This is a genomic window from Nocardia sp. 2TAF39 (assembly GCF_052114905.1).
Taxonomy (GTDB): Bacteria; Actinomycetota; Actinomycetes; order Mycobacteriales; family Mycobacteriaceae; genus Nocardia.
The window spans coordinates 1-166,831 of record NZ_JBFRFQ010000007.1 but is presented as its reverse complement, the minus strand read 5'-3'; the positions used below and the strand labels follow the sequence as shown (position 1 = coordinate 166,831).

General features: G+C 67.3%; 167 protein-coding genes, 4 pseudogenes and 1 riboswitch. Of the genes and pseudogenes, 87 read left to right on the top strand and 84 right to left on the bottom strand.

Annotated elements, in window-relative coordinates:
* Window positions 1–234 precede the first annotated feature (234 nt).
* The 6 genes from AB4Z47_RS07030 to AB4Z47_RS07005 all read left to right on the top strand — a co-directional run bounded on the left by AB4Z47_RS07030 (window position 235) and on the right by AB4Z47_RS07005 (window position 5,466).
* Window positions 235–1,026: a DUF5666 domain-containing protein gene (locus AB4Z47_RS07030; protein WP_441948829.1), complete on the top strand. Its 792-nt coding sequence runs from the start codon at window positions 235–237 to the stop codon at window positions 1,024–1,026.
* Between the two features lie 92 nt (window positions 1,027–1,118).
* Window positions 1,119–2,210, top strand: a complete 1,092-nt coding sequence (locus tag AB4Z47_RS07025) for a hypothetical protein (protein WP_441948827.1) — start codon at window positions 1,119–1,121, stop codon at window positions 2,208–2,210.
* A 55-nt stretch (window positions 2,211–2,265) separates the two neighbouring features.
* Window positions 2,266–3,075, top strand: a complete 810-nt coding sequence (locus AB4Z47_RS07020) for an SDR family NAD(P)-dependent oxidoreductase (protein ID WP_441948825.1) — start codon at window positions 2,266–2,268, stop codon at window positions 3,073–3,075.
* A 3-nt stretch (window positions 3,076–3,078) separates the two neighbouring features.
* On the top strand, window positions 3,079–3,630 hold the full coding sequence (pyrE, locus tag AB4Z47_RS07015; RefSeq protein ID WP_441948823.1) for an orotate phosphoribosyltransferase: 552 nt from the start codon (window positions 3,079–3,081) through the stop codon (window positions 3,628–3,630).
* 54 nt (window positions 3,631–3,684) lie between these two features.
* Window positions 3,685–4,743 carry a beta-ketoacyl-ACP synthase 3 gene (locus tag AB4Z47_RS07010; RefSeq protein WP_441948821.1) on the top strand — a complete coding sequence of 353 codons (1,059 nt, stop codon included), beginning with the start codon at window positions 3,685–3,687 and terminating at the stop codon, window positions 4,741–4,743.
* Between the two features lie 3 nt (window positions 4,744–4,746).
* Complete coding sequence (locus tag AB4Z47_RS07005) at window positions 4,747–5,466, top strand: lysoplasmalogenase family protein (RefSeq protein WP_441948820.1); 720 nt, start codon at window positions 4,747–4,749, stop codon at window positions 5,464–5,466.
* Here the strand turns inward: AB4Z47_RS07005 and AB4Z47_RS07000 are convergent.
* The 3 genes from AB4Z47_RS07000 to AB4Z47_RS06990 all read right to left on the bottom strand — a co-directional run bounded on the left by AB4Z47_RS07000 (window position 5,450) and on the right by AB4Z47_RS06990 (window position 6,760).
* Window positions 5,450–5,896 (bottom strand): hypothetical protein, encoded by a 447-nt coding sequence (locus tag AB4Z47_RS07000; protein ID WP_441948818.1) that lies wholly within the window; start codon window positions 5,894–5,896, stop codon window positions 5,450–5,452. The two genes, AB4Z47_RS07005 and AB4Z47_RS07000, sit on opposite strands and share 17 nt — an antisense overlap.
* A gap of 62 nt (window positions 5,897–5,958) precedes the next feature.
* On the bottom strand, window positions 5,959–6,537 hold the full coding sequence (locus AB4Z47_RS06995; protein WP_441948817.1) for a Uma2 family endonuclease: 579 nt from the start codon (window positions 6,535–6,537) through the stop codon (window positions 5,959–5,961).
* A gap of 70 nt (window positions 6,538–6,607) precedes the next feature.
* Window positions 6,608–6,760: a hypothetical protein gene (locus AB4Z47_RS06990; protein ID WP_441948815.1), complete on the bottom strand. Its 153-nt coding sequence runs from the start codon at window positions 6,758–6,760 to the stop codon at window positions 6,608–6,610.
* Window positions 6,761–6,779: 19 nt separating this feature from the next.
* On the opposite strand from AB4Z47_RS06990, the gene AB4Z47_RS06985 reads away from it, so the two are divergent.
* From AB4Z47_RS06985 to AB4Z47_RS06975, 3 genes are all read left to right on the top strand, one after another.
* Complete coding sequence (locus AB4Z47_RS06985) at window positions 6,780–7,121, top strand: DUF4190 domain-containing protein (protein WP_441948813.1); 342 nt, start codon at window positions 6,780–6,782, stop codon at window positions 7,119–7,121.
* A gap of 34 nt (window positions 7,122–7,155) precedes the next feature.
* Complete coding sequence (locus AB4Z47_RS06980; RefSeq protein ID WP_441948812.1) at window positions 7,156–7,851, top strand: TrmH family RNA methyltransferase; 696 nt, start codon at window positions 7,156–7,158, stop codon at window positions 7,849–7,851.
* Between the two features lie 268 nt (window positions 7,852–8,119).
* The gene (locus AB4Z47_RS06975) at window positions 8,120–9,208 is read left to right on the top strand and encodes a glycoside hydrolase family 76 protein (RefSeq protein WP_441948839.1); all 1,089 of its coding nucleotides are present in this window, start codon (window positions 8,120–8,122) and stop codon (window positions 9,206–9,208) included.
* Window positions 9,209–9,220: 12 nt separating this feature from the next.
* Here AB4Z47_RS06975 and AB4Z47_RS06970 read toward each other — a convergent pair whose 3' ends face one another.
* A complete protein-coding gene (locus tag AB4Z47_RS06970) occupies window positions 9,221–9,871 on the bottom strand; it encodes a DedA family protein (protein WP_441948811.1) in 651 nt (216 codons plus the stop codon).
* Between the two features lie 52 nt (window positions 9,872–9,923).
* Window positions 9,924–10,580, bottom strand: a complete 657-nt coding sequence (locus tag AB4Z47_RS06965; protein WP_441948837.1) for a DedA family protein — start codon at window positions 10,578–10,580, stop codon at window positions 9,924–9,926.
* A gap of 299 nt (window positions 10,581–10,879) precedes the next feature.
* On the opposite strand from AB4Z47_RS06965, the gene fbaA reads away from it, so the two are divergent.
* The 3 genes from fbaA to AB4Z47_RS06950 all read left to right on the top strand — a co-directional run bounded on the left by fbaA (window position 10,880) and on the right by AB4Z47_RS06950 (window position 14,686).
* Window positions 10,880–11,914: a class II fructose-bisphosphate aldolase gene (gene fbaA / locus AB4Z47_RS06960; RefSeq protein WP_441948809.1), complete on the top strand. Its 1,035-nt coding sequence runs from the start codon at window positions 10,880–10,882 to the stop codon at window positions 11,912–11,914.
* A gap of 30 nt (window positions 11,915–11,944) precedes the next feature.
* Window positions 11,945–13,063, top strand: a complete 1,119-nt coding sequence (locus AB4Z47_RS06955) for a BTAD domain-containing putative transcriptional regulator (protein WP_441948807.1) — start codon at window positions 11,945–11,947, stop codon at window positions 13,061–13,063.
* A gap of 141 nt (window positions 13,064–13,204) precedes the next feature.
* On the top strand, window positions 13,205–14,686 hold the full coding sequence (locus AB4Z47_RS06950) for a DUF4185 domain-containing protein (protein ID WP_441948805.1): 1,482 nt from the start codon (window positions 13,205–13,207) through the stop codon (window positions 14,684–14,686).
* Window positions 14,687–14,688: 2 nt separating this feature from the next.
* On the opposite strand, the gene AB4Z47_RS06945 is transcribed toward AB4Z47_RS06950, so the two are convergent.
* Both AB4Z47_RS06945 and AB4Z47_RS06940 read right to left on the bottom strand, forming a co-directional pair.
* Entirely contained in the window at window positions 14,689–15,741 is a 1,053-nt protein-coding gene (locus AB4Z47_RS06945; protein ID WP_441948803.1) for a fused (3R)-hydroxyacyl-ACP dehydratase subunits HadA/HadB, read from the bottom strand.
* A gap of 115 nt (window positions 15,742–15,856) precedes the next feature.
* Window positions 15,857–17,272: an Rv0361 family membrane protein gene (locus AB4Z47_RS06940; RefSeq protein WP_441948802.1), complete on the bottom strand. Its 1,416-nt coding sequence runs from the start codon at window positions 17,270–17,272 to the stop codon at window positions 15,857–15,859.
* A gap of 757 nt (window positions 17,273–18,029) precedes the next feature.
* On the opposite strand from AB4Z47_RS06940, the gene AB4Z47_RS06935 reads away from it, so the two are divergent.
* The 3 genes from AB4Z47_RS06935 to AB4Z47_RS06925 all read left to right on the top strand — a co-directional run bounded on the left by AB4Z47_RS06935 (window position 18,030) and on the right by AB4Z47_RS06925 (window position 20,765).
* Entirely contained in the window at window positions 18,030–18,548 is a 519-nt protein-coding gene (locus AB4Z47_RS06935; protein WP_441948800.1) for a hypothetical protein, read from the top strand.
* A 576-nt stretch (window positions 18,549–19,124) separates the two neighbouring features.
* On the top strand, window positions 19,125–19,568 hold the full coding sequence (locus AB4Z47_RS06930) for a DUF3151 domain-containing protein (protein WP_441948799.1): 444 nt from the start codon (window positions 19,125–19,127) through the stop codon (window positions 19,566–19,568).
* A 93-nt stretch (window positions 19,569–19,661) separates the two neighbouring features.
* Complete coding sequence (locus AB4Z47_RS06925) at window positions 19,662–20,765, top strand: FUSC family protein (RefSeq protein WP_441948835.1); 1,104 nt, start codon at window positions 19,662–19,664, stop codon at window positions 20,763–20,765.
* Window positions 20,766–21,116: 351 nt separating this feature from the next.
* Here the strand turns inward: AB4Z47_RS06925 and AB4Z47_RS06920 are convergent, their stop codons facing one another.
* Together AB4Z47_RS06920 and AB4Z47_RS06915 are read right to left on the bottom strand one after the other, a co-directional pair.
* Window positions 21,117–21,899: a site-2 protease family protein gene (locus AB4Z47_RS06920; RefSeq protein WP_441948797.1), complete on the bottom strand. Its 783-nt coding sequence runs from the start codon at window positions 21,897–21,899 to the stop codon at window positions 21,117–21,119.
* Window positions 21,896–22,555 carry a hypothetical protein gene (locus tag AB4Z47_RS06915; protein ID WP_441948796.1) on the bottom strand — a complete coding sequence of 220 codons (660 nt, stop codon included), beginning with the start codon at window positions 22,553–22,555 and terminating at the stop codon, window positions 21,896–21,898. The genes AB4Z47_RS06920 and AB4Z47_RS06915 overlap by 4 nt, the downstream gene beginning before the upstream one ends.
* A 276-nt stretch (window positions 22,556–22,831) precedes the next feature.
* On the opposite strand from AB4Z47_RS06915, the gene AB4Z47_RS06910 reads away from it, so the two are divergent.
* On the top strand, window positions 22,832–24,121 hold the full coding sequence (locus AB4Z47_RS06910; RefSeq protein WP_441948795.1) for an adenylosuccinate synthase: 1,290 nt from the start codon (window positions 22,832–22,834) through the stop codon (window positions 24,119–24,121).
* A 117-nt stretch (window positions 24,122–24,238) separates the two neighbouring features.
* The gene (locus AB4Z47_RS06905; protein WP_441948794.1) at window positions 24,239–26,842 is read left to right on the top strand and encodes a LuxR C-terminal-related transcriptional regulator; all 2,604 of its coding nucleotides are present in this window, start codon (window positions 24,239–24,241) and stop codon (window positions 26,840–26,842) included.
* Between the two features lie 116 nt (window positions 26,843–26,958).
* On the opposite strand, the gene AB4Z47_RS06900 is transcribed toward AB4Z47_RS06905, so the two are convergent.
* Window positions 26,959–27,210, bottom strand: a complete 252-nt coding sequence (locus AB4Z47_RS06900; RefSeq protein ID WP_441948793.1) for a hypothetical protein — start codon at window positions 27,208–27,210, stop codon at window positions 26,959–26,961.
* A 201-nt stretch (window positions 27,211–27,411) separates the two neighbouring features.
* Between AB4Z47_RS06900 and AB4Z47_RS06895 the strand changes: the two genes are divergently transcribed.
* Entirely contained in the window at window positions 27,412–28,509 is a 1,098-nt protein-coding gene (locus AB4Z47_RS06895) for a CaiB/BaiF CoA transferase family protein (RefSeq protein WP_441948791.1), read from the top strand.
* A 332-nt stretch (window positions 28,510–28,841) separates the two neighbouring features.
* On the opposite strand, the gene yczR is transcribed toward AB4Z47_RS06895, so the two are convergent.
* Window positions 28,842–30,347, bottom strand: coding sequence for a MocR-like transcription factor YczR (gene yczR / locus AB4Z47_RS06890; protein ID WP_441948790.1), 1,506 nt, complete (start codon window positions 30,345–30,347; stop codon window positions 28,842–28,844).
* Between the two features lie 63 nt (window positions 30,348–30,410).
* Here yczR and AB4Z47_RS06885 point away from each other — a divergent pair, with 63 nt between their 5' ends.
* The 4 genes from AB4Z47_RS06885 (at window position 30,411) to AB4Z47_RS06870 (ending at window position 32,736) form a co-directional block, all read left to right on the top strand.
* On the top strand, window positions 30,411–30,761 hold the full coding sequence (locus tag AB4Z47_RS06885) for a hypothetical protein (RefSeq protein WP_441948788.1): 351 nt from the start codon (window positions 30,411–30,413) through the stop codon (window positions 30,759–30,761).
* Between the two features lie 126 nt (window positions 30,762–30,887).
* Entirely contained in the window at window positions 30,888–31,559 is a 672-nt protein-coding gene (locus AB4Z47_RS06880) for a methylated-DNA--[protein]-cysteine S-methyltransferase (RefSeq protein WP_441948786.1), read from the top strand.
* A 237-nt stretch (window positions 31,560–31,796) separates the two neighbouring features.
* Window positions 31,797–32,186: a hypothetical protein gene (locus AB4Z47_RS06875; protein ID WP_441948785.1), complete on the top strand. Its 390-nt coding sequence runs from the start codon at window positions 31,797–31,799 to the stop codon at window positions 32,184–32,186.
* Window positions 32,187–32,238: 52 nt separating this feature from the next.
* On the top strand, window positions 32,239–32,736 hold the full coding sequence (locus AB4Z47_RS06870; RefSeq protein WP_441948783.1) for a DUF456 domain-containing protein: 498 nt from the start codon (window positions 32,239–32,241) through the stop codon (window positions 32,734–32,736).
* Between the two features lie 42 nt (window positions 32,737–32,778).
* Here AB4Z47_RS06870 and AB4Z47_RS06865 read toward each other — a convergent pair whose 3' ends face one another.
* Together AB4Z47_RS06865 and AB4Z47_RS06860 are read right to left on the bottom strand one after the other, a co-directional pair.
* Window positions 32,779–33,660, bottom strand: a complete 882-nt coding sequence (locus tag AB4Z47_RS06865; protein ID WP_441948781.1) for an amidohydrolase family protein — start codon at window positions 33,658–33,660, stop codon at window positions 32,779–32,781.
* 84 nt (window positions 33,661–33,744) lie between these two features.
* The gene (locus AB4Z47_RS06860; protein WP_441948779.1) at window positions 33,745–35,208 is read right to left on the bottom strand and encodes an FAD-dependent oxidoreductase; all 1,464 of its coding nucleotides are present in this window, start codon (window positions 35,206–35,208) and stop codon (window positions 33,745–33,747) included.
* A gap of 365 nt (window positions 35,209–35,573) precedes the next feature.
* On the opposite strand from AB4Z47_RS06860, the gene AB4Z47_RS06855 reads away from it, so the two are divergent.
* From AB4Z47_RS06855 to AB4Z47_RS06845, 3 genes are all read left to right on the top strand, one after another.
* The gene (locus AB4Z47_RS06855; RefSeq protein ID WP_441948778.1) at window positions 35,574–36,023 is read left to right on the top strand and encodes an Rv0361 family membrane protein; all 450 of its coding nucleotides are present in this window, start codon (window positions 35,574–35,576) and stop codon (window positions 36,021–36,023) included.
* A gap of 63 nt (window positions 36,024–36,086) precedes the next feature.
* Window positions 36,087–36,203, top strand: a riboswitch (SAM riboswitch).
* Between the two features lie 14 nt (window positions 36,204–36,217).
* Complete coding sequence (locus AB4Z47_RS06850; protein WP_441948776.1) at window positions 36,218–36,634, top strand: rhodanese-like domain-containing protein; 417 nt, start codon at window positions 36,218–36,220, stop codon at window positions 36,632–36,634.
* Window positions 36,631–37,845, top strand: a complete 1,215-nt coding sequence (locus AB4Z47_RS06845; RefSeq protein ID WP_441948774.1) for an O-succinylhomoserine sulfhydrylase — start codon at window positions 36,631–36,633, stop codon at window positions 37,843–37,845. The genes AB4Z47_RS06850 and AB4Z47_RS06845 overlap by 4 nt, the downstream gene beginning before the upstream one ends.
* Before the next feature lie 40 nt (window positions 37,846–37,885).
* Here the strand turns inward: AB4Z47_RS06845 and AB4Z47_RS06840 are convergent, their stop codons facing one another.
* Together AB4Z47_RS06840 and AB4Z47_RS06835 are read right to left on the bottom strand one after the other, a co-directional pair.
* Window positions 37,886–38,338: an RpiB/LacA/LacB family sugar-phosphate isomerase gene (locus AB4Z47_RS06840; RefSeq protein ID WP_441948772.1), complete on the bottom strand. Its 453-nt coding sequence runs from the start codon at window positions 38,336–38,338 to the stop codon at window positions 37,886–37,888.
* A gap of 327 nt (window positions 38,339–38,665) precedes the next feature.
* A complete protein-coding gene (locus AB4Z47_RS06835; RefSeq protein WP_441948834.1) occupies window positions 38,666–39,424 on the bottom strand; it encodes an HAD-IIA family hydrolase in 759 nt (252 codons plus the stop codon).
* A 342-nt stretch (window positions 39,425–39,766) separates the two neighbouring features.
* On the opposite strand from AB4Z47_RS06835, the gene fgd reads away from it, so the two are divergent.
* Window positions 39,767–40,777 (top strand): glucose-6-phosphate dehydrogenase (coenzyme-F420), encoded by a 1,011-nt coding sequence (gene fgd, locus AB4Z47_RS06830; protein WP_441948771.1) that lies wholly within the window; start codon window positions 39,767–39,769, stop codon window positions 40,775–40,777.
* 74 nt (window positions 40,778–40,851) lie between these two features.
* Here the strand turns inward: fgd and AB4Z47_RS06825 are convergent, their stop codons facing one another.
* Window positions 40,852–41,358, bottom strand: coding sequence for a nitroreductase/quinone reductase family protein (locus tag AB4Z47_RS06825; RefSeq protein WP_441948769.1), 507 nt, complete (start codon window positions 41,356–41,358; stop codon window positions 40,852–40,854).
* Between the two features lie 183 nt (window positions 41,359–41,541).
* Between AB4Z47_RS06825 and pta the strand changes: the two genes are divergently transcribed.
* Together pta and AB4Z47_RS06815 are read left to right on the top strand one after the other, a co-directional pair.
* Complete coding sequence (pta, locus tag AB4Z47_RS06820) at window positions 41,542–43,614, top strand: phosphate acetyltransferase (RefSeq protein ID WP_441948767.1); 2,073 nt, start codon at window positions 41,542–41,544, stop codon at window positions 43,612–43,614.
* Window positions 43,615–43,793: 179 nt separating this feature from the next.
* Window positions 43,794–45,005, top strand: a complete 1,212-nt coding sequence (locus tag AB4Z47_RS06815) for an acetate kinase (RefSeq protein ID WP_441948765.1) — start codon at window positions 43,794–43,796, stop codon at window positions 45,003–45,005.
* A 36-nt stretch (window positions 45,006–45,041) separates the two neighbouring features.
* Here the strand turns inward: AB4Z47_RS06815 and AB4Z47_RS06810 are convergent, their stop codons facing one another.
* From AB4Z47_RS06810 to AB4Z47_RS06800, 3 genes are read right to left on the bottom strand one after another with little or no spacing between them, the layout of a single operon-like run.
* Window positions 45,042–47,525 carry a tetratricopeptide repeat protein gene (locus tag AB4Z47_RS06810; protein WP_441948764.1) on the bottom strand — a complete coding sequence of 828 codons (2,484 nt, stop codon included), beginning with the start codon at window positions 47,523–47,525 and terminating at the stop codon, window positions 45,042–45,044.
* A 6-nt stretch (window positions 47,526–47,531) separates the two neighbouring features.
* Complete coding sequence (locus AB4Z47_RS06805; protein WP_441948762.1) at window positions 47,532–48,515, bottom strand: transporter substrate-binding domain-containing protein; 984 nt, start codon at window positions 48,513–48,515, stop codon at window positions 47,532–47,534.
* Window positions 48,512–49,894 carry a hypothetical protein gene (locus AB4Z47_RS06800; protein WP_441948760.1) on the bottom strand — a complete coding sequence of 461 codons (1,383 nt, stop codon included), beginning with the start codon at window positions 49,892–49,894 and terminating at the stop codon, window positions 48,512–48,514. Before AB4Z47_RS06800 ends, AB4Z47_RS06805 begins: the two co-directional genes overlap by 4 nt.
* A gap of 186 nt (window positions 49,895–50,080) precedes the next feature.
* On the opposite strand from AB4Z47_RS06800, the gene AB4Z47_RS06795 reads away from it, so the two are divergent.
* Window positions 50,081–50,773, top strand: coding sequence for an NUDIX hydrolase (locus tag AB4Z47_RS06795; protein ID WP_441948758.1), 693 nt, complete (start codon window positions 50,081–50,083; stop codon window positions 50,771–50,773).
* 27 nt (window positions 50,774–50,800) lie between these two features.
* Here AB4Z47_RS06795 and thiE read toward each other — a convergent pair whose 3' ends face one another.
* Window positions 50,801–51,499 carry a thiamine phosphate synthase gene (thiE, locus tag AB4Z47_RS06790; protein ID WP_441948756.1) on the bottom strand — a complete coding sequence of 233 codons (699 nt, stop codon included), beginning with the start codon at window positions 51,497–51,499 and terminating at the stop codon, window positions 50,801–50,803.
* Between the two features lie 56 nt (window positions 51,500–51,555).
* Between thiE and thiO the strand changes: the two genes are divergently transcribed.
* Genes thiO through AB4Z47_RS06775 form a run of 3 tightly spaced genes read left to right on the top strand, consistent with a single transcriptional unit; the run spans window position 51,556 to window position 53,613 of the window.
* Window positions 51,556–52,629, top strand: a complete 1,074-nt coding sequence (thiO, locus tag AB4Z47_RS06785; protein ID WP_441948755.1) for a glycine oxidase ThiO — start codon at window positions 51,556–51,558, stop codon at window positions 52,627–52,629.
* On the top strand, window positions 52,626–52,844 hold the full coding sequence (thiS, locus tag AB4Z47_RS06780; RefSeq protein ID WP_441948754.1) for a sulfur carrier protein ThiS: 219 nt from the start codon (window positions 52,626–52,628) through the stop codon (window positions 52,842–52,844). Before thiO ends, thiS begins: the two co-directional genes overlap by 4 nt.
* Complete coding sequence (locus AB4Z47_RS06775) at window positions 52,837–53,613, top strand: thiazole synthase (protein WP_441948752.1); 777 nt, start codon at window positions 52,837–52,839, stop codon at window positions 53,611–53,613. Before thiS ends, AB4Z47_RS06775 begins: the two co-directional genes overlap by 8 nt.
* Window positions 53,614–53,687: 74 nt before the next feature.
* Here AB4Z47_RS06775 and AB4Z47_RS06770 read toward each other — a convergent pair whose 3' ends face one another.
* Window positions 53,688–53,933 (bottom strand): Smr/MutS family protein, encoded by a 246-nt coding sequence (locus tag AB4Z47_RS06770; RefSeq protein WP_441948751.1) that lies wholly within the window; start codon window positions 53,931–53,933, stop codon window positions 53,688–53,690.
* A gap of 281 nt (window positions 53,934–54,214) precedes the next feature.
* On the opposite strand from AB4Z47_RS06770, the gene AB4Z47_RS06765 reads away from it, so the two are divergent.
* From AB4Z47_RS06765 to AB4Z47_RS06755, 3 genes are all read left to right on the top strand, one after another.
* On the top strand, window positions 54,215–54,685 hold the full coding sequence (locus AB4Z47_RS06765; protein ID WP_441948749.1) for a RidA family protein: 471 nt from the start codon (window positions 54,215–54,217) through the stop codon (window positions 54,683–54,685).
* Between the two features lie 210 nt (window positions 54,686–54,895).
* Window positions 54,896–56,254, top strand: coding sequence for a cytochrome P450 (locus tag AB4Z47_RS06760; protein ID WP_441948747.1), 1,359 nt, complete (start codon window positions 54,896–54,898; stop codon window positions 56,252–56,254).
* 221 nt (window positions 56,255–56,475) lie between these two features.
* Entirely contained in the window at window positions 56,476–57,534 is a 1,059-nt protein-coding gene (locus AB4Z47_RS06755) for a hypothetical protein (RefSeq protein ID WP_441948745.1), read from the top strand.
* 4 nt (window positions 57,535–57,538) lie between these two features.
* Here AB4Z47_RS06755 and AB4Z47_RS06750 read toward each other — a convergent pair whose 3' ends face one another.
* Window positions 57,539–58,012, bottom strand: coding sequence for a DUF6194 family protein (locus AB4Z47_RS06750; protein ID WP_441948743.1), 474 nt, complete (start codon window positions 58,010–58,012; stop codon window positions 57,539–57,541).
* Window positions 58,013–58,074: 62 nt separating this feature from the next.
* Between AB4Z47_RS06750 and AB4Z47_RS06745 the strand changes: the two genes are divergently transcribed.
* Window positions 58,075–58,800, top strand: coding sequence for a MerR family transcriptional regulator (locus AB4Z47_RS06745; protein ID WP_441948741.1), 726 nt, complete (start codon window positions 58,075–58,077; stop codon window positions 58,798–58,800).
* Window positions 58,801–58,831: 31 nt separating this feature from the next.
* On the opposite strand, the gene AB4Z47_RS06740 is transcribed toward AB4Z47_RS06745, so the two are convergent.
* On the bottom strand, window positions 58,832–59,596 hold the full coding sequence (locus AB4Z47_RS06740) for an alpha/beta fold hydrolase (protein ID WP_441948739.1): 765 nt from the start codon (window positions 59,594–59,596) through the stop codon (window positions 58,832–58,834).
* Between the two features lie 94 nt (window positions 59,597–59,690).
* Here AB4Z47_RS06740 and AB4Z47_RS06735 point away from each other — a divergent pair.
* Window positions 59,691–59,909: pseudogene (locus AB4Z47_RS06735) on the top strand (SRPBCC family protein); the annotation flags it as partial.
* Between the two features lie 19 nt (window positions 59,910–59,928).
* Complete coding sequence (locus tag AB4Z47_RS06730; RefSeq protein ID WP_441948841.1) at window positions 59,929–60,132, top strand: hypothetical protein; 204 nt, start codon at window positions 59,929–59,931, stop codon at window positions 60,130–60,132.
* A 124-nt stretch (window positions 60,133–60,256) separates the two neighbouring features.
* On the opposite strand, the gene AB4Z47_RS06725 is transcribed toward AB4Z47_RS06730, so the two are convergent.
* The 3 genes from AB4Z47_RS06725 to AB4Z47_RS06715 form a co-directional block, all read right to left on the bottom strand.
* On the bottom strand, window positions 60,257–60,418 hold the full coding sequence (locus AB4Z47_RS06725; RefSeq protein ID WP_441948737.1) for a hypothetical protein: 162 nt from the start codon (window positions 60,416–60,418) through the stop codon (window positions 60,257–60,259).
* A gap of 308 nt (window positions 60,419–60,726) precedes the next feature.
* Window positions 60,727–60,936 (bottom strand): hypothetical protein, encoded by a 210-nt coding sequence (locus tag AB4Z47_RS06720; RefSeq protein WP_441948736.1) that lies wholly within the window; start codon window positions 60,934–60,936, stop codon window positions 60,727–60,729.
* On the bottom strand, window positions 60,918–61,169 hold the full coding sequence (locus tag AB4Z47_RS06715; RefSeq protein WP_441948734.1) for a hypothetical protein: 252 nt from the start codon (window positions 61,167–61,169) through the stop codon (window positions 60,918–60,920). Before AB4Z47_RS06715 ends, AB4Z47_RS06720 begins: the two co-directional genes overlap by 19 nt.
* Window positions 61,170–61,333: 164 nt before the next feature.
* Here AB4Z47_RS06715 and AB4Z47_RS06710 point away from each other — a divergent pair, with 164 nt between their 5' ends.
* The 4 genes from AB4Z47_RS06710 (at window position 61,334) to AB4Z47_RS06695 (ending at window position 65,571) form a co-directional block, all read left to right on the top strand.
* The gene (locus AB4Z47_RS06710) at window positions 61,334–62,266 is read left to right on the top strand and encodes a helix-turn-helix domain-containing protein (RefSeq protein WP_441948732.1); all 933 of its coding nucleotides are present in this window, start codon (window positions 61,334–61,336) and stop codon (window positions 62,264–62,266) included.
* 273 nt (window positions 62,267–62,539) lie between these two features.
* On the top strand, window positions 62,540–63,556 hold the full coding sequence (locus tag AB4Z47_RS06705; protein ID WP_441948730.1) for an ABC transporter ATP-binding protein: 1,017 nt from the start codon (window positions 62,540–62,542) through the stop codon (window positions 63,554–63,556).
* Complete coding sequence (locus AB4Z47_RS06700) at window positions 63,556–64,317, top strand: ABC transporter permease (protein WP_441948728.1); 762 nt, start codon at window positions 63,556–63,558, stop codon at window positions 64,315–64,317. Before AB4Z47_RS06705 ends, AB4Z47_RS06700 begins: the two co-directional genes overlap by 1 nt.
* Window positions 64,318–64,806: 489 nt before the next feature.
* Entirely contained in the window at window positions 64,807–65,571 is a 765-nt protein-coding gene (locus AB4Z47_RS06695) for an adenylate/guanylate cyclase domain-containing protein (RefSeq protein ID WP_441948832.1), read from the top strand.
* On the opposite strand, the gene AB4Z47_RS06690 is transcribed toward AB4Z47_RS06695, so the two are convergent.
* Entirely contained in the window at window positions 65,568–65,735 is a 168-nt protein-coding gene (locus tag AB4Z47_RS06690) for a hypothetical protein (RefSeq protein ID WP_441948727.1), read from the bottom strand. The two genes, AB4Z47_RS06695 and AB4Z47_RS06690, sit on opposite strands and share 4 nt — an antisense overlap.
* A gap of 267 nt (window positions 65,736–66,002) precedes the next feature.
* On the opposite strand from AB4Z47_RS06690, the gene AB4Z47_RS06685 reads away from it, so the two are divergent.
* A complete protein-coding gene (locus tag AB4Z47_RS06685) occupies window positions 66,003–67,103 on the top strand; it encodes a TfoX/Sxy family DNA transformation protein (RefSeq protein WP_441948725.1) in 1,101 nt (366 codons plus the stop codon).
* An 80-nt stretch (window positions 67,104–67,183) separates the two neighbouring features.
* Here the strand turns inward: AB4Z47_RS06685 and AB4Z47_RS06680 are convergent, their stop codons facing one another.
* The 6 genes from AB4Z47_RS06680 to AB4Z47_RS06655 form a co-directional block, all read right to left on the bottom strand.
* Window positions 67,184–67,348, bottom strand: a complete 165-nt coding sequence (locus AB4Z47_RS06680) for a hypothetical protein (RefSeq protein ID WP_441948723.1) — start codon at window positions 67,346–67,348, stop codon at window positions 67,184–67,186.
* Window positions 67,349–67,601: 253 nt separating this feature from the next.
* Window positions 67,602–68,201 carry a TniQ family protein gene (locus AB4Z47_RS06675; protein WP_441948721.1) on the bottom strand — a complete coding sequence of 200 codons (600 nt, stop codon included), beginning with the start codon at window positions 68,199–68,201 and terminating at the stop codon, window positions 67,602–67,604.
* Window positions 68,198–69,238 (bottom strand): ATP-binding protein, encoded by a 1,041-nt coding sequence (locus AB4Z47_RS06670; protein WP_441948719.1) that lies wholly within the window; start codon window positions 69,236–69,238, stop codon window positions 68,198–68,200. The genes AB4Z47_RS06675 and AB4Z47_RS06670 overlap by 4 nt, the downstream gene beginning before the upstream one ends.
* Entirely contained in the window at window positions 69,235–71,337 is a 2,103-nt protein-coding gene (locus AB4Z47_RS06665; protein WP_441948717.1) for a Mu transposase C-terminal domain-containing protein, read from the bottom strand. Before AB4Z47_RS06665 ends, AB4Z47_RS06670 begins: the two co-directional genes overlap by 4 nt.
* A complete protein-coding gene (locus AB4Z47_RS06660) occupies window positions 71,334–71,678 on the bottom strand; it encodes a hypothetical protein (protein WP_441948716.1) in 345 nt (114 codons plus the stop codon). The genes AB4Z47_RS06665 and AB4Z47_RS06660 overlap by 4 nt, the downstream gene beginning before the upstream one ends.
* A gap of 99 nt (window positions 71,679–71,777) precedes the next feature.
* Window positions 71,778–72,149 (bottom strand): TnsA-like heteromeric transposase endonuclease subunit, encoded by a 372-nt coding sequence (locus AB4Z47_RS06655; RefSeq protein ID WP_441948714.1) that lies wholly within the window; start codon window positions 72,147–72,149, stop codon window positions 71,778–71,780.
* A 406-nt stretch (window positions 72,150–72,555) separates the two neighbouring features.
* Between AB4Z47_RS06655 and AB4Z47_RS06650 the strand changes: the two genes are divergently transcribed.
* From AB4Z47_RS06650 to AB4Z47_RS06620, 7 genes are all read left to right on the top strand, one after another.
* On the top strand, window positions 72,556–74,271 hold the full coding sequence (locus tag AB4Z47_RS06650) for an acyclic terpene utilization AtuA family protein (RefSeq protein WP_441948711.1): 1,716 nt from the start codon (window positions 72,556–72,558) through the stop codon (window positions 74,269–74,271).
* A complete protein-coding gene (locus tag AB4Z47_RS06645) occupies window positions 74,268–75,419 on the top strand; it encodes an acyl-CoA dehydrogenase family protein (RefSeq protein WP_441948710.1) in 1,152 nt (383 codons plus the stop codon). The genes AB4Z47_RS06650 and AB4Z47_RS06645 overlap by 4 nt, the downstream gene beginning before the upstream one ends.
* A gap of 70 nt (window positions 75,420–75,489) precedes the next feature.
* Window positions 75,490–77,088, top strand: a complete 1,599-nt coding sequence (locus tag AB4Z47_RS06640) for an acyl-CoA carboxylase subunit beta (protein WP_441948708.1) — start codon at window positions 75,490–75,492, stop codon at window positions 77,086–77,088.
* 8 nt (window positions 77,089–77,096) lie between these two features.
* Window positions 77,097–79,121 (top strand): ATP-binding protein, encoded by a 2,025-nt coding sequence (locus tag AB4Z47_RS06635; protein ID WP_441948707.1) that lies wholly within the window; start codon window positions 77,097–77,099, stop codon window positions 79,119–79,121.
* Window positions 79,121–80,281, top strand: coding sequence for an acyl-CoA dehydrogenase family protein (locus AB4Z47_RS06630; RefSeq protein ID WP_441948705.1), 1,161 nt, complete (start codon window positions 79,121–79,123; stop codon window positions 80,279–80,281). Before AB4Z47_RS06635 ends, AB4Z47_RS06630 begins: the two co-directional genes overlap by 1 nt.
* 12 nt (window positions 80,282–80,293) lie before the next feature.
* Entirely contained in the window at window positions 80,294–81,070 is a 777-nt protein-coding gene (locus tag AB4Z47_RS06625; RefSeq protein WP_441948704.1) for an enoyl-CoA hydratase family protein, read from the top strand.
* Between the two features lie 5 nt (window positions 81,071–81,075).
* Window positions 81,076–81,690: a TetR/AcrR family transcriptional regulator gene (locus AB4Z47_RS06620; protein ID WP_441948702.1), complete on the top strand. Its 615-nt coding sequence runs from the start codon at window positions 81,076–81,078 to the stop codon at window positions 81,688–81,690.
* 442 nt (window positions 81,691–82,132) lie between these two features.
* Here AB4Z47_RS06620 and AB4Z47_RS06615 read toward each other — a convergent pair whose 3' ends face one another.
* From AB4Z47_RS06615 to AB4Z47_RS06605, 3 genes are all read right to left on the bottom strand, one after another.
* Entirely contained in the window at window positions 82,133–82,486 is a 354-nt protein-coding gene (locus tag AB4Z47_RS06615; protein ID WP_441948700.1) for a hypothetical protein, read from the bottom strand.
* Between the two features lie 368 nt (window positions 82,487–82,854).
* Window positions 82,855–85,029, bottom strand: coding sequence for a glycosyltransferase family 39 protein (locus AB4Z47_RS06610; RefSeq protein WP_441948698.1), 2,175 nt, complete (start codon window positions 85,027–85,029; stop codon window positions 82,855–82,857).
* Window positions 85,029–86,369 (bottom strand): glycosyltransferase, encoded by a 1,341-nt coding sequence (locus AB4Z47_RS06605; RefSeq protein WP_441948696.1) that lies wholly within the window; start codon window positions 86,367–86,369, stop codon window positions 85,029–85,031. Before AB4Z47_RS06605 ends, AB4Z47_RS06610 begins: the two co-directional genes overlap by 1 nt.
* 157 nt (window positions 86,370–86,526) lie before the next feature.
* Here AB4Z47_RS06605 and AB4Z47_RS06600 point away from each other — a divergent pair, with 157 nt between their 5' ends.
* The gene (locus AB4Z47_RS06600; protein ID WP_441948695.1) at window positions 86,527–86,658 is read left to right on the top strand and encodes a hypothetical protein; all 132 of its coding nucleotides are present in this window, start codon (window positions 86,527–86,529) and stop codon (window positions 86,656–86,658) included.
* A 101-nt stretch (window positions 86,659–86,759) separates the two neighbouring features.
* Window positions 86,760–87,101 (top strand): hypothetical protein, encoded by a 342-nt coding sequence (locus AB4Z47_RS06595; RefSeq protein WP_441948693.1) that lies wholly within the window; start codon window positions 86,760–86,762, stop codon window positions 87,099–87,101.
* A 186-nt stretch (window positions 87,102–87,287) separates the two neighbouring features.
* On the opposite strand, the gene thiD is transcribed toward AB4Z47_RS06595, so the two are convergent.
* Window positions 87,288–88,133 (bottom strand): bifunctional hydroxymethylpyrimidine kinase/phosphomethylpyrimidine kinase, encoded by an 846-nt coding sequence (gene thiD, locus AB4Z47_RS06590; protein ID WP_441948691.1) that lies wholly within the window; start codon window positions 88,131–88,133, stop codon window positions 87,288–87,290.
* Between the two features lie 90 nt (window positions 88,134–88,223).
* Here thiD and AB4Z47_RS06585 point away from each other — a divergent pair, with 90 nt between their 5' ends.
* Window positions 88,224–89,363, top strand: coding sequence for a GTP-binding protein (locus AB4Z47_RS06585; RefSeq protein WP_441948689.1), 1,140 nt, complete (start codon window positions 88,224–88,226; stop codon window positions 89,361–89,363).
* A 76-nt stretch (window positions 89,364–89,439) separates the two neighbouring features.
* Here the strand turns inward: AB4Z47_RS06585 and AB4Z47_RS06580 are convergent, their stop codons facing one another.
* Window positions 89,440–90,063, bottom strand: a complete 624-nt coding sequence (locus tag AB4Z47_RS06580) for an NAD(P)-dependent oxidoreductase (protein ID WP_441948687.1) — start codon at window positions 90,061–90,063, stop codon at window positions 89,440–89,442.
* Window positions 90,064–90,235: 172 nt separating this feature from the next.
* On the bottom strand, window positions 90,236–91,393 hold the full coding sequence (locus AB4Z47_RS06575; protein WP_441948685.1) for an epoxide hydrolase family protein: 1,158 nt from the start codon (window positions 91,391–91,393) through the stop codon (window positions 90,236–90,238).
* Window positions 91,394–91,480: 87 nt separating this feature from the next.
* Between AB4Z47_RS06575 and AB4Z47_RS06570 the strand changes: the two genes are divergently transcribed.
* Window positions 91,481–92,128, top strand: a complete 648-nt coding sequence (locus tag AB4Z47_RS06570; protein WP_441948684.1) for a TetR/AcrR family transcriptional regulator — start codon at window positions 91,481–91,483, stop codon at window positions 92,126–92,128.
* Window positions 92,129–92,232: 104 nt separating this feature from the next.
* Here the strand turns inward: AB4Z47_RS06570 and AB4Z47_RS06565 are convergent, their stop codons facing one another.
* Together AB4Z47_RS06565 and AB4Z47_RS06560 are read right to left on the bottom strand one after the other, a co-directional pair.
* Entirely contained in the window at window positions 92,233–93,126 is an 894-nt protein-coding gene (locus AB4Z47_RS06565; protein ID WP_441948830.1) for a thioesterase family protein, read from the bottom strand.
* A pseudogene (locus tag AB4Z47_RS06560) lies at window positions 93,123–94,284 on the bottom strand (KasA/KasB family beta-ketoacyl-ACP synthase). The gene AB4Z47_RS06565 and the pseudogene AB4Z47_RS06560 overlap by 4 nt, the downstream one beginning before the upstream one ends.
* Window positions 94,285–94,404: 120 nt before the next feature.
* On the opposite strand from AB4Z47_RS06560, the gene AB4Z47_RS06555 reads away from it, so the two are divergent.
* Window positions 94,405–94,962 (top strand): TetR/AcrR family transcriptional regulator, encoded by a 558-nt coding sequence (locus tag AB4Z47_RS06555; protein WP_441948682.1) that lies wholly within the window; start codon window positions 94,405–94,407, stop codon window positions 94,960–94,962.
* A gap of 433 nt (window positions 94,963–95,395) precedes the next feature.
* Window positions 95,396–96,124, top strand: coding sequence for a hypothetical protein (locus AB4Z47_RS06550; RefSeq protein ID WP_441948681.1), 729 nt, complete (start codon window positions 95,396–95,398; stop codon window positions 96,122–96,124).
* Window positions 96,125–96,199: 75 nt separating this feature from the next.
* Here AB4Z47_RS06550 and AB4Z47_RS06545 read toward each other — a convergent pair whose 3' ends face one another.
* A complete protein-coding gene (locus AB4Z47_RS06545; protein ID WP_441948679.1) occupies window positions 96,200–96,661 on the bottom strand; it encodes a MarR family winged helix-turn-helix transcriptional regulator in 462 nt (153 codons plus the stop codon).
* Between the two features lie 57 nt (window positions 96,662–96,718).
* Between AB4Z47_RS06545 and AB4Z47_RS06540 the strand changes: the two genes are divergently transcribed.
* Together AB4Z47_RS06540 and AB4Z47_RS06535 are read left to right on the top strand one after the other, a co-directional pair.
* A complete protein-coding gene (locus AB4Z47_RS06540; protein WP_441948677.1) occupies window positions 96,719–97,126 on the top strand; it encodes a VOC family protein in 408 nt (135 codons plus the stop codon).
* A 195-nt stretch (window positions 97,127–97,321) separates the two neighbouring features.
* Complete coding sequence (locus AB4Z47_RS06535; RefSeq protein WP_441948676.1) at window positions 97,322–97,702, top strand: helix-turn-helix domain-containing protein; 381 nt, start codon at window positions 97,322–97,324, stop codon at window positions 97,700–97,702.
* 8 nt (window positions 97,703–97,710) lie between these two features.
* On the opposite strand, the gene AB4Z47_RS06530 is transcribed toward AB4Z47_RS06535, so the two are convergent.
* From AB4Z47_RS06530 to AB4Z47_RS06490, 9 genes are all read right to left on the bottom strand, one after another.
* A complete protein-coding gene (locus AB4Z47_RS06530; protein ID WP_441948675.1) occupies window positions 97,711–98,301 on the bottom strand; it encodes a ClpP family protease in 591 nt (196 codons plus the stop codon).
* Window positions 98,302–98,464: 163 nt separating this feature from the next.
* Entirely contained in the window at window positions 98,465–99,067 is a 603-nt protein-coding gene (locus tag AB4Z47_RS06525; protein WP_441948673.1) for a ClpP family protease, read from the bottom strand.
* Between the two features lie 188 nt (window positions 99,068–99,255).
* Window positions 99,256–100,965, bottom strand: coding sequence for a phosphomethylpyrimidine synthase ThiC (thiC, locus tag AB4Z47_RS06520; protein WP_441948672.1), 1,710 nt, complete (start codon window positions 100,963–100,965; stop codon window positions 99,256–99,258).
* A 211-nt stretch (window positions 100,966–101,176) separates the two neighbouring features.
* A complete protein-coding gene (locus AB4Z47_RS06515) occupies window positions 101,177–101,758 on the bottom strand; it encodes a TerD family protein (RefSeq protein WP_441948670.1) in 582 nt (193 codons plus the stop codon).
* 91 nt (window positions 101,759–101,849) lie between these two features.
* Window positions 101,850–103,049 carry a homogentisate 1,2-dioxygenase gene (locus tag AB4Z47_RS06510; protein WP_441948669.1) on the bottom strand — a complete coding sequence of 400 codons (1,200 nt, stop codon included), beginning with the start codon at window positions 103,047–103,049 and terminating at the stop codon, window positions 101,850–101,852.
* 78 nt (window positions 103,050–103,127) lie between these two features.
* A complete protein-coding gene (locus AB4Z47_RS06505; protein ID WP_441948667.1) occupies window positions 103,128–103,754 on the bottom strand; it encodes a TetR/AcrR family transcriptional regulator in 627 nt (208 codons plus the stop codon).
* Between the two features lie 143 nt (window positions 103,755–103,897).
* The gene (locus AB4Z47_RS06500) at window positions 103,898–104,713 is read right to left on the bottom strand and encodes an exodeoxyribonuclease III (protein WP_441948665.1); all 816 of its coding nucleotides are present in this window, start codon (window positions 104,711–104,713) and stop codon (window positions 103,898–103,900) included.
* Between the two features lie 35 nt (window positions 104,714–104,748).
* Window positions 104,749–105,741, bottom strand: coding sequence for an N-acetylglutamate synthase, CG3035 family (locus AB4Z47_RS06495; RefSeq protein WP_441948664.1), 993 nt, complete (start codon window positions 105,739–105,741; stop codon window positions 104,749–104,751).
* Window positions 105,731–106,321: a peptide deformylase gene (locus AB4Z47_RS06490; protein ID WP_441948662.1), complete on the bottom strand. Its 591-nt coding sequence runs from the start codon at window positions 106,319–106,321 to the stop codon at window positions 105,731–105,733. Before AB4Z47_RS06490 ends, AB4Z47_RS06495 begins: the two co-directional genes overlap by 11 nt.
* 185 nt (window positions 106,322–106,506) lie before the next feature.
* Here AB4Z47_RS06490 and AB4Z47_RS06485 point away from each other — a divergent pair, with 185 nt between their 5' ends.
* The 5 genes from AB4Z47_RS06485 to AB4Z47_RS06465 all read left to right on the top strand — a co-directional run bounded on the left by AB4Z47_RS06485 (window position 106,507) and on the right by AB4Z47_RS06465 (window position 110,902).
* Complete coding sequence (locus AB4Z47_RS06485) at window positions 106,507–106,863, top strand: DUF3263 domain-containing protein (protein WP_441948660.1); 357 nt, start codon at window positions 106,507–106,509, stop codon at window positions 106,861–106,863.
* Window positions 106,864–106,912: 49 nt separating this feature from the next.
* A complete protein-coding gene (locus tag AB4Z47_RS06480) occupies window positions 106,913–107,464 on the top strand; it encodes a LytR C-terminal domain-containing protein (RefSeq protein WP_441948658.1) in 552 nt (183 codons plus the stop codon).
* A gap of 162 nt (window positions 107,465–107,626) precedes the next feature.
* Window positions 107,627–108,310 (top strand): superoxide dismutase[Cu-Zn], encoded by a 684-nt coding sequence (gene sodC, locus AB4Z47_RS06475; RefSeq protein WP_441948656.1) that lies wholly within the window; start codon window positions 107,627–107,629, stop codon window positions 108,308–108,310.
* 11 nt (window positions 108,311–108,321) lie between these two features.
* A complete protein-coding gene (locus tag AB4Z47_RS06470) occupies window positions 108,322–109,467 on the top strand; it encodes a glutamate--cysteine ligase (protein WP_441948654.1) in 1,146 nt (381 codons plus the stop codon).
* A gap of 76 nt (window positions 109,468–109,543) precedes the next feature.
* Window positions 109,544–110,902, top strand: coding sequence for a DUF5933 domain-containing protein (locus AB4Z47_RS06465; RefSeq protein ID WP_441948652.1), 1,359 nt, complete (start codon window positions 109,544–109,546; stop codon window positions 110,900–110,902).
* Between the two features lie 6 nt (window positions 110,903–110,908).
* Here the strand turns inward: AB4Z47_RS06465 and mnhG are convergent, their stop codons facing one another.
* From mnhG to AB4Z47_RS06400, 13 genes are all read right to left on the bottom strand, one after another.
* Window positions 110,909–111,244 carry a monovalent cation/H(+) antiporter subunit G gene (mnhG, locus tag AB4Z47_RS06460; protein ID WP_441948650.1) on the bottom strand — a complete coding sequence of 112 codons (336 nt, stop codon included), beginning with the start codon at window positions 111,242–111,244 and terminating at the stop codon, window positions 110,909–110,911.
* Complete coding sequence (locus tag AB4Z47_RS06455; RefSeq protein ID WP_441948648.1) at window positions 111,241–111,501, bottom strand: monovalent cation/H+ antiporter complex subunit F; 261 nt, start codon at window positions 111,499–111,501, stop codon at window positions 111,241–111,243. Before AB4Z47_RS06455 ends, mnhG begins: the two co-directional genes overlap by 4 nt.
* The gene (locus tag AB4Z47_RS06450; protein ID WP_441948646.1) at window positions 111,498–112,070 is read right to left on the bottom strand and encodes a Na+/H+ antiporter subunit E; all 573 of its coding nucleotides are present in this window, start codon (window positions 112,068–112,070) and stop codon (window positions 111,498–111,500) included. Before AB4Z47_RS06450 ends, AB4Z47_RS06455 begins: the two co-directional genes overlap by 4 nt.
* Window positions 112,067–113,680: a Na+/H+ antiporter subunit D gene (locus tag AB4Z47_RS06445; protein ID WP_441948644.1), complete on the bottom strand. Its 1,614-nt coding sequence runs from the start codon at window positions 113,678–113,680 to the stop codon at window positions 112,067–112,069. Before AB4Z47_RS06445 ends, AB4Z47_RS06450 begins: the two co-directional genes overlap by 4 nt.
* Window positions 113,677–114,060, bottom strand: coding sequence for a Na(+)/H(+) antiporter subunit C (locus AB4Z47_RS06440; RefSeq protein WP_441948643.1), 384 nt, complete (start codon window positions 114,058–114,060; stop codon window positions 113,677–113,679). The genes AB4Z47_RS06445 and AB4Z47_RS06440 overlap by 4 nt, the downstream gene beginning before the upstream one ends.
* Window positions 114,057–116,963, bottom strand: coding sequence for a Na+/H+ antiporter subunit A (locus tag AB4Z47_RS06435; RefSeq protein WP_441948641.1), 2,907 nt, complete (start codon window positions 116,961–116,963; stop codon window positions 114,057–114,059). Before AB4Z47_RS06435 ends, AB4Z47_RS06440 begins: the two co-directional genes overlap by 4 nt.
* A gap of 112 nt (window positions 116,964–117,075) precedes the next feature.
* Window positions 117,076–118,368, bottom strand: coding sequence for a hypothetical protein (locus AB4Z47_RS06430; protein WP_441948639.1), 1,293 nt, complete (start codon window positions 118,366–118,368; stop codon window positions 117,076–117,078).
* Window positions 118,369–118,490: 122 nt separating this feature from the next.
* Window positions 118,491–120,788, bottom strand: a complete 2,298-nt coding sequence (locus AB4Z47_RS06425; protein WP_441948637.1) for an AAA family ATPase — start codon at window positions 120,786–120,788, stop codon at window positions 118,491–118,493.
* 150 nt (window positions 120,789–120,938) lie between these two features.
* Window positions 120,939–121,373, bottom strand: a complete 435-nt coding sequence (locus AB4Z47_RS06420) for a hypothetical protein (RefSeq protein WP_441948636.1) — start codon at window positions 121,371–121,373, stop codon at window positions 120,939–120,941.
* Between the two features lie 74 nt (window positions 121,374–121,447).
* The gene (locus AB4Z47_RS06415; RefSeq protein WP_441948634.1) at window positions 121,448–121,801 is read right to left on the bottom strand and encodes a UBP-type zinc finger domain-containing protein; all 354 of its coding nucleotides are present in this window, start codon (window positions 121,799–121,801) and stop codon (window positions 121,448–121,450) included.
* Window positions 121,801–123,294 (bottom strand): ATP-binding protein, encoded by a 1,494-nt coding sequence (locus AB4Z47_RS06410; RefSeq protein ID WP_441948632.1) that lies wholly within the window; start codon window positions 123,292–123,294, stop codon window positions 121,801–121,803. Before AB4Z47_RS06410 ends, AB4Z47_RS06415 begins: the two co-directional genes overlap by 1 nt.
* 14 nt (window positions 123,295–123,308) lie before the next feature.
* Window positions 123,309–124,976, bottom strand: a complete 1,668-nt coding sequence (locus tag AB4Z47_RS06405; RefSeq protein ID WP_441948630.1) for an FAD-dependent oxidoreductase — start codon at window positions 124,974–124,976, stop codon at window positions 123,309–123,311.
* A 53-nt stretch (window positions 124,977–125,029) separates the two neighbouring features.
* Window positions 125,030–125,227: a hypothetical protein gene (locus AB4Z47_RS06400; RefSeq protein ID WP_441948629.1), complete on the bottom strand. Its 198-nt coding sequence runs from the start codon at window positions 125,225–125,227 to the stop codon at window positions 125,030–125,032.
* 230 nt (window positions 125,228–125,457) lie between these two features.
* On the opposite strand from AB4Z47_RS06400, the gene AB4Z47_RS06395 reads away from it, so the two are divergent.
* On the top strand, window positions 125,458–125,913 hold the full coding sequence (locus AB4Z47_RS06395; RefSeq protein ID WP_441948627.1) for an SRPBCC family protein: 456 nt from the start codon (window positions 125,458–125,460) through the stop codon (window positions 125,911–125,913).
* An 85-nt stretch (window positions 125,914–125,998) separates the two neighbouring features.
* Here AB4Z47_RS06395 and AB4Z47_RS06390 read toward each other — a convergent pair whose 3' ends face one another.
* A complete protein-coding gene (locus tag AB4Z47_RS06390) occupies window positions 125,999–127,027 on the bottom strand; it encodes a beta-ketoacyl-ACP synthase III (RefSeq protein WP_441948625.1) in 1,029 nt (342 codons plus the stop codon).
* 222 nt (window positions 127,028–127,249) lie between these two features.
* On the opposite strand from AB4Z47_RS06390, the gene AB4Z47_RS06385 reads away from it, so the two are divergent.
* The 5 genes from AB4Z47_RS06385 to AB4Z47_RS06365 all read left to right on the top strand — a co-directional run bounded on the left by AB4Z47_RS06385 (window position 127,250) and on the right by AB4Z47_RS06365 (window position 130,386).
* The gene (locus tag AB4Z47_RS06385) at window positions 127,250–127,522 is read left to right on the top strand and encodes a GlsB/YeaQ/YmgE family stress response membrane protein (RefSeq protein WP_441948623.1); all 273 of its coding nucleotides are present in this window, start codon (window positions 127,250–127,252) and stop codon (window positions 127,520–127,522) included.
* Window positions 127,523–127,624: 102 nt separating this feature from the next.
* Entirely contained in the window at window positions 127,625–128,350 is a 726-nt protein-coding gene (locus AB4Z47_RS06380) for a phosphatidylserine decarboxylase (protein ID WP_441948621.1), read from the top strand.
* Window positions 128,350–129,267, top strand: a complete 918-nt coding sequence (locus tag AB4Z47_RS06375; protein ID WP_441948620.1) for a CDP-alcohol phosphatidyltransferase family protein — start codon at window positions 128,350–128,352, stop codon at window positions 129,265–129,267. The genes AB4Z47_RS06380 and AB4Z47_RS06375 overlap by 1 nt, the downstream gene beginning before the upstream one ends.
* 39 nt (window positions 129,268–129,306) lie before the next feature.
* Window positions 129,307–129,609: a hypothetical protein gene (locus tag AB4Z47_RS06370; protein ID WP_441948619.1), complete on the top strand. Its 303-nt coding sequence runs from the start codon at window positions 129,307–129,309 to the stop codon at window positions 129,607–129,609.
* 54 nt (window positions 129,610–129,663) lie between these two features.
* The gene (locus AB4Z47_RS06365; protein WP_441948618.1) at window positions 129,664–130,386 is read left to right on the top strand and encodes a Clp protease N-terminal domain-containing protein; all 723 of its coding nucleotides are present in this window, start codon (window positions 129,664–129,666) and stop codon (window positions 130,384–130,386) included.
* A gap of 248 nt (window positions 130,387–130,634) precedes the next feature.
* Here AB4Z47_RS06365 and AB4Z47_RS06360 read toward each other — a convergent pair whose 3' ends face one another.
* Together AB4Z47_RS06360 and AB4Z47_RS06355 are read right to left on the bottom strand one after the other, a co-directional pair.
* Window positions 130,635–131,309, bottom strand: coding sequence for a suppressor of fused domain protein (locus AB4Z47_RS06360; RefSeq protein ID WP_441948616.1), 675 nt, complete (start codon window positions 131,307–131,309; stop codon window positions 130,635–130,637).
* A 60-nt stretch (window positions 131,310–131,369) separates the two neighbouring features.
* A complete protein-coding gene (locus AB4Z47_RS06355) occupies window positions 131,370–133,427 on the bottom strand; it encodes an NAD(+) synthase (protein ID WP_441948614.1) in 2,058 nt (685 codons plus the stop codon).
* A gap of 206 nt (window positions 133,428–133,633) precedes the next feature.
* Here AB4Z47_RS06355 and AB4Z47_RS06350 point away from each other — a divergent pair, with 206 nt between their 5' ends.
* A complete protein-coding gene (locus tag AB4Z47_RS06350; protein WP_441948612.1) occupies window positions 133,634–133,927 on the top strand; it encodes a hypothetical protein in 294 nt (97 codons plus the stop codon).
* 226 nt (window positions 133,928–134,153) lie between these two features.
* Window positions 134,154–135,779 (top strand): chaperonin GroEL, encoded by a 1,626-nt coding sequence (gene groL, locus AB4Z47_RS06345; RefSeq protein WP_441948610.1) that lies wholly within the window; start codon window positions 134,154–134,156, stop codon window positions 135,777–135,779.
* An 88-nt stretch (window positions 135,780–135,867) separates the two neighbouring features.
* On the opposite strand, the gene AB4Z47_RS06340 is transcribed toward groL, so the two are convergent.
* Complete coding sequence (locus AB4Z47_RS06340; RefSeq protein ID WP_441948608.1) at window positions 135,868–136,863, bottom strand: SMP-30/gluconolactonase/LRE family protein; 996 nt, start codon at window positions 136,861–136,863, stop codon at window positions 135,868–135,870.
* 124 nt (window positions 136,864–136,987) lie between these two features.
* On the opposite strand from AB4Z47_RS06340, the gene AB4Z47_RS06335 reads away from it, so the two are divergent.
* A complete protein-coding gene (locus tag AB4Z47_RS06335) occupies window positions 136,988–137,440 on the top strand; it encodes a MarR family winged helix-turn-helix transcriptional regulator (RefSeq protein ID WP_441948606.1) in 453 nt (150 codons plus the stop codon).
* 31 nt (window positions 137,441–137,471) lie between these two features.
* Here AB4Z47_RS06335 and AB4Z47_RS06330 read toward each other — a convergent pair whose 3' ends face one another.
* Complete coding sequence (locus tag AB4Z47_RS06330; RefSeq protein WP_441948604.1) at window positions 137,472–138,161, bottom strand: ZIP family metal transporter; 690 nt, start codon at window positions 138,159–138,161, stop codon at window positions 137,472–137,474.
* 345 nt (window positions 138,162–138,506) lie between these two features.
* Between AB4Z47_RS06330 and AB4Z47_RS06325 the strand changes: the two genes are divergently transcribed.
* The 4 genes and pseudogenes from AB4Z47_RS06325 to AB4Z47_RS06310 all read left to right on the top strand — a co-directional run.
* Entirely contained in the window at window positions 138,507–139,304 is a 798-nt protein-coding gene (locus AB4Z47_RS06325) for an HAD-IIA family hydrolase (protein WP_441948602.1), read from the top strand.
* A 309-nt stretch (window positions 139,305–139,613) separates the two neighbouring features.
* Window positions 139,614–140,246, top strand: coding sequence for a TetR/AcrR family transcriptional regulator (locus tag AB4Z47_RS06320; protein WP_441948601.1), 633 nt, complete (start codon window positions 139,614–139,616; stop codon window positions 140,244–140,246).
* A gap of 48 nt (window positions 140,247–140,294) precedes the next feature.
* Window positions 140,295–141,152, top strand: a complete 858-nt coding sequence (locus AB4Z47_RS06315) for an alpha/beta hydrolase family protein (RefSeq protein ID WP_441948599.1) — start codon at window positions 140,295–140,297, stop codon at window positions 141,150–141,152.
* 71 nt (window positions 141,153–141,223) lie between these two features.
* Window positions 141,224–141,598: pseudogene (locus AB4Z47_RS06310) on the top strand (nitroreductase family deazaflavin-dependent oxidoreductase); the annotation flags it as partial.
* Between the two features lie 23 nt (window positions 141,599–141,621).
* Here the strand turns inward: AB4Z47_RS06310 and AB4Z47_RS06305 are convergent.
* From AB4Z47_RS06305 to AB4Z47_RS06290, 4 genes are all read right to left on the bottom strand, one after another.
* Window positions 141,622–142,269: a TetR/AcrR family transcriptional regulator C-terminal domain-containing protein gene (locus AB4Z47_RS06305; RefSeq protein ID WP_441948598.1), complete on the bottom strand. Its 648-nt coding sequence runs from the start codon at window positions 142,267–142,269 to the stop codon at window positions 141,622–141,624.
* The gene (locus AB4Z47_RS06300) at window positions 142,266–143,171 is read right to left on the bottom strand and encodes an alpha/beta fold hydrolase (protein WP_441948596.1); all 906 of its coding nucleotides are present in this window, start codon (window positions 143,169–143,171) and stop codon (window positions 142,266–142,268) included. Before AB4Z47_RS06300 ends, AB4Z47_RS06305 begins: the two co-directional genes overlap by 4 nt.
* A 218-nt stretch (window positions 143,172–143,389) precedes the next feature.
* Window positions 143,390–145,447, bottom strand: coding sequence for a prolyl oligopeptidase family serine peptidase (locus tag AB4Z47_RS06295; protein WP_441948595.1), 2,058 nt, complete (start codon window positions 145,445–145,447; stop codon window positions 143,390–143,392).
* Between the two features lie 33 nt (window positions 145,448–145,480).
* Entirely contained in the window at window positions 145,481–146,023 is a 543-nt protein-coding gene (locus tag AB4Z47_RS06290; protein WP_441948593.1) for an AMIN-like domain-containing (lipo)protein, read from the bottom strand.
* A 218-nt stretch (window positions 146,024–146,241) separates the two neighbouring features.
* Here AB4Z47_RS06290 and AB4Z47_RS06285 point away from each other — a divergent pair, with 218 nt between their 5' ends.
* The 4 genes from AB4Z47_RS06285 to AB4Z47_RS06270 all read left to right on the top strand — a co-directional run bounded on the left by AB4Z47_RS06285 (window position 146,242) and on the right by AB4Z47_RS06270 (window position 150,200).
* A complete protein-coding gene (locus tag AB4Z47_RS06285) occupies window positions 146,242–147,210 on the top strand; it encodes a dipeptidase (protein ID WP_441948592.1) in 969 nt (322 codons plus the stop codon).
* Window positions 147,211–147,540: 330 nt separating this feature from the next.
* Window positions 147,541–148,941 carry a dihydrolipoyl dehydrogenase gene (gene lpdA / locus AB4Z47_RS06280; protein WP_441948590.1) on the top strand — a complete coding sequence of 467 codons (1,401 nt, stop codon included), beginning with the start codon at window positions 147,541–147,543 and terminating at the stop codon, window positions 148,939–148,941.
* Between the two features lie 5 nt (window positions 148,942–148,946).
* Window positions 148,947–149,378, top strand: coding sequence for a hypothetical protein (locus AB4Z47_RS06275; RefSeq protein ID WP_441948589.1), 432 nt, complete (start codon window positions 148,947–148,949; stop codon window positions 149,376–149,378).
* Window positions 149,379–149,498: 120 nt separating this feature from the next.
* Window positions 149,499–150,200, top strand: coding sequence for a polysaccharide deacetylase family protein (locus AB4Z47_RS06270; protein WP_441948587.1), 702 nt, complete (start codon window positions 149,499–149,501; stop codon window positions 150,198–150,200).
* A gap of 81 nt (window positions 150,201–150,281) precedes the next feature.
* Here AB4Z47_RS06270 and AB4Z47_RS06265 read toward each other — a convergent pair whose 3' ends face one another.
* Entirely contained in the window at window positions 150,282–150,698 is a 417-nt protein-coding gene (locus tag AB4Z47_RS06265; protein WP_441948585.1) for a PPOX class F420-dependent oxidoreductase, read from the bottom strand.
* A 53-nt stretch (window positions 150,699–150,751) separates the two neighbouring features.
* The gene (locus tag AB4Z47_RS06260) at window positions 150,752–151,150 is read right to left on the bottom strand and encodes a winged helix-turn-helix transcriptional regulator (protein WP_441948584.1); all 399 of its coding nucleotides are present in this window, start codon (window positions 151,148–151,150) and stop codon (window positions 150,752–150,754) included.
* Window positions 151,151–151,244: 94 nt separating this feature from the next.
* Here AB4Z47_RS06260 and AB4Z47_RS06255 point away from each other — a divergent pair, with 94 nt between their 5' ends.
* Complete coding sequence (locus AB4Z47_RS06255) at window positions 151,245–152,096, top strand: SDR family oxidoreductase (protein ID WP_441948583.1); 852 nt, start codon at window positions 151,245–151,247, stop codon at window positions 152,094–152,096.
* 296 nt (window positions 152,097–152,392) lie between these two features.
* Here the strand turns inward: AB4Z47_RS06255 and AB4Z47_RS06250 are convergent, their stop codons facing one another.
* Window positions 152,393–152,770, bottom strand: coding sequence for a VOC family protein (locus AB4Z47_RS06250; RefSeq protein WP_441948582.1), 378 nt, complete (start codon window positions 152,768–152,770; stop codon window positions 152,393–152,395).
* A 128-nt stretch (window positions 152,771–152,898) separates the two neighbouring features.
* On the opposite strand from AB4Z47_RS06250, the gene AB4Z47_RS06245 reads away from it, so the two are divergent.
* Window positions 152,899–153,672, top strand: a complete 774-nt coding sequence (locus AB4Z47_RS06245; RefSeq protein WP_441948580.1) for a TetR/AcrR family transcriptional regulator C-terminal domain-containing protein — start codon at window positions 152,899–152,901, stop codon at window positions 153,670–153,672.
* A gap of 8 nt (window positions 153,673–153,680) precedes the next feature.
* On the opposite strand, the gene AB4Z47_RS06240 is transcribed toward AB4Z47_RS06245, so the two are convergent.
* A complete protein-coding gene (locus AB4Z47_RS06240) occupies window positions 153,681–154,226 on the bottom strand; it encodes a carboxymuconolactone decarboxylase family protein (RefSeq protein ID WP_441948578.1) in 546 nt (181 codons plus the stop codon).
* A 217-nt stretch (window positions 154,227–154,443) separates the two neighbouring features.
* Here AB4Z47_RS06240 and AB4Z47_RS06235 point away from each other — a divergent pair, with 217 nt between their 5' ends.
* Window positions 154,444–155,322, top strand: a complete 879-nt coding sequence (locus tag AB4Z47_RS06235) for an NERD domain-containing protein (RefSeq protein ID WP_441948576.1) — start codon at window positions 154,444–154,446, stop codon at window positions 155,320–155,322.
* A gap of 3 nt (window positions 155,323–155,325) precedes the next feature.
* Here the strand turns inward: AB4Z47_RS06235 and AB4Z47_RS06230 are convergent, their stop codons facing one another.
* The 6 genes from AB4Z47_RS06230 to urtA form a co-directional block, all read right to left on the bottom strand.
* Window positions 155,326–156,033 carry a GntR family transcriptional regulator gene (locus AB4Z47_RS06230; RefSeq protein WP_441948574.1) on the bottom strand — a complete coding sequence of 236 codons (708 nt, stop codon included), beginning with the start codon at window positions 156,031–156,033 and terminating at the stop codon, window positions 155,326–155,328.
* Window positions 156,034–156,041: 8 nt separating this feature from the next.
* Window positions 156,042–156,734: an urea ABC transporter ATP-binding subunit UrtE gene (gene urtE / locus AB4Z47_RS06225; RefSeq protein ID WP_441948572.1), complete on the bottom strand. Its 693-nt coding sequence runs from the start codon at window positions 156,732–156,734 to the stop codon at window positions 156,042–156,044.
* The gene (urtD, locus tag AB4Z47_RS06220; protein WP_441948570.1) at window positions 156,722–157,564 is read right to left on the bottom strand and encodes an urea ABC transporter ATP-binding protein UrtD; all 843 of its coding nucleotides are present in this window, start codon (window positions 157,562–157,564) and stop codon (window positions 156,722–156,724) included. Before urtD ends, urtE begins: the two co-directional genes overlap by 13 nt.
* Window positions 157,561–158,703 carry an urea ABC transporter permease subunit UrtC gene (gene urtC, locus AB4Z47_RS06215; RefSeq protein ID WP_441948569.1) on the bottom strand — a complete coding sequence of 381 codons (1,143 nt, stop codon included), beginning with the start codon at window positions 158,701–158,703 and terminating at the stop codon, window positions 157,561–157,563. Before urtC ends, urtD begins: the two co-directional genes overlap by 4 nt.
* Window positions 158,700–159,584, bottom strand: coding sequence for an urea ABC transporter permease subunit UrtB (urtB, locus tag AB4Z47_RS06210; RefSeq protein WP_441948567.1), 885 nt, complete (start codon window positions 159,582–159,584; stop codon window positions 158,700–158,702). Before urtB ends, urtC begins: the two co-directional genes overlap by 4 nt.
* A gap of 424 nt (window positions 159,585–160,008) precedes the next feature.
* Entirely contained in the window at window positions 160,009–161,289 is a 1,281-nt protein-coding gene (gene urtA / locus AB4Z47_RS06205; protein WP_441948565.1) for an urea ABC transporter substrate-binding protein, read from the bottom strand.
* Window positions 161,290–161,671: 382 nt separating this feature from the next.
* On the opposite strand from urtA, the gene AB4Z47_RS06200 reads away from it, so the two are divergent.
* Window positions 161,672–163,501: an acyl-CoA dehydrogenase gene (locus tag AB4Z47_RS06200; protein ID WP_441948564.1), complete on the top strand. Its 1,830-nt coding sequence runs from the start codon at window positions 161,672–161,674 to the stop codon at window positions 163,499–163,501.
* A gap of 41 nt (window positions 163,502–163,542) precedes the next feature.
* On the opposite strand, the gene AB4Z47_RS06195 is transcribed toward AB4Z47_RS06200, so the two are convergent.
* Window positions 163,543–164,385 (bottom strand): TetR/AcrR family transcriptional regulator, encoded by an 843-nt coding sequence (locus tag AB4Z47_RS06195; RefSeq protein WP_441948562.1) that lies wholly within the window; start codon window positions 164,383–164,385, stop codon window positions 163,543–163,545.
* Between the two features lie 74 nt (window positions 164,386–164,459).
* On the opposite strand from AB4Z47_RS06195, the gene AB4Z47_RS06190 reads away from it, so the two are divergent.
* The 3 genes and pseudogenes from AB4Z47_RS06190 to AB4Z47_RS06180 all read left to right on the top strand — a co-directional run bounded on the left by AB4Z47_RS06190 (window position 164,460) and on the right by AB4Z47_RS06180 (window position 166,613).
* Window positions 164,460–165,707 carry an MFS transporter gene (locus AB4Z47_RS06190; RefSeq protein ID WP_441948560.1) on the top strand — a complete coding sequence of 416 codons (1,248 nt, stop codon included), beginning with the start codon at window positions 164,460–164,462 and terminating at the stop codon, window positions 165,705–165,707.
* Between the two features lie 125 nt (window positions 165,708–165,832).
* A pseudogene (locus tag AB4Z47_RS06185) lies at window positions 165,833–166,114 on the top strand (Tn3 family transposase); the annotation flags it as partial.
* Window positions 166,047–166,613 carry a Tn3 family transposase gene (locus AB4Z47_RS06180; RefSeq protein ID WP_441948558.1) on the top strand — a complete coding sequence of 189 codons (567 nt, stop codon included), beginning with the start codon at window positions 166,047–166,049 and terminating at the stop codon, window positions 166,611–166,613. The pseudogene AB4Z47_RS06185 and the gene AB4Z47_RS06180, both read left to right, overlap by 68 nt.
* The last annotated feature ends 218 nt before the right edge of the window (window positions 166,614–166,831 follow it).

Sequence of the window (166,831 nt, the reverse complement as noted above, 5' to 3'; positions counted from 1 at the left end):
ACTACAGAGGCAGCCGAACAACACCGCAATCGCACCCATCGCGACCACATCGGCCCGACCCCCGGTTCCGAGCGGAGCGAGAGCGAGCATTCTCTGTTCGCGGCCCGGCTCGGGTCCGAGCGGCCGTCGCGTCCGCGACGCAGTCGCCAGCGGCGGTCGCTCGGACCCGAGCCACAAGGGGGCCGCGAACCCGCCGCGCCCGCGCGGCCGAAGACACAGCCTACCCTGGATCCCATGACCAACCCGAACGATCCGTGGGGACAGCGGCCGGAGGATGCGCCGACCGAGCACCTGGGTCCGCCGGGCAAGTCCGGGTACGGCGAGCCGATGCACACCACGGAGTACACCGATGCGTACGGCACCGGAGCGCCCTCGGAATATCCCGCGACCGAGCAGTACGGGTCGTGGGCGGTGCCCGGGCCGAACGCCACGCGCGAGTTACCGCCCTACGACCCCCAATGGGCCGCTTATCAGGGCAGTTACGGTGATCGGATGGCGGGCTCCGCGATGCCGCCCGGTGCCGGGCAGCCGCCGGAGCAACCGCAACCGCCCCGGCGGAACACTGGACTGTGGATCGCGCTCGCCATCGGTGTCGTGCTGTTGATCGGCGCGGTCGGCGTGGTCGCCGGTGTTCTGCTCGGCGGCAATGGTTCGTCCTCGACGGACAGTGCGGGCGCCTCGTCGGTGCTCACCACGAGCAGGTCCGCCCCCGGCACCCGTACCGCTCGGCCGAACCCGCCCAGCGGGATCCCGAGCGTGCCCGGCCTCGGCGACGTCGAGGGCCTCGGAGCGACGATGGGCACCATCACCGCCAACAACGGAGGCACGCTGACCGTCAGCACGTTGCTCGGCGACACGGTCACCGTGCGTACCGACGCCAAAACCCAGGTGATCTCGCTGTCCGGCACCAAGGTCTCCGATCTGCCCAACGGTGAGATCGTGTTGATCCAGGGCGACAAGTCCGCGGACGGATCGATTCAGGCGAAGGTCATCGTCAGCACGTCGCTGCCGGGAGGCGGACGATGAGCGACCCGACAGTCGGCTGCCTCGCCTTCGCCCGGCCCGGCGCGGGGCCAATGGCGGACTATGTCCGGCCGCGCCTATTAGGCTAGGCGGCGATGACGGCAATGTGGTTCGGGTTGGCGGCGATCGCGCTTGTGGGCGCGATCGTGTTGCTGTATTTCGATCGGATCCAGCGGCAGCGGACCGGTCACGCGCGGCAGGTCTGGGCGAAGTCCCAGAGTTATACCTACGTATCGGTGGAGCCTGCGCTGGCATCCACGTGGCGGCGTGGCGCGCTGGCCAAACTGGGCTATCTCTCCGCGGTCGACGTGGTCTCCGGCATTCGCAAGGGCGAGAAGTTCGTGCTGTTCGACCTGGAGGAGTCCGCGACGCTGGTCGCGGTTCGCCGCCAGATCGGCTCGGACATCGACGTCGACATGCGGCTGAAGACCGCTTCCCCGCCGAAGGATCACGATCTGGAACTGCTCGGCGCCATCGGCGACCGGGTGGTCTTCGCGACCAATCCCGAGATCGCCAGGCACGCGGTCGATCAACGGATGGTCGCCTTCATCGAGGCGCTGCCCGACACCGTGCAGATGCTCTGGAGCGAGGGCAACTGGACGCTGGGCATGCTGTTGGTCGGTACCTCCTCGCGAGACTGGGAGACCGCGATCGACGCGGTGCTCCGCCTGTCCGGCCTGCTGCACGTGCTGCCTCCGGTCAGCGAGCCGCGCTTCGATGGCGGCGGACACGATCCGGGCCGTCCGCGTCCGCGGGGTCGCCAGCAGGAGGACGAGCCGGAGGCCTACGGGGACGACGTTCCAGCCGGTTCCGCCAGGCCGCAACCGCAACGGGCACGCAAGGACGAGTACGACGAACAGCCGTTCGTGCAGGACTCCTACGCGGCCGATCACGACGACCGCGCGCCACTTGCGGACGAAGCCGCGTCGGAACCTCCGCGCCGCCCCTCGCTCGCGGTGGTGCCGAACGCGCGAGTCCGCGATGATCGCCGGCCCGCCGACGAGAATTGGCGCGAGGCCGACGACTGGCCGCCGCGGGAGGAGCGCGCCGAGCGTCCAGCGGCGGACGACTGGACCGGCGAGAAGCCTGAGTCTCGCGAGCTACCGCGCGCGGAGCGCCCGGCCGAGCCGCCCGGCGGACCGTTCCATCCCGGATTCCGTCCCTACCAGGGACCCGTGCCGAAGTGACCGGCTGGGCTTCTGCCGTAGCCGTTTCCGCATGCTTCCGACCGATCGAGCGGTCATGACCGAGCACGCGTATCTCCGTCTGCCCGGCGCGAACCGTCCGGTCGCCGCGATCACCGGACCCACCTCGGGCATCGGTCAGGGTTACGCGACCCGGCTTGCTTCGCTCGGCTACGACTTGGTGCTGGTCGCGAGGGACGAGCCGCGTCTCGAAGCGCTCGCGACCGACCTGGAGCACCGGTTCGCTACCCGCTCGCAGGTGCTCGTCGCGGATCTCGCGCGGGAGCCCGACCGTGAGCGGGTCGCGGCGCGACTGGGTGACGGCGTCGAATTCCTGGTCAACAATGCGGGATTCGCGAACTCGGGGGAGTTCTGGACGTTGTCCGCCGAACAGTTGCAGGCACAGCTGGATGTCAACGTGGCGTCGGTGGTGCGGTTCACCAGGGCCGCGCTGCCGTCGATGATCACCGCGGCCAAAGGCTGCATCGTCAATGTGGGCAGTGTCGCGGGCCTGATTCCTGGGCGCGGTTCGACGTATTCGGCGTCCAAGGCGTACGTCGTATCCTTCACGGAAGGGTTGGCCGGCGGATTGGCTGGTACCGGGGTGCGGGTCCAGGCCCTGTGTCCGGGATTCGTGCACACGGAATTTCATCAGCGAGCCGGTATCGAGATGTCGTCGCTGCCGAAAGCGTTGTGGCTGAGTGTCGACCAGGTGGTCGCCGGCTCCCTGACCGATCTGGAGAAGGGCCGGGTGCTCAGCGTGCCCGGTATGCAGTACAAAGCGCTCACCACCGTCGCCGGAATGATCCCGCGAACCCTGGCGGCCCGACTGAATCGCGGCCTGTTCGCCGCACGCGGAAGGACTTAGACCATGATCAACCAGGTGATTACCGATGATCGGGACAGATTGGCCGCGCTGGTGCGGGAGCTTGCCGTGGTGCACGGCAGGGTCACCCTGTCCTCGGGTAAGGAGGCCGACTACTACGTCGACCTGCGCCGCGCCACCTTGCATCACAGCGCGGGCCCGCTGATCGGCAAGCTGCTACGGGAGCTGGTTGCGGACTGGGAATTCGATGCCGTTGGCGGCCTGACCATGGGCGCCGACCCGGTCGCGCTGGCGGTGATGCACGCGCCGGGCCGCCCCATCGACGCCTTCGTGGTGCGTAAAGCGGCCAAGACACACGGCATGCAGCGTCAGATCGAGGGCCCCGACATTCTCGGCAAGCGGGTCTTGGTCGTCGAGGACACCACCACCACCGGAAACTCGCCGCTGACCGCGGTGCGCGCGCTGCGTGCCGCGGGCGCCACCGTGGTCGGCGTCGCCACTGTCGTCGACCGGGAAACCGGCGCCGACCAGGTGATCGCGGCCGAGGGATTGGAGTACCGGTCGATCCTCGGGCTCGAGGATCTCGCCCTGGGATAGCCTGGACCATGGTCTAGTTTCTTTGGAAAAGGTGAAGGGTCGTGTGAGTCACCAGTGGTGAGCATCGCAGTCAAAAGGAGCCGCGAAAACGTCGCGATGCTCGGAATCGGCGCTTATCGACCCAAGCGCCTGGTCAGCAATGTAGAAGTGTGCGAAGTGTTGGACTCCACCGACGAGTGGATCTACGAGCGCACCGGTATCCGCAACCGACGCTGGATCAGCGGTGAGGAGACGCTGCGGTCTATCGCGGCGGCGGCGGGCGAGCGCGCGATCGTCAACAGCGGCATCGACCGGTCGAAGATCGGCGCGTTGATCCTGGCCACGTCGACCTGGCTCAAGCTCACCCCGCACGGCGCGCCGTCGGTCGCCTCCGACGTCGGTATCAACGGGATCCCTGCCTTCGATCTGACCTCCGGGTGCGGCGGTTTCGGATACGGTCTCGGCCTGGCCGCCGACATGGTCCGGTCCGGTTCCGCCGAATACGTCTTGCTCATCGGCGCCGAGACGATGACCGTCGGACTCGATCCCACCGACCGCGGCACCGCGATGATCTTCGGTGACGGCGCGGGTGCCGTAGTGGTCGGGCCGAGCGAGGAGAACGGCATCTCCCCGACGGTGTGGGGCAGCGATGGCGAGAACGCGGCCGCCATCACGCAAGACATCGACTTCCTCGAGTACATGCACCGGGCGCAGTCCATGCAGGGCCTCGACCCGGAGGTCGAGCCGGTCGGCCGGATGTCGCTGCGCATGGAGGGCTCGCGCGTGTTCCGCTGGGCTGCGGTCACCCTGCCGCGGGCGCTGTCCACCGCGCTCGAGGTCTCCGGCGTGGCCAAGGAGGACATCGAGGTATTCGTCCCGCATCAGGCCAACTCCCGGATCAACGAGCTGATGAAGAAGAACCTCGGCCTCGCCGACGACATCCCGATGGCCAACGACATCGAGAACTCCGGCAACACCTCGGCGGCCTCGATCCCGCTCGCGGTCGAGGAGATGCTGGTGACCGGCAAGGCCAAGGGCGGCCAGACCGCATTGCTGCTCGGTTTCGGCGCCGGCCTGAGCTACGCGGGTCAGGTCGTCACACTGCCGCCCGCCCCGGCCGAGCCGAGTTTCTAGCCGATGCGGCCGTTCCGAGCCGGATTTCTCGCCGCGGTGGCGGTCACCGTCTACGGTGCCGTCACCGGGAGGGAGTGGGCGCAGTGGCTCGCGAAACCGCTGCTTATGCCCCTACTCGCGGCCGATGTCGCGACCGAGGGGACCGAATTGGCGCCCGCCGATCGCACCCTGCTGATCGGGTCGCTCGGCGCGGCGACGGTTGGTGACATCCTGCTCATCGACCCGGACAACGATCGTCGGCTGATTGCGGGTGCGTCGAGTTTCGCAGTGATGCAGGCCGGCTACTCGACGCTGTGGTGGCGGATGGGCGGCCGACCGACCGCCGGAGTCGTCGTGCCGCGTGTGGCCGCATGGGTGGGGGCCGCCGGGTTGCTACGGGTGAAGGCGCCGTCGGTGGCGGTGCCGCTCACGGCGTACGGCGCCAGCCTGGGGACCGCCGCAGTGCTGGCCTCGGATCCCACATTGGCTCCCGCGGCGAAAAATGTTGCGGGCGTGAATGTTCCGGGTGTGGATCCGCGCAGTCGGCTAGGACTGGGCGCGCTGCTGTTCACCGTCTCCGACGGGCTGATCGTACTGCGGAGGTTGTTCACCCGAGGCGAACGGGTCCGCCGGGTCACCGAGGGCGTCATCCTGGCGACCTACGCGGCCGCGCAGTATCTGCTCGCCGATCCCAAGGCGCATGTGAAGGTCGCCGTCCCGGAGGGCATCACAGCACCAGAATGATGCGGTCCCGGTTCGTGGGATCGACGCGGATCGAGATGGTCCCGCCGACAACGAGCCGGGGTTTGTCGACCGGGGCTACATCGAAAACGACTGTCCCTCGGTAACTTTCGGAGCCCGGTACGGTCAGCTCCAGATCCAGCTCGGTGAGTTCGGTGTGATGATCGGTGAGTTCCAGCCGATGCACGCGCTCGACGGTCGCCCAGCCTTCCAGGCCGTGCCGCCACAGCTGCCGGTCCTCCTTCGACGGCCGCGCCGCCAGCATCATCCCGATCCCGACGCATGAGCCGAACAGCCCGACCAGCGCCACGATCTGATACGGCACGGTTCCCGGGGGCGTCCGGTGCACCACCCATCCCAGCCAGAATGCGAGCAACACCAGATACACGGCCGTTACGCCGAGCACCGTCTGCAGTATCCGCCCGTGGTCCATACCAGCCTCCACCCAGACTGCCAGACCTCCAGGATAGGCGCGCGCCACCCCGCGCCGCGGCCCTACCGGCCCGCGCGATTACTGGTCAGCGCGGTGATATCGATCGTGATCGGAGTCCCGGCGAGATCCAGCGTCGCCCGGCCGGACTGCTCGGCGACCAGCTCGTAGTCGCCGTCGATCAGACGGTGGGCAGTCAGGCTGGCAGGCTCATCGAGGTCGATCAGCCAGTAGTACTCGATGCCGGCCTCGGCGTACTCGAAGAACTTGGTGACGCGGTCGGTGCGCTTCGAGCCGACGGACAGGATTTCGACGGCCAACAGGACATCGGCGGCGTCGCAACGTGGCAGATTGTCGTCGATACCCGCCGCGGGCACCGCCAGCACATCGAGAACCCGAATGGTCGGGCATGGGCCGGGCGCGATCACCACTTCCGACTTAGTGAGTACACCATGGGTCGGAGGCAGCTGCGGTTCCAGTTGCGCGGCAAGCCGCCAGATCGCGCGCTGATGTTGCGACACCGGCCTCGGTGACACGACCAGAACCCCCTCGACGAGCTCATAACTACGACTGCTGTCCTCCGGCAGCGCGATCCAGTCCTCCAGGGTCAGCAGATGATCAGGCCAGTGCACTTCGACGGTCATCGCCTCCTCCCCGCACGGATACCGCGTTGTGGCCAAGTCTGGCACAGCCCGCCGACACAACGGCGCGTTGTCACCCTCTGAGTCGCAATACCGCCAGCACGCGGCCGTGGCGGTATCGGAGGGCAGTAGGTCCGCCGGTCAGGCCCTGCACGCCGCCATGGTTGTAGCGGCGGCGTGGGCGTTCGAGGGAGCCGACCGTCGCATATGTGGTGTAGTCAGCCACACCAACTACCATCCTGCTGATGAGCTACCCCCCGCAGCAGCCACCGTACGGCTATCCAGCCTACGGTGCCTACGGACCGCCCCCGGATCATCCACAGGCCACCACGATTCTGATTCTCGGCATCCTGGGCCTCGCGCTCTGTCAGCTGATGGGGCCGTTTGCCTGGGTGATGGGCAAGCGGGCGCTCAACGAGATCGACGCATCGGGCGGAGCCATCGGCGGCCGGGGGAACGTCAACGCAGGCTACATCTGCGGCATCATCGCGACGGTGCTGCTCATCCTCAGCCTGCTGGTCGTCGTGCTGGTTGTGGTACTCGGTGTGCTGGGCGTCCTCGACGGAAACTCGAGCTCCAGCTACTGACCGGGCCGCCGCCGGCGGGATGGCCGGAATTAGCATGTTCGGAGTGAATCACCCAGTGCCGGACGCGGCGGAGCACGACCTGACCGGGCCGACGGAGTGGGGCGCGCACCCGCACGGCGTCGGTCCGTGGGAAAGCGAGCACGCCGAGCCGCCGCCGGAGGATCCGCGTCTGGATCCCGAACTGCTGGCGGGCGGCGACCGCCGCAATGTGGTCGATGCCTACCGGTACTGGACCCGTGAGGCGATCGTCGCGGATATCGATCGACGCAGGCACCCGTTCCACATCGCCATCGAGAACTTCGGGCACGATGCGAACATCGGTACGGTGGTCCGCACGGCGAACGCCTTCGCCGCCGCGGCCGTGCACATCGTGGGCAGGCGGCGGTGGAATCGCCGCGGCGCCATGGTGACCGACCGCTATCAGCACATCGAGCACCACGCCGACGTCGGCGAACTGCTGACCTTCGCGGAACGGTCGGGGCTGACGGTGGTCGCCGTGGACAACGTGCCCGGCTCGGTCCCGTTGGAGACGGTTGCGCTGCCGCGGGCCTGCCTGCTGCTGTTCGGTCAGGAAGGCCCGGGTGTCACCGAGCACGCCAAAGCCGCGGCGGCGATGACGGTGTCGATCGCGCAGTTCGGTTCCACTCGCAGCATCAACGCGGGTGTGGCCGCCGGGATCGCGATGCACGCGTGGATCCGTCAGCACGCCGACCTCACAACGGCGTGGTGAGCGGGCGACACGCCGCGAACAGGAGATCTTCCTGCGACGAACCACACCGGCACGATTTCACATCACTTGTGTAACAAATCGGGCGCGTAAATCTGTTCTCGGCTGGCACTATTGACCCATGACCTCGCGGAGCGACGATATCGAGGTGCCGCCTGCGCAGAACGGGGATCAGGCCCCGCAGCCCGCGGCACCGCGTCCGCCGACCAGTCGTTCCCAGGCGGTCGGAGACGTGGTGGTGTCTCCGACTTTGTGGTCCGAACGGGCGGATATGGCCGAATCTGCGATCATCTCACGCCACCTGCGCGCGCTGTGGGCGCTGCCCGGCACGGAACTGGGGGTCGTCGGGTGGCCCGCCACCAAGCGGGAGCGGGTTTTCGGCTCGTGGCACTACTGGTGGCAGGCGCATCTGATCGACTGCGTGACCGACGCTACGAATCGGGTGCCAACCATGTTGCGTCGCAAGCGGATTGCTGCCCTGGCGCGCTCGCATCGGATCCGCAACATCACCGGCTGGACCAATAGCTACTACGACGACATGGCCTGGCTTGCGATCGCGCTCGAACGCGCGGAGCGCACCCAGGGCATCGGTGCGGCGCGCAGCGCGCTGGTCGCGCTGGAGAAAGTTCTCCACGCGGGTTGGAAGCCGGAGACCGGTGGCGGCCTGCCTTGGCGCATCGGTTCGGACTATTTCAACGCGCCCGCCAACGGTCCCGCCGCTATCGCGCTACTGCGACTCGGACGGATCGAGCGCGCCCAGGAGATGGCCGACTGGCTGGACGAGACGCTGCGTGACGCGGGGACCGGGCTGATCCTCGACGGCATTCATCTGCCTTCTGGCGCGATCGAACGTCCCGTTTTCACCTACTGCCAGGGCGTGGTGCTCGGGCTGGAGACCGAGCTGGCCGTGCAGACCGGCGAGCCTCGGCACACCGAGCGCGTGCACCGGCTGCTCGCCGCTGTCGAGGAATACATGACCACCGGCGGTGTCGTGAACGGCGGCGGTGGTGGTGACGGCGGACTATTCAATGGCATCCTGGTCCGCTACCTGGCGCTGGTCGCGGTGATGCTGCCGGGCGAGGATCGTCAGCAGATCGCCGATCGCCGTGCGGCGGCCGCGATCGTGCGCGCGTCCGCCATGGCGGCCTGGGCGAATCGGCTCGATGTCGAGGGCGAGCCGCTGTTCGGGCACGACTGGAGTAGGCCCGCGCAACTTCCCGGCGGCAGTGCGGGGGCCGGATATTTCACCTCCGGTGGTTCGGTGACCTCGTCCAAGGTCCCCGAACGCGACCTGTCCGTGCAACTGTCCGGTTGGCTGCTCATGGAAGCGGCATACCTGGTCAGCGCAGCGGGTCTCTGACCACCCCGCGGCTCACCCCTCCGTCTCCAGCAGAGCGCTCGGCGCGCCCTCCATCGCGAAATCCTCCACGGGCCGCGACATTTCCTGCCGGTAGTGCCGAACGCCGAGCACCGTACCGATGACGAGGCCGACCACCAGCGTGCCGATCACGATCGGCATCAGCCAGGGGATTCCTTCCAGGAAGCTTCCCGCGTAGTAGCCGATGAGCAGCAGGACCGGCGCCCAGATAATCGCGCCCACGGTACTGGCCACGGTGAACTTGCGGTGGTCCATCCGCGCCGCGCCCGCGACCGAAGGGCACAGTGTGCGCACCCACGGAATCCACCTGGCGACCAGAACCGCCACGAACCCGTGCCGGTGCAACAACTCCGTCACCCGTTGCAGGTTGCGGACGTTGATATACCTGCCGTCCTTGCGGGCGACCAGATGCTGACCGGTCCGGTGTCCGATCACGTATCCCACCTGGTTGCCCGCGATGGCCGCGACCATCGCACCCAGCGACAGCGCCCACACGTGTGCTTCGTTGGAGGCGTTGGACGCCATCACGATGCCCGCGGTGATCAGCATGGAGTCGCCGGGCAGAAACAGCCCGAGGATCACAGCGCATTCCAGGAAGACAAAGGTCAACACCACTGTCCAGACGAGCGCGGGGCCCGCCGACATCAGCGGATCGAAACTGCCCACAGCTAGGGGCGACGACGCCATGAACACCGGCTCAGCGGGTCGGCTCGTTCGTCGAGGCGGCCAGCTCGGCCTCGGCCGCTTCCGCCTCGGGTCCGCCGCGGTTGAGTAACTTCCGTCCCACTGCCATCACGCCCGGCAGAATCGAGACGAACACGATGAGCAGGAAGATCGCCTCGACATGGTCTCGGATGAAGGCAACGTTGCCCAGGAAGTAACCGAGCACTGTGACGCCGCCGCCCCACAGGATCGCGCCGACGATATCGAAGGCGACGAACTTGCGGTAGTCCATCTTGGACACGCCGGCCAGCACCGGCATGAAGGTCCGCACGATCGGCACGAACCGGGCCAGGATAATCGTCTTGGGACCGTGTTTCTCGAAGAACTCGTGCGTCTCCGTCACGTAGTGCTTCTTGAAGAAGCGGGTGTCCTCCTTATGGAAGAGCGCGGGCCCGATCGCCCGGCCGATCCAATACGCACATTGGTCACCGGCGAAGGCGAACAGCGCGACGGCGGGGACCAGTACCCAGATCGAGACCGGGGGATGCGGCTGCGCCGACAGCAGGCCGCCGGTGAACAGCAGCGAGTCGCCGGGCAGGATCGGGAAGAGCAGACCGGTCTCGATGAAGACGATCACCAGGATCGCCGGCAGCACCGCGTTCTTCAGCCACGTCTCCGTGAGCAGGTGCATCGGGTCGAGCAACTCGGTGAGCGCGAGGTTACTCGTCACCGATTCCGTCGCTGCCTGCAGAATCACGTGGCCTCCTGTCCCGAAACGGCTGGCCTGCCTTGTTTACCACCGCGTCGGAAGCTGCCAGCGCAATTACCGGCCCCACAGTACCGGCTACACCTGAGAAACCTCTCGCTGTGCGCGAAAATACCCGCCGGTCAACTCCGCACTCCCTCCCTGCACACCAGGCCGAACACTGCTGCCTTAGGGTGATGGCAGACAAAATAGGTCATTTGCCGCAACAACACGGAGGTCTTACTGTGCCCATCGCGAGTCCGGAGGTCTACGCCGAGATGCTCGGTAGGGCCAAAGCCAATTCCTTCGCTTTCCCGGCCATCAACTGCACGTCGTCGGAGACGATCAACGCGGCCATCAAGGGTTTCGCGGATGCGGGCAGCGACGGCATCATCCAGTTCTCCACCGGCGGTGCGGAGTTCGGTTCCGGCCAGGGCGTGAAGGACATGGTGACCGGCGCGGTCGCGTTGGCCGAGTTCGCGCACGTGATCGCCGCGAAGTACGACGTGACCATTGCGCTGCACACCGACCACTGCCCGAAGGACAAGCTCGACAATTTCGTGCGCCCGCTGATCGCCATCTCCCAGGAGCGGGTGAACGCCGGCCGGAACCCGCTGTTCCAATCGCACATGTGGGACGGTTCCGCGATCCCGATCGACGAGAACCTGGAGATCGCGAAGGAATTGCTGAAGGCGACGCACGCCGCCAACATCATCCTCGAGGTCGAGATCGGCGTCGTCGGTGGCGAAGAGGACGGCGTCGAGGCCGAGATCAACGAGAAGCTCTACACCTCGCCGGAGGACTTCGAGAAGACCATCGACGCGCTCGGCGCGGGCGAGAACGGCAAGTACCTGCTCGCCGCCACCTTCGGCAACGTGCACGGTGTGTACAAGCCGGGCAACGTGGTGCTCAAGCCCGAGGTGCTGGCCGAGGGCCAGCGCGTGGCCGCGGCCAAGCTGGGCCTCGGCGCCGACGCGCAGCCGTTCGACTTCGTCTTCCACGGCGGTTCGGGCTCGCTGAAGTCCGAGATCGAGGACTCGCTGCGCTTCGGTGTGGTGAAGATGAACGTCGACACCGACACTCAGTACGCGTTCACCCGCCCCGTCGCCGGGCACATGTTCACCAATTACGACGGCGTGCTCAAGATCGACGGCGAGGTCGGCAACAAGAAGGCCTACGACCCGCGCGGTTACCTGAAGAAGGCCGAGTCGGCGATGGCGGCGCGCGTCCTCGAGGCGTGCAATGATCTGAAGTCCGCGGGACGCTCGATCAGCGCCTGATCCGTTACACCCTTCGGGGGCTTGAAGCACATGAGTTTGGATGTGCGCGTGCTCGGGCCCGTGCGACTGCTCGTCGGCGATGAGCCGGTGGCAGTCGGTGGGCCCAAGCCGCGAGCTCTGCTTGCCGCGCTCGCAGTGAATCGGCGGCGCGCGGTGTCGTCGGCCGCGCTGGCCGACATGGTGTGGAACGAGGATCCGCCCGACTCCTATGCCGCCAGCCTGCAGGTGTTCGTCTCGAATATCCGCAAGGCGCTACGAAATTCGGGTGTAGATCCGGCGCACGTGCTGTGTACCGAGTCCTCCGGCTACCGGCTGGAGATCGCCGATACCGCCTGCGATCTGGGACGTTTCGAGGCGGCGCGGGAAGCGGGGACGCGCGCCGCCGAGTTCGGCGATCACGCGGGCGCCGCGCAACTGTTCGGCTCCGCGTTGCGCGAGTGGAGCGGCCGGGCGCTGGCCGATTTGGCCGGTCTGCAGTTCGCCGACGGTTTCGCCACCGCTATGGACGAGGAGCGGCTGCTCGTCGCCTCGGCCCGAATCGACGCCGAAATCGCCTGTGGGCGTGCTTCTTCGGTGATCGGTGAGTTGGTCGCGATGACGACCGAGCATCCGCTGCGCGAACCGCTGTGGGGTCAGCTGATCAGCGCGCTGTATTTGTCCGGACGCCAGGCCGACGCGCTGGACGCGTGCAGGCGGGTGCGTACGGTGCTGGCCGACGAGCTGGGCATCGATCCTGGGCCCGTGTTGGTCGATCTGGAACAGCGGGTGTTGCGGCAGGAGCCGCTGAATACGGTCGAATTGCGCCAGGTCGAGCGAATGGCCGCGGCGATGACCGAGACGGTCACCGAAATGCCGCGCGCGGTGCGCAGTGGGCAGTTACGGATGGCCGACGGCCGCGTGGTGGCGATCGCGCAGGGCGGCATACGCATCGGCCGGATGACCGACAATGACCTCGTTCTGGAGGATCCCAAGGTCAGCCGCTACCACGCGCACATCATGCCGAGCCGGGCCGGGCTGCTCATCAGGGATCTGCATTCCGCCAATGGTGTGCACGTCAACGACAACCCCATCGACACCGGCGCGCTGCTGGCCGACGGCGACCTGATCCGCATCGGGGCGACGATCCTGACCTTCCAGACCGTGCACTAACTGCAGGCGACCCTGCCGTCATCCAGATCCAGCCGCGCTGTCCGCGGCACAGCACCGGACGTGTCGGTCGGCCGGTTTCCGTAACCGAACAGGGTAGGGTCGGTCCGCTGGTGCGTGTCCGACGGACTTCGAGGGGTACCTATGGCCATGCGATGGACGGCGGCGGTCGGCGTGGTTGTGGTCGGGGCGGGCGCCCTCCTGTACGCGGACCGACCTGCCGCCGCGGCGCCGGAGGCGACCGGCTCCGACCGTGGGGTCGGAGTGCCGGGGACCGGTCCGTGCGTGACCGACCCGGTGACAGCCCATGAGCCGTTGGTGCCCAAGACGCTCGAGGTGCCGATTCCGTATCCGGTGATCACTGTGCTCCCGCCCCAGCCGCCGGACGCCACACCGACGCGTACGCGAATGGAGTTGCCGTCGGACCCGTGCGCCAATCCGTGCCCCGATCTCACCGACCTGCCCGGTGCGCCACCCGGACTCGGTGCGCTGGTCGGAATTCCGGAGATCCTGTTGAATCTCAAACCTTTCCACTTCGCGATTCCCGGTCCCGGCCCGGATCCCGGCCTGGTGCCTCCGCCGCCCGCGCCGGTGCAGCCACCGGTCGAGTCCGCGGCACAGTCGCCTGCCCGGCCCGCGCCGCGGATCGCGGCGGTGCGAGAGGTGGCCAAACTGACTGGCGCGAACTCGGTGAACCGCACGGACAAGCGCTGGCAGGTGGACGGCACCGATCTCGGAATCATGTGGGAGAGCGCGCCGGGTGAGATCGCGACCGCGTTCGGCGACACGGTCGGGCGCGGCTTCCATCCGCCGGGCGGCATGGGAATGGATTGGCGTAGCAACGTGCTTGCGTTCAGCACCGACCGCGACTTGGCCGACGGGATGACCTACGACCGGATGGTCACCGACGGCCGGTGCCACGCGGCCGAGGTGCTCTCCAGCCGCAAGCTCGACAACGTCGAGGTCACCACGATCCCCACCTCCGGTTTCGCGGTGGGCGACCGACAGTACCTGAGCTACATGTCCATTCGGACCTGGAACAGCATCCCCGGCACGTTCTTCACCAACTACGGCGGCATCGCCTATTCCGACGACCACGGCCAGACTTGGACCAAGGACACGCACGCCCGCTGGGACAACATCTTCGGTCTCGCGAAGTTCCAAGTGAGCGCGATGGTTCCGCACGGTGATTACGTGTACATGTTCGGTACGCCCAACACTCGCCTCGGCGCGGTCGGCCTGGCCAGGGTGCCCAAGGACCAGATCCTCAACACCACTGCCTACCAGTACTGGCGCGACGGCAGCTGGACGCCGGTCGGCGGATTCGACTCGGCCACACCGATTGTGAATGGTCCGGCCGGTGAACTCTCGGTCCGCTTCGACGCCGCCCGCAACGTCTGGCAGATGAGCTATCTGGATACGGCCAAAGCCGCCATCGTTGTCCGCGAGGCGAATTCACCGCAGGGCATCTGGTCGGAGAGCACGCCGACGGTGACCGTGCTGGACTATCCGGAGCTGTACGGCGGATTCATCCACCCGTGGTCGTCCGGCTCGGACTTCTATTTCACCATCTCGACCTGGAGCGACTACAACGTCTACCTGATGCACGCCGTGCTCGGCGAGTGATCCTAGGTGAACCGGACCTCGGCGAGCGCGCGGCCGAACAGCTTGCGGCCCTCGGAGGTGCCGCCGAGCAGGATGGTCGCGGTCCGCCTGTGCGGATCGAGCGATTTGACCCGGCCGGTGAAGTCCACCGTGCTCGCCGCGTCGGCGGCGACCGGGACGAAGCCGGAGAAGCGCACGCTGAACTTCCGGATGGCGATCGGATCGCCCAGCCAAGAGGTCAGATAGCCGCCCGCGAGGCCCATTGTCAGCATGCCGTGCGCGACGACAGTCGGCAGCCCGGCAAGGTGCGCGGCGTGATCGCTGAAGTGGATCGGGTTGGCGTCACCGGAGACGCCCGCGTAGTTGGTCAGGTCGCCGCGGGTCAGCCGGAATGTGCCGCCGGGCAGCTGGTCGCCGACGGTGAGTTCGTCGAAGGCGGGCACCGTCCGCGCCGGCGCGATCGCGTGATCGGTCGGCTCGGTCAGCGGACTGACACCGAGCGGAACCAGCACCTCGTTGTGGACCAGATCTGGTGCGGCCGTGTCGGGTTCGTTCGAATGCCCGTGCATCATGATGTTCTCGGCCACGTGGTCGAGGTTCGCGTCGAGCTGCGCGCCGCGGCGCGCGACGATCGTGGTCGATCCGACAATGGTGACTTCGCCGTGCTGGTTGGTCAGTGCGAACCGCACCACGATGAAGTCGTTGTCGCCGAACTTCCGGATCGATTCGATCACGATTTCGCAGCCGAGCCGGTCGCCGGCCAGGATCGGCCGGTAGATCTCGAAGACTTGATCGGTCTGCAAGATCTGGGACAGGTCGTAGTCGGTGAGCACCGAGTCGAGCAGCGCCTTCGTTCGGCTCATGCCGACCACCGACGCGAAGGTCGGCGGCGCGATGATCCCGTCGTAGCCGAGCGCGCGTGCGTCCGCCTCCCGCTGATGTGCCCCGTGGTGGTTCTGCACCGCGCGGGCGAACTCACGGACCTTCTCCCGGCCGACCTCGTAATGATCGAGTGCCCGGAACCGCTGTCCTTCCGGCTCCAGCATCACCACGGCGTCGAAGTCTGTCCGCGTCATCGTTTGTTCCCTGCCCATGATCCGGGCCATGCTACTGGCGAACCGGACCATTGACCAGATAAGTGTGACGTGCGCGACCAGCCATCAATGTGCTATTGCTATCGATCCCAGGTGTCTACTGGGTGCTGGAGGGCGGGTCGCAGACCTTCCATCCGTCGCCGGTTCGCTGCAGGTCGAAAGTGCGTGCCGACCGCTTCGTCGGATCGGCTTCGGTGTACACCGTGGCCTGCGCGATGGCGGTGTCGTCGGTGATGCGGATGGCATCGATATTGTCCACCACCGGGATGCTCTTGCGCTCCATCGACAGCGTATGCACGCCGGCGAATTGGTCGTTGGAAATGCCCTGATAGAAGTCGTGCAGCGGACCGCAGGTTGTTTCGCGCAGCGTGACCAGATCGCCGGTCTTCAGTGCCTGGGTGTAGTCGGTGATAGCGGCGCGGACCTGCGCCTCTGGCGAGTCGTCGGAGTTCGTGACAAGCGCCACGATCACCGCGACCAGCGCTACCACCAGCACGGCTGCCGCACCCGCGGCGATCAGCCACCGATTGGATCGCGCGGTCGAGGTGGGGGTTTCGGACGCGGCCCGCGGTGGCGGGGTGATGCGCTGCGGCTGGGCGATCAGCCGGGGTTGTGGCGGGCGGGGGCCCGCCAGTGACTGCGCGGGCACGGTCTGCTGGACGTCTGCCGGCGAGGGGGCTGTCGCCTCCTGCCGCGGCTTGCCCGGTGGGCGTTGCGGAGTCTCCCCGACCGGTCCCGGTGCATGCTGCGGGTGTGCCGACGGACCCTGCGATCCGGGCTGCTTCGGCCCCGACGCCGGACGCGGCGTGCTCGGCGGCTTGGTGATCGGCACCGGCCCCGCCGCGGGCGCGACCACGCGATCGGTACCTGCCTTGCCGCCGCCGTCGGCGGGACGCTGGATCGGCAGCGCGACGGTCTGTGCGTCGTCCAGGTTGACCACCGGCATCGCCATGGTCACCGCGTCCGAACCGGGCGGGTTCTGATCGTCCTCCGCCGCGGGCGTTTCGACCTGCGCCTTGCCCACCTCCGGGCCATCGGGCTCGCTCGGCGGTTGCGGCCTGCGCATCACCTCCGTCGCGGCATCCCCGCCGCCCGCCTGCCCCGGGGCGTTCTGCGGGATCGCCGCTGTCTCCGCCTCTGAGCCCGCGGTCCCGGAGGCGCCTGCCGCCGCGGCGGCGGTTCCAGCCGCCGCACCGCTGCGAGTGGCTGAACTGCTCGTAGATGCGGGACCATCCGGCGACCGGGAACCGCTCGAAGGTGCGGCTTTGCCCTCCGTCGCGGCTTTGTCCGCTGCGATACCTGCCGCCGCACCGCTTGCTGTGGGCGGACCACCGGCTGATGCGGGACTCCCCGCGGACTCGGCGCCATCCGTCGACGCGGCACCGCTCGTGGACTTGCCCGCTGCGCCGGCAGCGGTGGCGCTCGCTGACGTGGAACCGCTCGGTATCGCGTCAGAGCTTGTCGACGTGGTGTCGGTAGCCGCGGTGTCGCCGACCGAGGAACCAGCTGCCACGGCGGCAGCTCCGGCGGCACCAGCCGCTGCCGCGCCGGACGGCCCGGCTTTTTCACCCGATCCGGACGGCGCCGCAACCCCCTTGGAGGGCTTGTTTGGTTGCGCCGCAGTACCTTTCGAAGCAGGTCGGCCCGATGGCGTCGAGCCGGGCACGGCATCTCGCGGTGTTTCGGAGCTCGCTTGGTCTCGCTTGATGACCTCGGTTGGCGCTTCAGCTCCTGGTCGGCCCCGCGTGGACCCGGCCCGCGATGCGGCTGTGGTGGACCCTGACGCGCCGCCACCGGTTGCCTCTTGCTTTGCTGCGCCGGTCGCCGGGGAAGACGGTTCGGGTGCTGCGATTTTCGTGTCTGCACCCGGTGCCGCGGCGCGCCTCGCCGAGGCTGCGGTCGGTGCAGAGGCGGCCGCTGCGCCTGATTCGGAGCGTTGTCCCGCGCCCGCCGCGTCCGGGTTATCGCTCGGAGAGTCCGCCTTGCCGCTACCCGCTGGTCCGGGGGTAGGTGTACCGGTTCCGGTCGATCCGGGGGCAGCAGTGTCTGCTTTACCCGCTGGTCCGGGGGTAGGTGTACCGGTTCCGGTCGATCCGGGGGCAGCAGTGTCTGCTTTACCCGCTGGCCCGGGGGTAGGTGTGCCCGTTCCGGTCGATCCGGGCGCGGGTGCGTTTTCCTTACCTGTGGCTCCGGACGCGGGTGTGTTCGGGCCTGTCGATCCGGGCTCGACTTGATTCCCCCCACCTGTCGCTCTGGTGGCAGGTGTGCGCGTGGAGCTTGTCGATCCGGGATCGGGTGCGTCGGCCTGTGCCGGTCCCGAGGCGGGTGAGTTCGAGTTCGTCGTCTCGGTATCCGGGGCGCTTTTCCGGTCCGGGGGGCCGGAAGCGGGTGTGCGTGCGCCCGTCGATCCGGTTGCGGCGGCGTTCGCCCCACCTTTTGGTCCGGAGGCGGGCGTGTTCGGGCCTGTCGATCCGGGGCGGGCTGCGTTTGCCGCATTGGGCGTGGGTGAGTTCTTGCTATCCGAGGATCCCGGTGCCCGCGGAATCGTGCTGTCCGCCGGCACCGATGAAGGTGTATTCGCGGGTCCGGGGGCGGGCGTGTCGGAGGCTGTACCGGAAGCGGGGGTGTTCGGTGTAGATGGGGGATCCGAGGCCGGCGGGGTCGTGGAGCTTGCGGCGCTGGTCGCCTTGTTCGCGGCCACCGATCTGGAGGTTGTCGAGTTCGGACCCTTCCGGCGGCCAGCCGACCATGTTCCGAGCGCGCCGTTCGGATCCGGGGTGCTGACCTGAGGCACGGCGGGCGTCGCCGCACCCGCCGCGCCACCAGGATTCGCACCGCGCTCGGCGCCTTCGCCACCTGACGGCGCGGCCTCGGTCGATTTCCGCGCGGACTCATCGGGTCGCGGCCCTGCAGGCGTTTGCGCGATCGGCTCGGCCGCCGGGGCCGGCGCAGGGCGGTCGCCCGCCCCGGCGATCGGCGCGCGTTCGGTGACGGCATCGGGGCGTGCGTCGGCCCCAGCCGAATTGGCCGGTCGGGCGCCATCCCGCGCCGGGTTCTTCTGGTCGTTCGCGTCGGACACGCACACCCCTCGCTCAGGCGGAACAGTGAAACTCGACGGCCAGCCTAATGGGCGCAGTCGCGTGAAGTCTGTCATCAGTCCGCGCCGGGCCGGGTGAGGGTGTGGCAGTCGCATGCTGGGTGCAGTCGGGCGGTGTGTGTGATCGGTCTGCGCCGGGCCGAGTGAGGGCGAGGCAGTCGCATGCTGGGTGCAGTCGGGCGGTGTGTGTGATCGGTCTGCGCCGGGCCGAGTGAGGGCGAGGCAGCCGCCTATTGAGCAAATCGGTCAGCGGTGCACAATGAAGCGCATGACCTCGTTCGGTGACCTACTCGGACCGCAACCGGTACTGCTACCCGAAATCTCCGATGCCGAGGACGGGCTTCTCGACAACGCCGATCCGGTGCGGGTCGCGGCCGACCATCCCGCTGCCTCGATCGCGTGGGCTCACCTCGCGGAGGCGGCGCTGACCCGAGGTGAAGGCCGAGACGAGGCGGTCAACCATGACATCGTCGCCGCGTACGCCTTCGCGCGCACCGGCTATCACCGCGGCCTCGACCTCCTGCGCCGCAACGGCTGGAAGGGCTTCGGCCCGGTGCCGTGGAGCCACGAGCCCAATCGTGGATTTCTGCGCAGTGTCGGCGCGCTGGCCCGCGCGGCAAAGGTGATCGGCGAGACCGAAGAGTACGCGCGTTGCCTGGACCTGTTGGAAGACTGCGACCCCCGTGCGGCCGCAGAGCTCGGCCTCGACTGAGCCGTAGTGATCGCAGTATCGATGAGGGGTCGCGGTCGGGTGACGGGTGGGCTCGACCCGAATTCTCGCCTCGGCGCCGCCCAAGCGAGCAGCATGGTTCGGCTGCGCTCCTCATGGGCGCGGCTGCGGCGGTCTGCGCTGCCGATCATCCAGTGTGCGGTCGGCGCTGCGCTGGCCTGGTTCCTCGCGCATTACGTGATCGGTCACGCGCTGCCGTTCTTCGCGCCGACGGCGGCGGTGGTGTCGATCGGTATCTCCTTCGGTGCCCGGCTGCGGCGTTCGGTGGAACTGGTGGTCGGCGTCGCGGTCGGCATCGGTATCGGCGACCTGTTCATCTCCCGCGTCGGCACCGGCGTGTGGCAGATCGCGCTTGTGGTCGCGGTCGCCATGGCCGTGGTGGTGTTCCTCGACGGCGGCTCGATCATCACGATGCAGGCGGCCGGTTCCGCGGTGCTGGTCGCGACGTTGCTGCCACCCTCGGCGGGCGGCGGTTTCTCCCGCATGATCGACGCGCTGGTCGGCGGCCTGGTCGGCGTGGTGGTGGTCGCCGCGATCCCACTGCATCCGGTGCGCCGCGCGAGGACGCTGGCCGCGGAAATCCTCGGCGTGATGGGCAAGTCGATCACCGAATGCGCCGACGGACTGCTCGAGCAGGACCAGGAGAAGGTGCGCCGCGCGCTCACCGCCGTTCGCGCGACCCAACCACAGATCGACTCGCTGCGCGCAACGCTGGAGGGTGGACGCGAGATCAGCCGGATCTCCCCGCTGTACTGGAACTCCCGCGACCGCCTCGAACGCATCAGGGCCACAGCGGACCCGCTGGACAACGCCGTCCGCAACACCCGAGTCCTGTTGCGGCGCTCGCTGACTCTGGTCCGCGACGACGAAATCCTCCATCCCGGACTGATCGACGAGGTGGAGCGCCTGGGCCAAGCCGTCGACGTGGTACGCCGGATGATGCTCACGGACCCCGGCGAGCAGCCCGACCGGGCCGAGGCCGCCCGGGTGCTGCGCTCGGTCGCGAAGGGTGCGCGCCCGGAATTGGTAGTGGGCGCGGGACTTTCGGCGCACGTCGTGTTCGCGCAGGTGCGTTCGACGCTGGTCGACCTGATGCAGGTGTGCGGCGTGCAGCGGATTTCCGCGATGGCCCTGCTGCCCCCGACGGTCAAGAACCCCTACGTGCCGCCCGCGTCCTGAATCGGACTACTCAGCGAGATTCCGACATTCCAATGCGGGGCAGGGGTTGCTCGCGGCCGGGGCGAGCGCAAGTTCGATCGTCGGGTAGTGCACTACTCGTGTCCCGCCCGCGTCCGCGCCGTAACTTTCCAGGTGACCGCGAGGGGAGGGGTGTCGCGGTCGACCACTTCGCACCGGGTGTAACGCCCCACCGGCCATATCTGTACGGACGGGTTGGGCTGATCGCCGGGAGTGCGAAGCAGGGCCGCCCGGTCGTGTCGATCGGGCGGCCCGTGCGTTTTTCCGGGTGCGGCCCCACAAGCGGTAACTGCCGGGCCGGGGCTTGCATCCCCGACGTCCGGGACACCGATATCAGGTCCAGAAGCGGGTCAAGTAGCTGCCGTATCGCGACCAATTCGATGGAACGCCGGACAGTTCGAAGAGGGCGTACACCGCGTCGAAGAACACCTGGTTGATGGCGGGGGTGAACAGCAGCGCAAACAGGATCAGCATGCCGAACGGCTTGAACTGATCAAGCGAGCGCCGCGTCCGGTAGCTCAGTGACGGTTCGACGATGCCGTAGCCGTCGAGTCCGGGCAGCGGGATCAGGTTCAGTAGAGTTGCCGTGATCTGAAGGAACGCAAGGAAACTCACGCCGAACCAGAGCGCGGGATGCGCACTCGCGCTGCCTGCGAACCGGACGACCGCGAGCAGCAGCGCCGCGCACAGCGCATTCACGAAAGGCCCGGCGCCGCTGATGATCCGTTGCGTGCGCGGTGCGACATTGTGGGAGTGCACGTAGACCGCTCCGCCCGGCAGGCCGATCCCGCCGAGCGCGATGAACACCATCGGCAACACGATCGACAGCAGCGGATGGCTGTACTTCAACGGGTTCAGTGTCAGATATCCGCGCAGCTCCACTTCACGGTCTCCGGCCCGCCACGCCGTGAAGGCGTGCGCGAACTCGTGCAGGCACAACGTGACGATCCAGCCGAACACCACGAGCACGAACACCCCGACCTTGGCTTTGGTCGAGTCCACCGGGGCGTCCCAGGCCAGCACGCCGCCGACCACCGTGAGGATGATCACGAGCAGGAACACCGGGCTCGGCCGGACCGCGCGCGACCTTCGGTCGATCGGGAACGGAGAAGTCATCGGACCAGCAGCCAGGATTCGTGGTGGCGGTAGAAGCTCGAGCGCGGCACGGGCCGGTCGGTGCGGATGCCGTCCCTGGTCACGATCGCGCCTGGGGTGCCGAGTTGCGCCGCCCGGCCCTCGAGCCAGCGGCGCCTGCGGATGCCCTTCTGCACGGCCGCCTGTATGCCCGGCAGCTCCAAAGTCGGCGAGACCAGCATGGCCGTCACCTTGCCGGAGAACAGCTGGGTGTCGTCGACATAGGCCTCGCCCTCCAGCTTTTTCCCGCCCACGCCGGTGAGCACCGCGCGACCGACCAGAACCGTGCCGGTGTCATCTCTGACCAGCGGCGTCTCGGTGGCGCGGCCCTCCAGAGCGCGCTTGGCCGCGGCGTTGCCGGCGCCGGTCTGGTAAACGCGCGAGCCGTAGGTCTTGTCGACCGGCACGTAGCCGATCTCCACGTGCAGTCGCTCGGTGCGCATCAGATGGGTGAGCACCGCGGCCAGTGCGGCATCCTCACCGAGCACGATCAGGCGCGGCAGGCTGTCGGCGGCCAGCACGGGAAGGAGTTCGTCGATCTCGGCGGTGTCAGGGATGGCGCCCGTTTGAGTGGTCGGCAGCGCCGCGAGCGCAATGGGTACGGGTGCGCCGTCGCAGCGGAGAACATGGGTACTCAAGCTGCCGTACACCCTCCTCGGTTCGAGCCGACACCGTCGGGCCCTCGCAGGGCGAACCCCCTATGGTTCGCTCCGGTTGACGCCGCGCTGCCGCTCGGCGTGCCGTGCAACCATAGCCCTGCCCGGCTCTGACCACACCGTTGTCGAGACTACGGCGAGATCCGACGCGACGCTGCTTCGGATGGGTCGGCTAGACTGTGCTTCCGGCCACCGCCCCAGTACGGCAGGTAGCTGCAACACACCAGTGTTGCCTGTCGAACCGTAGGAGACACGACAATGCCGGCAATCGTCCTCATCGGCGCCCAATGGGGTGACGAAGGTAAGGGCAAAGCAACCGATCTGCTCGGTGGCCGGGTGCAGTGGGTGGTTCGCTACCAAGGCGGCAACAACGCCGGACACACCGTGGTACTGCCCAACGGGGACAATTTCGCCCTGCACCTGATCCCCTCCGGCATCCTCACCCCCGGCGTGACGAATGTCATCGGCAACGGCGTCGTCATCGACCCCGGTGTGCTGCTCGCGGAGCTGGCCGGGCTGGAAGAGCGCGGCGTGGACACCTCCGGCCTGCTGCTCTCCGCCGACGCGCACCTGATCATGCCGTACCACGTGGCCATCGATAAGGTCACCGAACGCTTCCTCGGCAACAAGAAGATCGGCACCACCGGCCGCGGCATCGGCCCCTGTTACCAGGACAAGGTCGCCCGCGTGGGCGTGCGTGTCGCGGACGTGCTCGACGAGAAGATCCTCACCCAGAAGGTCGAGGCCGCGCTGGAGTTCAAGAACCAGGTGCTGGTCAAGATCTACAACCGCCGCGCGCTCGACCCGCAGCAGGTGGTCGACGAGGTGCTCACGCAGGCCGACAGCTTCAAGCACCGGATCGCCGACACCCGGCTGCAGCTGAACCTGGCGCTGGAGCGCGGGGAGACGGTGCTGCTGGAGGGTTCACAGGGCACCCTGCTGGACGTGGACCACGGCACCTACCCGTACGTCACCTCGTCGAACCCGACTTCCGGCGGCGCGGCGGTCGGCGCGGGCGTCGGTCCGAACCGGATCAATACGGTGCTCGGCATCCTGAAGTGCTACACCACCCGGGTCGGCTCCGGCCCGTTCCCGACCGAGCTGTTCGACGAGTTCGGCACGTACCTGGCAAAGACCGGCGGCGAGGTCGGCGTCACCACCGGTCGTGCGCGGCGCTGCGGCTGGTTCGACGCGGTCATCGCCCGCTACGCCACCCGGGTCAACGGCATCACCGACTACTTCCTCACCAAGCTGGACGTCCTGTCCAGCCTGGAGACGGTGCCGATCTGCGTCGCCTACGACGTCGACGGCCAGCGGGTCGAGCAGATGCCGACCACCCAGACCGAATTCCACCATGCGAAGCCGATTTTCGAGGAGATGCCCGGCTGGTGGGAGGACATCTCCGGCGCGCGCACCTTCGAGGAACTGCCGACGAACGCACAGGCGTATGTGTTGCGTCTGGAGGAGCTGTCCGGCGCCCGCATTTCCTGTGTGGGTGTCGGTCCCGGCCGGGATCAGACGATCGTCCGGCACGACGTCCTCGGCTAGAACCGGTTCGAATTCGCTACGGTCCAGCGGAGTTTCGGCCCCGATCACAGGGAATCCCCGTGCCGGTTCATGGTTCGTCGGCTTCGATCATGATCGGTGAAGAACTACAGTAAGAGGATGGCTCGGAACTGGCCGATGATCGAGCGCGGAAGCGAATTCGAGGCGATCCGCGCGGCGCTGACCGGGCCGGAACATGTCGGGGTGGTGCTCACCGGCGATGCCGGGGTGGGCAAGACCACCCTGGCCCGGCATGCCACCTCCGCGATCGGCGGCAATATTCGCTGGGTGGCGGGCACCGAGTCGGCACGCAGCATTCCACTGGGGGTGTTCGCGCACATGGTCGGCGTCTATACGGCGCACGATCCAGTGACGTTCATGTCCGCCGCGCGCGAGGCACTGCTCGCCGACGGGCACACGGTGATCGGCGTGGACGACGCCCACCTGCTCGACCAGCTCTCGGCCACCCTCCTGTTGCAGCTGGCCATAGACAAGGCCGCGCACATCGTGGTCACCGTCCGCAGCGGAGTGCCGGTACCCGACGCGGTCACCTCGCTGTGGAAAGACGGGCATCTGATGCGCATCGCCCTGCGCCCGTTCAGTCAGCGGCAGAGCGTGGAGCTGGTGGAGTCGATGCTCGGCGGGCAGCTGGAGGGGTTTACCGCCAACCTGATGTGGGAGTCCTCCGCCGGAAACGCCCTGTTCCTCAAGCATTTGGTCGAGGGGGCGCTGGAGGCGGGCACGCTGCGCCAGGTGAACGGTGTGTGGCAGCTGCGCGGCCGGGCCGCGGTGACCTCGGAACTGGCCGCGCTGCTGGAGGATCGGGTCGAGCAGCTGCCCGATCCGGTGCTGCGGGTGCTGGAACTGCTCACCTTCTGTGAGCCGATCGATCTCGATGTGCTCGCCGAATTGGCCGGTGAGGATGCGGTGGAAGCCGCCGAAAACCGCGGCGTGATCCGGGTTGTGGAGAGTTCGCATCAGCTCACCGTGCGATACAACCACCCGCTGTTCGGCGAGGTGATCCGGCGCAGGCTCGGTATCGCTTCGGCACGACGATTGCGTGGCCGTCTGTATTCCTCGCTCAAAGAACGCCCGATCAACTCCGCCGCCGACCGGATCCGGCTGGCCGAATTGGCCTTGGACAGTGATAAATCCGCGGATCTGGAACTATTCGAGGCGGCCGCCGCCGACGCGATCGGTTTGGCGAATCTGCCACTGGGCGAACGTTTCGCGCGGGCTGCGGTGGAGCGGCGCGGCGGCGTGGAGGCCGCCGACCTGCTGGCGCGCGCCCTGCTGTGGCAGGGGCATCGGATCGAGGCCGAACGCACGTTGGCCAGCTTCGATCCCGACCAGCTCGACGAGGTGCAGCTTGCGCGCTGGGGCAGCACCCGGGTGGCGAATCTGTTGTGGGCCATCGGCGATGCCGACCGCGCCGACGAAGTGCTGACGCTGTTGCGCGACAAGGTGAAGCATCCGAAGATCGCCGCGATCTTCACCGGTCTCACCTCGGCGTCGGCGGTCAACGAGAACCGGATCGAGCACGCGTTCACCGAGGCAGAAACGGTTATGACCACGGAGGGCGCACCGCCGTGGGCGGTGTGGTGGGCTGCGTTCGGCGGCGGGCTCGCACTGGCGTTGATGGGCAAGGGCGAGGCGGCCAGGAAGTACGCGGCGCGTGGTCACGAGGTGGAAGAGCATATTGACGGGCTCAATCGCTTCATGTCCACACACGCGGAGGTGCTCGCGCTCACCTTCACCGGCGATCTCGAGGCGGCACGGCGTTGTGCCGGGGCGTATTTCGGCTACTCCGCGCCAGGCCAATACCTGGCCTGGGGCATGTCGAAGATTCTGCAGGGCACCGTCGACGTTGCGCAGGGCCGGTTCCTGGTCGGCATCGAGCATCTGGAACAGGCGCTGGCCGCGCTGGCGGCCGAAGGCGCGGCCGCCTGGATGTTTCCGGCGAGAATTCGTCTGGCCGAGGCGTATTCGGCGCTCGGCCGTGCCGCCGAGGCGGCCGAGTCGATCGCGGACGCCACCGCGCGTGGGGGACGGCACAGTGCGGTCTACGAACCACAGCTCGAAATCGCGCGTGCCTGGCAGGCTGCCGCGGAAGGCACCGTCACCCCAGCCGTCCGGATCGCTTTCGGCGCCGCCGACGCGGCTGCCCGCGCGCATCAGTATGCGATCGAGGCCATGGCGCTGCACACCGCGGCCCGGTTCGGTGATCACTCCGCGGCAGGCCGCCTTGCCGACCTGGCGTCCCGGGTGGAGGGACGGCTGGTGCAGGCGCAGGCACGGCACGCGGTAGCCCTCGCCGCACATGACGGCCAAGGACTCGACGCCGCCGCAGCGGAATTCGAGCGTATCGGCGCGATGTTGTCGGCGGCCGACGCCGCGGCCCAGGCCGCGTCGGCACACGAGCGGGCCGGTGACCGGCGCAGGCTGCTGGAGTCCGCCGCCGCGGCGAACCGCCTCGCCGCAGCCTGTGGTGGAGCGAGCACGCCCGCCCTGCGGCACGCCGCGCAGCCGTTGCCGTTGACCGCGCGGGAACGCGAGATCGCGAATCTCGTCGCCGCGGGGCTGTCCAATCGGCAGATCGCTGACCGCCTCACCGTCTCGGTGCGCACGGTGGAGGGGCACCTCTACCGTGCCTGCATCAAGATGGACGTCACCGATCGCGAATCCCTCGGCGCCCTGATGCGCGGCGAATCCGGAGCAAGGTGAGATTCCGGCCGCAGCCCGAGCATGTCCCGTGGCACGGTGCGGCCGGAGGATCGATACGAGTGCACGCACTCGCGCTTTGCCTCGGCCCTGTGCCGCTCGCCGCGGCGAGTTGGTTGTTAGGCTGACGTGACCAGGGTTTCTTCGGTGTGGTTGGGACGGATGGTGCGGGTTTTCATCGTCGTATGTTCGGTTGCGGCCGGGATGGCGCTCACGCTCGGCTGCTCGAGCGGGCAGCAGGCGCCGATCCCCGGTTCGCCGTCGGCGACCAGCCGGGTGTCGGCGACGCCGAGGTCGGAGACTCCGCAGGAGCGTAGCTCGCGGATCAGGCAGAAGCTGATCGAAATCGGGTGCTCGTCGAACGCCTGCATACAGACGTATTTCGGTTGCGAGGACGGCTACATCACCGGGGCAGCCTGCGATTTCTATCGCGAACACCGGATCGACTGACGGGCGTGCTGCTCGGCCCCGGCCGTCGTTATTGTCATACTGTCAATACACGCTTTCCGGTCGTGTCCTGGAGGATGCGCCGGCACCCGGCGTGCTGGATCAACGACGAACCGAGGTAGGGCGTGAGCACTCCATCCACCGCCGAGCATGGCCCGCTCGCGGGCATCAAGGTCATCGAACTGGCCGGCATCGGCCCCGGTCCGCACGCCGCACTGCTGCTCGCCGATCTCGGCGCCGACGTAGTGCGGGTGCAGCGCGACGGCCAGCTGCCCGGCGGATTCGACCGGCCGCAGTTGCGCGGACGAACCATCGTCGAGGCCGACCTCAAGGATCCCGTTGATCTCGAGAAAGTGCTCGGCTTGGTCGAGAAGGCGGACGTGCTGATCGAAGGCTTCCGTCCCGGGGTCACCGAGCGGATGGGCCTCGGCCCGGACGCCGCGCTCGCCCGCAACCCCCGCCTGGTCTACGGCCGGATGACCGGCTGGGGTCAGGAGGGTCCGCTGGCCGACCGCGCCGGCCACGACATCAACTACATCTCTGTCACCGGTGTACTGCACGCGATCGGACGGAAGGGTGAGCGCCCGGTCCCGCCGCTGAATATGGTGGGCGACTTCGGCGGCGGCTCGATGTTCCTGGTGTTCGGGATCCTCGCCGCGCTGGTCGAGCGACAGACCTCGGGCAAGGGGCAGGTGATCGACGCGGCGATGGTCGATGGCGCCCTCGCCCTTTCGCACATGATCTGGGGGATGCGGGGTGCCGGTGCCTGGTCCGACGAGCGCGGTGTGAACCTGCTCGACACCGGAATGTCGTTCTACGACACTTACGAAACCTCCGACGGCAAGTACATGGCGGTCGGCGCGATCGAGCCGCAGTTCTACGCGCAGCTGCTCGCCGGGCTCGAAATCGATCCGGAGGGTCTGCCGTTCCAGCTCGACCCGGCAGGCCAGGAGACATTGAAAAAGCTGTTCGCCGAACGCTTCCGGGTCAAGACCCGCGACGAGTGGACCGAGATCTTCGTCGGGACCGACGCCTGCGTCTCACCCGTCCTCACTTTTGCGGAGGCGACGAAGAACGAGCACATCGCGGCCCGTGGCTCGCTGCTGGAGCTGGACAACATCACCCAGCATGCCCCGGCGCCTCGGTTCTCCCGCACCCCGAACGGCATCCCCACCCCACCGCCGACCACGGCCACGCCCATCGAGTCGGTCTGGGCCGACTGAGCGCCGAGCGGGCTGCCACAACAGTGCGGCATCCCGCTTGTCTGCGGCAGATGATCAAACTTTTAACATACCAACCGGTTCGACAGTATGGCACTGGGCCTGCCATACTGTCGGCGAGCAGGCGACTCTAGAGCGCAGCTGATTGAGATGGTCATCTGTCCGGTCCGCTGCTTGACCGCCTCGCTTGCTGGAGGCCTCGGCGCCGTGCAGCCTTCTGCACGCCGTCCGCACACGACGAGGGCCAGCCCCGAGGGGTGGCGGGCCGGTCGTGCCCGGCGGCGCTCGGAGGGGAAGTGCCGCCGGCCAAGGTCCTCCGCAGACCTCCCGCACTGTCAGTAGCAGGTCAGCGGCGTCAACGGATCGGCGGCACGTGGGGTCAGTGCCTCATAGGCGGAGGCAATCGCCTTGACCGCCAATCGCAATTCAGGTTCCTGGTGCGTGAACGGCAGCCGCAGGAACCGTTCGAACGCGCCCTGCACGCCGAATCTCGGACCCGCGGCGAGCAATACGCCGTGATTGGGCGCCGTGGCGGCCAGCGCGGTCGACACCGAACTCGGCAGCTGCGCCCACACCGACATGCCGCCCGCACCGACGGTCACGCGCCAGTCCGGCAGCTCCTCGGCGAGGGAATCGAGTAGAGCGGCACGCTGCGAACGCAATTGGTCGCGGCGGCGGTCGAGGATGACGTCCGCGTGCTCGAGCAGGTGCACGGTGGCCAACTGGTCCATGACGGGGGTGCCGAGGTCGACCGTGGAACGGATGCCGAGCAGTTTGGTGATCAGCGACTGGTTGGTGCGAATCCAGCCGACGCGCAGACCACCCCAGAACGATTTCGACGCCGAGCCGATCGTGACGATCTCCGCGCCCTTGGCGAACGCCGCGACCGGAGGTGGCGGGACTTCGTTGCCGAGCCCGAGATCCGCCATGGACTCGTCGATCACGATAGTCATCCTGGTCTCCCTGGCGATGGCAGCCAGCTCGGCACGGCCGTCGGCGTCCAGCAGCAGGCCGGTCGGGTTGTTGTAATCCGGCACCAGGTAGGCCAGCGTGGCCGCGGTTTGCCGCGCGGCGCTGCGGATTCCGTCGAGGTCCCAGCGGGCCACCGGGTCTTCCGGGCGCAGCGGCACCGGCACCGGGCGGGCACCGACGTCGCGGATCGCCTCGATGGCGTTCGGATAGGTCGGGTGGTCGATGAGCACACGGGCGGCGGGTGCGGTGAGCACATTCAGCAGCAGGCGCAGGCCGTGCTGCGCGCCGAGGGTGACCAGGATCTGGTCCGGGTCGGTCGGCAGGCCGCGCGCGGTGTAGCGGCGGGCGATCGCCTCACGCAGCACGAGCACACCGACCGGGTCCATGCCGTGCGTGCCGAGAAAAGCCGGAAGGCCTTGCAGAGCAATCGAATACGCTTCCTGCATCTCGAGCGGGGCGGCCATGGCAGCGTAGGTCATGTCGATGGTGGGCAACTCGGGCGGGGCCATTGTGGCGAGGATGCTCCTGGCCGGCTTGATGCCGTCGTGCTGCACATCGCGTGGCAGCGCCACGGTGCTGCGTGAGCCCTGCCTGCTGATCAGGTAGCCGTGCTCCCGCAACAGCGCGTAGGTGGACGTGATGGTCGTGCGACTGACCCCCAAGGTGGCGGCGAGATCGCGTTCGCTGGGCAGTGCGACACCCAACGGTGCGCGTCCGTCGTGGATCAGCAGCCGGATGCCTTCGGCGAGCGCCAGGTACGCCGGACGCGCGGACCGTCGACCGGCCGAATCGCCCTCGCCGTCGTCCACGTTCCGCCATCGACCCAGATCGCGAGCCAAGCTGCCCGCGCCGATCACTCTCGTCGCCATACGGGCCAGTATTGACTGATTGGATATTTATTTGCAAGGCCAGTTGGGCGCACGCTGTCCGACATGACCACCGTCACCACCGCGCTCATCCTTGCCTCCTTCGGATTTCTGAGCTACCGCTTCGCATCGAGACGCGACGAGCGAGCCTTCCGTCTCGAGGGCTTCCGCCCGCGTACGCCGATGTCCGAGAGGACTCTTTCGTACTACGACGAGCAGCGACGATATGCCGATCTCGTGGCGATCTACGGGCGCGGCGACGTTCCGGATGCGGATTTGGGCATCGGGGAGGACCGCGTCGTCGACGTGCCCCCCGCTTCCGCGCCGATCGTGTCGGCCAGGCCCACCCGGAAAACCGGTGTGCCCGCGGGTGTCAGTGCGGTGTCAGCACTCGCAAGGCCACGTCACCGCTGCTGATCAACTGCGACGAAGCCGAGGCGGAGCCGCTGACGACCGGGGCACCCGAAGGCGCGTCCAAGGCCAGTTTCGGATATCTGGACTGACCTTTCCGAACTTGTCGGTCGCCCGGTGCAGACTTGGCGTATGAGTGATTCCACTCGCCTTGCTGCCGAGGCCACTCGGACCACCGAGGCCACTCGCTTCATCACCGAGGTCACGCCCGCTGCAATCGGGCCCATACCCTCGACCATTGCAGCCACCGGCCTCCCCGCCGCGGCGACGCTGTTCGACACCGCCATCGGGCACTGCGCGATCGCGTGGCGTGGCGCGGCGGTGATCCGATTCCAGCTCCCCGAGGCCAGCCCGGCAGTGACCCTGGCGCGCATCACACGCCGTCGTGCGGGAGAACAGGGCAAGGAGGTTCGCGACGAGACACCCCCCGGCGTGGTAGCCGAGGCCATCACGGCCATCCGTGCCCACCTCGCAGGCGAGCTCGACGATTTGCGCTGGATTCCGGTGGATACCAGTGAAATTCCACAATTCCACCGCGCCGTCTACGAGGTGACGCGCGCTATCGATCCCGGTCACACCCTCAGCTACGGCCAGGTCGCCGACCGGATCGGCGCGCCAGGCGCCGCTCAGGCAGTCGGACAGGCCCTGGGCCGCAATCCGATTACACTCATCATTCCGTGTCACCGCGTACTCGCGGCCGACCATGCGCTGCACGGCTTCTCCGCACCCGGTGGAATCGATACCAAGCAGCGGCTGCTGGAAATCGAGCGCACGCCGGGGTTCGGTGAGCCGACGTTGTTCTGAACCGATGCACCTGCGGTGGCGAAGTCCCACGGAAGGTCGCTGATCGTATGGCGATGGCGATGGACAGTACTCGCATCCTCAGTAGGGCGGCGTCTGCAATTAGCGAACGAACAGCAGCAGACACAGCTGCGGCAGCGAACCCATGATCACCTCGGCCGGGAGTGACAGCTCGTCTCGGACGTCGTTTTGTCACAACCGCTTGACATTCGCGCCGGTCGCTGTGGGACGCTGCGCGTTATGTCTGAGCAGGTAAGCGAGTCGCCGAATCTGACGGGTACGGGGCGGCTGGCTTCGGCCTTGCGGTTCACCACCGAGCTGGTGGCCTGGGTTGCGACGCCGTGGGCGCTCGTCGGCTATTCGGTTCCGCTCGCTGTGGTCGCCGTCGTGCTTTTGATCGGGTTGCCGACCGTTTTCGCGACGTCGGGCGACAAGCATCAGGTGCTGGTTGCTGTTCCAGGAATAGTCACGATCGGATTGGTAGTGCTCCAGCTGATTGCTGCCGTTGTCAGCGCATGGTTCGCGTGGCCTGCCTGGATCGCCGTGGCGGTGTCATTGTTGGCGGCAGTCACCGTGTTCGCGGAACTGCCGCGCTGGCGTTGGTTGCTGCGGGCTCGGTCATGGCGTTGAACGCGTTATCTCCGAGTCGCCCATAGCCGCCCGACGGACATACGCTCGACCTGTGCAGACATTCTCAGATCAGGGGTGGTACACCCTACTCGTCGGCCTCGTCATTCTGGTCGGCCTCGTCGGGATCATCGTCCCGATCCTGCCGGGCGTCATCCTGATCTTCGGTGCTATCGCCGTCTGGGCCTTTCTGACCGGCGGCGCTACGGCATGGATCGTCTTCACGATCTGTACGGCGCTGCTCGTGATTTCCGGGGTCGTCAAGTACACCTGGCCGGGCCGCAAGATGAAGGACGCGGGTGTGTCCAACCGTGCCGTCTTCCTCGGCGCGATCCTCGGCATCGTCGGGTTTTTCGTGATCCCGGTGGTCGGCCTATTCGTCGGTTTCGTTCTCGGCGTGTACCTTTCGGAACTTCAACGCCTGCGCGCCGGTCAACAGGCCTGGCAGGCAACGGTTCACGCGCTGAAGGGTGTCGGCCTGTCCATGCTCATCGAACTCTTCGGCGCGCTGCTGGCCACCGGCGTCTGGGTCGTCGGCGCCATCGTCGCCTGAGTGAGCGCAGCGAGCGAACAGCAGGCGCGGTCGCCAGTACAGTCATGGGCTCTGTTCGATGGCGGGGAACGGAATCGTGTCTCCGGCTCGAGGTTCGGGGAGTTCCGCGCGGTGCAGCCGGAGGGTCGGCGGTTCGGGACGGTACAGCGGCAATGTCGGGGCCGGGTCGGTGGGGATGATGCGCTCGCGGGCCGGGAGCCGGTAGAAGGCGCGCGCGTTGTCCTCCAGCACCGGGTACATGTCGGTGCCCACCACATCGCAGAGGAGGTCGACGTCCGAGTCCTCGAATGGGCGGCCCGCACGGGTGCCGGGGAGATCGCTGCCGAACATGAGGGCTTCGGGGTTCACCGCGTGGATGCGGCGCAGCGTGTCGGCGACGTTCATCGCGACGCGACCGAAACCGGTGGCCTTGACCCGCGCTCCTCGATCAACGAGATCCAGCAGGAACGGCAGACCCTCTTCCGACATGCCGAGGTGGTCGACCGACAGCGCGGGCAGCTTGGAAATGACTGGTTGCAGCGAGGCGAGCATGGTGCCGTCGATGTAGACCTCGACATGCCAACCGACCAGCTCGTAGGCCCGCAACGCCTGGAGTGTCATCCCGGTGATGTCGGCGGCGGCGCGCTTGAGGTTGAACCGCAGCGCGCGCACACCGATGCGGTCCAGCTCGATGATCTCCTCGTCGGTGGCGTCCAGGTCCAGGCGGGTGACGCCGACCCAGCCTTCGCCCAGTTCGGCGAGGGCGGCCTTCAGGTAGCTCTGATCCGTGCCCTGGAACGAGCCGCTGACTACGGCGCCGCCGCCGACATCGAAGCGTGCCATGCGCTTTCGGTAGTCGGCGATGGTGAACGGGTCGGGCAGGTAGCCCTCGTTCTCGGCCAGCGGGAACCGCGGGTCGAAGATGTGCAGGTGGGCATCGAACACTTGTACAGAATGCCTCAGTGTCGGATTTTCCGCTGCCGCAGTAGGGCGGTTGCCGCGGCAGCGGAGCTGGTCCCGCCGGGGTGATCAGACCTTGTGCGGCTCGCTGGCACGGAGCATGTCCTCGCGCTCGACGACTTTGACCCGCTCCCGGCCCTCGGGCTCGCCGAGCGCGCGCTCGTGGGCGTCCAGGCGGTACCAGCCCTGCCAGGTGGTGAACGGGATGCCCTTGCCCTCGAGGAATTCGGTGACGGCGTCGAGCTCCGGTTCGGCGGCCGGGATGAAGCTCGCGCTGTCGTCGAGCAGGCAGGCGACGGTCTCGTTGGCGTCGCCCTTGGTGTGGCCGATCAGACCGACGGGACCGCGCTTGATCCAGCCGGTGACGTAGGTGGCAGGCAGGTAGCGGTCGGCGCCATCGGCGTTCTCGTCGGCGATCACGCGACCGGCCTCGTTCGGCACGGTGCCGGCCTGGTCGTCGAAGGGCAGGTTGGTCAGGTTCTGCGACAGATAGCCGACGGCACGGTAGACCGCCTGGATGTCCCAGTCCTTGAATACGCCGGTGCCCTTGACGTTGCCGGTGCCGTCGAGCTGGGTGCGCTCGGTGCGCAGGCCCACGACCTTGCCGTCTTCGCCGAGCACCTCGGACGGGGACTCGAAGAAGTGCAGGAACAGCTTGTGCGGTCGGTCGCCGACATCGCGGATGGCCCACTGCTCGAGGGTGTTGGCGACCATGTCGACCTGCTTGGAGTGGCGGCGCGCGGCTTCGGAGCCTTCGTCGTAGTCGATGTCTTCGGGGTCGACGATGACCTCGATTGTCGGCGAGTGGTCGAGCTCGCGCAGCTCGAGCGGGGTGAACTTGGCCTGGGCGGGTCCGCGGCGGCCGAAGACGTGGACCTCGACGGCCTTGTTGTTCTTCAACCCCTTGTAGACGTTCGGCGGGATCTCGGTGGGCAGCAGTTCGTCGCCGGTCTTGGCCAGCACGCGCGCCACGTCGAGTGCGACGTTGCCGACGCCGAGGACCGCGACCTTCTCCGCGTCCAGTGGCCAGGTGCGCGGTACGTCGGGGTGCCCGTCGTACCAGGACACGAAGTCCGCCGCGCCGAACGAACCGTCCAGGCCGATGCCGGGGACGTCCAGGGCGCGGTCGGCATTGGCTCCGGTGGAGAAGATCACCGCGTCGTAGAAGGTGCGCAGGTCATCGAGGGTGATGTCGGTGCCGTAGTCGATGTTGCCGAGCAGCCGCACCTGCGGCTTGTCGAGCACCTTGTGCAGGGCGGTGATGATTCCCTTGATCCGCGGATGGTCCGGCGCGACGCCGTAGCGGATCAGCCCGAATGGCGCCGGCATGCGCTCGAACAGGTCGATGCTCACCTCGGCGTCGGATTTCATCAACGCGTCGGCGGCGTAGATCCCGGCTGGTCCGGCGCCCACGATCGCGATGCGGAGCGGGCGAGTCTCGGCGGTCTGCGCGTCAGGCCCGGAGGAGGCAGCTTGCGTCACCACGGCGGCCCCGCGTACACCGCTTGTTGATCCTGCACTCTGTTCGGTCATCTCTTACGCGCACCCTTATGGTCGAAACAATTAACGACGTCGGTCTTAGCTTAGGCTAAGTTGACGCCCTGCTTTGGTTGCACCCTGTCGGTGTCGACACCGGCGATGCTTGCTCGGGTCTGCACGGTGCCCGGTTCACTGCGGCGACGAGCTGCCGATTCGCTATGACAGCCGGCCGCAGTTCGCGATTCTATCGGGGTAGCCGATGCTGCCCCGCGCCGGTGCGTGAACCTTCGGACGTCACAATCGCCGGTTACCCGTTCCCGCGCTCGCTATAGCGACCGTCCGGTCTCCGTCGAGCAATAGGCGTGTCCCGAATCGGGGCCGAGCGCTCGATACCGGCAGCGACCAGGGATCATCGAGTCATGACCGAGCGACAGCCGACCGCGGGCGAGGACGAAATCATCCGGGTCGATCAGACCGACAAGCGCTCCGCGGTTCCTTTCGTCGCGGCCGCCGTGGTCGCGGTGATCGTGCTGGTCGCGATCGTGCTCGGCGGGATGCTGTCGCCGACTGAGAAGAATGTCACAGATTCCGACCGGATCGTCGCGGCGGTCCGCAACTTCGTCGAGGGCTCCAACAGCACCGGCACGGTGCCGCCGCCCGGCACCGCCTGCCAGGGCTTCGACGCCGCACGTGCGCCGCTGGCCGGACAGGCGGGGCCCGGAAAGTCCGTCGAAATCACGAAACTCGACAATCCGATGACCGACGGTGACAAGGGCAAGGCGACCGTGACCACCAAGGTCGACGGCAACGAGACGACAGCGACCTGGAATCTGACCAGATCCGGCGGCAAGTGGCTGGTCTGCAACTGACCGTTCCCGCTGTGTGACCAACCGTTTGACATGGTGACCCGCGTCGGTGCAATCTCAGTCGAAGGTCATGAGAACCAGTGTCAAGCCCCGGCATTACTGGTCGGCAACCCTCCTCCGCGGTGGGGTGCTCCGGGTGACGACCTGGCCGTGGCTCGAACCTGAGCGCGGCAAGTGCGGATTCGCAGGAGGTGCACATGAGTTATGCCGGTGACATCACCCCCCAGCAGGCGTGGGAAGTGTTGCGCGACCATCCCGAGGCCGTCTTGGTCGACGTGCGGACTGAAGCCGAATGGAAATTTGTCGGTGTCCCCGATACGAGCTCGATCGGGCGGCCGACCGTGCTGATCGAGTGGGTCGACTCCACCGGCGCACGCAACGAAGCGTTCGTCGAGCAGCTGAAGCAGGCCCTGGTGGACCACGCCCCGGAAGCTCCGGTCGTGTTCTTGTGTCGCTCCGGCCAGCGTTCGATCGGCGCGGCTGTCACCGCGACCACCGCGGGCTACCGCACCTCCTATAACGTGCTCGAAGGCTTCGAAGGTCCCCTCGACGAATTCGGGCATCGCGGCGGCTCCGGCTGGCGTGCCCTCGGACTACCCTGGCGGCAGTCGTGATCACCGGCGGTGCGTTCGACCGGCCGCTGCCCGAGGGCGTCGGTCCCGCGACGCTCGGTGTGCGGGGTGGACTGCGGCGCTCGGGTTTCGAGGAAACCGCCGAGGCGCTCTACCTGAGCTCCGGCTTCGTCTACGAGAGCGCGGAGGCCGCGGAGGCCGCCTTCACCGGCGACGTCGAGCACTTCGTCTACTCCCGTTACGGCAATCCGACGGTCGCCATGTTCGAGGAGCGGATGCGGCTGATCGACGGCGCCGAAGCGTGCTTCGCGACCGCGAGCGGGATGTCCGCGGTATTCACCGCCCTCGGTGCGCTGCTCGGCGCCGGCGATCGACTCGTCGCCGCACGCAGCCTGTTCGGCTCCTGCTTCGTGGTGTGCAACGAGATCCTGCCGCGGTGGGGCGTGGAGACCGTCTTCGTCGACGGCGAAGATCTGGACCAGTGGGAACAGGCGCTGTCGGTGCCCACCCAGGCAGTGTTCTTCGAGACGCCCGCCAACCCGATGCAGACGCTGGTCGATGTACGCCGGGTGACCGAGCTGGCGCATGCGGCGGGCGCGAAAGTGGTGCTGGACAACGTCTTCGCCACACCACTGCTGCAACGCGGGTTCGAACTCGGCGCCGACGTGGTGGTCTACTCCGGTACCAAGCACATCGACGGGCAGGGCCGGGTGCTCGGCGGTGCCATTCTCGGTGCCGAGGACTACATCGACGGTCCGGTGAAAACGCTGATGCGTCATACCGGTCCGGCGCTGAGCCCGTTCAATGCGTGGACGCTGCTCAAGGGGCTGGAGACGATGCCGCTGCGGGTGCGCCATTCGGCGGAGTCGGCGTTGCGGATCGCCCGCTTCCTGGCGGACAACAAGGCCGTCAGCTGGGTGAAGTACCCGTTTCTGGAATCACATCCGCAGCACACTCTGGCCACCAGTCAGATGAGTGCGGGCGGCACCGTGGTCACCTTCGAGCTGAAGGCGCCCGAACACGAGGCGAAGAAGCGCGCGTTCGAGGTGCTGAACCAGCTGCGGATCGTGGACATCTCCAACAACCTCGGCGACGCCAAATCCCTGATCACCCATCCCGCCACGACAACCCACCGCGCGATGGGTCCCGAGGGTCGAGCCACCATCGGCCTCTCCGACGGCGTCGTCCGCATCTCAGTAGGGCTCGAAGACGTCGAAGACCTCCTCGGCGATCTCGACCAAGCCCTGGCCTGACCAGCACACACCTCGGGTATCCAGCTGGCTCCTGACGGGGTCAGGTGTTGGCGGTGTGCTCGATCTTGGTGAGATGAGCGATGTTTGCCTGGTCCTCAGGGGTGCTGCTCGGTTCGGTGGTGAACCAGGCGTCGAGGATTTCGCGGAGTTCGGCGCTCGAGGTCGAACGCAGGCTCAGAGCCAGGACGTTCGCGTCGTTCCAGGTGCGGGCGCCTGCCGCGGTCGCGGCATCGGTGCAGAGTGCCGCGCGGATGCCCGCGACCTTGTTGGCCGCCATCGAGGCGCCGGTGCCGGTCCAGCAGCAGACGATGGCCTGGTCGGTGCGGCCGGCCGCGACGTCGCGTGCGGCCACTTCGCTCGCCCAGGCCCAGTCGTCGCGTTCCGCGTCGGACAGCGCGCCGTGCGGCACGGTTTCGTGTCCGCGCCTGCCCAACTCGCCGACCAATTCCTCGGCCACGCCTACCCGCTCATCCGCCGCCACCGAAATTCGCATGTTTCCAGCGTAGTGGGCCTTCTCACCAGGTAGTCGGCCTTCGTGGGCAACTCCGCGTGCACGGGTTGTGCTGTCGGCGGGTGCTGGCTGGTTGCGTAGCGCCCCAACCCCGCGCACCGCCGCGCGAAACTCGTCGCCGTTACCGAGGCAGGTCTAGCCGCCGTCCACCGCATCAACCCGCAACACGCGGTGATATCGAAACGCCTTGCGGCCGAGCTCGGTCCGCAACAGCTCGCGCTGACCGTCGACGTGCTCACGAAACTCTCCGCCGCGCTGGACGCGTCGCGGAGGACTGGGGCCTGCTCCGCGCCCTCGGGCTGATCCGAATCAGGCGGTGAACGGGGACTTGGTTCGGCCGACGAGGTCGGCGACGGAATCCACCACCATGGTCGGCCGGTAGGGGTACGCCTCGAAGGACTCGCGGGTGGAGATGCCTGTGGTGACCAGGATGGTGCGCATGCCCGCTTCCAGGCCGGAGATGACGTCGGTGTCCATGCGGTCGCCGATCATCACGGTGGACTGGGAGTGGGCGCCGATGCGACGAAGCGCGGAACGCATCATCAGAGGGTTCGGCTTGCCGACGTAGTACGGGTCGCGACCGGTGGCGCGGGTGATCAGCGCGGCCACCGAACCGGTCGCGGGCAGCGAGCCCTCACGGGAAGGGCCGGTGGGGTCCGGGTTGGTCGCGATGAAGCGGGCGCCGCGCTCGACCAGCCGGATCGCCGTGGTGATCGCCTCGAAGGAGTAGGTCCGGGTTTCGCCGAGGACCACGTAGTCCGGAGCGCTGTCGGTGAGCACGTAGCCGATCTCGTGTAGCGCGGTGGTCAGCCCGGATTCACCCACCACGTAGGCGGTTCCGTTGGGGCGCTGTTCGTTCAGAAAGGTGGCGGTGGCCAACGCGGAGGTCCAGATCGCCTCCTCCGGGATGTCGAGGCCGGAGTGGCGTAGCCGCGCCTGCATGTCCCTCGGTGTGCGGATCGAATTGTTGGTCAACACCAGAAACGGTGTCTCGTTGGCACGCAGCTCGGCGAGGAACTCGTCGGCGCCGGGCACCAGATGGTCCTCGTGCACCAGCACCCCGTCCATATCGGTCAGGTAGGACAGGATCGGTTCGTCATCTGCATTCACAGAGCCGATTATCCCCGCCGCGACCTCGGCCGGAACAACGAGTACCGGTCGGAAGCCCGACCGCCGCGCCCCTGCCTCGAATCCGGCGCGTGCGCCGGACTCGGTGCCAGCCCACGTGCCCAGCGTGCCATTGAGCCGGTCGGACACTGCGCGCTTCGGCTCAGGGCCGTCGAGGCGAGTAGGACGGCCGCGGCGATCTCGATCATCCGCGCCAGGCCATCGGTACCCGCCACAAAGGAGTTGGCTAGTGTCGAAGTCGGATCGCGACGGCGGCGAAACGAAACGCGAGGAGCGTGGCAGATGAGCGGACTCAAGCTCGGTTACAAGGCATCGGCGGAGCAGTTCGGCCCCCGTGAACTCGTCGAGATCGCGGTGCTGGCCGAGGAACATGGCCTGGACAGCGCCACAGTGAGCGACCACTTCCAGCCGTGGCGGCACAAGGGCGGGCACGCGCCGTTCTCGTTGGCCTGGATGGCCGCGGTCGGCGAGCGCACCCAGCGCATCCAGCTCGGCACCTCGGTGCTCACCCCCACCTTCCGCTACAACCCGGCGGTGATCGCGCAGGCCTTCGCCACCATGGGCTGCCTGTACCCGGATCGGATCATGCTCGGGGTCGGCACCGGTGAGGCGCTCAACGAGATCGCCACCGGATACACCGGGGAATGGCCCGAATTCAAGGAGCGCTTCGCCCGTTTGCGCGAGTCGGTCGACCTGATGCGCGCGCTGTGGACCGGCGACCGCGTCGACTTCGACGGCGAGTACTACCGCACCGTCGGCGCCTCCATCTACGACGTGCCCAAGGGCGGCATCCCGATCTATATCGCCGCGGGCGGCCCGCTGGTCGCTCGGTACGCGGGACGCGCGGGCGACGGCTTCATCTGCACCTCGGGCAAGGGCATGGACCTCTACACCGAGAAGCTGATGCCCGCGGTCGCCGAGGGCGCGGCGAAGGTCGACCGCACCGTCGAGGACATCGACCGGATGATCGAGATCAAGATCTCCTACGACACCGATCCCGAACTGGCCCTGGAGAACACCCGCTTCTGGGCCCCGCTCTCCCTGTCCGCGGAGCAGAAGCACAGCATCACCGACCCGATCGAGATGGAAGCCGCCGCCGACGCGCTGCCCATCGAACAGATCGCCAAGCGCTGGATCGTCGCGAGCGACCCCGACCAGGCGGCCGAACAAATCAAGCCCTACCTCGACGCCGGCCTCAACCACCTGGTCTTCCACGCACCCGGTCACGACCAGCGCCGCTTCCTCGACCTGTTCCAGCGCGACCTCGCCCCCCGCCTGCGCGCACTCGCCTGACCCACCCGACGAGTGGCACACCCTGGAGAGGTCTTCTCGGGCGAGGCCACATCCAGGTGCCACTCGTCCGGCGGCTACGCCCGGCGGAGGGCGAAGATGCGGAGGTCGCGGGTGGTGCGGGAGCGGTAGACGGCGTAGGCGCCGGCGATGTCGACGAAGCGGGTGAAGATGGCGTCCTTGTCCGGACCTTCGACCGGGGTGGCGGTGACGTCGATTCGTTCGCCTGCGATGGCGACCGTTGCCGTGGGATTCGCCAGGAGGTTGGCGGTCCACCCGGGGTGGTGTGCCTGCCCGAAATTACTGCCGATCAGGTAGAGCGTGTCGCCGTCGTGCACGTACAGCAGCGGCTGGGTGCGCGGCTGTCCGGATTTGCGGCCGATGGTGGTGAGCAGGATGACCGGTGCGCCGATCGGGCCGAGCAAGGTGTACTTGGCGTGGGTGCGTTCCAGGATCGCCCGGTCCAGCGGAGTGATAGCGCGGATCAGCCGGGAACCCGGCTTCGTCGCAGCCAATCTATTTGCCGCGCGGGCTAATACATTCGTGCGCGAACCCCATTGCCGATCTGGAAACTGCTCAGCCATGCCCGGACTATAGCGGGCGGGAGGAACCCGCGATGGTGAGTCGGCGGGACCGCTCGAGCAGCCCCCTTCGGGCCGTCGGTCGATGATGGTGTCCGGCACCGGGTCGACGCACCGAGCGAGCGCGACCGGTGCTCACGCTCTCGCGCCGGGTCCGGTCGCCGCTCGTTCACTAAGCTTCCGGACATGGCCGACATTGCTCCATCAGCCGTGTACATCGCCTCGCCGGAGGGCGACACCGGAAAGTCGACGGTGGCCCTCGGGGTGCTCCAGATGTTGTGCGCGACGACCGCGCGGGTCGGGGTTTTTCGGCCGATCACGCGCTCGACCACCGAGCCCGATTACATCCTGGAGCTGCTGCTCGAGCACAGCACGGCGGACATCGACTACGCACAGTCCATCGGCACGACCTATGAGCAAGTGCACGCCGACCCGGACGCGGCGATCAGCGAGATCGTCCTGCGCTTCCATCAGGTCGCGAAGGTGTGTGACGCGGTGGTGGTGGTCGGCAGCGACTACACCGACGTGGCCAGCCCCAGCGAGCTGCGCTTCAACGCAAGGATCGCGGTCAACCTGGGCGCACCGGTGTTGCTGGTTGTGCGCGGCGCGGGCCGCACGCCGGACGAGGTGAGGCACCTGACCGAACTGTGTGCCACCGAGTTGTCGCATGAGCACGCGCAGCTGGTCGCCATCATCGCCAACCGCTGCGAACCGAAGCAGCTGGACGAGGTGCGTTCGGCGCTGCGTGGCTTCGATGTCCCCTCCTGGACGCTGCCCGAGATCCCGTTGCTGATCGCCCCGACCATGGCCGAGCTGTGCTCGGCCATCGACGGCGAAATGTACACCGGCGATCCCGAATTGCTGCAGCGCGAGGCGCTGAAGATCATGGTCGGCGGCATGACAGCCGAACACATCCTGGAGCGCCTGGTCGAGGGCGTCGTGGTGATCGCGCCGGGCGACCGGTCGGACGTGCTGCTCAGCGTCGTGAACGCCCATGAGGCGGAAGGCTTTCCCTCGCTGTCGGGCATCATCATGAACGGCGGTATGCTGCCGCACCCTGCGGTGGCGCGGCTGATGACCGGCCTCAAACCCAAGCTGCCGATCCTCACTACCGAGCTGGGCACCTACGACACCGCGGGTGCCGCCTACCGCACTCGCGGCCGCATGTCCGCGGGCAGCCCGAGCAAAGTGGACACCGCGCTCGCCCTGATGGAGGAGCACGTCGACGCTGCGGAGTTGTTGCGGCGCGTCGAGGTTCCGCTCACGTCGGTAGTCACACCGCAGATGTTCGAATACCAGCTCATCGAGCGCGCGCGGGCCGACCCCAAGCGCATCGTCCTGCCCGAGGGCGAGGACGACCGCATCCTGCGCGCGGCGGGCCGGGTGTTGCAGCGCAAGATCGCCGACCTGGTCATCCTCGGCGATGAGACGGCCGTGCGCGCCCGCGCCGCCGAACTCGGCGTGGACATCTCCGCCGCGCAGGTGCTCGACCCGCGCGGTTCCGACCACCTCGACGATTTCGCGGCCGAGTACACCCAGCTACGCAAGCACAAGGGCATAACGCTGGGCCGGGCCCGCGAAACCATGACCGACATCTCGTATTTCGGCACGATGATGGTCTACAAGGGGATCGCCGACGGAATGGTCTCCGGCGCCGCGCACACCACCGCGCACACCATCCGGCCGTCGCTCGAAATCATCAAGACGGTGCCCGGCGTCTCCACCGTCTCCAGTGTGTTCCTCATGTGCCTGGCCGACCGGGTACTTGCCTATGGCGACTGCGCCGTAGTCCCGGATCCCACCTCGGAGCAGCTGGCCGACATCGCCATCTCCTCCGCGGCGACCGCTGCCCGGTTCGGCATCGAACCGCGGGTGGCGATGCTGTCCTACTCCACCGGCGAGTCGGGCAGCGGCGCAGACGTGGACAAGGTGCGCGTCGGTACCGAGCTGGTGCGTGAGCGGGCGCCGGAACTGCCGGTGGAGGGTCCTATCCAGTACGACGCGGCGATCGAGCCGACCGTCGCCGACACCAAGCTGCCGCATTCCGAGGTCGCCGGACATGCGACGGTGTTCGTGTTTCCCGACCTCAATACCGGCAACAACACCTACAAGGCGGTGCAGCGCAGCGCCGGTGCGATCGCGATCGGTCCGGTGCTGCAGGGTCTGCGCAAACCCGTCAACGACCTGTCTCGCGGTGCGCTGGTCGCAGACATCGTCAACACCGTGGCGATCACCGCCATCCAGGCACAGGACGACTGAGGTGGACGGCACTGTATGCCCCGGAACAATCGCGCACGTGATCGTGGTTGCCGAGCAAGTGCGGGACACCCGCCCAGTGCGAGTGTCCCGCGAAACACCGGAGGTGTGATGAGCCACAATCGCGCAGCGCTCATCGACGCCGACCGGGTGCGGGTGTCCCGCAAGATACTGGAGGTGTGATGAGCGGGGCTGCCGAAGGACTGGTTCTGGTGATCAATTCCGGCTCGTCCTCGATCAAATACCAGCTCTTGGACCCGGCGTCGAGCGTGGTGGCCGCTTCCGGGACGGTTGAGCGGATCGGCGAGGACAGCGGGGGGATCGAGCATCACGCCCACGGTGAGACCACCGTGCGCCGCGGGCCGATCAATGACCACACCGCAGGGTTGCGCCTGGTCTTCGATATGTTCTCCGCGACAGGACGGGATCTGGTGCGGGAGGGCGTGCACGCGGTCGGCCACCGGGTGGTGCACGGCGGCGAGGTGTTCTACCGGCCGACGTTGATCGACGACTCCGTGGTCGCCGCGATCTCCGAGTTGTCCGCGCTCGCGCCGCTGCACAACCCGGCCAACGTGGCCGGCATCGAGAGTGCGCGCGAGCTGTTGCCGGGCGTGCCGCAGGTCGCCGTGTTCGACACCGCCTACTTCCACAGCCTGCCCGACGCCGCAAAGACATATGCGATCGACGCCAAAGTTGCTGCGGCACATGGTATTCGGAAATACGGATTCCATGGCACGTCGCATGAGTACGTGTCCGGTCGGGCCGCCGCGCTGCTCGGGCATGACCTCGCCGAACTGAACCAGATCGTCTTCCACCTGGGCAATGGCGCGTCCGCCTCCGCGATCCGTGGCGGGCGCCCGATTGATACGAGCATGGGCCTCACCCCGCTCGAGGGACTGGTAATGGGCACCAGGTCCGGCGACCTCGATCCGGGGATAGTGCCGCATCTGGTTCGCTCCGCGCACCTGGACATCGATCAGGTCGATGCCCTGCTCAACCGGGACTCCGGTATCAAGGGCCTGTCCGGCGTGAACGATTTCCGCGAGCTACAGCGCCTCATCGACGGCGGCGACCGGACCGCCCGGCTCGCCTATGACGTGTACATCCACCGGTTGCGGCGCTACCTCGGCGCGTATCTGGTAGCGCTCGGTGGCGTCGACGCGATTACCTTCACCGCAGGTGTCGGCGAGAACAGCCCGCAGGTGCGCGCTGATGCGCTCGCCGACCTCTCCCGATTCGGCATCGAGGTGGATCCGGCCGCGAATATGGCGAAAGATCGTGGCGCCCGGCATATTTCCGCGCCAGGGGCGCCGGTCGCGGTGCTGGTGGTGCCCACCAACGAGGAGTTGGCGATCGCCAGGGCCGCGCATCGCGTGGTCGCCGACACCACCTGAATGAGGTGTTCGGTTCGCGCCGCGCCGATCCCGATGCTAAAGCCAGGTTTTCGCGCGGATCGAGTTTGCCAGGTCGACCAGCGCATAGCGATGGTTGCGGTCCGTCGCACTGCGGGCAAGGGACCGAAGACCGGTTTCGATTCCTGCCCGCAGTTCGCGTTCGGTGAAGGGAACATTGAACAGCGTCGCGTCCGGGCGCTTCGGCGTGTTACCCGCCTGCAGCCAGGCCAGTGCCGCGCCACGGACGAGTACCCGCATCTGCACCGCACGGCCCTCGGATACCGGCAGGCTGAGCACCCGCGACGCCGAGATGTGCAGGGTTGCCTCATCGAGCTCAGCCACCGGTGTGGCGGTGAGCATGATCAGAACGGCGGTCATCCGCGCCGTGGTGTAATGCCGTGACGCGGCGGGCACTTCGTCCAGCGTCTGCACGGCATCGGTTACCCGGTCCACCGCGGTCAGCTGCCTGGCCAGCCCGAAGGCGGCGCTCACCACGGAGCGGTCGGTGCGCCAGACGGTCTCGTAGGACTTCTGCGCGTAGGAGCGCCATTGCTCGGGGTCCGGCGAATCCCAGTGCTGGAGGATGAGTTCGGCGGTGGCGGCGAGTGCCAGTTTCGGGGCGATCTCGCCAGGCAGAACCCTCAGGACCTCGTCGAAAATCGCGAAAGCTCGCTCGTACTCCCGGTCGAGCAATTCGGCAAGACCGCGATACCAGCTGACCCGCCAGTCGCTGTCGGGCAGGGGAGCGAGCATGCGCAGCACGGCGGACGATTCGCGCAGGTCGATCCGTACCCGCGCCTCGGCCAAGGTGAACTCCAGATCCGATGCCTCCAGTGCATTCTCGGCTTCGGCACGCGCACGCGCCTCCCGCAGCGCATCGAGGGCCTGTGCGGGTTCGGGATGCACCGTAGCGGCGAGCAGGGACGTGGACGGCTCGGCCGGGTCGAGCAGCGAAACAGGCAGCGCCGCGACCACCTCGCGGGCATCGAGCTCGGTGCTGCGGGCACGGCCGTCCGCGTAGGCGTCGGTCTGGCTGATCAGTTCCTCGGTGCCGAAGCTTCCGCGCGGCGGACTGAAGACAGTCGACAACCGCGGGTGCTCGGTGTCGTCCTCCAACGCCAGGATTTCGCGCAGCACGCCCCACATCTGGGCGGACATCGCCTTGGCTGAGCGAAAACGGCGGTTCGGGTCCCGGTCGGTGGCGCAGAGCAGCAGGCGATGGAAGAACTCGTAGCGCGCCAATACCGGCTCGTCGGCGACATCCGGTAATCCATCGAGGTAGCGTCCCTGCTCCATCGGCATGTTCAGGGTCAGCACCGCGAGTATGCGGCCGACGGTGTAGATGTCCGAGGCCACAGTGGGACCGGTCCGCGCGATCTCGCGCGCCTGGAAGCCCCTGGTGCCGTAGAGGTTTCCGTATGCCTCGATGGTGGTGACGGCGCCGAGGTCGATCAGCTTCACCTGGTCCTCGGTGACCATGACGTTGTCCGGCTTGAGGTCGTTGTAGACCAGACCCGTCGAGTGCAGGTATTCCAGCGCGGGCAGGATCTCCAGCAGGTAGGCGATCGCCTCGGTGACCGGCATGCGCTGCGGGCGCCGGTAGGTGTCCAGGATGTCGCGCAGCGTGCGGCCGCCCACGTACTCCATGACGATGTAGCCGATGGGCGTGCCGTCCGGGCCGGGGTGCTCGACGAAGTTGTAGATCTTGACGATGCTGGGATGTGCCACCTCGGCCAGAAATTGGCGCTCGGCCAGCGCCACCGCCTGGGCTTCGGCATCGCCGGCGTGCAGCAGGCCCTTCAGCACCACCCAGCGGTCGCTGACGTTGCGGTCGATCGCGAGGTAGACCCAGCCGATTCCGCCGTGGGCTAGGCAGCCCTGGACCTCGTACTGTCCGGACACCATATCGCCCGCGTGTAGCGAGGGCCGAAAATCATAGGGTGCCCCGCATGTTCGGCAGACGCCCGTCGTTGTGGCAGGCCGGGTTGCCGTCGCCCTGCCGACCGGATTGCCGCAGCGCCAGCAGAATCGCTTGCCCTCGGACACCATGGGATCGGCGAGCACGGCGTCGCGCGGATCAGCGGGCGTCACCGTCGGAATCGGCACCAGTCCCGCGCCGAGCCGTCGCACCGTCGGATGTGACCGCGCGGTCCGCACATTACGCCCCGAGGTGCGCGCCGTTGCCGTCGAGTCCGGCTCCGAATCCGTCCGCCGTGCACCGACATTGCCTGCCGCGACGGTGCCTGTTCCCGTGGTCGGCGGCGGGGTCCTCGGCTCGTCGCGCGCCATCTCGGTGGCCTGCCCGCCCCGCTCGGCGGCGGATGCTTCGGCTGCCTGGTCACCCTCCGACTCGCCATGCGCCGGCGGACCGACCGAACCCGCATTCGGGTCCGCACCCGGATACCTGCCGACTAATCCGGTGTACCCGCCTGCTGTCCCCGCTTCGGGCAGTTCAGGAGAACCCGGCCCTCCGGCGGCGGTTTCGTTCGCGTCGGAATCGGGGTCGGGCCGGGTGTTCATTGCTCGTCAGTCTTGGTAGGTGGGTGGGGGAGGAGCGGGAACGGGGCCGAGCACGGTGAGGTACTGCTGGTAGATCCGGCTCCAGGTGCCGTCGCTGCGGATGCGGTCCAGCGTGCCGTTGACGAAGCGGACGAGATCGTCGGAGCCTTTGGGGATGCCGATGCCGTACGGCTCGACGCTGATGCTGTTGCCGACCAACTCGGTGTACGGGTCCTGGGAGGCAAGCCCGGCGAGGATGGCGTCGTCGGTGCTCACCGCGTCGACCTGGCGCTGCTGCAGAACCACGAGACAGTCGGCCCAGGTGGGCACGGTGAGGATGGTCGCGGTGGGCTGTTCGCGACGGACGTGGTCCAGCGAAGTGGTGCCGGGCACTATGCAGACCCGTCGGCCCGCCAGGTCGGCGAGACCGTTGATCCCGGAGTTCTTCATCGCGAGCACGCGCTGGTTGGCCTGGAGGTAGACGGTGGAGAAGGCGACCTTCTCGCGCCGCTCACAGTTGATCGTCATGGTCTTGGCGACCAGGTCGACGGTGTGGTTCTGCAGCGCGGTCTCGCGTTCGGCCGAGCCGAGGCTGCGGAATTCGATCAGGTCCGGGCTGCCGAGCAGGTCGCGGGCGACCTCCCTGGCGATGTCGGCGTCGAAACCGACGACGGCGCCGGAGACCGGGTCGCGGTAGCTGAACAGATTGCTTCCGGTGTCCAACCCGACGAGTAGCCTGCCGCGCGCCCGGATCGCATCGATCACCGGTCCACGCGCGGCGCCACCTGCTCCGGTGGGACGCAGACTGGCGGTCGGGTCCCCGCACTGCGGCGTTTTCAGCGGCGGCGGCACCGGCGAATCCGTCAGCACCGGAATCGCTTTGGCGGGCAGCGGGGGCGCGGTGTACTCGGGTGTCTTGGTCGGCAGCGGCGCGCTGGAGTCGCTCGCGCAGCCGCTCGCCAGCGCCGTCACGACGAGGGCAACTATAAGGATGCCGCGCGCGGATCTCATCGGTACTCCCGAAGCCGGGGCCAAATGCCGAGTCCGACATAGCCTGCCGCCAGAATGCCCAGCACCATCGCGCCCGCCCCGAGGAAGTCCAGCACGCGGGCCGCCTGGGAGATCTTGCCGCGCAAAGCGTCCCGAGTCTCGGTGATGCCCTGCTCCAGCGAGTGGTCCAGAGCGCTCACCTGCGCGGTGGCGTCCGCAGCGCCTGCACCGGTCGCGACGGAGGCCGCGCTGTTGAAGTCGCCGCGGGCCAGCGCCTCGTTCATGTGCTGATGCGCCACCCGCCAACGAGCAAGCGCCGGAACCGCATTACGGACCTCGGCGGCCGCGGGCGCGGAGCCGGGGTAGCCGCCGAGCAGGTCGGCCAGCCGCTCGATGTCCACGTCGTAGGTACGGTCGTAGTCGCCGGTGGCGTCCCTGCGTACCAGTTTCAGCGTTTCCGCCGCGCGCGCCTGCTGCGCCAGAATCCGGCTCTCGGTCAGCCGCGAGGATGGCACCGCGCCATCGTCACGAGCACGGATCATCGACGTCGCCGACACCGAACCCGCGATCACCGTCCACGCCAGCAGAATCAGCATCCCGACGGACGCGAGCAGGAGTCCGGGATTGACCACCCGCCGCCAGCGCCGCGCAAGGTCCCGCTGCACCCAGACCAGCGCGCCGAGGGTGAGGATCAGCAGCACGATGGCCGGCCACGGCGGGCGCACGTGGTTGCGCTGCGCGTCGGTCACCGCTGCCGAGCGGTGGTTCTGCAGTTCCTCGGCCATCGGTAGCAGCGTCGTCTGCATCTGGTTCGACGCCTCGCTCAAATACGCGGCACCGACCGGATATCCGCTGCGATTGTTCGTCCGTGCCGTCTCCACCAGACCCGAGTACACCGGAAGACCGGTGATTATGCCGGTACGCAGCCGGGCATCCGGGTCGGCCGCCGCGTCCGGGCCGACGTTGCGGTCCGATTGGGTCACCAGCTCCGCCGCCGCCTCGCCCATGGCCTGGGTGTAGCGATCGCGCACGGCCTGCGGCTCCAGTCCGCCCGCGATGAAAGCGGTGCTGGCCGCGGCGTCGGCGATGGACAACGAGGTGTAGAGCCGGTGCGCGGAGTACGAGTCCGGTTCGGTGTCGTAGAGCAGCACGTGCAGGCCCTGCTGGCGGTCGCTGACCGTCGCCGCGGTCACTGAGCCCGCGGCCAGGCACAGGGCGATGAGCAGAAGGCCGACCGCGATCAGCCGGCCCGGCGACGATCTGGCGAAGGACCGCAGGTTGGCTGGGTCGAGGCGCTCGCGCATGAACGCGACCCGCAGCCCGCTCGGATTGTCCCGATCGCCGGGCTCGGCAGCGGACGAAGGCCGGAGTTCGGCTGTCGTCTGCTCGGTGCGAGTCATGTCCACCTCCCCAGTCTGGGCCGCGTGCGCGGATTTCTCGACGGGCCGATCGGACGTTCGATCGCCCCGTGCGTGTTGGTGCGGAGTTTATTGTGGTCATACTGGCGCCGCGGCGTGTGAAACACCCCCGATTGTGAGCAATGCGGAGGGCGGGGCACCCCGCAGTGGGATGAGGATAGGTACGAGATGCGTGGTGACGGTGACGGTTGGTCACATGGCCCGGACGGATTGCGGCACTGGGGCCGCTTCGGCGCTGCCGGTCTACTGTTGCGCGCTCCGCTCGCCGGTGGGGGCTCGGCGGTGCTGCTGCAGCACCGCGCGCCGTGGAGTCATCAGGGCGGCACCTGGGCGTTGCCCGGTGGAGCCCGCGACAGCCACGAGTCCACCGTGCATGCCGCGGTCCGCGAGGCATGGGAGGAGGCGGGCATCGAGCCCGCCGACGTCCGGGTGCGCGGCGAGCGGGTGACCGCATCGGCCCTGAGCGGCTGGACCTACACCACGGTGGTCGCCGACGCTGTCATGACCTTGCCGACGAGCCGTAATCGGGAGAGCACCGAGCTGGCCTGGGTCCCGGAGGGCGAGGTGGACGCCCGTGCGCTGCATCCCGGGTTCGCCGCTGCCTGGCCTACCCTGCGTGCCGCGCCGGCCTGGGTGCGCCTCGCGGAGATCGAGGACGACGGTGCGGTGGCTGCCGCCCTTCCGCGCACACTCGATCTAGCCGACCAGGGCTTCGTCTGGCTGCATGCGGATCCGGACGGGCCAGGCGGCTACGCCAGGATCGTGCCGGCCGACCAGCAGCTGGCCGCCGAATCGACAACGGACGGAAACACCGCGCTGGACACGGTGCTCTCGCTCACGCGCGGCCAATTGCTTTCCTGATACCCAGTGTTTACGTATACACAGTGTTTACGCGTTCGCGAGCAGTGTCGCCTTCAGTTCGCGCGCCGCAGCCTCCGGATCACGCGCCTCGGTGATCGCCCGGACCACGACGACCCGTGTCGCCCCCGCTTCCAGTAGTTGCGGGAGGTTCTCCGCGTCGATCCCGCCGATCGCGAACCAGGGCCGAGTCGGATGGGCGTCACCGGTCGAACGCACCAGCTCGAGTCCGGCCGCCTGCCTGCCCGGCTTGGTCGGCGTAGCCCACACCGGCCCGGTGCAGAAGTAATCGATGTGCTCATCGATCGCGGCGAGTCCCGCCTGGGCGCGGTTGTGGGTGGACCGCCCGATCAGCACGTCCGGTCCGAGAATCCGGCGCGCGTACCAGGGCGGGAGATCGCCCTGCCCGAGATGCAATACGTCGGCGCTCGCGGCCAGCGCGAGGTCGGCGCGATCATTGACCGCCACCAGCGCGCGGTGCCTGCGCGCGGCCGCCTTCAATTCGGCGAGCGCACCGAGCTCGGCCCTGGCTTCCAATGGACCGAACTTCGCCTCGCCGGGCGATCCCTTATCCCGGAGCTGGATGATGTCGACTCCGCCTGCGAGCGCCGCCTCGGCGAACTTGGCCAGATCGCCCCGCTCCCTTCGGGCGTCGGTGCAGAGATACAGCCGCGCGTTTGCCAGACGCTCCCGGGGAGATGTGGGTCGATTCGGGTGGGAGGGTTGCACGCCTTCGACCGTAGCCGCGCTACCGTGGGGATGCGAATAGGAGGCAGGTGGATCGAATGCGGACTCTGGCCGTCGTCGGTGGCGGCGCCATCGGGCTCGCCGTGGCCTGGCGGGCCGCGGAGGCGGGTTGGTCGGTCACCCTGTTGGACCCCGCCCTTGGCACCGGCGCCTCCTGGGTCGCCGGGGGGATGCTCGCACCGCTGTCCGAGGGCTGGCCGGGTGAGGAGCGGGTGCTGGAGTTCGGTGCCGCCTCGCTGGCGCGCTGGCCCGAATTCGCTGCCCGGCTGGACGCCGCGACCGGGGTCTCGGTCTTCGTCGCCGACGAGACCATGACCGTCGCGCTGGACGCGGCCGATGCCGCCGACCTGCGCACTGTGGCCGACTGGGTCGGTGGTCGCGGCCACGAGCTGCGGATGCTGGATCGCGCGGGAGTCCGGGCGCTGGAACCGTCCTTGGCGCGCACGGTGCGCGCCGCCCTGCTCGCGCCCACCGAACCCGCTGTCGACAACCGCGGGCTGGTGACGGCCTTGCGTCGGGCGGCCGACGTGGCGGGCGTGCTGGTTCGCGACGAGTCCGTGGACTCGCTGACGCACCTTCCGCAGGACCAGATCGTGCTCGCCGCGGGCGCCGCCTCGGCGCGGTTGTGGCCCGAGCTGCCGGTGCGTCCGGTCAAGGGCGAGATCTTGCGCCTGCGCCACCGCCCGGGCGTCGCTCCCGCGCCGCGCCGGGTGATCCGGGCCAGGGTGCACGGCAGGGCGGTATACCTGGTTCCGCGCGCCGACGGGATCGTCGTCGGCGCCACGCAATACGAGGCGGGTTTCGACACCGCGGTCACCGTCACGGGCGTGCGCGATCTGATCGCCGATGCGGAGGCGGTGTTCCCCGGCATCGGCGAATACGAGCTTGCCGAGGTGAGCGCGGGCTCCCGGCCCGGCAGCCCGGACAACCTGCCGCTGATCGGCAGGCTCACCGACCGGATCGTCGCGGCTACCGGGCATGGTCGCAACGGCATGCTGACCATGCCGCTCACTGCGGACGCGGTGCTGAGCCTGCTCGGCGGGGCAACCTTGCCTGAGGCGGAAGTCGCCGACCCGCAACGCTTTTCGACGACTGTAGGAGGAATTCGATGACGCTGTCATCCGCCCCCATCGGTGTCACGGTGAACGGTGACGACCATGAGTTCGCCGAACCGCTCACCGTGCGCGAGCTTTTGGCGCGCCTGGACTTGCCATCCCAGGGCGTCGCGCTCGCGGTGGACGGTGCCGTGTTCCCGAAGTCGCGGTGGGACGAACCGGTCGGCCGCGGCTGGCAGATCGAGGTGCTGACGGCGGTCCAGGGTGGCTGAGGAATCCGGTGTGGCCGACGCCCCGCTGCGGATCGCGGACCGCGAGTTCGGCTCTCGCCTGATCATGGGAACCGGCGGCGCGGAGAATCTCGCCGTGCTCGAGGAGGCACTCATCGCCTCGGGTACCGAGCTGACCACTGTCGCCATGCGGCGGATCGATGCCGCGGGCGGCACCGGCGTGCTCGACCTGCTGAAGCGCCTGCGTATCGCGCCGCTGCCGAACACGGCGGGCTGTCGCACTGCGGCCGAAGCGGTGCTCACCGCACAGCTGGCCCGCGAGGCGCTGGACACCAACTGGGTGAAGTTGGAGGTGGTCGCCGACGAGCGCACCCTGCTGCCCGACCCGATCGAATTGGTCACCGCCGCCGAGCAACTCGTCGATGACGGTTTCGTCGTACTGCCCTACACCACCGACGACCCGATCCTGGCGCGCCGCCTGGAGGACGCGGGCTGTGTGGCGGTGATGCCGCTCGGTTCGCCGATCGGCACCGGCCTCGGCATCGGCAACCCGCACAACATCGAGATGATCGTCGCCGAAGCGAAGGTCCCGGTCATCCTGGACGCGGGCATCGGCACTGCGAGCGACGCCACCCTCGCCATGGAACTCGGCTGCTCGGCCGTGCTGCTGGCGACCGCGGTGACCAGGGCGCGTCGACCCGAGCTGATGGCCGCCGCCATGGCGGACGCCGTCCGTGCCGGGTATTCGGCCCGGCACGCGGGACGTATCCCCAAGCGGTTCTGGGCTCAGGCCTCGTCTCCGGCGCTCTGACAGGTACGGAACGCTTGGGCAATCAGCGGACAGCAGAGCAGGATCGATCGGTCTGGTACTTCGCGGGGCTACACCTACGTGAAGTACACGAGCACCCGGCCGGAGTTGTTCGGGTCGGGCTCGCGGCGCACGTACAGCTTCTTGATGTGCTTCTGGTCGAGGAAAGCCAGGACGCGGCTTTGGAGCTGCCCCGAGCCCTTACCGGGGATGATCTCGGCGACGGGCGTCCCGGACTTGGCGGCCCTGAGGAGGAACTGCCGCATGGCGACATCGATGTCGCGGTTGCTGCGAAAGATTGGATGCAGATCCAAACTGAGCACAGGTCGACCCCTTCAACGTTGTGTAAGCGTGAAGCCAGCGTAGGTGCAGCCTCGGCCACTGCCAAGGACCGCCCATTCCACAGGTGGTAGCACTGGCCTGGATTCAATACCCCGAGTCGGCCGAGGGAGCCGGTCATCTCGTAGGCCGAGTCGCGGTCACCGATCCCGCGACCTCACTCAGCCCCTGGTGGCCGTGCAGCCCCCGGAACTCGCGGTCCGCAGCCTGAACGGTGTGGATGTTGTTGTCGCGCTGACCAGTTCGGGTCGCGACTCGAACCATTATGCGATTTTGCCGTGACACCGGAATCGGCGGCACCGGCGCCGACCGGTCCCATACGGTAGACCGAGAATCCTCGCCGAAAGGAAGCCGATCCATGCCGAACCGCGAAGCTCTGCGACCCGCTGGTCTCGCTGTACCGAAACCACCCTATTCAAGCGTGATCGTGAGCGGAGACCTGGTTTTCACGGCCGGTCAGGCGCCGTTCGATGGTGACGGCAACCTCGTCGCCGAGGACTTCGCCGAGCAAACCCACCAGACGCTGCGCAACCTGCGTAGCTGCCTGGAGGCGGCTGGCTGCGGATTTTCCGATGTCGTCAAGGTCACGGCCTACATAGTCGACCCGGCGGACTTCGCTGCGTTCAACGAGATCTATCGGCAGTACTTCACCGAGCCGTATCCCGCTCGCACCACCATCGTCTCCAACCTTCTGGGGTTCAAGGTGGAGATAGAGGCGATCGCGCGTACACCGTAGCCGGGCGGGCGGGAGCAGAGCGCGGCAATACGATCGATCCTCGGGCGCCCGTGTGCAGTTCATCTGCGTCTATCACGGAAGTGGACCGGATCCACTCTGTTCGGAGTGTTTACGAGCCTTCGGGGTGGGTAAGTCGTTGCGGGAGTCCGTCTTCGGTCACATCTCCCAAACTGGGGCAAAGTTCCGGCGCTGTCGGCTTTACTTGATGTTGTGTCCTCCACTTCTGCCGCTGTCACCGGGCTGCCCCCGGTCGTCACAGGCCGCCTCCGCAATACCAAACGCTTCGTCACCGACCCGATTACGTTCCTCTCCGACTCTATGACTCAGCACGGCAACGTGTTTCAGTTTCAGCTGATCAACGGGAGCATGGTCGGGATCACCCATCCGCACCACATCAAGTACATCTTGCAGGAACGCATGGCGAACTTCACCCGCGAGACCCAGATGTACGACATCATCGAACCGTTCATAGGGCGGGGGCTGGCATCCATCGCGGACCACAACCGCTGGCGACGCAACCGGCGCCTCGTCCAGCCAGCCTTTCACCACAAGAAGATCAGTGCGCTCAGTGAGACCATGGTGGCCGAGATCAACTCCATGTGCGACGAATGGGCTGAACATGCCCGCGCCGGACGGACGATCAATATCGGCGAGCAGATGAGCCACCTCACGTTGCGGATCGTGGTGCGGGCGCTGTTCGGATTGGATCCGCAAGGCCCGGAGGTCACCGGCTTCTCCGACGCGACGCAGCGGCTGAATGCCGAACTCGGGAAGTTCGTGCGTATGCCGTTGGTCCCCTTGAAGTTTCCGACGCCGAGCCACCACCGCTTCTGGCGGGCCATCGATGAGATGGACGCCATCGTCTACACGGTGATCAACAAGCTGCGCGATACGGACAGCGGTGGCTTGCTGGCTATGCTCATGAACTCCACGGATGCCGATACAAACGAGAATTTCACCGACCAGGAGCTGCGCGACGAGGTTGTCACCATGCTCTTCGCTGGTCACGAGACCAGCTCCTCGGCCCTGACATCCGCCATTCTGATGCTGCAATTGCATCCGGAGGTGCGTCAGCGGCTGGTCGATGACGTCGACACGGCATTGCCCGGCGGGCATGCCACCATGACCGACCTGCCCGCGCTGTCCTACAGCAAGCAGGTGATGGAGGAGGTGTTGCGGCTCAAACCGCCGGCATGGATGGGACAACGCCGCGCCGACGAGGACGACGAGATCGGCGGCTACCGCATCCCGGCAGGCACTACGGTGATGTTCAGTTACTATCACGCACACCGGAACCCGGAGTGTTGGGACCAGCCGGACACCTTCGACCCGGACCGCTTCACCGCCGACGCGGTCGCCGCCCGTGACCGGAACGTGTACCTGCCCTTCGGCGCGGGCGGACACCTGTGCATCGGCAACGCGTTCGCGATGATGGAGATGCAGCTCGCACTCTCGACCATTATGCGGCGGTTCGAATTGACCATCGAGAACCCGGACCCGACCCCGAGTTCCGCACTAACCCTCAACACCAAGTTCCCGGTCATCGCGACACTGACCGAACGGCGATAGCACCACGCGCAGTACCGTTTTGAACCGCCCTGGCGACTTCGATGAACTCGCCGGGGCGGTTCAATGCTGTCGCCGGGTTCGACCTTGATTTCCACACCGACCACCTGCGCACTCGGGTCAGTGGCTGACCGATCACGCCGCGCGCCATCTACCGATTCATCGAAATGGCGGAGATGAATTGCGGCGCAATGAGTCCGGTGTGCTCTAATCGCACTGCATTGATGAGCAGGATCTCCGCAGTGCACACAATCCACCTCCGACACCCAGAGGGGCATATGGTTTTCCGCGCCGAGACGGCACAAACCCGCCGACGTATAGCGCCCCGGCTCGCCATGGCACTCGCCGGTGCAACGGCCTGGACGGCTGTCGGCGCGGCTCCTGCGCTCGCCGACCCGATCACGGATGCGATGCCGACCGGGGTGGAGGCGAGTTTCGTGATCTTCGATCGCACGACGGGCGCATCGAGCGTGCAGTTCGACGCACACAAGCAGTACCGGGCCGCATCGGTGGTCAAACTGCTCATCGCGCTCGACTACCTGGAATCGCATGACCCACAGGCTATTTCGTCCGACGATTCGGCCAGGTTGCAGGCGATGCTGCGCTCCAGTGACGACGACGCCGCCAGCTACCTGTGGATCGAGAACGGGTGGGACGAGATCGTCGAACGGATGGTCGTCAAACTCGGTCTGACCGACACTGTGCCACCCGCAGACCGCGGGATGTGGGGCTACACGGCGATCAGCGCCGCCGACGTAGTGACGACGTATCGCTATATCCTCGACACTGCGAGCCCGGCCGTCCGCGACTTCATTATGAGCAATCTGCACGAGTCGACGAAATGCGGTCAGGACGGATTCGACCAATCCTTCGGCATAGCTCGCGCCCTCGCCAGTCCCACCAGTGTCAAACAGGGCTGGTCCGGCTTCGGTGACGCACCCGAGCCCGACAACGAATGCGCACCCGAGAACCCGAAACCCCCGATTCCGCCTGGGGCCCTCGATGCCGCCGCCGAGAGCCCCATCGTTATGGGCCGAGACGGTATCGATGAGAACTGGACCTTCACCGAGGGAGACCCGGCCGGCGCACCCGCAATCAACCTCGGCAAGCGAGCCATGCACACAACCGGGACTGTCGGCGAACACGACGAGAAAATCTTCGTTCTGCTGACCCTCGAACCAGCTGGAACCCCATGGGACATCTCATCGCAACGCATCACCCTGCTCACCAAGGCCATCGACCTCGCAAACTGGAGCGAGACGACCGGACTGGGCTCGTACTGACGCGTCAGCTGCTCATCGCCCCCGCACGTCGCTCGTAGCGCGAGCGTGCGAGGTCATAGGCCTTGTGCAGCAGTTCGCGGGTTGCCTTGTCGGCCTGCTGGCCCGGATTCACCACTGCCAACCAGCCGACGGAACCGTAGACCGGGTGTGCGATCACGGAATCGGTGACGCTGGGGTCCATGTCGATGGCTGTTTCGCGTGGCGTGTGGCCGGTCCACTGGATGAAGGATTCCTTCCCGGCGGCGAAGTTGACCCTGAATGCCTCCGGGCGGTCCAGGCGCGACTTCTCGTCGCCCGGATAATCCTTAGTCACGATCGTCGCGAAGGGCTGAGTCGCTTTCGGCACGGCACCATTCGGTGCGTAGTAGAAGAACGTATCGCCCCAGCTGATCTCGGGTGAGCCGTCGTCGGGTCCCGGCCTGAGGGTCAGGACTCCCTCGAGGTTTTCTACCAGGCTGATGATCTCGTCGATGGTCATGCCTCCAGCGTTTCATTAAGGTGCTTGTGGAGACTTGGAGTCGCATTGCCAGGGAGGTCGGGGTGTCAACCCTCAACTCATCGATGCGTACGGTCGACGTCGGGCGACGTGCCGGATACTCCGTGCAACAGGTACGCAACCTCGAGCGTGCCGGAGTGTTGCCGACCGCGGTGCGCACAGTTGCGGGCTACCGCAGGTACGGAGAGATTCACTTGCGTTCCGCGCTCGCTTACCGGGCGCTGGCGGCAGGCGTCGGCCCGGTCGAAGCCAAAAGGATCGTTCGCGCGGTACACCAGGGCCCGATCTCGCAGGTGCTTGCCCTCCTCGACGCGGCGCACGCCCGGCTCGACCGCGAGCGTAGGGACCTCGAGCTCGCCAAGGCGGCGGCCGAGGCGATCTCTGCCGAGCCGATCGAGGACGTCCGCGCATCGGACTCGATGAGCGTGTCCGAACTCGCGGCCGCACTCGGAGTACGCCCGTCGACCTTGCGGCACTGGGACGCCGAGGGGCTTGTCGTTCCTGACCGCGTCTCCACCCAAGGAACGCGTCGGTACTCGCCGGCCCAAGTTCGGGATGCGCGGATCGTTCACCAGCTACGCAGCGCCGGATACCGCATCGACACGCTCCGGGCCCTGATGCCGAACCTGCCGCACCGACACCGATCCGAAGACGTCGCAGCCGCGCTGGCGGCCCGGGACGCGAGTATCGCAGCTCGCTCCCATGCCCTGCTCGAGGCCGCCGCCAGGCTCAGCGCCGTGATCTCGCTGGCCGCCGACTCGCCTCCGTGACCGTGAAACACCCAGGCGAGAAGCGTATTCTTCAGCTTCCTGCGCCGACGGCCTCTCGGTGATCGACACGGTCGGCCAGGAATTTCGCTACCGCCGCGGAATAGGTGCCGGGGTGGGAGAAGCGGAACATATGACCCGTCCGCGCCAGCACGACCTCGGTCGCATCCGGAATGCCGTCACGCATCACTTTGGCGGGGGCTTCACCGACGATGACATCGTGTTCGGGGGTCAGGATCAGGGTCGGGACCGTGACCTGGTCGAGTTTGTCGACGTAGTAAGCCGACAGGGCCGCGGTGATGCGGGCGCCATAGGACTCCGCAGGGGTGTTCTCCCGGAACACGCGGCGGCTTTCGGCCTCGTTCCAGGGAACCTGGCCCTCGCCATCGAACGGGGAGGCCAGGCGGTGGGCGTGAGCGCGCAGGACGATGTGCTGGTAGGCGCCCCCGCGCATCTTGCCCATGGTTCGCATCGCGGTGTTCCAGAACGGGGAGGTGACCGGGTTGGCCGCGAATCCCCCCGACATCACCAGCCCGCGCAAACCTTTCGGCTGCCGAACCGCCAACGCCAGCCCGATCTGAGCACCGAAGGAGTCTCCGACCAGAACATAGTCGTCGAGGTCGGCGACAGCGTCAGCGACGAAGCCGGCATAGATCTCCATGTCGTCGACGGCCTCGGGCAGCTTCAGCAGACGCGCGGGCCGCTCGCTCAGCGAGTCGAACCCGCTGATGTCCCATGGGGCACCGGACATGCAAGGGATGAAAACAAGGGTGGGGTTCTTCTTCGGTGTGTTCGCCATGGCCTACATATTACACGACATGTATGTCGTGTAATATGTTAGCTGGATCACAGGAATTGGCATTGCTGTCACCGGAATATGCGGGCGCCTCCGCATGCTTCAGGACGGCATGGCAACGTTCGAGAACACGCTGACCATCAACCGTCCGATCGCCGACGTCTTCGCATACCTTGCGCAGTTCGAGAACGTTCCGCGCTGGAACTACGCCATCACCGAGACCCGCAAAACCTCCGCAGGCCCGGTCGAGGTGGGGTCGACCTACCGGCAGACCCGATCGATTCCCGAACCGGCTGTGGAAGCGTTCGAGGTCACCGAATTCCAGCCCACAACGGTTGCAGATCCGTGGCCAGTTGGGCCCATTCCCGGCTGTGGTGTCCTACGACCTGGAGTCCGCCCCCGGCGGCACCCTGCTGCGAAACGTGATCGACCTCGAACTGCACGGCCCGCTGCGACTCGCGGGCCCCATCGTCACAGCAAAGGTCAAGTCAGCGGTAGCAGCCAACCTCGATGTCCTCCGGCGACTACTCGAGACATAGCTCCCCCGCCTCTCTGGGTCTTCAGACCGCACCAGTCGGGTGGCGCGGGATTGCATTCAGGTCCTGCATTCGGTGCCGCTTCGGTTCTGGGCTGACCCGACGAGTTATCCGTGTACGCGCGAAATCAGTTGTCCCGATGGCAGTGCACCTCATCCTCGAGATCGTTCGGAGGATCGAGGTCGATGACCGTTCCGTCCTCGTAGACCGCTGCGACCGACCCGTCTGCGCGCTCCAGCCAGCCCTTCGGCGGCATGTTGTCCGGGTCCCAGAGGATTCGCCAGGTCACTGAATGCCTTGCGCGGGCGGCGGTTCAAGTGCCAGGCGAAGGAGCGCGCCGCGTTTGCGTGGACACGGCGGCTCACAGGTCTTGTGGAGGTGCAGGATCCCGCGGGCCCACTCCGGTGACATGGTTACCGGCGGGTACTTGTCGCAGTGGTCGTCGACCCAGCTCATCCGTGGTCCGCCCACTCGCGGATGGCTTCTGCGAATAGTTCGACCGTTTCAACTGGTGGCCCGAAGTATTCGGTCGGCGGTCCAACGAACGGTGCGCGCGTCGGCAAGTCCATGTCGCCGAAGTGGATCTCGAAGGGTTTGTCATTCGCCATGGTCGCCTCCGTCGCCCGTACCGAGGATGTATGCCGTCGCAGAGAGGTACTGCAGGCAGCTGGGGCCGTGGCCGGAGTGGACGTTGACGACGAACTGGGCCTGGGCCAGCGTCCTGAACTCGCCGTCGGCGTAGCAATTGCGGTGGAAGTGGTGCCACTGCTCGGCGTCGGCGAGGGTGGTCACCGGGTGGCCCGCCATGGCTTGACGAGCTTGGCGTCGATGAGGACATCGAGTGCGGCGGCTTTGTCGGCGCACCGTTCGGTGTCGCAGCCGATTCGCGCTTGCCACACCAGGTGTGCATTCTCCGGGGTGTATGGGGTGTCAGGGGCAGGGTGGCAGGTGTCGGCGATCTTCACGGGCCGATCGAAGAAACAGATCGTGGTGTAGAAGACGGCAGTGACCGTGAAGGCGATCAATACTGCGATGGGCATTTCGTCTATACCCCTTGGCACGTTGTGGTGTGGGTGGGTAGCACCCGCCGCCGAGGATTCGGGGATCAACCCGGCGGCGGGTGCTGATCTCAGTCTCAGGCGATTCACCTACTTGTGACCCCGTTGATGTGTTGACACCTGTTTTCCATCGCTACCGTGGGGAAATGGACCAGGGGGCATTACTCCGCGCAGCGCGTGAAACCGCGGGCGTGACGCTTCGCTCAATGGCGCGGATGACGAACTACAGCCCCGCCTACCTGAGCCTCATAGAGTCCGGGAAACGGCCTGCCACACATGAGGTTGTCTGCGCCTACGAAAGGACGCTGGGTGCGGATCTGGAACGGCTGTCGGCGGTTTCGGGCGCACCCGCGAAGGTCGATTCGAGCAGCCTGGATGACGTAGCGGTCATGCTGTCGGCAACACGACGCATCGAGGACGCGACCGGGCCGACTTCGGTTCTGTCGGTCGTGCAAGGCATGTCGACGATGACCGAGCGGTTCGCGGATCACGCTCGCTCTCGTCATGCAGCCGGAGCCGCAGCACTGGCGAGCGAGGTCACCCAGTATCGCGGTTGGCTCGAGCACGCGACAGGTGCCGGTAAAGCATCTCTGCGCAGCCTGGACCGATCAATCGCTCTCGCCGAGCACGCCGGCGGTAGCGACCAGCTCGCGCATGGGCTGAGTTTCAGCGCCTATGTACGGCTCGAGCGTGGCGAGCTCGGCGAAGCGGCCGGACTGGACGACGCCGTGCTGTCAGTGCCGCTGCTGCACCCACTGATTCGCGTGTACGAGCGGTATCAACACGCTCGCGTGCGTGCAATGGCGGGTGATCGGCGCGGCGCCGAGCGTGCCCTACTGCTTGCTGATTCGGAAGCCGACGCGGCCGGAGACGAGCCACCGCCCGACGCCGGATATTGGTACACGCCCGGGTTCTTCGGTCTTCAACGCGCCCGCGTGCTGCGGACTCTGGGCGATGCCGAACGCAGCCGCGAGGTCGTAGCCCAGTCGCTCAAGTCGATGCCGGAAGGCCACAGCACCGCCGAATGGGCGGCGAAGTGGCGGCGAGCAGCGGCCGGGGACAACGACGTACCGCACTGACACGGTGTAACGACAGCAGTTCAACGAAGGCCCGCAACCCAGTTCGATCGGTTGCGGGCCTTCGTGCGTTCCGGTGAGCGTGTAAACAACTTGTCACCGTTCCGGTCGCACAGGGGAGTCCAGGGAAACGCATCAAAGTCCAAAATCCCATGTCACTGGACGTCCCCGTACGGGATTGCACCCACCTGGACAACTCTCTGTCATCCTCGAGGATGACCGGACTCGCCACTTTGTGGGGACGCGCGCCGCCGTATTTTGCGGAATGCTGGGCACATGATCGAGCTGAAAGGCCTGACCAAGCATTACGGGCAGACTGTCGCGGTGCAGGATCTGACGTTCACCGTTCGACCAGGACAGGTGACGGGGTTCCTGGGACCGAACGGCGCCGGTAAGTCGACCACCATGCGGATGATCCTCGGATTGGACAAGCCCACCGCGGGTACCGCGCTGATCCAGGGCAAGCCATACCACGAGCTGGACCATCCGCTGCGGATCGTCGGTGCGCTGCTGGATGCCAAGTGGGTGCATCCGAACCGGTCGGCGCGCGCCCACCTGGAGTGGATGGCCGCATCCAACGACATCGCCAAATCCCGGGTGGAGGAGGTGCTGCGACTGGTCGGCCTGTCGGAGGTGGCGGGCAAGACCGCGGGCGGTTTCTCCCTCGGCATGTCGCAGCGGCTCGGCCTGGCCGGCGCACTACTCGGCGACCCGCAGGTGCTGCTGTTCGACGAGCCGGTCAACGGCCTGGACCCGGAGGGCATCCTGTGGATCCGCCGGTTCATGCAGCGACTGGCCGCCGAGGGCCGCACGGTACTGGTCTCCAGCCACCTTCTTTCGGAGATGGCGCAGACCGCCGAGCACCTGGTGGTGATCGGTCGCGGCAAGCTCATCTCGGACTCGACCACGCAGGAGTTCATCGAGCGCGCCTCGGAGCAGTCGGTGCGGGTGCGTAGCCCGCAGCTCGACCAGCTGCGCAGCGTGCTCACCTCGAACGGCATGACTGTCCGTGAGGACGGCGCGGGCGCCGGCGGCCCCGCGCTCGTCGTCGCGAACGTGTCCAGCGACGCGGTCGGCAAGCTGGCGGGCGCGAACGACATCACACTGTTCGAGCTGGCTCCCCAGCGCGCTTCGCTGGAGGAAGCGTTCATGCGGATGACCGGCGGTGCCGTGCAGTATCACGGCGAAGGCTTCGATCCGGCGGGAGCGACGGGCCCGGAGGCGGCAGCGCGCGTAACCACGCAGGGCACCGCGGACGCCGCGCCTTACACAGCGATGGGAGGTGCGCTCTGATGGGCGTACTGGCAGCAGAACGAATCAAACTCACCTCGACCAAGTCGCCGTGGTGGTGCTCGGCGATTGTCGTCGCCCTCGCGCTCGGCATGTCCGCTCTGCTCGCCTCGGTGGCGCGGGCGTCCTACGGCAAAGAGGGTGCGTTCGACCTGACGGTCTCCACCGCGGTGGCCGGGATCAGCGGATTCGGTGTGATGGTCCTGATGATCATGGCGACGCTCACCGTGACGAGCGAATACCGCTTCGGCATCATCCGCACGACGTACCAGGCAACTCCGCATCGGGCCAAGGTCATTCTCACCAAGGCCGGGCTGGTCGGCGTGTACGGCGCGCTGCTCACGATTGTGCTGGTATTTCTCGCCTACCTGGTCGCCAAGGCGCTCGGTGGGGCGGACGCGGGCGCGACCCTGACCCTGTCGACCGGGGACGACTGGCGCGAGGTCTACGGCATCCCCATCTACACGTTCCTGTGCGTCGTCCTCGCGGTCGGCATCGGCGTGCTGGTGCGACAGTCCGCTGCCGCGATCTCGCTGATCGTGCTGTGGCCGCTGCTCATCGAGGGCCTGCTCGGGGCATTCGGCAGTTTCGGTCGCAACGTCACCCCGTTTCTGCCGTTCGCGAATGCGAGCCACTTTTACAGTGCTTCCGCTACCACCGCCAACTGGCACTGGGGGCCCGGGGGCAGCCTGCTCTACTTCACCGTGTTCGTCGCGATCGTGTTCGGCGCGGCCCTGGTCATGGTGAATCAGCGCGACGCCTAGCGGACAGCTGCCCGAGTCGCTTTCCCTCGCCACTCGGGTTGTGGGGCGCCGACCTTGTCGGGAGGTTCGCGCGTCCTGTCCACCGCCTTCCACTGCCCGGTCGGCGGTGCGGCCATCGGCCCGGTGCGATACGTCGCGCCGGGCCGATCGTGCTTTTCCTGGGGATTCGTTTGTGCGACACATCGTTTCCGCCGGTGGTGCCCGCTCGGTGGCATCAAGTCAGCAACCAACTCGTTATCCATCGCGGACCCTCGGATGGCGCGCTGGCGCGGGAGTGGGTGGCGTAAACGTAGCCCGCCTACTAAGGGGTGGCTGAGATACGCTCGGGGCGTGAGCGAAACACCTTCCGGCGGTGCTGAGCCCGGGTCGGGGGCGGAGGGCGATGGCGGCGTACCGCCCGAGGTCGTCATCCCGTCGGCACCGTCCGAAGCGTCTGGTTCTTCCCGCCGTTCCGCTGCCGGACTGCGTCGTGGCCAGCTGTCGGCGCTGATGAACGCGGCCAATCAGCGGCCGGATCTGATCGGGGCATTACGCAAGGCCAGGGAGCAGCTGCCCGGTGACCCGTCTTTCGGTGACCCGCTGTCTGTTTCCGGCCCCGGCGGCGCACGGGCGGTGGCGCGGGCCGCGGACAAACTGGTGGGTGACACACCGAGTGCGGCCCGCGAAATCGGCTTCGGCGCCCTGCAGGTCTGGCAGGCCATGCTGGAACGCGTCGGCCGCGGGCAAGGTGGCCAAGAGATAACTGTCATGTTCACCGATCTGGTGGCCTTCTCCAGTTGGTCCCTGTCGGCGGGCGACGAGGTCACCCTCGAATTGCTGCGCGGCGTCGCCAAGGCCATCGAGCCGCCGATCGCCGAGCGCGGCGGGCAGGTCGTCAAGCGGATGGGCGACGGCCTGATGGCAGTGTTCCCGTCCGCGGATCGGGCGGTGCGCGCCGCGGTGACCGCCGGCGACAACCTGGCCGACGTGCAGGTGCGCGGCTATCGACCGACGATGCGCATCGGCCTGCACACCGGCTCGCCACGTGAGATCGGCGGCGACTGGCTCGGGGTGGACGTGACCATCGCGGCTCGGGTCATGGAGGCAGGCGGCAATGGCAACACCATGCTGTCCGAGGCGACGCTGCAGGCGCTACGGCCGGAGACGCTGACCGATCTGGGTTTCGCGGTCAAGCCGTACCGGCGCGGCTTGTTCACCGCTCCGCTCAGTGGAGTCCCGCAGGACCTTCGGATCTTCCGTCTGTCGCGGCGCTAGCCGAGCCACCAGGCGAGGGCGCCGGCCGCCGCGAGGACGGCGCAGACCGCGAGCGCGAGGGACAGCGGCCGAGCCGTCTTCCATGTGGTGTAGGCGCCGCCGAGGAGGAAGCCGGCCAGGGCGAACAGAATGATCACGGCGACGTCGGTGGGCACGGTGCTCATTTTGCTCTATCCGGCCGCCGTCGCCGCGCTGCGGGGTTGCGGACCCGTGTGTCGGTTCTCATCTGATCTGGCGAGGCTGGTGGGGATTGACCCGGGACTCGCCAGGTGGGGTGGGCGGTTATCGGTGATCGTTTCTCATTTGAAGTGGCGGATTGCTGGGAGGATGGCGGTCATCACGTAGCGGTTGCAGGGCCGGTGGTTGTTGTGGTCTCTTGAACGTCTATGAAGCATCAACGCCCGGCCACCGCCAGTGCTGTCACGGACGGCATGAAACTGCACCGACATTCGGTGCGGTGGTCGGATCGCGTCCGCACGGTCATCACCCTTCGGCCCGGTACGCATGCCCGTTTCAGCACGAACCGTTTTCACGAAACCTGGCATGTACTCTCGGATGGCCACGGCGCCCGGCTGCTGGCGCGATTGCTGTGGGGCCTGTCGTATCAGGCTCGGCCCGGCACCGTCGTGCTCATCGATCGTCCGTTTCTCACCCCGAATCCATTCGATGCCGATCCGGCCGACCCGATCGTGCTGGTTCCCGGCTGGTGCACCGGTTTCGACGATCGTGCGGCCCGACGAATGCGCAGCCGATTGCCCCTGCGGCACCCGGATGGCACGGTGCGCTGGCGTACTTTCGGCTTGGATCGGGCACTCGAACCCGAAGCCCTCGAAAGTTGGCGAGATCGCGAGCGCTACCGCAAGGACACGGGGAGAGTCGCGCGTCGCTGCGGACTGCTCGTCCTCACCCCCGGCACTCCGTACGAAGCCCGCAGCTGGGCACTGCAGGCGGCCGGTCTCGATCCGAGCGACCGGTGGGGTACCGATTACACGGAACTCGGCTCCGGGGACCACGGGTACGAGGGCGAAGTGCAAATCTTCCGGCGTTTCCGCCCCATGGTGAGTGTGGCCTCCCGAGCCCGCGCGCAGGTCCTTGCTCGCCCCTGCCCGCCGACCGGCCCCGACGACCTCCGACCGGCCGTGTGGCGGGAGGCGGAACGCGTTCGCGGCGACGCCCATCTACGGATTCGCGAATGGCAAGGCCGCAGCTACCAGCTCGGCCGAGCTGCCGCCGTCATGCTCGCCCGAGCCGATATTTCGAGCCTCGACGACCTTGCGGAAGTCGGTCCGGTCGAGGCATACCGCCGCATGCGCGCGGCCGGGGTACCGGGTCTCGATCGCGAGATGCTCTGGGCGATGGAGGGCGCGCTCAGCTATCGCGACCGACGCAATATCTCGACCGATCGGCGTCAGGAACTGCTCGCCGAACTCGGTGACGAGCCGACGCGCCCGCCGATGGCGCAACGTGGTGGCCGCGCCCCTGCCCACCGGGGGCTATATCGGAGGGAACAGGGATTCAGACGCCGCTCGTAATCAGGTCGGCGTCTCGTATCGTCGGACTGGCGCAGCGAAATCGGCGCCTCCCGCGGCGTGTGCGCAACCTGGGTGGTTTCTCATTTGAAGTGGCGGATTGTCGGCAGGATGGCGGTCTGGTAGTTGGGGTTGTAGGGGCGGTGGCTGCGGACGCGGCGCCAGTAGTCGTGCCGTGTCGGTTGATGGCGTTTGCGCTGGTCGATGACCCATCCCTTGATCGGGTCGACGTTTGTAGGACCAGGCAAGCCGGCGGCCGAATTCCCGGGGCTGTCCGAGTCGGCGGGCTATGAGTTCGTAGAACTGGAGCAGGTCGAAATCGCCGTGGGCCATAGCGACGTGGCGGCGCCATTCCAGGTCGCAGAGCACTGTGGCGATGGTGACCGCTTCAGGCAGCACCAGCAGGCCCGGTGGCGTGCCGGGGGCCGCTCTCAGCGCGGCCGCCCGCTGGTCCCAGCGGGTGTGCAGATGTTGGAATCTACTGTTGCGGCTTCGGAACCATTACCGCGCAACGTATTCCGCAGCTGCGAGCTGTTTCATTGTCCAGTCCCGGTCGCCGGTGTCCGAACACAATCGGTTCAGGCGGCGGTGCGCGCCGAGGACGGCTCCGGAGCCGGACAGGTCGACCTGTTGGGGTCTGGTGTGGGTGATGCGGACCCATCGGCGATGCCGCCGGCAGACCTCCGGAGCCGATAGGTCGTGGACCCTGATTCGTGGCTGCCCGGGCAAACGCGCGACGCATTCCTGACAGTGCTCACGCAGCCTCACGGAGCGGTGACCGTGGAAGGTCGGCGTGGCCGGGTCGGGCCCGGGGCTGGTCGCGGCCAGCGCAGGCAGTGCTCTGCGCAGCCTGGCAGCCGGCATCCCGGTGAAGATTTCCAGCCGCCGCGCCGCAGCCGTGTTGAGTGTGATCTCGTAGTGCTCGGGCCACGACGCGACCGGTAGTGCGCCGCGGGGTTCTCCCAGCGCCCGCAGCAGCAGGGTCGGGCGAGTCAGGGCGTTGGCGTCGGCGAGCCGGAAAATGTAGGACACCAATGTTTCTGCATGGACCGGCCGGACGCGGACGGGCAGGAGTCCGGCGGGGTTCTGCCATGGCTTCACCGGCCGCTCCTGCCGCGGGCGGCGGGCTTGTATTGCGCTATCGCGGCGCCGTCGAGCAGGACCGCATCCAGGTGGGCTTTGGTGATCTTCTCGGTGCCGTCGCTGATGGCGTCGTTGGCGGCGTCGTAGATGAGCTGGTCCAGGCTGCCGATCATGCCGCCGGTGCGTGCATGCAGGTAGGGCGCGGACTCGATGAGGGTTCCGGGTTTGTGCCGGTGTAGGCGCAGGGCGTGTTCCATCGTTGCGACGAGCTTGGCCCAGTCCTGTTTGTCGGCCTCGGTCCGATAGGTGAACGGGCCGGTCTTGACCGGGATGAACCGGCCCAGGATCTGACGGCCGCGGGCCCCGGAGAACAGGTTGGATTCCTCGAGGTCCAGTCCTGCGAAACAGAACGTGGCCGCGACGTGGTCGAAAAAGTATTTCAGCTGGTCAGCAACATGACGGCCTTTCTTGGTGGTCAGATCCAACCGGTGGATCTCGTCGACGAGGACCATGCCGGTGCGGACCCGGCGCATCACCTCGGCGACGGTGTGCGCGACATCTTGCGGGTTGTCGAGCCGGCTCACCGGCAACCCGAGGAACGCCGCCATTTCCTGGGCGAGCGCTTTCGGGTGTGTGTCGGGCGGGATCTCGATGTAAACGACCGGGATGCGGTCGGGATCGGGCCGATAGCGGCGTTCCAGATCGATCTGGAATCTCTTGCCCAGCTGGGTGATCGAGGTGGATTTGCCGGTGCCGCTGGCCCCGGATACCAACAGCCCGCGACGGCCCAGCTGCTTGCCACGGTTGTTGATCACCAGTTTCTTCCCCTGGTGAATGATCCGGCGGATGTCTGGGGTGGCGACCAGCAGCAGCGACGAGTGATAGTCCTGGCGGGCCTCGCTGTAGAACTCGCGCTCGAACCCGTCGAGGCGGTCGAAGTCGGCGACCGGCAGCAGCCTCGGTGGTTCGGGGGATGTCTGCGCGGCGAACGACGCCCACCCCTGCTTGGCGGACAGCGGGTGGCGGATCCCGGGTTCGGCTGGGGTGAGGGTCACCAGCGGCCTCCAAGGTCGTCGGCGAACGGGTCGAACATCCCGAACGGCACCACCTCGGCGGCCACCACTTCGACCTGGACCTCATCGGTCGCGCCGTCGGGATCTGCATCTTCGGCGGTGCTGTGCGCGGGAGGCAACGCCGTCGGCGGCGCAGTGCTCAGCTCGGCGGGCAGGTGGTTTGTCATCTCGTGGGCCGAGCGGGTCCGTGCCATCACCCGATCGGCGCCGGGGCCGGTCTCGGCGCGGCGCAGCAGCGCCGCCAGGATGACCGCGACGGCCATCTCGTTGGTGTCATCGACGCCGCGCTGCGCTGCGATCTTGCGCGACGCCCGCCAGGTGAAGTCCGCGAACGGCTGCCCCACCACCGCCTGATGAGTCCACGGCGCGGTCATCCAGCCCTGGCCATGGTGATTACGCACCCAGATCCGTGACACGTCGTAAGGGTCGAAATGGACCTCCCATCGACCGCCCTTGCTGGTGACACCCGAACTCTGCCCGGCCCAGAGCCGCAGCTCGGGGCTGTTGTAGGTGCGGTACTCGATCTGAACGCCGGTATCGGTGATCGCCCGCCAGTCCGCGGGCAGCAACTCGATGTAGTCCTCACCGGTCAACGCGACCGGGACATAGCCCGCAGCCGCGACCAACGTCGCGTAGGCGTCGTTCGGCGAAGCCGCCTGATCGGGGTTGAACGGGTGGCGTAGTCCATCGTGGGGCCGGGTTTGCCACCCGCAGATAACCCACTCGTCGAACAATTCCTGAAGTTCGGGCAGTGACCACACGGCCCGCTCGGCGACATCAGCGCCGCGACGGGTGACATCACGGCCGGTATAAGCCGCGACGTTCTGACAGAACAGCATGTTGATCGAGGAGAAAGTGCGTTCGACGATCGCCTTGTCGGTGGCCGTCAACTGGTGCGCCGGTTGCACCGATATGCCCAAGGTGTCCGCAGCACGCAGAAACACCTCCGACAAGAACACCTTGCCGTGATCGATCACCACCGTGTCCGGGACGATCACCGGCTTGGCCGCCGCCATCGCCAGCCGTGTGTCCAGGGTCACCAGGCGCTGATGCGGGATGCGGGAGGCCGCCATCGACAACGCCTGATCCCAACCGGGGCGCATCGGCTCCGGGACCGTGGACCGTGCCAACAGCAACGCCGCGTCGACCGCTTTCGCGCCGACCGGGCGCAGCACCCCGGCGCATATGGTGCGGGTCGCGATGTCGATCGCCAGCACCAGCTCAGCCCGGCCGATCACGCCGTCGTCCATCACCGCCATCACATCCAGTGGTGTCGCGTCGATCTGCACCTGCTCACCCGGCCGCGCCGCGATGGTCGCGGTGTAAGGGCGGGCAGGCTTGTTCGCGGTCTGGCGTCGCGTGACCGCCGAGGAGAACGTGTGCCGACCCTTCGACAGCACGTCCAACAACCGGTAAATCGTTGCCTGCGACGGCATCTGGACCACATCGGGGCCGTGCTCGGCGTCGAGCAGCTCCCGGATCTGCCGTATTGCTCGCGACCGGGTACCCGTCGACGTGCCGGTCTGCGACCCAACCACCACGGTCGCAGCCGCGACCACTCTTTCGTCGACACCGCCCGTCGGCTCCGCCGTGCGAACGTAGCGAGTGTCGACCAATCCCCATAATCCCTGGTCACGGTAGCGGGCACGCATCCGCTGAACAGTGCGGACACTGGTCTTCTTCGACCACGCCGCAGTCAACTCGGCGGCCTTGGCCTTCTCCCGCGCCGCCATCGTCTGAGTCATCGGGTCAAACTCCCGGCGCGGCCGCGCATCCTCGGCCGCAGCTGACGGCAGCCCTGTTTCGATCTCGACCAGGTGCCGCTCCCACTCCCGCGCAGCAACCACCACATGATCAGGAAGCGACTCGAGCAGGGCAACAGGCTCCACCTTCGGCGCCGGAGCCGCGCCCACCAGCTCGAAATCCTCCGCTGCCAGCAGATACGACAACGCAACCACCGTTGTCTCGCCGGAATCCGACAACAACCGCAGCGTGGTGCCCGACAACGCGACCACCGTATGACACTCCCCGACGAAGACCACCCTGTCCTCAACCCGCAGAACACCCGGACGCGCGATCATCGCCCCCCTCCCGCCGACACCAGTTCCTCCGCCAGATCCGCCACTCTCGCCACTCTCGCCAAATTCGCCACATGCGGTGCGCACCGAACCTCGGTGCGATGTGACAGCACCACCGACAGATCCGCCACCAGCACCTGCTTCCAGATCAGGTGAAAGAGCACCGGCAACGTGCCCAACGGGTCACCAGCGAGCTCGGCACCGTCCATCAACAGCCGCGGCCCGGCGAACACCTCCAACAGCCGCGCCGCAACCGCCGCATCGAAAACAGCGTGGATGCCGATACCCCGCCAGCCACTTCTGGTTGGCGGCCACCACGCCGTCGAGCCGGTCCCAGACCGCATACCGCCAGCTCAACGCCGCGCACGCAAGGCCGGTCGCATCGAACGCCTCACGGTCACGGTCGCCGATCAACTGCAACGGCCGCGAGTCCAGCACCATTACTAGCCATCGACCGAGCGCACCAAAAAGTCCGGGGCGTGACGGCGCTGCTTCCCGTCGTCGGGCGTCCAGACCAGCCAAAACGGCTGAGACACGATCCCCACCACGGAAGCATCGAAGTCCAAGGCCACCAGATGATCCCGCTCAACCCACGACTCGAACCCGATCCGACGACCCAACGTCGCCGACCAATACCACCCCGAAAAATTCCGCTGACCTCGATACGACGGAAACGACCGCACCGGCCGCTGTAACTCGCCCACCACATCCGGCAGCCACTCCCACGGCACCCGCCGCTCCACACCGGCCTCGGTGACGAACACCACCTCGAAACCCTGACCAGACCCCAACTGCCCTACCTGTCGCTCCAGCACCGGGACATCATCCCGGCAACCTCGCCATTCCAGGTGAGAACTCGCCACGACTTCGCCACTTCAGATGAGAACTCGCCACTTCGGCTGAGAACCGACATTGCGGACCCGTCTCCCGCGATCGGCGGAATATTCGTCACAGCTAACAAGCACGCACGCTTGCTTTTTTCCGGGCCGGGTGTGATGCTGGTCGCGGAACCGAACTTCACGGGTGCGGCACACTGCCGCGCCCACCCGGCACGCCGCAAGAACGCAAGGAATGCTGTTCGGTTACCGCACAGAACGCTCGGACGGACCAACGCCCGGTCGACACAGGGAGCGCTCGGACGAACGCATGTCCGGTCGCCGCGAGGAGTGCTCGGACGGACGGACGTCCGGTCGCCGCACAGGAGGGAGGCAGTTCCCGCTGATGAGTATGCTGGCCGCCGACCCGGAGATACTCCGGATCGGCAACTGTTCCGGCTTCTACGGTGATCGGCTCGCCGCCATGCGCGAGATGCTCGATGGCGGGCAGCTCGACGTGCTCACGGGTGACTATCTCGCCGAGCTGACCATGCTGATCCTCGGCCGGGACCGGATGAAAGATCCGAGTCTCGGCTACGCCAAGACCTTCGTCAAGCAGGTCGAGGAGTGTCTCGGGCTCGCCTTGGAACGCAACGTGCGGATCGTCGTGAACGCGGGCGGCCTCAATCCCGCCGGGCTGGCGGAGAAACTGCGCAAGGTCGCCGCCGACCTCGGGTTGGACGCGAAGATCGCACACGTCGAGGGCGACGACCTGGGCGCGCGCGCCGGTGAACTCGGTCTCGGCGCGCCGCTGACCGCCAACGCCTACCTCGGCGCTTGGGGCATCGTCGAATGCCTGAACGCGGGCGCGGACATCGTGGTCACCGGCCGGATCACCGACGCATCGGTGGTCCTCGGCCCTGCTGCCGCGCATTTCGGTTGGGGCAGAACCGATTACGACCAGTTGGCCGGTGCGGTGGTGGCGGGACACGTCATCGAGTGCGGTACCCAGGCCACCGGAGGCAACTACGCCTTCTTCACCGAACTCGCCGACCTCGGCAGGCCAGGCTTCCCGCTCGCCGAAATCCGCAGGGGCGGCAGCAGCGTCATCACCAAGCATGAAGGCACCGGCGGCGCGGTCACCGTCGACACCGTCGAGGCCCAGCTGATGTACGAGATCCAGGGCGCCCGCTACGCGGGACCCGACGTGACCTCCCGGCTGGACACAATCCGGCTCGACCAGGCGGGCCCGGACCGGGTGCTGATCAGCGGCGTCACCGGTGAGGCCCCGCCACCGCGGCTCAAGGTCTCGCTGAACACGCTCGGCGGGTTCCGCAACGAGATGGAGTTCATCCTCACCGGCTTGGACATCGAGGCGAAAGCCGCACTGGCGCAACGACAGCTGGAGTCTTGGCTGCCGACGCGGCCTGCGGAGCTGACCTGGACCCTGGCCCGGCTGGATCGACCGAACGCCGACACCGAGGAACAGGCCAGCGCGCTGCTGCGCTGTGTGGTTCGCGACCCTGACCCGAACAAGGTCGGCCGCGCGTTCTCCAATGTCGCGGTGGAACTGGCGCTGGCCAGCTACCCGGGGTGCAGCTTCACCACGTTGCCCGGCAACGGATCTCCGTACGGCGTGTACACGCCGGGGTTCGTCGATGCCACCGAGGTGCCGCACACGGCGGTGCTGCCGGACGGCACCCGCGTGGCCGTCGCGCCGTCGACCGACACGGCGGATTTGACTGAAGTGGCTGAGCCGCCTGCTCCGGAACCTTTGCCCACCAACGAAACTCGCCGTGCGCCGTTGGGCACGATCGCGCTCGCCCGTAGTGGCGACAAGGGCGGCAACGCCAACATCGGAGTGTGGGTGCGCACCGACGAGCAGTGGCGCTGGCTGGCGCACACGCTCACTGTGGAGCGTGTCAAAGAGATGCTCCCGGAGGCGGCCGCACTCACCGTCACCCGGCACGTCCTGCCCAACCTGCGGGCGCTGAACTTCATCATCGAAGGTCTGCTCGGTCAGGGCGTGGCCTACCAGGCCCGCTTCGATCCCCAGGCCAAGGGACTCGGCGAATGGCTGCGGTCTCGTCACCTCGACATTCCAGTGGAGCTACTGCCATGACTACACTGTGGGAAACACCGGAACGGCGCGAATTACGTTCCACCGTGCGCAGTTTCGTGGATCGCGAGATCCTGCCGTACCTGGACGGCTGGGAGCGCGAGGGTGAGATCCCGCGCGAGCTGCACAAGAAGGCGGGCGCCCTCGGCCTGCTCGGCCTACAGTTCCCGGAGTCCGCGGGCGGTTCCGGCGGCGACGACGTAGACGCCATGATCGTCTGCGAAGAGATGCACCAGGCCGGCGCGTCCGGCGGACTGTTCGCTTCGCTGTTCACCTGCGGCATCTCGGTACCGCACCTCATCGCCTCGGGCAATGCCGAGCAGATCGAGCGCTGGGTGCGTCCGACGCTCGCGGGCGAGAAGATCGGCTCGCTGGCGATCACCGAGCCGGGCGGCGGCTCCGACGTCGGGCACCTCACCACCACTGCCCGCCGCGACGGCGACCATTACATCGTCAACGGCGCCAAGACCTACATCACCTCAGGAGTGCGCGCCGACTTCGTGGTCACAGCAGTGCGCACCGGAGGACCCGGCTCCGGGGGCATCTCGTTGCTCGTCGTCGACAAGGGAACCCCGGGCTTCAGGGTCAGCCGGAAGCTGGACAAGATGGGCTGGCTCGCCTCCGACACCGCCGAGCTTTCTTACGTGGATGTCCGTGTGCCGGTGGAGAACCTGGTCGGCCAGGAGAACTCCGGTTTCTACCAGATCGCGGGCGCGTTCGTCAGCGAGCGCGTCGCCCTTGCGGTGCAGGCGTATTCGAGCGCGCAGCGCTGCCTGGACCTGACCCTGGAATGGGTACGCAACCGAGAAACCTTCGGCCGCCCGCTGATCAGCAGACAGGCGGTGCAGAACACGGTCACCGAAATGGCAAGGCGCATCGATGTCGCCCGCGTCTACACGCGCGATGTGGTCCAGCGCAGCGCCGAAGGTGAGACGGACCTGATCGCCGAGGTGTGCTTCGCCAAGAACACCGCCGTCGAGGCGGGCGAGTGGGTGGCCAACCAGGCCGTGCAGCTGTTCGGTGGTCTCGGCTACATGCGCGAATCCGAGATCGAGCGGCAATATCGGGACATGCGCATCCTCGGCATCGGCGGTGGCACGACGGAAATCCTCACCGGATTGGCGGCAAAGCGATTGGGGTACCAGGCATGACCGGTCAGGCCCGGAGGCGGCAGCCCGCGTCACCACGCAGGGCCCCGGTGATGCCAGAAAAGGACACAATATGACCGTATTGCGCAGCACCCTGGACACCGCGTCGCTCGAGTACACCGCGGCCGCGGACGCCATGAGCGCCAAGCTCACCGAGGTCGAGGCCGAGTTCGCCAAGGCCATCGCGGGTGGCGGCCCGGACAAGCTGGCCCGGCATCGCAAGCGCGGCAAGCTGACCGCGCGCGAGCGCATCGAATTGCTCGTCGACGAGGACTCCCCGTTCCTGGAGTTGTGCCCGCTGGCGGGCTGGGGCAGTGAATTCCACGTCGGCGCGAGCACCGTCGCGGGTATCGGCATCGTAGAAGGCGTCGAGTGCATGATCGTCGCGCCCGACCCCACCGTGCGCGGTGGCACCTCGAACCCGTGGACACTGCGAAAGACGTTGCGCATCAACGACATCGTGCGAGAGAACCGGCTTCCGGTGATCTCGCTGGTGGAGTCCGGTGGCGCGGACCTGCCCACGCAGAAAGAGGTCTTCGTCCCCGGCGGCCGGATGTTCCGCGATCTCACTCAGGCGTCGGCGGCGGGTATCCCGACAATCGCGCTGGTGTTCGGCAACTCCACCGCGGGTGGCGCCTACATCCCTGGCATGTCCGACCACGTGGTGATGATCAAGGAACGTTCCAAGGTGTTCCTCGGCGGCCCGCCGCTGGTGAAGATGGCCACCGGTGAGGAATCCGACGACGAATCCCTCGGCGGGGCCGACATGCACGCGCGGATCTCCGGCCTGGCCGACTACTACGCGCTCGACGAGCAGGACGCGATCCGCATCGGCCGCTCCATCGTCAAGCGGCTGAACTGGCGTAAGCAGGGGCTCGCCCCGCGTGCCGAGGTGATCGAGCCGCTCTACGACCCGGAGGATCTGCTCGGCATAGTCCCCCCGGATCTGAAGATCCCGTTCGACCCGCGCGAGGTGATCGCCCGCATCGTCGACGGTTCGGATTTCGACGAGTTCAAACCGCTCTACGGCAGCAGTCTGGTGACCGGATGGGCGGAGCTGCACGGATATCCGATCGGCATCCTGGCGAACGCGCGCGGCGTCCTGTTCTCCGAGGAGTCGCAGAAGGCCACCCAGTTCATCCAGCTGGCCAACAAGACCGACACACCACTGCTATTCCTGCACAACACGACCGGCTACATGGTCGGCAAGGAATACGAACAGAAGGGCATCATCAAGCACGGTGCGATGATGATCAACGCGGTCTCCAACTCGAAGGTGCCACACATCTCGGTGCTGATGGGCGCGTCCTACGGCGCGGGCCACTACGGCATGTGCGGCCGGGCCTTCGACCCGCGTTTCGTCTTCGCCTGGCCCAGCGCGAAATCCGCCGTCATGGGCGGCGCACAGCTGGCGGGTGTCGTCTCGATCGTGGGCCGGGCGGCCGCCGAGGCGAAGGGGCTGCCGTTCGACGAGGACGCCGACGCCGGGATGCGCGCCATGGTCGAGGCGCAGATCGAAGCCGAGTCGCTGGCCATGTTCATGTCCGGGCGGCTGTACGACGACGGCGTCATCGATCCGCGCGATACCCGCACCGTGTTGGGAATGTCCTTGTCGGCCATTCACAATGCCCCGATCAAGGGCGCCGACGGCTTCGGCGTCTTCCGAATGTGAGGCGCGCCGTGTCCAACTATCCCCTCGCTCGGCCGATCACGAACGTCCTCGTAGCCAACCGTGGCGAGATCGCCCGCCGAGTGTTCGCCACCTGCCGCCGGATGGGCCTCGATACCGTCGCGGTGTACTCCGACGCGGACGCCGCCGCGCCGCATGTGGCCGAAGCCGACACCGCCGTCCGGCTGCCCGGCAACACACCGGCCGAGACCTATCTGCGCAGTGAACTGATCATCGAAGCCGCGCTGGCGACCGGCGCCGACGCCATCCACCCCGGATACGGATTTCTTTCCGAGAACGCCGAATTCGCCAGAGCAGTGCTCGATGCCGGGCTGGTATGGATCGGCCCTCCGGTCGAGGCGATCGAGCAGATGGGCTCGAAGGTCGCCTCGAAGAAGCTGATGGATGTTGCCGGCGTCCCGGTGCTCGCCGAACTGGATCCGGACGAGGTCACCGCGGCGCATCTGCCGGTCCTGATCAAGGCCTCCGCGGGCGGCGGTGGCCGCGGCATGCGGGTGGTGCGCGACCTCGCCGACCTGACGCCTCAGATCGACGCCGCCCGGCGCGAAGCGGAATCCGCGTTCGGCGATCCGACGGTGTTCTGCGAGCGCTACCTCGAGACGGGCAGGCACATCGAGGTCCAGGTGATGGCGGATGCCCACGGCACGATCTGGGCGGTCGGCGAACGCGAGTGCTCTATCCAGCGCCGCCATCAGAAGGTGATCGAGGAGGCCCCTTCGCCGTTGGTCGAGCGCACCGAGGGCATGCGAGCGCGACTGTTCGAGGCGGCGCGGCTCGCAGCGGGCGCGATCGGCTACACCGGTGCGGGCACCGTGGAGTTCCTCGCCGACGAACAGGGTGAGTTTTTCTTCCTGGAGATGAACACGCGCCTACAGGTAGAGCATCCGGTCACGGAGTGCACCACCGGTCTGGATCTGGTTCGGCTGCAACTGGATGTCGCCGTGGGTGGCACGCTGCCCGCCGAGCCGCCCGCGATGCACGGGTATTCGATCGAGGCGCGGCTCTACGCCGAGGATCCGGCGCACGAATGGCAGCCGCAGAGCGGAACCGTACATCGGATCGATATCCCCTTGGTGGCAGCCGAATTCGATCTACTCGACCGGCCGGGCGTGCGGTTGGACACGGGAGTTGTGGCCGGCTCGGTCGTCGGCGTGCACTACGATCCGATGCTGGCAAAGGTCATCTCCTACGCCGAAACCCGCGGCGAGGCGGCACGACTGCTGGCTGCCGCACTGCACCGAGCGAAGATCCACGGCCTGGTCACCAACCGGGACCTGCTGGTGCGGGTGCTGCGCCATCCGGCCTTCCTGGCCGGTGCCACCGACACCGCGTTCTTCGCCACACACGGCTTGGACACCCTCGCCGCGCCGCTGGTATCCGAATCAGAGGAGGCGCTGTCGATCGTCGCCGCCGCCCTCGCCGACGCGGCCGCGAACCGCGGCAGCGCCCGAGTGGGCGGTGGATTGCCCAGTGGTTGGCGGAATCTGCCCTCGCTGTCGCAGCGCAAGTCCTACAAGAGCCGGGCCGGTGGGATACACGAGATCGGCTACCGGTTCGGTCGGACCGGCGTCACGGTGGACGGCCACGACGGGCTCGAACTCGTCGAGTCCGCTCCCGATCGGGTGGTCCTCTCCGTGCCCGGTCCGAGCGGACCCGTGCGTAGGCATTTCGACGTGGCGCGCTACGGCGAGCAGATCTGTATCGATTCGCCTTTCGGTCCCGTCACCGTGCGCAGGCTGCCGCGCTTCAGCGATCCCGCCGATCAGGTGGCCACCGGCTCGCTGCTCGCGCCTATGCCCGGCAGCGTGATCCGGCTCGGCGCGGAGGTGGGCAGCCACGTCGAACTGGGCCAGCCCATTCTGTGGCTGGAGGCGATGAAGATGGAGCACACCATCGCCGCGCCCGCCGCCGGTGTGCTCAGCGCCGTCAATGTCACCGTCGGCCAGCAGGTCGACGTCGGCGCCGTGCTGGCGGTCGTCGAACCGGCCGAGGATAACGAGGACCAGGAGAACTGATGAGCTTCATCGAAACCGACGAACAGAAGGCGCTGCGGGCCGCCGTCGCCGCGCTGGCCGGGAAGTACAACTACCGCGACTATGTGCTGCCGAAGGCGCGCAAGAACGAGCCGCTCAGCGAATTATGGGATGAGGCAGGAAAACTCGGCTTCCTCGGCGTGAACCTGCCGGAGGAGTTCGGCGGCGGCGGCGCGGGTATGTACGAGCTGGCGCTGGTGATGGAGGAACTCTCCGCGCAGGGCGCCGGTCTGCTGCTCATGGTGGTCTCCCCGGCCATCTGCGGCACCATCATCACCAAGTACGGCACCGACGTGCAGAAGCAGGAATGGCTGCCCAAGCTCGCCGACGGCTCCGGCACGATGGTCTTCGGCATCACCGAGCCGGACGCGGGATCCAACTCGCACCAGATCACCACGACCGCGCGCCGCGACGGCGAGGATTGGATTCTCAACGGCCGCAAGATCTTCATCTCCGGCGTGGACCAGGCCGAGGCCGTGCTGATCGTGTCCAGGACCGAGGACCACAAGACCGGCAAGCTGAAGCCCGCCCTGTTCATCGTGCCGACCGACGCCGAAGGCTTCACCAAGACGGCGCAGGAGATGGACATCATCGAGCCGGACCACCAGTACAACCTGTTTCTCGACGACGTCCGGCTGCCGTCCAGTGCGCTGGTCGGCAAGGAGGATGCGGCGCTGATGCAGCTGTTCGCGGGTCTGAACCCGGAGCGCATCATGGGTGCCGCCATGGCCGTCGGTCTCGGCCGCTACGCCATCGACCGTGCCGTGGAGTACGCCAAGGAGCGCACGGTGTGGAAGACGCCGATCGGTGCGCACCAAGGTATTTCGCATCCGCTCGCGCAGGTGAAGGTCGAGCTCGAGCTGGCCAAACTGATGATGCAGAAGGCCGCGACCCTCTACGATGCGGGCGACGAAATGGGTGCCGCCGAGGCCGCCAACATGGCGAAATACGCCGCGGCGGAGGCCAGCATCAGGGCGCTCGACCAGGCCATCCAGACTCACGGCGGTTCCGGTCTCACCCGTGACGTCGGGCTGGCCGCCATGCTCGCCGCCTCGCGCATCGGCCGCATTGCGCCGGTCAGCCGGGAAATGGTCCTGAACTTCGTCGCCCAGTATTCGCTGGGTCTGCCGAAGTCGTACTGAGAAAGGCCGCCGATGACCGAGACGGTCCCGTTCGTCCGCTACGAAGTGGCGAATGGTGTCGCGACGCTCACGCTCGACTCGCCGCACAACCGCAACGCGCTGTCGTCCCAGCTGGTTGCCGAGCTGCTGCGCGGGCTCGACGACGCGACCGCCGACGACCACGTGCGCGCGATCGTGCTCGCGCACACCGGAAGCACCTTCTGCGCGGGCGCGGATCTGAGTGAGGCGAGCAACGCCGATCCCGCGGTGGCCGCCGACGAGCGCACCCGGGTCATGATCGGGGTGCTGCGCAGGCTCGTGGAGATCCCGAAACCCGTGATCGCGCAGATCGATGGCAATGTTCGTGCGGGCGGCATGGGCATCGTCGCCGCCTGCGATCTCGTGGTGGCCGGGCCGGACAGCAGTTTCGCGCTTACCGAGGTGCGAATCGGGTTGGCGCCGTTCATGATCTCGCTGACCCTGCTGCCCAGGCTCAGCCCGCGCGCGGCCAGCAGGTACTACCTGACCGGCGAGAAGTTCGGCGCCGCCGTGGCCGCGGAAATCGGCTTGGTCACGGTCACCGCCGACGACCCGGCGGCCGAGGTGGCACGGCTGTGCGCGGAGTTGCGCAAGGGCTCCCCGCAGGGACTGGCCGAGTCCAAACGGTTGGTCAACGCGAGCATCCTCGCCGAGTTCGACGCGTCGGCCGAGGAGCTCGCGGCACGCTCGGCGGGCTTCTTCGGCACGGCCGAGGTGCGGGAGGGCATGCTCGCCTTCTTGCAGCGTCGCCCACCGAGCTGGGCAGAATGACCCCCATGGCGACACCGCACGAACCCAAGCAGGACCGCAGCCGAGCCACCCGGCAGCGCCTGCTCGTCGCGACCATCGATTGCCTGGCCGAAATGGGCTGGGCCGCAGCGACAGTCGCCGTCGTCGCCGAACGCGCGGGGGTGTCGCGTGGCGCGGCGCAGCATCACTTCCCGACCAGGGAGGACTTGATCACTGCCGCGCTGGAGTACATGTTCGACACCCGCAGCGGGCAGGCCATCGTGGAGGCGGCGACGCTGCCGGAGCCGGTCTGCGGCGTCGCCCGCACGGAGGCGGTGGTTGCGGGGCTGGTCGAGTCCTACACCAGCCCCTTGTTCAAGGCGGCTCTCCAAGTCTGGACCCACGCGGCCGCCGACCCGGCCCTACGCGAACGCATCGTCCCGCTCGAGGCCCGCTTCGGGCGCGCCTCACACCGCCGCGCGGTCAAGGCCCTCGGCGTCGACGACTCCGACCCCGTCGCCCACCACTTGGTCCAAGCGACCCTCGACATGGCCCGCGGCCTCGGACTCGCCGACGTCCTCACCGACGACTCGGCCCGCCGAAAACGAATCGTGGAGCAGTGGGCGGCGACCCTGCACGCCGCCTTGCACGCACCGCGCTGAGCGGACTCTGGCAAACCCTCGATCCGACCATCAGTTCGCGGCAGGGTTCGCATCTGAGCAACCGAAGCGCATGCGCTTAAGCGTGAGTCTCGGCCGCCACCTGCGAACCGCGCACATAAACCCCCAACTCATCGCACTCCGAGCTCAATCGACGTTGGAGTCTTACGAGCACGCTCGCGGTCCGGCTCGCGTCCGTGCGACCGAAGCACATGCGCTTCAAGCGCGAGTCTCGCCCATCACCCGCCAACCGCAAGAACAAAAGTCCCCGCTCACCGCACTCCCAACCCCGTCGAGTGCGAGTCTTACGAGCACCGTTCGCGGCCCGGCTCGCGTCCGAGCGGGCGAAGCGCATGCGCCGAAGGCGCGAGTCGCGCCCGCTCGGACGCGAGCCAAAAGGGGGCCGCGAACACGCCGCGCCGTAGGCGCGGCAAATTAGACACAGCTAGCACAATCCTTGCTGCTCGAGCCGGCCGGAATCGATGGCGTACGACGAGGCTCCGATGGCGGCGCCGATCAGTCCGACGATGATCGCTCCAGGAATCGCGCCGACAAAGAAGACAGGCAGGCCGATGAGCGCACCTACGGCAGCCCCGACCGCCGCTCCCAACCCCGTCCTGAGTTCGATGGTGTCACCGGGCGGCAGACACACCTTGACGTACGACACCTGCGGCGTTTCCCCCGATGACGCGGTGACCTGCTCGGACTGTTCCACTGGTGCGGCCGACGCAGTGGACGCGAATCCGACCGTGAGCGCGGTAGCGACCAGTGCGCTGATGACCGTCACGGCCAGCTTCATGATGGCATTCAACTGTTTCCCTGTTTGTTTCGTGGTGGACGCGTGACCTGATGGTGGCTAGGGCCCCCGGCCCCCGACAGGGAGCCGTCACACTCCTGATCATCATCGCTGGAGTTTTGCGACATGCCAACAGTTAACCGAATGGAAGCGACCGCTCCGCATACCTCTGGCTAGTTTCGCACATGCTTCGGCGCCTGTGGAGCAGCTGTAAGGCGAGTTGCTCGCGCGGTCCCATGGCCCGCAACGCGATCCGCACCGACGCCAAGCCGAGGCGTCGGTGCGGATGCGGTGTTCAGCGGGATCAGGGGTGCGCTGAACACTGGGATCGCGATGCGCGCCCGGGATTGGAGCGGGGCGCATCGCGAGGTTCAGTGGGTGGCGGTCAGGTCGTAGAGAGTGGTGCCGTCCACCTCTGTGGCGCTGAAGTTCTCCTGCACCCATTGCGCGATCTGAGCGCTGGTGGACGTGCTGGAGGAACCCGGTCCGCCGCGGTTGCCGCCGATGAAGTAGTGGATCTTTCCTTCGGCGACATACTGCTTGAACTGCTCCAGCGTCGGCGACGGGTCGCTGCCGTTGAAGCCGCCGATCGGCATCACGGGCAGTTCGGTGGCCAACTGGAATCCGGCGGCGCTGTTCGAGCCGACCGACGCGGCCACCCACGTGTAGTCGCCGCCGTTCTGCTCGAGCAGCGACACCACTTGCGCGCTGGGCTTGCTGGCCCCGAGGATGCCACCGAATCCGCCGCCACCCGGGCCCGGGCCGCCGACTCCCGTTGTGCTGCCGGGCATGCCCGGAGTCCCGGTGCTGCCCGGCGTCTGCCCAGCACCCTGCGGCCCGCCGGGCATCGTGCCCTGTGCTCCCGCGCCGGGCGGGAGTTCACCCGGCGTCGAACCTGCGCCACCCGGCATCCGCCCACCGGGCGGCACGGACCCGGGCGAGCGTCCACCCGGCGCCTGTCCGGCACCGTCGGGCATCCGGCCGGCACGGCCGTTTGTTCCCTGCCCGTCGCCCTGCGGTCGCCCACCCATACCGTTCATCCCCTCGCCCCACGGCGGCCGGTCCCCGCGCATCGCGACATTCGGTCCAGCTGAGGGGATCGCACCAGCATGCGTGGTGGCGATAGCGTCGACGGCGTAGGCAACCGGCCCGGCCAGTCCGGTGAACGCGACCGCCAGTGCCGAAACAACGGCTAGTTTTCGCGGCGTGGGGAAGACGACCGAGATTGTCGCGAGCACGCCGACGACCAATACGGTCCAGCGCAGCCACGGCTGCCATTCAGCGCTGCGGGACAACAGCATCCATGCGGTCGCCGTGGTGAGACCCACCGCGAGCGCCATGCCGAGTCGCACCCACAGCCGGCGCCGTTCGCGCCACAGCAGCACCGCGCCCGCGCCGACGAGTGCGGCGATCGCCGGAGCAAGGGCCACCGTGTAGTACTGGTGGAAGATGCCCGCCATGAAGCTGAACACCAGCCCGGTCACCAGCAGCCAGCCGCCCCACAGGATGAGCGAGGCGCGCTGCCGATCGGTCCGGACAGCTTTGCCGCGCAGCAGAATTCCGACGACGATCGCGACGAGCGCCGCCGGGATCAGCCAGGCGATCTGACTGCCTTGCGCGGGCTCGAACATGCGAGTGATGCCAGTGCTACCCCACATCCCGTTCCCGCCTGCCGGAAGGTCGCCGCCGGGTCCGACGCTGCCGCGCTCATTGCCGTTGAGGCGACCGAGCCCGTTGTAACCAAGCGTCAGCTCCAGGATGGAATTCTCATGCGAGCCACCGATCCACGGCCGCGATGACGCGGGCCACAGTTCCACGGCCGACAACCACCAGCCGGCGGCGGCCACCATCGCGGCGCCCGCCGCGAACAGCTGCACAATCCGCTTGCCGAGCTTCGGGGGACCCGCGATCAGATAGGTCAGCGCCAGCGCCGGAACCACCAGCAGCACCTGCAATTGCTTCGTGAGGAAGCCGAATCCGATCAGCGCTCCCGTCGACACCAGCCAGCGCCAGCGGCCGTCCTCCACCGCTCGCGTCATTGCCCAGGCCGCGGCAACCATCAGGAATACCAACAGCGCATCGGGGTTGTTGAACCGGAACATCAGCGCCGCGACAGGAGTCACCGCGAGCGCCAACCCGGCGAGCAACCCGGCGGCGGGTCCGAACGGCCTGCGCACCGCCGCCCACACCAGCGCTACGCTGCCTACGCCGAGCAGCACCTCCGGCACCAGGATGCTCCAGCTGTTGAGCCCGAACGCGCGCACCGACAGTTCCATCAGCCACAGTGAGGCGGGTGGTTTGTCTACCGTGATCGAGTTCGCCGCGTCCGACGATCCGAAGAAGAACGCCTTCCACGACACCGAACCCGCCTGCACGGCAGCGGAATAGAACGAGTTGGCCCATCCGTTGGCGCTCAGATTGCACAGGTAGGCGACCGCGGTGCCGATCAGCAGCGTCGCCAGCGCCGGGTATTCCCACCGGACATTGCGTTTCGGGTCCGGTTGCGGCCGGGTCGCTACCGGCGGCGGAGCGAGCGTCGCCGTCATCAACGGTCTCCTTCGGTATCGAGTGCGATGCGAACGGGCTTCTGCGTGGTCCGAACCGGAGCCGGCTCGGCGAAGGCAAGGGGGGTATGTTCGGCGCCCAGATCGGCAGCGATCGCGCGATCCGCGCCAGCACTGTTGCGGAATACCCATCTGAGTCCGACGAATCGCAACAGCGTGGCCAGCAGATTGGCCAGTATCAGTACGAAAAGTTGCACATGCACCGAAGCTGCCGGCGCCCAGTGGTGCAGCGTGAACAGCGACCCGCTGGTCAGCGCCAACCCGATCCCGAAGATCACCAGCCCTTGGAACTGGTGCGAGACCGCGCCGGTCGAGCCGCGCACGCCGAAGGTGAACGCCCGATTGGCTGCGGTATTCGCCACTGCCGTGAGCAGCAGCGCCACGAAGTTCGCCATTTGTGCGCCGGTAAACGATTGCAGCACAACGTAAAGCAGCAAATAGGCCAGCGTGCTCAGCACGCCAACGATCGCGAAGCGCACCAGCTGTCCGACCATGCCCAGTGGCACACCCGGAACCAGCGGTTCCCGGCCCACCGCCCTGCGCAGTTCCTCCAGCGGCAGTGCCCCGGTGGCCAGCGCCCGTCCGAGCCGCCCGATCCCCAGTAGGTCCTTGCGCGCGGTGTCGACGATGTCCACCCGGCTGTCCGGGTCGTCGATCCAGTCCACCGGCACCTCGTGGATGCGCAGCCCGGCCCGTTCGGCGAGCACGAGCAGTTCGGTGTCGAAGAACCACTCCCCGTCGCGCACCAGCGGCAACAGCCGCCGCGCGACGGCGGTGCGCATCGCTTTGAATCCGCACTGTGCGTCCGAGAAGTGCGCTTGCAGTGAAGCTTTCAGCAGCAGGTTGTAGCAGCGGGAGATGATCTCGCGCTTCGGCCCGCGCACTACCCGCGACGAGGAGCTGAGCCGGGTGCCGATGGCCAGGTCGGAATGTCCGGTGATCAGCGGGGCGACCAGGGGAAGCAGCGCGTTCAGGTCGGTGGACAGGTCGACGTCCATGTAGGCGACCACCTGTGCGTCGGAGCGTTCCCACACCGCACGCAGCGCCCGGCCTCGGCCCTTGGCGTCCAGGTGCACGACACGGACATCGTCCAACTCTTCGGCGAGCAGCTGGGCGACCTGGAGCGTGTCGTCGGTGCTCGCGTTGTCGGCTACCGTGATCCGCGCTGGGAATGGGAACCCATCGCGCAGATAGGCGTGCAGCCTGCGCACGCACACGCCGAGGTCGGCCTCCTCGTTGTAGACGGGTATCACCACGTCCAGCACGGGCGCACCCGTGGTCTCGGTTCGTTCCGCCGCCGCGACGGTCACAGTCTCGGTCATGGGAACTACCCTCGGCTCCCACACTCCCACAGAGCTGGGCTCCAGCTGTGAGGTTCCTGGGGGTGGGGCACCCGACACGATCGCACCCCTGGCAGGCCGACGTAGCGTACGGTCGTTGGCACCGGGACCATTCAGGTCTCCGAGCAAAGGACCACGATTGTCCGACAAATCTCCGCGCAGCTCGATGTCCAAGAAGTCTGGGAAGTCCCTCAAGGAAAAGCGAGCGGAGAAGGCGGAGAAGAAGGCCAAGTCCGCGGGCGAAATCGCCACTGATCCCAAGAAGCGCTGACCACGCGGCTGAGTGAGGGACGACTCGCTCAGCGGTGGGTGTTCGCCGGTCGGTCGAGATCGCCGGGCTCATGCCCGGCGCTCCGGCGATCGAGCCTGGCGATGTCCGCGAAACGCACCGCCGAGGTGCTGGACGACGGGTCGGCGGAGGTCGCGAGTGTCGAACTCGCCATCTATTCGATCTTCGGGCCGGTTGCCTCGGCCACCGACTGGTGGCTCGGCGCTAACCGGCTCGAGACGCCGGCCATGCCGATCGAGAAGTTCGTCGCCTATCTTGCCGAGATCATCTCCGCACTCGTGGCGGCGAATTCCCGGCTCGACGGCATCGCCATCGCGATGCCGATCTTCCGCTGCACCTCGTCTTTTCCCGAGAGTGACCGTGGCGCCGCCCGGGCGGGCGCCGAGGTCGGGTTGCCGCAACCACACCGAACGCCGTTGTTCTGATCGCCTTCGCCGTTGAAGCCAACTGTGTTTGCGATGCCCTCAGTATCGCAGCGCCCACCGACAAATAATGGTGCAGCGCCTTCTGCGAACGCGGAAGAAGGCGTCTCGCCGAGTGGTTGCTGCGTGAGCTCTGGTGCGGTGTCGTGCGGGAACTCGGACGACAAGTCTCGCTGACCGGTTGCCGAATCAGCTCTGGTGCAACCGCCATAGCGGCGACACCGGGCCGTGACCCGCGCCGAGATCGTAGGACGCGGCGAGGCAACGGTGGGTCCATTCCTTGGCGAACTCCACCGCTTCGGGAACCGGATAGCCGTGGGCGAGCGCGCAGGCGATCGCGGCGGCCAGTGTGTCGCCGCCGCCGTGGTCGTTACCGGTCACGATCCGTGGGGCGGTGAACTCCAGGAACTGCTCGCCGTCGAACAACAGGTCGGTGCTGTACTCCGAGGAGCGCAGGTGCCCGCCCTTGACGATCGCCCACTTCGGCCCGAGCTTGTGCAGCGCCTCGGCCGCGCGCCGCGCCGAATCCTCGTCGTCGACGTCGATGCCGGTGATCAGTCTGACCTCGTCCAGGTTCGGCGTCACCACTGTCGCGAGCGGTATCAGCGTGTGGCGGACCGCGTAGAGCGCTTCCTCGTGCAGCAGCGGATCGCCGTGCATCGACGCCGCGACCGGATCGACGACCAGCGGAATCCGGCCGTCACGGCCGATGCCGACCTCCTGGCAGACCGCCGCGACCGCCTCGATGATCACGGTGGAGGCCAGCATGCCGGTCTTGGCGGCGCCTACGCCGATATCGCCCGCGACAGCACGGACCTGATCGGCCACGACCTGCGGAGGGATTTCATGAAAGCCGCTGACACCCACCGAGTTCTGCACGGTCACCGCCGCCACTGCCACCAGTGCATGGACGCCACACAATGCCATGGTGCGGGTGTCTGCCTGGATTCCGGCGCCTCCGCCGGAATCGGTACCGGCAATGGTGAGCGCCCGGACGGGGGTTTGCCCCTCGGCGGGCAGTGGCAGCAGTTTCACGAGACAAACCCTACGGCGGTCCGGCCGTGACGCCCCGGGCAACTGGGACCCCGGCACCGATAGGAAATGAAAATCGTTATCATTAAACCCATGAGATCCGACCTGCTTCCCGTCACCGTGCTCTCCGGTTTTCTCGGTGCCGGCAAAACGACGCTGCTCAACCACATCCTTGCCAACCGAGAGGGCCGTCGGGTTGCGGTCATCGTCAACGACATGAGCGAGGTCAATATCGACGCCGCGCTGGTCGCGGGGCAGGGCTACCTCGATCGCACCCAAGAAAAGCTGGTCGAGCTGACCAACGGCTGCATCTGCTGCACGCTGCGCGAGGATCTGATCGAGGCCGTCGCCAGGCTCGCCAGGGAGGGCCGGTTCGACCAGTTGGTGATCGAGTCGACCGGCATTTCCGAGCCGATGCCGGTGGCCGCGACTTTCGACTGGGAGTTCGAGGACGGTTTCTCGCTCGGTGACATCGCGCGCCTGGACACCATGGTGACCGTGGTCGACGCCTCGACGTTCCTTGCCGAGGTGGCGCGCGGACAGGCGCTGGCCGAGCGGAATCTGCAAGCGGGCGAAGGAGATGCGCGCACCATCGCCGACCTGCTCGTGGACCAGGTGGAGTTCGCCGACGTGCTGCTGGTCAACAAAACCGACCTGGTGAGCGAGGCGGCCGCGGGCGCAGTGGAGGCCACGGTGCGCGCACTCAATCCGCGCGCCCACGTGCTGCACACCAGCAACGGCGTCGTTGATCTGGCCGAGGTGCTCGACACCGGTCGCTACAACCCGGTGGCAGCCGCCGAGGCAGAGGGGTGGGCGGAGGAGCTGGCGGGCGGGCACACGCCGGAGACCGAGGAGTACGGCATCCGCAGTCTCACTTACACCGCCGACCAGCCGTTCCATCCGCTGCGCCTGTCCGAATCGTTGGAGCAGCTGCGAGGTTTATTGCGCAGCAAGGGATTCTGCTGGATCGCGAGCCGGTCGTCGCTGGCCGCGGTCTGGTCGCAGGCCGGGCCGAACCTGGTCTTCGAACCCGCCGCATGGTGGTCGTCGCTGGAGGTGCGGCCGGGGCAGGAGATCGTCTTCATCGGGATAAGGCTGGACCACGACAAGGTGCGTGCGCTGCTCGACGACGCCCTGCTCACCGACGCCGAGTTCGCCGGGGGACCGGCCGAATGGGCTGCGTATCCCGACCCCTTCCCGGCCTGGGGTGAGTTGCACGAGCACGCGCTGTAACGACCGCGACCCGCGCTCCCGGATTCCGGGGCGTGGGTCGCGTGGGGAGTGGCGGAGAGGCCATGGTGCGCCGTCCTCAGTGCGAGATGCCTGGCGCCTGACGGACGTAGGTCGCGTCGGTCAACTGCTCGACCATGAAGTCCGCGATGTCGGCCCGCGCGATCTTCAGAGCGAGGCCCTGCTCCCCGGCGGGGAAGCCGCGGCGGTAGCTGCCGGTGTGCGGTCCGGCGGTGAAGGCGCTCGGCCGCACGATCGTCCAGTCCAGGTCGCTGGCACGGACGTACTCCTCCTGCTCGACATGGTCGGCGTAGGCCTGGCGCAGCAGCAGCCCGAACATCACATACTTCCACAGGAAGTTCAGGTTGCCCCTGCTGTCACCGATGCCGAGCGTGGTCTGACAGATCAGCCGCTTCACCCCGGTCCGGTCCATCGCCTCGATGACCGCCTTCGTGCCCTCGGCCCGGACCACGCCCTTGCGGCCGTTGCCGAGTGAGATCAGCACCGCGTCCTGACCTCGCACCGCGCGTTCCACCGAACTCGTGTCCAGCACATCGCCTTCCACGACATGCAGCCACTCATGCCGCTGCCCGACGCTCGCCGCGCTCCGGGTGAACGCGGTCACCTCATGCCCCTCCCGCAAAGCATGCTCGACGACCAGACGGCCGACGGTGCTGGTGGCTCCGAAGACTGCGATTCTCATGTCGTGTCTCTCCTTGGCTGAAAGCTGCTGAGCTGTTGGTGAATCCAGTACAACAGCGGGAAGTGAGACGAACCATGGTCGTGAGTCTCGATGACATAAGAGAGTGTCTCGACACCTACGTACGGCCCGCCCCCGGACGCCGGGAGGCGGGCCGTGCGAGGAGGGGAAATGCTCAGTCGAGACCCGCGAAGAACTGCCGGATGTCGCCGACGAGCAACTCGGGGGCCTCGTGTGCGGCGTAGTGGCCCGCTGCGTCGTTGGCGCTGCCCTCGACAAGCCCTGGGTCGTAGGAGTTCCAGCTGACGATGTTCTCGTGGTCGCGCTCGGCGAACCGGCGGATCGACCGGAAGTCGCCCTTGAACATGGCCAATCCGATCGGCACCGTGGTCGGGCCCTGCGGCTGCTCGGTGGCGTGGGCATCCTCGTAGTAGAAGCGGATGGATGAGGCGGCGGTGCCGGTCAACCAGTAGATCGCGACGTTGCCGATCACGAACTCCTCGTCCAGGCTCTCGCCCATCAGCTGCGCGTTCCAGCCGAGCAGCCCCACCGGCGAATCGGCGAGCGCGTACGCCAGCGTCTGCGGCTGCTGGCTGTGCAGGATGTTGAACGCCATCTTGTTGTCGTGAAACCACTGCAGATGCTGTAGCGCCGCCATGTCCTCCTGCGACATCCCCTCGAACTCGGCCGGGTCGCCGGACGGGAACGAGAACAGCTGCGTCACGTGCACCCCGATCATCCGGTCGGCCGCGATCTCGGCCATCTCGGGCGCGACCATCGAGCCCGCGTCGTTGCCGATCGCGCCGTAGCGCTGGTAACCGAGCCGATCCATCAGCTCCACCCAGGCCTTCGCGGTGCGGTAGCGGTTCCAGCCGGTGCTTCGGGTGGGGCCGGAGAACCCGAAGCCGGGCAGCGAGGGGATGACCAGGTGGAAGGCGGGCGCGTCGGCCGACTCCGGCGTGGTCAGCGGCGCGATGACGTCCAGGAATTCCAGGACGGTGCCCGGCCAGCCGTGGGTGAGGATCACCGGGACGGCATCCGGTCGGGCGGACTCGATGTGCAGGAAGTGGATGTCTTCGCCGTCGATCTCGGTGACGAACTGCGGGTAGGCGTTGAGCCTCGCTTCGAGCGCCCGCCAGTCGAACCGCTCCAGCCAGTACTCGGCGAGGGCCCGCACACGATCTCCAGGAACGCCATAGGAATCGCCGACACCAGGCAGCTCGCTCGGCCACAGGGCGCGGCGGAGGCGGTCGGTCAGGTCGTCGAGCTGGGCCTGCGGGACGTCGATTCGGAACGGCTTGATGGCGATGTGCAAGGGGGTGGTCGCGCTCATGTCGAACTCCTTTTGAAACGGAATGCTTCGTTCTGTTTAAAATCTATCAGAACGGATCATTCCGTTTCAAGTGCTACTCTGGACTTCATGCCGAAGACATCCGACGCCCCAGGTCAGAAGGCCTTGCCCGGCCGCAAAGCGCAGGCGGCCCGCAACGACGGGTTGATCTTGGAGGCCGCCCGCGCGGTGTTCCTTGCCGATGCCAATGCCCCCATCGCCGCCGTCGCGGAACGCGCGGGCGTCGGGATCAGCGCGCTGTATCGCCGCTATCCGAGCAAGGAAGTGCTGCTGCGCACCCTCTGCTACGAGGGCCTGCGCCGCTATAACGCGGAAGCCGATGCGGCGCTGGAGGATTCGGACGGCTGGCGCGGACTCGTCGGCTTCCTGGAACGTGTGGTCGACGCGGACGTGCACTCGCTGACCGTCCACCTCGCAGGCACGTTCACCCCCGACGAATCGATCCTGCCCGACGTCATGCACTCGGGCGAGGCGACCGAGGAGATCGTGCGCCGCGCGCATGCCACCGGCAAGCTGCGCGGGGACGTGAACCCGCAGGACCTCGGGTTGATTCTGGAGTCGTGCGCGGCCATCGTGCTCCCGGGCCGGGAGCGTACCGCGCAGCTGCGCCGTCGGGTGCTGGCCATGCTGGTGGCGGGCTTGTCCGCGGACGGTGATCTACCGGGCCCTCCGCCGGAGGCGGGCGAGTTCGCCTGGCGCTGGGAACGGCGGCAGTGAACACCCCGCGGCGCGTCGATTGCTCGTCGCGTGACCTGGTCTGGACTGGTGCGAATACCGCTGTTCGCCGCGAAAGGACTCGCTGTGAACGAGATGGCAGGCGGCTATCGGGTACCGAGAAACAGGGTCTGAGTGCTGCGGCCCAGGGGACCCTTTTCGTCGTAGAGGGCGGCTTCGGCCAGACCTATGCCGTGCGGTTGGGGATAGGTGACGGCGTCGAGGCAGACCCATTCGCCCGCGGGCTGGCGATGCATGGTAACCGTCAGGTCCGTGTTGATGAACAGGTAGCGGGACCAGTCGAGGACCGCGCTGACGCCGTTGCCGGAGTCGGCTGCGGCGAGGGTGCGCTCGAGCGGGCTCGGGGTGGTGCCCGCCACGATGGGGTATTTGAGCCGGATCCAGCAGATCGCCGGGCCCGGTTCGGTGAAAGAGCCGGTGACGAAGCGGTAGTCGATGGCGGTGTGGAAGCCCACCGGCTGGGTGGACGGGAATCGCGCGGGCGCCGCAGCCTGCTCGGGTCCGGGACGGGTGCCGGCCGGCAGGAAGCGTTCGGGGAGTGTCAGTTCCGGCTCGGCCAGCTTGAACCGCCAGGCATTCGCCCGCAGCACCGGCCCGCGATCCGTGGACAGCGTCGCCTCGATCATCTCGACGCTGCGACCGGGACGCGAGACACGGGCCTGCGCCGTGAGCGGTTCCAGCGGCACGGGGCCGAGGATCTCGACGGCGACCCGCCCGACCTGGAACCCGAGACGCGGCTCGCACCGCTCGATCACGTGACCGAGCAGCGCAGAGGGTGGCCCCGCGTGCTGGGCGTCCGGCGACCAGGGACCGCGGGTGAGCTCGGTCGAGACGAATCGCCACGGATTCGCCGGATCGGGCAGGTAGAAGGCGTCGCTCACATCGTTGTCCGTCCTCCGCACCGGCTGCGGTGCCGGGTCGGCGAGTTGTTCGGGCTGCGTTACGACGGTATCTCCGTGCCGGTTCGAGGTCGCGGTCAGACCCGGCCGAACGCGAGGGCGACGTTGTGACCGCCGAATCCGAACGAGTTGTTCAGCGCGAAGTCGATGCGCTGGGCGCGCGGGCCGCCGGCGACGATGTCCAGATCGATCGTCGGATCGCGGTTGTCGAGATTCAATGTGGGCGGGACGGTCTGGTCGCGCAGGGTCAGCATGGTGATCAACGATTCGAGGGCGCCGACCGCCCCGATCGAATGTCCCAGCGCGGATTTCGGCATAGACCGAGGCGTCTGGGACGACTGCCGCGATCGCGTTCGCCTCCGAGGCATCGCCGATGGATGTGGACGTGGCGTGCGCGTTCACATGTTGGATATCCGAAACCTGGAGTCCGGCAGTGTGCATAGCTTTGCGCATGGCGCGGGCGGCGCCGACGCCCTCCGGCTCGGAGGCGACGATGTGGTAGGCGTCGGAGGTGATGCCCGCGCCGAGCACCCGGCCGTGGACGGTGGCGCCGCGGGCTCGCGCGTGCCGCTCCGATTCGAGCACCAGGAGAGCGCCCGCCTCGCCGAACACGAACCCGTCGCGGTCCCGGTCGAACGGGCGGGAGGCGTGCTCCGGCTCGTCGTTGCGGGTGCTCAGCGCGCGCATCATCGCGAAGCTCGCGATGGGTACGGCATGGATGTGCCCTTCGACACCACCCGCCACCACGACGTCCGCCTCCCCGGTGGTGATCAGCCGCCAAGCATGCGCGATGGCCTCCGAACCGGACGAGCAGGCCGAGACGGGCGCGAAAACCCCGGCCTTGGCACCGATTTCGAGTCCGACCGTCGCGGCTGGCCCATTCGGCATCACCATTGGCACCGACATCGGCGAGACCTTGCGGCACCCACCGTCGCGCATCGCGTCGACCGCGCTGATCAGCGCGTCGCCACCGCCGAGCCCGGTGCCGATGGCGACAGCCAGCCGCTCGCCGTCCACCTCGGGAGCGCCCGCCGCGCGCCAGACCCGGCGTCCGAGCACCAGCGCCATCTGCTCGACATACGAGTGTCGGCGCTGTTCGACCCGGGTCAACTGATCGCCGGGCTGTGACCTCAGCTTGCCGCCTATTCGGACCGGCAGGTCGTACTCGGCCACGAATTCCTCGTCGAGCACGCCGATACCGCTATGGCCCGCCAGCAATTCGGACCAGGTCGCGTCCATGTCGTCGGCGAGCGACGTGGTAGCCGCGTAACCGGTGACAACGACCGAGTCCCGAGTTTCTGAAGCGATTGTTACAGTCACGATGTCATGAATACCTGTACCAGTCGCTACAGTCAACTCATGGCCCGTCCCCTCGACCACGCCAAGCGCGCCGAACTACTCGCCGCCGTCGTGCGCTACATCGCCGACCACGGCCTCGCGGACCTGTCCCTGCGCCCGCTCGCCGCCGAACTCGGCACCAGCTCCCGCATGCTGATCTACTACTTCGCGACCAAGGAAGAGCTGCTGGTTCAGGCGCTGGCGACGCAACGGCCCGACATCGCCGCCCTGTTCGCCGACGTCGAGGACGCCTCCGCGCTGCGCGACCGGCTCTGGGATTTCTGGACCGCCAACACCTTGGGCGAGGGCAGCACGAGCGTCAAGGTGATGCTCCAGGTGCTCGGCGCGGCGTGTGCTCCGCATAGTCCGTATATTCGCTACGCCACTTCTGCCATCGCCGCCTTCGTGTCGGCGCTCACCGAAGGTCTGCGCCGCCTCGATTCCATCGACGACCCGGAAGTTGTTGCCACTCTGCTGATTTCGGGGCTGCGCGGCATCCTCCAGGACCGACTGATCACCGGTGAGGTCGAGCGCACCGACCGCGCGGCCCGCCGCCTGATCGAGCAGGCGGTGCGTTAGCCGATCGGGCAACGGGGTAGTGGCCCGGCTTTCGCGCGATGGCTCGATGCGTATCGCAAACTGGTCCGGGACGACTTCGGTTCAGTCGGTCGACCCGCGCCCATGCCGCGGTGGCGCGCCCGCATCCGCAGCGAGCGAGATCCCGACCGGTGATCATCGAGCGCTATGCCGTTGAATAGCGGCACGCTCGATAAAGTAACGCTATTCAACGGCCCATTGAACGGCATTGAAACATGTGCCGAACATAACTGATAGGTGCCGATGTAACCATACGGCATACTTGGGAGTGGCATACTGTGGGCAGCAAGGCAATCCGCCCACTCGAGCACCACGGGCAGGAAATGCATTCGCGCTGGTTCATCGAGGAACTCGACGCGCAATACCCGGAATTTGTAACGGGCGGAAAAAGTAGATCCAAAAGGTCGAACTCCAAATGACAAATTCAACTCTCGAGCCATTCGAATATGCCGTGCCGCAGCGTTCCAGGGGTCGGTCCGACTGGAAGTGGTGGTGTGTCGCGGCACTGGGCCTACTTACCTTCGTGCTGCTCTTTCAGCCTTGGCTGTCGGCGTCGGGACCATTCGGCGACGTGCACACCAACGCCTTCGGGCGGATGGACGGCTCCCTCCCTGAGGTAGATACCATCGGATACAAGCCCGCTGACTATGTCTCCATCAGCAATGGCTGGGGCATGCTGGCAGGCGCCGCCGCAGTAGTGACCGTAGTCGCGGCGATGCTGTATCTCATGCTGCGAATCGAGGCGGTATCGCTCCTCGCGGCCGCCGCCGGCGTGGCCACCGCGGTATTCGTCCTGGCGACACTGCTGTATCTGCACGACAAAGCGCCGGAGCTGCGCGACATGACAAGGCACCGCGACGAGCTCGCCGGACTCGGCCATATTTTGCAGAGGATCTTCGGCGACAGCGAGGGATCGAACCCCGAGGCGACGCAACAGGTTGCCACCGCGGCCCTGACAACTCCGGCGCTGATCTGCGGTGTCGCCGCGGTCGGCACGGCGGTCGTAGCCCTTGCCGGGTTGCGGAATCAAATCCACATCGTCCTCGTGGATATAGCTCGAGGTGCCCCGCTGTGGCGAAGCCATCCGGCATCGGGCGGCTCGTCTCGGCTCGCGGCTACCGGGGCTGATCTCGGCCGCAAGTAGGTGTCTCGCGCCCGATTTTCCGAGGTGGAGGTAGCTGGTGGGGCTGGTGGCGTCGGATTCGTCTTCGCTTCGGCCCTACTCGGCAACGGAATCCGGATACGCCCGCGCACAAAGTCGTTTCAGCATCGCGGTCAAATGGGTTCGTTCCGCACGGGTGAGCGGGGCGAGGATCTCGTCGCTGATCTCGTGAGCTTCGTGGTCGAGCGTCTTCAGCGCCGTGCGACCGGTTCGCGTCAGGCGGACGGTGATTCGGCGGCGGTCGCTGTCGTCGCGCGCGCGTTCGACCTGTCCGGCGGATTCCAGCTCGTCGACGACCTTGGCCACGTCGCTCGGGTGGATGGACAGCCGCTCGGCCAGATCGCGTTGGGCGTGCGGGCCGAAATCGGCCAGTGCGGCGAGGATCGCCATGTGCCACAGTCGCAGTCCGCGGGTCGACAGGCGGTCCGCGAATCGGCCGCGCGCGGCCTTGCCGATCCGCGACAGCAGGTAGATCTCGAGGTCGAGCAGGCTCGGTGGCAGTGCGCGTCCGGAGTCCATCCTCCTATCATAGGGGCAAACCTATAATAGGAGTGGACCTACTAATTGGAGGACGTCGTGGACGCGCTACATCCCAGACTGCTGGTCACCCGTTTCGCCGAGTGCTTCGAGTTCTATGCTGCTGTGCTGCCGGAGTTGGTCGATGCCACGCTGGTCAAAGGCACTGCGGCGGGCCCGTACGCGAACTGGGATGTAGGCGACGAAGCCGTGCTGGTGCTGTTCGATCGCGCGGCGATGGCCGAGATCACGGGCGCGGCCGGAGACCCCGTCCGGGCCGCGCCCGCGCAGGACACGGTGATGATCGTCTGCCGGGTGCGGGACGTCGACGCCGGTGCCGAAGTGTGCGTCCGACACGGCGCGTTCGTGATCGCACCGCCGGCCGACCGCCCGGAGTGGGGTCCGAGCCTGCGCACGGCGCACCTGCGTGACCCCGAGGGAACTCTGATAGAACTCCAGTCTTATTGAATCGGGCTGGGTGTTTGCCGGTCCGCTCGGTGCGCAGTCTGTAGTCGATCGACTCGGGCTGCCGAATGTGTACGCCCAGAGCGTAATCACGATCGGAGCGCGTGGGTGGGATCGTAGGCTCGGCAGGTGAGCGAACGCGGTGAACGAACAATCAATACAGTCGAGTGTTCGCTCGCGTCGGAGCGGAGAACAGGTATGAGCGAACATCGGAGACTGCACTCGGTTCCCGCGGGACGCGATGAACGGCGACCGGAGCCGCAGGCTCCTCGGGAACCGTTGTGGCGCGAGGTGCTCGGGCAGCGGTTGCGTGCACTGCGGGAACAGGAGCGCGAGACGCTTGTCGAAACTGCGGGGCGGGCGGGCATTTCGCCGCAGTACCTGTCCGAGGTCGAGCGTGGTCGTAAGGAACCGTCCAGCGAGATGATCGCAGCGCTGGCGGGTGCCCTCGGGACCACGCTCGGTGGCCTCACCGAGCAGGTGGCCGACGAGTTGCGCGCGCTGCGCAATGCGGCAGTCATCCGGCGGGCCGCGCCGCGCTCCGGTGCCGCGCCCACACTCATGCTGCTCGCGGCGTAGTTCGCCGGTCAGTCGCGGGCCTCCAGCAGGTGGTCGACGAGGCCGTAATCGAGAGCCGCCTGCGCGGTGAAGACCCGATCCCGGTCGGTGTCGTGCCGCAGCCGCTGCACCGACTGCCCCGTGTGCCGCGACAGGATGGCCTCGATCTCCGCGCGCATCCGCACCAGCTCATCGGCCTGCAGGATCAGATCGGGGATCGCACCCTGTCCGCGAGCGGCGGGCTGATGCAGGACCACGCGGGCGTGCGGCAGCATGGCCCGACGTCCCGGTGCGCCACCGGCCAGCAGCACCGCACCGACCGCGATGGCCTGGCCGACGCAGGTGGTCTGCACGGACGCCTTGATGTGTTGCATGGTGTCGTACACCGCCAGCATCGAGGTGAGATCGCCGCCCTCGCAGTTGATGTAGAGGTTGATCTCCTGTTCCGGGCTCTCCGACTCCAGGTGCAGCAGCTGCGCGATCAACGCGTTGGCTACGCCCGAGTCGATCGGGGTGCCGAGGTAGACGATCCGCTCGGCGAGCAGGTGGGAGTAGATATCGGTGATCCGCTCACCGCCGCGATGCTGGGCGATGACGTTGGGGATGGTGTAGCTGCTCATGCTCCGTGCCTCCAGACATAAATGGCCGTGCTCTTGACGGGGCGATCGGGGACGGGAAACGCATGCCCCTGCCCGCCCATCCGCTCCGGACCCAGCTCCCCCTTCGTCGGGGCCGTGCTGTCGACGTCTCGAGTCGGGTGGAACCGGGGCCGGTAATGCTGACTCACGAGATTCCGATCCGCTGACGTTGCGGGACGATCTGCCCGAACGACTCGACGATGTGGTCGATGAAGCCGTAGTCCTTGGCCTGCGGCGCGGTGAACCAGCGGTCGTGCAGCGAATCCTCATAGATCCGCTCGAACGGCTGTCCGGTGTCCCCCGCGATGATGCCGAGCACGGTGTCCACCGTGTAGCGCAGGTCGTCGGCCTGGACCTCGACATCGACCGCGCTGCCGCCGATACCCGCCGAGCCCTGATGCATCAGCACCCTGGCGTGCGGCAGCGCGAAACGGTGTCCTCTGCTGCCCGACGACAAGAGGAATTGCCCTGCACTACAAGCCAATCCGAGCGCCAGCGTCGACACCTCGCACGGCACAAGTCGCATCACGTCGCGGATCGCGAGCATCGCCGGAACCGATCCCCCGGGCGAATGGATCCACAGCGAGATCCCGGCCTCCGGATCCTGTGCGGCGAGGGTGAGCAGCTGTGTCATCAGCAGCGTGCCATTGTCATCGTCGAGCGCACCGTCAAGCACTAATATGCGGCGTCCGAGCAGTTGCTCGCGAGCGCGCCAACTGAACAACCGAGTCGTTTCATCGTGAGCCATGCGTCCACGTTGCACCGGCGCAACCCGGAAAGCAGCCCCACGCTGCCCTCAGCAGATCTGCTCACAGCAGCGAAGCGGAGCACAGCGCACAGCCCAACGCCTGTGGAGTCGGCGTCGAATCAGGAACCCACCAGAAGTGCGGCGTGAGCCGCCCAGACCGGAATCCCCGCCTTCAGGCGGGGAGGATGTCAAGACACGACGGGAAGATAGACGGCGTTGCCGCTGTCGGCGAACTCGGCGGACTTCTCCGACATGCCCGCCTCGAGCGCTTCGGCGTCGGTCAGGCCCTGGCGCGCGGCGTACTCGCGGACGTCTGCCGAGATACGCATCGAGCAGAACTTCGGGCCGCACATCGAGCAGAAGTGCGCGGTCTTGGCGGGCTCGGCGGGCAGCGTCTCGTCGTGGTAGTCGCGTGCGGTATCCGGGTCGAGGGACAGCGCGAACTGGTCGCGCCAGCGGAATTCGAAACGCGCCTTGGACAATTCGTTGTCCCGGTCCTGCGCGTGCGGATGTCCCTTGGCCAGATCGGCGGCGTGGGCGGCGATCTTGTAGGTGATCACGCCCACCTTCACATCGTCGCGATCGGGCAGGCCGAGGTGCTCCTTCGGCGTGACGTAACACAGCATGGCCGTGCCCGCCTGCGCGATGATCGCCGCGCCGATCGCCGAGGTGATGTGGTCGTAGGCGGGCGCGATGTCGGTGGCGAGCGGGCCGAGGGTGTAGAACGGCGCCTCCTCGCACAGCTCCTCTTCGAGCCGCACGTTCTCTACGATCTTGTGCATCGGAACGTGCCCCGGGCCCTCGATCATCACCTGCACGCCATGGGATTTCGCGATCTTGGTCAGCTCGCCCAGCGTGCGCAGCTCGGCGAATTGCGCCTCGTCATTGGCGTCCGCGATCGAGCCGGGACGCAGTCCGTCACCGAGGGAAAACGTGACGTCGTAGCGCGCGAGGATCTCGCAGAGCTCCTCGAAGTGCGTGTACAGGAACGATTCCTGGTGATGGGCCAGGCACCACGCCGCCATGATCGACCCGCCGCGCGAGACGATGCCGGTGACCCGCTGGGCGGTCAGCGGCACGTAGCGCAGCAGCACGCCGGCGTGCACGGTCATGTAGTCGACGCCCTGCTCGCACTGCTCGATAACGGTGTCGCGGTAGATCTCCCAGGTGAGCGCGGTCGGATCACCGTTCACCTTCTCCAGCGCCTGATAGATCGGCACGGTGCCGACCGGAACCGGGGAGTTGCGCAGGATCCACTCGCGCGTCTCGTGGATGTTCTTGCCGGTGGACAGGTCCATGATGGTGTCGGCGCCCCAGCGGGTGGCCCACACCATCTTCTCCACCTCCTCGGCGATCGAGGAGGAGACGGCCGAGTTGCCGATATTCGCGTTGATCTTGACCAGAAACTTCTTACCGATGATCGTCGGCTCGAGCTCAGGGTGCTTATGGTTGGCCGGGATCACCGCGCGGCCCGCGGCCACCTCGTCGCGCACCAGCTCCGGCGAGACCCCTTCGCGCACCGCGATGAACCGCATCTCGGGCGTGATGATGCCCTGCCGCGCCCAGGCGAGCTGGGTGCGCGCGCCATCGGCGGGCCCGGAGGCGGCGGTGCGCGTAGCCACGGAGGGCGACGCCACATCAGAAACAGCCTCGGGCCTGGTCCACGTATCCCGCAGCTTGGGTAGGCCGGCTTCGAGGTCGATCGCTGCCGTGTCGTCGGTGTACGGGCCCGACGTGTCGTAGACGTCGAAGTGCTCGCCGTTGGTCAGGTTGATCCGCCGCACCGGAATGCGCAGGTCGTCAACTTCGAGGTAGTGCTTGACGCTGCCCTCGATCGGGCCGGTGGTGACGCTGTCGACGGTTGTGGAGCCACCATCGGACGCAGCACTGGATGCCATCTTTCCTCCCTACGCCGGCATTACCCGGTCAGGTTCATACGGTCGACGGCCCTGACGCCTCCTCGGCTAGCCGTCCTCTCAGCCCGCTGGTGCGAGCCCCCGTTGGCTTGTGAATTTTCCCGCCCGACCATACCCGCTCACGCCGAGCGCGCGCCGGGCGATCGACGCGATCCACTCCGGCGCCGTCGGCGGCGGGTTCGGCCAGGTGCCCTTATTGCATGGCGAAGTGGAGCAGGGCTTGCTTGTCGCCCTGCTTGATCTTGCCCTTACGGTTCAGCACCTCCAGCTGCCAGACGTTGCCGTTGCGGAAGGCGCGGACGACGGCGTTGGCGTTGTCGTTGCCGAGCAGCGACGGCCAGATGTCGGCGACCTGCTGGGTGCTGCCACCGGTCGCGTCGTAGACCTTGAACGAAATATTGTTCGCCTTGTCGAAGGAGCTGCCTTTCTTGAATGCGGCGGCGACGAAGACGATGGCATCGATACCGCCCGGCACGTCCGCGAATGTGACGGTGACGGTCTCGTCGTCACCGGTGGCCGCACCGGTCTGCTCGTCGCCGGAGTGCAGGACCGAGCTATTGCCCAGCGGGTCGAGGGAATCCAGTCCGGCGAACCGGACCGGCTCGCTGCCCTGCATGAGAATGGCGATCAAATCCAGGTCGACACCGCGTTTGCGGCGCGCCCAGCCGAGTGCTCCGCCGCTGGTACCCGCCGACGGATCCCAACTCACCCCGACACTCAGTTTGGTGATGCCGGCGAGATCCGCAGCGCCGTCTTCTTTTTTGAGCGTGATCATTGCCTCAGATTACCGGCGATTCGACATCATCATGCTGGGCGACGTTATCCCTGCTCACGCCTCAGGTTACGGAGGCGGCGACACCGAAACTCTACTGATACGGGCCCCGTCCGGACCAGGTCCAGGCGTAGGTCGGGTCCTCGCAGGCGAGCGCGGCAGCGCCGAGTTCCAGCGGGCGGAAGGTGTCGACCATGACCGCCAGTTCGTCGAAGAACTCGAGCCCGATGCTGTTCTCGTAGGCACCGGGCTGTGGCCCGTGGGCATAGCCGCCCGGGTGCACCGACACCGAGCCCTGCTCGATGCCGGATCCCTTGCGTGCCGCATAGTTTCCGCCGCAGTAGAACATGATCTCGTCGGAGTCCACATTGGAGTGGTAGTACGGGACCGGAATCGACAGCGGATGGTAGTCGACCTTGCGCGGCACGAAATTACAGATGACGAAGTTGTCGCCCTCGAACGCCTGATGGGCTGGTGGCGGCTGATGGATGCGGCCGGTAATCGGCTCGAAATCGCCGATATTGAACGTGAAGGGGTACAGGCAGCCGTCCCAGCCGACCACGTCGAACGGGTGGGTCGCGTAGATCAACCGGGTGCCGACCACCTTTCCGCCGGGCCGGTGCTTCACCAGCACCTCCACGTCGGTGCCGGTGACGGTGCTCGTCTCGGTCGGTCCGTGCAGGTCGCGCTCGCAGTAGGGGGCGTGTTCGAGCAGCTGCCCGAACTTGGACAGGTAGCGCTTCGGCGGCGTGATGTGACTTGCCGCCTCGATCACGTAGGCGCGTAATGGTTCCTGGCCGGTGGGCAGCCAGCGATGGGTGGTAGCGCGCGGAATGAGCACCTGGTCACCCTGGCGGGCGGGCAGCGGGCCGAAGACCGTTTCGACCACGGCGCCTCCGGACTCCACATACACCAGCTCGTCGCCGATCGCGTTGCGGTACAGCGGTGAGCCGACCTTGGCGACCACGTAGGAAATCCGCACGTCCGCGTTGCCGAGCAGCAGGCGCCGCCCGGTGACCGGATCGGTCTCGGCTGGGACATCGCCGGGAAACAGAGTGTGCAGACGGAGGTGTCGATGGCGTAGTGGATGATTCGGCGTGGTGGTTTGATCGGGCAGCTCCCAGACCGCCGAATCGACGATCGCGGGTGGCAGTGCTCGGTGATAGAGCAGTGCGGAGTCGCCGGAGAACCCCTCCTCGCCCATCAGCTCCTCGTAGTAGAGCCGACCCAGCTCGTCGCGATGTTGGGTGTGCCGCTTCGGCGGTACCGCACCCACATGCCGATAGAACGCCATAACCATTCCTCCGCCGAGCCGGTGGTCGGATAGTTGATTCCTATCGTAGTGACTGTGACCGAATAATGGTCGTTTCGCTCAGGCGTGACGCAGGGCGCGGTAGACAGCGGCGCCGACGAAAGCTCCTAGCTCCTGTGCTGTCCAGTTGTCCTTGTCGGCGAGCAGCGCCCGCACCGCGCCTTCCCCCGCGGACACCCACTGCTCGACCAACACCGGCAGCTTGCGCTCGGCGTCCTCGGTGCCCCAGGCGCGCAGCGTGGGACGCAGCAGTTCGGTGCACCGCTCGACGACGAGCGCGCGCCCGCGCCCGAATGAATCCGCCACGGCGGGATCGGGATTGCCGTACATCAGCCGCCAGGCGTCGGGCCGTCCCGCCGCCTTCGCCAACAGTGCACGGAAACCCTCGACGAACACCGTCTCATTCGCGTCCACGTCGCGCGGCGTCGCCACCTCGAGCACCCCGCTGACCAGGTAGCCCTCCTCGCGCTGGATCAGCGCGTCGATCAGCTCGACGCGATCGGCGAAGCAGGCGTACACCACCGGCCGTGTCACCCTCATCCGCTCCGCGATCGCGACCATGGTGACCGCGGCGATGCCGTTCTCCACGGCGATGGCCAGCGCGGTGTCGAGAACCTGTGGGCGGCGTCGTTCCGGGCCGAGATGCTGCGCCCGCTGGCGTGGCTCGACGGCCGAATCGCTACCCATGCCGACCAAGGTATCAGCGTCAGTTACACGGTTATCGCTGGTCCGGCGGGCGAAGATGAATTCCTACACTGATGAATGACAGCCGAGTGTCGCGCATCTGGTGCCTCGAGCTATCTGGACCTGGTAATACCCGAATGTCGGTATCACGCAGTGAATTCGGCGATCACCGGGGCGTGATCGCTGGCGCCCTTGCCTTTTCGCTCTTCGCGGTCGATCATCGCGTCCGTCGCGGTGGCGGCGAGCGCCGGGGAGGCGAGGATGAAATCGATGCGCATGCCCTCTTTGCGCGGAAAACGCAGCTGGGTGTAGTCCCAGTAGGTGTAGGTGCCCGGACCAGGAGCGAAGGGGCGCAGGACGTCCGCGTACCCGGCGTCGACGACGGCATGGAACGCATCCCGCTCCGGCTGCGAGGTGTGGGTCTTGTCGGCGAAGTATTCGACCGACCACACGTCGGCGTCGGTCGGCGCGATGTTCCAGTCACCCACCAGCGCGATCTTCGCTCTCGGGTCCTCTGCCAGCCAGCGCGCGCCGTTGTCGCGCAGCGCGGCAAGCCATGCCAGCTTGTAGGCGTAGTGCGGGTCGTTCAGCGTGCGGCCGTTGGGGACGTACAGGCTCCACACCCGCACGCCACCGCAGGTCGCCCCGATCGCCCGCGACTCGACCACCGGCGCGCTGATCAGCGATTCGCCCGCGTCCTTGTCGAACCCCGGCTGGTCGGGGAAGGCGAGTTCGACGTCGGTGAGGCCGACCCTGGAGACGATCGCCACTCCGTTCCACTGGTTGATGCCGAGATGGGCCACTTCGTAACCGAGCTCGTCGAACCGTTCGAACGGGAACTGGTCGTCGCGGCACTTGGTCTCCTGGATGGCCAGCACGTCGATGTCCTGGCGGTCGAGCCAGTCCGCGACACGGTCGAGCCGGGAGCGGATCGAGTTGACGTTCCAGGTGGCGAGACGCACTGGGGCCTTCCTTCGTAAGCGGTGACAGGTCCGTTCTACCGCAGGCCGCGGGGTTCGGCGAGGGCCGTCGGAGCCGCGTAGCGGTAGGCGTGGTGTTCGACGAAGCCCAGGTCGCGGTACATCGCGCGGGCGGCCGCGTTCGTCGCCTCCACCTGAAGATAGGCATGCGTCGCGCCGCGGTTGCTGCCCCAACGGACCAGCTCGGCGCAGACCAGCGAGCCGAGGCCGTGCCTACGATGCGCGGCTGCCACGGCCACGCAGCTCAGGCCGATCCAGTGGCGTCCGTCCGGTGCGGTGGTGAGCGCGCCACGGCCGATCGCTATGGGCCGCGGCAAGCCGAGCGAGGCGAAGCCCAGTTCGCCGTTGTGGACCGCGGTGAGCACCTCGGGTACCGGCGCCGAAATCGTTTGCGTCCCGGGGATATCACCGCTGTGACGATGCATCTGCAGCCAGTCGGCATCGGGCTCCGCCGCGAAGCGCACCATCGAAGGCCCCTGCGGCAGCACGAAATTGTCGATATCGACGGCAAGTATCAGGGTCTCCCGCCAGCTGGGCCAGCCGGCCGGAATCGGGGCGAGGCGGTCGGGCAACGCGAGCTGTGTGGGCAGTCCGCGCGCCGTGTACCACTCGCCGATCCGGTGCAATGTTTCCGCGCCGAGGCTTGCGGGTTCCGCGGAGCTGCCCAGCGGCACAGCGGAATTGGCCCGACCGGTGTAGCCGTGGCCGGCGCGGACCAGCCAGCCGTCGATCCAGGCGTGCTCGACTCCCGGCCAGCCGTAGGCGGCGGCGGTCTCCAGTGCGCGGATCTCCTTGGTGCGAATCGGCCTCGGGCCGATGGCTTTCAGCGCGATCACCCGGTCCGGCGCCACCGAGACGACCCGTCCGTCGGCGGAGTGCACGGTCGGCGGATCCAAGGAGACGAGTTCGCCGATCACGTCGGTCAGCGGTTGCGGATAGCCCGCGGGTAGCCGGTAGCGCAGCACCACACGGCGGCCGAGCGGAATATCCGGGAGCTCGTCAGTCGTCATGCCCGAACGGGTCGGGAACCGTGCCGGGCAGCCAGCTCAGTCCCGGTGTACCCCATCCGTTCCGCTTGATCGCCTTCTTCGCCGCGCGCGCATTGCGGCCGACCAGCACGTCCACGTAGAGGAAGCCGTCGAGGTGTCCGACCTCGTGCTGGAGCATGCGGGCGAAGAAGCCCTTGCCCTCCAGCTCGACCGGATTGCCGTGCTCGTCGATGCCGGTCACCTTGGCCCAGTCGGCGCGGCCGGTGGGGTACTGCTCGCCGGGCACCGAGAGGCAGCCCTCCTCGTCGTCGTCCGGGTCGGGCATGGTCTCCGGGATCTCGGAGGTCTCCAGCACCGGGTTGATCACCGTCCCGCGGCGGCGGGTCGCGGTGCCGTCCGCACCGACGTCTGGGCAGTCGTAGACGAACAGGCGCAGCGCGACGCCGACCTGATTGGCCGCGAGGCCGACACCGTGGGCCGCGTCGAGTGTCTCGTACATGTCCGCGATGAGCGGAGCCAATTCCTCCGGCGATTGGGTGACCTGCTCGGTCGGATTGTGCAGAACCGGGTCGCCGACGATCACGATCGGGAGGATTGCCATGCGGCAATTATGGCCGTGACGTCGCTGCCCCGGCCGCTCGGGTGCCGGACCGACGAGATAGCACCTACCGACAGGTAGCGAACACGCCGCGTCCTGGACCGGGCGATCCCTGGCTCTCGTGGTTGTATGATCCGCGACGTACAAGCACCATTTTTCGTCAGGTGGTTACTCGGCGAGGGAGCGAGATGGACGGCGCAGCGGCTCGGGATCTTCCCGCGACCCAGGACGGCCTTTCCGCGGGCGAAGATGTCACCGTAGGGCTCTCCGCCCGGCCGGAGCAGGGCGATGGCGACGGTCTGAGTCGTCGCGAACACGACATCCTCGCCTTCGAGCGACAGTGGTGGAAGTATGCGGGGGCCAAGGAAGAAGCCATCCGGGAAATGTTCGGCATGTCGCCGACCCGGTATTACCAGGTACTCAACGCGATGGTCGACCGGCAGGAAGCGCTGGCCGTCGACCCGATGCTGGTGAAGCGGTTGCGCAGGTTGCGCGCGAGCAGGCAGAAGGCGCGGGCCGCGCGCCGGCTCGGATTCCAGGTGTAACCGCTGCGATGCGGACCTGGACCCATGATGTGCGACTAGGCTCGAGCGGGTGAGCTACCCGAACCCCACCTCCGGTGGGCCACCGTTGCGTGCGCTGGCGATGGTGCTGATCGCGTTGGCCATCGTGTTCGCGGGCCTCGGCGCTATGTCGTTGTCGAATTCCGAAACCGGCGATACCGACGCGTCGGGAACCAGTCCGTCAGCGACCTCGAGTGCGACGGCGGCACCACAGGTTCCCGCGGGCACGCCCGCGTCGAAGACGACGAATGCGGCGCCGACCCCGGCCGGCACCACGACCACATCCTCGACCACCACCACGGCGGGCCGTTCGGTGCCGGTGCGCGTGCTGAACAACAGCATGATCGCCGGGCTCGCGGCCAAAACGGCGAGCGAGCTGTCGGCGAACGGGTGGACGATCGCGGAAACCGGGAACTATCCCGGTACGAATATCGCGAAAACCACGGTGTACTACGGGACTTCGCCCGGTGACCGGGAGGCGGCGCGGACCATCGCGGACGAGATCGGCGCCGAGATCGCGCCGAAGTCGAGCGGGATCGGCGATTCCGCGCCGGGTGTAACTGTGATCGTCACGGGTAACTGACCGGTGGGACCGCCCGCACGCGCATTACGGGCGGATCGAGGTTCCGCGACGGCACACGGCCCTGTCCGGGCATGACGTGTCGGGCGTGGCATCATCTGTCCGGTAACGAACGTGTCCACACAGCTTTACTCGTAAACTCGGCACTCGTAAAGGAGTTCCCCGATGGCCCCGTACTCAACTCGTCGCCCGTCCTGGTGGACTGTGACCCCGGTGCTTGCGGTCGCGGTCTTCGGCCTCGCTGCCTGTTCGAACAGCCAAGAGTCGAGCAACGTCCAGGGAACGACTCCGCCGGTGTTCACCCCCTCGCCCGGCCCGGCGGGGCAGTCGGGAACCGAGCACGGCAGCGCGAACACCGAACCCGGGGTGAAGGTCGAACTGAAGGACGCCGGCGGTGTTTCGGTCGGCACCGCGAACTTCGCCAAGGACGGCAACCACCTGCAGGTCACTGTCGATGCGCACGGGCTGCGTCCCGGCTTCCACGGCCTGCACGTGCACCAGGTGGGCAAGTGCGAGGCGAACTCGGTCGCGCCGACCGGCGGTCCGGCGGGCGACTTCCTCTCGGCGGGGGGCCATCTGCAGGTCGGTGGCGCCACCGCGCACCCGGCCAGCGGTGATCTGACCTCGCTCGAGGTGCGCGGGGACGGCACGGGCAAGCTGGTCACCACCACCGACTCGGTCACGCTGGACGACATCAAGGGCAAGGCCCTGATCGTCCACGCCGACGCCGACAACTTCGGCAACATCCCCAGCCGCTATGTCCGCGCCGACGGCGCCGCGGGCCCCGACAGCACGACGCTGGCGACCGGCGACGCGGGTGGCCGCGTCGCCTGTGGCGTCATCCAGTAGCGCGGTGCCACATGGCCGGGGCAGGAATCGAACATGTTCCCTTCCATGGCTCGCCCCGGCCCACTATCGGCGTGGAATGGGAGATCGCGCTCGTCGACAAGGTGAGCCGCGATCTGTCGAATACGGCTGCGGCGGTCTTCGACTCGGTCGGTGATCTGCGCGCCCACGACGGCACGCCGCAGGTCACCAAGGAGCTGCTGCGCAACACCGTTGAGCTGGTCACCGGCGTGCACGATACCGTCGGTGCGGCGGTCGACGATCTGACCGGCACGATGAACGCCGTCCGCCGCGTCGCCGACCCGCTCGGCGTCGATCTGTTCTGCGCGGGCACCCATCCGTTCGCGCAATGGTCGTCCCAGCAGTTGACCCGCTCGCAGCACTACGACGAACTGATCGAGCGCACCCAGTGGTGGGGCCGCCAGATGATGATCTGGGGTGTGCACGTGCACGTCGGAGTCTCCCACCGCGAGAAGGTCTTTCCGATCCTGAACTCGATGCTGCTGTCGTATCCGCATCTGCTCGCGCTGTCGGCGTCCTCGCCGATGTGGTCGGGATCGGACACCGGCTACGCCAGCAACCGGACGCTGATGTTCCAGCAGCTGCCCACCGCGGGACTGCCGTTCCAGTTCGAAAACTGGACGCAGTTCGAGCATTTCGTGCACGATCAGTTCAAGACCGGCGTGTTCGAGCAGCTGGGCGGCATGCACTGGGACATCAGGCCCGCGCCGAAGTGGGGCACGATCGAGGTGCGGGTGTGCGACGGGATCTCTACCCGCGCCGAGTTGGCCGCCATGGCTTCGCTCATCCATTGTCTGATCGTCGACCTGGATCGCCGCGTCGAAAACGGCGAGACGCTGCCCGTTCTCCCGCCCTGGCACGTGCAGGAGAACAAGTGGCGGGCTGCCCGCTACGGCCTGGACGCGATCATCATCACCGACGCGGACAGCAACGAGCGGCTGGTCACCGACGACCTCGACGATCTGCTGAACCGCCTGGAGCCGACAGCGAATCGGCTCGGCTGCGCGAACGAGCTGGCGCTTGTCGCCGAGATCCCCAAGCGGGGGGCGTCCTACCAGCGGCAGCGCCGGGTAGCCGCGGCGCATCAGGGCGATCTGGTCGCTGTGGTGGACGCACTGGTCGAGGAGCTGAGCCACTAGCGTCACGCCGCGCGTAGGTCGGCTGCTGTTCAGCTGGTCAGGGGGATGGCGTTCACCCCCTGTTTACTATGGTCGAATGCTAGTCGAAGACCCGGGTTCCAGAGTAGGAAGCGCGGTGCCGCCGAGGCGCGCGCCACAGACCCGGGCGTGGATCCCGGCGGCGATCGCCGCGGTGCCGGTTCTGCTGATCGCGTTGCAGGTCTTCGCGGAACTGCACGGGGTCGAAGGCCCACTGGACAGTCTCTGGCGGGACTACGTCGGTACACCCAAATCCATGTCGGTGCCGTGGGCCGGATTGCTCCTTGCGCTGGTGGGCATTTCGGCCCGGCGCCGGATTGTCGCGCTGAGCGCCGCGGTGACCATCGACGTGGTGTGGGCGGGCATCCGGTTGCTGGCCGGGGAGCCGTTCGGGATCGGAAACGGCCCGGTGATCGTGCTGACCGCGCTGGCTGCGGTGGCCTGGCTGCGCTGGGCGGGTGCCGAACGGCGCGACGCGCTGCACGCCGCCGCGCTCGGCGCACTGCTCGTTCTGGCCACCAAGGTCGGCGACGTGTGGCTGCACATCACGGTGATCAGCAGGCCGACGGTGCTCGACGAGTATGTGATCCTGGCCGACCACGCGCTCGGTGACCCGTCCTGGGTACTCGGCAGGGCGCTCGACGCGCTCGGCCCGGTCGTCTACGCGGTGCTGCACTGGGTCTACATCGAGCTGCCGGTGGCGGCGATCGTCGTTGCGGTGTGGCAGCTGCGCCGAGTCGTCTCGTCGGGCCGGTGGCCATCGCACTATCTGGTGCGCACCTTCTTGGTACTCGGGCTGATCGGTCCGATCGTCTATGTGCTGTTCCCGGTTGTGGGGCCGATGTTCGCGTTCGGACCCGACGGCCACGGATTGCAGCTGGGCAACTACTGGCCGGGTGTGGTGCCGCCGATCGACCGGAGTCCGATGCCGATGCCGTTCGATGCGGCGACGCCGCGCAACTGCATGCCCTCCATGCACACCGCCTGGGCGCTGTCGGTCTTCCTGCACACCCGCCGCGACACCGACGGCGCCGCCGCGCCGCGTTGGATTCGCTGGGGCGGCGCGTTCTGGCTGCTGGCCACGCTGTCCGCGACCCTGGGTTTCGGCTACCACTACGGCGTCGACCTCGTCGCGGGCGCGGTGCTGTGTCTGACCGTCGAGTCGGCGCTGCGTGCGCCGGAGCGAGGCTGGGGATGGTTCCGGATTCAGCTGGTCGCGGGTGGCGTGGCGGTGCTGGCCGCCCTGCTGCTGTCTTACCGCTACCTCGCCGTGCCGATGGCCGAATACCCGGTGCTGGCGGGCACGGTCGTGCTCGGGCTGCTCGCCGGACTGGCCGCGGTGTTCCACGCGACATGGTTCGCGGGCACGAGGATGCCGGAGCGGGCCGAGCGGGAAGTTCAGCCCGCCGCGCCCTGAGCGCCGTCAGTCGACATCGTCGTCACGCAGCTCGTTGACGCGCAGCAGCCCGTCGCGGTCGCGCTGTTCGCGATATGCGGTGCGGCCGATGAGATGGGCGATCACCGGGGCGGTGAGCAGGGTGAACACGCCGACCAGCGCCAGCGTCCAGACGTTGCCGTGTCCACGCAGCTGGATCGAGGCCCCCGCAAGCACCAGAATCAGCCCGATCACCTGAGGTTTGGTGGCGGCATGCATCCGGGTCAGCGTGTCGGGGAAGCGCACGATCCCGATCGCGGCGGTCAGCGCGAGCGTCGAGCCGGACAGGATCAGGATGCCTGCGAGCACGTGCCAGAGGTTCATGTGTCGTCACGCACCCGGAAGCGGGAAACGGCGGCCGAGCCGAGGAACCCGACCAGTGCCAGCGCGACGATCGCGGGAACTACGGCGGTGTCGACGCTGTAGGCCGCCCACACGGCCAGTCCGGAGGCGGCGGTGGCCATCAGCGAGTCGATGCCGACTACCCGGTCCAGAGTGCTCGGTCCTGCTACGACGCGGTAGATGGTGATCACGGCAGCCGCCGCCAGCAGGACGGCGGAGACGATGGCGACAATGGTCACGGGGTCACCTCCGGAGGTGATGTCGGTCGGGCAGAAAGCCGGCCGGTCGGGCGCTCGAGCGCGTTGACCAGCAGTCGTTCCAGGCGGCGGGTGGTGCGATAGAACTTGTCCACGGCCACGTCGCTGCCGACGTCGAGGACATGGACGTAGACGACACAGCGTCTGCGGTCGATTTCCAGCACCATGGTGCCGGGGATCAGGTTGAGCACGTCGGTGCAGAGCACGAGCACGAGATCCGATCTCGTGCTCAGATACACCCGCAGCACCCCGGACACCGGCGGCGGGGCTGGGCGGATCGCGAACCAGGCCACCTGGAGACTCGACTCCAGCGCGTAGTACGCGCTGATCACGACCACTTCGACGAGCGGAAGCGGATTCAGCCGCCCGGACACCGGCACCCTGGGAAGTGGCAGCGCCACCATGATCAGCGCACCGACCACCACCCCGGCCAGGAGGTTCGCCACGCTGAGATCGCCCCACAGCGTGACGTAGACCACGGTGAGCCAGGCCAGGATACCGATCCGCACGATGGTTTCACGCCGCCCACCGCGTGGCTGCCCGGTGCTCATCGCAACGCTCCAGGGTCGTCCGGCGAATCACCGAGCACCGCGCCGATGTATACGCCGGGGTCGCGCAGATCGACCGCGGCTCGGTCGGCGATATCGAGGATCGGACCGGCCAGCACCGTGAGGCTCAGACCGACCGCGACCAGCGCCGCGGTGGACACCACCATCAGCAGCGGCATCCGGCCGGGGTCGGTCCGCTCGTCGTACCGCACGTCGGTCGAATCCTCGATCAGTGTGGGCGGTTTCGCCGCGGTGAGGTGTCCTTCGGGTGCCTCCGAGCGCGGGCGCCAGAACGCCTTGCTCCACACCCGTGCGATGGCATAGAGCGTGAGCAGGCTGGTGAGCACGGAACCGCCGACCAATACCCAGGCCAGCGCGCTGCCCTGCTCGGCCCCGGCTTGCAGCAGCGCGACCTTGCCGATGAACCCCGAGAACGGCGGAATACCACCGAGATTCAGCGCGGGAACCAGAAACAGCACGGCGAGCAGCGGGCTCGCCGCCGCAAGCCCGCCCAGTCTGCGCAGCGAGGTCGATCCGGCCTGCCGCTCGATCAGGCCGACCACCAGGAACAGCGATGTCTGCACCAGAATGTGGTGCGCCACATAGAACACCGCGCCCGACAGCCCGGCCGTATTGGCGAGCCCGACCCCGAACACCATGTATCCAATGTGGCTGACCAGCGTGAACGACAGCAGACGGCGGATGTCGCTCTGCGCGATCGCACCGAGGATGCCGACCAGCATGGTGAGCAGGCCGCACACCAGCAGCACCGAGTCGAAGCCGCCGTCGGGAAACAGCAGCGAGTGTGTCCGGATGATCGCGTACACACCGACTTTGGTGAGCAGACCGGCGAACACCGCGGTGACCGGAGCGGGGGCGGTCGGATAGGAGTCGGGCAGCCAGTTGGACAGTGGGAAGACCGCCGCCTTGATGCCGAACGCCACCAGCAGCACCGCGTAGATCGCTGTGCGCGTGCCCTCCGGGACCGCGCCGATCCGGACGGCGAGCTGGGCGAGATTCAGCGTTCCGGTGGCCGCGTAGGCCAGTCCGATACCGGTCAGGAAGATCAGCGACGAGACCGTCGAGACCATCACGTACGACACGCCCGCGCGGATGCGTTCCGCCGTCGCACCGACGGTGAGCAGCACGAACGAGGCAGCGAGCAGAATCTCGAAGCCGACGAACAGGTTGAACAGATCACCGGCCAGGAAGGCCATCGAAACGCCCGCCGTCAGCACCAGATACGTGGGCCGGTAGATGGAGGTCGGCTGCCGCACGCCGCCGTCGCGGATGTTCTGGCCCGCGCCGTACAGTGCGACCGACAGCAGCACGATGGACGAGACGAGCAGCATCGCGGCGGAGAGCCGATCCACCACCAGCGTGATGCCGATCGGAGCCTCCCAGTTGCCGACCTGCAGCGCGGTGGTGCCGTCCCGGTCGGCGAGAAACAGCAGCAGAGCGCAGATCACGACCACGCAGGCGAGCGCGCCGAGACTGACCGCGCTCTGGGTGCGTGGCCTGCGCCCGAAGACGAGCGTGGCTGCGGCGCCGAGCAGCGGGACGAGTACTGGAAGCGGCGCGAGGATCGGCAGCAGATCGGGGGAGAGGCTCACTTTTCCGGGTCCTCTGCGTCGCGTCGTCGGGCGACGTCCACGTCCTCCTGGTCGTTGGCCACGTCTTCGGTGGTGGTGAGTATGTAGGAGCGGTAGGCCAGCGCGAGCACGAACGCCGCGATGCCCATGGTGATCACGATCGCGGTGAGCACCATGGCCTGAGCCAGCGGATCGGCCATCTCTTGGTGCGCGGCGTCGGCATCGTCCCGAATGGGTGGCTTGCCGTCGGCGCCGCCCGCGGTGAGGATCAGCAGGTTCACCGCGTTACCGAACAGGATCAACCCGAGCAGCATCTTCGACACGGCGCGTTCCAAGATCAGATACACCCCGCAGGCGACCAGGATGCCGATCACAGCCAGCAGCGTCAGATTCGCACTCACTTGCCGGGACCCCCCTTCGCCGAGGTCGGCTCGGCCTCGTCCAGCTCGCTGTCCAGCCGCGCACCGAGGCTACGCAGCACGTCGAGGACCAGGCCGACGACGATGAGATAGACGCCGAGGTCGAAGAACAGGGCGGTGACCAGCTTGACGTGACCGAGCACCGGCAGCGTCAGCTCGACGATCGCCGAGGACAGCGGCGGTGCTCCGAGCAGTAGCGACGAGACGGCGGTTCCTGCGGCCAAGGACAGGCCCGCGCCGAGGATGTGCCCGGCGTCGACAGGTAGCGCCTCGCCCAGTTCATAGCGCCCGCCTGCGAGATACCGCAGCGTCAGCGCCAGGCCTGCGGTGAGCCCGCCCGCGAAACCGCCGCCGGGCGCGTTGTGGCCGGAGAAGAAGAAGTAGACCGACAGGACCATGATGGTCGGGAAGACGAGCCGGGTGGTGATCTGCAGGACCATCGAGCGTTCGGCCCGGTCGACCAGCCGCCCCGCGGGTAGCCAGCTCACCAGATCCGGGTCGTAGTCGGGGGAATCCGTCGCGCGCGGCGCGGTGCCGAAACGCTTGCTGCGGAACACCAGCGATGCCACCCCGGTCGCGGCGACGACCAGCACCGAGATCTCGCCGAGCGTGTCCCAGGCACGGAGGTCGACCAGCAGCACGTTGACCGCGTTCTTGCCGCCGCCGAATCGGTATGCGGCATCGGGGATCCGGTGCCAGATGGGTTCAGCGGTGCGCGCGGCGACGGCGAACGCAGCGAGCACCGCGACCACTGTGCCGACCACCGTGGCCAGAATGGCCCGGTGGTGCACCTTGAACGCGGCCGTCCTGCTCTCCTCGATCGTCGCGGGGAAGGCGCGCAGCACCAGCACGAAGATCACCAGAGTCAGTGTCTCCACGAGGAATTGGGTCAGCGCCAGGTCGGGTGCGCCGTGCAGCGCGAAGATCACGCCGCACCCGTAGCCGGTGACCCCGACGACCAGCACGCTCGCCAGCCGATTGCGGAACACCGTCGCTGCGATCGCCGTCGCCGCCATGATCGCGCCGATAACCACCTGCAGCGGTGAATCCCACAGGCGCAGAGCGACTTCGGTGCGGCTGCCGAGCGCGAGCAGCACGCTCGGCAGGATGATCAGGGTGACGAGAATCGTCGCCTGGCTCAGCGGCAGCGAGCCGCGCTGCACGGCGCCGGTCATCCGCAGCGACAGCCGGTCCATCGCACGCAGCGTGGCGTCGTAGGCTCGGTCGGCATTGCCCAAACGCGGGTGCGCCGATTCCACGAGGCGGTCGCGCAGCCGGTACAGCAGGATGCCCGCGGCGATGATCAGGACCGTCAGCGCCAGCGGAACGCCAAATCCGTGCCACAGTGCTAGACGCGAAACCAACGGTCCAGCAAGCGTTTCGGCGTACGGGGCGAACGCTCTGTCCAGCCGGGACGCCATGAGTCCCGCCGCGAGACCCGCGACGGCCAGGATCGCGGGCGGCCCGAGAAACAGCGCGCCCGGTGGGTGCCAGCCGATGCGGCCGTCGGCGGTGGTGCTCGTGGCATCCGGCTGCTCGCTCGGGTGGTGGGCGACCGGAGTGATGCCCGGGGCGGGTTCTCCCGCGACCTGCTTGTCCGCGAAGGCACCCCACACGAACCGAACGCTGTAGCCTACCGTCAGCATCGAACCGAGCACCACCCCAACGGCTACCGCGACGCGGGCCGCTCCGGTGAGCACGTCCGCGTCCAGGACGGCGCTCAGCGCGCTCTCCTTGCCGACGAAGCCGAGCAGCGGCGGAATACCGGCCATGCTGAGCGTGGCGAGGATAGCGGTGCCGCACAGCACCGGGGCTCGGCGCCCCAGTCCGGACAGTCGCCGCAGATCGCGGGTGCCCGCACCGTGATCGATGATCCCGACCACCATGAACAGACACCCCTTGAACAGCGCGTGCGCGACGATCATCGTCACCCCGGCCAGCGCTGCGCCCGGCGTGCCCATCCCGACCAGCACGATCAGAAACCCGAGCTGGCTCACGGTGCCGAACGCCAGCACCAGCTTCAGGTCGACGACCTGCAGGGACCGCAGGCCGGCGAGCAGCATCGACACCAAGCCGAGGCTGAGCACCAGCGGATGCCACACCGGGTTCGCTGCGAACGCCGGCGCGAGCCGGGCGACCAGGTACACGCCGGCCTTCACCATCGCCGCGGCATGCAGGTACGCGCTCACCGGCGTCGGCGCGGCCATCGCGCCCGGCAACCAGAAATGCAGTGGCACCACCGCGGATTTGCTCAGCGCGCCGACCAGCAGCAGCGCCACGGCGATATTCACGGCGACACCGCTCGGTGGGCGCGCCCCGGCCAGCAGATCCGAGAGCAGGTAGCTGTCGTTCGCCTCGCCCAGAATGATGATGCCGACCAGCATCGCCAGCCCGCCCGCGGCGGTCACCAGCAGGGCCTGGATCGCGGCCCTGCGGCTGGCCGCCTGTTCGGCGTTGTGGCCGACCAGCAGGAACGACAGTATCGTCGTCGCTTCCCAGAAGACGAAGAGCAGCAGCATGTTGTCGCTGGTGACCAGCCCGAACATGGCGCAGGCGAAGCCGACCAGCTCGGCGGCGAACACCCCGAGCCTGGGCTCGTCGTCCTCGAAGTACCTGGCGCAGTAGACCAGGATCAGCGTGCCGATGCCGAGTATCAGCGCGCACATCACGGCGGCGAGCGAGTCGAAGCGCAGATCGATGTTCATCGCGATGCTCGGCGCCCACGCCAGCCGAACGTGCTGTGGGTCAAACCAATTCGCGGCCACCCAGCCCAGACAGCCGAGCGGGACCAACGCGAGCACGTAGAAAGCGTTGCGCCCCAGTGCCCGTACCCACAGCGGCGCCACCACGGCGGTCGCGGCAAGAGCGAGCAAAATAGCGAGCAAACTGCACTCCGTCGAGTAGGGGCGGCGGGGTGTTCGGCACAATCCTACGTGGAGGCTGGTTATTTTCGCTGGACGGGTGGGTATGGCATCAGTCATCCCGCTTCCATTGGAGCTATATGTCCGCTACCGGTTCGCTCTCTGGTTGGCCTTTTTCGAGCCGCTTGGTGCGGGGTCTCAGCCGGCGCAGCACGGCGAGCCCGACCGCGCAACCGATGACGATGGCAAGTGCAGCCCATCCTGGTGTCGCGTCATGGACCGGCACGTCGTGGTCGACCTTGTACGGCAGCACCGAGGCGACCGAGGGAAGATAGAGCGCGGCAATCGCCAGCACGCCGCTCGGCGCATAGTGCGGGCGTGCGGTTCCGCAGCAGTAGCCCGCGGTCAACGCGATGACGACACTGATCGTCGCGGCGCCGACTCGGCTGGCCGCCGTCGAGGTGACCAGCGCGAAGACCGCGATACCCACGACGAACAGGATGGCGATGGCCGCCGAGGGCAGCCGGGCGCCGAGGGCGACGCCCAGAGCGGTCAGCGCGATGAGGATGCACACAACCCACTTCGGCTGGACCGCGTAGCCCACCGCGTCGACGGCGGTGGTGAGGCTCACGGCCAGATACACGCCGACACCGTCCCGGCCGGGCAGCAGCATGGCTGCGGCGGTCGCGGCGACGAGCGTCGCGGCGATCGTGATCCCGATCTCGACCACGTGGCGCTCGTCGGGCATCTTGCTGTACTGGCGGCCCAGCCATTCGGTGCCTGCCAGCACGACCGGCGCAAGCACCATTGCCGCAATGATCGGGGTCACCGGCAGCTCGATCGCCATCCGCGGCGTCTTCGGCTCCTCGGTCCGCGACCAGTTGCGCAGGGTGCTGAACACCAGCAGAGCGACGGTCGCTCCGATCAACCAGCGCGGTGGGCTCTCCAGCACCGCGTACGGATCGGTGTCGATGGCGAGTAGCTCCGCGAGATCGTCGAAGAAGGAGAATCCGACGGCGCCCACCGCGAACGCCGCGGCGGGCAGCGGTCTGCGCAGCACCACGGCACCCAGCGCGCCCAGCAGCACCGCGGCACACACCGAGTCGACGTAGTCGACTGTGGTCAGGATGTCCGCCGAGGATGCACTGCGTCCGGCGACGTGATTGATCAGCTGACCTACTGCGCCGGCCAGTGCCGTCGCCCACCCCGTCACCGGGCGTGTGGTGGTGGTGACCAGCACGGACACCGTGACGGCGATGATCACGGCCAGCGCCGCGCCGCGCGCCCCGCTGTTCATCAGGCCGGAAATCCGCTGCTGCGTCGTCGGAGTCGGCGCGGTGAAGGCGACGGGCAGGAACAGCGTGATGCCCGCGACCGCGGCTCCGATGAAGGCCGTTGCCGCGTCGACCGCCTCGCCGATCCCGCGCACGGTTGTCGAAGATACCTGCGTTCATCGCGCAAAACTCATGATTGCCAACTATTCGCTGATATAAGTCGAGAGGGCGAAAATCCCGGGAATTGCCCGATTACCAGAAGTTGTCCAAAGGTCGGCTATAGATAACGGCCTTCGCTGCCTGCCGCCTCGCCGCGCGTCTCCGCGTAGCGGCGCAGCGAATCGATCTGGAGCGGGTCGAGCGAGGGCCGCACCGCCGCCTTTGCGGCCGCCACGTCAGCCGCGGTGACGTCGGCGGCGTCCATGTCCCGCCGCATCGCGGCGAGCGCGGACTCGCGCAGCAGGGCGGTGCAGTCGGCGGCCGAGTAGCCGTCCAGTTCGCGGGCGAGCGCGGCGAGGTCGACGTCATCGGCCAGCGGCACCGCGCGGCCCGCCGTGCACAGGATCTCGTGCCGCGCGGCCGCGTCCGGCGGTGGCACGAAGACCAGCCTTTCCAGCCTGCCCGGACGCAGCAACGCCGGGTCGATCAGCTCCGGCCGGTTGGTCGCGCCGAGCACCACCACGTCGCGCAGCGGCTCCACACCGTCGAGTTCGGTGAGCAGTGCGGCTACCACCCGGTCGCCGACGCCGGAGTCGGCGCTCTGGCCGCGGCGCGGAGCAAGGGCGTCCACCTCGTCCAGGAAGATCAGCGACGGCGCGGAATCGCGGGCGCGCTGGAACAATTCGCGCACCGCCCGCTCAGACGAGCCGACCCACTTGTCCAGCAGTTCGGCGCCCTTCACCGAGTGCACGCTGAGCTGGCCGCTGCCCGCCAGCGCGCGCACCAGGAAGGTTTTGCCGCAGCCGGGCGGGCCATAGAGCAGCACGCCGCGCGGCGGGTCGATGCCGAGGCGGGCGAACGAATCCGGATGGCGCAGCGGCCACAACACCGATTCGGTGAGCGCCTGCTTGGTCTCCACCATGTCGCCGACGTCGTCGAGCGCGAGACTGCCGATGGCGAGTTCCTCCATGCCCGAACGCGACAGCGGCCGGATCACCTCGAGCGCGCCGAGGAGATCCGGCTGGGTGAGCTGTGGGTCGCCATGGTCCTTGCTCGCCCGCGACGCCGCGCGCAGCGCCGCCTCCCGGCACAGCGCGGCAAGATCGGATGCCACGAAACCTGGTGTGCGCGAAACGATCTCGTCGAGTTTCAACTCCCCGATCGGCACCCGGCGCAGCAGTTGCTCGAGCAGTACCTTGCGCACGGCAGYCGTCGGCAGCGGCAGCGTGAGCTCGCGGTCGCAGAGGTCGGGCGCCCGCAGCCGCGCATCGATGCCGGCCGGGTGCGCGGTGGTCGCCAGGAATGCGACGGACGGCTCGTTGACCGCTGCGCGCAGCTGGTCGAGGATGAGGGTAGCCACCGGCTCGGCGTCCGCGGGTAGCAACGCGTCGATGTCGGTGATGAGCAGGATGCCACCCTGGCCGGAGCTGACGTCGGCCACCCCCTGGGCGACTTCGCGCAGACGAGCGCCGCTCTCGGCCGCGCCGATGGTGGGGCCGTCCAACTCGACGATGCGGCGCGGCGCTGTCACGGCGCGCGCCAGCGTGGCTTTGCCGACGCCCGCGGGTCCGGTGATCAGCACACCGAGATGCGGTGTCGCACCCAGCGTTCGCAACAGTTCGGGTTCATCCAGAGCGAGGCTGAGCCATTCGGCGAGCTTCGCGGCATGCCCGCGTACACCCGCCAAATCCTCGACCGTGATGCTCGGTGTGTCCCTGGTCGGCGCGTGTCTGCCCGCCGGTGCGCCATTCGTTCCCGCGGCCGTCGCGAACGCGGCAGCCTCGGTGGCCCCGCGCGAGGACTCACCCGCCGGAATCGGCGTTCCGGCCAGGGCCAAGTCGGCGGCGGTCCGTGCGGCGACCACGCCCGCGCCCCAGACGACCGCGGTGTTCGGCTGCACGCTCACCGGTCCCCGCGGATCGGTGGCGGTGACGGTGAGAAGCTCGGTGGTCCACGCGATGCCGAAGGTGCGTGAGAGCGCCTGGGTGGCCGCCGAGGAGCTGATGTCGGGGCCGAGGTCGCGTGGAAGCAGGGAGACCGCGTCACCCACCGTGACGACCTTGCCGAGCAGCGCCTGGCGCAGTGTCACGGCCGGAATGGTGCGGGTGGCGTGCACTGAACCGCTCAGGGAGATCTGTTTGGCGCCGCACACAGTCGCCGGGGCGACCACCACCGTCGCGTCCTCGCGCAGTCCGGCGTTCGACAGCGTCACGTCGTCGAGCAGTGCGATCCCAGCGGGCGTTCCCTTCGGCGCGACACCGGCCACCGCGGCTGTGTGCCGCGACCCCACCAGCGCGATACCGTCCCACTCGCGCAGTCCGAGCGCGGTGAGCGCCTCGGAATGCAGCCGCACCACCCCACGTCGGGCGTCGGCCGCGGAGGGATTCAGTCGAGCGGTCAGTGCGAGTTCTGCCACTGTGCCATTCTGCCGCGTGAGACCGCGCTCAGTCACCGGACCGCGTTATCGATACGACTTGTCGATGCTGAGTTTCGGCGGAAGTGCGCCGGAGCTGGCGCGAAAATTGTCAGTCGTGTCGGAAGCCCCGCCCTCCGGTGGGGCAGGACGTCACTTCTGCACGATTCCGGCGGCTACCGCGACCGATGTGTCCGCCACGCTCGGCGACAGGCAGACCAGCTTGGCGGTGCCGAGGGCGACATTCGGGCTGCCCTCGAACGGGCTGCCCGGGTTCTCCGCGAGGATCTGCTCGATCAGCGTCTTCTCGCCCTCGCTGTCCAGTTTCTTGTATTCGCCGCAGGTGGTGCTCGACGCGGGGCCGAGCGAGGAATCGTTCTGCTTCGCCGTGGTAGTCGGCGTGCCCGCTTCGGCGCTCGGCGCCGTGGTCCCGGCAGCGCCGGTCGTTGGCGTGGCGGGGATGGTGGTGCTGGTGCTCGGCGAGTCTTTGCGCGGCCCGTTCGCGGTGGGCTCGTCCTGCCCGCCGCAACCTACCAGCAGGAAACCCACCGTCCCGACGGCCAGGACGATGGCGGAAGTTCGCTTCATACCGTGCTTTCCCGGGTGGATCGAGGTGCCGGAGCCTCCGGCGCGTTCGGTGCAGCGTACCGGGTCGGTCCGGATCAGTGGATGCGTGCCTGCCAGTCCGCGGGAACCCGGTCGCGGGGGCCTGGCACGCCTTGATCCGCCGGGTGGCTGTGCGGCGGGGACAATTCCGGTCCGCCACCGTACATTTCTTCGGTTTGGAAGTTGTAGTACCAGTTCTCGCCCGGCTCGAAGCTCTGGATGAACGGGTGGCCGGTGTCTTTCGCGTGCTTGGTGGCATGCTGCGCGGGCGAGGTGTCACAGCAGCCGACGTGCCCGCACTGGGCGCAGCGGCGTAGGTGGACCCACCATCCCCGGTTCGCTTCGCATTCCAGGCAACCGGGCCCGCTGGGCGGCGCCGCGGGATCGATGCCCTCGAGCTGCTCTGTCATCACTGCCCTCCTGCGTTCGATTCCGGTTCGGCCTGATTCTCCTCGGGCCGGTTCAGCGGCAGCCAGACGGTGAACCTGGTGTCGCCCGGCTCGGAGTCCACCCGAATGTCGCCATTGTGCTTGTTGACCACGATCCGGAACGATATGTCCAGGCCGAGCCCGGTGCCCTCGCCCATCGGCTTGGTCGTGAAGAACGGTTCGAAGATCCGGCCGCGCGCCTCCGGCGGGATGCCCGGCCCGGTGTCGCCGATCTCGACGACGGCGCAATCGTTCTCGTGCCTGGTGCGGATGGTCAAGGTGCCGTTTCCATTCATCGCGTACACCGCGTTGTCGATCAGATTGGTCCACACCTGGTTCAGTTCGGCTGCGTAGCAGGGCACTTGCGGCAGCGTCCGGTCGTACTCCTTGACCACCTGCACGTCGTCGCCGATCTTGCGGCTGAGCATGACCAGCGTGCTGTCCAGCAGCTCGTGGATGTCGACCACTTGGAACGGCGCCCGGTCCATCTGCGAGTACTGCTTGGCCGCGTCGACCAGCGAGGAGATGCGCGTGGTCGAGTCGCCGATCTCGTTCATCAGCAGCTCGGTCTCGATGGTGTAGTTCAGCCAGCGGATCGCGCCCTGGAAGACCTGCTCCGGAGCGCCCTCCAAAGTGGCCGCCACGCGCTCGAGCCAGTCCGCGTCGAACCCGGCCTGGACGAAGTTCGGCGCGAGATTCCAGCCGTCGAGGATGCCGTGTTCCTCGAGCCATTCGCCCAGCACGTCCTCGCGGTCTGCGGCCTCCATCGGCGTGAGCTCCGGCGCCTTCGCGACCTGGGCGGCGGCCTCCTCCTGCAGACGCACGAGAGGGCCGAGGGATTCCGGATCGAACTTGCCGTCGGCCATCATCGCCAGCTTGTGCCGCATTCCCGCGACCCGCTCCCGCAGACCCGCGGTGGCGCGGACCGCGGCGGCGGCCGGGTTGTTCAGCTCGTGGGTGAGGCCCGCCGAGAGTGACCCCAGCGCAAGCAGTCGTTCGCGCTCGCCGATACGCGCGTTGGTGTTCCGGCTACCGAAGAACACGCCCTCCAGCAGGTGCACTGCCATCGGGAACCATTCGTGCATCATCCGGGCGAAGATGTCCGCGTCGAGCACGTAGAACCGTGACGGCCTCGTCACATACATCGAGCTGTTGTACTTCTGCTCGACCTTGTCGCCGATGTAGGACATCCAGGCGCCGGAGTAGGCGCCGTGGTGCTCGGTGCGGACCAGCTCGATCTCCGCGCCGCCGGACTGCTTGGTGAGCACCACCTCGCCGTCCATCAGCACGTAGAAGCAGGTGGCCGGTTCGCCCTCACGGAAGACCAGCCCCGGCTCGATGGTCTCGACCCGGCCGTCGGCGCACAGCCATTCCAGCTGCTCGTCGGTCAGCTTCTCGAACAGGAACAGGGCGCGCAGTTCGGCGGGGTCGCAGACAACTCGGCTACTGCGATCCGCGGTCTGATTCGAAGTCATTGCCACCCTCCTGATCACGCGAGGTACCGGTGTACGAGCATGACGGCCATCGCGCCCTCACCGACCGCGGAGGCGACGCGCTTGGCCGATTCGGCGTGTACGTCGCCCGCCACGAACACGCCGGGCACGTTTGTTTCCAGATGGTGGGGCGGGCGGGGTAATTCCCAGCCCGCCGGGCGCCCGCCGTCGACGAGCAGGTCCGGGCCCGCGAGCACGTAGCCCGCGTTGTCGCGCGTGACCACGCCCTCGAGCCAGTCGGTCTGCGGCGCGGCGCCGATGAACAGGAACAGCCGCTCCGCCTCGGCCTTCTCCTCGGCGCCGGTCTTGTTGTTACGCAGCACGATCAGCCGCAGATGGTCGTCTCCGTCGGCGGCGGTCACTTCGGTGTCGGTGTGCACCGCGATATTCGGTATCTGCGTGATCTGCTGCACCAAGTAATGCGACATGGACTTCTCCAACGAGTCGGCCCGGACCACCAGGTGCACGGTGCGCGCTTTGTGGGAAAGGAACACCGCTGCCTGGCCGGCCGAGTTCGCGCCGCCCACGATGTAGACGTCGTGGCCGGCGCACTCGGAGGCCTCGGTCATGGCCGAGCCGTAGTAGACACCGCGTCCGGTGAAATCGTCGACGCCGGGCGCCGGGTGGTGGCGGTAGTCGACGCCGGTGGCGATGATCACGGTGTGCGCGCACAGCGTGCCACCGTCGGCGAACCGCACGGTGCGCGCGGACCCGTTCACCTCCAGCCCGACCACCTCACGGGTGGTGATCACCTCGGCGCCGAACTTCGCGGCCTGGCGACGCGCCCGGTCGGCCAGCTGCGCGCCGGACAGGCCGTCGGGGAAGCCGAGGTAGTTCTCGATGCGTGAGCTCTGTCCGGCCTGTCCACCGGTCGCGGTCCGCTCGACCAGCACGGTGCGCAGACCCTCGGACGCGCCGTACACCGCAGCGCCCAGCCCGGCGGGGCCGCCGCCGACCACGATCAGGTCGTAGAACTCGCCTGCGGGATTGACGGTGAGGCCCACGTTCTCGGCCAGCTCGCCATCGGTGGGTTGCACCAGCGTCTCGCCGGCCGCGGTGATCACCACCGGACAGCGCTCGGGATCGGCCCCCGCCGCCTCCAGCAGCCGCGCGCCCTCGGGCTCGTCGGCCAGGTACCAGCGGTAGGGCAGCTGGTTGCGGGCCAGGAACTCGCGCACCTGCGACGAGCGCGGCGACCAGCGGTTGCCGACCACCTTGGTCTCGGTCACCGGCCGGTGCTCGCTGCTGCGCCAGGCGTCCAGCAGACCGTCCAGCACCGGGTAGAGCTTCTCCTCTGGCGGGTCCCACGGCTTGAGCAGGTAATGGTCCAGGTCGACCACGTTGATCGCGTCGATCGCCGCGTTGGTGTCGGCGTAGGCGGTCAGCAATACGCGGCGCGCGTACGGGTGCAGGTCCATTGCCTGTTCCAGGAATTCGATGCCGTCCATGCCGGGCATCCGATAGTCGGCGATCAATACCGCGACCGGCTGTCCGCGCAGTTTCATCTCCCGAAGCGCGTCGAGCGCCTGCGCGCCCGATTCCGCGCGCAGAATCCGGTAATCGGCGCCGTAACGGCGGCGCAGATCGCGTACGACCGCCCGAGAAACGCCTGGATCGTCATCGACGCTCAGGATGGCCGGTTTCGGAGCAGCGGGAGAAGTCACTTGTTGAGTATGGAGCCTCGGCGCTCGGTCTGTCGTGGTCGTTCGCTGAGGGCTCAGAATCGATGGTGCAGGACCAGATCGAGTTCGGTCGGAGTGAGCAGTCGCTCCAGTAGTTCTTCCTGGGCAGCCGTACGGGTGCTGCGGAGCGAAGACGACGTGCCTCGGGCGGTTTGCCCGTCCTCGGGTTCGATAGCGGGAAGCAGCGGAACCTGGTCCGCGTGCCGACGATGTAAGAGGGAGCGCAGTTTCACGGCCGATCACCTCACGTTGGGACGCCGAAAAGTTGGAGGCAGTGTCTGATGCTTCATCTATCAGCGATTGTGCGCCGACCATTACACCGCCGGTGCGCAACAAGCAGAAATGTGATGCAACTGTCTTCGCGATCAAGAAGCAACTGTCTTCCCGATTAAAATGTGTGCGACTCGTCGAACGCGCTCGGACGGACATCCGTCGGTCCGCCGCATGTATCCCGGAGGCAGCGTTGCCGAAAAATCTCGAAGCCACCATTGATATCTCCGCGCCGCCGGAGCGAGTGTGGGCGGTGGTCTCCGACCTCGAGCGGATGCCCGAGTTCAGCCCGCAGTGCGTCCGCATGGTGGCGCTCGGCGCGCCCCAGGCAGGCACCTGGACGATCAACCTGAATCGCGACGGCAAGAAGTACTGGCCGACCACCGCCCGCATCGTGCGCTACGAGCCGAACCATGCCTTCGCCTTCCGGATCAACGAGAACCGCAGCATCTGGAGCTACATACTGGAGCCGACCGAGAGCGGCACCCGGCTGATCGAAAGGCGGGACGTGCCCAACGGCACCACCTGGTTTTCTCGCACGGCGATCAACGCGGCGCTCGGTGGCGAGCACCTCTTCGAGGAGGCGCTGGTGCGCGGCATGAACGAGACGCTCGGCAAGATCAAGAATGCCGTCGAGGCGCGCGCATAGTCACACCCATCACAAATTGGCCACGCCAGGGCACGCGCCTTCGCCGACGCAGAGGCGCGTGCCGCGGGATATGCGGCGCCGAACCCTACTGCCAGGTCGGCAGGATCACGACCTGCGCCGCATAGGACAGACCCGCGCCGAACGCGATGAGCAGCGCCCGGTCGCCCGGCTTCGACTCGCCCTTGCGCAGCAGCGCCTCCATGGCGAGCGGAATGGAGGCGGCCGAGGTGTTGCCCGCCTCCTCGATGTCGTTGGCCAGCGCGCAGTCCTTGGGCAGCTTCAGCACCCTCGCCATGATCTCGATGATGCGGCCGTTGGCCTGGTGCGGGATCATCGCGTCCAGGTCTTCGGTGGACAGTCCGGCGCGGTCGATCGCGTCGCGGCACACCTTCTCCAATGAGTGCGCGGCCCAACGGAATACCGCCGTGCCCTCCATGGTCAGGTAAGGCCGCACCGCGTCGAGGCCCTTTTCATCGATCTCGTGGAAGTACTCCATCCAGTCTTTGTCCTGCCGGATCGCGTGGTGCTGGGTGCCGTCCGAGCCCCATACCGTCGGGCCGATGCCCTGCTCGTCGGAGGGGCCGACGATCACCGCGCCCGCGCCGTCGGCGAACAGGAAGGCGGTGGAGCGGTCGGTCGGATTGATCGTGTTCGTCAGCTTCTCTACGCCGACCACCAGCACATGCGCGGCGGTACCGGCCCGGACCAGATCCGAGGCCAGCGCGAGCGAGTGGCAGAAGCCCGCGCACCCCGCCGAGATGTCGAAGGCCGCGGCGCCGTTCATGCCGAGCTCGGTGGCGATCTGCGGGGCCGCGGCCGGCGTCAGCAAGAGATGCGTCGATGTAGCAACGATCACGCAATCGACTTGGTCGACCGCTATACCCGATGATTCCAGTGCTCCGCGGGCGGCCGCGACGCTCATGCTGTGTAGCGTCTCCGATTCGTCGGCGAAGCGCCGGGTCTTGATCCCCGACCTGGTCCGAATCCACTCATCGCTCGAGCCGATCGGACCCGCCACCTCGTCGTTGGTGACCACTCGAGCAGGGCGGTATACGCCGAGCCCGAGGATCGCCGTGTGCGCTGCCCCGGTGGTCTGGGCGATTCGAGCAGCCATCTGCGTCTCCTATGTACCTGCGGCGGCGCCGCCGGGTTGTCCCCGAAGCATCGAAATCGGTCCCTCATCCGCCATGGCCTGCGAGGGCGTAGACATGAGGCCTCCTCATATTAGCCCGATAGTCGCTCGTCTGGCGCGCGTATTCTCACAATCGGCGGGTATCCCCTCGAAGCACGCCGATGCACTTTGCGGCGTGGACCCAACTAGTGATTCGAGGACACCATGCTCGGACTCGGGATTATCGGATGGATCATCATCGGCGGTCTTGCCGGATGGATAGCCAGCAAGATCATGAAGACGGACGCCCAGCAGGGCATCCTCCTCAATATCCTTGTCGGCGTCGTCGGTGGCCTACTCGGCGGGTTCCTCCTGAAGGTGCTTGGCGTCGACGTCGAGGGCGGCGGCCTCTGGTTCAGCTTCTTCACTTGCCTCGGCGGCGCGGTGATTCTGTTGTTCCTGGTGAAGCTGGTGACCGGGCGTAGAGTCAGGTCCTGAGGGCCGGTGCCACAGGTTCCTTTCCCGTAAGGTGTGAACGCTTGCGCCGGTCCTATCGTTGAGGGGCGCAACCCGTCTGCATCGAGCACGAAAGAGGAGCCTGTGGCCCGCCGTCCCACCCCGCCCGGCACGCCTGAACGCACCGGGGTCGGCCATGTCGCCGACCTGGTCCGCAACGCGATTCCCCCCTTGCATCCCGCCGGGCTTCCGTTCGTCGCCGTACCGCTGGCGGTCGCCGTGGCCGGCGGCAGACGCAAGTGGGTGCGCCGGACGGGACTGCTGGCCGCGGCGGTCTGTGCGACGTTCTTCCGGCACCCGAACCGGGTGCCGCCGAATCGCGTCGGCGCCGTGGTCGCCCCCGCCGACGGTGAGATCGCTCTCGTCGACAGCGCCGTTGCGCCCGCGGAGTTGGGCCTCGGCGACCAGCCGCTGCCCAGGGTCAGCATTTTCCTCTCCGTGCTGGACGTGCACGTGCAGCGAACGCCGGTCTCCGGCGTCGTGCGCACAGTGCTGCACCAGCCCGGCCAGTTCCGCTCGGCAGACCTGCCCGAGGCCAGTTCGGTGAACGAGCGCAACAGCATGGTGCTGGAAACGTCCGGCGGGCAGCAGGTCGTCGTCGTGCAGATAGCCGGGCTGCTCGCCCGCCGGATCGTCTGCGACGCCCAGGTCGGCGACGTGCTCACGATCGGCGACACCTATGGCCTGATCCGCTTCGGCTCCCGGGTCGACACGTACTTCCCGCCGGGCACCGAGCTGCTCGTCGAGCCAGGCCAGCGCACCATCGGCGGCGAGACCGTGCTCGCCGTGCTCGCGTCGACCGAGTCGTGATGGAAGCCGCGGTACCCACACAGCGGCGGCGGCGGACGATCCGGCTGCTGCCGAGCATCGTGACAATCCTCGCGCTGTGTGCGGGACTATCGGCGGTGAAGTTCGGCCTCGACGGCAAGCTCGACATCGCGCTGGCGATGATCGGCGCCGCGGCCGTGCTGGACACCCTCGACGGCCGCCTGGCCAGGATGCTCGACGCCACCACCAAGATCGGCGCCGAGCTGGATTCGCTGTCGGATGCCATTTCCTTCGGCGTCGCCCCGGCGCTCGTGCTCTACGTGACGTTGCTCAACAGCAACAGCGCGGGGTGGATCGTCTCGTTGCTATTCGCTGTCAGCATCGTGCTGCGTCTGGCCCGGTTCAACACCCTGATGGACGACGACACCAGGCCGGAGTGGGCGCGGGAGTACTTCGTCGGCGTGCCCGCTCCGGCGGGCGCGCTCATCGCCATGGTGCCGGTAGCGCTGTTCGTGCAGTTCGGCGACGGCTGGTGGGTCGGCTACTACGAGGTCGCGGTGTGGACGGTTCTCGCGGCGACGTTGTGCGTCAGCACGATTCCGACGCTGGCCATGAAGTCGGTGTCGGTGGCGCCGCAGGCGGCTGCCGGGTTGCTGGTGCTGGTCGCGCTGGCCGCGGCGGCACTGATCACCTACCCGATCGTGCTGCTGCTGGTCCTGGTCGCGTTGTATCTGGGACACATTCCGTTCGCCTGGCATTCCCAGCGGTGGGTGGCGGCGCGCCCGGAGACCTGGCAGCACAAGCCCGCCGAGCGGCGTGCCCAGCGCCGCGCGAACCGGCGGCTGCCCGCGATCCGGCGTCCGGCGATCCGCGGTTCGTCTGCGCGCCTGCGATTGCGCCGTCCGGGCGGCAAGCAGCGTCAAGAGGGAAATCCGCCGCCGGGCGCCGGCATTTCCTAGGCGGCTGCCTCGAGCCTGGGCCCCTGGCTACCGGAGCCGGTGTCCACCGCGCGCGGTGAGCTCGGTCCGCTGGAGACCATCGAAGAGCGCGAACTGGTTTCGCTCGCGCTGCCGACCGGCAAGTACGCGGCCGATGCCGCCGTCGCGCGGCTGCGCGGGGTCGAGCCGCGGCCACTGCGCTTCCGGTACCTGGTGCAGTGTCTGAGCCTGGGCCGTCGGGACGCGCTGCTCCAGTTCCTGCATGCGGACGATTCGCCGCGCCGAACCGTGCTGACCGGGCGGATCGCGGCCCGGGTGAAGGAAGGGATCGTGCGCGGCGCCGCGCGAGCAGTGCGGCCGTGAGCCGTTCGTCAACCCAAGGTTGACGCAAGCGGATCGTCAACCTATGGTTGACGTATGACATCTCAGTTTCGCCTCGACGATCTGATCGAGGGCATCAAGAAAGCCCGTCCCGACAACGTGCTCGAGCAGCTCTCCGACGCGGTGGTCGCGGCGAATCACCTCGGCGAAGTGGCCGACCACCTGATCGGCCACTTCGTGGACCAAGCTCGTCGCTCCGGGGCCTCCTGGACCGATATCGGCGTCAGCATGGGCGTCAGCAAGCAGGCCGCGCAGAAGCGGTTCGTGCCCAAGGCGCCCGACCCGGCCGGCGCCTCGGCGATGGACCCGAACGCGGGTTTCGCACGGTTCACCGTCCGGGCGCGCGCGGTGGTGATGGCCGCGCAGGAGGCCGCGCGCGCTGCGGGCAACCCGGAGATCGCCGTCGGGCATCTGGTGCTCGGACTGCTCACCGAGCCGGACAGCCTCGCGGTGCAGCTCATTACCCACGGCGTCGAGCTGGATGCGGTGGCCGCCGCTGCCGCCGCGTCTCTGCCGGCGAGTGCGGGCGAGGTCCCCGCGCTGATCCCGTTCGGCCCGGAGGCCAAGAAGGTGCTCGAACTCACGTTCCGCGAGGCGGTTCGCCTGGTGCACAACTACATCGGCACCGAGCACATCTTGCTCGCCCTGCTCGAACAGGAGAACGGCTCCGGTCTGCTCAGCGATCTCGGCATCGAGAAGGCGAAGACCGAAGCGCACCTGGTCGAATTGATCGCGTCGATCGTGCCCGGGAAACCCTGATTCCGCGATGGACGCCGGGAAGCTTCGGGTGGCGGCCGCCGTCGTGGTACCGCTGTTGGTGATAGGTGCGAGCGTGAACCGCCGATCAGATGTTCGGCACCGAATCCGCAACGTCGTCAACGGCTTCCGTGGCGCGCACGCAGCACGGGCGCGCCGTCGACGCGCGCTCCGCACCCACAGAGCCGGGATTGCCCGCCGGAGCGCTCCGGTCCCGTTCAGTGCGATGCGAGCCGCCTGAGCACTGCGCGCTACATCCGCCCGCGCAGACCTCCGCCCCACCGCGGCCAGCGGGCCTGCGGTTTCGGCTCGGACACCAGCGGGTCGCGGTGGATGTCGGTGACGTACAGGGGGAGGTGGGGGTCCAGCCGGGTGAGCAGTTCGAGGGCGTGTCCGCCCTGTGCCGCATGGTATTCCGGCATGGTCAGGCCGACGATCTGGAGGAATCGGACGCGGCCGTGCGGGGTATCGATGCCGCCGAGTTCCGGGTCGACCGCGAAGCAGACGGCGTGGATCGTGCACTCCGCGCGGCCGGTCGCGATCGGCCCGTTCGCCTTGATCGTGTGTCCCGGCTCGAACCACTTGCCGGACTGGAACACGTAGCGGGCCAGGTTCTGCAGGAAGTTCGTCGGCCACACCGGCGGCTCGGTCTCGTCTGCCTTCCGGACCAGGCGAAAGGTGAACTCGAAGCCCCAGCCGGATTCCTCGGGGTTGTCCCACTCCTTCTCGTACAGTTCGGTCATTCCGTAGCAGATGTAGTGCCAGTGCGGCACCGGCTCGGTGCGGGAGTACGCGCTGATCCCGTCGAGCGGGTCGGGTCCGCCGAGGGACCATGGGTGGTCGGGCGCCCAGTGGAAGGGCTCGATATCGCCGTACAGCGGCCGCAACGCGCCGTCGATGGCGTCCCAGCCGGGTTTTTCACTCACCCCGCCACCATAGGCATGCGCCGCCGGCCCGCATCCGGGGCATCGGAATGCCTTACTGGGTCAGGAATCCGGAACATTGCGGGCCAGCTCGTCCAGCCAGGCCGCCGCCGACGCGTCGCTCGGAGCGCGCCAGTCGCCGCGCGGCGAGAGCGATCCGCCGGAGCCGACCTTCGGCGCGTTCGGCAGCGTCGAGCGCTTGAACTGGCTGGTTTGCACGAAACGGCGCAGGAACTCGGCCAGCCAATGCTTGATCGTGGCCAGGTCGTAGGCGTTGCGCTGGTCGGCGGGCACGAGGTCGGGCCAGCGTCCGCGGTGCGGGTCGGACCAGGCGTGCCTGGCCAGGTAGGCGATGCGGCTCGGCAGGTAGCCGAAGCGCAGTAGGTAGTACAGGTGGAAGTCCTGCAACTCGTATGGGCCGACCGTGGCCTCCGAACTCTGGCTCGGCGCCGAGGAATCGGTGTGCGGAATCAGCTCGGGCGAGATCTCGGTCCGCAGGATCGACGAGAGGACCTCGCTCGCTTCGGGTCCGAACTGCGCAGTGTCCACCGCCCAGGCGATCAGGTATTTGATCAGTGTCTTCGGTACCGAGGCGTTGACGCTGTAGTGCGCCATGTGGTCACCGACGCCGAACGTGCACCAACCCAGCGCCAGTTCGCTCAGGTCGCCGGTGCCGACCACCAGTGCCCCGTGCTGGTTGGCCAGCCGGAACAGGTGCGAAGTCCGCTCGCCGGCCTGCACGTTTTCGTAGGTGATGTCGTACTGCTCCGCGCCGTCGGCCGCCGGGTGGCCCAGGTCGCGGAGCATCACGGTGGCCGAAGGGCGAATATCGATCTCCCGCGCCGACACGCCGAGCGCGTCCATCAGGCGGTGCGCATCGGTCCTGGTCCTGGTGCTTGTCGCGAATCCGGGCATGGTGTACGCGAGCACGTTCGCCCGCGGCAGGCCGAGCCGGTCCATCGTCTTGGCCGCCACGATCAGCGCCTGGGTGGAATCCAACCCGCCCGACACCCCGATCACCACGCGCGATAATCCGGTGGCGCGCAAACGCGTGCTCAAGCCCTCCACCTGGATGTGGTGCACCTCGGCGCAGCGTTCGTTGCGCAACGCCGGATCGGCGGGGACGTAGGGGAAGCGCTCGATGTCGCGTTTCAGCGCGACCGGTCCGTCGGGGACCGGCAACTCCACCTCGACGCGTCGCAGCGCGACCAGCCGTTCCCGATGATCGTGCACGTTGTCGGCGAAGCTGGTGGTGCGCAGCCGATCCGCCGTGAGGCGTTGGAGATCGAGGTCGGCGGTGACCAGTTGCGGATGATCGGAGAACCGCTCGCCCTCGGCGAGCAGGTCGCCGTTCTCGCAGACCAGCGCCTGTCCGTCCCAAGCGAGGTCCGTGGTCGACTCGCCGTGTCCGGCGGCCGAGTACAGGTACGTCGCGAGATAGCGCGCCGAATGCGACGTACACAGCGCCCGCCGGTAATCTGCCTTTCCGATCACGATATTGCTCGCGGACAGGTTGACCAGCACCGTCGCACCCGCCAGCGCGGCGAAACCACTGGGCGGCAGCGGAACCCAGCCGTCCTCGCAGATCTCCAGGTGGAATACGAACCCGTCCAGATTGCTCGCGCGGAACAGCAGATCGGACCCGAACGGCGCCCGCTGCCCGGCGATCGTGATGCGGTCCTCCAGCGTCTCCCGAGCCGCCGCGAACTGCCGCTTCTCGTAGAACTCCCGATAGTTCGGCAGGTAGCTCTTCGGCGCCACCCCGAGCACGACCCCGCGGCAGATCGCGATCGCGCAGTTGAACAGCCGGCCCTGCGACCGCACCGGCGCTCCGACCACGAGCACCGTGTCGATCTCCGCGCTCGCTGCGACGACCCGCGCGAGCGCCGCCTCGACCGCCGCGTTCAGCGCGTCCTGATGGAACAGGTCGTCGGCGGTATACGAGGACAAGCCCAGCTCGGGAAACACCGTCAGCACCACTCCGGCCGCCGCCGCCCGCACCGCCAGCTCCAGCGTCTGCTCGGCGTTGTAGCTCGGATCCGCCACCCGGACCCTGGGCACGGCCACCGCGACCCGCGCGAACCCGTGTCGGTACAGCGAATCGAATGGCACCTCGGCCACCACATCCCCCTTCGGGATCGACGCGAACCTGATCGTGGTCCATCCGGAATCTACGCCGGGTCGCCTACGTCGGCACGGCACCGCGTGTGCCCTTCTCGCCTCGACAGCGCTGTGACCTGTGGCTTTGTCGAAGCGTTCGGCTCGGGCGCGAGGGGGTCGGATCGTTCGAACCGGGCAGGGGGACCACTGGCGGCTAAGCTATAGCAATGGCGGATGACACCGATTCCGACCTGATTGCGGGGGAGCGGCGCGCTGATCTCCTGCGTGCGCTGTCTTATGTGTCCACCGAGTATCAGCCGGACGGCAGCTACATCGTGAACGGGGACCTCCCTCCAGACGTGGCGCCGCCGTTTATTCGCGCCATCATGCGGGTGGAGGCGGAGCTGTTGTTGCACGACGCCGAACTCGTCACCGTGGAGGGCGGCGAGCCACGCACCCCGGAGGAACGGCGCACCGACGCGTTCGTCGCCTTGGTACTCCGTGTCGACGACCGTCCCTAGACCGCTGCCGCGACGGCGGGTGACCTTGCACTCGCCACCCCTGAGTGCTAAAAAGGGCTTTGGCACTCTCGACCTGTGAGTGCCAGGTCGGGACGGTGAGACCGGGTTCCATCGACACCCTCGGTCGTCCGTCGCGGGCACCGAACCTGGCCAGCGTAAATGGGGCGATCCAACCTGCGGTCGCTCTGTGTGTCAGCCCCATATACATGTGGAGGATCTCAACGCAATGGCCAAGACAATTGCGTACGACGAAGAGGCCCGTCGCGGCCTCGAGCGGGGTCTGAACGCCCTCGCCGACGCGGTCAAGGTGACGCTGGGGCCGAAGGGTCGCAACGTTGTCCTGGAGAAGAAGTGGGGCGCCCCCACGATCACCAACGATGGTGTGTCCATCGCCAAGGAGATCGAGCTGGAGGACCCGTACGAGAAGATCGGCGCCGAGCTGGTCAAGGAAGTCGCCAAGAAGACGGATGACGTCGCGGGCGACGGCACCACCACCGCTACCGTGCTCGCCCAGGCGCTGGTGCGCGAGGGCCTGCGCAACGTCGCGGCCGGGGCCAACCCGCTCGGCCTGAAGCGCGGCATCGAGAAGGCCGTCGAGGCCGTCACCGCCAAGCTGCTCGACACCGCCAAGGAGATCGACACCAAGGAGCAGATCGCTGCTACCGCGGGCATCTCTGCGGGCGACTCGTCCATCGGTGAGCTGATCGCCGAGGCCATGGACAAGGTCGGCAAGGAAGGCGTCATCACCGTCGAGGAGAGCAACACCTTCGGCCTCCAGCTGGAGCTGACCGAGGGTATGCGCTTCGACAAGGGCTACATCTCGGGCTACTTCGTCACGGACCCGGAGCGTCAGGAAGCGGTCCTCGAGGACCCGTACATCCTGCTGGTCGGCTCGAAGGTCTCGACCGTCAAGGACCTGCTGCCGCTGCTGGAGAAGGTCATCCAGGCGGGCAAGCCGCTGCTGATCATCGCCGAGGACGTCGAGGGCGAGGCCCTGTCCACCCTGGTGGTCAACAAGATCCGTGGCACCTTCAAGTCTGTCGCGGTCAAGGCGCCCGGCTTCGGTGACCGCCGCAAGGCTCAGCTCGCCGACATCGCCATCCTGACCGGTGGCGAGGTCATCAGCGAAGAGGTCGGCCTCTCGCTGGAGACCGCTGGCGTCGAGCTGCTCGGCCAGGCGCGCAAGGTCGTCGTCACCAAGGACGAGACGACCATCGTCGAGGGCGCGGGCGACGCGGAGGCCATCAAGGGCCGGGTCGCGCAGATCCGTTCCGAGATCGAGAACTCGGACTCGGACTACGACCGGGAGAAGCTGCAGGAGCGTCTGGCCAAGCTGGCCGGCGGTGTCGCGGTGATCAAGGCGGGCGCGGCCACCGAGGTGGAGCTCAAGGAGCGCAAGCACCGCATCGAGGACGCCGTCCGCAACGCGAAGGCTGCCGTCGAAGAGGGCATCGTCGCCGGTGGTGGCGTGGCTCTGCTGCAGTCGGCTCCGGCGCTGGACGAGCTGAAGGTCACCGGTGACGAGGCCACCGGCGCCAACATCGTGCGTGTCGCGCTGTCGGCTCCGCTGAAGCAGATCGCCTTCAACGCGGGCCTCGAGCCCGGCGTTGTCGCCGAGAAGGTCTCGAACCTCCCGGCGGGCCACGGCCTGAACGCCGACTCGGGCGAGTACGAAGACCTGCTGGCCGCCGGCGTTGCCGACCCGGTCAAGGTCACCCGTTCGGCCCTGCAGAACGCGGCGTCCATCGCGGCCCTGTTCCTCACCACTGAGGCCGTTGTCGCCGACAAGCCGGAGAAGGCCGCCGCACCCGCGGCCGACCCGACCGGCGGCATGGGCGGCATGGACTTCTGAGTCCCGCCACCCGGCAAGACCTTTCGAACCGGAAGCCGGTCCACCTTCGGGTGGGCCGGCTTCCGGCATTTCGGGGATGGCGGTTCGGTCAGATTCCGTCGATGGTGACGACCGCGAAGGGAGTTGTCGGGCTGCCCGGGCCCATGGGGCCGCCCTTGTCGAACTGGGAGGAGACGATGAGCGTTCGGTCGCCGTCTCTGGCCACGGTGGTGGGAATGTCGAGGGATTGGTCGGTGAGTCGGCGATCCTGAGTGGCGGTGGCGCCATCGTCGGAGACGGTCCATCGGGCAATGGTGTCGATCGTGTTCTGGGCCACCCACAGCGTGTCGTCCCGCAGTTCGAGTCCGTCGCCTTTGGCGAAATCTCCGCCGTGCGCGGTCACCTCGGTGATCGGATTCGCCACCGGAGTCAGGGCGATGCGGTACAGATCGCCGCCTGTCATATCGACCGTCAGCAGGTATCGGCCTGTCGGGTCGGCGACGATACCGTTCAGGGAGAAGCCGCCCGGCTCGCTCGGCTCGATGACGGTGCGCAAGTCGAATTGCGGTGTCAGCTCGCTGTGTCCGCCCGGTGTGGCGGCGGTCAGCTGGTCGGGGGTGACGCGATAGATGACCGCCCGTGCGCTGTCGGTGAGGTACGCCGTGCCGTCCGGTGCGATAGCGAGGTCATTCACGAAGCGCGGGCCTGCGCCGGGCACGATGAAGTCGGCAAGCAGCGCACGGGTCGTGATGTCGTACACCGCGACTCCGGTGGTCGAGTCGGTCACCCAGAGCCTGCCCTGCCGGTCGACTTTCAAGCCGTTGGCGGTTTTGTGGCCGTTGCTGCCTTCCGGCAGGAAGACCTCGGCCTGGTGAGCATCCCGCGTTGCTCGATAGACGGCGCCAGTGGTGTAGGAGCCCACATAGGTTTCTCCCGTGCGTGAATCCACCGCGATGCCCTCCGGGTAGGCGCGGTCGCCGGGTAGTTCGTAGGCGGTGTGGACGTGGCTGGTGGGTGCGTCGGTCGAGCCGCAGGCGGCGAGTGCGGTGCAGGCGACCGCAGCGGCCAGGGCCGACATGAGGTGGTGCGGCGGTGTGAGAGACATCGGGTCTACCTCTTCGAGGTCATGCAGTCGAATGTAGTCACATTGAAATGTGTACTCGAAAATAGATTAGAACTCTAATGAGAGTCAAGAGCCTAATCATAGGTCGTGCAGATACCATGCCGTCATGACGTCCATGCCCGCCGCCGAACGCATCGGCTCGTACCTCAAGCGCGCCGAGCAGTCCCTGAACACGGCCAAGAACGCCGCGTTGAAACCGGCGGGCATCACCGTCTCGCAGTACGCCGCGCTGCTGTTCCTCAGCGAGAACCCCGGTATCTCGGCCGCAGCCCTCGCGCGGCTCTGCGGGGTGACCCCACCCACCATGAACACCGTCCTCGGCAATCTGCAGGACCGCGGCCTCATCGAACGCACCCCGCACGCATGGCACAAGAACGTCCTGGAGACAGCGCTGACCGAGAAAGGAGCGGCCGTCATGCGGGACGCGGACGCCCGCGCCATCCGTGTCGAACGCGCCCTGGCCACAGAGTTCACCGCAGCTGAACAGGCAACCCTGCAAGACCTGCTCACCCGCTGCACCGACAAACTCGACTCGATCCGCCCCGACCCGATCGCATAGCGGGCGCAGCAGGACGAAGTCCGCCGGCCGCTCAGCCGCCGAGCACGAAGGCCACGAGAAAGCCTGCCGCCGTAGCTATTCCGACCCACCAGCCACCCTCGCGGTAGGCCTCGGGCATCAGCGAGTCGGCGAGCACGGCGATCGTCGCGCCGCCCGCGAATGCCTGCACGATGCTGATATGCGTCGGGGAAAGATTGTCCGACAAGGCGTTTCCGAGAACAGTGACCAGCACGAGCACGAAGGCGGTGATCGCCCAGAGCCAGAGGGTGCGGCTGCGTTCGACCCCGTGCTGGCCGCGCATCAGCGCGGCCCCGCTGATCGCCTCGGGGACGTTGCCGACCGCCACCGCCACCAGCAGCACCAGCCCGCCGCCACCGGCGAGGGAGACGCCGAGCGCGGTGTTCTCCGGAACACCGTCGAGCACCGTGCCGAGCATCAGGGCCCAGCCGAGCGCGCGCGGTCCCAATTTGTTCTCGATGAGATGGTTGGCCACCACGTAGACGCCGGCGCCCGCGAACAGGGCGAGCCCGGCTATCGCCGCCCCCGCCTGGTGGAATGCGGGCTCGAACAGCTCAGCCGACACCGCGGCGATCATCGTGCCCGCGCCGAAAGCCATCAGTGAGGCGAGCACCGCCGTCGGCAGCTGCCATCGCAAGCCGATCCCGGCGCCGACGACGAGTGGTACGGCCGTCCCGAGTCCGTAGAGCAGCGCGGTCAGCATGGGGATCACCCTAGGTCAGAGCAAATGCACCGCCCCGGTCAGCAAAGAAACGGACCCTGGTCGGCTCGTTGGGGCCGGTAGCGCTTCGGTGGGGCCGGAAGTGTCGATGCGTGCCCGGGATGGTGTGCTGGTAGCGCCGTCGTGGTTGAGAGGCGCTCGTTCAAGGTGGTGGCGGCGCCGGTTGGGCCATACACCGCGACCGGTCTCGGTGCGGACCGGTAGGGCGCGCTGTCTGCCGGCGAGTGCAACCGTCGCGACCAGACCCGCGGCATCTGGGTACCGCACAGCGAAACATGCCAGCGTCGCCGCCAGGTGGCGAAGCGCCGTCGGTCGTACGCTGAAACCATGTCTGACCGTGGTCTGGTCCGAGGCGTGCTCTACGACATCGATGGCGTGCTGGTGACCTCCTGGCAGGAGATCGACGGCGCCGCCGCCGCGGTGCGGCGGGTCCGCGAAACCGGTTTGCGCCGGGCATTTCTCACCAACACCACGTCGCGGACCTGCGCTGAGATCGCGGAACGCCTGTGCGCCATCGGAATCGAGGTGGACCCGGCCGAGATCGTCACCGCGGCGCGGCTCACCGCCGAGTTCGTGCGCCGCCGCTACCCCGGCGCGGCCGTCTGGGTGCTGAACCACGGCGACATCGGCCCCGACCTCACCGGTCTGACGCTCGACGACGACCATCCGGATGTAGTGGTAATCGGCGGCGCGGGAGCGGAATTCACGCACCGGGCGCTGAGCCGAGTGGCTGAGCTGATGCTGAACGACGTCCCCGTCGTGGCCATGCACAGCGGGCTCACCTGGGCGACGGCCGACGGACTGCGCATCGACGCGGGCGCCTACCTGCCCGGCCTGGAGGCGGCGGGCAACGCGCGCATCGAAGTGGTCGGCAAGCCCGCTGCCCCTGGCTTCCGCACCTGTGCGGAACTGATGCGGCTCGACTCGTCGGAGGTGTTGATGATCGGTGACGACCTGCATTCGGATGTGCTTGCGGCACAGGAGGTCGGGCTGACCGGCGTACTGGTGCGCACCGGAAAATTCCGAGCCGAGGTGCTCGACGCATCGGCTGGCGCACCCGACCACGTCATCGACTCGGTGGCCGCGTTGCCCGCTTTGCTTGCCGGCCTGGCGAACCGACCGTAACCGGCGAACAGGACTGTGTGTGCCAAAAAATTCTATATACTCCCTTTAAAATCAGCAGCAGCCGTGTAGGGTCTGAATATCGTCCGTTTCGGCAAACAGTCAGTCACACGGTCGGATTGGAGTAGCCGAAGGCTTATTTTCGTCGAGCGCGGTTGTTTGCGCACTACTGCATGGGCAGAGCAATGCGCCTGATCCGCCGAGTGGGTAACCGCTTGGCCAACTTTCGGCTAACTCGGTGTCGGCCGAACGTTGTAACGAAGGGCCCGATCCCTGACGATAGGATGGGGCCGTTCTGTATTGTCTGGCCCAATGTCACAGGATGCGAATACGGGTCGAATGTATGCCGGGCAACCCGTAGAGGACCGGCAACGTCAGCGGCGTGCGCGTTTTCTGGAGTCAGGCCTGACGGTCTTCGCGCGCGACGGCTACGCCAATAGTTCGGTCGGCGCCATCTGCAAGGACGCCGGTCTCTCCTCTCGGCAGTTCTACGAGGAGTTCACCGGGCGCGAGTCCTTACTCCTAGAGCTCTACGAGCAGATCGACCGGGAGTCGCGCGACGCTGTGACGAAGGCGTTGGACGCGACGTCCGACGTGGGCGCGCTCGACATCATCGACGCCTCCGTTCGCGCCTATGTCGAATCCATCGGATCCGATCCGCGCAAGGCGCGTGTCGCGCTGGTCGAAGTCGTCGGTGCAGGCCCGAAGGTGGAGAAGTACCGCCTCGAGCAGCGCCGGGTGTGGGGCTCGCTGCTGGCGAGCGCAGCCGAGGACGCGGCCAGGCACGGCGAGATCCCGACCGGCGACTACGAGATGCGGGTGCACGCGATCATCGGCGCTGTCAACTGCGTGGTGGACTCGTGGAGCGGTGCGGACCCGCGCCCACCGCTCGATGACGTGATCCGGGTGTTGAGCAGGGTGATCATCGGCGCGGTCGGCGCGTAGCGCGTGAGCGTGCACTACGGGGCACGGCCGGCACGGTAGCGTGCGCACATGCAGACAGTTCCGATCCAGATGCCGGATGGCAGCACCGTGCCGGTTCGGCTGATCCCGGCCGAGGGCGTGCACCGGCATCCGGTCAGGCCGGACGCGCCGCGCCCGGTCCTGGTGATCGTGCCTGGACTCGGTGTTCCGGCGGGGTACTACGAACTGTTCGCGTCGGATCTGGCGGCGCGCGGGTTCGATGTGGCCATCGGCGAGCTGCGCGGCAACGGTGACAGCAAGCCGAAGCCGAGTTCCGCCAGCACCTTCGGCTACCACGAGCTGGTCTCGGTCGATTTCCCGGCGATCTTCGAGGTGGTCCGCGACCAATTCCCGGACAGCACGCCGTATCTGCTCGGCCACAGCATGGGCGGACAGCTCGCCGTGATGTACGCCGCGCGCATCCGTAGCAGGCTCGGCGGGCTGATTTTGATCGCATCGGGCACTCCGTATTACCGTGGCTACCCCGGATTTTCGGGGCCTGGCATGTTGTTCGGGACGGCGGCGATCTCGCTGACCGCGAACCTGGCGGGCTTCTGGCCCGGCGACCGGATCTCGATGGGTTTCGGCCGCCAGTCCAAGGTGCTGATCTCGGACTGGGCGAGGCTGGCGCGCACCGGCCGGTTCGTTCCGGTGGGCGCGGACATCGACTACGAGGAGCGGATCGCGCGGCTGAAGCTGCCCGTCCTGTCCATCACGATGACCGGCGACGATCTCACGCCGCCCAGCTCCGCCGATCATCTGTTGGAGAAGCTGCCGAACGCGGAGGTGACGCGGTGGCGGCAGCCGGAGGAGCTGGGCCACAACGGCTGGATCCGGCAGTGCACCAGCACGGTCGACCAGATCGAGAAGTGGCTGCGCGATCGTTAGGCTGTCCCGATGTCGAATGAGCGACGGCAGCAACAGCATCGGGAAATCGTCGCGGAGTTCCACGCCGGGGCGGGAAGGTCGGCGGGCAGTTCGCGAACGTGAACCTGCTGCTGCTCACCACGACCGGCGCCCGCAGCGGCGAGCAGCGCACCTGACCGCTGGGCTATCAGCGCGACGGCGACCGCGTGGTGGTATACGCCGCCAACGGCGGTCGGCCGAATCGTCCCGGCTGGTACTACAACTTGCTCGCCGATCCCGCGGCGACCGTGGAGATAGGTACCGAATCACTGCCTGTGGTCGCCGAACTGGCTCAGGGCGCGGACCGGCAGCGGCTGTGGGACAAGCAGGTGGCGGTGACGCCGTTCCTGGCGGATTTCGCGGTGGCGGTGCCGTGGGAGATCCCGGTGTTCGTGCTCGTCCCGGCCGCGAGCGAGTCTCGGGACTGACTTCGCGGTCGGTCGCGCCGAGTTCAGGATCCGCCGCCCAGGTGACGCCCGAATCCATCGAGCATCGCATCGAGGCCGATCTCGAAGTGATCGACGCCCGCGGCGGCATCAGCGGCTGCGGCAAGCGAGTTGTACTCTGGCGCACCCGATTCCGGTTTCTTGCTGCGCTGGGCGGCGACGGCGCCCACGGCATGGCCGAGGATGTGGCCGATCACGTATTCGCGCAGGCAGCGGGCGAACTGCACCGCGACCACGGGAGCGAATCCCGCTTCCTGTAGATGTTCCACCATCCGGTTGCCGGTCTCGATCGCCTGCTTACTACGCACCGGCCGGGTCGCGAACACCGGCACGGCATTCGGGTGTCGCCGCAGCGTCGAGCGCAGCCGGTGCGCGTAGGCGCCCATGAGGTCGCGCCAATGCTCGTGCCAGGGCAGCGTTTCCATGTCCAGCTCGACGAACATGGCGGCCGCGATACCGTCGAAGAGATCCTGCTGGTCGGTGTAGTGCCGGTAGGCGGCCATCGGGTCAGCGCCCAGCGCCGCGCCCAGTTTGCGCATCGTGAAGCCCTCCAGCCCGGTCTCGTCGATCACGCTCAGTGCCACGGTGGCGATGTAGTCGCGATTCAACGTGGTGCGCGTGGTCGGGCGAGGACGCCGCGTTCCCGGGCTCATACGACCATGTCGTCGAGGACAGCCGTCAGGTGCTCGGCGAATTCCGCGGGCTGCGACTGGAACGGTACGTGTCCGCCTGGGAATTCGGTGATCTGCCTGCCCAATTCGGCGGCAAGCGCCTCGGTGGCGACGTAGTACGGACGCCCGGCGCTTTCGGTTCCGACGGCCAGGCGCCACGGCACGTCAACGCTGCGTAGCGCCGCGAGATCCGGGCGGTGGTCGAAGCAGAAGGCGGGAAGTTCTCGCCGCAGCAGCAGATCGGTGTTGCCGAGCATGCGCGTCATCGTTGCGGGCCGCCGATGGGTCACCCGGTGCACGAGTGAGCCGACCGTCACGGCCGATCGACCCGCTCCGGCCAGAACTGCCTGGCCGAACGACGAACGCAGCGCTGCGGGCAGGTGTGGTGCGGTCATCGCGCCGAAGGCGGCGAACGCCCGCATCGGACTTCGCTCCACAGCGAGCTCGCCGATCCGCGCGATCTCCTGTCGTGCCGGACTATCCTCCGGCAGGAGCTGCACGAGCGGTGCTTCGTGTACTACCGCGTCGAGCACGCGGTCGGCGTGATGCGCGAGCAGCTCGAGAGTGATGATCGCGGCCCCGCTGTTGCCGAACATATGGGCGCGCTCGACATCATAGGCGTCCAGGACCGCGACGACGTCGTCCGCCTGCGTCGCCGGATCGATCCTGGCGGTAGGTCCGGTGAACGGACTGCGCGAGTTGCCACGCCGGTCGAAGGTGAGCACGGTATAGCGCTCGGCGAGCAGTGGGACGACCTGCTCGTACATTCCTGCGTCGCCACCACCGCCTGAGATGAGCACCAAGACCGGACCGGTCCCCGCTGCTTCGGTGTGCAGCCTGGCGTCGGGCACATCCACCATCCGCACTGCGGCGGTTCCTGTCATGAGAATCGCTCCCCTGGACTCGATATCTACGTTGTAGATGAAGTCTACACAGTAGATATGGAGATCAGTAGAGGTCCACAGGTCTCGAACACACTCGATCTCCGACGCCTTCTGAGGCGAACGGCACAGGTAGATCCCCGATGCCCGGGTATCCGGTACGCATCGGCCCACACGAGATCGCGCGCGAGGCGGCGACGCACTTCGGATGGGCCGGACGGCTACCCGCGTCGTTCGATCAGCATCTGGGTGAAGAACTCGTAGATCAGCGCGGCCTGGAAGGCGGACTGCTTGTTGTCGGCGGCGCCGCCGTGGCCGCCCTCGATGTTCTCGTGGTACCAGAACTCGTGGCCCTGCTCCTCCAGCAGCGCGGCCATCTTGCGGGCGTGACCGGGGTGCACCCGGTCGTCCCTGGTCGAGGTGGTGAGCAGGATCGGAGGGTAGGCGAGGTCGGCGCGGGCATTCTGGTACGGCGAGTACTTGCCGATGTACTCCCACTCCTCCGGCTTCTCCGGGTCGCCGTACTCGGCCATCCACGAGGCGCCCGCGAGCAGCAGATGGTAGCGCTTCATATCGAGCAACGGCACCTGGCAGACGATCGCGCCGAACAGGTCGGGGTAGCGGGTCAGCATCACGCCCATCAGCAGTCCGCCGTTGCTGCCGCCCACCGCGCCGAGCTGTGCCGCGGTGGTGATGCCGCGTGCGACAAGGTCTTTCGCGATCGAGGAGAAGTCTTCGTACACCTTGTGCCGGTTGGCTTTCTGCACCGAGGTGTGCCACTGCGGCCCGTACTCGCCGCCGCCGCGGATGTTGGTCATCACCCAGGTGCCGCCGCGCTCCAGCCAGCCCATACCGGACGCGCCGCTGTAACCGGGGGTGCGCGACACCTCGAAGCCGCCGTAGCCGGACATCACCGTCGGGCCGGGCGCGCCCTTGCGGTCGCGATGCCGGATCACGAAGTACGGCACCATGGTTCCGTCATCGGACTCGGCAAAGAACTGCTCGGTCTCGACACCGTCGGCGTCGAAGAAGCCCGGCTCCTGCTTGAGCTGCTCGGTGCGCCCGCCGACGGCGCTGGCCAGCAGCGTGGCCGGCGTGGTGAACCCGCTGGTGGTCAGCATGAATTCGTCGCCACCCTCCAGCGGGTCCAGGTTCAGCACGCTGGTGGTCGCCATCGGCGGAGTGTCGGCCAGCGGCTCGCGCTGCCAGCCGTCGGCGGCAGGGGTCAGGACGTAGAGCTTGGTCTGCACGTCTTCGAGCGTGATCAGCAGCAGGTGGTTCTCGGTCCAGCCGTAGCCGTGCAGCGAGGTGTGCGGGTCGGGAGTGAAGATCAGCTCGAATTCCCTTGCACCGGCGAGGAACTTCTCGAAGTCGATGGCCAGCAGCGCACCGGCGGGATAGCTGGCGCCACCCACCTCCCATGGCGACTTCAGCCGGACCAGCAGCCAATCCTTGTACCAGGATTCGGTCGCGTCGGTGGGAAGGTCGAGATGGCGCAGCGTGCCGTCGTCCTCGAGCAGGTAGACCTCTTCGTTGAAGAAGTCGGTGGCGCGGCCGACGAAGTGCCGTTCGTAGCCGGGCGTCCGGTCGTACCCGGCCGACACCGCGATGTCACCGGCCTCGCCCTCGAAAACTGTTTCCGCGTCGGCTGATTCGGTGCCGCGCTGCCACCGCTTCGCGATGCGTGGATACCCCGAATCGGTCAGCGAGCCGGGACCGAAATCGGTACCGACGTACACCGAGTCGATGTCGATCCAGCGAATCTCCGATTTCGCCTCCGGTAGGAAGTACCCCCCGTCGGCGGGATCGATGAACGCCCTGCGCTCGATGTCGAACTCGCGCACCACCTTGGCGTCCGCGCCGCCGCGGGACAGGCTGATCAGCGCGCGGGATTGTTCCGGACGCAGCACCGCGGCCCCGCCCCATACCCAGTTCTCGTCCTCGGCGGTGGCCAGCGCGTCCAGATCGATCAGCAGGTCCCAGCCCGGGTCGTCCTTGGCGTACTCGGCGAACGTGGTGCGCCGCCAGAGGCCGCGCGGGTGCTCGGCATCGCGCCAGAAGTTGTAGAGCCAGCGTCCGCGCCGCCCTGGGTAGGCGATCTTGGTGTCCGTGTCGAGCATGTCGAGGATGCGGCGCTCGAGCCCGCGAAACCGTTCCGACTCGGCGAAACGCTCGACCACGACGGCGTTGTGCGCGCGGGCCCAGTCCAGGGCGCGCTCGTCGGTCACTTCTTCGAGCCAGAGATAGGGGTCCGTCGCATTCTGCTCAACACCGGTCATGTCCACATTGTTGCCGAGCGGCACAACCCGGCGTCACCAGGAGTGCGCTACGTCGACCACGACGCGCGACCCACTGCCCGGTCCGGCCAGCCTGTGCACCTGAAAGGGCAACCGAGCGCGCACGCCGAGTCCGACCGTGGTCTGCCCCTCGAACGATCCGGCCCAGGCCACCTGGCGGAAGGTCTGGTATTCGCCGACGTCGGCCAGCTCCGCCCGGTTCTCGGGTTGGTAGGTGGCGTTGCCCGCCTCGTCGTAGGCGGGTGCGCCGACGACGATGTTGAGCAACGCCCCGCCGCGCAGCGGGACGATTGCTCCGGAGCCGTCCATGACGACCCGATCGACATAGCCGACGCGATACCCGGTCGCCGGTCCGGCAATGTCGAACACCAGTCGATCGAAGCATTCGTGCCGACCTGACCGCACACCGGTGATCGGCGCGCGCGATTGGTCGGGGCTCGCCTGGTCCAGCGAATCCCAGGCCGATCCACAGTCCGGCGCGGCGGCCGCCGTTGCGGGAGCGATCCAGAGGCCGACGAATGTCACGAGTGAGACGAACAGGAGAACCAAGCGACGCATGGTCGCACCGCCTTCAGGACGAAGGGAATGACGTACTGGTGCATCGGTCGTTACGGACACCCTGTTACGAGTCGACGAATGCCGAAATACGTTGGTGACGTGGGCCGATCGCCCGCAGCAGTCAGTGTAGCGATTCGATATTTGCTGGGTGCTGCCGCGTGCTCCCGGCGGCCAGTAGGATCGCTGCTTCAAGGCCGATCCGACCAGGAGGTTCGAGGTTGCCACCGTTTCTCTGGGAGCAGCACTGCTGTCTGCCGCTGTCGCCCGCGGCGCGGATCTCCGACCTCGCGCGGTATCCGCCCGGGTCGTATCTGTCGGTGAATGTCGGATACTCCCGCCAGTCGACCGCCGACTCGCTGACGTTGCTGCACCGGTTTCGCCGGGATGTGCAGGCGGACGGACGGTTTCGGCTGGTGCGCGGAGTCGGCGATATCGGCGGCGACACCATCGCACTGGCATTCGACCTGGAGGACTCGGGGCCGCTCGGCGGAGATCTGGACAACGTCGAGCAGTTCTACGAGCTCGGTGTTCGCTCGCTGCTTCCCACCTACAACCACGCCAACGCCGCTGGTTGCGGCTGCCTGGATGCGGACGACACCGGGCTCACCGCCTATGGGCGCGATCTTGTGCGCAAGCTCGACGAAGTCGGGGTGTTCGCCGACGGGTCGCACTGCTCGCGGCGCACCGGCCTGGAACTGTCCGAGCTGAGCGCGGCGCCGATGATCTACAGCCACTCGAATTTCGCCGCGCTGTGGAACCATCCGCGCAACATCACCGACGAGCAGGCCAGCGCGTGTGCCGCGACCGGCGGCGTGATCGGGATCAACGGTGTGGGGATCTTCCTGGGGCACAACGCGGTCGACGAGCGGGCCGAGCGAGTGGCGGCGATGGCGGCGCACATCGAGTACGGGGCCGCGCTGGTCGGGATCGAGCACATCGGGGTGGGATCGGATTATTCGTTCGATGCGGAGGACTTCAACGACGAGCTGAGGCAGAATCCGGACGCCTTCTCGGCGATGTACACCACATGGGGTCCGCTGCAATGGGTTCCGCCGGAGGACCTGCTCGGCGTCACCGAGCTGCCCGGTCTGGACGCGGCGCTGGCCGGCCGCGGGTTCAGCGTGGCGGATCGGGCGGCGGTATTCGGTGGCAATTTCGCACGGATCGCCGGGCAGGTCTGGGCTTGAACGGAGATCACCCCAGCCGTACCGGCATCTTGCAGTAGGGTCCTGGATCGGCTGCCACTCGGGGGCAGAGCGACGGAGACTCCGGTGTGGTCCGTCCAGCAGATCCGGCGACGGAACGGCGGCGCCGTTGGGGCAGGTGTCGAACGGACCGGCGCTGGGACGGACACCGGACCGCGTCCGATCCACCACTGCTGACGTGCCCAGACCAACCGCCGGGACCTACCCGATCTGCGCCGTCGATGGCGTTGGTTCCAGCCTGGTGTGGCGGGTGTCTCACTGTTGCGGGGGACCGGTGGGTGAAGTTCACCCGACGGAGTTAGGCTCGCACATGTGACTTCCCATTACGATGTTGTCGTTCTCGGTGCCGGTCCAGGCGGTTACGTCGCCGCCATCCGTGCGGCACAGTTAGGCCTGCGTACCGCGATCGTCGAGCAGAAGTATTGGGGTGGGGTGTGCCTCAATGTCGGCTGCATCCCGTCCAAGGCGCTGCTCCGGAATGCGGAACTGGCACACATCTTCACCAAGGAAGCGAAGACCTTCGGCATCTCCGGTGAGGTGAACTTCGACTTCGGCGTCGCGTTCGACCGCAGCCGCAAGGTCGCGGACGGCCGGGTCAAGGGCGTTCACTTCCTGATGAAGAAGAACAAGATCGACGAGTTCGACGGCAAGGGCACCTTCACCGGACCCAACTCGCTGTCGGTCGAGCTCAGCAAGGGCGGCACCGAGACGGTCACGTTCGACAACGCGATCATCGCGGCGGGCACCGTCACCAAGCTGCTGCCCGGCACCCAGCTGAGCGCGAACGTGGTCACCTACGAGGAGCAGATCCTCACCCGCGACCTGCCCGGCTCGATCCTCATCGTCGGCGCCGGTGCGATCGGGATGGAGTTCGGATACGTCCTGAAGAACTACGGCGTGGACGTGCGCATCGTCGAGTTCCTCGACCGCGCCCTGCCGAACGAGGACGTGGACGTCTCCAAGGAGATCACCAAGCAGTACAAGAAGCTCGGCATCACCATCACTACCGGTGCGGCCGTCCAGTCCATCGACGACGACGGCGCCAAGGTGACCGTCTCGATCAAGGACAACAAGACCGGCTCGATCGAGACCGTCACCGTCGACAAGGTGCTGCAGGCCGTCGGCTTCGCGCCGCGCGTCGAGGGCTACGGCCTCGAAACCACCGGTGTGCAACTCGAGCGTGGCGCCATCGTGATCGACGACCACATGCGCACCAACGTGCCGAGCATCTACGCCATCGGTGATGTCACCGCGAAGCTGCAGCTCGCGCACGTCGCGGAGGCGCAGGGTGTGGTCGCGGCCGAGACCATCGCCGGCGCGGAGACCGTCACCCTCGGTGACTATCGGATGATGCCGCGCGCTACCTTCTGCCAGCCACAGGTCGCCAGCTTCGGCTTGACCGAGCAGCAGGCCCGCGACGAGGGCTACGACGTGAAGGTCGCGACTTTCCCGTTCACCGCCAACGGCAAGGCGCACGGCCTCGGCGACCCGACCGGATTCGTGAAGCTGGTCGCCGACGCCGAGTACGGCGAGCTGCTCGGCGGTCATCTCATCGGACCGGATGTCTCGGAGCTGCTGCCCGAGCTCACGCTGGCGCAGAAGTGGGACCTGACGGTCAACGAGCTGACCCGCAACGTGCACACCCACCCGACCCTCAGCGAAGCCCTTCAGGAAGCCTTCCACGGCCTGGCCGGGCACATGATCAACTTCTGATCCGCGTGTCGTCCTCGAACGGCCCGGCCCGGGCGGTCATGCCCCGGCCCGGGCCATTCGTGCGGTTGCTGCTCGGCGCCGTGCTCGGCGGCTGTGCCACCCTGGCGATCGTCCTCGCCGACACCGCCCTCCACCGGTTCGAAGCGGTGCAGCGCATGGCGCAGCCGGAGCACGTCGAGTATCCCGAGGACACCGCGACCCATTACGTGGGCATCGTGCGGAAACGCAGCTGGCTGCTCGGCCGTCCCCAGGCCTACGAGGTGTACACCGGCCGGTCCTCCGATCTGATCTACGGACATTTCATCGAGATCGCCATCACGAACGTTGAGCGTCCGGTCCTGCGGGAGGCGGACTGGCGGCCGGAAGGCGTGCACATCCGATTCGAATCGGGCCACGAATTGTTCATTCCCGCGGAGGCATTCCTCGGCGGACGCTGAGCGAGACCGCCCGTGCCGTCTCTGGAGCGGCGAGTATCTGGGCTTCTCGGGCAAGGGTTTCCGGACCGGTAGCGACGTCGGAAATCGGCGTCGGCATCGGTGGTCTGCTATACAGCGAGCATGCTTCGCAGATTGCTGCTCGGAAGTGTGCCGGTGCTCGTCGCCGTGATGCTGCTCGGGGTGGGCACCTACTATCTGATGAACGCCCGCACGTTCCAGCTGGGCGGTCACGTGGTGAACCGGGTGCACACCGACGCGAAAGTTGTCGCTCTGACCTTGGACGACGGGCCGACGGACCGGGCACCCCAGGTGCTGAAAGTTCTCGCCGATGCCCAGGTTCCAGCCACGTTCTACCTGAACGGCCGCTATCTCGCGGCGCATTCCCAGTACGGGCAGGCGATCGCCGCTGCCGGCCACGAGATCGGCAACCACACCTTTTCGCATCGGCGGATGGTCTTCGTGACCCCCGGCACCGTCCGCGACGAAGTGGAGCGCACCGACGCCGAGATCATGAAAACCGGTTATATCGGCCCGATCACCTTCCGCCCGCCCTACGGCAAGAAGCTCTTGATGCTGCCGCACTACCTCGCCGAGCACAACCGCGTCACGGTGATGTGGGACGTCGAACCCGATTCCGGCAAGGGCGCCACGGCGGGCGGGATCGTCGCCGATACCGTCGAGAAGGTCCGCCCCGGCTCGATCATCCTGCTGCACGTGATGCACGGAAGCACTGCCGCGCTGGACGCCATCCCGCGTATCATCGCCGAATTACGTTCCGCGGGATACCGTTTCGTCACCGTCTCCGATTTGATGTCCCGCTGAGCTGCTCGCTGGACCGACCGTATCCGGCATTCGCGCCGGCCTCACCCGCTGGTTGGCTGCGGGGTCGGGCTCGCCGGCGACTCAGAGCATGCCGTAGGCGTGGGTGGGGGTGAACAGGACGAGGGCCCGGCGGTCCTCGACCATCGCGGTGCGGTATTCGGACCAGTCCGGGTGTTCGCCGGAGGCGGTGCGGTAGTAGTCGACGAGCGCGTCGACCGTGGCGTCATCCGGGGAGGCGGCGACGGGTGTGACTTCCACTGTGCCTTCGAGGACCGCGTAGGCGAAGAAGTCGTCACGGGTGACGTGAATCGCGGCCCACGGGTCGCGGACCAGGTTGTGGTACTTCGCCCGGTCGGCGGTGATGGAGATGTGAATGCGGCCGTCGTCGCCGACGACGTGCAGCACGTTGGACAGTTGTGGGCGCCCGTTGCGGCGGATCGTGGTGAGCACGGACCTGCGGTGGTTCCGTGCGAAATCGACTGCGGCGGCGAGTTCCATGCCCGTGTAACCGCCTGTGCTGCCGGTGTCTTCCCGTACGAGCAGCGGTTCGCTCAGTCGCGGTGATAGGCCGCCTGCGCCTCGTGGACGCGTGGCATGTTCGTTTCGACCAAGTGGATGAGCGCTTCCAGGTGCGCGGCGACCTCGGAGCCCAACTCGGTGAGGGTGTACTCGACGCGAGGAGGGATGGTCTCGTGCACCTCGCGGTGCACCATGCCATCGCGCTCGAGTGCCTGCAGGGTCTGTGACAGCATGCGCTCGCTCACACCGTCGACCCGTCTACGCAGGGCGCTGAATCGGTACGGACCCTCGCGGAGCGCGACAAGCGCCAGCGTGCCCCAGCGGCTGGCCACATTCTGTAATACCGGCCGGGACGTGCAGTTCCTGGCGAAAACGTCGGCTTCCAGCGTGGGATCGTCGGCGTCCACCGACACAGTTCGCTGGGTGCTCATGATTCAGATAGTACCCAGCTTGACCAGAGTGCTGTAGAAATGCATAGTACTTACCAATAGTTAGTGCTAGCAGAACATACCTAGGGAGGTAGTCATGACCGTCGCAGTAACCGGGGCAAGTGGACAGCTGGGCCGACTCGTGGTGGAGGCGCTGTTGCGCGAGGGACCGACGCCGGTCGTCGCGATTGTGCGCGATCCGCGGAAGGTCGCCGACCTGGCCGAGCGTGGTGTCGATGTCCGGCAGGCCGACTATGACGATGCGGCGGCGCTGGACAAGGCGCTCGACGGCGTCGACCGGGTGCTGCTGGTCTCCGGCAATGAATTCGGTGCGCGCGTAGCCCAGCACACGAACGTCATTCGCGCCGCCGAACGTGCAGGCGTTGAGTTGCTCGCCTACACCAGTATTCCGAACGCGACCGACAATCCGCTGATTCTCGCGCAGGAGCACAAAGGGACCGAGGCGGCACTCGCCGAATCAACTGTGCCGCACGTCATTCTGCGCAACAGCTGGTACTGGGAGAACTACCTCGGTGGCCTCGCGCATGCGGTGGAGTCGGGCGTGCTGCACGGCGCCGCGGGCGGGGGCCGGGTGGCGGGCGCGTCGCGCGCCGACTACGCCGACGCGGCCGCCAGGGTGCTGACCACGGACGGTCACGCGGGACGGGTTTATGAACTCGGTGGCGACGAACGGCTCACCTACGCCGAACTGGCCCAGGTGATCTCGCAGGCGGCGGGCAAACCGGTGCGCTACGAGAACCTGCCGGAGGCGGAGTACGCCGCAGGGCTGCTGCAGGCGGGGCTGCCCGCCGCCTACGCCAACGGGCTCGCCGACGCCGACACCGGAATTTCCCGAGGCATACTCGATGTGCAGTCCGGCGACCTGCGGGAGCTGCTCGGCCGCCCCGCCACTCCTGCGGTCGAGGTATTCCGCGCGGCGCTCGGCTGAGGCAAGCGTCCGCCTCCGTGACGACGTCGCGACGACGTCGGGCAAGCAAGGGGGCGAATGGCGAATGTCAGGTGCTGCTGCGGTCAACTCGCTACGACGCCGCATCGGTACGACCACGATTTTCGAGCGTAGCGAGACCGAGCATTGCCTGTTCGCGGCCCGGCCCGCGTCCGAGTGGCCGACGCGTTCGCGACGAAGTCGCCAGCGTCGGTCGCTCAGACGCGAGCCATTGGGGGGCGCGAACACGCAGCGCCGCAGGCGCTGCAAAACAAACACAGCGCGGCCGAAAACACCTCTCATACCCACTGCACCAGTTGGATGATGATCCCGTTCGGATCGCTCATCTGGAAGTACCGTTCGCCCCACTCCTCGGTCTCGACGGGCGTCACGATCGACACCCCCTCGCCGCGCAGCCGGGCGTATTCGGCATCGATATCGTCCACGACGAACACCACGAGCAGTCCTTCGCCCGCGCTGCCCGCCGCGCTCTTCGGCTTGAACGTCGCCAGCCCGGTGCGCAGGTAGATCACGTTCAGCCCAGCGTCGTGCCGATCCAGGGAAACGAAACCGTCGGCCGACATCTTCTCCTCGAATCCGAGGTGGTCGACGAGGAACTTCGCCGAGGCCTGCGGGTCGGGGACGTTGAGTGAGATGGCGGAAGCGGTGATGTTCATAGTCCTCCTCGGTTTGCCGGCATTAATTCTATACTAAGTAGATTGTACTTTGTAGAGAAATCTCCAGCCGTCGTGCTGTGAGCTGGATCACGTCGATACGATCGGGATTCGAGCGGATAGGAGGCAGCGTGGGACAGCCGAAGGAGCGCAGCAGCGCGGGCGACCCCGTGCGCACCCTGGAGTTGCTGTGGCGGGTTCCGGCGAGCCCCGGCCGCGGACCGAAGCAGCGCAGCAGCGTCGAGGCGGTGGTCGCGGCGGCGATCGAGATCGCCGACTCGGCGGGCATCGGTGCGCTCACCATGCGCGCGGTCGCCACCGAGCTGGGCCTGACCCCGATGGCCACCTACACCTATGTGCCGGGCAAGGCGGAATTGGTCGACCTCATGCTCGACACGGTGTATGCGGAGATGGCGCGCGCCGATCTGACCGGCCTGTCCTGGCGTGCACGGGTCACCCTCGTCGCCGCGGAGAACCGCGCCATGCTGGCCCGCCATCCGTGGGTCGCCTACCTGCCGACCACCCGTCCACCGCTCGGCCCCGGCCTCGCCGCGAAATACGACCACGAGCTGCGGGCGTTCGACGGTCTCGGCCTCGATGACGTCACGATGGACGCCGCCCTGACGTTCGTGCTCGGTTTCGTCACGTCCGTCGCCCGCATCGCCATCGACACCGAGCGCGCCGCCGCGGACAGTGCGATGTCCGACCTGCAGTGGTGGGAGCGCGCCGCCCCGCTGCTGGAGCAGGTCTTCGACGTGCGGCGCTATCCGCTGGCCGCACGTGTCGGCGCGGCCGCGGGCCAAGTCCACGACGCTGCCTACAGCGCTGACCACGCCTATGAATTCGGGCTGGCCCGGGTACTGGACGGGCTGGCCCGCCACATCGAGGGAACGCGCGCCTCCTGATGCCGAACCTAGACGCGGTCGGGTTGGATGCGCAGGGCGGTGATAGTGGCTGCGAGGCCCTCGTATTGGTTGACCAGCAGGACGATTTCGATCAGGCGGCGCTCGTCGTAGTGCTCCGCCAGCGCGGCCCACGTGTCGTCGTCGAGGTCGCGTGTTTGCACCAGCTGATCCACTGCGGTGAGCAGCGCCCGGTGCTTGTTCGACCAACCCTCCGCACCCGGTCCGCCGCGCAGCCGGTCGAGGATCTCTCCGGTCACCCCGGCTCGCCTGCCGAGCCGGATGTGATGGTCCAACTCGTAGTCGCACCGGCGCAGATGCGCGACGCGAATGATGACCAGCTCCGATTCGTGGCGCGGCAGCCGTCCGCCCGGCATGAGCTTGCCCGAGTAGTGCAGCCAGCCGCGGAACAGGCCCCGCGTCCGACCGAGCGTGCTGAACAAGTGTGCGTCGTCGGTACCCGCAGCGCGGGAAAGTATCTGCCAGGCCACCCAATTGATCGGGCCCAGTTCCCGGAGTCGTCCGGGCGAGATGCGTGGTCGCAGCGCTGAAACCATGCTTGGTCGCCACCTCCGCGTGGTGTTGTGCGGCCGGCGCCGGTGCCGGCCGAGTAGTGAGCCTACCGTGCGGTAGGCCGCGGATCGCGGAACCATTCTTTTGCTTTCCAGTGGTTTTCGGGCGGATACCCCGTCATCATCAGTACCGGTGCGAGTCGCCGGGGCCAGAAAGGGATGCCCGCACCCAGGTATACGCAACAGGTCGGCAGGGGAACAAATGCTGGTGAGGATCAGGCCGGGAGCGCAGCTTTCCGGCGCCGAGCGGGAATTCGTCGCGTGCCTGCGGTCGTATCCGACGACCGGTCTCGCCATGATCGACTTGGAGGCGGACAACCGGCGGATCGACGCGGTGGTCTGGACACCGCGGGGGGTCACCGTGCTCGAGGTGCACGGGTTCGAACGAAGGCAGAGCGGCATCCTGAGCATTCCCGCCGACGGGCCGTGGAAGATCAGCGACGCTCCGGTGGAGCTGGACGATTTCGATTCCGGAAGTCCGTCAGATCGAGTGGAACACGGCATCTACGCCGTCAAGCACATGCTCGAGCGGTCGTTGCAGGACCCTGGGCACATCAGCGGAGCCGTCGTGCTCATTCCGTTTCGCGGCGCGGTGGTGCGCCCTTCGCGCACCAACCTGCGGCCCGGCCTGGATGTCGTCGTCGGCAATGTCGCGGACGCGACCGAGCTGCGCATCTATCTGGAGGGGTTCTCCGCGGGCCCGCGCAACTGGACCGCGGACCGAGTGATCGGCGCGTGTAATGCGCTCGGCCTCGCCGGCCTCGCCCCGTCCCGTACCGAGTTGATCGACGCGGGATTCGAGGAGAACGTGCCGGAGCCGACGACAACCATTGCGCGCCAACCGAAACCGCGAATCGAGCCGACGCCGGGCGTCGCGACCAAACGACAGGCATACGCGGGCTGGACTGTGGTCGTCGTCGCGGTTGTCGGCATGGTGCTCGTGCTCGGAGTGATCGCCACCGCGCTGGCCCACGATTCGGCGCAGCGGGCCCCGGCGGCCGACACCACCACGACGAGCCCGACGCCGTCGCCGCCGCCGTACCGTCCGACCGAGTGCTGGCCGTTCCAGTCGAACTGCTGAGCATCAATCTCGCACGGCCCGGCCCAGTTTGGTGAGCCGCAGCGCGTGCTGCGCGCGGGCGAGCACGTGTGCCCGCGATGTATCGATATGGGTGGTCAGTGTCGCGAGCGCGGCATCGAACGCACCGGTCAGCAACTGCTCCGCGATCGTGATGTGCTCGGCGGTCATCGTGGCGATCCGGTCCGGGGTTGGCAGGTCCAGCGTGCGGACCGGCCGTACTCGGACGTGCACGGCGGTGAGCGCGTCGGCAAGGGCGGCGTTGCCCGCCGCGGTCAGCAACGTGGTGTGGAACCGTTCGTCGGCGGCCACCAGCCCGGGGCCCGCCTCGGGCGGATCGTCGCGCAACGCACGCCAAGTTTTGAGTTCCGCGCGCACCAGATCCAGGTCGTGCCCTGGCGTCGACTCGGGTCCGCCGGATTGCACCCGCTGAATCCCCCTGGCCTCCAGCACAATCCGTAACTCATAGAGGTGATCGAGTTCGTCCAGCCGAGGCCGGTACGGGTACAGGCCGTCGGAGAGCCGCTCGACCAGCCCCTCGGCTTGCAGCCGGGCCAGCGCCTCGCGCACCGGGGTGCGCGACACCTCGTAGATCTCGGCGAGTCGTTCTTCGCCGAGCCGTTCGGTCGGCACAATCGCTCCGGTGGCCAGATCCCGGCGCAGCGAGTCGTACACGCGCTCGCTCAACGGGATCCGACCCCTGTGGCGGGTCATGGCGGCGCTCAGATCGCCATCGCCGAGCGGACCGCGGTCTCCGCGCCCGCGCCGCCCGCCCCGGTGGAGGTGACCCGGCCGGATCGCAGGACGTAGTAGCGCTGCGCCGCCTGCAGCGCGAAGCCGATGTGCTGCTCGACCAGCAGCACGCTCAACCCGCCGCGCCGGGTGAGAGCGATGATGGTGCGCTCGATCTCGGCGACCACCGACGGCTGGATGCCCTCGGTCGGTTCGTCGAGGATGAGCAGCTTCGGCTCGGTGATCAACGCCCGCGCGATCGCGAGTTGCTGGCGCTGGCCCCCGGAAAGCAGACCCGCCTTGCGGGTGAGCAGCTCACGCAGTGCGGGGAACAGGTCGAGCGACTCGTCGATCAGCTCCTTGCCCCGCTTGCGTCCGTCCGCGACGACCTGCAGGTTCTCCGCGGTGGTCAGCTGTGGAAAACTCTGCTGTCCCTGCGGTACGTACGCGATGCCGCGGCGCACTCGCCGAGAGGGGGACAGCTTGGTGATGGTCTCTCCGTCGAATTCGATCCGCCCCGACTTCGTGCCGATCAGGCCGACGGCGGTGCGCAGCAGCGTGGTCTTCCCCGCCCCGTTGTGACCCATGACGGCGACCACGCTGTCGTCCGGAACCGTCACCGAGACGCCGTGGATCACCTCGGTGCGGCCGTAGCCGGAGTGGATATCGATCAGCTCGAGCATTCAGCGGACTCCTTGCCCTGCATGGTCGTTTCGTCTTCCAGGTCTGTCCCGACGGCCGCGGCGGTACCCAGGTACACCTCCTGCACCCTCGGGTCCGCCTGCACCTCCTCGACGGTGCCCTCGCTGAGCACTGTGCCGCCCGCCAGCACGGTCACCGAGGTGGCGAAGGCGCGCATGAAGTCCATGTCGTGCTCGACCACCACGACGACGCGTTCGGCACCGATCCGGCGCAACAGGTCCCCGGTCTCCTCGCGCTCTTCGGCGCTCATGCCCGCGACCGGTTCGTCCAGCAGCAGCACCGAGGCGTTCTGCACCAGCAGCATGCCGATCTCGAGCCACTGCTTCTGCCCGTGTGCCAGCACCCCCGCGGGTTGGTCCCGCAGGTCGGCAAGGCCGATGGTCTCGAGCGCCTCCTCGATGCCGGGCAGCACCGACTTACGTCGCCGCAGCATGGAGAGTGCCGACCGGCCCGCGCCCGCCGCGATATCGAGATTCTGTAGCACGCTGAGCTGCTCGAACACACTCGCGGTCTGAAACGTCCGTCCGATGCCGAGTCTGGCGATCTGGTGCGTCTTCTTGCCGAGTAGTTCGACGCCGGTCTTCTGCGCTGATCCGGTCGCCGGGGCCAGTCCGGTGATCGCGTCGATGAGTGTGGTCTTGCCCGCCCCGTTGGGGCCGATGAGGAAGCGCAGGTCGCCCTGCAACACCGTCAAGTCCACGTCGGTGACGGCCTTGAAGCCGTCGAAACTCACCGACAGGCCGCGGATTTCGAGGTACTCGCTGGACATTCCGGCGTTGCCGCCGAGTCTGGGTCGCGTCGTCTCGGTCATCGGGATTCCACCTTCTCCGCCGCGGGTTCGGCCTCGGGTAGCACTTCGGTCACCGCGACCGGTGCCGAACGCCGGAACCGGCTGTCCGGCAGGCCCTTCAGCACAGGCCATAGTCCGGCGAGTCCGGCCGGGACGAAGCCGACCACCACGATGAACAGCACGCCTTGCAGATAAGTCCAGCCGGAGGGGAACTCCTCGGAGAACGCCGTCTGAGCCCACGCCACGCCGACCGCGCCGAGCACCGGCCCGAGCAGGGTGCTGCGGCCGCCGATCGCGACACCGATGAGGAACGCGATGGACGGAACGACGCCGATGTCGGCGGGCGAGATGATGCCGACGATCGGGGTGAACAGCGCACCGGCGATGCCCGCGAAGAACGCGGCGACCACGTAGGCGACAATCTTCACGTTCGCCGGGTCGTACCCAAGGAAGCGCACCCGCTCCTCCTGGTCACGCACGGCGACGAGCAGTTCGCCATACCTGCTGTGCATCAGCTGCCGCACCAGCGCGACCACAACCAGCAGGGTGCCCGCCGCGATGAAGAACAGCATCTGCCGGTTCGCCGGGTCGGACAGCTTGAAGCCGAAGAAGGCGCGGAAATCCGACAGACCGGTGAAGCCGCCGATGGTCTGCTGGCCGGTGAGCAGGATGGCCAGCGCGGCGGCCAGTGCCTGGCTGAGGATGGCGAAGTAAGCGCCCTTGACCCGGCGCTTGAACACGCCGTAGCCGAGCACCACGGCGATCAGCGCGGGCAGCACGAGAATGCCGAGCAGCGCCACCGAAGCGGACGCGAACGGCTTCCAGAACGAGGGCAAGCCGCGGATACCGGCGATCTCCATGAACTCTGGCACGTCGTTGCCGAGCCGGGCCGCGTCGGCCATCTGCAGATGCATCGCCATGACGTAGGCGCCGATGCCGAAGAACACACCCTGACCGAGGGTCAGCATTCCACCACGGCCCCAGGCCAATCCGATGCCGACCGCGACGATCGCGAAGCAGAGGAACTTCGCGAGCAAGTTGAGCCGGAAGTCGCTGAGCACCGCCGGGGCGACCACGAACAACAGCAGGGCGGCGACCGCGAAACCGGCCAGTGCGGTGAGCGAGGAGTGCGCGCGCCACCGTTGTATGAGCGAAGTCAAGCCAGACTCCTTGTGCGGACGGTGAACAGGCCCTGCGGACGGACCTGCAAGAAGATGACGATGATGACGAAGACGATGACCTTCGCGATGGACGCGGTGGTCGAATATTCGATATAGGAATTGAGCAGGCCCAGGGCGAACGCCGCGATCACCGTGCCCTTGATCTGGCCGAGCCCGCCGATGACCACCACGAGGAACGCGTCGATCAGATAGCTCTGGCCGATCGTCGGGCTGGTGGAACCGATCAGTGTGAGCGCGACCCCGGCGACCCCGGCCAGCCCGGAGCCGATGAAGAAGGTACTGATGTCGGTGAAACGACTGGAGACACCGGAGGTTTCGGCGAGGCCGCGGTTCTGCACCACGGCGCGGATCCGCCGCCCCAGCGGTGTCGTCCCGAGCACCGCGGCAAGCGCGGTCACCGCGACGACCGCGAGGACGAGAATGAAGATGCGAGTCTTCGGCACCACCGCGCCCATGATCGTGACGCCGCCACTGAGCCAGCCGGGCGCGACGACATTTTTGGCGGGCGCGCCGAAGACGTCACGGGCGAGCTGTTGCAATACCAACCCGACACCGAAGGTGACCAGCAAGGTGTCCAGCGGCCGGTCGTACATCCAACGAATCAGGCCGATCTCCAACGCCGCGCCGAGCAGCCCCCCGACGAGGAATCCGATGAGCAGTGCGACGACGAGTGAGACACCCGCCGACGAGATGACCTTCTGCACCACGTAAGTCGTGTAGCACCCGGCCATGATGAACTCGCCGTGTGCCATGTTGATCACGCCCATCTGACCGAAGGTGAGCGAAAGCCCGAGCGCTGCGAGCAAAAGAATTGACCCCAGGCTCAGCCCCGTGAAAAGCTGGCCGACCAGCACGTCCATAAAAACTCCTGTGTTTTTGGCCGCGCGGGCGCGGCGTGTTCGCGGCCCCCTCATGGCCCGCGTCCGACCGACCGCCGCTGGCGACTTCGTCGCGGACGCGGCGGCCGCTCGGACGCGGGCCATGAGGGGGCCGCGAACGGGCAATGCTCGGTCTCGCTGCGCTCGGAAAGGGGAGCGGGGCCGGTGTGGTCGTGTCGTGTGAATGCGCGGCGGTGCATGATTGCGGCTTGTTTGGTGGATCGCGTATGAGCCGGCCGGACTCGTGACCGCTTCGGCTGCTCGGATGCGAGCCGGCCGCGAGCGGGTAGTGCTCAGCCGCGCGGGCCGCGAACGGCGCTTGAAGGCTTGGGTATTTCGGCGCCGGGGTTTCGGAAATCACCGTCGCTTGCCTCCTAGCGCGCGTTCGGGCCGCGAACGGGCGCGTCTACTTGAGGTTCTCGGCCCAGTTGTAGGACTTCAGGTATGGGTCCGGTGTGACTGCCTTGCCCGAGTCCCACACCGTGTAGATGAGTCCGTCCGGACGGATTTCGCCGATGCGGGCGGTCTTGGTGATGTGGTGGTTGGAGCCATCGATGGTGACCAGGCCCTCCGGCGCCTCGAAGGTCACGCCGTCGGCGGCGGCCTGGATGTCCGCCACTTTGAACGACTTCGCCTTCTCGACGGTGTTCTTCCACAGGTAGACCGAGGCGTAGGCGGCTTCCATCGGGTCCGAGGTCGGCTTGTCGGCGCCGTAGGCGGCCTTGTAGTCCGCGACGAACTTCTTGTTCACGGGGGTGTCGACGGTCTGATAGTAGTTCCAGGCCGTCAGCTGTCCTGCGACGTTCTGCGCGCCGATGCCCGCGACTTCCTCTTCGGCGATGGATACCGAAACCACCGGCATGTCAGCCGCTTTCAGGCCCGCGTTGGTGTACTCACGAAAGAAGGCGACGTTGGAGTCGCCGTTGAGGGTGTTGAACACCGCGCCGGCCTTCGCGGTACGGATCTTGTTCACAATGGTGGAGAAGTCGGTCGAACCCAGCGGGGTGTAGTCCTCGCCTTTGATCTCGATGCCGTTCGCCGCGGCGTAAGCCTTGATCTCGCGGTTGGCGGTCTGCGGGAAGACGTAGTCGCTGCCGACCAGGTAGAGGGAGGTGATGCCCTTCTGCTTCAGGTAGTCCAGCGCCGGGATGATCTGCTGGTTAGTGGTCGCGCCGGTGTAGAAGATGTTCTTGCTGTCTTCCAAGCCCTCGTATTGGACCGGGTAGTAGAGCAGCGAGTTCAGGCTCTCGAACTTCGGCTTCATGGCCTTGCGGCTCGATGAGGTCCACCCGCCGAATACCGCCGCGACGCAGTCGGAACTGATCAGCTTCTCCGCCTTCTCCGCGAAGGTCTTCGGGTCCGACGCGCCGTCCTCCAGCACCAGCTCGACCTTCTTGCCCAGGACGCCACCTGCGGCGTTGATCTGGTCGACGGCCAGCTTGGTCGAGTTGGCGACCGTGACCTCGGAAATGGCCATGGTGCCGGACAGCGAGTGCAGCGACCCGACCTTGATCGTGTCCTTCGACGTGTCGACGCAGGACACGGCGTTCGAGCCGGTAGTCGAGGCGTCGTCCTTGGCGCCACAGGCAGTCAGCAACAAGCCGGCGAGCGCGACCGCAGTCGGTACCGCCAAGGCCTTGACCACGCGCGTGGAGCGGTGTCGAGGGATGGCACGGGAATCTGGCATGGGGCGGAACCCTTCTCCTCATCAGGTGGTGCGGCGGCGCTGGGTTCGCGCCGCATCGAATACGCCGCCTTTCGCGCCGGTCACGGCGATAGACCGGGCTGTATACAACGGCTGTATTCGTGATGCGAACGGTAGACAGAAGTTATTGCGCCGGAATATCTCTCGGTGACGCGTCGGTTTCGTCTGTTTCGCCGATGTGAACGTTTGCCGGCAACGGCGGGTGAACTGGTGCGAGGTCGGCGGAAACCGCGCGCTGCGTAGGGGGGTGTGGTGTGTCTACGGTTGCGTAGCGTCGCCGCCGTGCGGCACGCTTCGATTTGTACAACGTCAGAACCCACGATCCGCACAACGGGCCGTGCAGTCGCGAGCCGAGGAGGACAAGGTGGGGCACTACAAGGCGAACCTGAGAGATATCGAGTTCAACCTGTTCGAAGTGTTCGAGCTGGACAAGCTCCTGGATACCGGTGCCTATGGCGACCTCGATTCCGACACGGCCCGCGAGATCCTGTCCGAGGTGCGGCGGCTGGCCGAGGGCCCCGTCGCGGAGTCCTTCGCGGCGGCCGACCGCGATCCGGTGGTCTACGACGCGAACACCTTCTCCATCTCTGTCCCTGAGCCGCTGCGCAAGACGATTGCCGCCGTGCGGGACGCGGGCTGGAGCCGTTTGGGCATGCCGGAGGGCATCGGCGGCCTTCCTGCGCCCGCGGCGTTGGTGTGGGCGGTCGCGGAGATGATCACCTCCGCCAACCCCTCGGCCTCCTTCTTCAACATGGGTCCGGTCATGGGCTCCGTGCTCTACAACGTCGGGACCGAGCAGCAGAAGCACTGGGCCACCCTCGGCCTCGAGAAGGGGTGGCAGGGCACCATGGTGTTGACCGAGCCCGACGCGGGCTCGGACGTCGGCGCGGGCCGCACCAAAGCCATCCGGCAGGACGACGGGTCCTGGCACATCGAGGGCGTGAAACGTTTCATCTCGGGTGCCGAGGTCGGCGACACCGCCGAGAATGTCTTCCACCTGGTGCTGGCCCGGCCGGAGGGGGCGGGACCCGGCACCAAGGGCCTCTCGCTGTTCTACGTGCCGAAGTTCCTGTTCGACCACGAGACGCTGGAACTCGGCGACCGCAACGGTGTGTACGTCACCGGGGTCGAGCACAAGATGGGTCTGAAGTCCTCGCCCACCTGCGAGCTGACTTTCGGTGGCACCGAGGTGCCGGCCAAGGGCTGGCTGGTCGGCGAGGTGCACAACGGCATCGCGCAGATGTTCCAGGTGATCGAGAACGCGCGCATGATGGTCGGCATCAAGTCTTCGGGAACGCTGTCGACCGGCTACCTGAACGCCCTCGACTACGCCAAGGAGCGGGTGCAGGGCGCGGATCTGACCCAGATGACCGACAAGGCCGCGCCCCGGGTCGCCATCAGCCAGCACCCGGACGTGCGGCGTTCGCTGGCCACTCAGAAGGCGTACGCCGAGGGCCTGCGCGCGGTGTACCTGTACACCGCGGCGCACCAGAACGCCGATGTGGCGCAGCTGGTTTCGGGCGCCGACGCCGACACCGCGCACCGGGTGAACGACCTGCTGCTGCCGATCGTCAAGGGCGTCGGTTCCGAGCGGGCCTACCAGTATCTGACCGAGTCGCTGCAAACCTTCGGTGGTTCGGGTTATCTGCAGGATTATCCGATCGAGCAGTACATCCGGGACGCGAAGATCGACTCGCTGTATGAGGGCACCACCGCCATCCAGGCGCAGGACTTCTTTTTCCGCAAGATCGTCCGCGACAAGGGCGCGGCGCTCGGCCACCTCAACCGCCGGATCGCGGCCTTCCTCGACGCGAAGACCGGCCGGTTCGAGGCCGAGCGGCAGTTGCTGCACACGGCCTCGGCCGATGTGCAAGCGATGACCGCCGCGCTCACCGGGTTTCTGATGGCCGCGCAACAGTCGCCGACCGAACTGTACAAAATCGGTCTCGGTTCGGTGCGGTTCCTGCTCGCGGTCGGTGACCTGCTCATCGGCTGGCGACTTCTGGTCCAAGCGGAGATCGCGGCCGCGGCCCTCGGGGCCGACGCGCCGGCGAAGGACCGCGCCTTCTACGCCGGAAAGGTTGCCGTAGCAAGCTTCTTCGCCAAGAACGTGCTACCGCAACTGACGGCGGTAAAGGGAATCATCACCACCCTCGACAACGACATCATGAACTTGGACGAGGCAGCCTTCTGATCCGCGAGCGGCAGAGCCTAGCGAGGCATTCTCGCGCGGGGTCAGGTGCTGGGGGCGGATAGGAGTTTCAGTACGACGGGGCGGGAGAGGGTGCCGGAGACCTGTCTGGCCAGCTGGTTGGCGCTTGCGCCCTCGGTGTGGGCGGTGCGCAGAGCGGCGGCGAGGTCGTCGCGGGCGGCTTCGGTGGCCGCTTGGGCGTCGCGGAGGCGGCGTGCCGCCCGGTCCACCTCGGACATCTCGTCAGTGGTCAACGTATTGACCGATTCGACTTCCAGGGGGGTCGCTTTGTCGGCGGCCGCGGCTGGGTCGCGCCGCATCGCCGCCCTGGCGAACTCCATCATGAACTCGCGGGTCGCGTCCTTGTCCTCCGCGGCGGCCTCGCCGAGCAGCAGCCGGGTGGTCTGCGGCACCGCGTGCGACCAGTTGGCCAGGCCGCACAGTGCGAGCAGCAGTCGGCCCGCGCGACTGGAGTCCACGTCGAATTGCTCTTGGGCGCGGTCGAATTTGCGCACATAGTGCTCGGCGCGCCAGCCATCTATGTCATGCGCGTCCGCGCCGCGGTGCAGCGCCTCCCAGAGCAGTAGCCGTAGCAGCTGCGGGTTGTGCCGGTGGTAATCGAACAGCTTGCCGACATACGCGCCCGGTTCGGTGTCGGCCAGGGGTTTGACCACGTCCAGGAACTCGCGCATGGTCTCGATGAGGATGACGTCGAACAGCTTGTCCTTGCTGCCGAACAGGCCGTAGATGCGCTCCTTGTTCACGCCCGCCGCCTCCGCGATGCGGTCGACCCGGGCACCGGCCAAGCCGTACTGCGCGAATTCGTCGCGCGCGGCGCGCAGGAGGGCCTGTTTGGTTGCGTCGCTTCGTTTCACCGTGGCCGTCATGGGCCACACTTTACCATTTCATTAAACCAACTATTTGGTTGACAACGTGTACGTGGAAGACCTACTGTCATGCCATGGCTACGCCCACCTATCAGCTCCCGGCCGACGCCCCGGCCATGACGCGTCACCGCAACGCGTCGCCGCGCGCCCACACCGCGCGCACGCTGCCCGTCTTCGTGCTGTCCGCCCTGCTGGCCACCGGCCAGATGTATGTCCCCATTCCCCTTTTCAACGCCATGAAAGCCGACTGGAGCGTCGGCTCCGGCGTGATGACCTGGATCATCAGCGCGTTCGCGTTCGGCTACGCGGGTGGCTTCGTGTTATTCGGCCCGTTGTCCGACCGCTATGGCCACCGCCGGGTACTGGTCACCGGAATGCTGGTCGCCTCGGTGGTCACTCTATTGACCGGACTGGCGTTCAGTGCGCCGGTGGCCGTCGGCCTGCGGATCGTCCAGGGGCTGGTCGTCGGCTCGATTCCGCCCGCGATCATGGCCTATGTGGCCACCCGCATCGCACCCGCGCACCGCGCGGTGGTCACCATGGCGGTGGCGACATCGTTTCTCGCGGCGACGGTGGTCGCGCAGATCGTCTCGCAGGCGGTGGTCGGCTCGTTTCCGTGGCACACCGTATTCATCGGTGCCGCTGTTGTTTTCGCCGTGCTCGCGCTGGTGTTGCGCGGCGTGATGCTCGGCGACGTGCCAACGGGGCGGGACCTTCCGCTGCGGCACAGCTATGCCGCGATCCCCGCGGTGCTGCGCATCAAGCCGCTGCTGCCGATGCTCGTGGCCGGTGCAATGAGTATGGCGGTGATGGTCGGGATCTACACCGGCCTCGAACTCACCGGCATCGTCAAGGGATCAGGTGAGCTCCTCGCCCTGCGTGCGGGAGCGCTCCCGGTGATGGTGGCACTTCCGCTGCTGGCCGTCCCGCTGGCCCGGCTGTCGAAGCACGGTCAGATCGTGCTCGGCGTCCTGATCGCGGCCTCGGCGATGGTGGCGGCGACGTTCGAGGGGACACACCTCGCGGTGCTCACTGTGCTGCTCGCGGTCCTGGTCGGCGGCCTCGGCGTTATCGCCCCCGCGGTCCTGCAGAGCGCGGGCGAGTTGGGTGGCGAGTCGCGCGCCGCCGCCATGTCGGTCGCCATGTTCAGTTTTTACGTGGGTGCCACCGTGGGCCCGCTGGTCGCCGCGGCCGCTGCGCCGCACGGCTTTTCGGCTCTCGCCTGGACCCTTGCCCTGATCCTGGTCGCCGCCCTCGGCATGACACTGGTCGCTGTGTTCGATTTGCAGCGCCTGCGGCGCTGCGTGTCCGCGGCCCCCTAGTAGCCGTAGCATCGGCCGACTTTCGGGCGGATATTCCGTAGTCGGCTGGTAGGGCCGGGTTTTCCGGTTGTTGCGCTGCGGGTGGGGGTGAGTGGTGGTTTGCTGGCTGGCGTTGGGGTCGGTCGGTGTGGTGGAGGGTGTGGTTCGTGGCGTCACGGTTTCCGCGCACGGGACCGTTGATGACGTGCAAGCTGAATCTGGAATTGATCGCCGCGCACTGGGACGATCTGCTGCGCCTGGCGGGGTCGTTGAAGTTCGGGCACGCCACCGCCTCGTTGCTGGTCGGGAAACGCTCGGCGTCGGGCCGCCCGAACGCCCTCGCGGCGGCGTCGAAGGAGTATGGGGCGCTGCGGCGCACGATCTACGCCGCGAAATACCTCGCCGATCCGGACTATCGGCGCAAATCTCGCGCCAGCTCAACAAGGCGAATCCCTGCACGCGCTGCGCCGCGACCTGCTCTACGCTCACGAGGGCATGATCCGGGCCCGGCACCTGGACGGACAGACCGAACAAGCATGGTGTCTCACCCTCGCTATGAACGCCGTAATCGCCTGGACGACAGAGTATTACGGGCTGGCCGTGGAGCAGATGCGGCGCACCGGGCGCCGCATCGACGACGACGTGCTCGCCCACATCTCACCCGCGCACAGTGAGAACATCAATTCTTCGGCGCGATCGAGGTCGACATCGATGCCGAACTCGCCCAGCTGGGGCCGACCGGCTACCGACCGCTACGAGTCCGCGACACTCTTTTCTGACCACCCCAGCCTCCGGCCCGCGCAGCTTCGAACACGCTGTAATACCGATTACCATGTGTTCGAGGCGGGGTACCTGACCGGTTGTACTGCGACGTCTCCTCCAGCGGTGCAAGGGGATTGTGCCGTCGGTGACCGATGGTCCTGCTGAATCAGATCCCTCACTGCCGTAGCGGAGGTCGGTGTGGCCGTTGTCGTGGTGCGCCCGGTCTCACTCGCTGACGCGGTCTATTCCGCTCACTACCGGACGGTCGGTGACGGCCTTTCTGGTGGGATCGCCCACGATGCCTGACTACTCGGCGCGGCGACTGGTGAAGTCGAAGGATCCGCCGTCGATGCCCCAGGAGATGACCCGTTCGGGGTGGATTC

Coding starts and splice junctions, on each gene's coding strand:
- AB4Z47_RS07030 (WP_441948829.1), top strand. CDS start 235: ATGACCAACCCGAACGATCCGTGGGGACAGCGGCCGGAGGATGCGCCG.
- AB4Z47_RS07025 (WP_441948827.1), top strand. CDS start 1,119: ATGACGGCAATGTGGTTCGGGTTGGCGGCGATCGCGCTTGTGGGCGCG.
- AB4Z47_RS07020 (WP_441948825.1), top strand. CDS start 2,266: ATGACCGAGCACGCGTATCTCCGTCTGCCCGGCGCGAACCGTCCGGTC.
- pyrE (WP_441948823.1), top strand. CDS start 3,079: ATGATCAACCAGGTGATTACCGATGATCGGGACAGATTGGCCGCGCTG.
- AB4Z47_RS07005 (WP_441948820.1), top strand. CDS start 4,747: ATGCGGCCGTTCCGAGCCGGATTTCTCGCCGCGGTGGCGGTCACCGTC.
- AB4Z47_RS07000 (WP_441948818.1), bottom strand. CDS start 5,896: ATGGACCACGGGCGGATACTGCAGACGGTGCTCGGCGTAACGGCCGTG.
- AB4Z47_RS06995 (WP_441948817.1), bottom strand. CDS start 6,537: ATGACCGTCGAAGTGCACTGGCCTGATCATCTGCTGACCCTGGAGGAC.
- AB4Z47_RS06985 (WP_441948813.1), top strand. CDS start 6,780: ATGAGCTACCCCCCGCAGCAGCCACCGTACGGCTATCCAGCCTACGGT.
- AB4Z47_RS06980 (WP_441948812.1), top strand. CDS start 7,156: ATGTTCGGAGTGAATCACCCAGTGCCGGACGCGGCGGAGCACGACCTG.
- AB4Z47_RS06975 (WP_441948839.1), top strand. CDS start 8,120: ATGGCCGAATCTGCGATCATCTCACGCCACCTGCGCGCGCTGTGGGCG.
- AB4Z47_RS06970 (WP_441948811.1), bottom strand. CDS start 9,871: ATGTCGGCGGGCCCCGCGCTCGTCTGGACAGTGGTGTTGACCTTTGTC.
- AB4Z47_RS06965 (WP_441948837.1), bottom strand. CDS start 10,580: ATGCACCTGCTCACGGAGACGTGGCTGAAGAACGCGGTGCTGCCGGCG.
- AB4Z47_RS06955 (WP_441948807.1), top strand. CDS start 11,945: ATGAGTTTGGATGTGCGCGTGCTCGGGCCCGTGCGACTGCTCGTCGGC.
- AB4Z47_RS06950 (WP_441948805.1), top strand. CDS start 13,205: ATGGCCATGCGATGGACGGCGGCGGTCGGCGTGGTTGTGGTCGGGGCG.
- AB4Z47_RS06945 (WP_441948803.1), bottom strand. CDS start 15,741: ATGACGCGGACAGACTTCGACGCCGTGGTGATGCTGGAGCCGGAAGGA.
- AB4Z47_RS06930 (WP_441948799.1), top strand. CDS start 19,125: ATGACCTCGTTCGGTGACCTACTCGGACCGCAACCGGTACTGCTACCC.
- AB4Z47_RS06925 (WP_441948835.1), top strand. CDS start 19,662: ATGGTTCGGCTGCGCTCCTCATGGGCGCGGCTGCGGCGGTCTGCGCTG.
- AB4Z47_RS06920 (WP_441948797.1), bottom strand. CDS start 21,899: ATGACTTCTCCGTTCCCGATCGACCGAAGGTCGCGCGCGGTCCGGCCG.
- AB4Z47_RS06910 (WP_441948795.1), top strand. CDS start 22,832: ATGCCGGCAATCGTCCTCATCGGCGCCCAATGGGGTGACGAAGGTAAG.
- AB4Z47_RS06905 (WP_441948794.1), top strand. CDS start 24,239: ATGGCTCGGAACTGGCCGATGATCGAGCGCGGAAGCGAATTCGAGGCG.
- AB4Z47_RS06900 (WP_441948793.1), bottom strand. CDS start 27,210: ATGCAGGCGTTCGACGAGCACCCGATTTCGATCAGCTTCTGCCTGATC.
- yczR (WP_441948790.1), bottom strand. CDS start 30,347: ATGGCGACGAGAGTGATCGGCGCGGGCAGCTTGGCTCGCGATCTGGGT.
- AB4Z47_RS06885 (WP_441948788.1), top strand. CDS start 30,411: ATGACCACCGTCACCACCGCGCTCATCCTTGCCTCCTTCGGATTTCTG.
- AB4Z47_RS06880 (WP_441948786.1), top strand. CDS start 30,888: ATGAGTGATTCCACTCGCCTTGCTGCCGAGGCCACTCGGACCACCGAG.
- AB4Z47_RS06875 (WP_441948785.1), top strand. CDS start 31,797: ATGTCTGAGCAGGTAAGCGAGTCGCCGAATCTGACGGGTACGGGGCGG.
- AB4Z47_RS06860 (WP_441948779.1), bottom strand. CDS start 35,208: ATGACCGAACAGAGTGCAGGATCAACAAGCGGTGTACGCGGGGCCGCC.
- AB4Z47_RS06855 (WP_441948778.1), top strand. CDS start 35,574: ATGACCGAGCGACAGCCGACCGCGGGCGAGGACGAAATCATCCGGGTC.
- AB4Z47_RS06850 (WP_441948776.1), top strand. CDS start 36,218: ATGAGTTATGCCGGTGACATCACCCCCCAGCAGGCGTGGGAAGTGTTG.
- AB4Z47_RS06840 (WP_441948772.1), bottom strand. CDS start 38,338: ATGCGAATTTCGGTGGCGGCGGATGAGCGGGTAGGCGTGGCCGAGGAA.
- AB4Z47_RS06835 (WP_441948834.1), bottom strand. CDS start 39,424: ATGGACGGGGTGCTGGTGCACGAGGACCATCTGGTGCCCGGCGCCGAC.
- fgd (WP_441948771.1), top strand. CDS start 39,767: ATGAGCGGACTCAAGCTCGGTTACAAGGCATCGGCGGAGCAGTTCGGC.
- AB4Z47_RS06825 (WP_441948769.1), bottom strand. CDS start 41,358: ATGGCTGAGCAGTTTCCAGATCGGCAATGGGGTTCGCGCACGAATGTA.
- pta (WP_441948767.1), top strand. CDS start 41,542: ATGGCCGACATTGCTCCATCAGCCGTGTACATCGCCTCGCCGGAGGGC.
- AB4Z47_RS06815 (WP_441948765.1), top strand. CDS start 43,794: ATGAGCGGGGCTGCCGAAGGACTGGTTCTGGTGATCAATTCCGGCTCG.
- AB4Z47_RS06810 (WP_441948764.1), bottom strand. CDS start 47,525: ATGAACACCCGGCCCGACCCCGATTCCGACGCGAACGAAACCGCCGCC.
- AB4Z47_RS06805 (WP_441948762.1), bottom strand. CDS start 48,515: ATGAGATCCGCGCGCGGCATCCTTATAGTTGCCCTCGTCGTGACGGCG.
- AB4Z47_RS06800 (WP_441948760.1), bottom strand. CDS start 49,894: ATGACTCGCACCGAGCAGACGACAGCCGAACTCCGGCCTTCGTCCGCT.
- AB4Z47_RS06795 (WP_441948758.1), top strand. CDS start 50,081: ATGCGTGGTGACGGTGACGGTTGGTCACATGGCCCGGACGGATTGCGG.
- thiO (WP_441948755.1), top strand. CDS start 51,556: ATGCGGACTCTGGCCGTCGTCGGTGGCGGCGCCATCGGGCTCGCCGTG.
- thiS (WP_441948754.1), top strand. CDS start 52,626: ATGACGCTGTCATCCGCCCCCATCGGTGTCACGGTGAACGGTGACGAC.
- AB4Z47_RS06765 (WP_441948749.1), top strand. CDS start 54,215: ATGCGATTTTGCCGTGACACCGGAATCGGCGGCACCGGCGCCGACCGG.
- AB4Z47_RS06755 (WP_441948745.1), top strand. CDS start 56,476: ATGAGCAGGATCTCCGCAGTGCACACAATCCACCTCCGACACCCAGAG.
- AB4Z47_RS06750 (WP_441948743.1), bottom strand. CDS start 58,012: ATGACCATCGACGAGATCATCAGCCTGGTAGAAAACCTCGAGGGAGTC.
- AB4Z47_RS06740 (WP_441948739.1), bottom strand. CDS start 59,596: ATGGCGAACACACCGAAGAAGAACCCCACCCTTGTTTTCATCCCTTGC.
- AB4Z47_RS06720 (WP_441948736.1), bottom strand. CDS start 60,936: ATGGCGGGCCACCCGGTGACCACCCTCGCCGACGCCGAGCAGTGGCAC.
- AB4Z47_RS06715 (WP_441948734.1), bottom strand. CDS start 61,169: ATGCCCATCGCAGTATTGATCGCCTTCACGGTCACTGCCGTCTTCTAC.
- AB4Z47_RS06710 (WP_441948732.1), top strand. CDS start 61,334: ATGGACCAGGGGGCATTACTCCGCGCAGCGCGTGAAACCGCGGGCGTG.
- AB4Z47_RS06705 (WP_441948730.1), top strand. CDS start 62,540: ATGATCGAGCTGAAAGGCCTGACCAAGCATTACGGGCAGACTGTCGCG.
- AB4Z47_RS06700 (WP_441948728.1), top strand. CDS start 63,556: ATGGGCGTACTGGCAGCAGAACGAATCAAACTCACCTCGACCAAGTCG.
- AB4Z47_RS06695 (WP_441948832.1), top strand. CDS start 64,807: ATGAACGCGGCCAATCAGCGGCCGGATCTGATCGGGGCATTACGCAAG.
- AB4Z47_RS06690 (WP_441948727.1), bottom strand. CDS start 65,735: ATGAGCACCGTGCCCACCGACGTCGCCGTGATCATTCTGTTCGCCCTG.
- AB4Z47_RS06685 (WP_441948725.1), top strand. CDS start 66,003: ATGAAACTGCACCGACATTCGGTGCGGTGGTCGGATCGCGTCCGCACG.
- AB4Z47_RS06665 (WP_441948717.1), bottom strand. CDS start 71,337: ATGATCGCGCGTCCGGGTGTTCTGCGGGTTGAGGACAGGGTGGTCTTC.
- AB4Z47_RS06660 (WP_441948716.1), bottom strand. CDS start 71,678: ATGCGGTCTGGGACCGGCTCGACGGCGTGGTGGCCGCCAACCAGAAGT.
- AB4Z47_RS06650 (WP_441948711.1), top strand. CDS start 72,556: ATGAGTATGCTGGCCGCCGACCCGGAGATACTCCGGATCGGCAACTGT.
- AB4Z47_RS06645 (WP_441948710.1), top strand. CDS start 74,268: ATGACTACACTGTGGGAAACACCGGAACGGCGCGAATTACGTTCCACC.
- AB4Z47_RS06640 (WP_441948708.1), top strand. CDS start 75,490: ATGACCGTATTGCGCAGCACCCTGGACACCGCGTCGCTCGAGTACACC.
- AB4Z47_RS06630 (WP_441948705.1), top strand. CDS start 79,121: ATGAGCTTCATCGAAACCGACGAACAGAAGGCGCTGCGGGCCGCCGTC.
- AB4Z47_RS06625 (WP_441948704.1), top strand. CDS start 80,294: ATGACCGAGACGGTCCCGTTCGTCCGCTACGAAGTGGCGAATGGTGTC.
- AB4Z47_RS06620 (WP_441948702.1), top strand. CDS start 81,076: ATGGCGACACCGCACGAACCCAAGCAGGACCGCAGCCGAGCCACCCGG.
- AB4Z47_RS06615 (WP_441948700.1), bottom strand. CDS start 82,486: ATGAAGCTGGCCGTGACGGTCATCAGCGCACTGGTCGCTACCGCGCTC.
- AB4Z47_RS06610 (WP_441948698.1), bottom strand. CDS start 85,029: ATGACGGCGACGCTCGCTCCGCCGCCGGTAGCGACCCGGCCGCAACCG.
- AB4Z47_RS06605 (WP_441948696.1), bottom strand. CDS start 86,369: ATGACCGAGACTGTGACCGTCGCGGCGGCGGAACGAACCGAGACCACG.
- AB4Z47_RS06595 (WP_441948693.1), top strand. CDS start 86,760: ATGTCCGCGAAACGCACCGCCGAGGTGCTGGACGACGGGTCGGCGGAG.
- AB4Z47_RS06585 (WP_441948689.1), top strand. CDS start 88,224: ATGAGATCCGACCTGCTTCCCGTCACCGTGCTCTCCGGTTTTCTCGGT.
- AB4Z47_RS06580 (WP_441948687.1), bottom strand. CDS start 90,063: ATGAGAATCGCAGTCTTCGGAGCCACCAGCACCGTCGGCCGTCTGGTC.
- AB4Z47_RS06575 (WP_441948685.1), bottom strand. CDS start 91,393: ATGAGCGCGACCACCCCCTTGCACATCGCCATCAAGCCGTTCCGAATC.
- AB4Z47_RS06570 (WP_441948684.1), top strand. CDS start 91,481: ATGCCGAAGACATCCGACGCCCCAGGTCAGAAGGCCTTGCCCGGCCGC.
- AB4Z47_RS06555 (WP_441948682.1), top strand. CDS start 94,405: ATGGCCCGTCCCCTCGACCACGCCAAGCGCGCCGAACTACTCGCCGCC.
- AB4Z47_RS06550 (WP_441948681.1), top strand. CDS start 95,396: ATGACAAATTCAACTCTCGAGCCATTCGAATATGCCGTGCCGCAGCGT.
- AB4Z47_RS06545 (WP_441948679.1), bottom strand. CDS start 96,661: ATGGACTCCGGACGCGCACTGCCACCGAGCCTGCTCGACCTCGAGATC.
- AB4Z47_RS06535 (WP_441948676.1), top strand. CDS start 97,322: ATGAGCGAACATCGGAGACTGCACTCGGTTCCCGCGGGACGCGATGAA.
- AB4Z47_RS06530 (WP_441948675.1), bottom strand. CDS start 98,301: ATGAGCAGCTACACCATCCCCAACGTCATCGCCCAGCATCGCGGCGGT.
- AB4Z47_RS06525 (WP_441948673.1), bottom strand. CDS start 99,067: ATGGCTCACGATGAAACGACTCGGTTGTTCAGTTGGCGCGCTCGCGAG.
- thiC (WP_441948672.1), bottom strand. CDS start 100,965: ATGGCATCCAGTGCTGCGTCCGATGGTGGCTCCACAACCGTCGACAGC.
- AB4Z47_RS06515 (WP_441948670.1), bottom strand. CDS start 101,758: ATGATCACGCTCAAAAAAGAAGACGGCGCTGCGGATCTCGCCGGCATC.
- AB4Z47_RS06510 (WP_441948669.1), bottom strand. CDS start 103,049: ATGGCGTTCTATCGGCATGTGGGTGCGGTACCGCCGAAGCGGCACACC.
- AB4Z47_RS06505 (WP_441948667.1), bottom strand. CDS start 103,754: ATGGGTAGCGATTCGGCCGTCGAGCCACGCCAGCGGGCGCAGCATCTC.
- AB4Z47_RS06495 (WP_441948664.1), bottom strand. CDS start 105,741: ATGACGACTGACGAGCTCCCGGATATTCCGCTCGGCCGCCGTGTGGTG.
- AB4Z47_RS06490 (WP_441948662.1), bottom strand. CDS start 106,321: ATGGCAATCCTCCCGATCGTGATCGTCGGCGACCCGGTTCTGCACAAT.
- AB4Z47_RS06485 (WP_441948660.1), top strand. CDS start 106,507: ATGGACGGCGCAGCGGCTCGGGATCTTCCCGCGACCCAGGACGGCCTT.
- sodC (WP_441948656.1), top strand. CDS start 107,627: ATGGCCCCGTACTCAACTCGTCGCCCGTCCTGGTGGACTGTGACCCCG.
- AB4Z47_RS06470 (WP_441948654.1), top strand. CDS start 108,322: ATGGCCGGGGCAGGAATCGAACATGTTCCCTTCCATGGCTCGCCCCGG.
- AB4Z47_RS06465 (WP_441948652.1), top strand. CDS start 109,544: ATGCTAGTCGAAGACCCGGGTTCCAGAGTAGGAAGCGCGGTGCCGCCG.
- mnhG (WP_441948650.1), bottom strand. CDS start 111,244: ATGAACCTCTGGCACGTGCTCGCAGGCATCCTGATCCTGTCCGGCTCG.
- AB4Z47_RS06450 (WP_441948646.1), bottom strand. CDS start 112,070: ATGAGCACCGGGCAGCCACGCGGTGGGCGGCGTGAAACCATCGTGCGG.
- AB4Z47_RS06420 (WP_441948636.1), bottom strand. CDS start 121,373: ATGAAGCGAACTTCCGCCATCGTCCTGGCCGTCGGGACGGTGGGTTTC.
- AB4Z47_RS06415 (WP_441948634.1), bottom strand. CDS start 121,801: ATGACAGAGCAGCTCGAGGGCATCGATCCCGCGGCGCCGCCCAGCGGG.
- AB4Z47_RS06410 (WP_441948632.1), bottom strand. CDS start 123,294: ATGACTTCGAATCAGACCGCGGATCGCAGTAGCCGAGTTGTCTGCGAC.
- AB4Z47_RS06390 (WP_441948625.1), bottom strand. CDS start 127,027: ATGGCTGCTCGAATCGCCCAGACCACCGGGGCAGCGCACACGGCGATC.
- AB4Z47_RS06385 (WP_441948623.1), top strand. CDS start 127,250: ATGCTCGGACTCGGGATTATCGGATGGATCATCATCGGCGGTCTTGCC.
- AB4Z47_RS06375 (WP_441948620.1), top strand. CDS start 128,350: ATGGAAGCCGCGGTACCCACACAGCGGCGGCGGCGGACGATCCGGCTG.
- AB4Z47_RS06365 (WP_441948618.1), top strand. CDS start 129,664: ATGACATCTCAGTTTCGCCTCGACGATCTGATCGAGGGCATCAAGAAA.
- AB4Z47_RS06350 (WP_441948612.1), top strand. CDS start 133,634: ATGGCGGATGACACCGATTCCGACCTGATTGCGGGGGAGCGGCGCGCT.
- groL (WP_441948610.1), top strand. CDS start 134,154: ATGGCCAAGACAATTGCGTACGACGAAGAGGCCCGTCGCGGCCTCGAG.
- AB4Z47_RS06340 (WP_441948608.1), bottom strand. CDS start 136,863: ATGTCTCTCACACCGCCGCACCACCTCATGTCGGCCCTGGCCGCTGCG.
- AB4Z47_RS06335 (WP_441948606.1), top strand. CDS start 136,988: ATGACGTCCATGCCCGCCGCCGAACGCATCGGCTCGTACCTCAAGCGC.
- AB4Z47_RS06330 (WP_441948604.1), bottom strand. CDS start 138,161: ATGCTGACCGCGCTGCTCTACGGACTCGGGACGGCCGTACCACTCGTC.
- AB4Z47_RS06325 (WP_441948602.1), top strand. CDS start 138,507: ATGTCTGACCGTGGTCTGGTCCGAGGCGTGCTCTACGACATCGATGGC.
- AB4Z47_RS06320 (WP_441948601.1), top strand. CDS start 139,614: ATGTCACAGGATGCGAATACGGGTCGAATGTATGCCGGGCAACCCGTA.
- AB4Z47_RS06315 (WP_441948599.1), top strand. CDS start 140,295: ATGCAGACAGTTCCGATCCAGATGCCGGATGGCAGCACCGTGCCGGTT.
- AB4Z47_RS06305 (WP_441948598.1), bottom strand. CDS start 142,269: ATGAGCCCGGGAACGCGGCGTCCTCGCCCGACCACGCGCACCACGTTG.
- AB4Z47_RS06300 (WP_441948596.1), bottom strand. CDS start 143,171: ATGACAGGAACCGCCGCAGTGCGGATGGTGGATGTGCCCGACGCCAGG.
- AB4Z47_RS06295 (WP_441948595.1), bottom strand. CDS start 145,447: ATGACCGGTGTTGAGCAGAATGCGACGGACCCCTATCTCTGGCTCGAA.
- AB4Z47_RS06290 (WP_441948593.1), bottom strand. CDS start 146,023: ATGCGTCGCTTGGTTCTCCTGTTCGTCTCACTCGTGACATTCGTCGGC.
- AB4Z47_RS06270 (WP_441948587.1), top strand. CDS start 149,499: ATGCTTCGCAGATTGCTGCTCGGAAGTGTGCCGGTGCTCGTCGCCGTG.
- AB4Z47_RS06265 (WP_441948585.1), bottom strand. CDS start 150,698: ATGGAACTCGCCGCCGCAGTCGATTTCGCACGGAACCACCGCAGGTCC.
- AB4Z47_RS06260 (WP_441948584.1), bottom strand. CDS start 151,150: ATGAGCACCCAGCGAACTGTGTCGGTGGACGCCGACGATCCCACGCTG.
- AB4Z47_RS06255 (WP_441948583.1), top strand. CDS start 151,245: ATGACCGTCGCAGTAACCGGGGCAAGTGGACAGCTGGGCCGACTCGTG.
- AB4Z47_RS06250 (WP_441948582.1), bottom strand. CDS start 152,770: ATGAACATCACCGCTTCCGCCATCTCACTCAACGTCCCCGACCCGCAG.
- AB4Z47_RS06240 (WP_441948578.1), bottom strand. CDS start 154,226: ATGGTTTCAGCGCTGCGACCACGCATCTCGCCCGGACGACTCCGGGAA.
- AB4Z47_RS06235 (WP_441948576.1), top strand. CDS start 154,444: ATGCTGGTGAGGATCAGGCCGGGAGCGCAGCTTTCCGGCGCCGAGCGG.
- AB4Z47_RS06230 (WP_441948574.1), bottom strand. CDS start 156,033: ATGACCCGCCACAGGGGTCGGATCCCGTTGAGCGAGCGCGTGTACGAC.
- urtE (WP_441948572.1), bottom strand. CDS start 156,734: ATGCTCGAGCTGATCGATATCCACTCCGGCTACGGCCGCACCGAGGTG.
- urtD (WP_441948570.1), bottom strand. CDS start 157,564: ATGACCGAGACGACGCGACCCAGACTCGGCGGCAACGCCGGAATGTCC.
- urtB (WP_441948567.1), bottom strand. CDS start 159,584: ATGGACGTGCTGGTCGGCCAGCTTTTCACGGGGCTGAGCCTGGGGTCA.
- urtA (WP_441948565.1), bottom strand. CDS start 161,289: ATGCCAGATTCCCGTGCCATCCCTCGACACCGCTCCACGCGCGTGGTC.
- AB4Z47_RS06195 (WP_441948562.1), bottom strand. CDS start 164,385: ATGACGGCCACGGTGAAACGAAGCGACGCAACCAAACAGGCCCTCCTG.
- AB4Z47_RS06190 (WP_441948560.1), top strand. CDS start 164,460: ATGGCTACGCCCACCTATCAGCTCCCGGCCGACGCCCCGGCCATGACG.
- AB4Z47_RS06180 (WP_441948558.1), top strand. CDS start 166,047: ATGGGGCGCTGCGGCGCACGATCTACGCCGCGAAATACCTCGCCGATC.